The 228283-nt window shown below is 44.3% G+C and carries 242 protein-coding genes, 2 tRNA genes and 5 pseudogenes (2 of these 249 only partly in view); 71 read left to right on the top strand and 178 right to left on the bottom strand.

The features are described 5' to 3' along the window. The 7 genes from MUN89_RS03195 to MUN89_RS03165 form a co-directional block, all read right to left on the bottom strand. On the bottom strand, positions 1-661 hold the 5' portion of the coding sequence (locus MUN89_RS03195; protein WP_244711341.1) for a GntP family permease. Its footprint begins 623 nt before the window's first position; the window shows 661 of its 1284 coding nt (coding positions 1-661); the start codon lies at positions 659-661; its stop codon lies beyond the left edge, outside the window. A 32-nt stretch (positions 662-693) separates the two neighbouring features. Then, positions 694-1884, bottom strand: coding sequence for an acetyl-CoA C-acetyltransferase (locus MUN89_RS03190; RefSeq protein ID WP_244713556.1), 1191 nt, complete (start codon positions 1882-1884; stop codon positions 694-696). Positions 1885-1901: 17 nt separating this feature from the next. After that, complete coding sequence (locus MUN89_RS03185; RefSeq protein WP_244711340.1) at positions 1902-2678, bottom strand: 3-hydroxybutyrate dehydrogenase; 777 nt, start codon at positions 2676-2678, stop codon at positions 1902-1904. 30 nt (positions 2679-2708) lie between these two features. Further along, the gene (locus MUN89_RS03180) at positions 2709-3383 is read right to left on the bottom strand and encodes a 3-oxoacid CoA-transferase subunit B (protein WP_244711338.1); all 675 of its coding nucleotides are present in this window, start codon (positions 3381-3383) and stop codon (positions 2709-2711) included. Positions 3384-3394: 11 nt separating this feature from the next. Next, entirely contained in the window at positions 3395-4093 is a 699-nt protein-coding gene (locus MUN89_RS03175) for a CoA transferase subunit A (RefSeq protein WP_244711336.1), read from the bottom strand. A 219-nt stretch (positions 4094-4312) separates the two neighbouring features. Beyond that, positions 4313-5677, bottom strand: coding sequence for a sigma-54 interaction domain-containing protein (locus MUN89_RS03170; protein WP_244711335.1), 1365 nt, complete (start codon positions 5675-5677; stop codon positions 4313-4315). Positions 5678-5776: 99 nt separating this feature from the next. Continuing rightward, positions 5777-5977, bottom strand: a complete 201-nt coding sequence (locus MUN89_RS03165) for a hypothetical protein (RefSeq protein WP_244711333.1) — start codon at positions 5975-5977, stop codon at positions 5777-5779. Between the two features lie 205 nt (positions 5978-6182). Between MUN89_RS03165 and MUN89_RS03160 the strand changes: the two genes are divergently transcribed. Further along, the gene (locus tag MUN89_RS03160) at positions 6183-6551 is read left to right on the top strand and encodes a VOC family protein (RefSeq protein ID WP_244711331.1); all 369 of its coding nucleotides are present in this window, start codon (positions 6183-6185) and stop codon (positions 6549-6551) included. Positions 6552-6608: 57 nt separating this feature from the next. Here MUN89_RS03160 and MUN89_RS03155 read toward each other — a convergent pair whose 3' ends face one another. The 3 genes from MUN89_RS03155 to MUN89_RS03145 form a co-directional block, all read right to left on the bottom strand. Then, a complete protein-coding gene (locus MUN89_RS03155; protein WP_244711330.1) occupies positions 6609-7592 on the bottom strand; it encodes an aldo/keto reductase in 984 nt (327 codons plus the stop codon). Positions 7593-7939: 347 nt separating this feature from the next. Then, a complete protein-coding gene (locus MUN89_RS03150; RefSeq protein ID WP_244711328.1) occupies positions 7940-9010 on the bottom strand; it encodes a branched-chain amino acid aminotransferase in 1071 nt (356 codons plus the stop codon). A 131-nt stretch (positions 9011-9141) separates the two neighbouring features. After that, positions 9142-10386: an MFS transporter gene (locus MUN89_RS03145; protein ID WP_244711327.1), complete on the bottom strand. Its 1245-nt coding sequence runs from the start codon at positions 10384-10386 to the stop codon at positions 9142-9144. A 291-nt stretch (positions 10387-10677) separates the two neighbouring features. Here MUN89_RS03145 and MUN89_RS03140 point away from each other — a divergent pair, with 291 nt between their 5' ends. After that, a complete protein-coding gene (locus MUN89_RS03140; RefSeq protein ID WP_244711325.1) occupies positions 10678-10860 on the top strand; it encodes a YjzC family protein in 183 nt (60 codons plus the stop codon). A gap of 99 nt (positions 10861-10959) precedes the next feature. Here the strand turns inward: MUN89_RS03140 and MUN89_RS03135 are convergent, their stop codons facing one another. The 4 genes from MUN89_RS03135 to MUN89_RS03120 form a co-directional block, all read right to left on the bottom strand. Then, positions 10960-12258, bottom strand: a complete 1299-nt coding sequence (locus tag MUN89_RS03135) for an arsenic transporter (protein ID WP_244711323.1) — start codon at positions 12256-12258, stop codon at positions 10960-10962. A 721-nt stretch (positions 12259-12979) separates the two neighbouring features. Continuing rightward, positions 12980-13138, bottom strand: a complete 159-nt coding sequence (locus tag MUN89_RS03130; protein ID WP_244711322.1) for a hypothetical protein — start codon at positions 13136-13138, stop codon at positions 12980-12982. A 101-nt stretch (positions 13139-13239) separates the two neighbouring features. Then, positions 13240-13812 carry a DUF4871 domain-containing protein gene (locus MUN89_RS03125; protein ID WP_244711320.1) on the bottom strand — a complete coding sequence of 191 codons (573 nt, stop codon included), beginning with the start codon at positions 13810-13812 and terminating at the stop codon, positions 13240-13242. Between the two features lie 370 nt (positions 13813-14182). Beyond that, positions 14183-14893, bottom strand: a complete 711-nt coding sequence (locus MUN89_RS03120) for a LysE family translocator (RefSeq protein ID WP_244711318.1) — start codon at positions 14891-14893, stop codon at positions 14183-14185. Between the two features lie 173 nt (positions 14894-15066). Here MUN89_RS03120 and MUN89_RS03115 point away from each other — a divergent pair, with 173 nt between their 5' ends. Beyond that, the gene (locus MUN89_RS03115; RefSeq protein WP_244711316.1) at positions 15067-16131 is read left to right on the top strand and encodes an AbrB family transcriptional regulator; all 1065 of its coding nucleotides are present in this window, start codon (positions 15067-15069) and stop codon (positions 16129-16131) included. Positions 16132-16283: 152 nt separating this feature from the next. Continuing rightward, positions 16284-17492 carry a macrolide family glycosyltransferase gene (locus MUN89_RS03110; RefSeq protein ID WP_244711314.1) on the top strand — a complete coding sequence of 403 codons (1209 nt, stop codon included), beginning with the start codon at positions 16284-16286 and terminating at the stop codon, positions 17490-17492. A 207-nt stretch (positions 17493-17699) separates the two neighbouring features. On the opposite strand, the gene MUN89_RS03105 is transcribed toward MUN89_RS03110, so the two are convergent. From MUN89_RS03105 to MUN89_RS03060, 10 genes and pseudogenes are all read right to left on the bottom strand, one after another. Then, positions 17700-18149, bottom strand: coding sequence for an SRPBCC family protein (locus MUN89_RS03105; protein WP_244711312.1), 450 nt, complete (start codon positions 18147-18149; stop codon positions 17700-17702). Beyond that, positions 18142-18495: a winged helix-turn-helix domain-containing protein gene (locus MUN89_RS03100; protein ID WP_244711310.1), complete on the bottom strand. Its 354-nt coding sequence runs from the start codon at positions 18493-18495 to the stop codon at positions 18142-18144. The genes MUN89_RS03105 and MUN89_RS03100 overlap by 8 nt, the downstream gene beginning before the upstream one ends. 63 nt (positions 18496-18558) lie before the next feature. Further along, positions 18559-18966 (bottom strand): hypothetical protein, encoded by a 408-nt coding sequence (locus tag MUN89_RS03095; protein ID WP_244711308.1) that lies wholly within the window; start codon positions 18964-18966, stop codon positions 18559-18561. Positions 18967-19146: 180 nt separating this feature from the next. Continuing rightward, entirely contained in the window at positions 19147-19467 is a 321-nt protein-coding gene (locus MUN89_RS03090; protein ID WP_244711306.1) for an ArsR/SmtB family transcription factor, read from the bottom strand. After that, positions 19467-19892, bottom strand: a complete 426-nt coding sequence (locus MUN89_RS03085; protein WP_244713554.1) for an SRPBCC family protein — start codon at positions 19890-19892, stop codon at positions 19467-19469. Before MUN89_RS03085 ends, MUN89_RS03090 begins: the two co-directional genes overlap by 1 nt. 55 nt (positions 19893-19947) lie before the next feature. Then, positions 19948-21693 (bottom strand): thiol reductant ABC exporter subunit CydC, encoded by a 1746-nt coding sequence (gene cydC / locus MUN89_RS03080; protein ID WP_244711304.1) that lies wholly within the window; start codon positions 21691-21693, stop codon positions 19948-19950. After that, positions 21647-23409, bottom strand: a pseudogene (cydD, locus tag MUN89_RS03075) (thiol reductant ABC exporter subunit CydD). Before cydD ends, cydC begins: the two are co-directional and overlap by 47 nt. Next, a complete protein-coding gene (cydB, locus tag MUN89_RS03070; RefSeq protein ID WP_244711302.1) occupies positions 23409-24419 on the bottom strand; it encodes a cytochrome d ubiquinol oxidase subunit II in 1011 nt (336 codons plus the stop codon). Before cydB ends, cydD begins: the two are co-directional and overlap by 1 nt. Continuing rightward, positions 24419-25816 carry a cytochrome ubiquinol oxidase subunit I gene (locus MUN89_RS03065; RefSeq protein WP_244711300.1) on the bottom strand — a complete coding sequence of 466 codons (1398 nt, stop codon included), beginning with the start codon at positions 25814-25816 and terminating at the stop codon, positions 24419-24421. Before MUN89_RS03065 ends, cydB begins: the two co-directional genes overlap by 1 nt. Before the next feature lie 446 nt (positions 25817-26262). Next, positions 26263-26406, bottom strand: a complete 144-nt coding sequence (locus MUN89_RS03060; protein WP_244711298.1) for a hypothetical protein — start codon at positions 26404-26406, stop codon at positions 26263-26265. Positions 26407-26476: 70 nt separating this feature from the next. Between MUN89_RS03060 and MUN89_RS03055 the strand changes: the two genes are divergently transcribed. Further along, positions 26477-27535: a DmpA family aminopeptidase gene (locus MUN89_RS03055; protein WP_244711297.1), complete on the top strand. Its 1059-nt coding sequence runs from the start codon at positions 26477-26479 to the stop codon at positions 27533-27535. A 75-nt stretch (positions 27536-27610) separates the two neighbouring features. Here MUN89_RS03055 and MUN89_RS03050 read toward each other — a convergent pair whose 3' ends face one another. Further along, the gene (locus MUN89_RS03050; protein WP_244711295.1) at positions 27611-28429 is read right to left on the bottom strand and encodes an aldo/keto reductase; all 819 of its coding nucleotides are present in this window, start codon (positions 28427-28429) and stop codon (positions 27611-27613) included. Positions 28430-28583: 154 nt separating this feature from the next. Here MUN89_RS03050 and MUN89_RS03045 point away from each other — a divergent pair, with 154 nt between their 5' ends. Next, positions 28584-28952 (top strand): YybH family protein, encoded by a 369-nt coding sequence (locus MUN89_RS03045; protein WP_244711293.1) that lies wholly within the window; start codon positions 28584-28586, stop codon positions 28950-28952. A gap of 3 nt (positions 28953-28955) precedes the next feature. Here the strand turns inward: MUN89_RS03045 and MUN89_RS03040 are convergent, their stop codons facing one another. The 5 genes from MUN89_RS03040 to MUN89_RS03020 form a co-directional block, all read right to left on the bottom strand. Beyond that, a complete protein-coding gene (locus MUN89_RS03040) occupies positions 28956-29450 on the bottom strand; it encodes an O-acetyl-ADP-ribose deacetylase (protein WP_244713552.1) in 495 nt (164 codons plus the stop codon). A gap of 90 nt (positions 29451-29540) precedes the next feature. Continuing rightward, positions 29541-29846 carry a YciI family protein gene (locus tag MUN89_RS03035; RefSeq protein ID WP_244711291.1) on the bottom strand — a complete coding sequence of 102 codons (306 nt, stop codon included), beginning with the start codon at positions 29844-29846 and terminating at the stop codon, positions 29541-29543. Between the two features lie 226 nt (positions 29847-30072). Then, on the bottom strand, positions 30073-31287 hold the full coding sequence (gene fdhA / locus MUN89_RS03030) for a formaldehyde dehydrogenase, glutathione-independent (protein ID WP_244711289.1): 1215 nt from the start codon (positions 31285-31287) through the stop codon (positions 30073-30075). Positions 31288-31492: 205 nt separating this feature from the next. Continuing rightward, the gene (locus MUN89_RS03025; protein WP_244711288.1) at positions 31493-32599 is read right to left on the bottom strand and encodes a threonine aldolase family protein; all 1107 of its coding nucleotides are present in this window, start codon (positions 32597-32599) and stop codon (positions 31493-31495) included. 426 nt (positions 32600-33025) lie between these two features. Beyond that, a complete protein-coding gene (locus MUN89_RS03020) occupies positions 33026-33802 on the bottom strand; it encodes a 3-hydroxybutyrate dehydrogenase (RefSeq protein ID WP_244711286.1) in 777 nt (258 codons plus the stop codon). Between the two features lie 112 nt (positions 33803-33914). Between MUN89_RS03020 and MUN89_RS03015 the strand changes: the two genes are divergently transcribed. From MUN89_RS03015 to MUN89_RS02985, 7 genes are all read left to right on the top strand, one after another. Next, positions 33915-34820 (top strand): LysR family transcriptional regulator, encoded by a 906-nt coding sequence (locus MUN89_RS03015; RefSeq protein WP_244713550.1) that lies wholly within the window; start codon positions 33915-33917, stop codon positions 34818-34820. An 81-nt stretch (positions 34821-34901) separates the two neighbouring features. Continuing rightward, entirely contained in the window at positions 34902-35321 is a 420-nt protein-coding gene (locus MUN89_RS03010) for a carboxymuconolactone decarboxylase family protein (protein ID WP_244711284.1), read from the top strand. A gap of 70 nt (positions 35322-35391) precedes the next feature. After that, positions 35392-35781, top strand: a complete 390-nt coding sequence (locus MUN89_RS03005; RefSeq protein WP_244711282.1) for a CidA/LrgA family protein — start codon at positions 35392-35394, stop codon at positions 35779-35781. Then, positions 35756-36442, top strand: coding sequence for an LrgB family protein (locus MUN89_RS03000; protein WP_244711280.1), 687 nt, complete (start codon positions 35756-35758; stop codon positions 36440-36442). The genes MUN89_RS03005 and MUN89_RS03000 overlap by 26 nt, the downstream gene beginning before the upstream one ends. Before the next feature lie 77 nt (positions 36443-36519). Beyond that, a complete protein-coding gene (locus tag MUN89_RS02995; RefSeq protein ID WP_244711279.1) occupies positions 36520-37137 on the top strand; it encodes a lytic transglycosylase in 618 nt (205 codons plus the stop codon). 198 nt (positions 37138-37335) lie between these two features. Then, positions 37336-38796, top strand: a complete 1461-nt coding sequence (locus tag MUN89_RS02990; protein ID WP_244711277.1) for a M20 family peptidase — start codon at positions 37336-37338, stop codon at positions 38794-38796. Positions 38797-38847: 51 nt separating this feature from the next. Then, on the top strand, positions 38848-39465 hold the full coding sequence (locus tag MUN89_RS02985) for an NUDIX hydrolase (RefSeq protein ID WP_244711275.1): 618 nt from the start codon (positions 38848-38850) through the stop codon (positions 39463-39465). Between the two features lie 189 nt (positions 39466-39654). Here MUN89_RS02985 and MUN89_RS02980 read toward each other — a convergent pair whose 3' ends face one another. The 3 genes from MUN89_RS02980 to MUN89_RS02970 all read right to left on the bottom strand — a co-directional run bounded on the left by MUN89_RS02980 (position 39655) and on the right by MUN89_RS02970 (position 40734). Continuing rightward, entirely contained in the window at positions 39655-40245 is a 591-nt protein-coding gene (locus MUN89_RS02980) for a hypothetical protein (RefSeq protein ID WP_244711273.1), read from the bottom strand. A 76-nt stretch (positions 40246-40321) separates the two neighbouring features. After that, positions 40322-40561, bottom strand: coding sequence for a DUF2007 domain-containing protein (locus tag MUN89_RS02975; protein ID WP_244711271.1), 240 nt, complete (start codon positions 40559-40561; stop codon positions 40322-40324). Between the two features lie 32 nt (positions 40562-40593). Continuing rightward, on the bottom strand, positions 40594-40734 hold the full coding sequence (locus MUN89_RS02970) for a hypothetical protein (RefSeq protein WP_244711269.1): 141 nt from the start codon (positions 40732-40734) through the stop codon (positions 40594-40596). Positions 40735-40947: 213 nt separating this feature from the next. On the opposite strand from MUN89_RS02970, the gene MUN89_RS02965 reads away from it, so the two are divergent. Beyond that, the gene (locus tag MUN89_RS02965; protein ID WP_244711267.1) at positions 40948-41460 is read left to right on the top strand and encodes a DUF6143 family protein; all 513 of its coding nucleotides are present in this window, start codon (positions 40948-40950) and stop codon (positions 41458-41460) included. A gap of 66 nt (positions 41461-41526) precedes the next feature. Here the strand turns inward: MUN89_RS02965 and MUN89_RS02960 are convergent, their stop codons facing one another. Further along, positions 41527-41961: a hypothetical protein gene (locus MUN89_RS02960; protein WP_244711265.1), complete on the bottom strand. Its 435-nt coding sequence runs from the start codon at positions 41959-41961 to the stop codon at positions 41527-41529. Between the two features lie 587 nt (positions 41962-42548). On the opposite strand from MUN89_RS02960, the gene ahpC reads away from it, so the two are divergent. The 5 genes from ahpC (at position 42549) to MUN89_RS02935 (ending at position 46499) form a co-directional block, all read left to right on the top strand. Continuing rightward, positions 42549-43112, top strand: coding sequence for an alkyl hydroperoxide reductase subunit C (gene ahpC, locus MUN89_RS02955; RefSeq protein ID WP_244711264.1), 564 nt, complete (start codon positions 42549-42551; stop codon positions 43110-43112). 12 nt (positions 43113-43124) lie between these two features. Beyond that, positions 43125-44654 carry an alkyl hydroperoxide reductase subunit F gene (gene ahpF / locus MUN89_RS02950; protein WP_244711262.1) on the top strand — a complete coding sequence of 510 codons (1530 nt, stop codon included), beginning with the start codon at positions 43125-43127 and terminating at the stop codon, positions 44652-44654. Positions 44655-44883: 229 nt separating this feature from the next. Next, positions 44884-45423: an SRPBCC family protein gene (locus MUN89_RS02945; RefSeq protein WP_244711260.1), complete on the top strand. Its 540-nt coding sequence runs from the start codon at positions 44884-44886 to the stop codon at positions 45421-45423. A 41-nt stretch (positions 45424-45464) separates the two neighbouring features. Beyond that, positions 45465-45800, top strand: coding sequence for an ArsR/SmtB family transcription factor (locus MUN89_RS02940; protein WP_244711258.1), 336 nt, complete (start codon positions 45465-45467; stop codon positions 45798-45800). 204 nt (positions 45801-46004) lie between these two features. Then, the gene (locus tag MUN89_RS02935; protein ID WP_244711256.1) at positions 46005-46499 is read left to right on the top strand and encodes a GNAT family N-acetyltransferase; all 495 of its coding nucleotides are present in this window, start codon (positions 46005-46007) and stop codon (positions 46497-46499) included. A gap of 57 nt (positions 46500-46556) precedes the next feature. On the opposite strand, the gene MUN89_RS02930 is transcribed toward MUN89_RS02935, so the two are convergent. Together MUN89_RS02930 and MUN89_RS02925 are read right to left on the bottom strand one after the other, a co-directional pair. Continuing rightward, a complete protein-coding gene (locus MUN89_RS02930; RefSeq protein WP_244711254.1) occupies positions 46557-47105 on the bottom strand; it encodes a GNAT family N-acetyltransferase in 549 nt (182 codons plus the stop codon). Positions 47106-47414: 309 nt separating this feature from the next. Beyond that, positions 47415-48167 carry a L,D-transpeptidase family protein gene (locus MUN89_RS02925; RefSeq protein ID WP_244711253.1) on the bottom strand — a complete coding sequence of 251 codons (753 nt, stop codon included), beginning with the start codon at positions 48165-48167 and terminating at the stop codon, positions 47415-47417. Positions 48168-48653: 486 nt separating this feature from the next. On the opposite strand from MUN89_RS02925, the gene MUN89_RS02920 reads away from it, so the two are divergent. Further along, positions 48654-49478: an STAS domain-containing protein gene (locus MUN89_RS02920; protein ID WP_244711251.1), complete on the top strand. Its 825-nt coding sequence runs from the start codon at positions 48654-48656 to the stop codon at positions 49476-49478. Between the two features lie 140 nt (positions 49479-49618). Here the strand turns inward: MUN89_RS02920 and MUN89_RS02915 are convergent, their stop codons facing one another. The 11 genes from MUN89_RS02915 to MUN89_RS02865 form a co-directional block, all read right to left on the bottom strand. Then, positions 49619-49837, bottom strand: coding sequence for a helix-turn-helix domain-containing protein (locus MUN89_RS02915; RefSeq protein WP_244711249.1), 219 nt, complete (start codon positions 49835-49837; stop codon positions 49619-49621). 10 nt (positions 49838-49847) lie between these two features. Further along, complete coding sequence (locus MUN89_RS02910; protein ID WP_244711247.1) at positions 49848-50330, bottom strand: DUF2975 domain-containing protein; 483 nt, start codon at positions 50328-50330, stop codon at positions 49848-49850. A gap of 178 nt (positions 50331-50508) precedes the next feature. Next, on the bottom strand, positions 50509-51261 hold the full coding sequence (locus tag MUN89_RS02905) for an undecaprenyl pyrophosphate synthase (RefSeq protein ID WP_244711246.1): 753 nt from the start codon (positions 51259-51261) through the stop codon (positions 50509-50511). After that, positions 51258-52094, bottom strand: coding sequence for a DUF817 domain-containing protein (locus MUN89_RS02900; protein WP_244711245.1), 837 nt, complete (start codon positions 52092-52094; stop codon positions 51258-51260). Before MUN89_RS02900 ends, MUN89_RS02905 begins: the two co-directional genes overlap by 4 nt. Positions 52095-52206: 112 nt before the next feature. After that, positions 52207-53148 (bottom strand): ABC transporter permease, encoded by a 942-nt coding sequence (locus MUN89_RS02895; RefSeq protein ID WP_244711244.1) that lies wholly within the window; start codon positions 53146-53148, stop codon positions 52207-52209. Beyond that, entirely contained in the window at positions 53141-54076 is a 936-nt protein-coding gene (locus MUN89_RS02890) for an ABC transporter ATP-binding protein (RefSeq protein ID WP_244711243.1), read from the bottom strand. Before MUN89_RS02890 ends, MUN89_RS02895 begins: the two co-directional genes overlap by 8 nt. A gap of 258 nt (positions 54077-54334) precedes the next feature. After that, a complete protein-coding gene (locus MUN89_RS02885; protein WP_244711242.1) occupies positions 54335-54562 on the bottom strand; it encodes a helix-turn-helix domain-containing protein in 228 nt (75 codons plus the stop codon). A 10-nt stretch (positions 54563-54572) separates the two neighbouring features. Beyond that, positions 54573-55061 carry a DUF2975 domain-containing protein gene (locus MUN89_RS02880; protein ID WP_244711241.1) on the bottom strand — a complete coding sequence of 163 codons (489 nt, stop codon included), beginning with the start codon at positions 55059-55061 and terminating at the stop codon, positions 54573-54575. 278 nt (positions 55062-55339) lie between these two features. Beyond that, on the bottom strand, positions 55340-56614 hold the full coding sequence (locus MUN89_RS02875) for an FtsW/RodA/SpoVE family cell cycle protein (RefSeq protein ID WP_244711240.1): 1275 nt from the start codon (positions 56612-56614) through the stop codon (positions 55340-55342). Beyond that, positions 56611-56991: a PadR family transcriptional regulator gene (locus MUN89_RS02870; RefSeq protein WP_244711239.1), complete on the bottom strand. Its 381-nt coding sequence runs from the start codon at positions 56989-56991 to the stop codon at positions 56611-56613. Before MUN89_RS02870 ends, MUN89_RS02875 begins: the two co-directional genes overlap by 4 nt. A 32-nt stretch (positions 56992-57023) precedes the next feature. Continuing rightward, the gene (locus MUN89_RS02865; protein ID WP_244711237.1) at positions 57024-57563 is read right to left on the bottom strand and encodes a sigma-70 family RNA polymerase sigma factor; all 540 of its coding nucleotides are present in this window, start codon (positions 57561-57563) and stop codon (positions 57024-57026) included. Between the two features lie 336 nt (positions 57564-57899). Here MUN89_RS02865 and MUN89_RS02860 point away from each other — a divergent pair, with 336 nt between their 5' ends. From MUN89_RS02860 to MUN89_RS02835, 6 genes are all read left to right on the top strand, one after another. Further along, on the top strand, positions 57900-58970 hold the full coding sequence (locus tag MUN89_RS02860; protein WP_244711235.1) for an iron-siderophore ABC transporter substrate-binding protein: 1071 nt from the start codon (positions 57900-57902) through the stop codon (positions 58968-58970). A gap of 13 nt (positions 58971-58983) precedes the next feature. Next, positions 58984-60003 (top strand): FecCD family ABC transporter permease, encoded by a 1020-nt coding sequence (locus tag MUN89_RS02855; protein ID WP_396266073.1) that lies wholly within the window; start codon positions 58984-58986, stop codon positions 60001-60003. Continuing rightward, the gene (locus MUN89_RS02850) at positions 60000-61037 is read left to right on the top strand and encodes a FecCD family ABC transporter permease (RefSeq protein WP_244711230.1); all 1038 of its coding nucleotides are present in this window, start codon (positions 60000-60002) and stop codon (positions 61035-61037) included. Before MUN89_RS02855 ends, MUN89_RS02850 begins: the two co-directional genes overlap by 4 nt. Next, positions 61037-61855: an ABC transporter ATP-binding protein gene (locus MUN89_RS02845; RefSeq protein ID WP_244711228.1), complete on the top strand. Its 819-nt coding sequence runs from the start codon at positions 61037-61039 to the stop codon at positions 61853-61855. Before MUN89_RS02850 ends, MUN89_RS02845 begins: the two co-directional genes overlap by 1 nt. Positions 61856-62584: 729 nt before the next feature. Beyond that, positions 62585-63217, top strand: a complete 633-nt coding sequence (locus MUN89_RS02840; protein ID WP_244711227.1) for an HNH endonuclease family protein — start codon at positions 62585-62587, stop codon at positions 63215-63217. An 82-nt stretch (positions 63218-63299) separates the two neighbouring features. Further along, on the top strand, positions 63300-63542 hold the full coding sequence (locus MUN89_RS02835; RefSeq protein WP_244711225.1) for a hypothetical protein: 243 nt from the start codon (positions 63300-63302) through the stop codon (positions 63540-63542). Positions 63543-63665: 123 nt separating this feature from the next. On the opposite strand, the gene MUN89_RS02830 is transcribed toward MUN89_RS02835, so the two are convergent. The 3 genes from MUN89_RS02830 to MUN89_RS02820 form a co-directional block, all read right to left on the bottom strand. Then, positions 63666-63941 (bottom strand): hypothetical protein, encoded by a 276-nt coding sequence (locus MUN89_RS02830; protein ID WP_244711223.1) that lies wholly within the window; start codon positions 63939-63941, stop codon positions 63666-63668. Between the two features lie 156 nt (positions 63942-64097). Further along, the gene (locus MUN89_RS02825; RefSeq protein WP_244711221.1) at positions 64098-65006 is read right to left on the bottom strand and encodes a S66 peptidase family protein; all 909 of its coding nucleotides are present in this window, start codon (positions 65004-65006) and stop codon (positions 64098-64100) included. Between the two features lie 245 nt (positions 65007-65251). Then, positions 65252-65428, bottom strand: a complete 177-nt coding sequence (locus MUN89_RS02820) for a DUF6440 family protein (RefSeq protein WP_244711219.1) — start codon at positions 65426-65428, stop codon at positions 65252-65254. A gap of 174 nt (positions 65429-65602) precedes the next feature. Here MUN89_RS02820 and MUN89_RS02815 point away from each other — a divergent pair, with 174 nt between their 5' ends. Next, positions 65603-66484 (top strand): DMT family transporter, encoded by an 882-nt coding sequence (locus MUN89_RS02815; protein WP_244713548.1) that lies wholly within the window; start codon positions 65603-65605, stop codon positions 66482-66484. 116 nt (positions 66485-66600) lie between these two features. Here MUN89_RS02815 and MUN89_RS02810 read toward each other — a convergent pair whose 3' ends face one another. Next, entirely contained in the window at positions 66601-67461 is an 861-nt protein-coding gene (locus tag MUN89_RS02810) for an SDR family NAD(P)-dependent oxidoreductase (RefSeq protein ID WP_244711218.1), read from the bottom strand. Between the two features lie 171 nt (positions 67462-67632). On the opposite strand from MUN89_RS02810, the gene MUN89_RS02805 reads away from it, so the two are divergent. Continuing rightward, positions 67633-68559 carry an AraC family transcriptional regulator gene (locus MUN89_RS02805; RefSeq protein ID WP_244711216.1) on the top strand — a complete coding sequence of 309 codons (927 nt, stop codon included), beginning with the start codon at positions 67633-67635 and terminating at the stop codon, positions 68557-68559. Between the two features lie 185 nt (positions 68560-68744). On the opposite strand, the gene MUN89_RS02800 is transcribed toward MUN89_RS02805, so the two are convergent. From MUN89_RS02800 to MUN89_RS02785, 4 genes are all read right to left on the bottom strand, one after another. Further along, positions 68745-69374: a lysozyme inhibitor LprI family protein gene (locus tag MUN89_RS02800; protein WP_244711214.1), complete on the bottom strand. Its 630-nt coding sequence runs from the start codon at positions 69372-69374 to the stop codon at positions 68745-68747. 533 nt (positions 69375-69907) lie between these two features. After that, positions 69908-70372, bottom strand: coding sequence for a hypothetical protein (locus MUN89_RS02795; RefSeq protein ID WP_244711213.1), 465 nt, complete (start codon positions 70370-70372; stop codon positions 69908-69910). A 76-nt stretch (positions 70373-70448) separates the two neighbouring features. Further along, on the bottom strand, positions 70449-70727 hold the full coding sequence (locus tag MUN89_RS02790; protein WP_244711211.1) for a hypothetical protein: 279 nt from the start codon (positions 70725-70727) through the stop codon (positions 70449-70451). Then, the gene (locus tag MUN89_RS02785; RefSeq protein ID WP_244711209.1) at positions 70720-71028 is read right to left on the bottom strand and encodes a DUF2089 family protein; all 309 of its coding nucleotides are present in this window, start codon (positions 71026-71028) and stop codon (positions 70720-70722) included. The genes MUN89_RS02790 and MUN89_RS02785 overlap by 8 nt, the downstream gene beginning before the upstream one ends. Positions 71029-71202: 174 nt before the next feature. Between MUN89_RS02785 and MUN89_RS02780 the strand changes: the two genes are divergently transcribed. Beyond that, positions 71203-71352 (top strand): helix-turn-helix transcriptional regulator, encoded by a 150-nt coding sequence (locus tag MUN89_RS02780; protein WP_244711207.1) that lies wholly within the window; start codon positions 71203-71205, stop codon positions 71350-71352. A gap of 219 nt (positions 71353-71571) precedes the next feature. Here the strand turns inward: MUN89_RS02780 and MUN89_RS02775 are convergent, their stop codons facing one another. Beyond that, complete coding sequence (locus MUN89_RS02775) at positions 71572-71757, bottom strand: hypothetical protein (RefSeq protein WP_244711205.1); 186 nt, start codon at positions 71755-71757, stop codon at positions 71572-71574. 174 nt (positions 71758-71931) lie between these two features. Next, complete coding sequence (locus tag MUN89_RS02770) at positions 71932-72414, bottom strand: DUF2975 domain-containing protein (RefSeq protein ID WP_244713546.1); 483 nt, start codon at positions 72412-72414, stop codon at positions 71932-71934. 420 nt (positions 72415-72834) lie between these two features. Between MUN89_RS02770 and MUN89_RS02765 the strand changes: the two genes are divergently transcribed. Next, positions 72835-73140 (top strand): inner-membrane translocator, encoded by a 306-nt coding sequence (locus MUN89_RS02765; RefSeq protein WP_244711204.1) that lies wholly within the window; start codon positions 72835-72837, stop codon positions 73138-73140. Between the two features lie 209 nt (positions 73141-73349). Here MUN89_RS02765 and MUN89_RS02760 read toward each other — a convergent pair whose 3' ends face one another. From MUN89_RS02760 to MUN89_RS02715, 10 genes and pseudogenes are all read right to left on the bottom strand, one after another. After that, the gene (locus MUN89_RS02760; protein ID WP_244711202.1) at positions 73350-74198 is read right to left on the bottom strand and encodes a sialate O-acetylesterase; all 849 of its coding nucleotides are present in this window, start codon (positions 74196-74198) and stop codon (positions 73350-73352) included. A 291-nt stretch (positions 74199-74489) separates the two neighbouring features. Then, on the bottom strand, positions 74490-75236 hold the full coding sequence (locus MUN89_RS02755; protein WP_244711200.1) for an alpha/beta fold hydrolase: 747 nt from the start codon (positions 75234-75236) through the stop codon (positions 74490-74492). 183 nt (positions 75237-75419) lie between these two features. Further along, on the bottom strand, positions 75420-76004 hold the full coding sequence (locus MUN89_RS02750; protein WP_244713544.1) for a TetR/AcrR family transcriptional regulator: 585 nt from the start codon (positions 76002-76004) through the stop codon (positions 75420-75422). 8 nt (positions 76005-76012) lie between these two features. Further along, positions 76013-76762: pseudogene (locus tag MUN89_RS02745) on the bottom strand (alpha/beta fold hydrolase). 220 nt (positions 76763-76982) lie between these two features. Next, complete coding sequence (locus MUN89_RS02740; protein WP_244711198.1) at positions 76983-77279, bottom strand: hypothetical protein; 297 nt, start codon at positions 77277-77279, stop codon at positions 76983-76985. Positions 77280-77381: 102 nt separating this feature from the next. Beyond that, positions 77382-78029, bottom strand: a complete 648-nt coding sequence (locus MUN89_RS02735; RefSeq protein ID WP_244711197.1) for a hypothetical protein — start codon at positions 78027-78029, stop codon at positions 77382-77384. Between the two features lie 584 nt (positions 78030-78613). After that, positions 78614-79513: a phosphotransferase family protein gene (locus MUN89_RS02730; RefSeq protein WP_244711195.1), complete on the bottom strand. Its 900-nt coding sequence runs from the start codon at positions 79511-79513 to the stop codon at positions 78614-78616. Positions 79514-79745: 232 nt separating this feature from the next. Further along, on the bottom strand, positions 79746-80198 hold the full coding sequence (locus MUN89_RS02725; RefSeq protein WP_244711193.1) for a GNAT family N-acetyltransferase: 453 nt from the start codon (positions 80196-80198) through the stop codon (positions 79746-79748). 125 nt (positions 80199-80323) lie between these two features. Next, positions 80324-80866, bottom strand: coding sequence for a GNAT family N-acetyltransferase (locus MUN89_RS02720; RefSeq protein WP_244711192.1), 543 nt, complete (start codon positions 80864-80866; stop codon positions 80324-80326). A 435-nt stretch (positions 80867-81301) separates the two neighbouring features. Next, positions 81302-81823 (bottom strand): DUF5412 family protein, encoded by a 522-nt coding sequence (locus MUN89_RS02715; RefSeq protein ID WP_244711190.1) that lies wholly within the window; start codon positions 81821-81823, stop codon positions 81302-81304. Positions 81824-82186: 363 nt separating this feature from the next. On the opposite strand from MUN89_RS02715, the gene MUN89_RS02710 reads away from it, so the two are divergent. Beyond that, complete coding sequence (locus MUN89_RS02710; RefSeq protein WP_244711188.1) at positions 82187-82753, top strand: hypothetical protein; 567 nt, start codon at positions 82187-82189, stop codon at positions 82751-82753. Between the two features lie 540 nt (positions 82754-83293). Here the strand turns inward: MUN89_RS02710 and MUN89_RS02705 are convergent. Then, positions 83294-84187, bottom strand: a complete 894-nt coding sequence (locus MUN89_RS02705; protein ID WP_244711186.1) for a LysR family transcriptional regulator — start codon at positions 84185-84187, stop codon at positions 83294-83296. A 134-nt stretch (positions 84188-84321) separates the two neighbouring features. Between MUN89_RS02705 and MUN89_RS02700 the strand changes: the two genes are divergently transcribed. After that, positions 84322-84945 carry a class I SAM-dependent methyltransferase gene (locus MUN89_RS02700; protein WP_244711185.1) on the top strand — a complete coding sequence of 208 codons (624 nt, stop codon included), beginning with the start codon at positions 84322-84324 and terminating at the stop codon, positions 84943-84945. 347 nt (positions 84946-85292) lie between these two features. Here MUN89_RS02700 and MUN89_RS02695 read toward each other — a convergent pair whose 3' ends face one another. Further along, on the bottom strand, positions 85293-85835 hold the full coding sequence (locus tag MUN89_RS02695; RefSeq protein ID WP_244711183.1) for a nucleoside/nucleotide kinase family protein: 543 nt from the start codon (positions 85833-85835) through the stop codon (positions 85293-85295). A gap of 154 nt (positions 85836-85989) precedes the next feature. Further along, positions 85990-86517, bottom strand: a complete 528-nt coding sequence (locus MUN89_RS02690; RefSeq protein ID WP_244711181.1) for a GrpB family protein — start codon at positions 86515-86517, stop codon at positions 85990-85992. Positions 86518-86712: 195 nt separating this feature from the next. Between MUN89_RS02690 and MUN89_RS02685 the strand changes: the two genes are divergently transcribed. Both MUN89_RS02685 and MUN89_RS02680 read left to right on the top strand, forming a co-directional pair. Further along, positions 86713-86961, top strand: coding sequence for a DUF1883 domain-containing protein (locus MUN89_RS02685; protein WP_256464013.1), 249 nt, complete (start codon positions 86713-86715; stop codon positions 86959-86961). Between the two features lie 99 nt (positions 86962-87060). Then, positions 87061-88056, top strand: coding sequence for a CHAT domain-containing protein (locus MUN89_RS02680; protein ID WP_244711180.1), 996 nt, complete (start codon positions 87061-87063; stop codon positions 88054-88056). Between the two features lie 203 nt (positions 88057-88259). Here the strand turns inward: MUN89_RS02680 and MUN89_RS02675 are convergent, their stop codons facing one another. The 9 genes and pseudogenes from MUN89_RS02675 to MUN89_RS02635 all read right to left on the bottom strand — a co-directional run bounded on the left by MUN89_RS02675 (position 88260) and on the right by MUN89_RS02635 (position 95761). Then, entirely contained in the window at positions 88260-88496 is a 237-nt protein-coding gene (locus MUN89_RS02675; protein WP_244711178.1) for a PF20097 family protein, read from the bottom strand. 352 nt (positions 88497-88848) lie between these two features. Then, positions 88849-90462, bottom strand: a complete 1614-nt coding sequence (locus MUN89_RS02670) for an ABC transporter permease (protein ID WP_244711176.1) — start codon at positions 90460-90462, stop codon at positions 88849-88851. A gap of 25 nt (positions 90463-90487) precedes the next feature. Then, positions 90488-91369 carry an ABC transporter ATP-binding protein gene (locus MUN89_RS02665; protein WP_244711174.1) on the bottom strand — a complete coding sequence of 294 codons (882 nt, stop codon included), beginning with the start codon at positions 91367-91369 and terminating at the stop codon, positions 90488-90490. Between the two features lie 80 nt (positions 91370-91449). Beyond that, positions 91450-91872 (bottom strand): hypothetical protein, encoded by a 423-nt coding sequence (locus tag MUN89_RS02660; RefSeq protein ID WP_244711173.1) that lies wholly within the window; start codon positions 91870-91872, stop codon positions 91450-91452. A gap of 36 nt (positions 91873-91908) precedes the next feature. Beyond that, positions 91909-92028, bottom strand: a pseudogene (locus tag MUN89_RS21790) (TetR/AcrR family transcriptional regulator); the annotation flags it as partial. Positions 92029-92293: 265 nt separating this feature from the next. Further along, positions 92294-93493, bottom strand: coding sequence for a hypothetical protein (locus MUN89_RS02650; protein ID WP_244711171.1), 1200 nt, complete (start codon positions 93491-93493; stop codon positions 92294-92296). A gap of 2 nt (positions 93494-93495) precedes the next feature. Then, positions 93496-93951: an RNA polymerase sigma factor gene (locus MUN89_RS02645; RefSeq protein ID WP_244711169.1), complete on the bottom strand. Its 456-nt coding sequence runs from the start codon at positions 93949-93951 to the stop codon at positions 93496-93498. Positions 93952-94173: 222 nt separating this feature from the next. Beyond that, positions 94174-94710 carry a GNAT family N-acetyltransferase gene (locus MUN89_RS02640; RefSeq protein ID WP_244711167.1) on the bottom strand — a complete coding sequence of 179 codons (537 nt, stop codon included), beginning with the start codon at positions 94708-94710 and terminating at the stop codon, positions 94174-94176. Positions 94711-94774: 64 nt separating this feature from the next. Continuing rightward, the gene (locus MUN89_RS02635) at positions 94775-95761 is read right to left on the bottom strand and encodes an oxidoreductase (protein ID WP_244711166.1); all 987 of its coding nucleotides are present in this window, start codon (positions 95759-95761) and stop codon (positions 94775-94777) included. 140 nt (positions 95762-95901) lie between these two features. On the opposite strand from MUN89_RS02635, the gene MUN89_RS02630 reads away from it, so the two are divergent. Both MUN89_RS02630 and MUN89_RS02625 read left to right on the top strand, forming a co-directional pair. Further along, a complete protein-coding gene (locus MUN89_RS02630) occupies positions 95902-96309 on the top strand; it encodes a MerR family transcriptional regulator (protein WP_244711164.1) in 408 nt (135 codons plus the stop codon). A 70-nt stretch (positions 96310-96379) separates the two neighbouring features. Continuing rightward, positions 96380-97006 (top strand): cysteine hydrolase family protein, encoded by a 627-nt coding sequence (locus MUN89_RS02625; protein WP_244711162.1) that lies wholly within the window; start codon positions 96380-96382, stop codon positions 97004-97006. Between the two features lie 2 nt (positions 97007-97008). Here the strand turns inward: MUN89_RS02625 and MUN89_RS02620 are convergent, their stop codons facing one another. From MUN89_RS02620 to MUN89_RS02610, 3 genes are read right to left on the bottom strand one after another with little or no spacing between them, the layout of a single operon-like run. Next, positions 97009-97701, bottom strand: coding sequence for a class I SAM-dependent methyltransferase (locus MUN89_RS02620; protein ID WP_244711160.1), 693 nt, complete (start codon positions 97699-97701; stop codon positions 97009-97011). Positions 97702-97720: 19 nt separating this feature from the next. Then, complete coding sequence (locus tag MUN89_RS02615; protein WP_244711158.1) at positions 97721-98035, bottom strand: hypothetical protein; 315 nt, start codon at positions 98033-98035, stop codon at positions 97721-97723. A gap of 29 nt (positions 98036-98064) precedes the next feature. Further along, entirely contained in the window at positions 98065-98589 is a 525-nt protein-coding gene (locus MUN89_RS02610) for a DUF4871 domain-containing protein (protein WP_244711157.1), read from the bottom strand. 80 nt (positions 98590-98669) lie between these two features. Here MUN89_RS02610 and MUN89_RS02605 point away from each other — a divergent pair, with 80 nt between their 5' ends. Together MUN89_RS02605 and MUN89_RS02600 are read left to right on the top strand one after the other, a co-directional pair. Beyond that, positions 98670-99011, top strand: coding sequence for a hypothetical protein (locus tag MUN89_RS02605; RefSeq protein ID WP_244711155.1), 342 nt, complete (start codon positions 98670-98672; stop codon positions 99009-99011). A 117-nt stretch (positions 99012-99128) separates the two neighbouring features. Continuing rightward, the gene (locus MUN89_RS02600) at positions 99129-99368 is read left to right on the top strand and encodes a hypothetical protein (RefSeq protein ID WP_244711153.1); all 240 of its coding nucleotides are present in this window, start codon (positions 99129-99131) and stop codon (positions 99366-99368) included. A 61-nt stretch (positions 99369-99429) separates the two neighbouring features. On the opposite strand, the gene MUN89_RS02595 is transcribed toward MUN89_RS02600, so the two are convergent. From MUN89_RS02595 to MUN89_RS02575, 5 genes are all read right to left on the bottom strand, one after another. Beyond that, complete coding sequence (locus MUN89_RS02595; RefSeq protein ID WP_244711151.1) at positions 99430-99963, bottom strand: GrpB family protein; 534 nt, start codon at positions 99961-99963, stop codon at positions 99430-99432. Between the two features lie 13 nt (positions 99964-99976). After that, a complete protein-coding gene (locus tag MUN89_RS02590) occupies positions 99977-100612 on the bottom strand; it encodes an MFS transporter (protein ID WP_244711149.1) in 636 nt (211 codons plus the stop codon). A gap of 413 nt (positions 100613-101025) precedes the next feature. Continuing rightward, positions 101026-101190, bottom strand: coding sequence for a hypothetical protein (locus MUN89_RS02585; protein WP_244711148.1), 165 nt, complete (start codon positions 101188-101190; stop codon positions 101026-101028). Positions 101191-101280: 90 nt separating this feature from the next. After that, on the bottom strand, positions 101281-102066 hold the full coding sequence (locus tag MUN89_RS02580) for an SDR family NAD(P)-dependent oxidoreductase (protein ID WP_244711146.1): 786 nt from the start codon (positions 102064-102066) through the stop codon (positions 101281-101283). Next, complete coding sequence (locus MUN89_RS02575) at positions 102059-102961, bottom strand: aldo/keto reductase (protein WP_244711144.1); 903 nt, start codon at positions 102959-102961, stop codon at positions 102059-102061. The genes MUN89_RS02580 and MUN89_RS02575 overlap by 8 nt, the downstream gene beginning before the upstream one ends. A gap of 231 nt (positions 102962-103192) precedes the next feature. On the opposite strand from MUN89_RS02575, the gene MUN89_RS02570 reads away from it, so the two are divergent. Beyond that, on the top strand, positions 103193-104344 hold the full coding sequence (locus tag MUN89_RS02570) for a hypothetical protein (RefSeq protein ID WP_244711142.1): 1152 nt from the start codon (positions 103193-103195) through the stop codon (positions 104342-104344). A gap of 82 nt (positions 104345-104426) precedes the next feature. On the opposite strand, the gene MUN89_RS02565 is transcribed toward MUN89_RS02570, so the two are convergent. From MUN89_RS02565 to MUN89_RS02555, 3 genes are all read right to left on the bottom strand, one after another. Then, the gene (locus tag MUN89_RS02565) at positions 104427-104966 is read right to left on the bottom strand and encodes a GNAT family N-acetyltransferase (protein WP_244711140.1); all 540 of its coding nucleotides are present in this window, start codon (positions 104964-104966) and stop codon (positions 104427-104429) included. Positions 104967-105165: 199 nt separating this feature from the next. After that, the gene (locus MUN89_RS02560; protein ID WP_396266072.1) at positions 105166-105576 is read right to left on the bottom strand and encodes a GNAT family N-acetyltransferase; all 411 of its coding nucleotides are present in this window, start codon (positions 105574-105576) and stop codon (positions 105166-105168) included. A 109-nt stretch (positions 105577-105685) separates the two neighbouring features. Next, positions 105686-107218: a DHA2 family efflux MFS transporter permease subunit gene (locus MUN89_RS02555; protein ID WP_244713540.1), complete on the bottom strand. Its 1533-nt coding sequence runs from the start codon at positions 107216-107218 to the stop codon at positions 105686-105688. A 156-nt stretch (positions 107219-107374) separates the two neighbouring features. Here MUN89_RS02555 and MUN89_RS02550 point away from each other — a divergent pair, with 156 nt between their 5' ends. Then, positions 107375-108253 carry a TetR/AcrR family transcriptional regulator gene (locus MUN89_RS02550; protein ID WP_244711138.1) on the top strand — a complete coding sequence of 293 codons (879 nt, stop codon included), beginning with the start codon at positions 107375-107377 and terminating at the stop codon, positions 108251-108253. A 45-nt stretch (positions 108254-108298) separates the two neighbouring features. On the opposite strand, the gene MUN89_RS02545 is transcribed toward MUN89_RS02550, so the two are convergent. The 9 genes from MUN89_RS02545 to MUN89_RS02505 all read right to left on the bottom strand — a co-directional run bounded on the left by MUN89_RS02545 (position 108299) and on the right by MUN89_RS02505 (position 120170). Beyond that, the gene (locus MUN89_RS02545) at positions 108299-108820 is read right to left on the bottom strand and encodes a DinB family protein (protein ID WP_244711137.1); all 522 of its coding nucleotides are present in this window, start codon (positions 108818-108820) and stop codon (positions 108299-108301) included. Between the two features lie 160 nt (positions 108821-108980). Continuing rightward, positions 108981-110495 (bottom strand): malate:quinone oxidoreductase, encoded by a 1515-nt coding sequence (locus MUN89_RS02540; RefSeq protein ID WP_244711135.1) that lies wholly within the window; start codon positions 110493-110495, stop codon positions 108981-108983. 358 nt (positions 110496-110853) lie between these two features. Further along, the gene (locus MUN89_RS02535; RefSeq protein ID WP_244711134.1) at positions 110854-114132 is read right to left on the bottom strand and encodes a helicase C-terminal domain-containing protein; all 3279 of its coding nucleotides are present in this window, start codon (positions 114130-114132) and stop codon (positions 110854-110856) included. Then, positions 114129-115901, bottom strand: coding sequence for a phospholipase D family protein (locus tag MUN89_RS02530; RefSeq protein ID WP_244711132.1), 1773 nt, complete (start codon positions 115899-115901; stop codon positions 114129-114131). The genes MUN89_RS02535 and MUN89_RS02530 overlap by 4 nt, the downstream gene beginning before the upstream one ends. Then, on the bottom strand, positions 115894-117093 hold the full coding sequence (locus MUN89_RS02525; protein ID WP_244711130.1) for a DUF6361 family protein: 1200 nt from the start codon (positions 117091-117093) through the stop codon (positions 115894-115896). Before MUN89_RS02525 ends, MUN89_RS02530 begins: the two co-directional genes overlap by 8 nt. 219 nt (positions 117094-117312) lie before the next feature. Beyond that, positions 117313-117747, bottom strand: coding sequence for a hypothetical protein (locus tag MUN89_RS02520; protein ID WP_244711128.1), 435 nt, complete (start codon positions 117745-117747; stop codon positions 117313-117315). Positions 117748-117821: 74 nt separating this feature from the next. After that, positions 117822-119138 (bottom strand): replicative DNA helicase, encoded by a 1317-nt coding sequence (gene dnaB / locus MUN89_RS02515; protein WP_244711126.1) that lies wholly within the window; start codon positions 119136-119138, stop codon positions 117822-117824. Further along, on the bottom strand, positions 119131-119460 hold the full coding sequence (locus MUN89_RS02510; protein WP_244711124.1) for a replicative helicase loader/inhibitor: 330 nt from the start codon (positions 119458-119460) through the stop codon (positions 119131-119133). Before MUN89_RS02510 ends, dnaB (MUN89_RS02515) begins: the two co-directional genes overlap by 8 nt. Continuing rightward, on the bottom strand, positions 119457-120170 hold the full coding sequence (locus MUN89_RS02505) for a DnaD domain-containing protein (RefSeq protein WP_244711122.1): 714 nt from the start codon (positions 120168-120170) through the stop codon (positions 119457-119459). Before MUN89_RS02505 ends, MUN89_RS02510 begins: the two co-directional genes overlap by 4 nt. Before the next feature lie 448 nt (positions 120171-120618). Here MUN89_RS02505 and MUN89_RS02500 point away from each other — a divergent pair, with 448 nt between their 5' ends. The 5 genes from MUN89_RS02500 (at position 120619) to MUN89_RS02480 (ending at position 124974) form a co-directional block, all read left to right on the top strand. Then, positions 120619-121617, top strand: a complete 999-nt coding sequence (locus MUN89_RS02500) for a tRNA dihydrouridine synthase (RefSeq protein WP_244711121.1) — start codon at positions 120619-120621, stop codon at positions 121615-121617. A gap of 384 nt (positions 121618-122001) precedes the next feature. Beyond that, a complete protein-coding gene (locus MUN89_RS02495) occupies positions 122002-123126 on the top strand; it encodes a helix-turn-helix domain-containing protein (RefSeq protein WP_244711119.1) in 1125 nt (374 codons plus the stop codon). Beyond that, positions 123126-123317, top strand: a complete 192-nt coding sequence (locus MUN89_RS02490; protein WP_244711118.1) for a PLD nuclease N-terminal domain-containing protein — start codon at positions 123126-123128, stop codon at positions 123315-123317. The genes MUN89_RS02495 and MUN89_RS02490 overlap by 1 nt, the downstream gene beginning before the upstream one ends. Further along, positions 123314-124198: an ABC transporter ATP-binding protein gene (locus MUN89_RS02485; protein ID WP_244711116.1), complete on the top strand. Its 885-nt coding sequence runs from the start codon at positions 123314-123316 to the stop codon at positions 124196-124198. The genes MUN89_RS02490 and MUN89_RS02485 overlap by 4 nt, the downstream gene beginning before the upstream one ends. Beyond that, positions 124195-124974 carry an ABC transporter permease gene (locus tag MUN89_RS02480; RefSeq protein ID WP_244711114.1) on the top strand — a complete coding sequence of 260 codons (780 nt, stop codon included), beginning with the start codon at positions 124195-124197 and terminating at the stop codon, positions 124972-124974. Before MUN89_RS02485 ends, MUN89_RS02480 begins: the two co-directional genes overlap by 4 nt. 271 nt (positions 124975-125245) lie before the next feature. Here the strand turns inward: MUN89_RS02480 and MUN89_RS02475 are convergent, their stop codons facing one another. The 7 genes from MUN89_RS02475 to MUN89_RS02445 form a co-directional block, all read right to left on the bottom strand. After that, positions 125246-126337: a hypothetical protein gene (locus tag MUN89_RS02475; RefSeq protein WP_244711112.1), complete on the bottom strand. Its 1092-nt coding sequence runs from the start codon at positions 126335-126337 to the stop codon at positions 125246-125248. Beyond that, on the bottom strand, positions 126327-127805 hold the full coding sequence (locus MUN89_RS02470) for a DUF5677 domain-containing protein (protein WP_244711111.1): 1479 nt from the start codon (positions 127803-127805) through the stop codon (positions 126327-126329). The genes MUN89_RS02475 and MUN89_RS02470 overlap by 11 nt, the downstream gene beginning before the upstream one ends. Positions 127806-127893: 88 nt before the next feature. After that, positions 127894-128778 carry a hypothetical protein gene (locus tag MUN89_RS02465; protein ID WP_244711110.1) on the bottom strand — a complete coding sequence of 295 codons (885 nt, stop codon included), beginning with the start codon at positions 128776-128778 and terminating at the stop codon, positions 127894-127896. 61 nt (positions 128779-128839) lie between these two features. Beyond that, positions 128840-132181 (bottom strand): DEAD/DEAH box helicase family protein, encoded by a 3342-nt coding sequence (locus tag MUN89_RS02460; protein WP_244711109.1) that lies wholly within the window; start codon positions 132179-132181, stop codon positions 128840-128842. A gap of 17 nt (positions 132182-132198) precedes the next feature. Continuing rightward, positions 132199-133389: a restriction endonuclease subunit S gene (locus MUN89_RS02455; RefSeq protein WP_244711108.1), complete on the bottom strand. Its 1191-nt coding sequence runs from the start codon at positions 133387-133389 to the stop codon at positions 132199-132201. Continuing rightward, on the bottom strand, positions 133379-134863 hold the full coding sequence (locus tag MUN89_RS02450) for a type I restriction-modification system subunit M (RefSeq protein ID WP_244711107.1): 1485 nt from the start codon (positions 134861-134863) through the stop codon (positions 133379-133381). Before MUN89_RS02450 ends, MUN89_RS02455 begins: the two co-directional genes overlap by 11 nt. A 141-nt stretch (positions 134864-135004) precedes the next feature. Beyond that, a complete protein-coding gene (locus MUN89_RS02445; RefSeq protein ID WP_244711106.1) occupies positions 135005-135268 on the bottom strand; it encodes a TIGR04540 family protein in 264 nt (87 codons plus the stop codon). A gap of 244 nt (positions 135269-135512) precedes the next feature. On the opposite strand from MUN89_RS02445, the gene MUN89_RS02440 reads away from it, so the two are divergent. Genes MUN89_RS02440 through MUN89_RS02430 form a run of 3 tightly spaced genes read left to right on the top strand, consistent with a single transcriptional unit; the run spans position 135513 to position 136995 of the window. Then, the gene (locus MUN89_RS02440; protein WP_244711105.1) at positions 135513-135713 is read left to right on the top strand and encodes a hypothetical protein; all 201 of its coding nucleotides are present in this window, start codon (positions 135513-135515) and stop codon (positions 135711-135713) included. 21 nt (positions 135714-135734) lie between these two features. Further along, positions 135735-136247 carry a hypothetical protein gene (locus MUN89_RS02435; RefSeq protein WP_244711104.1) on the top strand — a complete coding sequence of 171 codons (513 nt, stop codon included), beginning with the start codon at positions 135735-135737 and terminating at the stop codon, positions 136245-136247. Positions 136248-136272: 25 nt separating this feature from the next. Then, positions 136273-136995 (top strand): hypothetical protein, encoded by a 723-nt coding sequence (locus MUN89_RS02430; protein WP_244711103.1) that lies wholly within the window; start codon positions 136273-136275, stop codon positions 136993-136995. 212 nt (positions 136996-137207) lie between these two features. On the opposite strand, the gene MUN89_RS02425 is transcribed toward MUN89_RS02430, so the two are convergent. The 21 genes from MUN89_RS02425 to MUN89_RS02325 all read right to left on the bottom strand — a co-directional run bounded on the left by MUN89_RS02425 (position 137208) and on the right by MUN89_RS02325 (position 160288). Beyond that, entirely contained in the window at positions 137208-137357 is a 150-nt protein-coding gene (locus MUN89_RS02425) for a hypothetical protein (RefSeq protein ID WP_244711102.1), read from the bottom strand. 132 nt (positions 137358-137489) lie between these two features. Then, positions 137490-137969: a 23S rRNA (pseudouridine(1915)-N(3))-methyltransferase RlmH gene (gene rlmH, locus MUN89_RS02420; RefSeq protein WP_244711101.1), complete on the bottom strand. Its 480-nt coding sequence runs from the start codon at positions 137967-137969 to the stop codon at positions 137490-137492. A gap of 101 nt (positions 137970-138070) precedes the next feature. Beyond that, the gene (locus MUN89_RS02415; RefSeq protein WP_244711100.1) at positions 138071-140149 is read right to left on the bottom strand and encodes an amylo-alpha-1,6-glucosidase; all 2079 of its coding nucleotides are present in this window, start codon (positions 140147-140149) and stop codon (positions 138071-138073) included. 12 nt (positions 140150-140161) lie between these two features. After that, positions 140162-141184: a LacI family DNA-binding transcriptional regulator gene (locus tag MUN89_RS02410; protein WP_244711099.1), complete on the bottom strand. Its 1023-nt coding sequence runs from the start codon at positions 141182-141184 to the stop codon at positions 140162-140164. Between the two features lie 15 nt (positions 141185-141199). After that, complete coding sequence (locus MUN89_RS02405; RefSeq protein WP_244711098.1) at positions 141200-141895, bottom strand: YesL family protein; 696 nt, start codon at positions 141893-141895, stop codon at positions 141200-141202. Positions 141896-141910: 15 nt separating this feature from the next. Beyond that, positions 141911-142747 carry a carbohydrate ABC transporter permease gene (locus MUN89_RS02400; protein ID WP_244711097.1) on the bottom strand — a complete coding sequence of 279 codons (837 nt, stop codon included), beginning with the start codon at positions 142745-142747 and terminating at the stop codon, positions 141911-141913. Beyond that, the gene (locus MUN89_RS02395) at positions 142747-143622 is read right to left on the bottom strand and encodes a carbohydrate ABC transporter permease (protein ID WP_244711096.1); all 876 of its coding nucleotides are present in this window, start codon (positions 143620-143622) and stop codon (positions 142747-142749) included. The genes MUN89_RS02400 and MUN89_RS02395 overlap by 1 nt, the downstream gene beginning before the upstream one ends. Positions 143623-143690: 68 nt before the next feature. Further along, positions 143691-144944 (bottom strand): sugar ABC transporter substrate-binding protein, encoded by a 1254-nt coding sequence (locus MUN89_RS02390; protein WP_244711095.1) that lies wholly within the window; start codon positions 144942-144944, stop codon positions 143691-143693. 370 nt (positions 144945-145314) lie between these two features. Next, positions 145315-147468: a cell wall-binding repeat-containing protein gene (locus tag MUN89_RS02385; protein ID WP_244711090.1), complete on the bottom strand. Its 2154-nt coding sequence runs from the start codon at positions 147466-147468 to the stop codon at positions 145315-145317. Between the two features lie 64 nt (positions 147469-147532). After that, positions 147533-147784, bottom strand: a complete 252-nt coding sequence (locus MUN89_RS02380) for a hypothetical protein (protein WP_244711088.1) — start codon at positions 147782-147784, stop codon at positions 147533-147535. Positions 147785-147993: 209 nt separating this feature from the next. After that, complete coding sequence (locus MUN89_RS02375) at positions 147994-148782, bottom strand: YhfC family intramembrane metalloprotease (RefSeq protein ID WP_244711086.1); 789 nt, start codon at positions 148780-148782, stop codon at positions 147994-147996. A gap of 190 nt (positions 148783-148972) precedes the next feature. Then, positions 148973-149662, bottom strand: a complete 690-nt coding sequence (locus MUN89_RS02370) for a YesL family protein (RefSeq protein WP_244711083.1) — start codon at positions 149660-149662, stop codon at positions 148973-148975. Positions 149663-149683: 21 nt separating this feature from the next. Beyond that, positions 149684-150718: a LacI family DNA-binding transcriptional regulator gene (locus MUN89_RS02365; RefSeq protein WP_244711081.1), complete on the bottom strand. Its 1035-nt coding sequence runs from the start codon at positions 150716-150718 to the stop codon at positions 149684-149686. Between the two features lie 20 nt (positions 150719-150738). Beyond that, positions 150739-151563, bottom strand: a complete 825-nt coding sequence (locus MUN89_RS02360) for a carbohydrate ABC transporter permease (RefSeq protein ID WP_244711080.1) — start codon at positions 151561-151563, stop codon at positions 150739-150741. Further along, positions 151563-152423, bottom strand: coding sequence for a carbohydrate ABC transporter permease (locus MUN89_RS02355; RefSeq protein WP_244711078.1), 861 nt, complete (start codon positions 152421-152423; stop codon positions 151563-151565). Before MUN89_RS02355 ends, MUN89_RS02360 begins: the two co-directional genes overlap by 1 nt. A gap of 157 nt (positions 152424-152580) precedes the next feature. Continuing rightward, positions 152581-153888 (bottom strand): ABC transporter substrate-binding protein, encoded by a 1308-nt coding sequence (locus MUN89_RS02350; protein WP_244711076.1) that lies wholly within the window; start codon positions 153886-153888, stop codon positions 152581-152583. A 282-nt stretch (positions 153889-154170) separates the two neighbouring features. Then, positions 154171-154662: a PaaI family thioesterase gene (locus tag MUN89_RS02345; RefSeq protein ID WP_244711074.1), complete on the bottom strand. Its 492-nt coding sequence runs from the start codon at positions 154660-154662 to the stop codon at positions 154171-154173. Between the two features lie 14 nt (positions 154663-154676). Next, positions 154677-155843 carry a lactate 2-monooxygenase gene (locus tag MUN89_RS02340; RefSeq protein ID WP_244711073.1) on the bottom strand — a complete coding sequence of 389 codons (1167 nt, stop codon included), beginning with the start codon at positions 155841-155843 and terminating at the stop codon, positions 154677-154679. A gap of 280 nt (positions 155844-156123) precedes the next feature. Further along, a complete protein-coding gene (locus MUN89_RS02335) occupies positions 156124-157713 on the bottom strand; it encodes an SLC13 family permease (protein ID WP_244713538.1) in 1590 nt (529 codons plus the stop codon). Positions 157714-157922: 209 nt separating this feature from the next. After that, on the bottom strand, positions 157923-158924 hold the full coding sequence (locus tag MUN89_RS02330; RefSeq protein ID WP_244711070.1) for an aldo/keto reductase: 1002 nt from the start codon (positions 158922-158924) through the stop codon (positions 157923-157925). Between the two features lie 89 nt (positions 158925-159013). Then, positions 159014-160288, bottom strand: a complete 1275-nt coding sequence (locus MUN89_RS02325) for a M48 family metallopeptidase (protein ID WP_244711068.1) — start codon at positions 160286-160288, stop codon at positions 159014-159016. A gap of 289 nt (positions 160289-160577) precedes the next feature. On the opposite strand from MUN89_RS02325, the gene MUN89_RS02320 reads away from it, so the two are divergent. Continuing rightward, entirely contained in the window at positions 160578-160787 is a 210-nt protein-coding gene (locus MUN89_RS02320; protein WP_244711066.1) for a hypothetical protein, read from the top strand. Between the two features lie 50 nt (positions 160788-160837). On the opposite strand, the gene MUN89_RS02315 is transcribed toward MUN89_RS02320, so the two are convergent. The 3 genes from MUN89_RS02315 to MUN89_RS02305 form a co-directional block, all read right to left on the bottom strand. Next, on the bottom strand, positions 160838-161311 hold the full coding sequence (locus MUN89_RS02315; protein WP_244711063.1) for an NUDIX hydrolase: 474 nt from the start codon (positions 161309-161311) through the stop codon (positions 160838-160840). Between the two features lie 182 nt (positions 161312-161493). After that, positions 161494-161868 (bottom strand): hypothetical protein, encoded by a 375-nt coding sequence (locus MUN89_RS02310; protein ID WP_244711061.1) that lies wholly within the window; start codon positions 161866-161868, stop codon positions 161494-161496. A 5-nt stretch (positions 161869-161873) separates the two neighbouring features. Beyond that, positions 161874-163067 (bottom strand): ParM/StbA family protein, encoded by a 1194-nt coding sequence (locus MUN89_RS02305; protein ID WP_244711059.1) that lies wholly within the window; start codon positions 163065-163067, stop codon positions 161874-161876. Positions 163068-163260: 193 nt separating this feature from the next. Between MUN89_RS02305 and MUN89_RS02300 the strand changes: the two genes are divergently transcribed. From MUN89_RS02300 to MUN89_RS02290, 3 genes are all read left to right on the top strand, one after another. Continuing rightward, the gene (locus MUN89_RS02300; protein WP_244711056.1) at positions 163261-164064 is read left to right on the top strand and encodes a CsxC family protein; all 804 of its coding nucleotides are present in this window, start codon (positions 163261-163263) and stop codon (positions 164062-164064) included. 177 nt (positions 164065-164241) lie between these two features. Further along, positions 164242-164973 carry a CsxC family protein gene (locus tag MUN89_RS02295; protein ID WP_244711054.1) on the top strand — a complete coding sequence of 244 codons (732 nt, stop codon included), beginning with the start codon at positions 164242-164244 and terminating at the stop codon, positions 164971-164973. A gap of 73 nt (positions 164974-165046) precedes the next feature. After that, complete coding sequence (locus MUN89_RS02290) at positions 165047-165958, top strand: VOC family protein (RefSeq protein WP_244711052.1); 912 nt, start codon at positions 165047-165049, stop codon at positions 165956-165958. A gap of 43 nt (positions 165959-166001) precedes the next feature. Here the strand turns inward: MUN89_RS02290 and MUN89_RS02285 are convergent, their stop codons facing one another. The 12 genes from MUN89_RS02285 to MUN89_RS02230 all read right to left on the bottom strand — a co-directional run bounded on the left by MUN89_RS02285 (position 166002) and on the right by MUN89_RS02230 (position 179781). Then, on the bottom strand, positions 166002-166811 hold the full coding sequence (locus MUN89_RS02285) for a CsxC family protein (RefSeq protein ID WP_244711051.1): 810 nt from the start codon (positions 166809-166811) through the stop codon (positions 166002-166004). A gap of 296 nt (positions 166812-167107) precedes the next feature. Continuing rightward, on the bottom strand, positions 167108-167290 hold the full coding sequence (locus MUN89_RS02280) for a hypothetical protein (RefSeq protein ID WP_244711049.1): 183 nt from the start codon (positions 167288-167290) through the stop codon (positions 167108-167110). Positions 167291-167452: 162 nt separating this feature from the next. Continuing rightward, entirely contained in the window at positions 167453-168481 is a 1029-nt protein-coding gene (locus MUN89_RS02275; RefSeq protein ID WP_244711047.1) for a threonine aldolase family protein, read from the bottom strand. 687 nt (positions 168482-169168) lie between these two features. Further along, positions 169169-170395: a S1C family serine protease gene (locus tag MUN89_RS02270; RefSeq protein ID WP_244711045.1), complete on the bottom strand. Its 1227-nt coding sequence runs from the start codon at positions 170393-170395 to the stop codon at positions 169169-169171. A 75-nt stretch (positions 170396-170470) separates the two neighbouring features. Then, entirely contained in the window at positions 170471-171265 is a 795-nt protein-coding gene (locus MUN89_RS02265) for an MBL fold metallo-hydrolase (RefSeq protein ID WP_244713536.1), read from the bottom strand. A 15-nt stretch (positions 171266-171280) separates the two neighbouring features. After that, positions 171281-172165: a two-component system regulatory protein YycI gene (locus MUN89_RS02260; RefSeq protein WP_244711043.1), complete on the bottom strand. Its 885-nt coding sequence runs from the start codon at positions 172163-172165 to the stop codon at positions 171281-171283. A gap of 1 nt (position 172166) precedes the next feature. Then, positions 172167-173507: a YycH family regulatory protein gene (locus tag MUN89_RS02255; protein ID WP_244711041.1), complete on the bottom strand. Its 1341-nt coding sequence runs from the start codon at positions 173505-173507 to the stop codon at positions 172167-172169. Then, complete coding sequence (gene walK, locus MUN89_RS02250; RefSeq protein WP_244711039.1) at positions 173504-175330, bottom strand: cell wall metabolism sensor histidine kinase WalK; 1827 nt, start codon at positions 175328-175330, stop codon at positions 173504-173506. Before walK ends, MUN89_RS02255 begins: the two co-directional genes overlap by 4 nt. Before the next feature lie 7 nt (positions 175331-175337). Further along, positions 175338-176042, bottom strand: a complete 705-nt coding sequence (gene yycF, locus MUN89_RS02245) for a response regulator YycF (protein ID WP_244711037.1) — start codon at positions 176040-176042, stop codon at positions 175338-175340. A gap of 176 nt (positions 176043-176218) precedes the next feature. Next, positions 176219-177619 carry a peptidoglycan DD-metalloendopeptidase family protein gene (locus MUN89_RS02240; protein WP_244711035.1) on the bottom strand — a complete coding sequence of 467 codons (1401 nt, stop codon included), beginning with the start codon at positions 177617-177619 and terminating at the stop codon, positions 176219-176221. A gap of 414 nt (positions 177620-178033) precedes the next feature. Next, a complete protein-coding gene (locus tag MUN89_RS02235) occupies positions 178034-179104 on the bottom strand; it encodes a sensor histidine kinase (protein WP_244711032.1) in 1071 nt (356 codons plus the stop codon). Next, positions 179101-179781, bottom strand: coding sequence for a response regulator transcription factor (locus tag MUN89_RS02230; RefSeq protein WP_244711030.1), 681 nt, complete (start codon positions 179779-179781; stop codon positions 179101-179103). The genes MUN89_RS02235 and MUN89_RS02230 overlap by 4 nt, the downstream gene beginning before the upstream one ends. Positions 179782-179985: 204 nt before the next feature. Between MUN89_RS02230 and MUN89_RS02225 the strand changes: the two genes are divergently transcribed. Both MUN89_RS02225 and MUN89_RS02220 read left to right on the top strand, forming a co-directional pair. After that, a complete protein-coding gene (locus tag MUN89_RS02225; RefSeq protein ID WP_244711028.1) occupies positions 179986-180246 on the top strand; it encodes a hypothetical protein in 261 nt (86 codons plus the stop codon). 73 nt (positions 180247-180319) lie between these two features. Next, complete coding sequence (locus tag MUN89_RS02220; RefSeq protein WP_244711026.1) at positions 180320-180514, top strand: hypothetical protein; 195 nt, start codon at positions 180320-180322, stop codon at positions 180512-180514. 37 nt (positions 180515-180551) lie between these two features. Here the strand turns inward: MUN89_RS02220 and MUN89_RS02215 are convergent, their stop codons facing one another. From MUN89_RS02215 to MUN89_RS02205, 3 genes are all read right to left on the bottom strand, one after another. After that, positions 180552-181151: a response regulator transcription factor gene (locus MUN89_RS02215; protein ID WP_244711024.1), complete on the bottom strand. Its 600-nt coding sequence runs from the start codon at positions 181149-181151 to the stop codon at positions 180552-180554. Next, positions 181148-182287 (bottom strand): sensor histidine kinase, encoded by a 1140-nt coding sequence (locus tag MUN89_RS02210; protein ID WP_244711022.1) that lies wholly within the window; start codon positions 182285-182287, stop codon positions 181148-181150. Before MUN89_RS02210 ends, MUN89_RS02215 begins: the two co-directional genes overlap by 4 nt. A 122-nt stretch (positions 182288-182409) precedes the next feature. Next, positions 182410-183468 (bottom strand): Delta(5) desaturase DesA, encoded by a 1059-nt coding sequence (locus MUN89_RS02205; RefSeq protein ID WP_244711020.1) that lies wholly within the window; start codon positions 183466-183468, stop codon positions 182410-182412. Between the two features lie 247 nt (positions 183469-183715). On the opposite strand from MUN89_RS02205, the gene MUN89_RS02200 reads away from it, so the two are divergent. Both MUN89_RS02200 and MUN89_RS02195 read left to right on the top strand, forming a co-directional pair. Beyond that, positions 183716-184900, top strand: coding sequence for an MFS transporter (locus MUN89_RS02200; RefSeq protein WP_244711018.1), 1185 nt, complete (start codon positions 183716-183718; stop codon positions 184898-184900). Between the two features lie 87 nt (positions 184901-184987). Continuing rightward, positions 184988-186058 carry a bifunctional transcriptional activator/DNA repair enzyme AdaA gene (locus MUN89_RS02195; RefSeq protein ID WP_244711017.1) on the top strand — a complete coding sequence of 357 codons (1071 nt, stop codon included), beginning with the start codon at positions 184988-184990 and terminating at the stop codon, positions 186056-186058. 62 nt (positions 186059-186120) lie between these two features. On the opposite strand, the gene MUN89_RS02190 is transcribed toward MUN89_RS02195, so the two are convergent. The 4 genes and pseudogenes from MUN89_RS02190 to MUN89_RS02175 form a co-directional block, all read right to left on the bottom strand. Beyond that, positions 186121-186193 (bottom strand) — tRNA-Phe (locus MUN89_RS02190). Positions 186194-186308: 115 nt separating this feature from the next. Further along, positions 186309-186385, bottom strand: a tRNA-Asp gene (locus MUN89_RS02185). A gap of 83 nt (positions 186386-186468) precedes the next feature. Further along, positions 186469-187011: an LOG family protein gene (locus MUN89_RS02180; protein WP_244711015.1), complete on the bottom strand. Its 543-nt coding sequence runs from the start codon at positions 187009-187011 to the stop codon at positions 186469-186471. Between the two features lie 85 nt (positions 187012-187096). Then, positions 187097-188385: pseudogene (locus MUN89_RS02175) on the bottom strand (adenylosuccinate synthase). Positions 188386-188610: 225 nt separating this feature from the next. Between MUN89_RS02175 and MUN89_RS02170 the strand changes: the two are divergent. Together MUN89_RS02170 and MUN89_RS02165 are read left to right on the top strand one after the other, a co-directional pair. Then, positions 188611-189381, top strand: a complete 771-nt coding sequence (locus MUN89_RS02170) for a DeoR/GlpR family DNA-binding transcription regulator (protein WP_244713534.1) — start codon at positions 188611-188613, stop codon at positions 189379-189381. Next, complete coding sequence (locus MUN89_RS02165; RefSeq protein WP_244713532.1) at positions 189381-190235, top strand: Cof-type HAD-IIB family hydrolase; 855 nt, start codon at positions 189381-189383, stop codon at positions 190233-190235. Before MUN89_RS02170 ends, MUN89_RS02165 begins: the two co-directional genes overlap by 1 nt. Before the next feature lie 354 nt (positions 190236-190589). On the opposite strand, the pseudogene dnaB (MUN89_RS02160) reads toward MUN89_RS02165, so the two are convergent. The 4 genes and pseudogenes from dnaB (MUN89_RS02160) to MUN89_RS02145 form a co-directional block, all read right to left on the bottom strand. Next, positions 190590-191950: pseudogene (dnaB, locus tag MUN89_RS02160) on the bottom strand (replicative DNA helicase). Between the two features lie 31 nt (positions 191951-191981). Then, positions 191982-192428, bottom strand: a complete 447-nt coding sequence (gene rplI, locus MUN89_RS02155) for a 50S ribosomal protein L9 (protein WP_244711013.1) — start codon at positions 192426-192428, stop codon at positions 191982-191984. After that, positions 192425-194398 (bottom strand): DHH family phosphoesterase, encoded by a 1974-nt coding sequence (locus MUN89_RS02150; protein ID WP_244711012.1) that lies wholly within the window; start codon positions 194396-194398, stop codon positions 192425-192427. Before MUN89_RS02150 ends, rplI begins: the two co-directional genes overlap by 4 nt. Before the next feature lie 36 nt (positions 194399-194434). Beyond that, positions 194435-195382: a YybS family protein gene (locus MUN89_RS02145; protein WP_244711010.1), complete on the bottom strand. Its 948-nt coding sequence runs from the start codon at positions 195380-195382 to the stop codon at positions 194435-194437. 151 nt (positions 195383-195533) lie between these two features. Between MUN89_RS02145 and MUN89_RS02140 the strand changes: the two genes are divergently transcribed. Next, on the top strand, positions 195534-196349 hold the full coding sequence (locus MUN89_RS02140; RefSeq protein WP_244711008.1) for a histidinol-phosphatase HisJ family protein: 816 nt from the start codon (positions 195534-195536) through the stop codon (positions 196347-196349). A gap of 168 nt (positions 196350-196517) precedes the next feature. Here the strand turns inward: MUN89_RS02140 and MUN89_RS02135 are convergent, their stop codons facing one another. The 3 genes from MUN89_RS02135 to MUN89_RS02125 form a co-directional block, all read right to left on the bottom strand. Beyond that, positions 196518-197141, bottom strand: a complete 624-nt coding sequence (locus MUN89_RS02135) for a histidine phosphatase family protein (RefSeq protein WP_244711006.1) — start codon at positions 197139-197141, stop codon at positions 196518-196520. 61 nt (positions 197142-197202) lie between these two features. Continuing rightward, positions 197203-198786 (bottom strand): phosphoglycerate dehydrogenase, encoded by a 1584-nt coding sequence (gene serA / locus MUN89_RS02130; protein WP_244711004.1) that lies wholly within the window; start codon positions 198784-198786, stop codon positions 197203-197205. 1 nt (position 198787) lies between these two features. Continuing rightward, positions 198788-199951, bottom strand: a complete 1164-nt coding sequence (locus tag MUN89_RS02125; RefSeq protein ID WP_244711002.1) for a pyridoxal-phosphate-dependent aminotransferase family protein — start codon at positions 199949-199951, stop codon at positions 198788-198790. Positions 199952-200196: 245 nt separating this feature from the next. On the opposite strand from MUN89_RS02125, the gene MUN89_RS02120 reads away from it, so the two are divergent. Both MUN89_RS02120 and MUN89_RS02115 read left to right on the top strand, forming a co-directional pair. After that, positions 200197-201864 carry a peptide ABC transporter substrate-binding protein gene (locus MUN89_RS02120; RefSeq protein WP_244711000.1) on the top strand — a complete coding sequence of 556 codons (1668 nt, stop codon included), beginning with the start codon at positions 200197-200199 and terminating at the stop codon, positions 201862-201864. A 574-nt stretch (positions 201865-202438) separates the two neighbouring features. Beyond that, entirely contained in the window at positions 202439-203083 is a 645-nt protein-coding gene (locus MUN89_RS02115; RefSeq protein ID WP_244710998.1) for a YczE/YyaS/YitT family protein, read from the top strand. Here MUN89_RS02115 and hmpA read toward each other — a convergent pair whose 3' ends face one another. Further along, the gene (gene hmpA / locus MUN89_RS02110) at positions 203084-204307 is read right to left on the bottom strand and encodes an NO-inducible flavohemoprotein (RefSeq protein ID WP_244710996.1); all 1224 of its coding nucleotides are present in this window, start codon (positions 204305-204307) and stop codon (positions 203084-203086) included. 188 nt (positions 204308-204495) lie between these two features. Here hmpA and MUN89_RS02105 point away from each other — a divergent pair, with 188 nt between their 5' ends. Then, on the top strand, positions 204496-204930 hold the full coding sequence (locus MUN89_RS02105; RefSeq protein WP_244710994.1) for an Rrf2 family transcriptional regulator: 435 nt from the start codon (positions 204496-204498) through the stop codon (positions 204928-204930). A 53-nt stretch (positions 204931-204983) separates the two neighbouring features. Here the strand turns inward: MUN89_RS02105 and rpsR are convergent, their stop codons facing one another. The 7 genes from rpsR to MUN89_RS02070 all read right to left on the bottom strand — a co-directional run bounded on the left by rpsR (position 204984) and on the right by MUN89_RS02070 (position 209652). After that, positions 204984-205211, bottom strand: a complete 228-nt coding sequence (rpsR, locus tag MUN89_RS02100) for a 30S ribosomal protein S18 (RefSeq protein ID WP_244710993.1) — start codon at positions 205209-205211, stop codon at positions 204984-204986. Between the two features lie 21 nt (positions 205212-205232). Then, complete coding sequence (ssb, locus tag MUN89_RS02095) at positions 205233-205700, bottom strand: single-stranded DNA-binding protein (protein WP_244710991.1); 468 nt, start codon at positions 205698-205700, stop codon at positions 205233-205235. A 12-nt stretch (positions 205701-205712) separates the two neighbouring features. After that, positions 205713-206003: a 30S ribosomal protein S6 gene (gene rpsF / locus MUN89_RS02090; protein ID WP_244710989.1), complete on the bottom strand. Its 291-nt coding sequence runs from the start codon at positions 206001-206003 to the stop codon at positions 205713-205715. 141 nt (positions 206004-206144) lie between these two features. Then, positions 206145-207242: a redox-regulated ATPase YchF gene (gene ychF, locus MUN89_RS02085; protein ID WP_244710987.1), complete on the bottom strand. Its 1098-nt coding sequence runs from the start codon at positions 207240-207242 to the stop codon at positions 206145-206147. A gap of 228 nt (positions 207243-207470) precedes the next feature. Then, positions 207471-207668, bottom strand: coding sequence for a DUF951 domain-containing protein (locus MUN89_RS02080; protein ID WP_244710985.1), 198 nt, complete (start codon positions 207666-207668; stop codon positions 207471-207473). 11 nt (positions 207669-207679) lie between these two features. Then, positions 207680-208582 (bottom strand): mechanosensitive ion channel family protein, encoded by a 903-nt coding sequence (locus MUN89_RS02075; protein WP_244710983.1) that lies wholly within the window; start codon positions 208580-208582, stop codon positions 207680-207682. Positions 208583-208632: 50 nt separating this feature from the next. Continuing rightward, a complete protein-coding gene (locus tag MUN89_RS02070; RefSeq protein ID WP_244710982.1) occupies positions 208633-209652 on the bottom strand; it encodes a YkvI family membrane protein in 1020 nt (339 codons plus the stop codon). Between the two features lie 89 nt (positions 209653-209741). On the opposite strand from MUN89_RS02070, the gene yyaC reads away from it, so the two are divergent. Further along, positions 209742-210353 carry a spore protease YyaC gene (yyaC, locus tag MUN89_RS02065; RefSeq protein ID WP_244710980.1) on the top strand — a complete coding sequence of 204 codons (612 nt, stop codon included), beginning with the start codon at positions 209742-209744 and terminating at the stop codon, positions 210351-210353. Between the two features lie 5 nt (positions 210354-210358). Here the strand turns inward: yyaC and MUN89_RS02060 are convergent, their stop codons facing one another. The 4 genes from MUN89_RS02060 to noc form a co-directional block, all read right to left on the bottom strand. Beyond that, a complete protein-coding gene (locus tag MUN89_RS02060; protein WP_244710978.1) occupies positions 210359-211066 on the bottom strand; it encodes a DUF554 domain-containing protein in 708 nt (235 codons plus the stop codon). 78 nt (positions 211067-211144) lie between these two features. Next, on the bottom strand, positions 211145-211975 hold the full coding sequence (locus MUN89_RS02055) for a ParB/RepB/Spo0J family partition protein (protein WP_244710977.1): 831 nt from the start codon (positions 211973-211975) through the stop codon (positions 211145-211147). Then, complete coding sequence (locus tag MUN89_RS02050; RefSeq protein ID WP_244710976.1) at positions 211956-212729, bottom strand: ParA family protein; 774 nt, start codon at positions 212727-212729, stop codon at positions 211956-211958. The genes MUN89_RS02055 and MUN89_RS02050 overlap by 20 nt, the downstream gene beginning before the upstream one ends. A gap of 206 nt (positions 212730-212935) precedes the next feature. Further along, positions 212936-213796, bottom strand: a complete 861-nt coding sequence (gene noc, locus MUN89_RS02045; RefSeq protein WP_244710975.1) for a nucleoid occlusion protein — start codon at positions 213794-213796, stop codon at positions 212936-212938. A gap of 350 nt (positions 213797-214146) precedes the next feature. On the opposite strand from noc, the gene MUN89_RS02040 reads away from it, so the two are divergent. Both MUN89_RS02040 and MUN89_RS02035 read left to right on the top strand, forming a co-directional pair. Further along, the gene (locus tag MUN89_RS02040; RefSeq protein WP_244710974.1) at positions 214147-214623 is read left to right on the top strand and encodes a hypothetical protein; all 477 of its coding nucleotides are present in this window, start codon (positions 214147-214149) and stop codon (positions 214621-214623) included. Further along, positions 214575-214892: an aminoglycoside adenylyltransferase domain-containing protein gene (locus MUN89_RS02035; RefSeq protein ID WP_244710973.1), complete on the top strand. Its 318-nt coding sequence runs from the start codon at positions 214575-214577 to the stop codon at positions 214890-214892. The genes MUN89_RS02040 and MUN89_RS02035 overlap by 49 nt, the downstream gene beginning before the upstream one ends. 138 nt (positions 214893-215030) lie before the next feature. Here the strand turns inward: MUN89_RS02035 and MUN89_RS02030 are convergent, their stop codons facing one another. Genes MUN89_RS02030 through MUN89_RS02020 form a run of 3 tightly spaced genes read right to left on the bottom strand, consistent with a single transcriptional unit; the run spans position 215031 to position 217155 of the window. Beyond that, on the bottom strand, positions 215031-215177 hold the full coding sequence (locus MUN89_RS02030) for a hypothetical protein (RefSeq protein ID WP_244710972.1): 147 nt from the start codon (positions 215175-215177) through the stop codon (positions 215031-215033). 29 nt (positions 215178-215206) lie between these two features. Continuing rightward, complete coding sequence (locus tag MUN89_RS02025; RefSeq protein ID WP_244710971.1) at positions 215207-216613, bottom strand: MFS transporter; 1407 nt, start codon at positions 216611-216613, stop codon at positions 215207-215209. Next, positions 216610-217155, bottom strand: a complete 546-nt coding sequence (locus tag MUN89_RS02020; RefSeq protein WP_244710969.1) for a PadR family transcriptional regulator — start codon at positions 217153-217155, stop codon at positions 216610-216612. Before MUN89_RS02020 ends, MUN89_RS02025 begins: the two co-directional genes overlap by 4 nt. Positions 217156-217316: 161 nt before the next feature. Between MUN89_RS02020 and MUN89_RS02015 the strand changes: the two genes are divergently transcribed. Further along, positions 217317-217457: a hypothetical protein gene (locus tag MUN89_RS02015; RefSeq protein WP_244710967.1), complete on the top strand. Its 141-nt coding sequence runs from the start codon at positions 217317-217319 to the stop codon at positions 217455-217457. A 235-nt stretch (positions 217458-217692) separates the two neighbouring features. Here the strand turns inward: MUN89_RS02015 and MUN89_RS02010 are convergent, their stop codons facing one another. Continuing rightward, a complete protein-coding gene (locus tag MUN89_RS02010) occupies positions 217693-218133 on the bottom strand; it encodes a GNAT family N-acetyltransferase (RefSeq protein WP_244710966.1) in 441 nt (146 codons plus the stop codon). Between the two features lie 203 nt (positions 218134-218336). On the opposite strand from MUN89_RS02010, the gene MUN89_RS02005 reads away from it, so the two are divergent. Together MUN89_RS02005 and splB are read left to right on the top strand one after the other, a co-directional pair. Next, positions 218337-218597 (top strand): transcriptional regulator SplA domain-containing protein, encoded by a 261-nt coding sequence (locus MUN89_RS02005; RefSeq protein WP_244710964.1) that lies wholly within the window; start codon positions 218337-218339, stop codon positions 218595-218597. Further along, complete coding sequence (gene splB / locus MUN89_RS02000; RefSeq protein ID WP_244710963.1) at positions 218591-219619, top strand: spore photoproduct lyase; 1029 nt, start codon at positions 218591-218593, stop codon at positions 219617-219619. The genes MUN89_RS02005 and splB overlap by 7 nt, the downstream gene beginning before the upstream one ends. A 166-nt stretch (positions 219620-219785) precedes the next feature. Here the strand turns inward: splB and MUN89_RS01995 are convergent, their stop codons facing one another. Continuing rightward, positions 219786-220022, bottom strand: a complete 237-nt coding sequence (locus MUN89_RS01995; protein WP_244710961.1) for a hypothetical protein — start codon at positions 220020-220022, stop codon at positions 219786-219788. A 204-nt stretch (positions 220023-220226) separates the two neighbouring features. Here MUN89_RS01995 and MUN89_RS01990 point away from each other — a divergent pair, with 204 nt between their 5' ends. The 3 genes from MUN89_RS01990 to nei all read left to right on the top strand — a co-directional run bounded on the left by MUN89_RS01990 (position 220227) and on the right by nei (position 223072). Further along, a complete protein-coding gene (locus tag MUN89_RS01990) occupies positions 220227-221108 on the top strand; it encodes a GNAT family N-acetyltransferase (protein WP_244710959.1) in 882 nt (293 codons plus the stop codon). A 139-nt stretch (positions 221109-221247) separates the two neighbouring features. Continuing rightward, positions 221248-222117 carry an SDR family oxidoreductase gene (locus MUN89_RS01985; RefSeq protein ID WP_244710958.1) on the top strand — a complete coding sequence of 290 codons (870 nt, stop codon included), beginning with the start codon at positions 221248-221250 and terminating at the stop codon, positions 222115-222117. A gap of 130 nt (positions 222118-222247) precedes the next feature. Then, on the top strand, positions 222248-223072 hold the full coding sequence (nei, locus tag MUN89_RS01980) for an endonuclease VIII (protein ID WP_244710956.1): 825 nt from the start codon (positions 222248-222250) through the stop codon (positions 223070-223072). A 37-nt stretch (positions 223073-223109) separates the two neighbouring features. On the opposite strand, the gene MUN89_RS01975 is transcribed toward nei, so the two are convergent. The 5 genes from MUN89_RS01975 to mnmE all read right to left on the bottom strand — a co-directional run. Beyond that, positions 223110-223871 (bottom strand): SDR family oxidoreductase, encoded by a 762-nt coding sequence (locus MUN89_RS01975; RefSeq protein ID WP_244710955.1) that lies wholly within the window; start codon positions 223869-223871, stop codon positions 223110-223112. Positions 223872-223986: 115 nt separating this feature from the next. Then, positions 223987-224481, bottom strand: a complete 495-nt coding sequence (locus MUN89_RS01970) for a metallophosphoesterase family protein (protein WP_244710953.1) — start codon at positions 224479-224481, stop codon at positions 223987-223989. Between the two features lie 239 nt (positions 224482-224720). Beyond that, a complete protein-coding gene (rsmG, locus tag MUN89_RS01965) occupies positions 224721-225437 on the bottom strand; it encodes a 16S rRNA (guanine(527)-N(7))-methyltransferase RsmG (RefSeq protein WP_244710951.1) in 717 nt (238 codons plus the stop codon). Between the two features lie 24 nt (positions 225438-225461). Continuing rightward, complete coding sequence (mnmG, locus tag MUN89_RS01960) at positions 225462-227348, bottom strand: tRNA uridine-5-carboxymethylaminomethyl(34) synthesis enzyme MnmG (protein WP_244710950.1); 1887 nt, start codon at positions 227346-227348, stop codon at positions 225462-225464. A gap of 24 nt (positions 227349-227372) precedes the next feature. Next, positions 227373-228283: the 3' portion of a tRNA uridine-5-carboxymethylaminomethyl(34) synthesis GTPase MnmE gene (gene mnmE, locus MUN89_RS01955; protein ID WP_244710948.1), read on the bottom strand. The gene runs 466 nt beyond the window's last position; the window shows 911 of its 1377 coding nt (coding positions 467-1377); its start codon lies off the right edge, out of view; it ends in the stop codon at positions 227373-227375.

Below are 228283 nucleotides of genomic sequence, written 5' to 3'. Positions count from 1 at the left end.
CTTCGTTCATCACTTTCTTATCCTTCGGTTCCGTGTAGACGTCCCCTTTGGCGGTCAGCTTTTTCTCCTGCCACACTAAATATAAATATCCGCCAACGGCCATAATAATCGCCGCCGCGATCCCCATAATCGGGGCAGCTGTCGGTGTAGTTTTAAAATATTCCATCGGGATCAGGTTTTGGATTTGCGGCGTCCCCGGTAATGCCGTCATCGTAAAGGTAAACGAGCCTAACGCGACGGTAGCCGGAATCAGCTTGCGGCTGATATTTGCTTCACGAAACAACGATAAGGCAAGTGGATAGACAGCAAATACAACGACAAACAGGCTGACTCCGCCATACGTAAGCACAGCTGCAGAGACGAGCACACCAAGGATGGCACGTTTTGTGCCGATGACCTTTGTGAACGCGACAGCCACCGACCTTGCCATGCCGGTGTCCTCCATTAATTTTCCAAACACAGCCCCGAGCATAAAGACGGGGAACCAGTCTTTCGCAAACGACACAAAGCCGCCCATGTACGTATCCTTATAAGCGTCCAGCAGATCGAGTCCGCCGGTAACAGCGACCACTCCGGCGGCAATCGGCGCAATCCAGATGATCGACCAGCCTAAATAAGCAAGCGCCATTAATACCGCGAGTCCTAAAAATATTCCGAGCACGTTACTCCCCCCAATTTCTAATCATTAGATTCTTACTGATTCATTTGAACATTTTCCACAATCATGGCAATTCCCTGGCCACCACCGATACAAAGAGATGCGATGCCGTATCGTTCATTTCTGCGTGTGAGTTCTTTCATCATCGTATAAAGCACACGGGTACCACTCGCACCGACCGGATGCCCGAGCGCGATGGCACCGCCATTGACGTTGACTTTCGAGCGGTCAAGCCCCATTTCTTTTTCCACAGCCAGATACTGGGCCGCAAAGGCTTCGTTGACTTCAATGACACTCATGTCCTCGATCGTAAGCGCTGCTTTCTCTAGCGCCATTTTCATGGCGGGTACAGGGCCAATGCCCATGTAAGAAGGATCAACCCCGGCAACACCCCAGGAGATGATTTTTGACAACGGTTTCAAAGACAGGTTCGTTACGGCATCTTCTCCAGCGAGGACGACCGCTCCCGCCCCGTCGTTAATGCCACTGGCATTGCCTCCTGTTACCGTTCCTTCCTTCTTAAAAGCAGGCTTCAGCTTTGAGAGAACTTCTCCGGTTGTATCTTCGCGGATATGTTCATCAGCAGCCACCATTTCTGTGCCTTTTCTCGTTTTCACTTCAACGGGAGCAATTTCTTCGTCAAACTTACCTGAACGGCGCGCCTCACTTGCTCGTTGGTGACTGAATGCCGCATACTGATCCTGCTCTTCCCGGGAGATGTGATGTTTTTCTGCCAGATTCTCAGCGGTCACACCCATGCCGCAGCCGATGTATTCATCGGTTAAAGCTGCCCAGAGCATATCATCGACTTGAGGACTCCCGAGCTTCGTGCCAAAACGGCTGCCCCGAAGCGCATACGGAGCAAGGCTCATACTGTCTACTCCGCCGGCAAGGGCGGTTTCCCCTTCTCCAAGCACAATCGACTGTGCTGCAGATACGACCGATTGCAACCCTGAACCGCACAGGCGATTGACTGCTAAAGACGGGGCATTTTGTGTTAACCCTGACTTAAGAGCAATATGTCTGGCGAGGTACGGGGCGTTCTTGGAAGAATGAATCACATTGCCGATCACCGATAGATCAATCTGCTCTGGATCGATGCCGCTTCTTTTTATCGCTTCCTTGCTCGCTGTTACACCGAGGTTGGTAGGGGACACGTCCTTCAAACGGCCGCCAAAGCTTCCAAACGGTGTACGCGCGCCTTCTATAATATAGACAGGTTTCATCATTGTCCCTCCTTCAATTATTGGGCTGTATAGCCGCCATCAAGCACGACCGCCTGCCCTGTGACGCCGCGAGCTTTGCCGCTCGCTAAAAACATCGTGTAATCCGCAATTTCCTGTACCGTTAACAGACGCTTTTGGGGAACTAATGGGTAGATCACCTGTTCCAGCACCTTTTCCATCGATACGCCGCGGTTTTCCGCCAGGTCCTCAAGCTGATTTCTCACGAGCGGTGTATCCACATAGCCAGGGCACAACGCGTTCACGGTAATCCCTGCTTCCGCCCCTTCAAGAGCGGCTACTTTTGTTAAGCCGATCACGCCATGCTTCGCGCTGTTGTAGGCGGCCTTGCCGGCAAAACCGATTAACCCATTAATCGAAGCCATGTTAATGATTCGGCCGGAGCCTTGTTTTTTCATAATCGGAAACGCATGCTTGATCGCCATAAACGGGGCCACCAGCATGACCTTCGTGATCAGCTCAAATTTCTCTGTTGGGAATTCTTCAATGGCTGCCACATGCTGCAAACCCGCGTTGTTAATCAGTACATCAAGCCTCCCGTAGTGCTCCACCGTCTGATCAATCGACTGTTTCAGCTCTTCTTCCTTCGTGACATCGCACTTGATCCCGATACAGTCATGCCCCTCTTGTTCCAGCTTACGGGCAGCCTCCTTCACTTTTTCTTCATTGAGATCCGTGAAAGCCACTTTAGCTCCCTGCTTCGCAAATTCGGTTCCGATCTCGTACCCAATCCCACTTGCTGCCCCTGTAATAAAAACCACTTGATTCTCTACCATTCTCGATGTTCCTCCTTCTCTTTTTCCTCGTTAACGCGCTTGTTCGTACAACGCCGGGTCAACCTTCAGATCAGCTTCTGTCGAGTCCTTAATTTCTTCAATGGTCCAGCCATTCATCACTTCAACGAGAACGAGTCCTTCGTCCGTGACGTCCATGACGGCCCGATCTGTAATGATACGGTTGACAATCTGTTTTCCGGTCAGCGGCAGGCGGCATTCTTTTAGAATCTTCGGCTCGCCATGCTTGTTCACGTGGTCCATGATAATCACGATTTTCTTCGCGCCATGAACGATATCCATCGCACCGCCCATGCCTTTAATCATTTTTCCCGGGATCATCCAATTGGCCAAGTCGCCTCGCTCAGACACCTCCATGCCTCCGAGAATCGCCAAATCCAAATGTCCGCCGCGGATCATCGCAAATGATTCTGCACTGCTGCAGTATGAAGACCCAAGAGCTGCCGTTACCGTTTCTTTGCCGGCATTAATTAAATCAGGATCCACTTCCGCTTCTTCAGGAAACTTACCGATCCCAAGCAAGCCGTTTTCCGACTGCAGCACGACCTGTTTGTCAGCTTGAATATAATTCGCCACCATCGTTGGCATTCCGATGCCTAGATTGACATAGAAACCGCTTTCAATTTCCCGCTCAGCTCTCCTTGCGATCATTTCCCTTACTGCTGCTTTATCCATATGTACTGCCATGTGATTCCCTCCTAGTTCGTACTGGCTGCTACCGTCAGCCGTTCGATTCGTTTTTCCTGCTGGCCTTCAATCAATCCCTGAACATAGATGCCCGGCGTATGAACCTGGTCTGCTTCAAGCTCTCCAGCTTTTACGAAGTGCTCCACTTCCGCAATCGTTACCTTGCCGGCAGCGGCCATCATTGGGTTAAAATTACGAGCGGTTTTGTTAAAGGTGAGATTGCCAAATGGGTCGCCCTTCTCCGCCCTGATTAAACTGAAGTCGGCTCGCAATCCGGTCTGGAGCAAGTACTCTTTTCCGTCAAAGGTTCGTACTTCTTTTCCTTCTGCAATCGGTGTCCCAACGCCAGCCGGTGTATAAAAAGCAGGGATTCCAGCCCCACCTGCCCGTATTCTTTCGGCAAGCGTCCCTTGCGGCGTGAGCTCCACCTCTAATTCTCCAGCTAACACCTGGCGCTCAAATTCTTTATTTTCCCCGACATAAGAACCGATCATTTTATCGATTTGTTTATTTTTCAGCAGCAGTCCGAGACCCCAGTCATCGACACCGCAATTATTGGAGATGACCGTTAAGTGCTTAACCTTGGATTCTACTAAAGCGAGAATTAAATTTTCCGGAATTCCTACTAAACCAAACCCTCCGACCATCAGCGTTGCATGATCGTGGATCTCTTCTACTGCATCTTGAAATGATGAATAAACTGTTTTCATTTCTTCACACTCCCTTCATGTGTACTACATGCAAGATTCGTGCCAACTTTAAAAATCTTGATATCAGCAGGTTTTGCCATCTGTACCTGCAGGAAAAATTCCGAATTTGCGGAAAATTGATAAAAGCGCTTTCTTATTTTTGTGTAAACCCTTACAAACAGAGCAGAAAAAGAGCCATTCCAATTTCTCGGAATGACTTTCCGGAATTCTGGAACGGCCTTACAACCCGTACTTTTTAGCTTTGTCATATAAACTGGATTTCCCGATTTGCAGCAATCCTGCCGCTTCGACCTTATCTCCATCTGCTTTTAACAGGGCACGTTCAATGGCCTGTTTTTCTGTCCGTTCCAACACTTCCTTCAAACTAAACCCTTCGTTCCCGATATAGGAATGCGGCTGCAAGCGCTCAGGCAGGTCTTCCATGGCAATCATTTCCCCGCTCGTCAGGTGAATCGAGGACTCGACGACATTCTCAAGTTCCCTCACATTCCCCGGCCAATGATACTGCCGAAAGCATTCGTACACGTCTTCATGAAAATCAGTCACGCGTTTCCCGATTTGGCCGGTGAGCTTATGAAGCAGCGCTTTGGACAGCAAACGAACATCTTCCACCCGCTCCCTTAGAGGGGGAATGTGAAATTGCACGACATTGATCCGGTAAAAAAGGTCTTCCCGGAATTTTTGTGCAGCAATCAATTCTTCGAGCGGCTGATGGGTAGAAGCGATGATCCGGACATCGATTTTCCGGGGTTTCACTGCTCCTACTGCTTCTACTTCTCCTTCCTGAAGGACGCGGAGGATTTTGACCTGTGCGTTGACCGGCATGTCGCCAATTTCATCCAAAAACAACGTCCCTCCGTCGGCCAGCTGGAATTTTCCAGGCTTTCCGCCCCGTTTCGCTCCTGTGAACGCCCCTTCCTGATAGCCAAACAGCTCGGATTCGAGCAAGTGTTCCGGAATGGCAGCACAATTCACTTTCACAAACGGCCCTGTACTCCTCTCACTCAGCTGATGAATGCTGTGTGCAAACAATTCCTTCCCCGTTCCGCTTTCTCCTCTTAAAAGCACAGAGGCATCCCCGGGGGCTACTTTTTTCACTTTGTCCTTCAGCTGCTCGACTAAAGGAGAACGGCTGATAATATGATGGAGCGAATAAACGGCACCGTTCTTTTGTTCGAGCTGACTGCGGTAGGCTTTTAACTCAGCGAGAAGCTCTTTAATGTGGCTGTTCATCTTCATCCATTCTTCGGTATCCCTGAACAGCACCATGCCAATCGCGCCGATCACTTTTCCCTCAGAACGCAGTGGAATACGGTTCGCGATCATATAGCTTCCGCGGATAAACTGCAGATCAGCAATCTCTTCTTTCCCGGATTCGACGACAAGGTGCATCCGGGTATTTTCGATAACATCTGTCACATGCTTGCCGATGATCCTGGCTCTTTCCAAGTGAAGAAACTCACAGTAGCTTTCATTCATAAACGAAACCACCCCTTCATGATCGACGATGACGATACAGAAGTTACGGCTTTCGAAAAAGGTGTTAAACAAATCATGACGATGGTTTTCTAGTAAAGAGTGCATGCGTCCACGCTCCTGATATTATTCATTTGATAACGGTTTCAAAAATACGGATAGTTGAAGTTTTTCCAATCTTTCATGATTAAAATAGATCGCTGCTTTCTATTTTATCGTTTTCCTGAGGATTTTTTTAGTGTCTTCGTTATAATAGACTAAAATATGTTTGGCAAAAGGAGTAAAAAAAGCCGACAAATCAAAATATTTCCTGCGAACAGGAGCATGAACCCTTCCCTTTCCGTGGACGATCACCCGAGCTTCCTCGCGAACCCCATGCTCGGTGATCCCGGTCACTCGTTCTTCCACAGGAGTGTCAGGGTTCTTGCTCCTTAAGTCTTACGCTTTAAAAAAACTTCTCCCTTGGCCTCTCCTATATAGAGAGGTACTAAGAGACAAAAGTTTTTAAACAGCACATAGGGATCCCGCCGCTTACGTATAGAAAAAAAGTGAGAATGGAAAAGAATGCCTCAACAAACCTTGGTACACTAAAAACAGAAAGGGGAAATGAAACATGATTGAAAAAATCGGCCAGATCGGCATCCCAGTCAGTGACCTCGACAGGGCGGTGCAATTTTATCAGAACCATTTGGAGCTTGAACTGCTGTTTCGCACGGACAACATGGCATTTTTCAACTGCCGGGGCGTCCGGCTGCTGCTCACACTGCCGGAGCGGGAAATGTTCAACCACGCAAGCTCGGTCATCTATTTTCAAGTGGACCATATTCAACAGGCTTATGAGGATTTAAAGGCGAAAGGTGTCTTCTTTACCGGAGAACCGCACCGGATTGCCAAAATGGAGCAAACGGAAACGTGGATGGCTTTCTTTTATGATTCTGAGGATAATACCCATGCTTTGATGAGTGAAGTAAATGTGCCGTAATGCTGCAAGCAGATTAGTAAAGAAGGGCAGCCATTTTTCCAGGCTGCCCTTTTCCTATTAATAAACTCCACGGATATAGTCGTGTACTTCCTCTTTGTAAAAGCTTTTTAAATCTGCTAGTTCTTTATCCGTAAATGGTTTCACTTCTAATGCTTGAAGGTTGTCTTCCACCTGGCTGACGTTGCGGAAACCAGGAATCGCACTGGTCACGGCTTCTTGCTGGAGAATCCAGCGGATGGAAGCCTGCGTCATGTTGCCTCGGCCGACAGCAATCCATTCAAGCTCGCGGCTCAGTTCAACGCCTTTGTTGAATTCCAATCCGGCAAACGTCTCGCCGACATTAAACGCCTCGCCGTTCTGGTTAAAGCTGCGGTGATCGTCTTCTTCAAACGTATGGTCCTTATTGAATTTCCCCGTTAACAAGCCGCTCGCAAGCGGAACACGGGCAAGAACACCTGCCTGTTTTTCCAACGCTTTTGGAAACAATTGTTCCATCGGCTTCTGGCGGAAAATATTGAAAATGACCTGCAGCGCACTGGCATTAGAGTTTTCTAACACATACAAGCCTTCCTCCACCGTTTCAACGCTGACCCCGTAATAACGGATCTTGCCGTCTTGCTTCAGTTTTTCGAGCACATCAAATACGGAGCCATCCTTCATAATTTCAAACGGAGGACAATGGATCTGGTAAAGGTCGACCTGGTCCCTGTTCAGTCTCCGTAAGCTGTCTTCTAAATAAGAGGAAACCTGTTCCATCGAGTAGTTGGCTGGATCGTGAATATCCCCCTGGCGGCAGAACTTCGTGGCAATGTGGATGTCCGATTCCCTGCCTTTGGTAGCTTTTGCGAGCAGTTCCTCGCTGTGTCCTGCTCCATAAACATCGGCTGTATCAAAAAAATTAACACCATGATCGATGGCCTTCTCAATCGCCTTCAGTGCTTCGGTATCATTGGTTTGTCCCCAGCTTCCGCCGATCGCCCAAGTGCCGAAGCTCAATTCGCTAATGGACAAATCCGTACTTCCTAATGGGTTGTACTTCACTATTGAACCACCTTTCTATTCCTCGCTCTACTTTTACTTATTTCGATATCCAAGCGCAGGACTCCTTTAATCCTTTTGGAAAATTTCGGGATAAAACTCGAACAACGATTGATGATGTCAAAGGATGCCGATTGGCCAGCACCCAGGCAGAGAGTACACCAAGCTGCACTGCCTTTGTTCGAGTTCTAATAATAGAAAAAGTTTACCTTTGATAAATTTTTAACATAAAAAAGAGCTTTTCCTGGTCGTTAAGACAGCTTAAACGAAGCTGTAAACATAAGGGCATCAGCTGGCATGCAAATAGAAAAGGCACCTGACTTCACGCAGCAGTCAGGTGCCTTTCATTATTATAATTCTATAGTCCAGCCGTACGCATCTTCTCGATTCCCCCGTTGAATACCGGTGATGGTGTCATAAAGCTCCTGGGAGAGCGGTCCAATCTCGCGGTTGTTGATCACCATTTGTTTCCCCTGCCAGTTCAGCTCGCCGACTGGGGAGATGACGGCAGCGGTCCCTGTGCCAAAGGCTTCTTCGACTTTTCCTGCCTGATAGGCTTCGTACAGCTCATCAATGGCAATCTTCCTCTCAACCACTGGAACTCCCCAATCGTTCAGCACTTCGAGGATCGACGTTCGGGTAATCCCCTTTAAAATACTGCCGTTTAACGCCGGTGTCACGACTTCTCCGTCGATTTTAAAGAAAATATTCATGCTGCCCACTTCTTCAATGTACCGCTTTTCAATGCCGTCCAGCCAAAGGACATCAGCATTTCCTGTTTCGCTCGCCTTCGCCTGCGCTTGATAACCGGAGGAATAATTTCCTGCGGTCTTAGCCATCCCTGTTCCCCCTTTGACAGCACGGGTGAATTGATCCTCGACGTTAATCTGGACGGGATGAATGCCACCGGGAAAATAAGATCCTACAGGTGACAGGATAATCATAAAGATATAGGTTTTGGACGGGGCTACGGCGAGGCTCGGCTCCGTTGCGATAATAAACGGCCGTATGTATAACGATGTGCCGTCCGTTTCCGGCACCCACTCGCGTTCGAGTTTAACTAACTCTTTTAAATACCCCATCACTTCCTCTTCATCAATCGGCGGAATGCTTAGACGATCACTTGATTGATTGAGTCTTTGCAAATTTTTCTCCGGGCGGAACAACAGGATGCGGTCATCTGCCGTCCGGTAAGCTTTCAATCCTTCAAATACCGTCTGGCCATAGTGAAAGATCATGGAAGCAGGATCTAACGTGACAGGTTCATAAGGGACGATGCGAGGATCATGCCAGCCCTTCCCCGTATCATAGTCCATCATAAACATGTGATCCGTAAACGTTCTTCCAAATGCGATCTGGTCTGTCTGCGGCTTCGGTTTTTTATGGTCAGATTCATGAATGGTTAGGTCGAAATTGCTCATTGTCAGGACTCCTTTATTATGGATGGTTGATTGTTCCCTTTGACAGCAGGGGTAAGATTAGTCTTTATTTTACGCTCAACCATCCATTTTTTAAAGGAATTTGACAGAATTATTTTTATTCCTTCACCGCACTAAATGATCCCCTTCTCGGGCATCTGTTCCTTTTTTCCTTGAATAAATTTAATAACAAGCACTAACAAAATAGCCCCAATCGCGCCAGCGGCCAGATTACTGACGTTTAAGTAATCCTTCATGACAAGCGACATCACCGGCGGTCCTGCTGCTACCCCGACAAATCGAGACGAGCTGTAAAATGACGTGATCGTCCCGCGCTCCTCTTTTTCAATTCCCTCAGTTATCATTGCATCCAGGGCAGGAAGAATCGCACCGATCGCGATCCCGAGCACACTCGTTGTTATTAACAGCAACGACAGAGCATCGCTTACGTATCCTACAAAGGCAACGGTGATGGCTGTCATAATTAAACAAATCATCATCACCCATTTCATGACCATCGTGTTATCCTTGATTTTCCTTCCCGTTACGTAGGAGGTCACACACAAGGCAAACAGCGGAATCGCAAGTACGAAGCCTTTTTTCACCCCGTGAATCCCGTGGGTTTTTTCCAGATTCTCAGATAAAAAGAACAGAACCGCGAACAGCACCAGCATCGCGTAGCCCCCCATCATAAATACAGGATAGAGCCATTTCCCTTCTCTTTTAAAAATTTGTTTGGTCTTTTTGATAAACACTTTTAGCTGGTCGGGCTTCTCTTCTTTTCCTTTAGGAACTTTCACAAAGAAAAAAACCATCACAATCGAAAGAAAACTAAAAATAGAAATAGAAAAAAAGGGCAGAAACCAGAGAAAAGCGGCAAACAATGAGCCGAGGATGGGACTGAGTACTTTTCCAAAGGTATTCGACGTTTCAATCACGCCTAAACAAGAGCTCGTTTTCTTTTCATCATCTTTATACAGGTCTCCGACTAGCGGCAGGATGATCGGCATCGCCCCGGCAGCTCCCATCCCCTGCAGCACCCTTCCAATCATGATCCAAAGGTATGGATCACCCATTTTCCAGGAAGCGTAGCCGGCAATCAGTCCACCGATTAAAGCAAGAATCAAGGAAGGTAGAATCACGATTTTTCTCCCGAAGCGGTCAGACAAATAACCCGCTACGGGAATGAGCAGGATCGCCGCTAACGAATAACTCGTAATGATCATGCTTGATTGCAAGGAGGTAATACCTACTTTGTTTTCAAAAATCGGCAGCACAGGAATAAGCATGGAATTCCCCAGTGTCATGACGAGCGGAATGGAAGCCATACTGACGATACACCAGCGGCTGACCTTTGGTTGAGTAGAATCTTGCTGCATTTCGTACACCTCTTTTAATGACATACTTCTAGATTTTCCAAAAACCTTCCGTTTATAGATAAAACCTTCAAATCATCCGAAACATATAACGGAATTCCTTCCATATTCAGGATGATCCAGAAAAATTCACCCTTCTCCTATTGTTATTCTTAAATAATAAATAAAGATTATTACAAAAATTTTACAAAAATAGAAATCTGGTTTATTTTTATCTTAAATCCGGGTATCACTTTTACTAAGAAAGAGACAAAAATCGTCTCTTTTCTAAACTACTCAGGAGGTGGATTTATCATGGCAAAGGAAACTTACAAAACAGGCGAAAAAGCGCATGAAACAGGCACTTACAAGGTAGACAGCTTAGTGAGTGGCGGATCCGCAAGTCAGGATAACACGGAAGTGAAAGTGGAAAAAGGTGAACAATTCCCACCTTCTCCTTCCAGTAATGAAGCCGCACACTGGGTAAAAGTATCGTAATAGCCACACACTCACGAAAAAGACCTTCCATGATAAAGGAAGGCTTTTTTGTTATATTATTATAGAAAATTGTCGTCTCTTGTCTAAAAAAATACAGCACTATGAAAAGAGGAGCAGCCAGAGAAAGAGTCCGGTTAATGTGATGAAAAGCGTCGGCACTGTAAGAATGGCCCCTGTTTTGAAATAATACCTCCAGGAAATGTGGACACCCTTTTTCGCCAGCACATGAAGCCATAGCAGTGTGGCAAGGGAACCGATGGGCGTGATTTTCGGCCCCAAATCAGACCCGATGACATTTGCGTAAATAAGCGCCTCTTTTACAGTCCCAGAAGCATGCGCGCCTTGAATCGCGATGGCATCGATTAACACCGTCGGCAGATTGTTCATGATCGACGATAAAAAAGCGGCGATAAAGCCCATGGACAGTGCTGCTGAAAATAAACCTTTCTCTGCCGTAAATTGAATGACTTGAGAAAGGAAATGTGTCAGCCCTGCATTCTTTAACCCGTACACGACGACATACATCCCCACAGAGAAGAAAACAATCGCCCACGGGGCGTCTTTAACGATGTTCCACACGTTTACCGCCCTGCTCCTTTTAGCGGTCAGCAAGAATACGAGAGCAACAGCCCCCACGATGAACGAAACAGGCACACCGAGCGGCTCGCTGACGAAATAACCGATCAGCAGCACAGCTAACACAGCCCAGGAAATCCGGAACATGCGCGGGTCAAGAACGGCTTTCCCAGGCTCCTTTACTTCAGTAAGCTCGTAGTGATCAGGGATAGCTTTTCGAAAGAAGACATACAAGACGGCGAGGCTTGCTCCGAGTGAGAAGAAGTTCGGAACGATCATCCTGGACGCATATTCAGCAAAGCTGATTCCAAAAAAATCGGCAGACACGATATTCACTAAATTGCTGATGATCAGCGGCAGAGAGGTAGCATCCGCAATAAACCCTCCAGCCATAACAAAGGGAACGATCTTCGCCTCGCTTAGGTTTAAATTCCTTACCATCGCAAGCACGATAGGAGTCAGAATTAACGCGGCACCGTCATTGGCAAATAGAGCCGAGACTACCGCTCCTAGCATCGTCATGTACACAAACATTCTCCGTCCATTTCCTTTTGCCGCCTGAGCCATATGAAGAGCTGCCCATTCAAAAAATCCGATTTCATCCAGGACAAGCGATATAATCATAATAGCTACAAATGCTAAAGTGGCATTCCAGACCGTCTGTGACACTACAGCTACATCCTTCAGATCGACCGCACCACATAGGAGTGCCAGAATAGCCCCGCCACAAGCTGTCCAGCCAATGCCAAGGTTTTTAGGCTGCCAAATTACAAGCCCTAATGTAAGGATAAAGATGAGAATGGCGAGGATGCTTGAACCCAAAATGATCCCTCCTATCTTTCCTGCATCTCCTATACCCTGTCTATGGATTTTTATATCAGACATAGAAAAAGACCATCTCCACAGATGGTCTCAGCTTGTAGAGAAACCCGGTGTTTTTCTACAAGTTTTTCTTACCGAAAGGAGCGATGGCCCCTTCCCTTTCCGCGGACGAGCGCCCGAGCTTCCTCGCGAAACCCACGCTCGGCGATCTCGGCTCACTCGTTCTTCCGCAGGAGTGGAAGGGACCTAGCTCCTTGGTAGTCTTAAAGACAGAAAAAAACTCTCCTTCACCTCGCTCATATTTGCTAGATAGAGGGCAATCTTTTTCATGTTCTGACAGTGCTGCCATCCTTGACTTTTTCTTTTCCACGCAAACGGAAATAGCGCATCCTAGGCCATTATATTCGGAATAGCAGGGCCGTACTTTTTCGGGAATAAAGGAGAAATCTTTGTATTGATCCATTTTTCGCAATAATTGGTTTTCTGGCACAAGTTCTTCAATCGTTACGATTTTCACTTCATTTTGTCGTGCTTTTCTTGATTGAAACCAAAAATCACTGCCTAAACAGACTCTTTATCTATAGGATAACAAATGGTCAAGGTGAAAAATGGAAGAAACCAGAAAAAATATCAGGCTGCGAGACTTTCTCGACAGCCTGATACCATCCCCACAGATGGTCTTACAGCTATTGTTCTTCATGTAAAATGGGGCATCATCACCCTATTCCTGCTTCTGCTTCAACAGCTTCTTCAAATTCAAATTAATATTTTGCAGACTGATTAATATAAATCCAAGCATAATAAACGTGACAAATTCTCCTGTAAAAATGGACACAAGTCCTAAAACAATCGCATATACAACATACATCCAATTTCTCATCGTGTTCCTCCACCGTCCTGTATTGCCTTGCATGATGTAGATGTTTCACGTGGAACATCTACGCAAAAGAATACCAAGTATATTTTTTTCAAAATGAGTCGTTAAGCCTGCTGCACATTGACGACTACATCCCCGAACAGTTCATCATTAAAATAAACCTTCAGCTTCCATAATCCAGCCGAAGAAAATTCCATCGTAGTCGGCACGTGATGGTCTGCGCCTTGATTTGGGTTAAGCGTATAACCCGGGTACTGCCACACTTTTTTATTGCCTTCCATGAGAACTTTATGTTTTTCTCCTGCTTCGTTCAAACCAACCACAGTCAGATTCCCGTTAAGCTCTTCACTTTTTCCCCAAAAATGCCACATGTACTTATACGGCTGGTCTTCAACGATCAGCTCCGGCTTCGCTTTCCCCCGCTTCCCTGAACCCAGCAAAAAGCCCAGGCGGTTTTTCTTGCCTATCAGCACATACTCCGCTTTCGTCCCATCCTTTGAAGTATAAGGGATTTTAAAAGTGGAGCTGATCTCCCATTTATTACTGATTTCTTCCGGTGAACCTGATGGCTGCTCTTTCTGGGAATCAGAGGAGCTGGAGTGATCCCCTGCTATATTTGAACAGCCTGCAGACAAGGCGGCAATGACTGTGAATATAGCCACAAGCCGTTTCATCATGCACCTCCCCATTCCTTTGTTTGTTAATAGTTCCAAAATTTTCTGTTAATGACTACTTCGATATTTGTCGTTTCATTTCCTTCCTTGTCAAAAACATAAAAAAACTGAGCATGACGCTCAGCCTTGATTTTTCACTATGAGGGGAGCCGATGAATGGTGGGTTCTGCTGATTGAAGCTGATGCTCTCGCTGAATTATTCTCATTTACGCTGATTTATCCCGCTTTCCGCTGAATTATTCTGATTATCGATTAATTATCATGATTTACGCCGGATTATCCTCATTTGCGCTGTATTATCCTGATTTCCGCTGAATAAACTTCATTTCCGCTGACATACCGCTGAAATCCGATCCATCAGACCCAGACCCGCTCACTTTTGCTCTTCAGTCGAAAGCCAGAGCGCAAGACCAAGCAGGCTCCCGCCGGTAATCCGGTCCAGCCGTTTTTTCATTTTTCCGCTCAAGCCAGTGGCTCTCATCTTTCCGCCAATAAAGGCATAAACCGTGGCACACAGGGCCTCGATCAAAATGTACGCCGCTCCGGCCAGGATGATTTGGCCTCCGGTTCCATGACCGCCTGCTTCAATAAACTGCGGAAGAAATACCGTAAAGAGCAGCAAGGCTTTCGGATTGGCAGCTGCGACGAGGAATTCCTGCTTGGCAAAGCCAAGGGCACTACGCTTTTCCGGGCTGGAGGCTGGTTCGTCATCGGTATATTCTTTCTTACTCGATACCAGCGTGCTGATCCCGAGCCAGGCTAAATAGAGCACCCCCACCCATTTTAAAAGGATAAAAATAAGCGTGGACGTTTCGAGCAGCGCGCTTAATCCTAAGGCAACCGCTCCGATCATTAAAGCAAAGGCTGTAAATCGCCCGCCGGACGCATAAATGGCTACGGCGGTTCCTTGTCTGAGACCGTTTCTGAATGAAAGCAGCTGATTCGCACCGGGGATGGAAGCCATAACAAAAGCGGCAGGAACGAGAGCCTTCCAATGCACCCCGGAGCCGCCAGCCGGGATAAAAAACCCTATGACACCGGCGAGCATGATAATAATTAACAGAAACCACATTCGCTTTTTCACGTTATCTCCTCCTTTGAAGGATGGCAGTTCAAATGTTAGGATTGCTCGATCAAATATGCTAAGATTACTAATACTTTCAACTGGCCAAAAGCTTGTATGACGCTTTGAACATCTATTCTCCGCTTTTGAATAGATGTTTTTCTTGTTCAGAATTCTGATTAAGGTGTGTATCTATGAAAAAAACTCTTTTATTGCTCTGTGCGTTTGCAGGCGGCTATTTGTTTGATCTGCTCCATATTCCAGCCGGCTGGCTGCTGGGAGCAATGCTTGTCGGCGCCAGCTACCGTTTACTCATTGCAGACATCAGCTATCCGAACCTGCTTTTTGACCTGTCGCTTGCTGTAATTGGTGTGAGCATCGGCATCGGCATTCAATTGACGATGTTTAAAGAAGCGGCGAGCTACCTGCTTCCCCTAGCCGTTTCGATGGTTACCTTATTGCTTGCCAGCTGGTTTTTAGGCAAGGTTCTTGATAAATACTCGAACCTCGATGCTAAAACCGCCTTGTTCTGCTGTCTGCCTGCGGGCGCATCGATTATGATGGCGTTAAGCCGGGAATACAAAGCCAATTTAAGCATGGTGGCGGCTTTTCAAACGGTACGCATCATGATGCTCGTTTCTACGATTCCGATCGTAGCCGGGGTGATGTCTTCGTTTATTTCTACAGAGGAAACCGAAAGCGCCTCTCCTGTGCAAACGGTGCATAGTGAGGTGCCGATGTGGGAAGCCCTCATCATTTTCATTCTGCTGGCAGCCTTCACTTTGTTTGTCGCCAGCAAGTGGCGGATTCCGCTGGCGCCGTTTTTATACTCAATCATCTTTGGCTTTGTTTTTATTACCTTTGTTAAGACGCTGCCCGCGATGCCGAATGTCATGGTTGGCGCCGGCATGGCCATCCTTGGCGTGATTATCGGCGTGCGCTTTGACAGGGAATCACTCGTTGAGATTAAAAGAATCGGCTGGACGAGTCTCGGCGTTTTAGGTGCTTTCTTTATCTTAACATTTATCATCACCTTTGTTTTTTACTTGATGACCCCGCTTGATTTCATTACGAGCCTGCTTGCGATTGTTCCGGCTGGAGCTCCGCAAATGGCGTCTGTCGCTGCCTCGCTCGGTCTTGATGCAAGTATTGTAGCGGCCATGCAGGTAACCAGACTGCTCGCGATCATTCTCATTATTCCGATGCTCATTCCTTTACTCGTCACGAAAGAAGAGCCTGCGGAAGCTGAACCAAATTAACTATCCTCCCCTTATGAAAAAGTAAGGGGATTTTTTATGCGCAGCTAGTAAAAACGAATCAACTCACGCGTTATGAAAGGTCATTGCTTTACGCGGGGTAAACCGCAGTGGTACGATTCATGAATTAACTCAAGGTTAAAGGAGAGAGCTTAATGTCTAATGTTCTTGTATTTAACTTTCCCGGCGAAGGGCACATCAATCCGACAATTGCCCTTGTCGAAGAACTCATGCAGCGAGGAGAAGACGTTGTCTATTACTGCGTCGAGGATTACAAAGAGAAGATTGAGCAGACAGGAGCCGAATTTCGAGCGTACGAAAACTTTATGCCTAAACCCGGCACCCTCAACGAGGATCCGCAAAAGCTTGACCGCGAAAAGTTAATGACCCATCTCATCAAAGGGATGGATGACGTCATGGAACAGGAACTGGATACGTTAAAAACCGAAGCCTACGATTATGTCATTTACGATAATAATTTTGCTGCCGGGAAGATGATTGCCGACGTGCTGCAGCTGCCGAAAATCTCTTCCTGTACGACGTTTGCGTTGAATTCCGAAGTCGTTTCCGAGTTTATGAAAAACGAAGAAAATCAAATCATGAATATTGAGATTCCTCAAACCGGAGAAGTTCATGCAATTACGGAAAAATGGGAAAACGAGTACGGGCTCCCGATCCGCCGCTTCCAGGATATTATGAACCAGCCGGGCGATATGACGATCGTTTACACCTCAGAACTCTATCAGCCCTATGCTGAGGAGTTTGATGAGAGCTTCAAATTTGTCGGCCCTTCCATTGCCCCGCGCAGGGATGTTGAGCCGTTTTCTTTTGAAAACCTCCCGGAAGGAAAGCTGATTTACATCTCCATGGGAACGGTATTTAATGACCAGCCTGAGCTGTATGAAACGTGCTTCGACGCCTTTAGAAACAGCGAAGCCAATGTGGTCATGTCGGTAGGGAAAAAAATCAATGTGGAGGACTTTGAGGATATCCCGGACAACTTTTTTGTTCATAATTATGTACCGCAATTAGAGGTGCTCGAGCAGGCGGATGTGTTTTTCACACACGGCGGCATGAACAGTTCGAGTGAAGGGCTTTACTATGGAGTGCCGCTCGTCGTGCTGCCTGTACGCGGCGACCAGCCGATCATTGCGAAGCGTATCGAAGAGCTCGAGGCCGGATTTAAGCTTGATCGTGAAAAGGTGACGGCTGATCAGCTCAAAACGTCCGCCAATCGTATTCTAAATGAACCGCGCTATAAGGAAAACAGCGAAAAAGTAGGAGAGTCACTCCAAGAGGCCGGCGGTTACATGCGGGCAGCCGATGAAATCATTTCGTTTAAACTCGACTACAGCATTGAATAAAATATCCAGGACAGCCGAATCATCCACTTGCCATCAACCATTTAAAAAGCGCCGGAGCAGACACTTTCCGTACCGGCATAAACGGCCGTGTCGTCATCACGACTTCCGGCAATAGCGGGCTTAAGCAGCCCTGGTATCCAAATGAACAGCTATACATACACTGGCTGTCGAGCAGAACTCGACAGCCTTTTATAGTAAAGAAACCGATTATTTTATATCCATGGGGGTGAGCGTCTCCCCCGTTTCCAAATAGCTTTTTAAGTTGCTGAGAATGGCCGGCCAGCCATTATTCAGTCCTCTAAACGTATCATTTTCCTCGTTGAGATCCCCATCCATCAGCCGTTCATGATGCAGCGTCAATTTGACGGTTTCGTTCATCTCTTCAAGAATAAAGGTCACGATAGTCGGTTCGCTGCGCGTATCCCCTGCATGCCTCCACGTGAAGGACAGACGCTCAAAAGGGTTGGCTTGCAGCACTTCTCCTTCCACGTCAAGCTCCCCGTTTTCCCGTAAATAGACTACCCTTGCCCCTTCTGTCCATTCAGAAACGACGTCTCTTCCGAAAAAGTACTTTCTTGTAAAAGATCCGCTCGTTAAAGCTTCCCAAACTTTCAGCCGTGAAGATCGAATATACGTGACATAGACAAAGTCATTCATCGTCTTCCTCCTCCAGCTTCGTTTTTAACTGCTCCAAGGCGGCTGCCCTGGACTGATCATACTTGCTCAGCCAGCGGCTGTAGATGTCGCCAAGGGGAGCGGCATTTAAATAATGCCTTCGCTCTCTTCCGCGTCTTTCTACAACAATAAGCTCCGCTTCTTCAAGGATCATTAAATGTTTCGTGACAGCCTGCCGGGAAATGGTCATGGGAACACACAACTCGTTCAAGGTCTGGCCATTATTCCTGTACAGTTCATCCAGCAGCGACCGGCGGTTGGTGTCGGCCAGGGCTTTAAAGATCTTATCGATTCTGCATGGCCTCCTTTCTAGTTTTATTATATGCAAACAAAAGGTTGCCTTTCAAGTATAAAAAAGACTGGGTGAGTGCACCCAGCCTTTGTGTTCTTATTACAGGATATCGCCAAGGATGCCGCCGATCAATCCGTCGTCGTCATCTCCATACTCGTCATCATCACTTTCAAGCAGGTTGTCCAAGTCGATATCAGCATCAACGTTTAAGTCTAGCTTCGCACTCTCTTCTTCACTCCAGCCGTTGTCTTCGGCCCAATGTTGAAGATCTGTTTCAGTCATGCCTTCTGCTTTTGCCCAGGCTTGCAGATCTTCCATTTCCCAATTGTTCGCTTCGGCCCAAGCTTCAAGTTTACTTTTCGTTACGGTTTCGCCGTCGTCAATCGCGGCTTCTACTTTCGTCTGGAGGTCAATGCTCGTACTGTTGTCTTCATGTGCTGATACACTTCCTAAACTCGCAAATCCTAAAGATAACGCTAATCCAGTTGCTGCTACAGTTTTCATCATGATAAATCTCCTCCTTTAAAATAGTTTCACTTAGCTTTCGGAGGAGAGTTCAACTTGGATCAGTACATTTCAAAGTTCAGGACCGACGGCCTATGATCTGTAATCCCCTGCAATCTTCCTGCAAAAAAACAGCCGTTATAAGAGGGAACGCTCGCTTTCCCTCTTATAAATTTCAACCTGCTATTCCTCGTTCTCAACAATATGCTTCAGCTTTGCGAGCTTATTATCCCAGTACTGCTCGAAGAACGAGAGCCACTCCTGGACTTCGAGCAATTCATCCGCTTTGAGAGAATAAATCTTTTCCCTGCCCGCTTTCCGGTCGGCCACCAGACTTGCATCCGATAAGACCTGTAAATGCTTTACGACAGCGGTACGGCTGACGGGGAATTGACCTGCGATCTCTGTAATCGAGTAATTGCCTTCCGCAAGCAGCTTCAGCATCTTTCTTCTCGTCGGATCAGCAATCGCCTGATACACGTCGTGCTTCTGTGCAGCGGCCATTAGTTCTCCACTGCCTTGCGAAGGGCGCGATCAACAAGCTTCTCCCAGCCGCCATTCATCGTATCCCGTACGTCTTGTTGTGTTCTCGTCGTCGGACGCATGAGTTCATCAGGGTCTCCCCAGCCTGAGTGGACGAGGGTGAACTCAGTTTTCCCGTCAACTTCTTTTAAAGTAAAGGTAACCACCCAGCCCTGCTCCCCCCAGGTGAACGACACTTCATGCGGTTCATCAACTTTTAACACTTTACAGCGCGAGGTTTCATATTGGGATTCAATGACGAATTCATGCCCCTCCACGGGTTGAAAGTCGTTCGGCATAAACCAAGATTCGATACCTTCCGCTGTCGCGACGGCTTTCCATACTTTTTTAATGGGGGCATTAAAAACAGCCTGCTTCCTTATTTCCTGTACGTTCTGGCTCATCAGCTTCCTCCTTTTTATAACACCTTTTGGTTATATCTAAGATTATAACACCAAATGGTTATATGTCAAAGGTAAGCGGTGAACCAAATGGATGATCCAGAGCATACAAACGTGCGTATCTTTCGTTGTCGTGAAGCAAGCGCTCATGGCTATCGGCAAAGATAAGCTTGCCTTGTTCTAAAAAGAGCACCCGGTCGGTTAAATGAATCGAAGCCAGGTGGTGGGTAATCCACAGCACCGTTTTCCCGTCCAGGACTTCAAAGATCGTTGCCAGCAGTTCTTTTTCGGTAATTGGGTCAAGCCCGATCGTTGGTTCATCAAGAATGACGACCGGTGCATCCTGTAACAGGATTCTGGCAAGCGCAATCCGCTGTCTCTGGCCCCCGGAAAAACGGGTACCCATTTCGTGCATCGGCGTTTGATAGCCTTCCGGAAGCGACTGAATATGCTCATGAAGCTTCACTTGTTTAGCCGCCCAGTAGACTTCTTCATCTGTGGCGTTCGGTTTTCCTAATCGAATATTGTTCAGGACCGTGGTATTAAACAAGTGCGGCTGCTGGTTTAAGACAGCAACCCAATTCGAAATATCAGCCCCTATCCTTGCCGTCTGCACACCTTTAATCGTTACGCTGCCGCCGTCCGGACGTAGGACGCCTTCCACCAGCTTAAGGATGGTCGACTTCCCTGCACCGCTCGGACCTAGGAGAGCGGCTTTCTCCCCTGGCTTTAAAGTAAAAGAAAGATCCTCCAGAATGGTTTTGTGCTCATAGGTAAACGAAACGTGATTCAACGACAGGGTCACCCCCTGGTCATTCCGTTCAGCAAGGATGGCTTCCACAGGCTCAGCCTCTGCCGCATCACCAAGCCCATGCAGCCGGTCGATCGAGCTTTGATAGGCTGGGAGCTCACTTACTGCACTGGACAGAGGCAGAAAAGCCTCAGTCAGCGGAAATAAGACGAGTACAAACGCAGCGATGAACGTTGGAGCAAGACTTCCAGCTTCACTCAGCCCTGAGCTCCAAATGAACATGGAGATCACCATGGCCGCTACTACCACCTGAGCGGAAAAATTCCTCCAGCGTACGAAGCTGCTCTGTTTCCTGTCGAGCTCCTGCTGGTATGCTTCTGCTTGTTCATAATCGTCGATGAAATCCGCTGCCCGGCCGCTTGCCTGCCAGTCGCTGATGCCCATAATTGCATTAATCAAACGTTTGTACAATTCTTGTTTTCCTGTTTTCATGCGGGCGACTCTAGCCTTTGTGACAAGCAGGGAAAGGAATGGATAGACGAACACGAGCACGCCTGCATACACTGCCATCAGGATGGCAAAGGGCCATGAATAGAATCCGAGAGTTACGATCGATAAACAATAGAGAAAAAGAGCAATCAGACTTGGAAAGACGGTTTTTAAATAAATATCCTGCAGCCGCTCCACGTCCTCTGCAAGAACACCGAGCAGCTCGCCTGTGTTCATCTTAAAACGCGCCGTCAATACTTTCGGTTCGACCAGCTGGTAAACTCTTAGTCTCATATTCGAAAGAATCTTCAAGACGACATTGTGACTGGTTAGTCTTTCCGCATAGCGCAGCACCGAACGGCCGATGCCAAAGGTCCGTACAGCTACGATCGGTACATAGATCATTAATAAATTTTCCGGTTTGGTCGCGGCTTTTGAAATAAGAAAGCCGGACGTAAACATTAAGAGAGCAGCTGAAATGGAAGCAAACGCTCCTAACAGGAGAACGATCGTTAAGAGTCTATGATTCTCTCGTAAATAAGGCAGGACCCATCCGTTTTTCCTCATTGCTATTCCCCCTTTGCGCCTCCACCATGGCGTAGTAAGCACCTCTTCGCCACATGAGCTGTTCATGCGTGCCTTCTTCTATCACTTCTCCATCTTGTAAAAAATAAATATAGTCCATATCCTGCATCCAGTGCAGCCGGTGAGTAGCGAGAAACACCACTTTCCCCTCAAACAAGTGAAGCAGCTGCGGCTTGATCTGGTATTCTGTTTCAATGTCCAAATGCGCAGTCGGTTCATCGAGAAGCAGAATCGGACGGTCTGCAAGAAAAGCACGGGCCACAGCAATCCGCTGAGCCTGACCGCCACTTACGGCCCGCCCGCCTTCGCCGATTTTTTCATCCAATCCATCAGGAAGCTCCTGCAGCAAATCACCTAAACCAGCTTTAACAGCGGCTGCCTCTGCTTCCTTCAAGGTCGCTGTTGGCTCGTAAAACCGGATGTTGTCTAACAGCGACCCTTCGAATAAGTAAGGATGCTGCGGCAGGTAACTAAGCTGGCTCTGCCAGTCATGACGCTGTAAATGCGTAAACGACTGACCGCCGATTTCCGCTCTTCCCCGCTCCGCTTCCACGAACCCGACGATAAATTCGATTAAGCTGGATTTCCCTGCCCCGCTTTCTCCGACGACGCCAATTTTTTGAAAACCTTTTACAGATAGGTCGACCTTTTGCAGACAAGGAGTCTCTGCCGCTTCATGCTGCACCGTTACGGAACGAAGCTTCAACTCTGAATCATTGTCCCAGTTCCCAACCGGAAGCTTCTGTTCATCTTTCAACCGGGGCATGGCGGCGATTCCCTTCAGCTTGCGCCCGGCTTCTTTCCCATTTAACGTAGCGTGGTAATCCGAGCCAATCTCCCGGACAGGAAGAAAATATTCAGGAGCAAGGATTAAGATCGCAAGCGCAGGTTCAAGCAGGATCTCCCGTTGACTAATCGCAGTCCGAGAAAAACGGCAACCGTTGCGACAGAGAGCATTGTAAAGAAATCCATCGCAAAGGAAGAAAGAAACGCAACGCGCAAGGTTCCCATTGTAGACGTCCGGTAGCGTTCACTGACGGTATTTATTTTCTCCGTATGAGAGCGGCTCAAGCCTAAATACTTCAGTGTTTCCAAGCCTCTCAGCGAATCTACAAAGTGATTGGAAAGCACTTTATACATCGACCACTGCTTATCGGATTTCTTTTTGGCAGCGAGGCCGAGCAGAATCATAAACCCGACTAAGACAGGGATGGTGACAAACAGAACGACAGCTGAGGTTAAATCCTTGAATAAAATATAAAATCCTATCATTGCAGGAAGCACAGCCATGTTCGCCATTTTAGGAAGAAAAAGCACGAGATACTGCCTGAATTGGGTCACCCCTTCAATCACCAGCGTCACGACATTGCCGGTGCCGAGTTTTCTTGCTGCTGGCGGTCCTAAATGAAACAGGTTTTCCAGCACTTCCCGGCGGAGTTCCTTGCTGGTTTTGCTGGCAAAGTGATACACTGCTTGATCTTTAAACCCATGAATGAGGTGTCTTAAGATAAAACAAAAGCCAAACCCGGCAATTTCCACAAGGACATCCTCGACGGCCCCTTTTTGAAAGAGATGGGCAATCACAGCTGAAAGGAGCACGGCCTGGTATATAATCGCCAGGCCCTGCAGGATTGTCAATCCGACCAGTACAGCTGTCATTCGTTTCATCCCTCGCTCGCGAAACAGTTCTCTGTCCATTAGTAGACCATATCCTTCCCGTCCACACGTTTACGGAACACATAATAGCTCCAAATCTGATAGCCGAGTACAAACGGCAGTAAAGTGAGCGCAACGATCGTCATCACTTTCAGGGAATACGGACCTGAAGCTGCGTTATAAACGGTTAAATTATACGTACTGTTCAAAGAGCTGACCATGACTCGTGGAAACAATCCAGTGAAAATAGTCGCCACGGTCGTCATGATCCCTAACCCGCTGAAGAAAAATGCCAAGCCGTCCCGTTTCTTCCCGAGCATGGCGGCAGATACTCCGTAACTGATGACGATGAAAGCGGCCATGACTATAGTGATTTCGCCGTGGTAGGTAAACAAATCCGTTTCCAATATAGACAGACTGACGAGCGCGACAAGCGCGGCAAGTACGACATAAACCATGGTGTGGGCAAGCTCACGTGCCCTCATCTGTAAATCACCGACCGTACGCAAGGTGAGGAACACGAGACCGTGCAGGAAGCAGAGCAGCGTCACAGTAACTCCGCCGGTTACGGTATAGAGGTTGACAAAATCGCTGAACCCCGCCCGCATCGTCATCGAACCGTCAATCGGCATGCCGCGTAGAAGACTTGTGAACAGCACCCCGAACAAAAACGGCGGCAGGAGGCTACCGATAAACACCACCCAGTCCCAGGCTTTGGTCCAGGCTCTTGTTTTCACTTTGCCTCGAAATTCAAACGCCACCCCGCGGCCGATCAAGGCAAGCAGGACAAAGACAAAGGGCACGTAATAGCCACTGAACATCGTCGCGTACCAATGAGGAAAAGCTGCGAAAATGGCCCCGCCCCCGGTTAACAGCCACACTTCATTGGCATCCCAGAACGGCCCGATCGTATTGACGAGAATTCTCCGTTCGAAATCATTTCTCCCGAGAAACCGGGTGGCCATCCCAACGCCGAAATCAAATCCTTCAAGAAAAAAGAAACCGATAAATAATACCGCCACCAGCATAAACCATAGTTCACTAAGCTCCATTATTGCATGACCTCCTTCTCAAATGGATCGATGGATCGACGAGGATCCTTGGCTTGCTCTTCGTGTTCTGTTCCCTTCTTAATTTCACGGACGAATAAATAAACGAGCACGATCGCAAGCACGAGATAAATCAACGTAAACGTAATCAAGGAAAACAGCAGGGACTCGACAGACACGTTCGGCGAAACGGAAGCGGAAGTCGTCATCAGCCCGAACACCGTCCACGGCTGCCGGCCGATTTCAGTCATGACCCACCCCGCCGTATTCGCAAGAAACGGGAACGAGATCATAGCCACCATCACCCTTAGAAACCCTTTTTTCTCCATCAGCCGTTCTTTGAAGTTGTACCAAAGCGCCATCATGCTCATTAAGATCATTAACAGGCCGGCACCAGCCATAATCCGGAAGCTCCAGAACGTCGTTTTCACCGGCGGAATGTAGTTTCCTTCCCCGTATTTCTGTTCATACTGCTTTTGCAGCGTGTGAATGCCAGGGACTTCGCCGGAAAACTTCTCATAAGCAAGGTAGCTGAGCGCAAACGGGACAGCGATTTGAAAATCGTTCTTTTCTTCCTCTGTATTGATACCTGCAAAAATCGTCCAGCTCGCAGGATCTCCGCTGTCTTCCCAGAGCGCTTCACTCGCTGCCATTTTCATCGGCTGGGATTCCATTAAATGCTTCGCCTGAGAATGCCCGCTGAAGGCGACTCCCATTCCGGCAATTAAAGCGATGACCATCGCCATGGAAAAGGACTTCTTAAAAAACTGAACTTCCTGTTTTTTCAAAAGCTTGACGGCACTGACCCCGCCGATAAAAAAGGCTCCTGTCGCAAGCGCACCAAAGATGACGTGAGGAAACTCGACTAGAAACTGTGGATTTGTTAACAGCGCGAAAAAGTCGTTCATCTCGGCTCTGCCGTTGTTCATCGCAAAGCCGACCGGCTCCTGCATGAATGAGTTGGCAGCCAAAATCCACATCGCAGACAGCACCGTCCCTAGAGAAACGAGCCAGATGCAGGCTAAATGAACTTTTTTTGATAACCGGTCCCAGCCGAAAATCCATAACCCGATAAACGTGGATTCCATAAAAAAGGCAAGGAGCGCTTCAATCGCAAGCGGAGCCCCAAACACGTCGCCTACAAACCTGGAATACTCCGACCAGTTCATGCCAAACTGAAACTCCTGAATGATTCCGGTCACGACGCCAACGGCAAAATTAATAAGAAATAAATGCCCCCAGAACTTAGCCATCTTCTTGTAAATTTCCTGACCTTTCACAACGTAGAATGTTTCCATTAAAGCGACCATGAACACTAAGCCGATGGATAACGGCACAAATAAAAAGTGAAAAATTGTAGTTGCGCCAAATTGCAGCCTTGCCAGCATGAGTTCATTCATAAGCTTCCCTCCGCACTTGAATTAATAGTTAAATAGTAACCTTTGCTCGATACTTCACATGATTATTGTATCCGAAAAAACTGTTCTCTGTGCTGGATGGATTTGGCTAAATTGTTACAGCTATGTAGCGAATTTGTGACAGTTGTGATTTTTTTCACAAAAAGTGGTTTTTCCCATTTTCCCGACAAAAAAAGCCGCATTGAACGATAAAATCGTCCAATGCGGCTTTCAAAAAGTCAGCACTTCTTCCTCGTGACAGGAGTCCTGCCTGAACTTATGAATAGTCACGGTCATGGTAGTGATCGGCTCGGCCGCGTGATGAAGGAATACCAAGCAGCACCCGGACCACTCCGATTAATACAAACAAAATCACAATTCCAAGCGCCATTCCCATATGATCGCCTCCTAGTAGGACCTTTTCCTTAAAGCAGCATCGTCAAACCCATTCAAAATAACAAGAGAGCGCTGAAATAAATAAAACTCATAGCGAGAAAAGCCGTAAAAAAGGTAATGATCGGCTTCGGCAGCCGGCCGCGGACAGAGATGAGCAGCAATCCAATCAAAATATGAAACCCTAAGAAAATCAGCACGCTTCACCCTCCCCGTTAGGCTCTTCCTTAATGATACAATGAACCTTAAGAGAGCGGAAGGAGTGCGTCTATGCAGAAACGAATCAGAGACTACGGATTAACTATCGGGAATCTTACCCCCGGCAAAAAGAACGCGATCACGGACGTAGAAGGAGTCACGGTCGGTCATGTGACCCTTAGTGACGGGCCTGTGCAGACAGGTGTTACGGCGATCATCCCTCACCAAGACAGCCTGTTTCAGGAAAAATTAACAGCTTCGAGCGTTGTGTTAAACGGCTTCGGTAAGACGATGGGAACCATTCAATTAAATGAACTCGGCGTATTGGAAACCCCGATCATCCTGACGAATACGCTGAATGTCGGGACGGCAGCAGATGCGCTCATTCAATCTATGCTGAGCAACAATCCGGAAATCGGCCGGACGACTGGAACGGTCAACCCGGTTATCGGGGAATGCAACGATATGTATTTGAATGATATCCGGGCCCAAGCCGTCACAAAAAAGCACGTATGGAATGCGCTGAACACCGCCTCCGATTCTTTTGACGAAGGCAGTGCCGGCGCAGGAAGAGGCATGGTTTGCTATTCGTTAAAAGGCGGCATCGGCACCGCTTCTAGGCAGATGCCCCTTCCCCACGGGACTTATACGCTCGGAGTGCTGGTACTTGCCAATTTTGGCAGGTTAAGCGATTTAACCATTCAAGGATGTCCTGTAGGAACGGAACTTGCAGAGAAACTGGAGAAAGTTGAACAGCAAAAGGATAAAGGCTCGATCATGATCATTACAGCAACGGATTTACCCGTTTCGGACCGGCAGCTCAACCGGATTCTGAAACGTGCAGCGACCGGCCTGTCGCGAACCGGCTCGACGATTAGTCACGGGAGCGGGGATATCGTCATCGGCTTCTCTACAGTGAATCGTATACCGCACAAGAATTCCAATCAGCTGGCAACCCAGCAGATGATCCATGAAGAGGAGATCGACCTTCCCTTCCGCGCGATGGGAGAAGCCGTTGAAGAAGCTGTCTTGAATGCCCTGATTACGGCTGAATCCATAACCGGCCGCGGCGGCCATCAACGACCTGCTCTGAAAGACCTCATCGAAGAATACGATATCTCTTTTCGTTAGATCTAAGAAGCTGGAAGGCAAGTAAAATTCCCGCTTCATGCTTTTGTCTTGTCCTCGAACTTTCGTTCAAGGTGTCTACTTCACTTCTAACGGATGTCTTCCCTGCCGCGCTCCTTTATCAAGCTGAACAATCTGATTCATCTCTGCTTCACTTAATTCAAAATCAAACAAGTCGAGGTTTTCTTTAATTCTATGAGGCGTGACTGATTTCGGGATGATGATCGTGTCATTCTGCAAATGCCAGCGCAGGATCACTTGCGCGGGAGTTTTCCCGTGCGCTTCAGCAATCGAAAGAATCGTTGAATCTTTCAGAACTTCTCCGCCCTGCATGATCGGCCCCCAGGCTTCCACAAAAATATCATGACGGCGGCAATAATTCTTGATTTCCTCCTGCGCGAAGTACGGATGACACTCCACCTGGTTCAGTACCGGAGTGACGGAGCACTCGGCCAAAAGCCGGTCCAGATGTTCAGTTTGAAAGTTGCTGACGCCGATCGCTTTCACTTTACCGTCGGCATATAATTTTTCCAGCGCCTGATACGTCTCGACATATTTGTTATTCGCCGGCGCCGGCCAATGGATTAAATAAAGGTCAATATACTCAAGCCCGAGCCTCTCACGGCTGCGTTCAAAGGCATGTAAGGCTTCTTCGTATCCCTGCTCATGGTTCCAGAGCTTCGTCGTAATGAATAAATCCTCGCGTGGAATGGAGCTTTTTTGCAGAGCCCGCCCCACCCCTTCTTCATTTTCATAGTAGGAAGCGGTGTCGATTGAACGGTAGCCTGCCTCTAAGGCGTGGGTAACCGCCGCTTCCGCTTCATCGTTAGGAATCTTAAACACTCCAAAGCCGACTTGCGGCATAACAACGTTATTATTTAAAGTTTTATAGCGCATGTTTTTCCTCCAGTCCTAGGTTTTATTCAAGTATAGATTCGATGTACCGCTCCCATTCTCCTGTTTTAGTTAGAAGTTTCCTGATCATGCAGGACTTGCTCCCGGGAAAAAAGAATTCTAGTTTGAAAGACTAATCCGGCTAAGGAGGAGCTTTATGAAAGTCGAGCATTTCTTTTCAGAATTTGAGCAGGCCGCCAACACCACTGACTTTTCACAGGTCGAACCATTTATTGACGAGGATGCGATTTACTGGTTTTCGGATGGCAGCTTCATCGGGAAATCCGAGATCCGCTCAGCGTTTGAACAAACGTGGCAGACGATTAAAAATGAAATCTACCAAATGAAAGACATCGAGTGGCTTGGGATTACGGAAGAAATCGCGGTCTGTGTCTACCATTTTCATTCCAATGGCGAAGTGGACGGCCATCCCTTTTCCGCAAAGGGACGGGGAACAAACGTCTTCAGGCAAACCAATGGAGAATGGAAAATCATCCATGAGCATTTGAGCCGGCTGCCTGACTGATGATCAGGTTAACCGGTCTTCGTACAGCTGTTTATTCTCGTCATCAAAGCAGACGAACGCCACTTTTTCAATGTCTTGATGCGCTTCCAAGTAACGGCCGACCGTGTCAATCGCGATATCTGCAGCCTTGTCCTTCGGGAAGCCGTAGATTCCAGTACTGATATTTGGAAAAGCGACGGTTTTCAAGTCATTTTCAGACGCTGTTTTTAAGGAGTTGGAATAACAAGAGGCAAGCAGCTGCTCTTCCTTTTTGCCGCCTCCGTTCCAAACCGGTCCGACTGTATGAATCACCTTTTTAGACGGCAGCTCTCCGGCTGTCGTGATCACGGCTTCCCCGGTTTCACAGCCGCCGATGTCCCGGCATTCCTCCATAATCGCAGCCCCTCCGGCACGGTGGATGGCCCCATCGACTCCTCCCCCGCCTTTTAATTGTTTGTTCGCAGCGTTTACAATCGCATCTACATCGAGCTTTGTAATATCTGCTTTAATGACTTCCATTCGTTCAGACACGTGGATCATCCTCTCTTATTTTTTCCAGCTTCCGATGTGTGTTTCATTCCACAATTCGAAAAAGGACAAACAGGAAGGCTATTTTCCGCCGTAGCCCTGCTGCAGAAGTGAAACGCGGTAAGGATGGAGCTCCGCTTTCATGACTCCTGCTTTTACAGACGGGTCATTCTCCATCAGCTCGCGGGCCGCTTCTTCTGTCTCGCTTTGAATAATCACGATGCCAAAGGCTCCATCCAGACAAGGACCTGCCATAACGAGTTTCTTTTCTTCAAGCAAAGCTTTTAAGTAGTCAAAGTGGTCGCTCATGACATCCGATTCTTCTTCGGTCATCGAGTCAATAAAGTTCGGCCGTTCCGATTGAATGGTATAGACAAACTCTTTCATACAAGTAAATCCTCCTTTTATTATGCGAATGATGAATAAAGATCCTGCTCACGTTCACGACAAGCAAAGCTGTTCATGAACAGATGCTACTATCTTAAACAGGGTATTTCTTTGAATCCCCCCCATTCTTCCACTCTTTTCTACTATTATAAAATCTTTCTTCCCTATAAAAAAGGAATGCCTGCTCCCATCCGCAGTGGAAGCAGGCATCCCTGTTCATAAAAGGTTATCTTGATCTCACCAGCCCATGAGGGTCGAGAACGAATTTTTTCGCGACACCGCTGTCAAATTCTTCATAGCCGTAAGGGGCTTCTTCGAGCGAAATCACCGTTGCGTTCACTGCATTGGCAATATCCGCTTTATCATGAAGAATCGCCTTCATCAATCCGTGGTGGTACTGCATGACGGGTGTCTGGCCGGTGACGAACGTCTGAGCTTTCGCCCAGCCTAAGCCGAAATCAAGCTTTAAAGATCCGCGGCGGGCGTCTTCATCAGACGCGCCAGGATCCTCTGTGACGTAGAGACCCGGAATGCCTAAGCCGCCGCCTGCTTTCGTCGTTTCCATGACCGAATTGAGCACTTTGGCTGGAGCTTCCTCATGCTGGTGGCCGTGCGCTTCAAATCCGACACAGTCGATCGCGGCATCGACTTCCGGCACGCCGAGAATCTGGTCGATCTGCTCACTAATATCATCATGCTCACTAATATTAATCGTTTCACAGCCGAAGCTTCGTGCCTGCTGCAGGCGCTCTTCTATCAGATCTCCGACGATAACAACGGAGGCACCCAGCAGCTGGGCGGAATGCGCGGCAGCGAGCCCTACCGGCCCGGCGCCCGCGATGTACACGGTGGAGCCCATTTTCACACCTGCTGTATAAGCTCCGTGAAAACCAGTTGGAAAAATGTCAGACAGCATCGTTAAATCCAGAATCTTTTCCATCGCCTGATCTTTATCGGGAAATGTAAGTACTTGAAAGTCGGCATAAGGAACCATAACGTATTCGGCCTGGCCGCCGACCCAGCCGCCCATATCAACATAACCGTACGCAGATCCCGGACGGTCAGGATTTACATTCAAACAAATATGCGTCTTACCTTCAATACAATTGCGGCAGCGTCCGCAGGCAATGTTAAACGGCACAGAGACGAGATCACCCTTACGGACAAACTCGACATCACGGCCGGTTTCAATCACTTCCCCGGTGATTTCGTGGCCGAGCACCAGTCCTTCCGGTGCTGTCGTCCGGCCCCGGACCATGTGCTGGTCACTGCCGCAAATATTCGTAGATACGACTTTCAAAATGACCCCGTGTTCGCATTTTCGACCGACATTCTTCGGATTGACCCCTGGCCCGTCCCTTAAGACAAGCTCAGGAAAATCTATGTCCTTGACCGTTACGCTTCCATTTCCAGAGTAGGCTACTGCCCTGTTTCCACTCATGATTCATCCTCCTTCGAATTTTTCCAAAAACAAGACCGGACGATTCCAAGCACGGTTCGTTGAAGCGTTTTCAATACCATTCAGCCATTCAGGCTGCTGCGAACAAGCGGGGACCACCTCCCTAGCCGTTTTTACAAAAATTGCATTATAGGTTTCTTTCCCTGCTCACATGCGCTTAAACAAAAATAAAGATGCCTGAATTTATTCAGACACCTTTTACATACATCTTCTGCAATTTCTCACGAAGCAGCTGAAACGCCTTTTCTACAGTGATTTGAGGCACATTGGCGTATGCGTCTCCAACATTCACTTCGAAATAGAGCGTGCCATCAGCAGTGTCGCCAAGAAATCCGGTTAAGCCTAAGTCTGTTTCTTCATAAATATCGATTAGAATCGGCTCAAGGACATCCCGTTTGGCGTTGACATGCACGTGAAACATGTTGGAAACGGGTTCACGAGGCACGGTAAGAATATCCGGGCACTCATTATAAAAAGAAGCTAACGTTTTTGCTTGTTCATAATAGAGTGCCATCTGATCTTTTCTTTGTTCGAAATAGTAATCCGCACTGAGGGTATAAGGATAAAGGCTGATCAAGTCGCCCCCGTGCCTGCGCTTCCACACTTTGGACTGGCTGATCAAATCTTTGTCTCCTGCGAGAATCGCCCCGGCAATGCCGCCGATCCCTTTATAGAAGGATAGATAGACACTATCAAACAAAGCAGAAACCTCTGCGGCCGTTTTTTGATAGAATGGCAGAATTTCAAGCAGCCTCGCTCCGTCCAGGTGCAGCTTAATCCCCTGTTCACGGCAATACGCGGAAATTTGTTCAAGCGTTTGATAGGAAGGCAGCTGCCCGCCGATTTCCCGCTGCGGAAGCTCAAGTAAAATACAAGCCGGGTTCTCTTCCAGCTTGGTAATATCCTCAAGCTCAACTACATGATTGCGGTCGGTCAAAAGAACCGGCTCAAGGCCGTGCAATTCCCGGATACCGTTCTCTTCATGAATCTCCAGGTGGCTGAGCGGGTGATAGCCGATCTTCTTAGTGCCCTTTTCATCGGCCCAGATTCTGAGCGCGATTTGCTGCGCCATTGTGCCGCTCGGAAAAAAGACAGCCGCTTCTTTCCCGAGAAATTCGGCCATTTTTTCTTCAAAAGGATTAATAGTCCGGCCATTGCCATACATATCGCTGAGTCTTTCTCCGTCTATTTCATCCATAACGGTTTTTAAAACGTTGACATTCCTCGGCCCGTGGCCGGTGTGTTTATACTTCGTTTGTTTATAGGCTTCAAATAGTGTGGTTTGTGCTGTCATCTTTTTCCCCCTTAGTCTATTTCTATATCCTTTGATAAAGAAATTCAAGGGAAGATGGTTTTTTGCCATATTCTACCTATATAAGAGAGGAAGGAGGAAACAGCAAAAAAGAATCCCCATTCAGGAGATTCACAGGCTGTCGAAAAAGTACCTGCTTGTTTTTTAAGGAGAAGGGGCAGGGGAAATGCTCGCTTTCCGCAGGCGACGGCAAGCCGAGAGCCTACAGCTCGATTTTGCGAGGAAGTCCGCTTTATTAAGGAGAGTCGAAGAAGACACGACTGTGTCATCATCGAAGGGCACCGAACGTGCAAGGCAGCGGAAAGCGACGTGATTGCCACCACAGGGAAAAAACAGCTTACAGAAAAGCCAAGGTTTTTCTATAAGCTGAGCTCCCCATTCAGAAGATACATACGCCGGTTGTGATCGTTATTGAGCTGTATAGCCTCCATCAATAACGATCGCCTGACCGGTTACACTTTTTGATTGATCACTCGCTAAGAACATCGCATAATCTGCGATTTCATTGACGCCTAGCAGCCGCTTCTGCGGCACGAGCGGATAGATGACCTCTTCTAATACCTTTTCCACCGGCACATTGCGTGTATCGGCAATTTCCTGCAATTGACCACGTACGAGCGGCGTGTCCACGTATCCCGGACAGAGGGCATTCACCGTCACGCCATAGGCGGCGGCTTCTAAAGCGGCAACCTTGGTCAGTCCAATCACGCCGTGCTTCGCGCTGTTATAAGCCGCTTTTCCTGCAAAGCCGACCAATCCATTGATGGAAGCCATATTGATAATCCGGCCGAAGCCCTGCTCTTTCATCAGAGGCAGCGCGTATTTTTTCGCAATAAATGGCGCGGTCAGCATGATTTTGATCATTAACTCAAATTTTTCTGTTGGAAACTCCTCGATCGGAGACACATGCTGAAGCCCGGCGTTATTTAAGAGCACATCGATTCTTCCGTACTTTTCGTTTGTCGTTTCGATCATGTGCTTGATGTCTTCTTCACTCGTGACATCTGCCTTCAACCCGGTCGCTTCCAACCCCTTACTTCGCAGTTCTTCTGCGGCCTGTTCCACTTTGTCCGTTTGTATATCGGTTAATACGACTTTGCTGCCATTTTCAGCAAACGTCCGGCCGATTTCATAGCCGATTCCGCTGGCAGAACCGGTAATCACCACCACTTTATCTTCAACCATTTCATTTCACTCCTAACTTCATCTCCATTTTACTCTTGCGCGAAATGTAAGTAAAATGAATGATAACTATATAACTTATGCGAATAAGTTATAGATCGGAGGGACATGCTTGATGGATATTCGACAGCTCACTTACTTTATCGCAGTCGCAAAACATAAGAGTTTTACAAAAGCAGCAGACGAACTTCATATCTCCCAGCCGTCGCTCAGCAAGACGGTCAGAAGCCTGGAGGATGAACTCGACATGGCACTGATTGACCGCTCGGCCCGGCAGATTGAATTAACAGAAGCCGGAGACATTGCCTACGAGCAGGCCCGGATGATCGTGAAATCGCTCGATACGTTCTCTACCCACCTGTATGATCTGATGCACTTGAAAAAAGGCAAAATCAAAATCGGCATTCCGCCGCTGATCGGTTTTTTATTTTTTCCGAGGATTATTAAGCAGTTTAATACTCAATTCCCAGATGTCCATATCGAGCTTGTCGAGGATGGCGCGAATAAAATCCAGAAGGACGTCAAGGATGGGCTGCTTGATTTCGGCATAATCGTTTTGCCTGCGGACGAAGAGGAGTTTGACATCGTGCCGTTTGTCCATGAGGAATTGATGCTGTTTATGAATGCATCTCACCCACTCGCTTTTAAAAAGAAAATCGAGATGAAGGAGCTTTTCGACGAGCCGTTTATCCTATTCCGTGAGGATTTCGCCCTACACGACCGCATTATTCAGGAGTGTCTCCGCGCTGGTTTCCGGCCGAACGTAGCGTATGAAAGTTCCCAGTGGGATTTTATCAGCGGCATGATCGCGGAGAACCTGGGAGTCTCGATATTTCCCCAGTCGATCGCGAAAAAAGTCAATCCTAACGAAGTGAAGGCTGTCCCTATCGTCCGGCCGCCGATCCCTTGGAAACTCGGCATTCTATTAAAAAAGGGCAAATACGTCTCACACGCTGCTCGTGAATTTATCGATCATATCACAACGCTCCATGACTCAGATCATTATTCAAATAACGAATAGGTATTATAATAAATATGTATTTTACGAATAGTAAAAATTCCTCTACAGTGATTTAGAATGATTTTTTTAGGAGGAATAACGATGACAAACCGCTATGAACAAGGCATGAATAAATTGATGGAATATACGACGAGTGACAGTGAAGACGTTTCAACGCACTTAAAAATCGGGGATGAATTAAGTGATATCGCTCCTGATATTAGTAAATATATTATCGAATTTGCTTATGGCGAGATTTACTCACGAAATGGCCTTTCCAATCAGCAGCGGGCGCTGATCACGATTTCCTCCCTCGTCACGCAGGGCACCGAGCCGCAGCTTGAGCTCCACATCAATACAGGACTTACGGCCGGCCTGTCTCCAGAGGAAATCGTTGAATCGATTACCCAGCTGATCCCTTATACCGGGTTTCCACGGGTGTTGAATGCCTTAAAAGTTGCGAAAAAGGTATTTGCCATCCGTAATGTTTCCGTAGAGAAAGCTGAAATGGCTCAGGCATAAAAGGACTAGGAGCTGTCCATCTGTGAACAGCTCCTTTCTTGTAAGCTTTCGTTGTAAAGGAGGAACGACGATGAAATACATAACCATCCTCGTGCAGGCAGCCGTGTTGAATGTGATTTACTTGATCGGCACGTGGCTGACCGCTGCCTTACACCTTCCGCTCCCGGGCAGCATTGTGGGCATGGTGCTTTTATTTTTACTCCTGCACTTTAACATTGTAAAACTTGAATGGATCGAACGCGGCGCGGGCTTACTTCTTGCAGAATTGGTGTTATTTTTTATCCCGCCTGTCGTGGGGGTCGTGAGCTACAAGGAGATGCTCGGTTCTTCTTTCGTCAGGCTTGCGGCGGTGATTCTCCTCAGTACGTTTACGGTCATGGCCTGCACGGCATTAACGGCTCAATTTTCAGCAAAACGGAAAGGGAGGGAAAACGATGAGTCTATGGTTCGCTCTAGGTAGCATCATCCTGACAGTAGGCGTCTATCAACTCAGCAAGTGGGGCTATAGACGCGTGGGGCATATACTTCTTTCCCCTATTTTCATTACGCCGCTGTTTCTCATCGTCCTTTTACTTACAGCAGACATTCCTTATGCCGCTTATAACGAAGGCGGCCAGTGGCTGAGCTACCTGCTCGGGCCGGCGACCGTCGCGTTTGCCGTCCCGATTTACAAGCACCTTCCGCTGTTGAAAAAACATAGGACGGTAATCTTAGTCAGCTTAAGCATTGGCTCCCTTGCCGGACTGCTGACGTCCATGCTTTATGCCGCGGCCTTTCAGTTAAGTGGTGAGGTCATTCGCAGCCTCGCTCCGCGCTCGATCACAACACCGGTCGCAATGGAAGTCGCCGAAAGTCTCGGCGGTATTCCTACACTGACGGCCGTGTTTGTCATTATCACCGGAATTACCGGATCACTCACCGGTCCATTCATCATCCGGCTGCTTAAGATCGATCACCCGCTCGCCCGCGGACTGATGCTCGGCATGAGTGCGCACGGAATCGGAACATCCCGTGCGTTTGAAATCGGGGAGGTCGAAGGAACGTTTTCCAGCCTGGCTATGATCCTTGGTGCACTCATTACCGTAGTCTTTGCGCTGATCCTGAAACCGTTCCTCTTCTAAATTTTTTCTGCCTCACATGTTTAAAGAACGGGAGAACACGGAATATATTGGATGAAAAGATTTTTAGGAGGGTTACCATGAATAGAACAGCGAAGATTCTCGCACCTGTGCTTGCAGCGGGAATGGCGCTGGGAGCAAGCAGTGTATCCGCAAACAGCAATTCCACCGTCACTGTCAAATCGGACGACACGCTTTGGAGTATTTCGCAATCCTATGACCACGTAACTCTGAACGAGCTCATGAATTTAAACCCTAATGTGAACCCGAATAACCTGGAGATCGGCTCAAAAGTAAAAGTCACCGACGATCATAAGAAAAACTCCCGTTACATCTTTCATAAGGTCGAAGACGGCGACACGTTTTACAGCATTGCCCAAAACTATCCAGGCGTTGAGCTGGACGACTTATATGAACTCAATCCAGATGTAAAAGCGGATAATTTACAGACAGGATCAAAAATCAAGCTCCGTGATTCAAGTGTTCAGGAAAAAGCCGTCAGTAAGCACGAAGCGGAAGATATCGTCCGCAAACAAAAAGGCTATATGAATAAAGACGTGAACGTTGAATACGATAACATGGTGAAAGGCGAATATTTAATCCACGTGTATGATGAGATGAACAATCATACAGCGACGCGAGGCTGGTATTTAGTGAGTCCTCAGTCTGGAAATGTAACCGACTATATGCCTCAATAAAACGTGAGATAAATAAATTTCACTCTCGAGTGGAAAAGCTTCAGCTTGTAGGAAAACCCGCCGGTTTTTCTACAAGCTGTTTTTTGTATGACGAATTTTCCCTCCTTCTCCAGCCTGAGGACGTGCTTTCTTCTCTCAAAAAAAGAGGAATTCCTTTGACGAATATGGAAGGAAATAGGTATGAATGGAGGAAGGATCATGAAAATATGGAAGCTTATACTCACGCTCATCGCTGCTCTCTTACTTATCTTCATTATTGTAACCGCTTACAACACGGTTAATGTAAAGTCCAAACAACCCCCTGCCCACCCTTCCGCGGTCGAACTCAATCAAACGGAAGCCGTCCAGCATTTATCTAAAGCGATTACCTTTAAAACCATCTCTTATGAAGACAAGACCAAAGTGGATCCCCAACCCTACGACCAGTTCCTCACCTTTTTACAAGACAGCTTTCCGAATGTCTTCAAACAGCTGGAATTTGAGAAAATCAATACGTACGGCCTTGTTTTTAAGTGGAAAGGGACCGATGAAAAAAAGCTTCCTGTCGGCTTCACCAGTCATTATGATGTCGTCCCGGTGCTGAAAGGCACAGAACAGGACTGGAAGCAAAAACCGTTCAGCGGTGCGGTCGTTGACGGCAGGATTTGGGGACGCGGATCGCTCGATGACAAAATCGGTGTAATCGGACTGTTGCAGGCGGCCGATCATTTACTCAAGCAAGGATACAAGCCGGATCGTGATCTGTATTTCATGTTTGGCCATGATGAAGAAGTCGGTGGGGAACAAGGAGCGGAAACCATCGCGGAAACGTTAAAGAAGCGCGGCGTGACCTTTGATTTTGTACTTGATGAAGGCGGCGCGGTCGTTGAAGATATGGTTCCCGGCGTGGAGGCGCCGGTTGGGGTCGTAGGGATATCGGAAAAAGGTTCTGCGACCGTACAATTATCGATCAAGGGCAGCGGCGGACATTCTTCCCAGCCGGAAGACCATACGAATATCGGACGGATTTCAAACGCGATTGCCAAATTGGAGGCTGAGCAGTTTCACGGCGACCTGAAAGGACCCGGAGAGGACTTATTTACCTACGTCGCTCCAGAAATGAGCTTTGGCATGAAATATGTATTCGCCAACAAGTTTATATTCGAACCCGTCATAGAACGGATTTTGCTGCAGGAACCCGCTTCTGCTGCTTTAATCCGCACGACCATTGCTCCGACAATTTTCAATGCCGGCGAACAGTACAACGCCCTGCCGGAGAAAGCATCAGCGACCATCAACCTCCGCCTGATGCCCGGGGATTCCCTTGAAGAAGTAAAAGCCTTTATTGAAAAAACGATCGACGATGAAGACATTCACGTATCCATTACCGGAAACGAAGCCTCCAGCGTTTCTTCGATAGACGGCAAGCCGTTTGAAACGATCCAGCAGGCTGCCAGGAACGTCTATTCAGACGCCGTAATTGCGCCGTACTTAATGTTTGCCGGTTCTGACGCCAGGCATTATGATAAGGTGTCCAACAACACCTACCGTTTTCTCCCGGTCCGCATTACAGCTGAAGACTTGAACCGGATGCACGGCACGAACGAGTTCGTTACGATTGACAACTATATGAACGCGATCAAGTTTTATATCGAAGTTATAAAGCAGGCTTCTGGATGATCGTTTTCAGCCTTTGATATAGTAGAGAGATAGAAAGCTTGAGGTGACACGATGGATCAGGAAACGATTTTCAATAAAGTCAAAAACCATACCCCGACGATCCTCGGCAGCCGGCAGTTTGCCAAGTTTGCCATTCTCGTACCGCTGATCGAACGCGACGGCGAGACCCATGTCCTGTTTGAAGTACGCTCTCATAAAATGCGAAGACAGCCTGGGGAGATCTGCTTTCCAGGCGGTAAAATTGAACCCCACGACCCATCAGAAAAAGAAGCAGCGATCCGGGAGACAAAAGAAGAATTAGGACTGAACGATGAAGATATTACAGACGCCCTTCCGATCGATTACTTAGTCTCGCCCTTTGGCATGATCGTCTACCCTTTTGCCGGGCAGATCCACACTTCGTTTTCAAGCCTGAAGCCGAACCCAAAGGAAGTCAGCGAAGCGTTCACAGTTCCTTTATCGTTTTTCTTAACGAATGAGCCGGTCGTTCACTACGTTGATTTTCAAGCCCGTCCGCGAGACGACTTCCCTTATGAAATGGTGCCGGGAGGGGAAAATTACAACTGGCGCCCGCGACAAATAGAGGAATACTTTTATTTGTATGAGGATAAGTCGATCTGGGGATTGACAGCCAAGGTGCTGTCTCATTTTATTGACGTTATTCGGTAGTCCCCTGCTTTATTTCACGTTACTCTTGTTTTGCCTGAGGGAAGGAGGGCATGGAAACGCCCGCTTTCCCCCATTTTCATAGTTACTAAGTTGGTTAACGAAACACTGGCAGCCTATACTATCATTTCTTCCGGGCGAGCGGAGATCCCGCAGCTTGTATTGAAAAATCATCATTGAAGAACTAAAAAGTTACCCTTGCTCTTCTCCCTCATAAAGCAACCCTTTCTTGTGGAGTTCTGCTTTTATCTGTTCTGCGAATGGAACATTTCCTGCTATCACAAACCTCCACTTCTGCTCGCTTAGAAACGCCTCTCTTTCTCTCAGCTCCCTTAGTTCGATTAGATCCTCGAGAGATCTCGCAACCAGGCTCGTCTCACTTTTTGCTACCTGATTTCGATAATGTCTATGAAAATCCGCTTCCGTACACGCATTCACTTTCATAAAATGATTCTTTAATTTCTGCATGACCAAAGCTCTTGCTTTGCTGTCTTTTGTTCTCCGTGCAGCATGGTGAATATGCTTTAAATCGTGACAGGACTTACACAAAGCCTGGATCTCCTGCAGGATTAACAGAAACTTTTCCTCGTCATAATCCCAAACTTCATGCGCCTGGAGTTTGCCTTCCTCACGACGGCCGCATATTTGGCATTGAAAATCACTCTTCGACTGAATATCGTTCCGAACAGCGTTCCATAAAGAACGGGGGATTGCCTCCCTGACCGTTTTCTTCTGGGCATATACAGGCTTTCGAATCTCCATTGTCAGCTTAAAACCAGACATAAGTAACCTCCGAATAAAAAATGATCCGAGTACCCTTCGAACGACTTGATGGACAGCTGAAAACCCGGGTATGAATTTAACGTTTGGTTAACGCTTGAGTCGCTTTATGAAAGTCTTTTTGTCTCACGAGAATATCGTAAGTGGTGCCGAATTCATGACTCCCCTGGCCAGCCATCGGGGTAGAAGACTTGGTCTTGGAACGTATCCCGGCATCACTTAAAGCCCCCTTCACACTTCCGTATTCATAAGGATCTTGAGTGACAATTATGGTCTTCCACCTGTTTTCTTTCAAGTACCTCACCAATTTTCTAAGCATAGCTACCTCCTATAGGTGAATAAAGAAAACGTTTATTTCTTAAAAACAAGGCGTTTAATTTTCTCCTCAAAGATCTGGGATTCTTTTTCAGACATGATAAAGGAAGAAAGAAAGAGATATCCCAGCACAGCAGAAACCATTCCCCAAATGGCCATATCAAAAATATCATTCATTCCACAAAAACAGGCAGAAAAATAGAACGGCACCTCCAATTAGGCTGATCATGCCTTTATTAAAAATAAGTCCCATCACCATTACCTCCCTTCCACGTCAGCTGTGTATATTTCAGCCTAGTTCCTATCAACCATTCCTATAAATAAAGGTATAACGGCTGACCTAACGTATATATATGAAAAAAAGCAGACTTATAAGGAGAAGAACTTCATATGGACATAAAGCCAACTGTAGATGTCATCAACCCTGCCTTTCAAAGCACAAAAGGAAGATTGTTTGCCGGCACTTCCGGAGTGTTAAAAACAAGTGCCACTAAAAATGCCTGGGCGCAGCTTGTAAATCCGCTGCATTCCAATGTGAACCTGTATGTCTCTTTTTTTGCTTTATCAAACTTTTCGACTAAACTAGTAAAGGCAGAATTTGTAGTGAATGCGGAACCCCCTGGAAAGGCTATTGTATCGCCAGACGTCAGTGTTCTGAAATTGGCCTCTAAGCATAAACCAGTGGGACAAATTCTCTTTAATCCTCATGTCTCAGGTTCCTATTCAGGCGGAAGGCTGATCGGCACCAGGGCGCTGGGTCCACAAAGATCCGAGCTTGGGTTTCGCGTGGACGGCCGATTAATTATCGAGCCTGGAACGAATGCCATGTTCTTTATAAGCAGCAGCACCTCCGCTGAAGCCCAAATCGAGTTCGAATGGTTTGAGAATAATGCCATTTTTTAAGGATCATGTATACCTGTGACCATCCCCATGTGCCGGCACTGATCATAGGCAGCCCCAGGGAAATTCTTAATGCCCTGTACTTTTCAAAATGTCTTTTATAACATTCAAGTGTTGCAGTAATGATAGACCGGGAGGTACGACGTAGAGGCAGCTAAGGAGCAGCACCCGCTTTAGGGACTTCCCTGCCAAAACCTCTTTTTCTATCCAGAATGTCGCCACGATGATAGAAGTAAAGAATAAGAGATACTCTGACTCCTGTTGATTGATTCGTTCCACCAGCCTATCCATTTTCCATCGATCTTCTTCTCGAGGCTGATAAGTGATTTTTTCTTCTTCCAGCCCCAGAGTATTATAAGATTGTAGAACAACTTCACCCTCTTTTTTCTCAAGCACATCGTAACCGAGCGGCGAATACCCGAGCGGATAAGCGATGAAGTAGGCAAGCACAAAGGCGGCCAATACAAAGGCCACGTAAAGAAGGGTTTTTCTTAGTTTCTTCATCAATTCTTCACTCATCATCCACCTCACAATCCATTACCATAAACGTACTCTAACGCATTACGACGGTTACATGGCGCCAAGCTCCGTTATTTAAGCATAATGGAAAACTTCAGGACACCTCTTCCTTTTTTACGATTCTGGATTGGAATCGTTTCACGATTTATCAAAAAGGATGGGAGTAATGTGTCAATGCGGCTCTCTCCAAGTATACATTCTGTGAAATAAAAGCATTCCGCCGCTTAGACGTATCCTCGCCCAAATAAGTGAGTATAGGAAACGGAAAGCCGCACTCCCTTAGAAAGCGAGCTTCATAAACCTGTAGACTGAAAAAATGTTTTTCCATTGATAATTCAGGGTACTTAAACAAGAAAACGATTGAAAAAAGGTCCGTTCTCACTCTCAGAGAATGAGCCTTTTTATTTTGTCAGCGCTTTAACCCATTTTGCATGAAAACGCTTTTTACAAGGCATTTATCCACTTTTTCAAAATAATCATTCGACAATAGTTGACAAAAAATAAAACCTATATAATAATGGGTATCGGATTAGAATTATTATAAATTATTTACCAAATAGGAGGATTTTTTCATGTCATTAATCGGTAAAGAAGTACAGCCATTTGAAGCGAAAGCATTTAAACAAGGGGAATTCGTAGACGTAACGCATGAGGATTTCAAAGGTCAATGGAGCGTTGTCTGCTTCTACCCAGCAGACTTCTCATTCGTCTGCCCAACTGAACTTGAAGATCTGCAGAACAACTACGAAGCGTTGAAAGAACTTGGCGCTGAAGTTTACTCTGTTTCTACGGATACTCACTTTGTCCACAAAGGCTGGCACGACAGCTCAGAAAAAATCGGTAAAATTGAATATTCCATGATCGGTGACCCATCTCAAACTCTATCCCGCAACTTCGATGTATTGAATGAAGAAGAAGGACTTGCTGATCGCGGTACGTTTATCATCGATCCAGATGGCGTCATTCAAACCGTTGAAATTAACGCAGGCGGAATCGGCCGCGATGCAGATACACTGATTAACAAAATCAAAGCAGCCCAATACGTGCGCAACAATCCTGGCGAAGTTTGCCCGGCTAAATGGGAAGAAGGGACAGAGACCCTTACACCAAGCCTTGATCTAGTAGGCAAAATCTAAGGAGTGACAGACATGGTTCTTGATGCAGAAATAAAAGCACAATTAAACCAATACCTTCAACTGCTGGAGGGTGACCTTGTACTGAAAGTCAGTGCTGGAAACGATGAGGTTTCTAAGGAGATGCAGGCTCTTACTGAGGAGCTTGCCTCCATGTCCCCTCGCATTACCGTTGAAAACACGCAGCTTAAACGCACCCCAAGCTTCAGTGTGAACCGTACAGATGAAGAGTCCGGGATTACGTTTGCCGGTGTTCCATTGGGTCATGAATTTACTTCCCTGGTTCTAGCTTTGCTGCAAGTGAGCGGAAGAGCTCCGAAAGCAGATCAAAGCATGATCGACCAGATCAAGAGCATTACCGGCGGCTACCACTTTGAAACGTATGTCAGCTTAAGCTGCCATAATTGTCCGGACGTTGTCCAGGCCCTCAACATGATGAGTGTGCTTAACCCGAATATCACGCATACGATGATCGACGGGGCAGCGTATAAAGAAGAAGCGGAAAACAATAATGTGATGGCCGTACCTTCTGTATTTATGAATGGAGAATTCTTCAGCGGCGGCCGGATGACGCTGGAAGAAATCGTCGGAAAAATCAGTGACGGACCAGCCCCGGAAGAATTCACGGATAAAGATCCTTTCGACGTGCTTGTCATAGGCGGAGGACCTGCCGGAGCCAGTGCAGCGATCTATGCCGCACGTAAAGGCATCCGCACCGGAATTGTCGCCGAACGCTTTGGTGGTCAGGTGCTGGATACGATGAGTATTGAGAACTTCATCAGCGTGAAGCAGACAGAAGGACCGAAGTTCGTAGCGAGCCTTGAGGAACACGTGAAAGATTACAATATAGATGTCATGAACCTTCAGCGTGTCCAAGGCATCGAGAAGAATGAGCTATTCGAAGTTGAACTCGATCATGGCGGCGTGCTGAAAAGTAAAAGTGTCATCGTTTCAACCGGAGCCCGCTGGCGTCAGTTAGGCGTTCCGGGTGAAGAAGAATTCAAGAATAAAGGGGTCGCTTACTGCCCTCACTGCGACGGCCCTCTATTCGAAGGCAAAGACGTAGCCGTCATCGGCGGCGGAAACTCAGGTGTGGAGGCAGCCATCGACCTTGCCGGCATCGTGAAAAACGTTTCCGTGCTGGAATTCGGTTCTGAACTAAAGGCAGATGAAGTGCTGCAGGAACGCTTGAACAGCCTGCCCAACGTCACGGTGCATACCAATGCCCAAACTACAGAAATCACCGGAGAAGACAATGTTGAAGGCCTGACTTACGTGGATCGCGAAACAGGGGAAGAGAAACAGATCGAATTAGATGGTGTTTTCGTCCAAATCGGCCTGCTTCCAAACACAGAATGGATGGACAACTCTGTAGAGCGTACACGTACAGGCGAAGTAGTCGTTGATAAGCACAGCGCTACCAGTGTCCCTGGTCTATTTGCAGCGGGAGACTGTACAGACAGCCCGTTCAACCAAATCATTATCTCCATGGGTGACGGAGCCAATGCGGCTTTAGGTGCCTTCGATTATCTGATCAGAAATTAACTTTTTTCCTCTCCCCTTTAAGGAGTTAATTAATAGAATGCTCGTTACACGAAACCCCGGACCATGCATTTCGATTGGTCCGGGGTTTTTTATACGTCCCCTCCTCCACGTACGAAGCCCAAAAAAGCAGCTCTCTTTTGTGAATTTAAATATTCTCTTGAAGGAATATTCCCTTTCAGTTATACTCCATATATAAGACCTCCCTTTCCCTTTAATAAGCGGAGGAAGCATGGTCAAATATTCAACAAAGGAGAGGTTTACAATCACTAGTCATAACGGTTTGGATCACCTATCCACGAACGTAGGGGAAAAAGGATTTACTTTAGAACGTGTATTTGATGCACCTCGCGACCTCGTTTTTAAAACATTCACAACACCCGAGCATGTATCTCAATGGTGGGCGCCAGCTGGTTTTACCATGCCCGTCTGCACTATAGACCTTCGACCTGGCGGCGTGTGGCATTATTGTTTTGAATCTCCAGAAGGTGAGAGACATTGGTCCAGAAGTGTGTATAAGGAGATCATCGAGCCTGAGAAAATTGTTTACACCAGCACCTTGTCAGATGAAAACGCAAATCCAGTGGAAAGCCCTCTCCCTGAGCATCGCGCAACCGTAACATTCATAGAAGAGGAAGGAAAAACCAAGCTGAACGTCACTATCGAATTGTCCTCAGCTCAAGACCTTAAAGCAACCTTGGATATGGGGATGATGGAAGGGCTGAAACAAACGATCAACAATTTAGGAAAACATTTGCAAGAAGTTAAGTAACCATTACTACCAGTTAATCCGAGAAGAAAGAAGAGACAACCATGAATAAAACATTTAAATCTTTATCTGAACCGAATCGCTTTCAGATCGTTGAATTATTAAAAAAAGAGCCTCTTTCTGTAGGAGAAGTGGCAGAGCGTCTTCAACTTAGTCAACCACAAACCTCCAAGCACCTTCGTGCACTAATGAATGCAGGCCTTGTTGAGGTCAATGCAGTTGCCAATCGCAGGATCTACAAGCTGAGGGGCGAGCCTTTCAAAGAACTTGATAACTGGCTTCATTCCTATCGCCATATCTGGAACGAGAAATTTGACCGCTTAGACGATTACCTTCAGGAATTACAAAAGAAGGACGAGGATGATGACGGAAAGGACTAGTAAGCATTATTAATATAGCTTACTTTGCGTGATTCTCATTCAATGAACACAGAAAAAGGAGGCAAATCATCCCATGTTACTGATTTGCCTCCTTTAACAACTTGTACACGTCAAGAACAAAATCATTCTTATCCGTGTACCTTTTGTTCGAATTTTCTCCGTCGTTTATAATGAATGTAAATGACATAAACGGGAGGTTTCCTGATGGAGTCCAAAACATTCGATACATCCATTTCGTTAGTTGAGTATCAGGATACATACGAACATCATTTATCCGACTATTACTTACCAGAAGAACAACTGAATTTCACAAGTCTCCCATTAGAAAAAATTCACAATCCAAGCGTGACGAAAACGTCTACACACGTATTAATTCTGGATCATAATGAACCAGCAGGATACTTCGCACTGGAAGACGGCGAGAAGGTAAAGAGATATAGTGACAATCCAAAAGCTAGAGTGTTAACTTCTTTCTCGATTAACTCTAAGTTTCAAGGCAGGGGAATCGCTAAAGAAGGATTGAGATTACTCCCCTCTTTTGTAAAAGAAGCCCTTCCCAGCACCGATGAAGTGGTTCTTGGGGTTAACCAAAGAAATCATGCAGCAAGAAACCTTTACTTAAAGACAGGTTTTGTAGATGAAAACAAGATGTATGAAGGGGCTAAAGGCCCTCAACATGTTCTGCATCTGCATCTTTAATCTGCAGGGAGTTTTTCCTGCCTTTTCCCCATTAGCAGGGAAGCCCCCTCTCATGAATCAAGACCCTCTGCAATAATCTTCCTTCACTAATCCAAACACATAGTGGTCAACATAAGTACGATACAGTAATTCAGCTTCTTTAAGACAGCCTTCTTTCTTGAAGCCCAGTTTGTCTGGAATTGCTAAGCTTTTTTCGTTTTCAGCAGCCACTCGGATTTCTATTCTGTTTAAATTAAGGTCGTTAAAACAATGATCCACGACTTCTTGGCAAGACTTTGTCATTAAGCCTTTTCCTCGAAATCGATCACCAAGCCAATAACCAATGGAAGTAGATTTGTTTGCCCAATTAATAGTATGTAACCCAACAACGCCAGCGAGCTCTCCTTTGTGCCAGATCCCCGCCTGAAAACCATCATTATTACAAAACTGCTTTAAAGTCCATTCTATAAAACTTTTTGAGTGCTCAGGATTAATTGTATGATCTACCCATGGCAGCCACTTGCGTAAATTCTCCCTTGAGGCATCCGTGAGTTGAAATAATTCTTCAGCGTGCCTGACTTCCAATAAACGAAGTTCTGTATCGGCATCAATCACATGTTTAAACATTGACATCCCTCCTCTTTAGAATTCTCAGCCAATCAAAAAGCCAATTAAGACTTATAGGATAAGTCCCCTTATTACGGCACAAGGACGTAATCCAATTTTGCTTAAATGGCAATCGATTGCTTTATATATGTAATAATAAGCTCCGTTTTCTAATGCAGCAACAGAAAATTACCCACCACAAAATTGTATGGTGATGGGTTAATTGAAAGAAAATATGAATAGATAAAAAATACTTTTACCATTGGAGTTTCAAAACCGTACAGCTGCTGCTTTTCCTTTTTCTGTTGAACAGCTTTTTATTCTCATCGATTATTTACTGAATAACGCAGCCCTAGTATGCGGCCCTACAATACCATCAATGACTAAGTGTTTTGATTTTTGAAACTTTTTCACAGCACTTAAAGTATTCGGGCCAAACAATCCGTCAGCAGTAATATGAAGTTTTCTCTGAAGAATTTTTACGGATTTCCCTTTACTTCCATAATATAGGGTGTCGCTGAACTGGTCTTGTCCTGTAACTGCTGTTTCGACTTTGCCTACCCCGTATTTTTGCGCCAAGGCTGGGAATGATGAAGTAGAACTTGTAATATATATTGGAATATTTTTATCTGCTCGCTCATACAGCCAGATTACATCTTTATTATACATACGGATACAGCCACTGGATGCGAATGTCCCTATTGAAGACGGATGATTGGTACCATGCACTCCATAAACATTTCCAGAAGTATGGCCCCAATCCCCCGGTACTTTTATTCCCAGCCACCTTGGACCCAGTGGATTACCAGGGACACCACCGGGGATATTTCCTTTATACCATGGCCTGTTTTTCACTTTATTTACGAGAGAAAATTTTCCCTCCGGAGTTAAATTCTTGGTTCTTCCGGTGGCAACAGGAAATACCTTCTCAAGTTTCCCGTTTTCATAAAAAGCCAATTGATTTTTACTTTTATTAATAATAATCACTTCGTTCTGAGCAGCCTCTGCCGTGCTAGTGATCATGCCTAAACTTAATCCTAAAATCCCAATGAAAACCACAATACTTTTCAGTCTATAGCTCATCCTCAATCTCCTATTCTTCCATTGATGTTTATGAGATACTCGCAGATCACATTTTCAGTTTCTGTTTTGTATAATTTGTAACGTAATTGTAACATAAATGTAATAAAAGAATGCGTGGTAAATTAAGGAACTAGTAATCTATTCATTTTCCACGTGATGACCCTTCTCATGAAAAATTAAATTGGATTTCTATGTTTTTTGCTTCATGACGGCGTTATTTCACCCGGATTTTCTCCTTGATCCACTCCTCTCTTTAGCGTGCCATAAGTTATACAATAGTTTTTTTGAAACATAGGTAAGGAAAAGGTGGTTTCATAAGTGTTACCGAGGGGTATGGGGAAAAACATCCAGGACTGAAAAACCAGTCCTTATTCATTATGAGACAAATTGGCTGTACCTACTGCTTCATTTAAGCCGATTACAGCCAGTGGGATAAGAGGAATGTCATCCGTTTCTCGAAAAAGAATTCGTAAGGAGAAGAGACCATTGGAAAAGTTTACGTATGAAGATTCATTTCAATTCAAAGATTTCATCGAAGAAAACAGTCAGCTCTTCAAAGATACCTTATTAAAAGAAGCGGTTAATGTTAGAGATAAGACCGATGAGATTTTAAGAGTCGGCAATATCGATCTTATTACAAATGCTCATACACTAGTAGGTTATATCATCGAAGAGAGGGACAAGGAGCTTCAGGCTTTTGCGGAACAGGAAGGAATTGCATGGGCTACCTATTCTATGGCCATCTCATTTAAGTTAGAGTGGATACAGGCTATACGCAGAACTCTGTGGTATTTTTTCAATAAGTATATTCTATTGAGCAAGGATAAGAGTTTTAATTTCTTTGAGCTGGAAAAACAAATCAACAACCGTGTAGACGATTTTTTAAATACTTTCTTCATCAGCTATACAAAATATAAAGATTCATTGATCAATGCTCAAAGAGAGCAAGTTGAAAAGCTTTCCGTGCCAATAATCCCGATCAACCCCTTTGTATGCGTCCTCCCCTTAATCGGAACTATTGATGCTCAACGCATAGACATCCTTGAAGATAAGATGTTAACAGAAATAGGTGAAAAACGTATCCAAACGATATTTATGGACTTATCAGGGGTTCCAAATATTAATAGTGATGAGATTTTCCGGTTAATTCAAATCATTGATAGTGCCTCACTGATGGGTTGTAACACCGTACTCATCGGGTTAAGAAAGGAATTTGTAAGGAAAGTAACAGAACGCGGCATTAAGTTAAATGAAAGCACGAAGACATTAGGCACGTTACAGCAGGCATTAAGGGAATATCTTATTACATAAAGGGCACTGTATGGCTTATAAAAGCTCATAGCCAGGGGCAAATCCTTTTTTAAAAAGATTTGCCCCTTCCTATCCTTTGAAGAATGGATGTCATTCTGTGTTGAAGCAGATCATCCTTAGAACTGCGCTCCCATTCATCATTATGGAGTATCTTCGTCGCTTTTGTATTCCAAAATATCACCCGGCTGACAATCCAGCGTCTTACATATCGCTTCTAATGTGGAAAAACGAACCGCTTTTGCTTTTCCATTTTTCAGAATGGACAGATTCGCCATCGTAATTCCAACCTTCTCTGAAAGCTCCGTTACACTCATTTTCCGTTTGGCTAACATCACATCAATATGAATAATAATGGCCATATTCTTCACCTCAGACCGTCAAATCATTTTCTTTTTTTGTGTGAATCGCTTCTCTTAGAAGCCGTTGGAGGACAGAAGAAAACACGGCAATCACGATCGAAGAGAAAATAATGATAAATGCGATAAGTGTGATCCCTGGAGGGTCCACTTTCCTCTGCATGAGATAGTAGAGCGGCATACCGATCACGTACAAGGCACTGATTGTGATGGCACAGTAGTTGATTTTTCTTAAAGCGATGACCGATAATTCTGAGAACGCTTCGTTCTTATCAATGTAAATTAGAAGCTTAAAAGCCTGGTACAGCGCAAAGTAAAAAGGAATGGCTGCTGCGTACATATCAATGAAAACAAGATATTTTATATAAGCCATTTCTGGATACAAGTCGGCAGCAAAATTCCCAATTTCAGGCACTAAAAAGATGCAAAGAGCAAGAATGGGAATGCCAATAAGAACCACAGCGATCTTCAAAAATACGGTTGTTCCCCGTTTCATTAAGCGCACCTCACTTCTGTCATGTCAGTTTTGACCTTATCACATGATTTATCGTTTTACAATAAACTACTCTTGTGTATGAGCCTAATTTCATTGTGATCCCCTATCCATTTGATTTTGACAAAAATCCATTCAAAGAACAACTTTACCTAAAGCACCGCCCATAACTTTTACAATCTTATAATCCTCCATACCTTCTTTTTCGCTGCCGGTAGTCCTCCACCGCGTGCAAAAATTCCCCCTCAGAGAAATCCGGCCACAGCACATCTGTAAACCAGAATTCGGTGTAAGCCAGCTGCCAAAGCAGGAAATTACTCAGACGTTTTTCCCCTCCTGTACGAATGAGCAGGTCAGGGTCAGTCATGCCAGCTGTATAAAGGTATTTTGAAAAGTCCTTCTCACTTAATTGACGTAAGGATAATTTGTCATCGTTAAGATCCTTGAACATCTCTTTCATCGCCGTCAGAAGCTCGTGTCTGCTTCCATAGTTAAGGGCAAGATTAAGCTGAAGGCCGTTATTTTCAGAGGTACGGGCGACGGCATATTGTACGGCTTCCCGCGTATAGAAAGGAAGATTTTCCATATCCCCGATCGCCTGAATACGTACATGATTCGATATAAGGGTTGGTAAATATTCTTGCAGGAACTCTTTAGGCATGCTTAGGATCGTATCTACTTCCTTTTTTGGACGTTTCCAGTTTTCTGTAGAAAACGTATAGAGGGTAAGGACCTTCACGTTACAATCGACGGCTGCTTTGACTATTTTGACGACGGTCGATACTCCCTCTTTATGTCCAGCAGCTCTGCTCATGCCCAGCTTCTCGGCCCAACGTCCGTTCCCGTCCATAATGATCGCAATATGCTCGGGTGTACTTTCTCCCTGATCCATTAAGGGTCCTGATGTTTTATTACTGAAAAAAGGAATGTTCATTGATAATTTTCCTCCCGGTTTATAGTTGCTTCCGCCCATTTTTCCTCGCCTTGACCTATTTCTTTTTTAGGAAATGATTCTCCTTTTACCTGTTTTAAGGTGGCAACAATCAGAAAGCTGACGATGACTAATAAGAGCCATGAGCTCACTTTTCCTAAATCAACGAGACTCCATGACTCCCCCTGGTTTGGGTATTCCCAGGCCCCAAAAAAAGTGGCGATATTCTCAGCTACCCAAATAAAAAAGCCGATGAGTACAAAAGAAAACACAAGGGGCATCCGGTAACGCTTTCCATTGACTACGTAAGTGACCCATGACTTCCAAAAGACAAGGATGACAAGGCCGGATAACCACCAGCGAATGTCTATCCAATAATGATGCGTGAAAAAGTTCAAATAAATCCCGGCTGCAAGAGGAGTAACTACGTAAAAGGACGGCCATTTAACCAGTTCCACCTTCATCCTTCTCCAGGCCTGGCAAAGATAGCTGGCTACACTTGCGTACATAAACCCGCTGTATAAAGGCACGCCATATATTTTAAAATAGCCGTCCTCCGGATAAGACCACGAGCCCATATGGGTTTTAAAAAGCTCAAGCATAAGGCCAATGAGGTGGAACAGCGTGATGACCTTTAGTTCATCACGTGTTTCAAGACCGGAATGCACCATCCCCCACTGCATGACGAGGCAGATGATGAGCAGCCAGTCATAACGTGGTAAAAGGGGAAGCGGCACGGTTTGGGTAACCGCCAGGGATGTAAAAATAACGACAGGAAACAAACATGATAAGGACTGCATCCAGCCGAATCGAACAAGTTGTTTGATTGCTCTCATGTATGGAACCTCCAATTTCTCACAGCAGCAAAGGGATAGGTTTACGACTTCCTGATTGGTGCTGGCTTCCTGATTACTTGTTAATCCATATCCTGGCTTTCAGTGCTCAATATTAAGCAGCTACATCTCTACGTGTAAAAAGGAGCCAGGACGTGAGATTGAATAATAGGAAATAAACGGTGAGTACACCGATGGAAAAGGACAAAGTCATGCCTTCTTTGAAAGGACTTCCGCTTAAGTACTGGGTAAGATCGGTATTCGCGAACAACAGGTATTTACTCCAGTCGAAACGCTTCAGCAGCTCGAGAATGATATGCCCTCCGAACAGAGCGCCGATGGAAAACCCGATGGCCATCGTGCTGCTTCTGAACGCGGATGAGATCATAAACGCCATCGTTACGAACATGATGGTAGAGACACTGTTGAACAAGTACGTTTTCCACAGATCGAGGATCATACTTTTTTCAACGATGTCTCCTTGTGCATTCATGGTGACCAGCGGGAGATCCATATGACCAAAGCCGAATAAGATTCCGTTCACCACGATAGAGAGCACAAACAGAGTAAGTAACAGCAGCAAGCCGAACATGAGAACAGAAATATACTTGGATACGAGGATCTTGACCCGGCTGGCTGGCCGGATAAGCAGCAGCTTGATCGTACCTGAGGAAAATTCACCCGCCAACATGTCTCCCGCAATGATGATCGTGAAAATGGTGATTACGATGGCCAGCTCAGCCGAGTCGTTCACGCCGCCCCACATCGTGCCTTCCGTTGAACGAATATTCCGCTCTAATTGATAGTTCATGATGGCGATCTGCTGCTTAAAGTACGCCTCGTCTTCTTCCCCCAGCTTCCCCTGCTTGACGGTTTCACTTAGGTCCTGCTTTTCCTGAATCAATGCTGCCTGCCAATTTTCGTCTTGCGCCTTACTCCCTTCCTGCCAGGCGATGATGTTGAAAAACAGTACAAAAGCGACCATGAGTCCGAGGAGGATCCACGTTCTCATCCGCCGGTAAATTTTCATATTTTCATTGCGCACTAAATTAACCAATCTGCTCACCTCCCGTGATTTCAAGGAATCTTTCCTCCAGAGTTTGCGAGACAGTCTGGACGCCATAGATTCGAATATCATGCTGCATCAGCCCCACCAAAATGTCCGGGATGCGTTCGTGTTCGGTGGTGACCTCGACAAACTTCTCCTCGCGGGTCAGTTTTACACCTTGAATCCCATCCATGCCGCTTATGACGCGTAACGCCCGTTCCGGAGGCTTGGCTTGGATCCGGTACGTTTGAGCCTGATCGTTTTCCCGTGATAAGTGCTGCACCGGCATGACGTTAACAAGCTTTCCCTGCTTTAGGATGGCGACCCGGTCGCACATGAGCTCCATCTCGGATAGCAAATGGCTGGAAACGATGACACTGATTCCTTCCGTGCGGGTCAAATGCCGCAAATAGTCGCGCAGTTCTCGAATCCCCGCAGGGTCAAGACCGTTCGTCGGTTCATCAAGAATCAGCAGAGACGGTCGATGCAGCAGCGCCTGGGCGACTCCGAGCCGCTGGCGCATGCCGAGCGAATACTTTTTTACTTTGTCATGGATGCGTTTTTCCATTTTGACGAGCGACACCACTTCTGCGATCCGCTCCTTCTTTACACCTGGCACCATCCGGGCGTAATGCACAAGATTCTGGTATCCGCTCAGATACTTATACATTTCGGGACTTTCGACGATTGCTCCAACGTGGTGAATCGCCTGCTCAAATTCGGTTTGAATATTTTTCCCCTTTATGAGTATCTGACCTTTTGTAACCGACATCAGTCCGACGATCATCCGAATGGTCGTGGTTTTCCCAGCCCCATTAGGACCGAGGAAGCCGAATATTTCTCCCTGGGGTACTTCAAAGGAAAGATCATCGACGATCGTCGTCCGGCCAATCTGTTTACTGACATTACGCAAGCTGATAATAGGTTCGTTGTCCATTATTGTCCTCCTTGAAATGAACGAAGAATGGTTCATTCATCTTCACTCTTTTAACTATGCCTATTCTGAAATTTAGCACATTGTTTATCGTTTTTCAATAAAATTTTATCATTAAATGTAGTTTTTTTATTGATTTTCAATATATAAAACAACAAAAAAGCCGGATTCCTCCGCATTTGGAAAGAATCAGGCTTACGTGAAATGCGATTTATTTTGAATGCATCGATATTGAAAAAAACGGGACTTCTACTAGCTCATCTATGATGATTCTTGCGCGTCTTCGTCCGTTGTGTACTCTAAAATGTCTCCGGGCTGACAATCTAACGCCTTACAAATGGCTTCTAAAGTTGAAAAGCGAATGGCTTTGGCCTTTCCATTTTTTAAAATAGAGAGATTCGCCATCGTGATTCCAACGTTTTCCGAAAGTTCGGTCACGCTCATCTTCCGCTTCGCCAGCATCACATCAATAGTAACTACAATTGCCATGGTGAGCACCTCAAACCGTTAAATCATTTTCTGATTTTATATGAATCGCTTCTTGTAGAAGCCTTTGAAGCACGGCGGCAAAGACTGATATAACCAATGAAGCTCCTATAATGACCAGGCCGATGACGATGAGGCCGGGCGCATCATCCCACTCCGCTGCGATGTAGATCAATGGCAGAGCCAATACATAGAGGACACTGATGATGATGGCACAGTTTCTAATTTTTTTAAGGGCCAGGACAGAAGTTTGAGCGAAAGATTTGTTTTTATCTATATGACTTAAGAGTTTCATGGCTTGGTACAATGCAAAGAAAAACGGAATGGCCGAACTATACAAGAAAATTAATATGCCAATGACTACATAAGCCACCTCTGCCCCTTTTTTTGCTTCTTCAATGGCTTCGTTCGCGATTTGGGGCAAAAACAGGCACAAACCAACAACCGGGATTCCAATCATGATGACCGCAGCTCTTAAGAAGAGTGTTGAACTTCGTTTCATAAAAAACGCACCTCACCTATGGATTATCAATTTGAATTTACCACGATTTTTGTTGTTTTACAATAAATTTTTATCAGTAATAAATATTTATTTATTGATAAATCCCTTTGTTTGTAGGTGAACATCTTCCGGGAGATCAAAATTCATTCCTGAACATTGCGATTCACAGCCAATAAGGACAAAACCCCTCCGAATCGTGCCCTACATAAAAGAAAAGAAGGAAAATCCTTCTAGTTACAGATTTGCCCTCTTTTCCATCGTAATTGTAAAACTTTACTTTAGCCTGTGGAGCTAGAAAAGATGACGTCCTTTCTCCTATAAACACTTAACGCGATTCCAAAAACTACAGCATTCAAGAGAGTTGGACCCATTCCATAGCTTAGAAATGGCAAAGAAAAAGACGCGAAAGGCAACAGACCAAATGACATCAATAAATGGTAAAGAAACTGGACAGAGTAAAATACTACGCCGCCTGTTATAAGCATCCTTCCGAACATCTCTTTTGTGTATAGATTCACCCAGACGAGACGAACCATTAATGATAGAAGTACCAGTATAGCTATGATGGATGTAAACCAACCAAAGGTATAGGTTAACCCGACCAATACAAAATCAGTGTGGCTTAAAGGCAGAGCTGCTTTTCCCCCAAAGTGCCCAAACCAGCCGGATTCAGCTAATAACTCTCTAATTCGCAAGTACAAATCACCGCTGCTTTCAGCATATTGTTTAGGATGCAGGAAGGATAGAATCCTTTCTATCTGATAGCTTTTCATAATGGAAAACAACCACAGACCCATGGTTAGAACTGCGACACTCCCCCCTACTAAAACCCTTAAAAGAGCTTTTCTATTCAACGGCCGAGTCCATGCCATTGTAAAAAACATAACGAAGAGGATGAGGAGGGACTGCAAGTCAGCAATGTGCCAATAAAGGTAAACAGGGATGAAGAGCAGAAATAACCCATTCCATAGATTAGCTTTTTTATTGGCCAAAATAGATGAAAAGGCAACCAGAAAAAACGGCACAAAAGCTATACTTTTCAGTTCTACTGTCCCTATATGAAGGGTAGGAGACCCATCTACATAAGCCACGAGAGCCGAGTTAAAAAGAGATATTCCCGCTAAACCTGCACCATAAAATACCCATCTCCATTTTTGTAACTTTCGATAATCCAGGAACAGAAATGCTGTGATAAGTGCTATTCCCAGCAACGTATAAGAAATTTTATTGCTTACACTGTACCCTGTGTCCTGGTTAACCATTAGCATGGGAAGAAAACTAAAACCTATGGCCATAAGTAACAGTGAAATTAACCACCACTCCGTTTTCGGACGGTACATGTTATTGAAATGTTTCCCAACCTCCCTTGGACTTCCCATTTGGTTTACAGCGTGCATTTCCGCATCTTGAGCATTCATTTTGTTTTTCTGCTGTAACTTTTCTCTTTCTTGGTCGATATGATATTCAAGTTCTTTAGTAACCATTTGTTTAGCGTCATTATTTTTAATGGATTTTCTCACCTGTTCCATATACTCTTCCTTATTCCATTTCATGGCTGCAACACCTCGATCAACGGCTGCAAAAGATCTTTTTGATGAGAAGATGATTCATACTTTTGCAAAAGCCTGGCCCCTCTTTGCGTAAGCCTATAATATTTCCCACCATCCTCCTTCCACTTAGAGCAGAGATATGCCTTGTGTTCTAATTTGTGTAACGCTGTGTATAAATGCCCTTCATTATCTTCAAATTTAACGATGCCCCTGGCTCTTAATTTCTTTGATAAAGTAAAACCCGTTCTTTCATTTTCTAAAAGCTGCAGAATAGAAATCAGGATCTCCTCTTCACCAGTTCCTGGCCCTTTTATTTTTTTATGCACTTCTTTCCTATGGGTCTCACTAAACCGGAGGCTTTTAAATACGGACTGGTCCATAGAGCTTCGAATATTCTTTAGCCGTCTTTCCATTACAATGAACCTCCTAATTGTTTTCTTAACATGGCTTTTGCTTTCTTTAATCGGGTTTTAATCGTATTTTCATTCCTTTTAAGAACTTCGGCAACTTCCCTGGTCGTCAATTCCTCATAATAGTAAAGATAAATAACTTCTCTATATTTAGAAGGAAGTCTCATGATAGAAGTAACCAATTCCTTATCTACATAGTCTTGAATCACCCTCTCTTCCGTATTTAAGCAAGGATTTTCCATACTCTTCATGGTCTCTTCAGAAATCACTACTTTACGGTTATACCAACTCTTCAAATAATCTTTACTGTGGTTAATCGCAATTCTCCATAACCAGGTTTTAAGCTTGGATTGTCCATTGTATTTATGTAAATTTTGATAACACTTCACAAAAATCTCCTGGGTTAAATCTTCAGCAACAGCTTGATTTTTCACATAAGAATACACCAATTGAAGTAAGGACTGCCCATACTTTTCCATAATTTCATTTATCGCTGTATCTTTATCTTGAATTTCAATATTCTTTTCTATCGAGTCCTCCACGTTTTCCCCTCCCTTACTATTTAACGATCCTCGTCTGAAAATAGTTTTTCTCCTAATAGTCGGATCATCTAGTTAATTTGCATAGGAAGAGTGCCCGACTGCAGAAAAATTATTTTTAAATATTTCCGATCCAGGGATAAAGTTCGATACAAACAGTGGATAGCTCTCTTCACATGGAATTCTATCAATCTAATTTCCTCCTCCATACTATTCAGAAGTATTGACATTAGTCCCGATCGTGATACTATTGTGAATGATAATCATTATCAATGGGAGGGAGGATTAACGTCAGCGTTCACACTCTATTACTCAAATTTCTTAAAAAGGTGGATATAAATGGGTACGAAACGAATTTCTTATTTAACTGCTCTAATCATTTTGTCGTCGCTATTGTTTATCATTGGTTGTTCTTCAGAAAGTTCCAGTGCGATCGATTCTGAAAAGGCTTCATCAAATCCGGATACAAGCGAGGAAGAAGCTGCTTCTGACTCAAAGTATCCAATCACTATTGAACATGCCTTTGGAGAAACTGTCATCGAAAGCAAGCCTGAAAGAGTAGCCACAGTGCAATGGGGAAACCATGATGTTGCACTCGCCTTAGGTGTTGTACCAGTCGGCTTCTCGGCCGCAAACTATGGCGTCCAGGATGACAGCGGCCTGTTACCCTGGACAAAGGAAAAATTGGACGAACTCGGAGTTGAGGACCCGAACATTTACCAGGATACGGACGGACTTGACTTTGAAGCCATTTCTGACTCGAACCCGGATGTGATTTTAGCCGGCTACTCAGGGATTACACAGGAAGACTATGACACTCTTAGTCAAATTGCTCCCGTCGTGCCGTACAAAGAAGCTCCATGGGAAACGACTTGGCGTGAGCAAGTAACTCTTGATGCCAAAGGGATGGGCATGGAAGAAAAAGGCAAGAAGCTCATTGAAGAAACGGAGGCTCTAATCAAAGAGAAAGTGAGCCAATATCCGGAACTTCAAGGTAAGAAAGTAGCTTTTGCCACCACATCTGCGGATGACTTGTCGAAAATCTACGTTTATACCCCGGATGATCCTCGTGGTGCATTTTTGGAGGAACTCGGCATGGAGTATCCGGAAAGTTTAAAGAAGGAAATGAGCAAGTCTGATGGATTTTCGCTGACGGTCAGTGCTGAAAATGCCGATATCTTGAACGATGCCGATATTATTGTAAGTTATGGAGATGAACAGTTATATCAAACGGTAAAAGAAGACCCATTGCTTGGCAAAATCCCAGCGATCAAGAGAGGTTCAGTCGTCTTCATTGGAAATGGTACACCTTTAGCAGCTTCTTTGAATCCGAATCCACTGGCGATTTCCTATACGATTGATGAATACTTAAAATTACTTAGTGAAGCTGCTGATAAGGTGAATGAATAACATAACCCAGTCTATGAAAAGGAAGCCGGAAGCTTTTTTACCTAAGTACAGGCTGCTTGTACTGATCGGCTGCCTCCTCCTGCTTTTACTTACTATGGCCGCTTCTTTAGCCTTAGGTTCAAGACCGGTGGAATGGAATGAAGTGCTTCAGGGACTGACTTTTGAACATGTGGAATCTTACGGGGCAAACGTCGTGCAGGACAGGATTCCCCGGACAATTTTCAGTTTATTTTGCGGAGCAGCTCTCGGGGTGTCGGGTTCTTTGATGCAAGCGGTCACGCGTAATCCACTTGCAGACCCGAGCATCCTGGGTGTCAATATGGGGGCCGCTCTTTTCGTGGTTGGCGGTATTGCCTTCTTTAGTATCAGTACCGCGAGCCAATATATCTGGCTTGCTCTAGCCGGAGCATTGCTTACTTCCATATTCGTCTTTGGTATTGGTTCGATGGGAAGCGGAGGTGCAACGCCACTGAAGCTGATTCTGGCCGGAGCTGCGATAAGCGCTGCCCTCTCTTCCCTTGTAATTGCCATCATGATTCCGCGTTCCTATGTGATGGATCAATTCAGATTCTGGCAGGTAGGAAGTGTCGGCAAGGCGGATTGGAGCACGGTCCAAACCTTTCTTCCTTTCTTAATAATAGGCGTTCTGGTTGCCCTCATATCGGCCTCCGCTCTAAATGCAATGGCGTTAGGAGATGAACTGGCGACCGGTCTTGGTGTGCGCACAGGCGTTTTGAGACTTGTTGCAGCGATAGCAGCGGTCTTATTATGTGGCGCAGCTACTGCTTTAGCAGGACCTATTGGATTTATCGGCCTCCTGGCTACCCACGTCACGCGTCTTGTCCTTGGTCCCAACCTTCGTTATGTCATTCCTGGCTCCGCCTTTGCCGGAGCTGTCATCTTGACGGTTTCAGACATTTGCGGAAGAATTCTCGGTCGTCCCGGAGAAGTTGAGGCTGGTTTGATCACCGCCTTTATAGGTGCTCCTATACTAATCATACTTGCTATGAAAACGAAAGTGCGTTCATTATGAAGACTCAGACAATCGAATGGATTGCAACAGGAAAACGTCATCGACAACAACGGTGGATGCTGATTACCGGTTCGCTCGCATTATTAGCTGTTCTTTTGTGCTGCGCCATGCTATTGCTGGGCCACACGATTTACCCTGTTTCTGATGTGATCCGTGTACTACGGGGAGAACAGATCAGCGGTGCCTCTTTTGCCATCCATACAATCCGGCTGCCACGAATGCTGTCCGGGCTTTTCGCTGGATTTGCTTTCGGTATAGCTGGGAACACGTTTCAAACGATGCTCAGAAATCCACTTGCCAATCCGAACGTCATTGGCATTACTTCCGGTTCAAGTGCAGCCGCCGTTTTTTGCATCATTATTTTACAGGCAAGCAACACGGTAGTTTCTATTGCTTCTGTCATCGGTGGACTCCTGACCGTCCTTTTGTTGTACATTTTTTCAAGATCAAATCGAAGTTCCTTTTCAATCGGCCGATTAATCCTTGTAGGAATCGGCATGCAAGCGATGCTGAATGCTGTGATCTCTTACCTTTTATTGGTAGGGGCGGAGCAGGACATTCCATCCGCTCTCAGATGGCTGAGCGGTAGCTTGAACGGAATTCGTGTAGAGGATGTAACACCATTAGTCATAGCCGTCCTCATCTGTGCACCGATTGTAGTCATCTTCGGGAAGCATCTAAGCATTTTGGAACTTGGAGAACAGACCGCCACCACCCTCGGGGTCAATACAGAGCAAACGAGAATCGCGCTGATCCTGAGTTCCGTTTTCATGATTGCGATCGCTACAGCTGTTACAGGCCCGATCGCATTTGTGGCTTTCCTGGCAGGTCCGATTGCCAAGAGAATGGTTGGAGTCGGGTTTTCTAACGCTCTTCCAGCAGGGCTGGTGGGGGTTAACATCGTGCTTTCGGCAGACTTGATCGGTCAGTTTGCTTTTGAGGTCCGTTATCCAGTAGGCATCATCACTGGCATGATTGGAGCTCCCTATCTCATTTACTTACTCATCCGAATGAATCAAAAAGGAGATTTGTAATGAAACCGATTCATCAATTCCAAGCAAAACAAATTGTTGCCGGCTATGATCACAAGACCGTGATCGACGACGTGAGCCTTACCATCCCTAATAACAAAATAAGTGTCATCATAGGAGCGAACGGCTGCGGAAAATCAACGCTGCTTAAAACACTATCCAGACTTATCAAACCAACGTCCGGGGATGTGTACCTTGATGGAAAACCCCTGCACAACATACCACCAAAAAAATTGGCACGCGTAGTCGGACTTCTGCCGCAGTCCCCGATTATACCTGAAGGCATTACCGTCAGTGACTTGGTTGGACGTGGAAGATTCCCTCACCAGTCTTTACTTAGCGGGTGGACGAAGAAGGATTATGAAGCTGTTGCCGAAGCCATGGAAATCATGAATATAACTGAACTCGCCAACCAGCATATTGATGAACTCTCTGGAGGTCAAAGACAGCGGGTGTGGATTGCTATGGCCCTCGCCCAACAAACCGATATTCTATTATTAGACGAACCTACTACTTTTCTCGATATCACCTATCAAATCGAGATCCTTGACCTTCTCACAGACCTTAATCACAAATACGGGACCACGATTGTGATGGTTCTGCATGATATCAACTTATCCGCCCGTTACGCGGATCATATTTTCGCCATTCGTGAAGGGCAGCTAGTGGCGGAAGGCGAACCCTCTCAGGTCATTAACAAGCATTTAATTCAAGATATCTTCGGCCTTCACAGCACAGTGATCAAAGACCCGGTTTCAGGTTCGCCTTCCGTTGTACCTATAGGACGTCATCACCTCAATTCTGAAGCCGTTCTAAAATAATTTTATAGACGAAGGACCACACATGATGACATGTGTGGTCCTTTTTATTACCGTCTTCAACGAAGATCCCTATTCAAGCTCTATTCGAGTAAGTTTATAGCTCACACTTTTACCGTTACTACAATAGCCATACAGTTTTCTCGAGGGTGATTCCATATATTTTTTGTATTTTTCATAAACGTATTTCTCTGAGGTGGCGAATGATAATAGGTTCCATATACTCTTAGAAATTTCTACTGATTTTACTTCTTCCACAGAGACACCACCTTGTTAAATAATACTGCACCAGTGTTCGTCAGTTGGGCAGTCTCGACTTTAGATTTAAGGTGTTCCATCCATTGCGGATAGTAGATCCGCCATAACTACCAAAACACCTTCTCTTCTTTCAAATTTCCATTCTCTCCCTATCTAAATTGGTTTTCTTTAAGCTTTCGCATTCAAAGAGAATCAGTATCCAAATATGGGGGCACATAGTCACCCTACGCTTGGCCCAACGTTGAAATTAATGGATTTTTTACATCTTTTTAACTTTGATGACTGCAAATCCATGCTACCATTGCAAGTGGAAACGCTTGAAAATCACTTTTCTCCATGATGCTGAAAAACGTTTATGAAGCTTACCGCTGATCCCCTCCCCTTCTGGATGAACATCATTACCTTGGTATTAATATCTCCTTCGTTAAAAGAAGAGAGATGTTGGTATAAACAATACATATAGGAGGAAATTCTATGCTTAAGAAATCACTGTTGTTTATCTTCGCATTGGTCCTGTTCTTCACTTGCTATCATCTAGACGTACCTACGGCCTCTGCGTTTCCACCCGGAACACCGTCCAAGTCCGCAGCCCAGTCCCAGCTGGACTCACTGACTGTGGAATCTGAAGGCTCGATGAGCGGTTATTCCCGTGAGGAGTTCCCGCATTGGGAGTATCAAGGAGACGGCTGTGATACTCGCCAGCTTGTGCTCCAGCGAGACGCTGACTACTACTCAGGAGAGTGCCCTGTGACCTCAGGTAAATGGTACAGCTACTATGATGGAGTTATCGTGAATGACCCTTCAGATTTAGACATCGATCACGTCGTCCCGTTAGCTGAAGCTTGGCGTTCAGGCGCCAGCAGCTGGTCCACGGATAAGCGTGAGGATTTCGCCAACGATCTTAATGGCCCTCAATTGATCGCCGTCACTTACAGTACCAACCGCTCCAAAGGAGACCAGGATCCTTCCACCTGGCAGCCACCACGATACAGCTCCCACTGCGGTTACGCGAAGTGGTGGATCAACACCAAGTACAGTTGGGATCTGTCTCTGCAATCATCAGAGAAGTCTGCGCTCCAAACGATGCTCGACACTTGCCAATACTAACTTTGTTTCTTCGCAGGCAAGTACTAACTAGTCCGGCCGTACTTGTCATGCCTTCATCCAACGACAGAAGGGAGCCATTCGAATGGAAGAGAAGTCAACAACCTTCACCGCAACCCATGGGGTAATGACCACTGAAGTCGGCGTCATAAGCGGGGAGCTCGAACTGCGCACCATATGTGACGACCAGGGCACACTAAAACTATCCATAACGTATGTTGGCGCTAAGGAGTGGTACACGCTGCCGGGTGAAGACTACCGCTTGCACGACCTGCGTGACCACGAGGTCATCCACCGAATGCTGGCCACCGTGTTGGAACGTCCATAATCCGGACCAACCTAGCAGCAACCACAATCGTATAAAAATTGAAGGATGACTCTTTCATTAACACAAAAACCCCTGCCACCTACAATGAACCTTACCTGTAGATGGCAGGGGTTTTTGTGTTAATTATATGGTCCCGCCAAACACATGGGATAATAATACAAAATAGAGGGTAAACAATAAGAGCGTCGCCATGGAGATATATTTCAGCCAGCCCTTTTCACGTTTAAATAACGAAATAAAGGCACACACGATTCCGATGATATAGATTGAAACTCCAATGGGAATGCACCAGAGTGAGTCCTTACCTAAGGGGGTAAGCGATATCGGCGGAAAGATCATATAGGCGACAAATCCTCCTATCATAACGAATAATAACGACCACTGATCATACGATTTCATCCAAAGGACTCCTTAACAAATGGATTAGAATAGTCAGGAAGATTCTTCAACTACCCTTCTTCTTTAGTTGAAAGCTATGCGTATGTAATAAGGATAAAGCAATTGCCCGATTGTGAATACTCCAAATCAAGCTATATCATTTATTCTTCCACAGATTCACATTACACCTGAATCAATCACCAATTGAGGTGGCGACGTAGAGAGTTTTGCTTTAACCCCCAGCGGCACACCATAATTGGGTTGGCAATGCCCAAAGTAAAAATTCTCAACAACCGGGAATGACGCACCAGCGAAGAAATTTTGAAACACTTTTCTTAATCTCAGATTTTCGTCTGGTTCCACTTGAAAGTTACCTAAGACGACACCTTGAACCTCATCGAACACCCCTGCCTGTTGGAGATGAGTAAGCATCAGATCAACACGAAACGCTGGTTCTGCAACTTCCTCAATGAGTAAAATAGACCCGTTCGCATCCACTTCATAAGGCGTTCCCAAACTATTGGTGAGCAATGTCAGATTTCCCCCTGCTAAATGTCCGTCTCCTGTACCATGAGTTATCACGTTGAGCGGTGATTTGTGAGAATCATAAGTAATAGATTCTCCCGTAAACAAAGGTGTAAACGAGGATTCTGTTTCTTTTGTTCTCTGTTCGTCATTTAGATCGGATGCGACCATCGGACCGTGAAAAGTAACTAAGTCACTGGATTTTTGTATAGCATTAAGCAAATATGTAATGTCGCTGTATCCCCAGAATATTTTAGGATTACTTTGTATCATACCGTAATCAATCATCGCAGCAATTTTTGCCGTCCCGAATCCTCCATTTGCGCAAAAAATTCCGCGGATAGCAGGATCAGAAAAAGCCTCCTGCAAGTCAGAAAGTCGCTTTTGATCGACCGCTGCAAGATCTTCCTCAACATCGAACACGTGCTGTCCAATGACCACATCCAGCCCCATTTTTTCTAATACACGCTTCCCCTGAATCAGGTGCTCTTTGTCCGGTGGACCAGCCGGTGCAATAATTGCTACCCGATCACCTTCTCGTAAAGTAAGTGGTTTAATCATAAGCTTTCCTCTCTTTCTTTCATATGCTATTTGAATGTTGTTTTCGGATTATTGAAGCATGGAATAATCGGTAGCTGTTGTATTGAAATGAAGCTTGATCAGAAATTCTTCATAAATCCATTTTTTTAATCAACAAAAAAGAATCCATTATTAAACGAGAATCAAAATGGATTCCACTCCTGAGATCAACAAATTCTCTATTATTAAACCGCTTGAAGTTCAGTGACCTATTCGGACTTAGATCTTCAATAATCCTCATCCACTAAAGGCTTCCCTTCCTGATCCACCATAACGGTCATGGAAAGGCCGTAACCGGCACCATAAGACATATAAAGAACACCAGTATGATTATCGCGAATAACTTGAAACCGTTCCATCTTTCCTTGTTTATCAATGACTTCAAAGCGTTTGTCATTCCACATTCCTTCACTCTCCCTTCATTTAACAACTTATAATGATGTACGGGTTAACAGTCAAGAAGGTTTCATCGCTGCATAACCCTTGAGAACTAATTTAAGTTTAGGAATGAGAAAATAAAGGAATTACCGTTTACACCTTTTTGAAAAAGATATCTTCAGAAACGTAGGAGGCAGATGATGAGATTCGCAGGAGTAGGCTTAGTTATGCTGGCCGCTATATGCTGGGGCATTAGTGGAGGAATCGCTGATATTTTAATGAATAAGGGCTGGAATCCCATTGTAATCTCCTTTTACCGAGGCGCGGTTGGATTTATTTGCTTTTTTGTTTGGTTTCTCTTCCGCTTTAAACAAAATTGGGTTCCTTCTGCCCGCTTGTACTTATGGTCGCTGTTAGCCGGGATCGGTGTGGCAGGAAATTTCACTTTTTATTTTCTAAGTATCCAGGCTTCAAGCGTGGCGGTCGCTGCTACGTTAATGTACACCGCACCCGTTTTTGTGCTGTTAAGCTCCTTTTTATTACGTATCGAACGTTCAACTTGGTTTAAATGGGGATGCATTGCTGGAGTGCTTATGGGAATTATCCTGCTTACTGGTGCCTATAATACCGAATCGATTTCGGTGAGTTTTCTAGGGGCGGTAACGGGACTTGCTGCCGGCCTTTCCTACGCTTTGTTTATATTCGGATTTAAAAATGCCTCTTCTAATGGAGAACCGAAGACGACGTTAACCATCGCCTTTTTTTCCTTTTGTCTCATCCTTTTTCTTTTTATGGACAAAAAAGAAGCAGCCGACGTGGTGACATCAGGCGATCTCGGATGGTTTCTATTATTAGGGCTTGTGGGCGCGGGTGTTTCATTTATTTTGTATGTGATTGGCATTAAGTGGACCGCTGCATCAACGGCTTCGGTAGTAGCGATGGTCGAACCGGTAACAGCAACCTTATTTGGTGTACTGCTTCTCGGAGATCATTTAACCGTTATTCAAATGCTTGGAATGGTGCTCATCCTGGTTACCATTACCGTCCTTAGCGTGAAGCAGTCCGACGGAGACGCTAATTAAAAGGTTTATTCTCAGTAACATCACTAACAAAAGGAAGGCCGTGTATTTTCAACAGCCTTCCTTTACTTTATATCTTCTTAAGATAATAACCAGTCCAAGTATGCATGAGGGATCTATCAAATTTCTGTTCCCATAACTGTTGAAGATGAACCTGCATCTGTGGATATACTGACTTCATTCCAACGCTCAGCTTGAACAGTTCTTTCCCGTTCCGCTTGATTGTTAATATAAATGGCATCACTCCCCAGTAAGAGATGATCTGGAAGATCTTTTTCGTAAGCTAGTTTTAAGATCACCTGGGCCACTTTTTCTGGATCACCATTCTCATGGCCCCAGTGAGGTTCAAGTGAACGGATTTTTTCTCCTACTGACTGTTCGTAGTCTGGTAAAAAATCCGGGCGGTTTTTAGTGGCACGGTTTCCCCAATTCGTTCGCATAGAGCCCGGTTCTACGGCACAAACTTCAACTCCGAATGGTTTTGTTTCCTGGGAAAGTGCTTCACTAAACCCACCAACTGCCCATTTGGCAGCGTGATATGCAGTTCCACCAGCAGCAGCAAACCGGCCGCCAACAGAGGAAATTTGAATAATATGCCCGCTGTGCTGCTTTCTCATACTGGGTAATACAGCCCTTGTAAGATAAATGACTCCATAAAAACAAGTATCTATTAGTTTCTGAAAATCCTCAGAGTTTGTCTCTTCAAACGGTCTAACATCCCCGTATCCAGCATTATTCACTAAAACATCGATGCGGCCAAAGGTTTTTAAGCCTTCGTTAACGGCAGACACTGCAGCTTTTTCATCTGTTACATCTAAAGGAGCAGCCAGGATCTGTTCACCATAATTTTCAACCAAATCATTAAGCTCTTCAGGTCTGCGCGCTGTTGCTATAACTTTATCCCCTTTATGAAGAGCGGCTTCAGTAATCGATCGTCCTAAACCGTTAGCACTGCCAGTTACTAACCATATTTTTGACATATGATCATCTCCTAAATTAAAGTAATTTTTACAACTAAATTCATTTGCTGACTATTATTTTATACTGGTTTAGATGGAATCGATAGTTGAATGGTGCTTTATTTTTGCCTAATCCTCCGAATTATTGTGGTACTATTAAGGAGAGGAAATTGAGGAAGGATTGAAACTAAAATGGTTTACAGTTCTAACAAGAGTGACTCTGTATTAAATCGTCTTAAAGTGATGATGTCGCACTATCATTATCATCAAGGAGAGGTTCAGACGGATATTCCTTTTCTTTCTTTATTACAGGAAACTGAGCCTACAGATGTGGAAAGCGGTGTGCTAAATCCTTCCATATGTATTGTTATTCAAGGGGATAAAAAGGTTGTTATAGGAAATAAAGCTATTAATTATGGCGAAGGAAATTATATTGCTTCAACTATCGATATTCCCATTAAAGGCAGAGTAATCAAAGCATCAAAAAAAGATCCTTACAGGGCTATTCGATTATCCATAACTCCAGAAGAAATAACATCTGCCTTTCTAGAATTGAAAATCACACCTCCCAAGAAGACTGAATTAAAAGAGGGAGCGTTTGTTGGGAAAGCTGAAGCTGATGTACTCTTAGTCCTAGAAAAGCTTCTTCAAATTGATTCTGATCTTCAAGCTATCTCCTTTCTTGCTCCGGCAATGAAAAAGGAATTTATCTTTCACCTTTTAACCGGGGAAGGAGGAGACGTATTTTATAACAATTTTCTTTTACATCTTGAATCTGCCGGAATAAGTAAAGCAATCGAATACGTAAGGGAAAATTTTGATAAAAAACTTAAAGTAAGTGAGATTGCTGCCGTTGGAAATATGAGTGTTTCAACATTACACCATAAATTTAAAGCAGTAACCACATTAAGCCCTATTCAATATCAAAAACAACTTAGACTCCAAGAGGCGAAAGTTATCCTCTTAAGTAGTGAGGAGGACGTTACTAACGTGGCGTTTCAAGTAGGTTATGAGAGTGTGACACAGTTTAACCGTGAATATAAGCGATTTTTCGGTTTACCTCCATTAAAAGATATTAAAGTAACCCAAAAAAAATTAAATAAAGGAGAATACAAATAGCTCTCTCTGCTTTACTGTTACATTTTAGTCTTTTTTTCTAAATCGAGTCTTCCACTATCCTACCCGAACCATTAGTAAAGGGGACAAATTCAATTGTTTCAGATTTCCCCCCTTCCTTGAACGGTCCATTCTAAGATATTTGAGTACATTCTCTGTTAGAAAAAGGGGGTTCATATAAGAAAATATTATTTTATGTAATCTTCCACTAACTCAACGCATCTTTCTTCTGTAAGATTTGCCAGCACAGTCACATATTCTAAGTGTTCTTGTGTTCCGCCTTCATATTTTAACGATGCTTCCAATGCACGATCATCTCTATTTTTTATCCATTTACGCTGTTCTTCTCTTAACTGGTCCATTTCTTTTGGAGGGAGTTGATCGTTTAGAGTCCGATAAATTTCATTCAACAAGTCATCCCAAGCCTGCCACCTATCATTTTCTACTTTTTTCAAAGCGTAAGTCGACGAATCTGCCGCTTCCATTTCTTCTGTTTCTTTTTTAGTACTCTCTAATTTTTTCACATACTCTTCCTTCAGACTCGCCTCAATAGTACTAGTAGCTGGGACTTCCTCTTTTGAAGAAGAATGGTTTGAGGCGCCCTCTTTTTCTTTTGTGTCAGTATTTCCGGTCGTTGAAGCATTTTCTATAGCTTCTGCATTAGAAGAATCGTCCTTTTCTTTTTCAGAAGAGTTGTTATTGTTTAACTGGTTGTCCGAAATTGCACTTGTCTCTTCAGATGAGTTTTCACAAGCAGCCAATATAAATAACGAAACTACAGTAGCCATTACTATAAAAATTGCTCTAGTGTTTTTCATAATTTAGTTCTCCTTCGTCATAGTAATCCTTACAAAAATGCCTCCTAAAACAGGACGATTTGTACCAAGGTATCTTCGACTGATTTAACAAATGAACCCCTTAGTTGAAAGGTTTTATGAATGGAAAAATTTAATCCACTTGGGGGGCTACCCATTTGGGCCATCATCTGGACAAAAGCTATAAATGCTCGCTGCCAAACGAAATAATAATAGCTGAAATTGCGATCGTGTTTTTTTCTGTCCTTTTGAAAAGGGCGATAAAACCAAAAATAAGAGATACAATTAGTGACAACCAAATAAGAAATATACCAATATCAGGTTGAATTCTTAATAATGCCTACATCATTGCAAATAAAAATGGTACCGATAGCTATTCTTATGGATAAGATCAACTGTCCTTTTAAAGACCTAATCATACTGCCACTCCCGTTTACTGTTACTACTTCTAAAAATAACATAAAATGGAATTTTTATGTATTCATTCTTTATTCTCGATCTAAAAAAGGACGATCACTCTGATTAAGCAATCGTCCCTAAAACATCATTTTTGATCTCGATACATTTTCTAATAGTTCTTTTACTTGTGATTTGAGTGTGGACTTTGGAATATCAAAAATTTGAGAAAGCTCAGCTACAGGTACGCAAAACCTATAGTTAAGTAATAAAAGAAGCCTATCATGAGGAGTTAACTGAGTCTTTTCCTGTATGTCAGAACCCATTAATTTGTGTGGTTTACTTTCTTCCCTGTAGGTAATGACATGTTTGCCAGTAACAAGATAAAGCCAAAGGGAGAACTTATCGTTTGTATGATAATGATTAATGTTGTCATAAACATATAGAAATACTTCTTTAGCGACTTCTTCTGCCATATCTTCATCTTGGATAGCAGTCCTACAGATTTCATAAACGTTTTGTTTATAGAAATCGATAATTTTTTTGAAAGATTTTCTATTACCTTTCCTCGCTGATAAGATGACCCTCTGATTTAATTCTTTCACCTTAATTCCTCTTTTATAGTAATTTGGTTCCTCTGTTTACAAGTTATACCCTATTATAAGGATTAGATTTTGCTTATTAGATATCTTGAGTTCTCATTTTGTTTAATTCTTTTTTCCTTCTTTTTTGCAGCTCTTTCCTACCCTTTCCCCATTCGGCTAAAAGGAATAGTAAACCAACTCCAGTAATTAGTATAGTATGTAATAATTCGGTTCTTTCCGTGATTACGAAATAAGCCATGAGAATAACTAGAAGAGCCGGAATAATTCCACCCCAATAAACATTGTTTCTTGTAGATAAAAAAAACTGGAAACCAAGGATAATCACAACTAACAGAAGTCTCATAACTTCATTCATTTTTTTCATCCTCCTTCTCACTTTTATACTTTTCTATAATAAGCTTTGCTTCGTCCAAACTAATCCGATCTTCAATGGCTAATTGTTTTACAAAATTAACGAATCCGGCCTTGTCCATATCCTGATTCAGTTCAATCTTTTGAATTAACCTGTCCAACCTTGTACGGACGGTTGGATAAGAGACATCATAGCTTTTAGCAATTTGTTTCAATGAACCAGAATACAATACAAATTTTCTAATAAACTCCAAATCTTCACTGTCTAGATCTAAAATCCATTTAGGCAGATTATTACCAGCCATTATTTACCACCACCTTCAATAACCATATATTACCACGAAAAATAAATAAAGTAAAAGTTTATTTTAATTTTATTTAATCAAAAAGTAATTTTCGCTTAAATATGTTTATTTTAAGCAGGCGAAGCAAAAATTTCTAAATGTAAGGTGCACCTTACATTTGAAAGGTCGTTAGTGATGAAACATGGAGTTCGAAATGCTGTAAAAGATTTTAGAAAAGAAAGAGGGCTGACACAGGATCAGCTAGCCGAAAGAATTCTAGTAACAAGGCAAACCATTATCGCCATAGAAAACAACGTTATGAACCTTCCATCGGGACAACGATAAAATTAGCTAGAGTACTAGGATGTACTTTGAAGGAGTTATTTTGGATTGAAGGAGAGGATAAGGGCACCCTCACAAATACCAATTATTTCAAATTAAAATCAGAAACTCAATGCTTTCATACAAAAAAAGAAGCTTGTCCTTTATACGGATAAGCTTTCAATACAGGAATATATGATGCTGGAACGGCTCTGAAAAATAGTTTTTAATCCGCCACCCCAGCTATCTCTGATAACACATTTTACAATAAACGGTCTCTGAATATTTACTTAACACTTTATCTAAAACTCCAACAGGCATTTTCTTTTCATCTGGGAGTGTCATATGTACAAAGATTTCTTCTCCTGATTTTAATGGGCGATCACAGCTTGAGCACTTTAATTCTGCAGTAAAGAATTTTTTAAACACCTACTCATTCCTCCTTTAAATTCTCCTGTGTAGATACGATTCATTTATGAGAGTTTCACATTTGTTAAAATAACGTGTCCATCAAACAAGGAATTAAAATTTGTTATAGAGCGATTACTCTTTTGAGTAACCCTACTATAGCTTAAAACCATTCTCTCATTATTTTTCAAAATGTTAATCGTTTTTGAGTTGCTCATCTAAGACATTTTTTAAAGGTTTTTGTAGAACGTCCATAAAAGCTGCGACGACGCTTGTTGCTAAAATTCCCATTAGACCTAGTGATATCGGACCTGCTGGGTCATCACCTGTGAACTGAGTAAGCACCTTTAAATAAACGATTGCTAACAAAATGAAGAAAATGACAGCAAAAGCGCATTTTTTTATTAACTTCAAAGAATGAAGTGATAACTCAGAGAAAGCATTGTTCTTTTCGATATTGGTTAAAAGTTTAAATACTTGATACAAAACTACAGAAAACGTAATACATACTCCATACGCACATACCAAAAGTGGATAGAGCGAATAATCCCCTGGGCGCTCAATCGCATCTCTTCTGGCTGCTGCAGGCAACCAATATATACACACCGCCAACACCGCAATTCCAATAAGAATAGCAATGACTTTTAAGAAAAAGGCAGAACCTGATTTTACATTCATTTCAAGCACCTCGCTAATTAATGATAAAATTACTTTAACACATATTTTATCGATTAACAATAAATGAATGTTGTTTTTTAATATATTATTATTGTTCTACGACTTGATCCCGATGAAATATTGAACGTTTCTCATTACCACGAAACGCTTCTTTCTTTAAAATGTTTAAAATATGATAACTTGCTTCACTAATCTGCTCCGATCGCGAAAAAGCGATGGCTCCTATTGAACAATCACCTCCGATAATGAAAGACCCGAATTCAAGGGAACTAACACAATATAACCCAGCGTCTACCCATCAAAGATCCCAAATAAATATAAACAACGTTGCTAATGTCATTTAGTACACTAACAATTCGTTTGGAAATTTTTCCTAAATGTATTATGTTAAATATAGGTATTTATTCTAGGAGGGATAATATGGATGTACTGGTTTGGTTATTTCTTGCACTCGTCTTAATTCCCGCAAACATATATGCGATCAAATGGCATAGGAGTGGAAATTTCCCCCTCATGGTTTCTGGTATTTTTTTAGCAATTGTTGGCGTTGTGCTTGGCTTTACTGTTGGTGGAATCCTCGTCGGTCCTGCTAATTCTGGTCAAGGAGGGGCTATAGCAGGAGCTTTTGTGGGTCTTGTTATAGTGGGGAATGGCCTACTCTATTTCATCATAGGACTTGCAGTGGCAATCGGAAAATTATTCACTAGAAAGAACTCTCAAGTATAAAAAAACTTCAAACGACCGTTTCTTTATGAGAGAGTCCGTTCTTTTTTCCTCTGTTAAAGTTTAGTGTTGCTATTACTCATAAAAAATGACTTGCAATTTATGAAGTCATTTTAGATATATTGGCTCAGCAGACTAACGCCTGTCCTTTCATTTAAACAAAAAACATAAACCCCTATTCTTGAATTGGCCGATCGTTTCACCTATTTGCTTTACTTACTTTCATTAATAGTGGAGATATGAATAGAAAACTCCTCAAAGTTCAATTGTCCCAAGGCAAACTTCGTACTTTCAACAAATATACGTTCATTTTTAGTTAGTTCACGTTTTGATGCCTTTTCGATCCATTCATTCTCTATGTCTAAACTATCTACCACATGCTTTTGTTTCGAAAAAGCTTCATAGTATCTTAATCCAAATTTCCTTTGAGAGATGCTATCCATATGAATGCCATCTGGATTTGCTGTTAACCCTTTTGATGTTACAAAACAGCAATTTTTTTCGGTATGAGCAACTTTAGATAATACCTGATTTATTTGTTTATATTCTACCGCGCTTTTTCCAAATCCGACCTCTCCAAGATAATGTCCCAACTCACCAATCATAATCGGGAGATCTGGTGTATTCAATTCTTCTCTGAAGTGTTTAAATAATGAAAGTAATTTATCTTCATATGTCTTATAACGTTCTCCGTGACTATCGCTTTCTCCTTGGTGCCACAGAATCCCCACTAATTCACTTGTTTCCATAGCGAATGTTGCTTCTGAAATCGCATGTCTTGTTAACAGCCCATCAATTGCCCACTCATCAATAGAGCTTCCTCCCTCTGCACAGGGGATGACGCCGATGGACTCGCCTGGATGATCCTCTGTCCAAGCCTGAGCAAAAGAGGCTGCCGGCCCAATACCAGATATGTGACGGTCAAAATTTAGTGGCTCCGCCATCATTTGCCATCTGCCGTTTCGCAACATATTGATGTGCTCATTATAAATGGAAGATACATCCTCAATAAATCCCCTGCCTGCCATATTTGATTGCCCGATTAATAATATAGATTTCATAGAAAAACCTCTTTCTTTGTTTACAAAGGTCTAATTAAATTTTTTTTAGTCGATTTTGTAAATGGCCTTTTTGTTGATTTAAATAGGAAGCTCCTATTCCTTCATTTTACGAGTCTTATCCGAAAATCCACTAAGCAAAAATAAATTCGTATAATGGATTTAGATTTACCACTTACGTGGAAAAGAATGCAATCTCTCAGTATTTAATTAGCTTCTTTTTAGAGGCAGGAATGATTGCTTTGCTCCTTGATAAATACCTTTTGTCATTCATCTGCCTATTATAAAAAATTTTCATTCCTTCATAAAGCCAATAATTTGGCGATTCAACGTTTCGGGATGAGTGAAATTCATCATATGGTCAGCATCTGGAATTTCTATTATTTGAGCGTCAGAATGTTCCCGAAAGTAATCGGCCACACGAAGGTTATCGGACGAATCCTTCTTCCCAATTACCACTAATGTGGGGACTCTCAATTCCCCTAATCTTTCAATGGCTGGTGGCTGCGGCCAAATCAATTGAACAGCCGGCCACTCAAACATTCGGTTCATATGGTGCTGGAGCATTTCAATCATTACATTCCGGTGAGTACTCCTCGTCACAACACGATAAGAGGAGCCACTAAGCAGAAGCTCCACCATCTTATCGACATCCGGGGCAGCTTCATGAATCTTCTTCATGCTATCTTCAAATTCTGTTGAATATCTAAACCCGGATAGGCCAGGTGCCAGCAAAATAAGTTGTGAAACCCTTTCTGGATAGCTTAGAGCGAATTCAGTGGCAATCTGGCCGCCCATGGAGTGACCCATGAGTGTCGCTTGCTTGACTTCCAGGTAGTCAAGCAGTTCCAGTAAGTCTTCCACATGGTTCACATCTTCTATAGGGGTGGGTGATTTACCAGTGCCACGGCCGTCAAAAGTAACGACCTTGTATTGCTTTGCTAATAAAGGGGCAACAAATTTCCAGTTTCTCACATCAGCACCACCAGTAAGGAGAACCATAGGATGACCATGACCATTCATTTCGTAGTACAAGTCCAATTAAATCCCTCCACATCTATTGATTGCGATCTTTCCAGTCTTTTAAAAGGCTTGTGAACAATTTGGAAGATAATTTAAAATTTCAGACGCGTCAGCTCGTTAAATAGCAGGTACATGAATTTTAATCTCCTGACAAATGAATTGGGTAAATACTTTTGGGCTGAAGACGGAGGTATGCAGGCACTAGTGACAAAACTCATCAACGATCTGCTTTTTTATTTCTTCTATGGGGAACTTATCTGGATAAGTAGAGATCATCAACATGATTCCTTGAAGTGTGGATGAAAAGTATAACGACCGTTTCCGCGCTTCCATTGCTCCTAATTTTTCAAATATTTCACATTGAAACTCAAACTGTCTGGCGTTCTCTCTGATAAGAAAACGACTGTACTTAATCAGCTCATGATCTGCCTCGGGCTGTGTTTGCAGGTGGAGATAGAATCGGAATACTTCCGGATTCTCGAAGACATTATCGATAGCGCCCTCTATAATATGCTTGAGCTGCTCCACCGGGCTCTCAATCTCCTTTGCTTGGTTCATGACGTCCATGATTTCCCCTACCCTCGTTTCAACCATTGTCGCCAGGATTTCTTCTTTCCCTTTAAAATAATTGTAAAGCAGTCCTTTAGAGATCCCCGCCTGTTCGGCAATGTTGCTGATGGAAGTGGCATGGTAGCCTTTGTTGATGAATAATTTCATTCCAGCTTCAAGAATATTCTTTTTGGCTAACTGCCGAATACGCTCATTCTCTTGTGGTGTTCTTGGCATGACAATCATCATTCCTCCATAAATTCGATAATATGACGGTACAAAACCTCCGGATGAGTTAATGTAACCATATGATCCGCACTAGAAATTTCAACGATTTCTGCGTTTGTTTGCTTTCGAAAGCAGTCAGCGACACGAAGGTTATCTGGTAATTCCTCCGTACCTATCATAAATAAAGTCTTAACCGTTAATTCGTTCAGCCTTTCAGCTGCAGGAGGGTCCGGCCAAATCATTTCAAAATCCGGCCAATGGAAGGACCGTTCGATATGGTGTCTGAGCATTTCTTCCGTCAGCTCCTTGTGAGGACTAGACTGGACAATACGATAGGACGGTGCACTTTGTGAAACTTTTATCATATTATTAATATCTGGTGCAGCAGCGCTTACCTTATTCATGTATTCCAGAAACTCCACTGAATAGTTAAAGCCCGTTAGAGACGGGGCGATTAGAACCAAATCCGAAACGTATTCCGGATATTCCAAAGAAAAGTCGGTAGCAATCTGTCCACCCATCGAATGCCCGATTAAGGCAGCCTAATGAATGTTCAAATGGTCAAGGAGCTTCCTTAATTCTTCCACACAGTTCACATCACCCTCTGGGTCCGGTGATTTTCCAGCCCCGCGTCCATCAAAACGAACCACCCTGTAATGTTTTGATAAAAGTGGCGCAACGAATGTCCAGTCCCGTAAATCAGCGCCCCCACTGTGAAGAAGAACGACAGGGTAACCGTTACCATTAACCTCGTAATGCAAATCCATTGAGAGGTCCCTCCATGTTTTAGTATTGAACCTCATTTTACTGTTGAATGAACGTTTAGTCAATAGAAAAATATACACAATCTTGGCTTAATAAATAAAAGAGCCTGGCGCTTAAATTAAGGAAAAGCTGAAGACCATTAATACGATCTTCAGCTTTCGCCCCGTTTCACGAGATACTTTCGAGTTGATCTTCACCTAACGCACTCTTTAGTTGAAGATCTCAAACTATTTTTGTTTCCTCTTTCTTGAAAATACCAACCATTAACATAACGAGTCCGATGATGAAAAGAAAGGGGAAAATATACCACATTATCAATGCTGCCCAAGGATCTTCTACAATGAATGAGTAGGTTATTCCTATGGAAAAAGCTAAAGATGGTGAAATTGGTACCATAAGAGCAATGCCCCATACCTTATATTTTTTATTTTTTGTTTTTTCTACGCTTAAAAGAAATGCTGCAATTGCACCTATAAGTGCAATTACATACCCTATAAAAATTGCCATTTTATCAGTCATCAATCCTCTCAATTTTTATATCCTTCTTATTTCACCAAACTGCCTTGTTAGTGAATAATCAACCAAGAATAAATAATAAGTGGAACTTTTCTGCTTATCCATCTATTCTTCTTTTGTTCCGTATGCCATCGATATCGTTCCATCACCTGAAGCTGCGTAATAATGGATCATGACCTTCACTTGGGGCAAATGAATGTCTTTTTTCAAGATGTCGATGATTTCCTTCATTTTTTGCTTATCTCCATCCTCTTTCCCTCGGTCCATCCAAATCGAAAGTGTAGGTGCCACATCTAAATCTTTAATTTCTGGTAAATCCGTCTCACCTAGGTATTTTCTTGCGGCAGCCGTCTGTTTATAATCGGCAACAATCATCCCTGCATTTCTAAATCGCTTTTCTACATCGTCCACAATAGCCTCTTGCAGCTCTTCCTCGAAATAGCTTACCGCATAATCATCGACCATTTTCCCTGTTTCACTATCCTCGTACACGAGAAAAGATACATGATTATAATAGTTTGCTGCCTTGGCCGCATATTCAAATCCAAAATTCCCCATATTGTCATAAAGCGTATCGTAAATTTCCATTTGATCCGAATATTCCGCTTTCAGATATTCTTCTGCTTTCGCTGTAACCTTTGCTTCTTCATCCTTATCCGGTGTCATTCCCACGATAAAAGCAATTACAAAAAAGCCGATAACCCCTATGACACATCCAAGAACGATGAACATCCATTTCAGCGCTTTTTTCATCCAACCCCTCCCCATCATGCTTAAGCATGAAGGATATCTACCCCACTTATCTGAACATAAATACCCGTCCGAAGGTAGTTCCCCATACTGAAAGAGTTATAAAAATTGAAGGCTTAACCCAATGTAAATTAATACTGATACAATGACAAAGCCAGAAAAGAATACTCCTCTGTGAAATTTCGTCCAATTTTTCATCCAACCCCAACGCTTCCGGTCTACGTCCAACCAAAAGAAATCGACTATTACCGCTAATATCACAATCAGAAAAACTGTAAAGGCACCCACAGAATACCCCTCCATTTTTATTCTTATAGTAACTATACCATCAATAATCCAAATAATTCCAAATGAGTTGAGCATTCAATTTGTTGCTTTATCTCGAAATGGAGTCTTCTGCAATCCTGCCCGAAAGTAAAAAAGCGATTGCTCTTATCGAACAATCGCCTCCTTCAAGGAAAAAAATCCTTTTGTTTTCAATTCAATGTCCCAGCTGCCACACCAAGGAAACAGAACTGTGCCCAATTGAAGGAGTCCAACAAATAAACAGAGCTCCTTTTGTTGTTCAAGCTTTTAACAGGAGAAAATTAACCTGAAGACTTAAAAATATTTTTTATCTTAGAGATGGAATCATAATATTCATCGAATAGTTGATTATGTATAACATACTGAAGGCCGGATAGTTCTCTAATTTTCATATGGAAATGAACTCTTTTTCGTATTTCTTTCTCATTTCCAAATACATTCGTATATTCTTTCAATACCCTCTCATAAAATTCATGACCCAGATAAAGTTGAGGGGCTAAGTCTATTGCTGGATCACCAATCATCATGTTACTAAAGTCAATTACTCCAACTACACTTGATTGATTTTCATTAACCAATATATTTTCGTACCACATGTCACCATGACATAGAATAGGTTGATAATTAAATAAAGTGTGATCAGATAATACGTCATCCCACCAAATCTTAATTGTTCTATGTTCTTCTTCAGACAATTGATGTTCCAACACTTCAATGGTGTTCTTTCTAAGCATTGTTAAGGATTCTCTATCATACTTATTTTTTAAATTCTTATTCATAATTAAATTTTCTATTGGGATTTGATGAAGATCAATCATAAATCCGGCTATCTCTTTTGCGAGTTTAGTTTTATTTCCTTCCGATAATTCGTTACTCATCGAATATCCCTTAATTTTTTTATAAGCCATGATCCCAGATGGAACTGATGGAGTATTAATCTTGTACCAAATCGGTATTGGAATATTAATATCTAAATCATTAGTTATTATCGGTAAGATTTCAACTTCCTTTTCATATTGTTTAGCAGTCTCCACATTTCTTGCAATTCTATAGATTATCTCTTCATTTCCTTCTATTACAATACTTCCAAACCCTGTTCCCAGCACTTTTACTTTATCCATATCAAATTCGGGATCTATTTCATTAATCATTAATTGAGCAGTTTCGATAATTTTATCCATTTCACCCTCCAAAACATGCTACATTAATTTCTTATTTGTCCGACCAAACCTATAACAGAATTCCTCTTTTGCTCATACACAATTATAACGTCTCCAATCCTATAAGACTTGATTTCCAGTTATGTTGGAACTGTTATTTCATTTGGTCATGATTATATATTTTATTAAGTAAAGGAGATCATGCCTGTGTAAGACAAAAAAGGACCAGTAATAGGTCCTTTTTAATTAATTACTAGTTTATATATTTAACAACAGCCATTTCTTTACCAAACCTATCTCCATTATCTACGAACCCTAAGCTGGAATAAAGCTGGTGGGCACCTGTATTCATAGGGTGATAACCTACAACAATTTTCGTTGCATTCGGTAATTTTTCCATCTCTTGAACCATTAAATTAGTTGCTGCTTTGCCTATACCCTTGCCTTGGAATGCTTTATCAACCATTATTCTGTAAACCCAATAACCATCAAGTTCTTCTTGAACCGAATTGTACATTAAAAAACCTACTAATTTCTCTTCAAAATATATGGCATAAGGTTTTAATGTAGGCTCAAATTTTGTTTGAGCTATTGATATTGCATTTGAATCTATGAATTCTGCTTGTTCTGATGATACCTCTAAATCACAACACTCATACCAATTCTCTAGATTTAGTTCTACAAGCTTCACGTTTTCTGTATTCACAAATGTTTCCCCTTTCAGATTTTGGGAAAACGCTAAACAACTTTGTTAATTCGGCGTAATCCCCATAAATTTATTCACAATTACAGCTATCTTGTTTAACATAATGAACGCAATCAAGATAATAACTAATTTAATCTCCCCATCAACAACGTATTGTAGTAATTACCATCAGATAATAACTTGTCTTTCTGTAATACACCTTCAATCATAAAACCATGATTTTTATAAAGAGTTATTGCTTTCTCGTTTGTTTCAAGGACATTCAAAGTGATTTTCTTTATGTTATTTGCATCTGCCCAACTAACACATTCTTTTAAGAAGTTCTTTCCTATTCCGTATCCCCAATAATCCATCAATACACCTACACCAAACTCTACTTTATGAGAACTTCTTTTTAATGTATTTCCTTCACATCTAGAGAAACCAACAAGGGTTCCATTTACTTCAGCTACCAAGAAAATATTGTTCAAACTTTCTAAGTCCCTTTTGATAATATCCTTAAATCCTTCTCCGTTTATGTATGCTTCTCCTTTAACTCTATCCAAATTTTCAGTTTCACCATCTATCTGTAACCTTAATTCAGATAAAGCTTGTGCGTCTTTGGATTGTGCAGATCTTACTTTGTAATGGAGATTGCGAACTTCATATTCATTCGAGTTTACTATCATATTATTCCCCCTCTTAAGTCATCCCGTCGTAACCCCGTAACTTTCTAGATATACAAGACAACTATTCTTATTCAATCATTGCCCATTACTATAAGACTCGAAGTTGAGATATTTTAAACCTATTTAGCATGCGGAGTAATTCGAAGAGATTTATCCCTAACTACAACTACACCTAAAATTATGGTAAAAAACCCTATAAAAATATAGGATTTGATGCGCCTATCCACTCACCTAATAATCCCCCATATATTCCTCAAATTCTAAAGTAAAAAAGACGAATTACTTTTATTGAGTAATTGCCCACTAAAAACAAACGACAAGCATCTTCTCCATTATTTATATAGATAAAGGAGACGGTGACTAAATATGTAAAAGGTGATCGTAATTAGCGTGTTGGGAATTGGTATATTACTTAAAATGTTAATGCTAAGTCAATTAATCATCAGAATATGTTTCTCCCTTATTTAAATTCAAGGTATGATTATTGATATTCACTATATAGTTACTACCCCATTCAATATCAGCTTTTTGCATGTTGTTATCTTTATAAATATATTTCCGAAACCACAATGGTCCATCTAAAACTCCCATTGTAGAAATGGAAGTAGCTGCTCCGCCATTCATTGTATAAAAGTTAATGGTATATTTAGAATTAGGTGAATGCGTTGTTACTATTTCATCCTTAGCAAATGTATTTACAGCGATCCCTAACAAAAGGAATGCTGAAAGTAAGAATGAGATAAACACAGTCAACCAACTTCTAAGTCTTGCTCTCTTTCTAATGTCTTTGAATCCAATAATTCCAAAGATAAAGGTAGTAACGGCCAATAACCATATAACAAAAATGGGTGGAGATAATAACCAAATTTGGTTAACAGTAGCAAATAAAGAATATAAGGAAAGCGCCAAGAGAAAGAAACAAAAATAGAATGACCATAAGTTATAATTCTTTACCAAAGAAACATCCCTTCTAAAATAACTTCGATAGCTTAATTTATAGTTGTCGTCTACACATGATTTCGTTTGTTATATAATACATGTCTCCCTAAATACCACAATTGCCCCCGTTCGTATTAGTTCTTCCTCAAACTCATTTTATTGAAGTAAAGCACCCAGTTCATGAAGACACGAATCAGAGGTTTGTTATGTGTGGAAACTGGCCTCCAATAATTAACCTGTGGAGTAGGCACTCTCTTATCCTCCTTTTGAAACAAGGCAATTCTAGTAAGAAATATTATTAAACTTTAGTTTAATAGTACAATCTTTAATCATAGCTCCACATAAAATAATTGTACAATTATTTTGAGAGGAGTATTAAAGATGAGTAATGGTTTTCAATTCAATATAAGAACTCAATTTAGCTTTACTGTAGATGATGAGACTCTTAGTTGTATTTTAGCTGGCATTGCTGCTGAGCAACCTGAGAGTGTAAATATTACAGGATTTCTACAAACAAAGATTTTTAGTACTGAAAAGAAAAATCACAAACACCATAATCCTAAAACTAGCTGTAATGTTGTGAGGCTTGTGCCTGGCCAAGCTGATTTTGAAACTATAGAGGACATTAATAGAGTAGAGGATGTACTTAACACTCTTGGGGTTAAATTTCAAAAGAAAGCAGTTATTCAAATATCAGATATTGAACCAGGTGTTCCAGGCGTAATTAACGCTATATTTGGAGCACTATTTTGTAATGTTACAGTGGAAGCAATATATGCTGCAGAAAATACTAGATTGATTTTAGATGTAAAAACATCAGACCTTACTGAAGCTCTAGCTATCTTGAATCAACCATCACCAATTCCACAATGTCCAAAAAATTGCAGACCCGGTACCGGCAAAAACTGTGACCCCTGTGATGCATGTGACTGGTCCAAAGAGAAATAGGTTACAAAAACTAACTAGATGAAAAAGAAGTAGTTTTAGATTTTCTTACTAATGCACACTCCATACACTTTCTGTTGACATAACAATAAATCAAAGATTTTCAAAAATATTGATTTATAGGGTTTTTTAAAGGCGAAATCATAATTATCCCCCCAAATGATTGCATATAAAATTAAGGGTGTTTTAAACAAATGATGTCTCCTGTGCTTTCACTTCCGGCAGGAGGCTTTTTATTCCACGATCCCCAGGCAGCAAGGAGTCCCAGAGACTTTTTCAAGAAAATTTTCTCTATGTAAAATTTCTTTATCTACACCTTGAAACATAAGTAATGCTTTTTAATGGCCAATTAGCAGAACGACCACCACTCTTATTGAGTAATCACCCCATTTCCATAAGACTTGATTTCGAGATAGTTTGTGCGAATCACTAACTACGCACTCGGTAAGGGAACTATAATAACAGTTTAAAAAGCGAAATGGTTATTAATAAAGTAGATAAAGCACCAGAAGACAGAAATGGCGATTAACTTCTCTCCTTAATTTAATTTTCATTTATAGTTTCATTTAATGTTTTTATGAAATTATTTGCTGCAGGAGTTAAAGTTGATTTACTTTCCAGGCTAACTAATGCTATCCATCTGAATAGCCCAAGAAAATCTGACGGGTACAGTCTAACTATCTGTCCACTTTTTAAATAACCTTGCGCCATTGATTCTGTCAGAAGCGCAACCCCCTTACCTGATAATACAATTTCCAATGCAGTTGCAGGAGGAAGTTCGATCGTATCCATCCCAAAGGTTATACTACTCCTTTGCCAGGTTTTACTTTCATCACTCCAGTCTGTAAGAATAAAAGGGTTCGCTTTCTTAAAAACGTGTTGAATAGTGTAACTCCCCTTCATTAACTTACTTAATTTGTGGTTACAATGAGCTGCTAAAATTAAAGGCTCTTTTAACAACTGCAGTTCCTTCAAATCACTGTTATAAAAAGGATAGGTGACTAATCCCAATTTAATAAAGCCATCATAAAGCATTTCAATGATTTGCTGATTATGTCCAGTGTGTATAGCTAATTCTATATAAGGGAAATTCGCATACATAGAGGAAATTACAGAAGTAAAAATGCCTGTAGTAAAGGTAGGTAAAGTACCTATTGTTATTTCTCCCCATTTTCCCTCCTTAATTGACTGAGCTCTTTCCGTTCCTTTATTAAGAATCTCTAAAGCTTGTCGCGCATAGGGTAAGAACCCTTTTCCTAAATCTGTGAGTTCCATGTGTATGCCGATTCTATGGAACAGAGGACCTCCCACACTCTTTTCAAGTTCCTTAATCCTTTGGCTAATTGCAGGCTGCGTAACATCTAAATATCTTGATGCTTTACTAAATGATCCCAGACGAACGACAAGGTCAAACGCTCTCAGCTGATTTATTTCCAAGTTCCAAACCACCTATTAAAAAATTTAATAGTAACTATATCTTATATTATATTGTTTTATAGTGTTTTCCTTCTTATACTACAAAATAGATCACTAGCACTAATTCAAAAATAGAAAGAAGGAAAGGGGATTCTATGCAATTTTTAAAACGAGTTGGAAAGCAATTGGAAAAGCATTATGGAAAACCAAAGGGAGTAATAGGGTGGTATATGGGTGAAAAAATGATACGTCAACATAAACCAGAAACTAATTGGAGCATAGAGCTACTAGATTTACAGAAAAATGAGGACGTGTTGGAAATCGGATTTGGTGCAGGCTATGCTTTAAAACGGATAGCAGAAAAATCGACAGTTAGAAAAGTAATCGGCATAGATTCATCTAAAACATTATTACGTTCTTCTACATTTCGAAATAAGCGTAAAATAAAAAATAAAAAAGTAACCCTTTATAAAGGCAGCGTTGATAACCTCCCTTTTAATAATCAGTTTTTTTCAAGAGTCTTGAGTATTCATTCGATTTACTTTTGGGAAGACTTGCAAACATCCATGGTAGAGATTTACAGAGTCTTAAGACCCGGCGGGTTTGTATTAATAACCTTAAGTGATGGAAAAGACGGTAAGACATGGGAGGCAATAAACAGCAAAATTGAAGATGAACTAATACCTTCGATGAAGCGAATAAACTTTAAAAACGTAAAAGTTGAAAGAGGTCCTTCATCCAGAGGCTATCATATAATCAGTGTAACAGGATGCCGTTAAGCTTCTAAATAATTGTTATAATAGGATGAAGAAAGAATACAAATTTGAAATTAAAAACACAGGGATACTTAAAACCCACAAGATCCACCACTTTTTCAATGCAATCACTCCTTCAGTGTAATTTTACACCTAAAAAGTGTTTCCTACACCTCATTTTATGATATTGGAATTCAAAGATCTATTATAGTGGCATTTTTGAAGCATGTACCTTTTAGAAAATCACCCTATTGCGGAAGACTCGATTTCAAGGTAATCTATTAAAGCTTATCTGCTACAATGAAATAAATAGCTATTATTTTAACAGCGTTTTTATTATTATCCTTATTGACTCTATGATTCATTTCATCTCATTCTATGTTCATCACCTTTTGAGTGATAATACCAGCAACCTCAAATTTAGGTAGTGTACCGTCTACAATTAGATCAGAATTTGGTTTTGTCGAATCTAACATAGTAATATAACCTTGCCTCCCTCTAGCTAAGTAGTTATCTAAATCCAGTATTATATCTTCAGAAGAACCACTTTTAAAATCTCTATTTATTCTGCGTGCCATTGCAATATCCAATGGAGTATCAATAAACACTGTAAAATCAATAAGACTACTTGTTTTACTATGTAAATATGCAAACGGAAAATCTAATATTATATAATCTAGAGGTTCAGAAAGTAACTGTTTTATATCTCTAATGAGTGGTGATAAGTCCCAATCATCAGGATTACAGCCATTGTCAATCCATTTAATTATGTCCTTAGGACCATCAAAATCATAATCATCAAAATATATCGTTTTACTATTTGGTAACTTCCCTTTTAAGCAAGAAGCAATTGTCGTTTTTCCGCCGCCTGAAACGGCAGCAATAGCAATTACCATTGGTGACTTTCTTTTCATTTAACTCCTCCAATATTTCCGTTTGTCTATACTTATTTAAATTAGGGCGAGTACTCTATTGAGCAATCGCCACCGTTACAGGAAGACTTGATTTCAAGATATTTTACTTGAATCCACATCATTTCCTTAAATTAAGTCCCCTTTATGGAATAAATCATAAGATTTCTTTTAATATGGTCTCTACAAATTTACTTTTTCCAGATGTATATGTAGCTCTGTCTTTTGAGTTTCTTACTAACCTCTTTTTCAGCTCCTCATAGGCATAAGCTGCTTCCGTATTTTGTCGAAGGTAGTTACGAAAAGCTAAGTGTCTCTTAAGTTCTTTACTGTCCTCGGTACATACATATAAGTGATGATCCATCCAAATAGAATGACTACCATCCTTTGGGACATGAAGGTTTTCCCTTCCAAAAACCTCTCTACCCTCAATCCCCAGATCACCTTCATGATAATATCCTAGATTTCTAAGCTTTGTACAAACTTGAGGAAATAAATTAGTTTCTGATATTACCAAATCAATATCTAAAATTGGTTTTGCACTTAATCCTTTTATTGAAGTGCTCCCAATATGTTCAATGGACAACACAAAGGATTGCAAGTGAGACTCAATAACATGTTTTATTTTATTAAATTCATCCGACCATGAAGGATCATGGTCAATTAGAGTAATCCCATTATTCATGTACAATACTCACCTCTTGAGTTGTTTACTTTTTCCACAAAAGCCCCCGTTAGTTGAAGACTTGAAATCAAGATAATTACAAAAACCCTATTAATCACAGCTGTCCATCTATTAAAACCAACATTTAGTTAATTAAATAACTAATCTAAAATACCCCTTAAATTTCCAAATTATGATAAAATATAATAAAAGGAGGTGGTTATATTGACTCAAGTCCCATATGCTGACACTAACAATTCCTTATCAGTTAAGGTTGAATTGAAACACGCCGCTGATGTGTTTCTCGGAGATAATATCAACTTCCAACACTATAAAGCTGGACGGAATTTCAAGTATTATGGCGGCCACTACACTCGTTCACCGGTAAATATTAGTGTTAATGGAGCTGGAAGGTGGTACCTTATTGTTCGTGGTGGCGGACAGTACAATTACAGATTCTATTAAGCTTTCTTTAGTATACCGATTGACCTCGGTAGTCTTCTTTATATATTTCAAAGATAGACTTATGTTGATAAAAGCAAACAAAATAAAAGGGTGTATACTATGAGTGTTGCAATGTATCGGAACAAAGTTCAAAGTTTAGAAAAAGATATTGCTAGTATTGAAAAAGATTTAGGAAAAGAACAAGAAAAGTTGGCAAAAGCATTGAAATCTATACAACGTACTAAAAGTACTTCAACCCTTAATTCTAAACAACGCGAAGTAACTAACAGCCAAAAAAAGATTGGGGATCTTAAAGTAAAAAAAGCAAATAAAATGAAATCATTAAATCAAGCGTTGGGTCAATTGCATCGCTCAGAGGATAGAGAGTTAAAGAAGAATAAAACTGCTGAATTAAAACACACAAAAGCTATTACAAATGAGTTGAAAAATCAGCAAAGAATTAGTAAGGAAATATTAGAAAATCCCATTTCAATAAACTTCGAATCACTTCCAGAAAAAATAAATGTTCTATTCTTAGCTTCAAACCCTACCGACCAGAGTTCATTACGACTAGACAAAGAAATTAGTCTTATTCACTCAAAAATACGCGCTTCTGAATATAGGGATTCAATCAATTTACAGTCTAGATGGGCAGTACGTTCCAACGATATATTACAAGCAATAAATGAAGTACAACCCCATATAATTCACTTTAGTGGTCATGGTTCTGCAACCAACGATATTGTACTAGAAACAACTGAAGGTACGACAAGTCTTCTATCCAAAGAGGCGGTAACTTTATTAATGAAAACAATGTCTGATTCCATTAAACTCGTTATATTTAATAACTGTTTTTCTAGTGGACAAGCAGAAGCTGTAACAGAACATATTGACTGTGCAATAGGTATGAATGAAGCCGTCTACGATGATGCTGCAAGAGAATTCGCTGCACAGTTTTATTCTGCTATTGCCTTCGGAAAATCCGTACAAAATGCTTTTGAACAAGGAAAGCTTTCATTAGTTTTAGCGGGTATAGAAGGAGATGACATACCTGAGTTATACACTCGACCTGGTCTTAAACCTAATGAGATGGTACTAGTCAAACCAGCGCAATAAGATATATCTGTTTACAGGAGATATAATGAATACATCTATATCTCCTTTTTGTGGTAAAAACCCCCAACCGAAGGTCAATCCCTCATACAATTGCCTTCCACTTATCACAAAAGCGTGATTTGTTGTACACTACAGAACTATTGTGCTTCAAATTATTTAATTAAAGCCCCAGTTTATTTAATAAGTTAAGTTCAAAGTTATTGCTAATTTATATCTTTGTTTTCCTTATGTTTGAATATAACTACACTACACTCTTCACACCTTAACGCTGGAACTTTTTTGACTTTTAACCATGCATCACCTATTAATGTTTCACTTCCAAAATCCGCAAGGATGGAATCAGGCGAGTCTGACCAGCAAATTCTTCGAGGAGAGAAAATATATCCTTTCTTCAAATCGTTACCACATTCAGGGCAACTTACAATATCGTCCATTTTCATTTACACCACCCACCTTCTCTTTCTCTTATTTCTAGAAGTTTCTTTTTCATTCTTACCTAATCGCCCCATAACTCATTTCTCTTATTACACATACGATACCAATCCTATTTAGTTTCAACACTTCCTATTATCTCGAAACTGAGCCTTCCACAATCCTGCCCGTTTGTTGAAGACTTGGATGAAAAGTAATCCGGTAACCTCGCCTCACTCACCCAAGAAATTTTAAAAAACTCCACGTCCCTGCGCTCTCCATTCAAAAAAACCAACCAATGTGAGAGAAGACTTTTTCACATCGATTGGTTTCGAACTCTCTATATAAAGCTCGACCTCAGCATTACATTGACAAAAAAGGTTAAGTCCCTTCCACTAAATCCCGGCGATGATAACCAAGGAATCCAATCACCATGAAAGCAATGCTGATCACGGTAATCGTAACAAAAATCGGCATATCAAAATCTTCCAGCGGCAATCTTGGGATCCAGCTTTGGATGGCTGTATTCGAAAACCATTCCGGCAAGTCTAATATTCCTCCGAAATAGTTCAGTAAAAAGGAATAGGCCAGATACATATACACTACTTTGCCTAGTTTTGGTGCCCAGCCGAGAGCTAAAGCCGCTAAACCGGTAAAGAATAATACGGATGGTAAAAAGTTGAAGCCGGCTGCTAGAAAGTCCATCATTCCCATCGTTGATTGCTCACCCATGGCTGAGATGGCCGTCCCGCCAAGGCTTGCTGCCGCTAATAATATTCCTGATAAACTGGCAGCCATAGCTAAGCCAAGCGTGGTCCAATAAAACCGGCTGCGGGTCACTCTTGTCGCAAAAAGCTGGTTTAAGTGGGCACGGCTTTCTTCAGCGAAAAGTTTGTTTACAAGGACGATAGGTAAAATGGAAACTAACCCAATCATGACCATCATGATCGTCCCTGTAAATGATTCTTCAATGGTGGCTCCTGAATGTGTAAACATCTGCTGGACGATTTCGCTACTTTCAAGAAAGGTTTGCATATCCCCATAAATGGAACCGTAGGCTGCTCCCATCACTACAAATGCAATCAACCAGCTGATGATCACACCTTTGTTAATCCTGATCAATAATCCGCGGACAGATAATAATGATTTCCTGGCCCTTTCCCGTCCTTCTCTTTCAGGAAGATAGCCGGCTCCCATATCGCGGGCACCTTCAAGGGCAAAAGCGATGACCATCATAACTAAGCTGAACATGACGGCAAACATAACCGGGCTCCAGTGATTTTCTGTAAAGGGATACGTTAAATAGGTCCACCCCATCGGATTCAGCATGGACAGATCTACATTGGAGACATCTGTTCCCGCCCGAATAATGTACAGGAGTCCGATGATTCCAAGTGCTGAACCGGTCGCCCCTGAGGAAGCAGGCATCACCTGTGCCATAACGAGAGCAATTCCGGCACCTAGAATTCCAGCCATTCCGATGGATGCGCCGAATAAAAAGGAACCTTCCACCGTAATCGTCTCTGTTCCAAAGCTCATCATTACACCGCTGATCAACAGCGCTAATAAGACGTTGATCAGCACCACTTCCATCATTACGGCAAATGAGTTTGCCTGACGGCCGATTTGAAAGGAGCGTACGATTTCAGTGAGCCCGAGATTCTCCTCTTTTCGTGTATGGCTGACTACGTGTAAAGCAGCGATGACCATGGCAAACAAACCACAGAACAGCAGCATTTCATGGGAATACATCGCGCCGATCGTATAGTCTGCAGCGCTTTCCACCGGTGTCGGTCCTACCATAGCGATCATCGCAGGATTCTTCAGCGTTTCGTACATGCCGGCCAATCCCTGGCCTTTCCCGATTTCCTGAAAAGCGGGAACATAGGCCGCCGAAAATAACCCGAGTCCTAACACCCAGACCATGATTTTTTTCCAATCGCGCTTCAGATAGAGCAGGAACAGCGTATGCCAGCGTGCAAATTTCTCTTCCATCGTATTTCCTCCTCCTTTCAGACGGTTATCCTTCATAATGGCGCATGAACAAATCTTCAAGCGTCGGCGGCACCGATTCAAATTTCTTAACCCCGAGCTTGCTTGCTTCTCTCAAAATATCATCAAGGTATTGATGCTCTGCTGAAAAGGTCGCTTGTTGATCCTTTTGTTCAAAATCAAACACGCCCTTAACACCAGCCATTTCAGCTACATCGCCTTCTGTTGCAATCGTAATGGTGGAACGAGTCAAATGGCGCAGTTCATCAAGACTGCCGGACTCCACGATCTCCCCTTGGCGGATGATGACAACCCTGTCGGCCAAGCGCTCTACTTCACTCAATATATGAGAGGATAACAGGATGGATTTCCCTGCTTCTTTAAGTTTTTCAACTTCTTCCTGGAAAATCGCCTCCATTAAAGGATCGAGTCCTGACGTGGGTTCATCAAAAATGTATAAATCCGAATCAGCGGCTAAGGCTGCGATCAAACCAACCTTTTGACGATTCCCTTTCGAATATCCTTTGGCTTTTTTCTTAGGATCCAGCTCAAACCGTTTAATTAAATAATCGCGTTTTTCCTTGTCTCCCCCGCCATGTAGTTTCAGAAACAAATCGATAATTTCACCACCACTCAGGTTCCCCCACAAGGTGACGTCCCCTGGAACGTAGGATATGCGTTTGTGAATTTCAAGACTGTCTTTCCACACATCCTTACCGAATATTTCCGCAGTACCGGCATCTCGTTTAATAATTCCCAGTAAAATACGGATCGTCGTCGATTTACCAGCTCCATTAGGTCCAATAAAACCGACCACTTCTCCAGCCTCTACCGTGAATGCCACATCACTCAACGCCTGAAACTTACCGAATTTCTTTTGTAACCCCTGGATATTCACAAATTCCGGCATAACACGACACTCCTTTTCTAGTATCTTTCTCCTATGGACTTTTCAGGCAGCCATCTGTCCCGTTATCCAACCGCGAGATGCTAACCTTCTTTATAAAAGCTACGCTTCAATATTTCCGCGTAGTTCTCCCATTCTTTAAGATACTGCTCTCCGAATTCCCTCATGTCTTCAAAAGTATTGATTTGCTTGATAGCTTTATCTCCAAATCCGAACATCGTCCAATTCAGAATTTCAATCGCCTTTTCGATATCGAGGTCTTCACGGAACATGGAGTAATCAATATCCTGATAGATCATCCTCGTGCCTCGTTCATAGACTTCATCCACTTTGCTCCTAATCGTATCTTTGACTTCAGGCGACTCCTCCTGAAGGGAATTAGCCAGAAAATCAAAGACGTGAGGGAACTTTTTGTGGATGTACAATTTCTGTATACCTATATTTTCGAGCCTTTTAAAAAGATCCCTTTCTGTTAAATCAATGTGTTCATAAAGCTGCTCAATCATTTGCACGCTGTAATCGATTAAATAGACATACAGGTCTTTCTTGTTATTAAAATAATTAAATAAGGAGCCTTTAGAGATTTGAGCCTCTTTGACAATTTCGTTTGTGGAAGCTTTATCAAATCCATTTTGGACGAATTCCTTGATGGATGCGTTAATAATCAGCTCTTTCTTATCACCTGTTAATTTATGAAAATTGGAATTAATGACTGTAATCTCCTTCCGCTGATTATTTGACCACTTCGGTCATTTCAAGAATAGCACCAATGACCAGATTGGTCAATATCATGGACAGATGGTGTAAAAAAATATTTGGCACCCTTTTTTATGAGCGTAGAAGAACGCATTAATAAAATTGTGATTCCACTGTTGATTCAATAGTGAAAGCCATAAAAAAAGATTAGGAGGCAGCAGCCTCCTAATCTTATAAAGTGAGCTCACCTAAGTTCGATAAGCCTTTCTGTTCTTTTCCTGCCCTGGCTTCGCGGAAGAGGCCGTGATGGACGCGGACGAACTTCTGCAGCTCGCCTTTCACACTTTTGCTCGGAATAACTACTTCCCCTAAAATATCAAGAGAAGCCATTCCATGTGCTAAGCTTGCGGCATCCACGCCGTCATCGAAGCGCAGCTGGCCGGAGACGATAAAGGCGGCCGGATGGTCCAACGCTTCCAGCTGCTCTTTCGTCCACTGCTCTTCACCTTCAATAAAAATGAACCGGTCCTTATAAGAGAGCACCTCGGTTTCAAGCAGCGGCGAACGTTCGTAAACAAGATCCTCAAGCTCCTCCTGACAGACGATAATCGAAGACGAATGGATCGCTTCAAAGGCATGGGAAAGTTGTTCCCGTGTCACGTCCGCTTCCAGTAAGATTGGTTTTTTCGTAAACAGCTTCGCGTTTTTAAAGCGGCGGATGGATCTGCCGTTGATCCTCAGCATTTTGTCAGCCACCTGGTAGCCGTCCGGAATGACGTCAACCTTGCCTTTCAAGCCGTCTGACTTTTGATAAAAATACGGTTCCTGGCTCTCAAATACGGAGACGAGCCCTTTTACTTCCAGCTTATACAGCTTCTCTTTATAGAGGTCCATGTCCAGGTCAGGCGAAAAGTGAAGCTTGCCGCTGACGACCAGATACAATGGCTTTTCAAGGGCGTTTAAGTGTCCATTGGTGAGCTCAAACGAACCTTTTTCAAACCGGAAAATCGCTTCTTCGTACGTCTTTACTTTGGCCGTCCCTTCTGAAAACAACGAGTAGACCGCCCCGGCCAGGTGCTTCGGACAATAGACCGTGCCGGCGACCATAAGTTCGACCGGGGCGTTACGCAGCTGCTCCGGCTGCACACTTTCTGCAATCATGACGTCATCCTCAGCAAACAGCTTCACAGGCTCCGTTATGGACTGGAGATACGACTCGTCAATTTCAATCATCTCATCGACAAACGTATAACCCTCCGGAATCTCGAGGCACAGCCCGACATTTTCGATATTCATTTTGTTTAACAGATGGGACGTCTGCTTCCGGTAGAAGACAATCCCCACATTTTCGATTTCTTCAATTTCCGCAATACTCTCTTCTGTCGCATGAATTAAATTGAGTTTTCCAATGTTTCCGATACGCTGACTCATCCTTATTCCTCCTCAAAATAGTTTCGTAATCGCTTCATCGCCTGCTGCAGTTTGAAACGGACCGTGGAAGCGGGAAGCTCGAGCTGCTCGCCGATTTCCTTGCTGGAAAGGCCGACCCAGTAGCGCTTGAAGACAATGTCGCTCTGATCACTGGGAAGCTTTGATAAGAGCTCCACCGTCTCAAGCCGGCGTCCGGTCAGCTCTTCGACTGGAAAATCGAGATCCTCTTCCCAGCTGGATAAGCGCTGGTCCTTTCTGCGCTGGTCGATCAGCTTATTTTTTATCACCCGGTAAAACCACGCTTTCTGCTTATGGCGCGGCCACTCCAGCAAGTCCTCCTGCTCCAGCGATTTCACTAAAGCATCCTGAACGAGATCCTTGCCTTCCTGCTCGTGACGGGCGATTGAATTCGCAAACCGGTGCAAATCGTGCTTTAACGTTTCATATAAATCACTCACTTCCACACAGATCACTCACTTTATCGGTTATTTCAACAGCCGGCTTATTTGTCTCTCATGTAGATAACGCGTGAGGAGGAGAAACTGATGGAATTTTTCTAAAAAAATTCCGTACCGAGTAAAAAGCATCTATTAAACTACTTCGACTGAGCTGCCCGGAATCCTCTAGAAAAAAAGCATGACCCGTGGAAAATGAGCGGGTCATGCTTTCTACTGCGCTTCTTAAAAGGGTTTATACCAGAACAAAGCCTTGTCGATATGCGGGTTGTGTAAATGCCTGTAGAGATCCATGCCTCCGAGCTGAAATCCATGTTTCATGTAAAACCGGCACGCGGCTAAATTATCATCCTGGGTTTCCAGCGACAGGCCGATCAGCTGATGCCCGCGGGCCCATTCCTCAGCTTTCTTCAGGAGCAAAGCCCCGACGCCATGCTTTCTAACTTCTTTTTTTACCGCGATGTTTTCAATATAGCAAAACCGTGTAAAATCCTTGATGATTCTCAGCTGCCCGATGCATTCATCATGCAGATAAGCGAGAAAAAGGGCTTTTTCGTCTCGGTCGATATACGACTCCCAGTCCAGGTGGTCGTCAGGGAAGCTAGTTTCTTCAGGCTCAGCAAACAGCACCTCTTCGGTAGACCAGGAGCCGTGATGAAAGCTCGGGACAATTTTGCCGAAAATCGGGAAAGGATCATTTACTGCGTTGACATCTTTTATTAAGTCGTTCGTTAAAGGCACAATCTTTATCTGCTCCTGCATACAGAACCTTCTTTCCAGTTGAAGTGAACGGCTCCTTGATGGAGTCGCACGTTAAACAACCACCTTATTCCGGAAACGAAACGCCGGTCATGTTTTCACTGAGTGTCCATAACCGCTCAGCGCTTTCCTGATCAATCGCCCACGGGCGGACCCCGTGCTCTTTTTCGCTGTCTTCAGGCACGGCTTCAGCTATATCGACATCCTCACAATACACTCCGCCGCGGCCATTCAGCTGCGGGCTCACCGCACACCACACACTCGTCGCAGCCCCCTGCTCGATGGATTTAAACGAAGCTTTCAGTTCGCTGAACATGTCTTCCATTGCCCCTTTTTTCACGGGCTTCGGTCCCATTTCCTTCTCGGTTAAATCTCTTCCGAGGTCTGTCGTAGGGATCAGCCCCGGGTGCACAGAAAATGCCCGGATGCCTTCGTCTTTTCCTAACTCATCCAGTTTAAGCGCGAATAATACATTGGCGGTTTTCGACTGCGCATAAGCCTTCCATTTATCATACGCAGTTGATTGATAATGAGGATCGTCAAAGTTCATTCCGCCAAGCCGGTGGCCTCTCGAGGAAACAGCGACCACTCTTGCTCCGCCGGCTTTTTTCAGCGCCGGCCAAAGCCTTGCTGTCAGCTGAAAGTGGCCGAGATGATTGGTGGAAAATTGAGATTCATAGCCTCGTTCATCCCTCCGGAGCGGCGGCGCCATCACTCCTGCACTGTTGATCAGGATATGAAGCGGCCGGTGGGTTTCTAGAAAGCGACGGGCAAAAGCGTCAATCGATTCTTGATCCATCAAATCCATCGTATCGATCTCCACATTCGGAATTCCGGCTAAAGCACGCTCCCCCTTCTCCCTATTTCTCACAGGAACAACGACTTCAGCGCCAGCTTGAGCGAGCACTCTCGTCGTTTCTAGCCCGATTCCTGAATAGCCCCCAGTGACGATCGCAACCTTTCCACTTAAATCCTCGCCGCCGATGACTTCCTGCGCTGTGGTCTCAGCTCCAAAGCCTGAATGAATCGGATTTTGCTTCGTGATCGGTTCCATTTCCATTCCCCTTTTCTTTAAGGTACGTTTTATTCACCTTCTACTTTAAACCTATAAGTGCACTCCAAAGCAAACACCAGGCTTGTTCTGGTATAATTTATCCCATACGAACGAGAACTTCGAATTTGGAGGGCATCCGCATGGCTAAAACCATCAAGCAGGCAGCAGAGGAATTGAAGATCGCGGCAGATACGATCCGTTATTATGACCGGGTGGGCCTGCTCCCGAACTTACAACGGGACAACAACGGCTACCGCCTGTTTTCGGACGAGGACATGTACACGCTTGAGATGATTAAATGCTTCAGGGCAACGAATATGAGCATCGAGGACTTAACAAAAATCTTCGCTGTGCAAATTGACGACCCAAGGTTTCCCTTGCCGAACGGCTTAAAATCATTACCAGGCAGCGCGAAAACCTGTTGGAACAGCGGAAGCAAATCGATGAAGCGCTCGCGCTCACCGATTATAAAATCAAGCGCTATAACGAAAAACTTGGGAAGTAGCCTCACTTCTCGCTTGATTTTTTCAATTATCATGGATGATTAAAAAACGTCATGGAACCGGTCTTCCTCCCATATATTTTTCGTGAAGAATAAATACATAGGAGGAACACGGCATGCTTACACCACATCCCGACCACACGGCCATCGTTATCACTGATCCCCATAATGATTTTCTCTCTCCGGGAGGAAAAGGGTACCATTTAACGAAAGAGACGATAGAAAAGTACCATACACTGCACAACCTGGAGCTTTTACTGCGAACAGCCTTCCACAAAGGGTACCAGCTGTTTATTTCCCCGCATTATATTTATCCTCACGATTACCAGTGGCAGATGACCGGCGCTGAACAGCAAATGCTCCTGCACCTCCGGGTCTATCAAAAGCAAAACGCCTATACTCCCCCTTCCCCGGGCGGAGACTGGGTGCCGGCTCTGAAGCCGTTTATTTTAGACCGGCGCACGGTTGTCGCAACCGCTCATAAAGTCGCAAGTCCCCAGACCAATGATTTAGTCTACCAATTACGCCAGCATAGAAAAGAGAACGTCATCCTGGCAGGTGTACTGTCCAATGTGTGCGTCGAGTCCCATATGCGCGATTTAATTGAAAACGGCTTTCAAACCGCTGTCGTCTATGATGCCACAGCGACCATCAGTGAACGAGACTTTCAAGCAGCCGTCACCAACTACCATGCGTTCAGCAGCGGAACGTGGACGACTCAGCAGGCGATTCACTTTATGTAAAATTACAACCGCCTAACCTTTAACATCGTATTTCCGCCGGCTTGAAACTCATAGCCTACGTTCACTTCCTCCACGTCACAGCCTTGGTCATGGAGAAACGAAATGATTTCGTCCAGGTGCGGATACCGATGGCCTTCTAAATCAATTAAAGGAAACAACCGCAGTTCTTCTTTTGTGACTCTGATGAGTTCTTCCAGCGTTTGTTTATGAAACTCCACATCAAGTCGGTCCGCATACATAAAAAGAAAATGCGCCGATAAAGTCAGATCAAACTGCTGATCGTGAAAAGGCAGCTCCGGCAGCTCGACCGGAAGATAATGGCCGCGGTTGACCTCCATACCGCGTATGCAGTCTTCTAAAGCTGTTCTACGGTGGTCCCCGAGCGATTCAAGATTGTGAAAATAATCCCACACATAATTGCTTTCCGCTTTTTTCATATGTACAAGCGCGTGGCTGATATCCTCCTGCCCTTTCTTTTCAAGGGCTTCTACCGAATGATCGTAGGCGATATCACATGCGGTTACGCTGATTCCTTGCTCCCGCGCCTTCGCCGTAAACGAACAGGCTCCGGCTGGACAGTCGAGAATATTTTTCCCCTGCAGGTGTTCTTCGGTGAGTGCAAACATATCGATATATTCCTCGTAAGTTCTTCCTATAAAAATGATTTTGTCTAAATCGAGTTTCGTTTTATTCATCCTTACGTCCTCCCTGCTCCTATAAATCCTCTGCCTTTTCTTCCTGCTTCCACTTCCGGTAGTTGTAATAGAACTCCCCGAAAAAGAGCGCCAAAAAAAAGACGACTAGAATCAAGTTGGTGATAAAAGAATAGTCGGTGAACAGAAGAATCACAAGGACCGCACCTAGAGAAATCGGCAGTGATGTCCACGTGCGCATCATCCTTCTTCGATAACTCAATCGAAAATAATTAACCGCGTATCCTTTATCTACTTTTTCCTTACCTTGATAGACTTTTGAAAAGATAAAACCTATGATAGCTACGGTAATGGCAGGCGCGACGAAAAACAGCAAAAAACCCCTCCTTTGTTGGCTTGGATACGTTACTTAGAAACAACCTCCACCACTATGTTCCCTTGCGCTTCCCCATCGACCAGCACGCTCAGCTTCCAAATACCTGAGGAAGGAAATTTCAGGTTAGAAGGCATGTTGGCTTCATTTTCGTTCAATTGAACCGACTTCGTAAACTCGCCTGTAAAGATCTGAACCTCTTCCTTTGAACCTTTTTTATGACCTGTTATTTTTACAGGACGATCTTTCAAGTTTTCGCCTCCCCAGTAAAGCCAGAAATACTTATTCGGTTTACTCGATACGATGGGAAACGGGCCCGTGATGCCAAATCCATTTTTGTTTCCCGTGACCTCATAAGCAGCAGGTTCTCCGTCCGACTTGGTTTTGTAGGTAAACGTTGGAGAAAGGTCCCACTCTTTATCCTGCTCTTCCGCTTCCACCGAAGCCTCTGTGCCATCCGTTGAGGTCTCGTCTGCGGGTTGACGATCCGCTTCACATGCAGCGAGGAGCACGATGAATAAAGTCAGACAGGCTGAAAAACGAAGAGATTTTTTCAATTGGCTCGGACCTCCTTTTTTAAAAATGGCCTCACTTGTTTTACAATAAATGGAGATCGACAGTAGAGGGAAGTGTTCGTGTGAAAAAAGCGATGACCGTTCTCCTAGTCTTTGTTTTGCTGGGCGGACTAACAGGATATCTCGTGACCAAAAGTGAACCTTTACTTCCTGGTAATTACTCGAAGATAGAGCTTGTGAAAAACGAAAAAGTAGTAAAAGCGATCACAGAAGAACAAGAGATTAAGAGAATCGTTAAGGAGATCAATCGCTCTAACCGGGAAATCAAGGAGGATATAGGATTACCAGAACCGATTGGAGAGCTTAAATTTTATTCAGAAAAAGGAGTGCTTTCATTATCCTATTTCCCAGGTGGTGCGGTCACTGTTGATCAGTACTTAATTGAATCGAGATTAGACTTATAAAAAACGCTGCTTCGTTATTTTCCATACGCACAAACGGAACCTGTCTTCGACTCGTCAATTTTTCAAAAATGGCGTAACATTAGGGCATAGCTTCATCATCTTGAAAGGAAGATTATTATGGCAGTAGAAAACGAAAGATATTTATCCTTACTTTATTTTTTTCCCTTTTTCACCTTAACTTTTAGTGTCACAGCCTACACCTTTGGGGTAGCCGGGTTAATCGGGGGCGTAGGGATCATCGTATCAATCATCTGCATCCTGTTAAAAAAGAGCGTAAGTTCAGCCTGGAAGAGCATGTTTTTAACGATTGCCATCGTCATCGTGCGCACCATTATGGTTTTCACAATCGGCTTTTGACCACGCGCCAGCTCCTGCCACCCAGTCTAAGTGGCGCGTAAAGCTTTTTCACTCCTTTTTTTCAGCCACCCGCCTGCTTCCAGGCAAGCGCCCGCTGTTCCAGTTTTTTCACAAACTCATCTTTCCCGTCCATATAGCCTTGAATGTCTGCAGGGAATTTCTCTGCCAGACGCGCTTTCAAGTTACCATACTCCGCGGCTGCTTCCGGATGAGCGGTGAGATAATCGCGGACAGCGAGATGCCGCTCAATCTCATGCGTATTGTCAGATTGGAACATATGAATTTGGTGGGTTCTATTTTCCCCGCCTTTTCGGAAATACCGGCGTCCTGCAATGCCGAATTCCCCAAGCGGCTCATAACCGATCTCGACCATTTGGTCATTGTAGTGGTCTATATTTTCTATATTTTCAGCGACAGGCATGATATCGATAATTGGCTTTGCTTTTAAATTCGGCACCGACGTGCTGCCGATATGATGGATCTCAAGCAGTTCGTCTTTGAAGATGTTTTTGATCAGTTTCTCTTCTTTGTGAAATAATTCGCTCCAGTTCCGATCGTAATCGACGACTCTAACGTTCATGGCGCGGTTGACCATGTAAAACACCCTCCTATTTGAATGTATGGACGATAAAGCTTTCCTCTGTAATGTCATCCTCCCCATGAGTTAACGTCTGTAAAAATTCCTCCCATAATGCTTGGACCTGCTCTGTTTCATTGACCGTTTCCATACTTGAATCATAGTCTCTTTTGCTGGAAAAGCATTGCAGTTCCACGATGTCTCCATTTCCATTCAGGTCGTGAAGGTGGCGCGAGGCTCCGCGGATATATTGATCATAGACGCTGCCTGCGTCGGCTTGGATATGCAGATACTGGTCTATTTTTTCCGGGTCAATCGTGTAGCGGTACAGTTTGGCAAATGATTCGGCGGGTAAAAGGTCTCTTGAGGTGCGAATGGTTTTAAAGGAGCGTTCGTTGAAGGCATCTCCAGCACATAAACGGCGGACTTCCTGCCATTTATGTGCGATGCGGGAATCGTCATTGATGTTTTTCATTAGCCTGATGTATTCGGTATGAGAAGGAAATTCGTTCATCTCCATCCACCTGCCGCGGTCGTTCATGTCCTGTAAAAACAGAAAGTCACAGGCGATGTATTCTTGATAAATCCTCGCAACGTCTGCTTGCAGGTGAAGAAAATCTTCGACATTTTCAGGGTTGATTTGATACTCGTATAAGTGAACAAACACGAAATCCCTCCCTAATAAGAGAATTCTAGGTTCATGTGTGAAACCCTCTAAACTCCTAAACTAATCACCTATTCGGCAGAATGATCCTTAGATGGTTCAGGCACGTGCTTGTACTTCGTTAAGTACGGAGTGATGGGGAAACCAATGAAAAACCACAAAAAACTGAAGAGGATATTCATCATGTCAGATTGAAAAGGTTGTATCCATACCCCAATCATAAGCATTGGAATCAACACTACTCCCACAACGATAAGCCTTGACGGAAAAATCATCCTTTGCGTACAGCCGCACTCCCTGCACGCCAAAACAGAATAAAACATATTGCCCACTAGAACATCCCGGTATTTAAGTTTTTTATGACAACACACGCACGTAGTTGGTTCGATAGACTTGCACTCTCCTAACTATATCGTTCAATTAAGTGAACCTGAAATTTGCATCGTAGTGAACTGTTGTTGTTTTGCAAAGGCAGCAAATGGTTTAAGCGTAAGGTGTTCCTCCTGGTGCTGGTTCTTATCTATACGAAATAGAATGGCTGTAAGGAGCAATCCAACAATAATGACACTCCCTATCATCATCTTTTCTTTCCTGCTCCTAGGCTCGAGCTCCCTCCCCCGCCGGCAAAAAAATAATCCACCCGCTCCGGATGGACCACCCTTTACCTTAAATTACCATGCCGTCCAGCCGCCATCAACAACTAAGTTGTGGCCGGTCACATAGCTCGATGCTTCAGAGGCTAAAAACACGACGGCTCCCTGCAGTTCCTCAGGCTTACCAATTCTCCCGAGCGGCGTTTTCTTCTGTAGATTCCCAATGAACGTCGTATTCTGCTGGACGTCATCACTCGGAAAAGGCCCTGGGGAGATGCAATTCGCACGGATGCCTTTAGAACCGTAATGGCACGCCAAATAGCGGGTGAACTGGATAATCGCTGCTTTTCCTGCCCCGTAATTCGCGGGATTGTCAAAGCCGGAATCGCCGTACACCGACGGCTCCGGGGAAACGATGCCGTACATCGAGGAAATGTTGATAAGGACGCCGTTTTTCTGCTGCAGCATATAAGGAAGCACGGCTTTCACATTACGGAAGACGTTATGGATCGACCCGTCGATCCCCTTTTCCCAGTCCTCCTCCTTAATCGTGTCCACCGCTCCGGCCGCTCCGTAATAAGCATTGTTCACGAGCCCATCAATTTGATGATGCTCGTTATAAATTTGCTCATAGGTCGCGATAATTGACTGGCTGTCGGACACATCGATGCTGTAGCCTTTACTGTTCCCGTTGTACTTACGATTTAATTGCTCCGCGAGCTCTCGGCATTTCTTTTTGTCGCGGCTTACGATCATGACATCCGCTCCGTGCCGGGCGAGCCCCTCTGACATTGCGGCGCCTAAATACCCGGCTCCGCCTGTTACGATGACCGTTTTTCCGGTTAAGTCAAACAGGTTATCCATGTTCTATATTCCCCCAACGGCTTGGCGTAATGATTTGTTCAGGCATATGGGCAAAAGTCGTTTTTACAAGCTCGATGATTTCTTTTTTTAACGGCGGCAGCTGATAGATTCGCACGTTTTCCTGAAGCTGACGGACGGTCTCGCAACCGATCACGAGTTTATCCACCTCCGGCAAATCACGCACAAACAACAAAGCAAGCTCGGCCGGAGTCAGATGTACGGAAGCGGCAAGCTTCTGAAAGTCCAGGAGAGGCTGGCGGGCGAAGGTGAGATTGGCCGGAAGCTGGTCTGGATCCATCACTAACAGCCCCTGGAGCAGGGCACTTCTCGTATGTATTTCCACCCCTTTTTGCGAAAGCTTTCCGAGCAGGCCGCTCTGAGTTAACCGCTGGTCGAAGACATTCAGCGGCACCTGGATGATATCCAGCCCGTCAAGCTCAAGAAACCGCTCCACTTCACTCGGCTTGTTGACGGATACGCCAATTTTTTCAACTGTTCCCTGTTTCTTTAAGGCCATAAGCTCGCGCATAACCGCGCCGCCGTGAGAATCTATGTTTTTGGGATCATGCAGCAGGCAGCCGTCCAGCCGGGTAAGCTGTAAATCAGCGAGAGACTTTTGAATAGTAGCCGGCACGACCCATTTTTCATTCGTACCTGCGTCAATCCCAGGGATTTTCGTAATGATGCGCACTTTGTGGCGGGGAGGGTTTTTGGAAAAATAAGCCCCGATGATTTCCTCGCTTTCCCCGTACGCAGCAGCCGTATCAAGCACGTCCACCCCGCGCTTCACCGCGTAATCGATGATGTTGAAGGCTTCCTGCCTTGCGGGCTTGCCTGACTGGTTGGCCACTCCATACGAGAGCCCGAGCTGTACCGTTCCTAAAGCTAGCTTCATAGTATCCTCCTATTCAGGAACTCTTGGCTGAAATTCATCACTACCATCAGCTTATGAACCGCGGTTGTGCAATATGATTTGAACCCCTAAAGCTGTCCAATATTTCCATATGTTACATATCCATAAAATTGTAGTAAAAGAAACTCGAACCATAGCAAAATATGTTAAAATATAGAAACCGCTTTACATAGATTGCTAGAGCCCATCATCTACATAAAGGAAGTGAACAGCATGAAGAAAATCTATCTCCTGCTTGCAGCCGTGCTTCTCGTCGGCATGCTGGCAGCGTGTACGGAGAAGACCTCGACCTCACCGGAGGAGGACGGGAAAGACGACCAGAAATCTGAGGAAAACGCGAAGGATAATCAGTCGGAAGATAAAGAAAAAGATAAAGAAGCTTCGGATTCTGAAGAAAAGAAAAAGGAAGAGAAGGAAAAAGAACCAGAACAGCCTTTCAAGGCACTCCAGCCGGCTGACGACGCCAAGCCTTTGAAGGAAACGATGTCGAAAGAGGACGTGAATAAAATGCCGGTCGTCGAAGCGCACGGCGATGACCGCACGCGAATGATTCCTGTCGGCAACACCCTCATGAAAGGCACGGAAGACAAAACGAACGGCCCGTTGAAGAAATACCGGCTCGTCACCTATTACGGCAACCCTCATTCCACGCAGATGGGGATTCTCGGCACGATGGAGCCGAACGCTCTCATGAAAAAGCTGAAGGAGCAGACACAGGCTTACTCGAATGCGGATCCGTCCCACCCGGCCGTGCCGACGATTGAGCTGATTACCACCATCGCCCAGCGCAATCCCGGCCCGAACGGCAAGTATTATCACATGACGTCCAAGGATGACATTGAAGAATACGCCAAGCTCGCCAAAGAAAACAATGCGCTGCTTATGCTGGATGTCCAGCTTGGCCGTGACAGTGTTATGCACCAGGTAAAGCTGATTGAAAAATGGCTGAAGCTCCCTTACGTGCACCTGGCGATCGATACGGAATTCCACGTCGATAAAGGCGAAGTACCCGGGGTCAATCTCGGCCACGTCGACGGCTCAGAAGTCCAGAAAGCGGTGAATTACGTAGACAAGCTCGTTGAAGAAAACAACCTGCCGGACAAAATCGTACTCGTCCACCAGTTCACCGATGCGGCCGTGACGAACAAGCAGGGCATTAAACCGACCGACAACGTCGAAGTCGCGTTAAACTTTGACGGCTGGGGCGACTCACCAACCAAAATGTCGCTCTATCGCAAATTTGTCCGCAACGACCCGGTTCAGTACGGCGGCTTTAAGGTGTTCTATAGTAAAGACCAGCCCGTTATGAAGCCGGAGGATGTCTTGAAGCTTGATCCGAACCCGGCGATCATTAACTATCAATAAGCTCACCAGCCCAGTTTCTCTGAAGCTGGGTTTTCTTTTTCTCAAAAAAAAGACGCCTGGATGTTTTCTCTCCAAGCGCCCCTTATTCGTTTATGACAGCGTACACCTTTAAGTCTTTGTGCTCCCCTTTTACATACATGGCCTTTCTACTGATCCCTTCATAAGACATCCCTGCCTTGTTCATCACCCGCTCCGAACCTTTGTTATCTACAAAGCACCTCGCCTGGATGCGCACTAAGTCCAGCTGATCGAAGCCAAAAGAAATGACCGCTCTCACAGCTTCGGTAATTAACCCTCGGCCCCAGTAGTCTTTCGACAGCACATAGCCGAGTTCTGCACAAGCGTGTTCCGGCTGCCACCAAACAAAGTGGACGGTTCCTATGAATTTCCCGTTTTCCTTAAGCTCAATTCCCCAAGGGGCATCATAGCGGGGGATAAAAGTCTCGATAAATTCAATGGTATCGGTTAAGGAAGCATGGGTCTCCCACGTTACCGATTTCGTGACTTCTTCATCTGAAGCGTAGACATACATATCTTCTGCGTCATCGATAGTAATTTTTCGAAGCAGGAGGCGTTCCGTTTCTATGACGGGGACCTCAGCAATTTTTTCTAAACGATTCATTATATCCCCCACACTTTAGTAAAGATTACAGACTGATTCTAATGTTTCGAACGAAAAGGGGCCTAGCGAATCCTCGTTCCATTCCGGCTTTAACAAGGAAAAAATGGCGGCATCGTGAGATTGATTGTTTTGATAAAGATATCCTCTCAACAGCCCTTCCTGTGCAAAACCTAACCGCTTCAGCAGCTGGATGGACGCTTCATTCTGCGGATAAGTCACCGCCCATCCGGTACAAGTCCAGCTCTTCAAAAGCATAGCGCAGCACTTCTTTCACGGCTTCAGTGGTAAGGCCTTTCGCCCAATGGGAAGGATGTAATTCATAGCCAATCTCCGCCTTTTTGCTCCACGTGCTTAAGTTGTTGAGGCCCAGGGTGCCCACGAATTCGCCGGTCGCTTTTAGCACCATGCCCCACCGGATGCCCCGCTTGGATTCATACGTCTTCTGGAACGAGTCGATGATTTGTACGGCGTCCTCCCTATGTTGTAAAGCATCCATGCCGTAATACTTCGTGACTTCGGCGTTTGACATGACTTCAAAATAGCTTTCGGTATGCTCCTCACTCACTTGGACTAAGTTCAGCCGCTTTGTTTCTAACGCAGGAAACGCCATGGCACTCTCTCCCCTCTATGTATTGATACTAAGTATATGGGCTCTGTCGACCATCATCAACCACAACAAAAAAAAGACAGGGAGCGATTTCCCTGTCTCTTTCAATCTATTATTCAGCTGCTACCTGACCTGGCTCAACGACAACTTCCTTGTTATCTTCTTCTTTCGCAGGCTTCGACCGTTTCATAAAGAAAGCAAGGACGAGCGCGACACCAGCGATCAAGGCAGAAATCATAAACGTAAAATTAATGCCGTGAAGCATGGCTTCATGCGCGATCTGGAGCTTCGCTGCAGCGGCAGCCTCAGCAGACGGCTGAGCCGCGTTCGGATCGACATTCGCCATCGCTTCTTCCGCAAGATCCTTTGCAGAAGACTCCGTGCGCCGGTTCATGACCGTAATCAGTAACGCCGAACCAATCGCGCCGGAAACCTGCTGAAGCGTATTGTTCATCGCTGTTCCGTGCGGGTTGTTTTTCGCCGGCAGCTGGTTCAAGCCGTTCGTCATCACCGGCATCATGACCATCGCCATGCCGAACATGCGGAACGTGTAAAGCAGGATCAGCGTTGAATACGGTGTATCCATGCCGATTCTACTAAAGTAGAAGGAAGTGACAACCGTAATCGTAAGACCAATAACGGCAAGCGTACGCGCTCCGTATTTGTCAAACAGCTTCCCGGTAATCGGCGACATGATTCCCATCACAATCGCACCCGGAAGCATTAATAATCCGGAGTGGAACGGTGAAATGCCGCGGATCGTCTGGACGTAAATCGGCATCAGAATCATCGCCGAGAACATCGCAACCGAAATCACGATCATAATCGCAGACGATAAAGCAAACATCGGATATTTATAAATTCTGAACTCAAGCATTGGATCGTCCATGCGCAGCTGGCGGAGAATAAACGTCACTAACGCAATCGCACCCACTACAATCGTTCCGTATACGTACGGACTGTCCCAGCCTTTATCGCCGGCTGAGCTGAAGCCGTACAACAGGCCGCCAAAGCCGATGCTTGAAAGGACGAGTGAAAAGACGTCAAGCTTGATCGCACGCTGCGGCGTTACGTCTTTCAGTTTGAAAATCGCAACGATCACGGTAAGGACGGCAATCGGAAGCACGATATCAAACAACGTTCTCCACGTATAGTGCTCGATGATCCAGCCGGATAACGTCGGGCCGATCGCAGGAGCGGTAATCATCACAAGACCGAACGTTCCCATCGCCGCTCCCCGTTTTTCCACTGGAAAAGCAGTAAGCATGACGTTCATTAAGAGCGGCATCATAATCGCGGAACCGGACGCCTGGATCATCCGTGCCACAAGCAGAACGCCGAAGGCAGGAGCGATACTCGCCATGAACGTTCCGAGCGTAAACAACGACATCGCGGTAATGAACAATTTCTTATCATTAAAACGCTGGATGAAAAACGCACTGGCCGGAATCAAGATGCCGTTCACGAGCATATAGCCGGTGGACAGCCACTGGACGGCGGTAGCGTTCACGTCGAATTCCTTCATGATCGATGGCAAAGCAATATTTAATAACGTTTCATTTAAAATAGCGACAAACGCACCTATAAATAAAATGGCAATCATACCATAAGGCGGTTTCTTTTGTATTGATTGAATATCTGACATCATCAGACCTTCTTTCCCGTTTTTTAAACTGCTTTCTTATTCTATACCGGTAGTCTAAAAAAAGCAACAAGTTTTTTACAATAAAATAAAACCATTGATATAAAAGCACTTACAAGCTAAAATAAAACTAGACCAACAGTCCAAAAAGGAGACATCATGAGCAAAAAAAGAGACCAGATCAAAGAAGCCGCCCACCAATTATTTATTGAAAAAGGATTCGCCGCGACCTCGATCCAGGATATCCTCGATCAAGCCGGGATCGCGAAGGGAACCTTCTATAATTACTTCAATTCCAAGAACGAATGCCTGCGGGCTATTTTAGAAGCGATCCGGGATGAAGTGGACGCGAAACGGAAAGAGCTCGCGACCGGCAAAGCAAAGGATGACGAAGAGGTGTTCATCGAGCAGATGGCCGTCCGGCTGATCATGAACCGCCGCCACCACCTGTTGACCGTGTTTGAATCGGTGTCGTTTTCCGAAGACGAAGAGCTGAAATCGTTTATGAAGGACCAGCACCAGAGCGAGCTCAAGTGGATCGCGAAGCGCCTCGGCGATTTATATCCTTCTCAAGCAAAGCCCTACACGTTTGACCATGCGGTGATCTTCACCGGCATTATCCATCATCTGATGCACGTATGGAAAATGGGCTCGGCGAAGGATTTTGACACCGAAAAAGTAATTCGCTACGCGATGAAGCGCGTGAAATCAATGATTCCCGACCAGACAAAGAATGAAGATCTTTTCTTCCCGGCAGACTGGCTCGGCGCACCCGCCGCCCGGGCAGCGAGAGATTCGATGAGGCAGATGCGTTCGGCAGTCGAGGAACTTAGCACCAGGATTGATGAAGAGGGCACGGAGAAAGATCATGCCTCGATCCAGTTCCTGCTGACAGAGCTTGAAACCCCGAACCCGCGGAGTTTCTTGCTGGAAAGTGTGAGCCTGTCTCTTATGCAATCGTGGAAAGACACAGCATTTGAAAAAGAGGCAGAGGAATTAGTGAAGCTTGCGCAGAAGATATTAGATGAGGAAAACTAAAAAAACAGCTCCGCCCGTTTTTAAGCGGGCGAAGCTGTTGGATCATTATTTGAGAACTCCTAAAAATTCAACCCACGGACCGACATCTTTCCTGTACCGCTCCGCCAACACCCGTGTGATCTGCGAAATGTGCGTCAGGTCATGAACCGCCCAGGTCGATACAAGCTCCCTGACTTTTACCGTGCCGAGCGCCGGGTGGGAGCCCGTCTTTTCCAGCACCTCATCAGAATCCACAAGTTCCTTCAGCTTAGCAATGTTTTCAGTCCGCAGTGTTTGAAACTCAGAAAATCTCTCGCCAAGCGTTCTCTCTTCTGACTGGTTTAAATGCGCAAACCGGTCAAACGGAGGAAAGGCTTCTCCCTCCCCTGCTTCAAGGATGAACTGCAGCCTCGGAATAAAGTTGTGCTTTTCGCATTCAATCAAATGGTCGATGACTTCCACCGGATTCCAAGTGCCTTCACCTTCGCTGCTCGTCATCCAGCCTTGAGATAAATTGGCTAAGTAAGATTCCAAGGTTTTTGGGGTTTGTTCGAGTATTTCAATGGCTTCGTTTAGGTTGAAGTTCATAAAATCGCTCCTTTATTTTTAAAGTTCTAATGCCATTATAACCCATAGCCAATAACGAAGAATAATCTGAAAATAATAGCAGTTAGTATTTAGAAAAAAAGGACCTTTCATTCTTGAAAAATAAGATGAAAGGTCCTTTTTTTTATTTAGTATTCAATTATTAACTACGGACAGGCTCCTTAGGATTAAGACCCAACTTCTCAGAAGCTGACGCATGAACCTCATTAAGAAGTTTCGGATTGTCCATAAGCAACTTGCCATAGGAAGGAATCATTTCTTTGATTTTTGGCTCCCATTCCTCGATTTGCTGCGGGAAACACCTTTTCAAGATATCCAGCATGACCTGAACTGCTGTAGAAGCACCAGGGGAAGCTCCAAGCAACGCGGCGATGGATCCATCTGCAGAATTCACGACTTCGGTACCAAACTGCAGGGTGCCCTTGCCGCCTTCTTTTGTTTCTTTAATGACCTGCACGCGCTGACCGGCGACGACTAAATCCCAGTCCTCACTTTTTGCGTTCGGAATAAACTCGCGGATCGCTTCCATGCGCTGCTCTTTTGTCTGCAGCACTTGCTGGATCAAGTATTTTGTCAGTGCCATCTCTTTCACCCCTGCCCCTATCATGTTAAGGAGGTTATCCGGCTTGATGGATGTAAACAAATCAAACAGAGATCCATGTTTTAAGAACCTTGGTGAAAAACCGGCAAACGGTCCAAATAACAGTGATTTATTTCCGTCAATATACCTTGTGTCCAGGTGTGGCACGGACATCGGCGGTGCTCCGACCGGCGCTTTTCCGTACACTTTTGCTTCGTGCTGCTTGATCACTTCCGGGTTGTTGCAGACCATAAACTGGCCGCTGACTGGGAAGCCGCCGAAGCCTTTTCCTTCTGGTATGCCTGACTTTTGCAGCATATGCAGGGCGCCTCCGCCTCCGCCGATAAAGACAAAATTCGCATTGTGTAAAGAGGTCTCACCATTCTCAAGGTTTTTCACCTTCACGTTCCACGAGCCATCTTCTGAGCGTTTTAAGCCTTCGACGCTGTGCTTGTAATTAACCTCTACATTTCTTCCGTCTAAGTTCGTAAACAGCTTACGGGTCAGCTCGCCGAAGTTCACGTCTGTCCCTGTATCCATTTTTGTCGCTGCTACCGGCTCATTTAAGGTGCGGTCCTTCATAATAAGCGGAATCCATTCCTTTAGTTTCTCAGGATCATCGGAAAATTCCATCCCTTTAAACAGCGGGTTGCTCGTCATCGTTTCGTGACGCTTCTTTAGAAAGCTTACATTATCTTCGCCAAACACTAAGCTCATATGAGGGAGCGGTCGAATAAATTCCTGAGGATCCTTCAGCTGCCCGGTTTGAACGAGATAAGACCAGAACTGCTTGGAAACCTGAAATTGTTCGTTCGTTTTGATCGCTTTTGACATATCAATCGATCCATCCGGCTTTTCTTTTGTGTAATTTAATTCACAAAGTGCCGCATGACCTGTCCCTGCATTGTTCCACTCGTTAGAGCTTTCTTCCCCATTCTTATCGAGCTTCTCAAATACTTTCACGTTCCAGTCCGGGGCTAATTCTTTCAGGAGCGCCCCCAGCGTCGCGCTCATAATTCCCGCGCCAATTAAGATCACGTCTGTTTTCGTTTCTCTGCTGTTGCTCATATTAACCATCCTTAATCCATGAAATTTGCAGAAAAAATGCCTTGAAATCCCTTTTCTTGTTATCCATTTATATCTAATTTATCTATGGTACCGTTTTATCGTTGAAAAAATCACCATTCTCTTACAATTATAAACGATTTCAGGCGGATAAAAAAGTCAGAGCTCAATTTGTTAATCTAAATCGCTAGTGCTTCTTTCTTTTTCCTTAAGTGTCATTATTAAGCTAAGCTGTAAAAGCCCCAAAAGAAGATTCTTTCTTTTGGGGCTTAATTAATAGATTATTAATATATCACATGCATGTTTCTTAATTTAGGAACTAAGCTACATAATCACTCCATTCTGGGAAACTGGCTGATCAATTGCAAAATTAACTTTGAAACAACATGCTGCGATTTCTTACTTGTTTATAAAAAGGACTCAAATTCATAAATAAATCTTCCAGTTTCTCTTTCTCTACTTGATGCTCAAACAAATATTCGAGCAATTCCTCTTGCCGAGCCTGTCCTAAGCTCAAACGGTAGAGCTGCATAATTTTCATGAGACGATCATATTTAGCCTCGTCTTTACTAAATGGATAAACCGGAACAATTCGCTCTAATTTTATTTCCTGATGGTTGGACAGCGACCAAAATGGCACGAGCTCAGGAGTATGTTCATCTCTTTCTTGCTCATTCGCTTTACTGAACATTTCTTCCCACACATCCGATTTGAATGGAAGGTCTCCATACCTTTTCGCAATATTTTTCCTTATGGCAAAGCTTTTATATCTATTAATTCGCCCCTCACGTTGCTCTAAATCCACGGGATTAGGTGGTAGGTTCCAATGGGCAATTCTTCTACAATAATAATGAAAATCCAATCCTTCTTGCCCTACGGATGTTGTGGTTAATACAAAGGGTCTAAAGGGTGAATTAAAGGCGAGCCTGACATTTTGTTTCCGGTTATGGGCAGTTTCTTCATTTCTTTGTCCAGCGAATCCAACGGCATAATTAGTTCGTATTTTCATCGACTGATGCTTATCATTTCTGTTGTGGGCTCGATTTTTAAAGCTCTCATAGGTATCCACATTATAGCTTGCTGTGTGCGTATTGAGGGCTGTCATCATTAAATGAATTAACTGTTCATTGTTTTCATAACTCTCCATATTTTTAATACCTGATTCTTCAACTAACATGTGAGAGTATTCATCCAGCATTGCTTGTATGTTTCCATCTACGCAATAACGAAGTACATTTTTCCAATGAGGGACACGACTTCCCCCTCTTTTCGAACCGTATTCTAAATCAACGATAGAGATTGCTTCCTGCGTATTCATACGGTCTATCAGGGTTTTCGCAAGACCCACGACTTGAGAAAAAGGGGCTCTTTCAAAGTTTCCGAGCATTCTTAAGGCACAAACACCAGGGGCGCCAATCACCATGTTTACAAGTACTTCTTTTAAGTCCTCCGGCTGTCTGCCAAGCTCAATTAGTCCCTCGCTATGAAAAACAGAACGAAGAGCTTCCAGATGCTGTGTAAGGGCAGCTTGATCACCAACGTCCTTCTTCTCATTATCCAGCAGCGAATAGCTTCTGAACCATTCTTGTACGACAGCTTCCTGCTTATCAAATAATAGCGGCGCTAAATAATACCATCTCTCATCTTCCCTCGAAGAAGGTCCTCCTGAATAATGAGGCAAATTATCTAGAAGTCTCTCTATTTGTTCTCCAATTTCCAATTTGATCTCACTTAAGGTTAATCTTCTTTTCAATACGTCCGCAGGATCAAACAATCTGGATAACGCCATGGACGGGTACAATAGAACTAAATGGTTCATGTTCACAGGAGCTTTATTTTTCATTGAAAAGGACAGACGAGGTTGAGGAAAGCGTCGTTCAGAAAAATACCTCATACTTTTTCTTTTTTTCCTTTTAGAGGTCCGTTTTACAAGCTCCCCCACGGTTAAACGTTCTGCCTCGTATGACACCATCGTAGATACGGCTCTGGGTACCATCTCCCATGCAGAGAAGATGAGCAGCTTTGAAAAATCTTCCATTTCTTCGTAACATCCAGCAGACTCATAATAAGGTAAGGAAGGTGGAACCCATAGTAACCTTTCTGCGTTTTTAGGCAAAGCAAATTCTTTGATTTTAGCAAGCCGCGCATTTGATTCCGGCAATACTTTGTAATTATTAATAATGGATTTCTTTAACCATAAATTTGATTTATTCACCATAGCGATTTGATTAGGGTGTTTTTTTACATACTGAGTAATTTTTTGTTTTAATTTATAGTGGTCCATAAAGGACATTAAGTAAGGGGCAGATTTCACATATTCAACTGGTACTTTTTCCGTAAGCCCTATTTCTTCGAGCATTCGATCCATGAAGATATAGGAGAGCACATCTTCTTTTGTTATTTCTAATGGAATGACCGAAGATTTTATCAGCTCATTGGATCCATCTACCCTTGTTCGTTCCGTTCTGGCAATCCCTTTATATAAACTCTCCTCCGCCTCCTGTTTTTTCGCTTGTAAAATGGCAATATCCATCTGAGTAAACAATCGTAACGAAGTAGAAAAATCCTCCCACACGCGTTCAAAGTGCTGTTTATGCTGAGGGTGGTGTTCAAACAAAAAGCGCGTGACCTGTAAAAACTCTTGATAATGTTCGTCTTCCCCAGCTTCATTGATTTCTTCTAAGGTCGAATATAATTTATATGGAGTGGCTGAGAGTAACAGTATTTTTACTTTTTGCTCGTGAGAAGCATTTGGACTATTAAAAAATTTTTTCGCTAACAATGCGGTTTCGCTCTCGCCATCGGCATTCACCAATTCGGGAAACCGTTGGAATTCATCCATAATGACCAGATCAGGATCCATAATATCTACACTAATCTCCGCCATCATTTTCCGCAGTTTATGTATGACAAGAGTAGCTTCTTTACGAAACCCTTGTTCCCCTAACATTATCTTGTTACAGACTTCTTCAATTTCAGTATAGAAAGACGAATCTTTACTTAGATATGAATCGATGTTAAATAACATCGATTCTACATATTCTCCTCCACTGCTCTTATTGACTTCATAAACCCTGCGGATGTAATCTTCTTTATACCGGCTCCAGCTCTTTGTTGCAGTATCCATTAGCAGTACATCAAGCTCATTCAACATACCTTGAAAACGGTGGAAATTCTTTAATAAAGCAAAGATTAACGCACGTTCTGCTGCGCTCCCACAGCCAGAAGTCATTGTAAACGATGTAGATGGTGTTAATGGTGTCAATTGAATGTACCTGTCTTTCAAAGATTGATCGTAATTATTCTCATATATTTTCAAGTGCTGCATAGAAAGCCTGGTATCAGAAGAATTCTCTAACTTCACTTTCTCATCAATTTGGAGTTTTTGTATGTTCTGCCTCGCAATGTTTTGGTTGGAACACACATATACTACTTTAAATAAGGGATCATTTAAATTTTCTTTATGATACCTTGCAATTTTTGCTATAGCTCCTCTAGCAATCATTGTCTTCCCAAGGCCGACCTCATCTGCAACTAATACCCGTGTATAACCATGAGTCAGTAAGTCATAGACTCGTTGCACCGTTGCTTTTTGAAAGTCCTTTAATCCAAAAAGAATTTCTTCTTCTTTTTGATCTAAATCAATCATTTTTTCACCATCTTTGTAGCATTATTGAAGGTTTCATACAAACGGAAGAACTGATCAGGAATAACGACATCATCATTAATAAGCTCCATAACATGAAGAATGTCTTCCATTTTTTCAGGTGTCCTCGACGCTGCTTTCAACATATTTTCATATAATATTGGATATTGCCCCGCTGAACTATTCCAATCTACAAATCCTTTATTATTATTTTGTTCCATTTGTTCTAAAGCAGCTAAGAGAAAATCATCGGATAATAAAAAAGCGACATATTGCAAGAAGGCGACAGGGTTGTTAATGATGGAACGGAAAATAGCCTGTTCGCGTTCATCAGGTATTCCTTGTGTTGGGATTTTGATAACACGTCCCATAACTTCCTCGCCCATTTGTGCTTTAACGACATAAAACTCCCCAATCTCAAGAAGCTGAAGTTTATCAAGTATCACCTTGTGTTCCAGCTGATACTTTTTCTTACTTAAAAGAGGTCCAATGGTAAAATCAACGTCTTCCGGAATGGATTCAAACGAAAGATGGATGGTATAGTCTTCACTTTCTTTCTCTACATAACCCTGGGCATTTGTGCGGCACACGGATTTAATTGCTTTTTGCAGCTGATCCTGAAGGTCGGTTTCTGTCTCTTTTTCCTCAGGGAGATGGTCGATTTTTTCAAAAGGATTTTCTGCCTCTTCTTCCCCAAAGAAATCATCAAGTAAATCAATTAGCTTAAATCCGTATTTCTTATATTGAAGCTGTAATAGGAATTCCACATTCCCTTCAAACGCATTCGTTGAACTGTTTGCAGAGCCAATATAGAGATGATGTTGATTATATTTGGATCTGGCGTAAAATTTAGCATGAATGTCCTGAAGCTGTGAGAGGTTATAGAAGTCATCTTCACTGACAACCCCTTCCCCTTCAATGATCGTATCCTTAAGAACATAGATATCAAAGAAATTAAGCAAGTCTTCGGTTAGCTTAAATAATTCGGATCTTCTTGTTATTAAAACTTGTGTGGCATCTGTCAAAGCGTATTCCTTCAATTTTGATATAATCGCTTCGCTTATAAATGGTGACATGATGATGAGATGATGATAGGTTTCAAATATGCCAGTATCTTCCCAATCATAACCATTAATACCTAAAGGATGAAAGTGAAAATCAGGGATATGTTTATCTCCAGAATCAAAGCGGATATATGGAAGCTCCTCTGCCATTTCTTGAATCTGTTGATGTTTGATTGGATCAGTGGTTTGCGGAAGGAGAAACTTTAAGAAATCAATTAATGGTTGATTCCTATCATCCGGTTCAGACTCCCTCTCGCCTTCAAGTGCCAGAGCCATGTCCCAGCTCCTATCAAACGTCAAATTCCTGGACAGAACGATCAGACGGTACAGAACGTTTTGCTTTTGGTCTTGATATTTGATAATCCATATTTTAGGGTGAAACGAACGTTCATTTTCTAAAGCTACTTCAAATACACAATCCTCCATCAGTCCAAAAAGGGAGTTACCATTTTGAGGAACCTTGATTTGGCCGGCTTCACAAAAGATAGCCAAATGATCTTTGGTTTGGCGTAACCCTTCCAGCATATAAATTGGATCATCCTGAAATGTTTGATCCATCTCCTCTGATAGACTAAGCGCCACTGGAACTCCAATTAAAGCCTCTAAATCCAACGAATATGTTGTCCCTACAGCAAAGACCACCTCATACCCAGCCGGAGGTTGTAGCAAATCACTATAATTTAGCCGATCCGTATCCGGTTTAAGCATATCCATCCTCCAATCCATCAAAGATGTCCTGCAACAATATTTTAGAATTAGGGTAACGATACTGAAGCTTTTCTGCCCCTAACCAGCTGCCATCTTCATAAGCATAATTTTTGGAATTAAACAATTTGGCACGATCTTTTGACTTTAGTTCAATTTCACGCTTCACCAGTAACTTATCAATCTCCTGTTCATGACCCGAAAGGACAGTCTTTTGCCACTCACCAAGAAATCGCTTTAATAATGGGTTATAGATTTGTAAACGAAAAAGCACATCACTGTAACGAAAAGAGGCAAACTCATGCTTTACAAAAGAGCTGTCCAGCCAATTCCGCCATTTATCAAGCGCCACGCTATTTTCATGATTCGAAAGGAGAACATTGTAACGGATATTCGCACCAGAAATAAACTTGCTAAACCGTTCAGCCATCTCATAGTCTTGACGAATACCATCCGGTAATGGAAACATTTTCCCTATCGCCTCAAACTTATCGACTTGTCTAACTTTCTCAGCCTCTTCCTTAAGCAAAAAGGCAAACAAGCTGTCTTTAGATTTAGGGGATGTAAGTATTTTCTCTTTCATAAACACAGCTTCCTGATAAGTAAGATCCATAGAAAGAGACTCACGCCAATCGAAAGGAGGAAGCAGGCATTGCCAAAAAGTACTATTGTATTCCGCTCCTTCCGCATTCACGATATCTCCCTCCTCATGACCTAACGAACGGTCAGCTTCCTGTTTGCGCCTAAGAGTAAGGAAGGCTTTCGCATAGTTATTCAAAGACAAATGAGCGTGCTTAAAAAATTCAAATGTTCTAAGTCCATTCCAATAAATACTCGAAGGTTTTCGCTTCAATTTTTTGCGTGCCCTTGCACCAATCACACCTTCAGCATTCGTTTCCACTAACGTATCAATTAAGTCAACCTCCCTTTGAGCAAGCTCTTCCAGAAAATCTTTATAGGAGGAATGGGGTTCTTTTTCTAATTCCATTAAGAGATAAGAAACGATAAAAAAATATTTCGCCCTGGTTTGGATGGTAGATGTGCCAGGAAAAAATATATCCCCAAAGCCATCTCGTATTGATCCGGTACCGAGCTCGTCAATGGCACCTTTATCTGAAAGTAAATCGAGAACAGCCATAACTTTATTTTTGTGTTCACTCGAGTAGTCTATCCAACCAATTTTTAAAGGGGTCACGGTCCGCCTCCTTATGTATTTATTAGTAACATTGTAAAATAATAGTTACACTACTAAAAGTTAAATTATGTAATTTTAATACCTTGAATCCTGTTCTATTTTTTGCACGTCTCTAAATACTAGTAGTGTTATCGTATTCATAGAGAGCAAATGCTTATGGACAGATAAAAGTGTCTATCCCTAAAAGTAGCAGGGATAGACACTTTCAAAATAAACCCTTTAGCGCTTAATACGCACAGCAATATATCCAGACTCGACTGTAACCTTCATAAATCCATTCGATTCCTCGTCTTCTTCATTCCACGGAACGTACACCCTGCCGATTTCCTCTTCCTGCTCATTCAAATAGTCTAGAGTCATAATGTCCTGATGAGCCAGGAGACGTCCTAAAATGTTTGGACGATCCTGAACACGATTGCTGGCCGGGTTATTAACAAACATCCCCAGTGGATACTCATCATTGATAGCGTCATAGTTGAGGTCAATATCCTGATAACCAATTTGGATATGAACGTCATCTGTATCGTATTCGTCCACTCCTTTATTAGAATTCGGCTTAAGCGGTCCGAACTCCAGCTTTCGAAAACGTTCCAACGGGATAATTATCGATTCGAGATTTTCAAACACCACTTCTATATAGCTTGCTTCTTTCAATCTTTAATCCTCCCATCCATGCACTTTTATTCTAACGATTTATTATTCGGTGTACTTTTCTTTTCTCCTGCCCGCTAAGAAGACTGAAAAGCTTTGTTATTGGTATCCTCTCTGACCGACAAGGAAAGCTGGGTTGGAACTCCGATAAACTTGCCATATTCCTTCAGAAATCGGAGCTTTACTTTCCCTACCGGACCATTCCGCTGCTTACTGATGATCAATTCGATCTCGTCTTCCTTGTCCTGCCACTTATAGTAGTCCGCCCTGTACAAAAAGGCGATAAGATCCGCGTCCTGTTCAATGTTTCCGGATTCCCGTAAGTCGGACATCACCGGCCGCTTATCCTGGCGCTGCTCGACGCCCCTTGATAATTGGGACAATAAAATAATCGGGATGTCGAGCTCTGTGGCTAATAATTTCAGTTCTCTTGTAATGAGGCCGATCTCGAGGTCGCGGCGTTCCGAGCGGCCAGCAGAGGAAATCAGTTGGAGATAGTCAATGATCACGAGATGGCGATCATTTTTTCCTTTTTGGATCTGTGACCGGATCTTTGCCCGGATATCTCCAACAGTCCGGGCCTGGGTATCCATATGGAGCGCCCATTCGGAGATCGGTCCAATAATATTCATGACGTCTATGTAATCCTGCTTGTTAAAATCCCGGGAGCGCCACTTGTGTCCATCGACTAGCGATTCGGTCGTAATGATCCGCTGCATAAGCGGCTTCTGCCCCATTTCCAGGCTGAAGATCTGGGAGCTGCCACCCTGCTTACAATGATGGGCAGCCAGGGTGAGGGCAAAGGCGGTCTTTCCCATCGACGGTCTCGCGGCTAGGATCATCAAATCCCCTTTCTGCACCCCGCCCGTCAATTGGTCCAGCTCCTTATAGCCTGTTGAATAACCGGTCAGCCCGTCTTTAATAGGTGTGTTCATGTCACGCGTGATCTCCACGAGTGTTTCTCTAGTCGATTTTTCTTTCTTCTCTTTCCCCAGCTCCCGGTTGGATTCGATATGTACGCGTAATGCCTCGTACGCTTGATCACCAGGGTCTTTCACGTATTGGACCGCTGCTTCGCGAGCCTTTCTGTGACGATAGGCTTCCAGCACAAGGCGCTGGTGATGTTTAAATGTGGAAGTCGTTGGAATGGAAGCCGAAAGCTCTGTCAAATAGGTCACGTTGCCAACCTCTTTAATCTTGTCTTTCAGTGCGGTGGTCACCGTGACGATGTTCACAGGCTCATTGGCGTCATAGATGGTTCTCATTGCCTTAAAAATCATCCCGTGCCTTTTCTCGGCAAAATGTTCCGGAGAAAGGATTGCAACATTCATAAGCGAGCCTTCTATTAAGAGAGTTCCGATGACCGATTGTTCTGCCTGCTGGTTTTTAATCATTGGACATCTTTTCCAACAATTCATTGAACTTCTTTTCAAACAACCGCTTCGTTTCTTCCGGAACTTCCGCCGCTTCTTTTTTCCACTGCTGCATCTTTTCGAAGATCCTATGATCCGGAGTTTCATAGACGGCAATTTCCGATAAGGTCGGTGGAAATGGCGAGTCCAGCACATGCGCTGTTAAACGCCGCATCACCGCGTTGTAGTTCATCTTCTCAAGCTGAGTCGTCAACATCTTGACCTTACGTTTCGTCAGGGAAAACTTGTCGCCATACACTTCTTCGATCGTTTTCAAAACTTCTACAGCTTCTTGGTAGTTCATAGATTCCGCTCCTTTCTGATCTCCTCAAAAATGTCGTATTCTTTTTCAGCTGATTTCTTTTGATTGGATGACTGCTCTAGAGACAGGGCACTTTCGAGGGAGGTGACCCCCGCAGACTGCCACCTGCTCAAAATCGCTTCGCAATAGTTGAAGAACCGTTTGTTCCGCTGTAACGCACGCCTCATTGATTCAATAACCAGTTCATCAGACATTTCCGTACACCAGTACGTAATCCGTTCGGCAATAAAAGGACTCAGTAATCCGATGTTCTGCTGGTAAAAATCATGCGGATTGAGCTTAGACGCGGTCCCTTCATCAGCTTCTTTTCTTTTTCGTTCTTTTCTTTTAAATAAAGCGCCCAGCCCTGCGTCCGTTCCTGCGCTCACTCCAGCGTTCATGCTCTCGGCCACTGCTTCGGTCTCAACCTGGTTCACGCGTGAGATCATTTCATACAAAGGAGCCCGGTTACGGTTGACAAACGTGTGCTTAATGTAGCCCTTTTCTTTCAACTCTGTGCGCGCACGTTTAAAAGAACTCTCGGTCAAGCGGGCCTTCGTCATAAGCGTTGGTGACGGAACCGCGAATTCTTTTCTCCAGCCGACTTTGTTGTTGAAGTGCATTAAGGAAATCCACAGCATCGAGGCTGATAAAGACAGTTCCTCCATTTCGAGCTGGTCTAAAAATGCGTTCAATTCTTTTAAGTAATTCATTTTTCCTCACTCCTTCTGTTTGAAGGCATAAAAAAACAGACCTTCTTAATTTTTATCATCGAATAAGAGGTCTGGTTTGGTGTCGGATAAAATGAAAATTTTAGAATTGATCCAATGTTTCTTATTTGCGTAAATTATTATTACCATAATCTTTTAAGAAGAAAATTTATATTGGGAATAAATCATTGCTTGTGTTCCCTATCTCATTTTTAATCATTTCACTGCTAATTCTTATAAAAATCCTTTACCTTCACTCTATTTTTATTTGTTCAACCGTTATAGAGAAAGATATGCGTCAAATCACCTCGTTCCCTTGAACTTTTCGTGTTATACTATTATGATATATTTTGGTTGAAATCCATCCTAAATGGTAATGGATAAGAAAGATGCATTTTCACTTTTTAATTTTGGGAACAAGGCTTCCCTTAAGAAAGGGTTCAGATATATTATGAAAGATAATTTTTGGCATGAGCTGCCGCGGCCTTTTTTTGTGTTGGCGCCGATGGAAGCCGTGACCGATGTCGTTTTTCGTCATGTCGTGACTGAAGCAGCAAGACCTGACGTGTTTTTTACAGAGTTTACGAATACGGAAAGCTACTGTCACCCGAGAGGAAAAGACAGTGTCCGCGGCCGTCTGACGTTCACAGAAGATGAACAGCCGATCGTCGCCCATATTTGGGGAGATAAGCCTGAATACTTCCGGGAAATGAGTATGGGTATGGCTGAAATGGGATTTCGCGGCATCGATATTAATATGGGTTGTCCTGTAGCTAATGTCGCAGGGAAAGGAAAAGGCTGCGGGCTGATCCGCCGTCCTGATGTCGCAGCCGACATCATCCAGGAAGCCAAAGCAGGGGGACTGCCTGTCAGCGTGAAAACCCGTCTCGGTTATACGGAAGTTGAGGAATGGCACGGCTGGCTGAAGCATCTCCTTGAACAGGGTATCGTCAACCTGACCATTCATCTCCGTACGAAAAAAGAAATGAGTAATGTCGATGCTCACTGGGAGCTGATTCCAGAGATCAAGAAGCTTCGTGACGAGGTTGCCCCTCATACGCTTCTAACGATTAACGGGGACATTCCTGATCGTCAAAAGGGACTCGAACTAGCAGAAAAGTATGAAATAGACGGAGTGATGATCGGGCGAGGAGTCTTTCATAACCCGTTTTGCTTCGAAACAGAGAAGAAAGAGCATACGAGTGAAGAACTGCTTGATCTTCTAAGGCTGCAGCTTGACCTTCATGATAAATATTCCGAAGAACTGGAGCCACGGCTCTTCAAACCGCTTCGCCGCTTTTTTAAGATTTACGTCCGTGGATTCCGGGGAGCGAGTGAGTTGAGGAATCAGCTGATGAGTACCCACTCTACCGATGAAGTGCGTGCGCTGCTTGATGAGTTCACAACGAAAGATGGCGTGAAGGAAGAGGAAGGTTTTTCTGTTTCTTAATTTCGTTTAAACTGAATCATTCTTAGATTTTTATTGGAGAGAAGAGCTGTACGGGCTTCTCTCCTTTTTTATAAATTAAAAATAAGCTGGACATGTCCTATGATGGTTTAAAGGCCGCATGTCTAGCTTATTTATTTTCAATCTTTATAGAATTCTCGTCTACTTATAATCATTTACTGGTCCCTTATCCATAATCACTTCTACCATATTGGAAGGTCCCATCTTGAGTTTAGGTCTATTCTCAGGGTTCGGTCTACTCTACTAAGTCCATCGAATATACCTCTAATAAAAAGGCAACTATTAGTTGACAAATGTATTAAAATGTAACTTGAATTCGCTACAAAATCACGTTTTTATACCTTATAGTCAAAGTAAGAGGAGTTGATGAAGACGGAAGACTTTCAATTTTCAACAATGATTGCAAATCGTCGAAAAGAACTAAAGGTCACTCAAGAAGAAATTGCTGAACATGTAGGCGTATCAAGGGCAGCCGTTTCTAAATGGGAGAAGGGGCTAAGTTATCCGGATATTACGTTATTGCCAAAACTGGCCACTTACTTCAATATTTCTATCGACACATTATTAGGGTACAAACCTCAATTGACAAAGGAACAAATCAGCCGAACCTATACCCAACTGGCACAGCAATTCTCTCAAAAGGCATTTGAAGATGTGGAAAAGTCTATCGAAGAGCTGTTAAGTGAGTATTATTCTTGTTTTCCATTTGTTCTTAAGATGGCCCAACTCTACTTAAATTACTTTCCTAAGTCTACCGACCAACAGTCCATTCTGGAACGTGTTCTACAGCTTAGTTCAAGAGTAAAAAATTTAAGCGGGGATTTAGCATTAGTCAATGAGGCAACGATGCTGGAAGCTTTCACATATCTCCAGCAAGGGAAGCCGGAAGAGGTATTATCATTGCTTGGAAAGGATGTACAAATACAATTCGGTTCCGACCATCTTATTTCCACAGCCCATAACATGCTTGGAAATTTAGAAAAAGCAAAAGAAACCATCCAAATCAGTTATTATCAAAACTTAATGCAGCTCTTATCCAAAGCAACGGAAGCGATGATGCTGGAATTGGAAAACGCTGATTATATAGATGAAACGATATACAAAATTAAAGAACTTATACGTCTATTTGATTTAGAGAACCTAAATTTTAATACCGTGCTTATTTTTTATTACAAGGCAGCCAAAGTTTATACTTTGAAGGGTCAATCTGAACAGGCAATAGAAATGTTGCGGAGTTACGTAAAGCTTTGTAAAAAAATTCAGTTTCCCATAAAGTTAAAAGGAAATGCCTACTTCTATTTGTTGTCGCAGTGGATTGAAAATACAGCTCAATTAAGCAGCGAAGCACCTCGGGATGAACAATCAGTGAAAAAGGATCTGGTTCAAACGATTGTACAAAATCCAGCATTTGATTCATTAAAAAAACATCCAAGCTATCAAGCGATGATTCGTAATTTGGCAGACTACTTAAAGGTAGAGGTGAATAGATAATGATAGATATCAATTGGGCGTTGGTCGCCCCATTAATTGTTATTCAGATAATTTTGGTTATTTTTGCCCTTATCGATTTGGCACGGATTCATGCTACAAACGGTCCAAAATGGCTCTGGGTTATTGTGATCCTATTCGTCAACACCATTGGACCCATTTTATACTTTATTTTTGGAAGAAAAAATTCATGATTAAGGTTCAGCATCTTACAAAGGTTTTTGGTACAGAGAAGGTAGTCTCAGATTTGTCATTTCTACTGGAAGAAGGGACATCTACAGCATTAATCGGACCCAATGGTGCCGGAAAAACGACTACTCTATCTATGCTGACCGGCTTATTAAAACCAACGAATGGATCTGTTAGTATGCAAAATGTACAAGATATCCGGAAGGAAATTGGATTTTTGCCTCAATACCCTAATTTTTACCCTTGGTTAACAGCATTAGAATTTACCGAAATGACTGCAAAGCTAAACGGTGTACCTAACAGGGATGCAAAAAAACAAGCAGAAAAAATGTTGGAATTTGTTGGGTTAAAGAACGATCTATTTAAAAAAACTGCAGTTTTTTCAGGTGGAATGAAACAACGGCTTGGCATTGCTCAAGCCATCGTCCACAAACCAAGGCTTCTTGTACTAGACGAACCTGTATCCGCTCTTGACCCAGTAGGAAGACGGGAAATGATAAATTTATTAAAACAGTTGCAGCAGCAATCTACGATTTTGTATTCGACACACATTTTAAATGACGCCGAGGAAATGACAGACCAGTTGCTCTTTTTAAACAAGGGAAAATTAGTAGAGCAAGGTTCTTTGAAGGACATACGTGCAAAATTCGATTCCTCCCGCTTTAAGGTTCAATTTTCAAGTACAGACGATGCATTACTTTTTGCTTCTCAAGTACAATTACCAACCCTTGCAGATAAAAATTGTGTCTTTATTGAAATAATAGATAACATTCCTACGATGCAGCAACTAATGTCCCAGCTAATTGAATTGCCATTTACGATATTAAAAGTGGAACGAGTTACGTTGACTCTAGAAGAAATTTTTATGAAGGTGGTTGGGCAATGAAAACTTTCACTGTACTACTTCAAAAAGAATTTCGTGAGAGTTGGAGAAGTTATAAATTTTTGTGGATGCCATTACTCTTTATTTTCCTCGGTATTTCAGATCCATTAACGAATTATTATATGGAAGACATATTAAACGCTGTTGGTAATATGCCAGAAGGGTTCTCAGTTACATTGCCTGATTACGCACCTATAGATCTACTAAAGGCTTCCACTGGTCAATTCCAATCTTTAGGACTGATTGTGCTTGTCATTACGGCTGCAGGAATGATTAATCGCGAACGGCAAAACGGCACAGCCACCCTGATCTATGTGAGGCCCGTTTCCTATATTGCCTTGTTTATGAGTAAATGGACTGTGGCAGGCGCATTAGGGATGGTCAGTGCCATTTTAGGTTATGCTGGCAGCATGTATTATACATCGATTTTATATGGTCCAGTTGAGGCGATGGCATTTATTCAAATGGTCCTGACTTACTGTGTATGGATTTTATTCTCAGTAGCTGTCGCTCTTATGTTTAGCGCACTATTTAAGACAGCTTTCGCAATGGCCGTGACCATTATCGTTCTGCCGGTTGCTATTATGATTGAATCCTTGATTGGTCAATACTGGCACATCTCCCCATGGAAACTAGCAGATTACGGCGTACAGTTCATTGCCCAAACTGATAATGAATATTATGTGAAAACATTGTTATTAACCGTTATCTTAATGGTTTTAGCAATTATTCTCGGTATCTTTTCCACTCGAAAAAATTCCGGAACGACGAAAATTTAAATGGATTTAGTCAGGTTATAAAAACAATTTTGCTTGAGTGAATACTCTTTCCGCCTTAAAACCTCCCCATTATGATTATTGGGCAGTTTTTTTAATATCAGAATTCAAACTTGGAGAAGTTATTTATCTTGGCCAGAGTCCACCTTTATTTAATCATTTACTTATGATACGGCTCACCGTAACGTTAAATAGGGTAACATCATAATAAAGTAGAAAAGAATAAAGGTAGCTGTTGAATCAACAGCTACCCTGCCAATACTTTAGATTTAAATTAATGACTTTCAATAATATTATCTACTTCTTCACGAATTACTTTTTTTATAGTTTCTACTTCACCATAAAGGATTTCAATATCTAGATCTCTTAGCCTTTCAAGTACCTTATCAAGAAGTTTTGTATTATTAAGCCGACTGTAAAGCTCATCATAACTGATTGTAGTAAGTACACTTAGAGGAATTGTATTATACATAATATAATAGATAATGGTCTTTTCTATTAACTTTTTGATATTTTCATCTTCCACAAAAGTATCTTTTAACAATAGAAAGTACCTAAAAGTTACATCATGCCGAATATATGGTGTAAAACCTAATGATGAAGACGTTAGCAATATATCAATAGTTTGTGCAATATATGAATATGTGGCTATTATAAATATTTCTGTAAGCGACAAATTATTAAAATGAGAGTATTCCTTTTGATATCTCTCACACCGCTCCTTTAAGGATAGTCGCGAATCAGTGGAATCAATGTACACTAAATTATCTAATATAAATCCATCGATATTTTCCTCAACTTTAGATATGGACTTAAACTTTTCGTGAAAGTCTTTATCACTCTCGATCTTAGTATTAAGAGCAGTAGACATAAACCTCCAAAAAAATTCTTTAAGAATATCATTAATATCCTTATCATATTTTGATAATAAAGCGTTTACAGGAAGGATATAAATTGATTCTCGATAATTATTTACTACATCTAAAGTATCTCTATAAGCTCTCTTAAACACATCTGTTGTTCTTTGATCTTTATCGGCACTTACTCTAAAGAATGATTCCATTTTTAATATCGGGTCGTCTACCACATGATAGTCACCAAATAATTTAAAATGGTAATGTTCGGATTCTTTTGTATCCAGATACACCGCTCCTGTTAGCAATAAGTTCTCCGTTGTTTTGAATTCTTTATCAATTACAAAATCAATAATATTTAATTTTTTATACCAAAATATTCTTACCTCATCTATTACTCTTAATATACTATTAGAGTCTGTATTCTCTTTTAAAATGGTTGATTGGTATCTAATTAACAGACTTTTATACTCTTCCTGTATTTTATTTAATAGTTTGTTTTTATATTCCATAAGATAATTCCCCATATTTATGTTTAAACCATTCGGGAAACTCATATATATTTGATAATGTTTCAAGATATTTTTTATATATTGCTTGAGTATCGTTAATAACATTTGGTAACTTTTGATAATTTTCCAGGTCTGGAAGTGAATGATATTGATGCAAAGGATTATCACAGAACAACATTGAACTTTCTCTTACCGCACCCCAAAAACCATGTACATAGTTATTATTATACTCATAGAACACATCATATAATTCTTTTTCATCTACTTCTTCAAACTTCTTTTTTATAGATTGCGTATCAAAATAACGAACGTCGATATCTAAATATTCTTCCCACATAGGTTCATTCACTAGTGAATGTATTATAGGTGTTTTTATATGGCTCGTATCTTCCTTAATTAATTCACCATCTCTGCACCTTAATAATACGTGCTTGAATTTACCAACTCCATAAAGTTGATAATCTAAAAATATATTTGGATTTTCTTCTTCCTTTTTTATAAGGTATTTGATCATTATATAAACTTCTAAAATGGTTCTATATGCATGTCTTCCTAAAATAGAATTGCCTAAGTCTTTTTCTATAAGTTCATCAAAGATCTTTTTAATATACGCTGTTGAACCAATTAAAACATTAAACTTTGATTCCTTGAGCAACTCTTCTTTGTTTACTAAAATTAAATGTTCCAATAATTCTCTAGTATCTTTAATAAACAATTTCATCTCTGTTTGTTGTTCCTCGTAATTTATATACACCGGATTACAATCTGTTAGCAACCCTAGTTCTTTCCAAAAGTTAGAAATAAAAGTGTTGTCTTTTTCCTCAAGCTCCATACCCTCAAAAGACCTTATTGCTGGCCTGTAAAAACGCATTCTTTCATCTTCATGTTCAGTAACACTATAATTCTTTAAGGCTTCAATCATGCCTTCAACACCTTCAAATAACTTAACCCTCCCTTTAAATAAAGGTAAACAAATAGCAAGGTATCGAAGATCAGTTGCTTCATTTGATTGATGATTATAATAGCGAAGAAGCACCTCTTCTATTTTTGAGATCCTATAATCTAATGTTTGACTTTTATCGTAAAAATATTCATTAAATTGTTCATACCTTTCGCCACGTAATAAAATAGTTAAAGGTGCTAGAATACTTGAATTTACGACACTATTAATAATTTTGTACACATCGATCTGTTTATGATTATCTAAATTGGTGATTATTGATATTTTAGGCTGGTTAACATCTAGTTCCAACCCTGAGATTAAAGAAAGAATTTCTTGAACTTTTATTAAACCTTTTTTTCTTCCATAATGGTGTAATATAAGCCCTAACCATAGATACTCTGGTAATCTTTCATTTGTCCATGAATTCAAGGCAAGCTTATCACCTAACATTGAATTCATAGGAGTAATAATCTTTCCTTTTTTATATTTATGGTCTGACAATTTACTTGTACTTCTTTCTTCCAAATAAACAGCTCCTTTTATATAATATCCAACTTAAGAATTTGTTTAATACAAAGGTTTATAACTCTTGTAAAATTAATCACTAGTTATACTAACCCTTGAATTTCTCTAGCCAGCCTTTTTTCGGTATTATTAATTTTCGTATTCTACCAATTAATTTCGATTCCAATATGTTTATGTTATCAACTAATTTATTGAAACTATTGTATGCACATTTGTATTCCTTAGAATTCTTGTATTCGTCTTGAAGTAGGTTTCCTATACGTTCCATTTCAGCAAGGATAACTTCCTCTTCCCGGACATGTGGTATGTCTATTTCATCTAGATTTATATTTTTCTTCAATAAGTGGTCTAGAGTAAACATTTTCTCATGTGTGACGAATTCCTGTTCAATTCCATTAGAGTCTTCAACAATATAAAACTCTTGCATTCTACACCAAATATTTTCAGCATTATTAAGTAAAACTAGCTCGTGTAAACCGTTATTTAAGAATAAATCAATTAGCTTTTCTTTCGACTTTTGTTGTGCTTTGTCATCGCCAATAAAAACTTCAGTAATTAATTTATGCGTTTCCCCTTTTTCTTTTTCAAAAGAATCGACACTATAATTATTGTTTAATAACTTTACTAACATATTGTGTAAAATGTTATTAGATTTATTTTTAAAAATGTTTATATTTCTTTCTAACTCCAAAACCTCATCTATTAACTCTTGTTCATTTTTTTCAAAAGCTTGATAGACATAACTTTCTTTAACTTCTTTTAACTTTCCGTAACAAAACTCTGTTGATGAAATTAGCCTCACTACACGATTATTATTTATATCTGTTAAAATAGGTTCATAACTGTCCTTTAATATAAATGAACGCTGGTTAAACACCAATGAATCTCTAGCAATTTTTATTGATGTGGCCCCAATAATAATCGATATTAGAATTGATGATAATCCAACCGCATTTTCACCTATTGACTTCAATACGAAGTTCCCCAGACTATAAATAAAATCTATCAATAATGTCCTCACCCCTAATATTAAATTATGCGCCTTCCGTAAAGTTGCTATTTTCGTTAATCCTATCGATCACATTAATAATCCCTTTAGCATCCTCGATTTTATCTTCAAATAGTTCAGTAATACTGCCAAGTGATCGAAATGGATCTTCTCGTAATACTTTCTTCTCTAGGTAGCCATTAGAAACAATATAGTCAACGATATGATTGACAAACTTGATTTGGTAACTATTTAATCTTTCTTCTGACAAAAATTCTGAGAAAGCATCTAAAGCCGAGTTACGATCAAGTCCTACAGTTTGACGTACTAATCTAGTAATAGGTGTCTCACCAAACTCTTTATTATAGTCTTCTTTTGTCCCTAGTTCTTCCCATAAAATATGCTCTAATTGTTTCACGTCTTGTTTAGTAAGGGACTTGTTATGATGTAATTTATATATTGCCATTTGATCTTGATGTTCTTTTAAATATTGACTGACTCTTTTACGATAGTTTTGTAAATCATTTGCACCGTAAAAATCACCTTTTCCTTCAGCTATTACTTCAAATTCATCTTTGAAGTTCGTATAGTAATCTTTACGATGTTCTTTTTCCAAGAACTTCACCAAATCTCTCATTACCTCACGCACTTCATCTAAATCAACAATATTGGCTTCTTGCCAAAATTCATCTGATTGAACTTGTTGTAAAAGGTCTCTATTCTCTTTAATTTGTGGAATAGTCCCCAGTTCACTTAACCTGTCAGCTGTGTTAATAACACGGTTAATCGGCTTGGTTGCTGGACTTGCGGTGGTATATGCAAGCATAATCATATACATCACTAAATCAAAGCGTTTAGCCATTTCTTCGTCATCACTGGATAAAATAAGTGGTGCAATATGTTCTTTGAGGTCATTTACGTTTTGAATCGTTAATGACTGCCAATTAGCTTTATTTTTAAATTGGTGAATATATTGAAGGTGCATTCGTACTTGGAAGTGATCCTCGTTTAACAAGTCAACTTCATTTTGAAGTTCTTCCACTAATGATTGACGGAACGTGATATATGGTTCCTCTGGAAAGTCAATATGTTGTAGGTGTCTAACTATGTCTAGTTTCGTTTCAAATAAACGTTGGGTTAAACTAACAACAACAGATCCTTCCATACCTTTTTCATTCTCACGGAAGAACTCAAAGTTTCGTAAATAATCAAAAATAAGAAAATGTGTCTTATCTTCACCTGGGCCAAATAGATCCGAACATAACCGAGTTCCGCGACCAATCATTTGCCAGAATTTAGACTTAGAACGTACTTTTTTGAAAAATACAAGGTTAACTATTTCCGGTATATCAATACCTGTATCCAACATATCCACAGAAACAGCAATATACGGTGGTTTATCTTTCGTTGAAAATTCATCGATTAGTGTATCTACATAATTAACACTGTAATGGATTTGTTTACAATAGCTGCCACTATATTGTGGATACAATTTATTGAACCTCTCCACTATATGCTTAGCGTGCTTTGCGTTTTTCGCAAAGATAACCGTTTTTCCGATTCGATCTCCGCCTTCTACTTTAATGCCTTTTTCCATTAAATCTGTTAACACACGATCCACTGTTTGATTATTGAATAACCACTTGTTAACGGCGTCACTACTAATAGCGTCACCAACTTCATCATCAAAGGTTTCCTCATATGCTTCTTTCTCTTTTTCGGATAAGTCATCATAACGCAATCCGTCATCTATAATCTTAGATGATGTTTCAATCGAATAATAATCTACAAGGTATCCATCATCAACAGCTTGCCTAAGTTCGTATGCATATGTTGGATTACCAGTCTCAAGACCGAATATGTCGTATGTGTTTTTATCTATTTCATCTTTTGGTGTAGCCGTTAAGCCAAGTAGAAGACTATCAAAATAATCAAATATTGCTTTATATTTACGGTATATACTACGGTGACTTTCATCGATTATGATTAAATCAAAATGGCCTACTGTGAAAAGTCGATTTCCATCTTTTCGTTTCAATTCATCAATCGCATTCATCATTGTCGGATATGTAGAAAACACCATTCGACTTAGTTCAGGGTCGTCTTTGTTATCTAATAAGTTACATAAACTCAAGGATGGTAATAATTCTTTAAATGAATTTTTCGCTTGTTTGACAAGAGCAGTCCGATCAGCTAAAAAAAGAATATTCTTCGCCCAATTATGACGTACAAGTACATCGACAATAGAAATGGCTGTTCGTGTTTTTCCAGAACCCGTTGCCATCACGAGTAATGATTCTCTTTCTTTATTGCTTATGGCTTCCACAACATTTGTTATTGCTTCTTTCTGATAAGCCCTATTCGTAATGTTGTCGTTTATTTCAATATTCTCTAAAGGGCGTTTTAAGGTTCTTCGAGAAATTAATTTTTCTAAATCTTCTTTTGTGTAAAATCCAGATACTTTTCGTTCAGGGTATTCAACATCATCCCATAATCGAGTATCAAATCCATTTGTAAAGAATATAACCGGTCGTTGTCCGTGCATTCTCTCTACACAATCGGCATATAATTTCGCTTGTTGTTTTCCCCGGTACAAGTCCACTGATGTCTTTTTCGCTTCTACAACCGCTATCGGCTTGCCATCATCACCAAGCAAAACGTAATCAATAAAACCTTCCTTAGATGCATTTGGCATACCAGTAACAGGATATTCTTCAATTACATTCTTTCCAAACTCCCAACCAGCTAGCTTCAATTCAACATCAATAAATAACTTGCGAGTTTTATCTTCAGAAATTTGATCGACCTGATAATTGTAGTTTTCTGTGTTCTCTTTTCGCTTTTCAGTTAATTCTTTACGTAATGTTAGATTTTGTTGAATCATTTCTTCGAGCTTTTGATCTTTAGTACTTAACTTTTCATATAGGTCCCGATACTCTTTTGGTCTTTTACGAGGTTCATCTCCACCATAAAGAATGGTTTCATCAAATGATTGTTCTATATGATTTAAGGAATAACAATAGCACACCCAATCAACAAATTGGTGAAGATTGCGGAGGGATGTAATGGCTTCATCACTATTTATCTTAGAATTTGTATGTACCGCCACATTACCTAGTTTGATAATATACTTCAGCAACGGAAATAAATCTTGATCGATCACATCTCGAAATGTTCGTGCGTGTATTAAGCTTGATAGATTATCTTGATAGGGCATTTTTAATTCTTCGTCTGATTTATATAGCCATTTAACCGTAAGTTCCAATGCACGCCGAGTTAAAATCGCACATGTAGCAGAGCTAACTTGGAGGCTTTTTTCCGCCTCCACGCAAGCTGCTGTGAAATCTTGAAATTGTTTTTCAGTTTTTAAAAAATTAAAATTCGACATATTATCACCTCATTATCTCAAACTGGTGAATCATTTTCGAAAAGTTCACCTTTGAAGGCTTTTAGCATTAAAGAATTGTATAAAGATTCGAGTTCTATAAGCTGACATTGATACTTTTCTTCGCTTTTATTGACCTTAATTATTATCTCTTTAAATTTCATTTGTTGATTGAACGCTGGTACAGGAACTTTTATTTTTTTTATAGAGTTAAATTCTAAGTTATCCGCAGTTACAGAACGTACTGTTGTTAATAACTTTCTTTCATATGATTTGAAGAAATATAATAAATACTCACTATTCACTACATTTTTCTTAGGAACAAAAGCTTTCATATCTTGATTCAATGCAACAGAAACAGTATTTATAGCTACGGGTAATTTCTTTTTTAGAATTCCACTACGAATTACCATTAACAATGAATTTGAAGGAATTAATTTCGCTGAACTATTCTCAATTGCATAATCATTTATTTTATCAATACTACTATCAATGTATAATTTTTTCATATCCTTTGGTGTTACCCAGGGTATGTTTCCGTTGTAAAATTCTAAATTTGACTTTTTAGGTGTACCTCCACCTAAAATGTTTTCACAAACATCTTCTAAATACATTGTTTTGTATTTATTACAATTTGAAATTGGATCACCAAACATATTATAAAAAATACTTTTCTTTAAGTTTGATAATGTTGTGATTTGTTGCTTTCTCTTTTCAACAATAAACTCTAGCTTTTCCAGCACACCCACAATTCTTTTTTGAATATCTATTGGAGGAGTAGGAATTATAACTTCCTTTAAAAATTTATAATGACGATTATATCCTGTGTCTGGTATATCAACAGTTTTGAGAAAATAGTAAACATATTTAGTAGACAATATGCTTTCAGGAAATTTGTTTTTTAATAATTTGACCCCATCAGCACCAATATAGGATGGAAAGTTTACAAATTTGAGATTTCTTGTGTGATCACCAAAGATGATAAAAGGAGTATCTTTATATATTCTATTATTTATATCAGTAAATCCACCTATATACTCTTTCCCTTGATCAATAATAGGATATGCGCCGTCAGTGAGATAATCTTTTTTCTTAATCTTATCGGAGTTCCGGGATTCATCTGTAAATAAATCACTGAATTTTTCTACTTTCCAATCTTGGATATCTACATTATTTATAAAAGATAAGTTTTGGAAATTATTAACTTTCATTATTAACACCAACAATTAACTCTTTTAATTCTTCTATCGAATCCTGAATTTCTTTTTCATATTTTTCGATTCCCTTTAAGATTTCACTAGGGTCTTCATATTCCACTTCTTTGTACTCAATCTCTTTATACTTATTAATTGACAAATCATAATCATTTTCACGTACTTCGTTTGCTGATACAAAAAAGGATTGGTCAGTCCTTTTCCGTACGGTTTCTCTATCCAAATTTTCAAAACGTTCTACGAGATCCGGTATATCATTTTCTTCAACTGGAGACCGTTTATCGTCTAAAGAATAGCCGTCTGATTTCATATCATAAAACCAGATATTCTCTGTGCCACCTGCACCTGTTTTTGTGAAAATAAGGATGGCTGTAGATACCCCTGCATAAGGCTTAAATACCCCACTTGGCATTTTTATTACGGCTTCTAATTTATGATTATCAATGATTTCACTACGAATCGCTTTATGGGCATTAGAGCCCGCGAACAAAATACCATCTGGAACAATAGCAGCTGCACGTCCACCCTTTTTTAATAATCGTAAGAATAAGCTTAAAAATAGAATTTCTGTCTTTTTAGTTTTGGTAACACGTAATAAATCATCCGAAACTGAATCATAATCTAATGAGCCTTTAAATGGTGGGTTTGCTAAAACCATTGTGTACATTTCACTGTCTTTATTTTGCTCAGAAAGGCTATCACGATAACTAATGTTTGGATGATCTACATCGTGTAACATCATATTCATTGCCCCAATTCGAAGCATTGTGTTATCAATCTCGAATCCATGAAACATATTTTTATTAAAGTGCTCACGTAAGCCTTGTACATGGAACATATCATTATGATTTTCTCGTAAGTATTCACTTGCTGACACAAGAAAACCAGCTGAACCTGCTGATGGATCAACAATAGTGTCTTCTGGTGTTGGCTTCATCAGTTTTACAATCATATCGATTATATGTCGTGGTGTACGGAACTGACCGTTTGTACCAGATGTATTTAACTTCGATAATAGATACTCGTATAAGTCACCGAGTGTATCTTTCTTTTCCTGACTCGATGTTGTATCAGGTAAGGCATTTATACCTGCAACTACCCTAGACAGCAATGATGCAGTTGGAATAACAAACACAGCATCTTTTAGATACTTTGCATAGACCGATTCTTTTCCACCCATGTTTTTAATAAAAGGAAAAACCTCTTGTGATACCACTCGATACATTTCCTCTGGTCCCATATTAGAGAAATTAGACCAGCGTAATTGTGGTTTATCTTTTGGAAATAAACCTTCTTCTTCTATACCAAGAAATTCATTATCTTTCTCCCGTTTCTTTTCTCGGTCGTCAAGACCTTTAATATAAAGTAAATATGTAAATTGTTCGATAACCGTTAATGGATTAGTAATACCACCAGTCCAAAATATTTCCCATATTTTATCTACTTTGCTCTTTAATTCGCCTGTTATCATTTTAAAATGCCACCTTAAATGCTTTGGTAAGTAACTTGTTTATTTCTGAACACTGATAAACCATAAGAATAAATTATGCCTGAAGCTATGCTAGCCTCGATTGGCTTTAAATAAATAGCTACTTTCACATGTCTTTATCTTTTAATCTATCTCAAATTTATTAATCACTTGATCTACTACTTCCAATCTTTTTTTACCACATTGTTGACTAATAATTGTGGTGTATCGTCCATCTTTCACCATTTTAGATTGATTAACTTCGTGCAGGTTTTGAATTGTTTTTATCATTTCTAATTCATCAATCTTGTCATCCCAATATTGATCAATAACACTATTTATTGATACAGCCAAATCTCTTTGTGTTTTATGGAAGAGTTTTATACCCATCCAGTCCACCTCACTCATCTTACTTTTTTTATACTTATCTCTTATTCTATCGATAGTTCTAAGGTTGCACAATAGCCATCAGAGAAATATACAAAAATTCCCTTGGCACCACAACATCTATATGAACAAGGGGTATGGTCGTTTAATGCCCCACCCCTTTTATATAAACCGCTATTTATCCATGTGGATAGATAGCGGTTTTTTGCTTTACAGAGATTACTTGCGTGGTGAGAGGAGCGCATATGAAAGGAGGTGATAGTAAATGAATCAGTCACTAACAACAGTCTTAGTAGAAGCCAAGAAGTTAGATAAATGGGTTGCTGCTAAATATCTAGTGGAGCATGGGATCTGTGAAGTTGATTTGATGCAGCTTGAGGACGACGGGTTGATATTAGTCAGTGACCGGAAAAAGGAAGGGAAAGTATTAAAGCTGACATTGAAAGGTTATCACCACTTTAAGTAAATGCGATTAGGAGGAGAGATTGTGAAGATGAAATTCAAAAGATACCAAACCGAAGATGCCTTAACAAACGGTAAAGATTTATCGAGAAAAGAGGTAGATGAGCTACTACTATCATTAAAGCAACAGCTTGAAGAAGTAGACGAAGAAATCCTATTCATAATTGAAAAGAACGATTACGTCCAGCTTGCTCAGCTGCTCAAAAGACGTAAAAAGCTATACAATCTTATAGCTACAGTAGAAGCTTCACATGAAGATGAGGGTCAATCGAAGTCAATCGATAAAGGATTGCATGAGTACTTGAAAGGCAGTGCTACCTTCACATCGGCAAAAGGTGAAGAGATGATCGATAAATGGTGTGAAGCGCTGGATAAATTCAATGATGGGTCACAACAGTCGTTATCAAAGACCCTGGAATGGTCACATTCCTTGTTTTCTAAAGGGAATCAAATTCAGCATCAAATCGGCAGATCGGTGGTTCGACAAACCGCAAGAAGCCTAAACATTCTTGCACACATGGTTCATAGAAAATCTTAAGTCATTGAAAGGAGGTGAAATTAATATGAAGAATCGTCAAGGTAATATCATTCCATTTTACGATAAAGAGAATGTCGATAAACAGTCGTTACCCAATATCGTCGTTTCATCTTCAGAATCACAACAACGCATTCAACAACTACAAACGTTTGTAGATGACTTGATGATAAAGGGAATAGACTACGGTTTAATTGATGGTTTCTCTAAGCCTACGTTACTAAAGCCAGGTGCAGAGAAGCTGTGTGATGTATTCGGATTCTCCAAGACCGCAGATGTCGTCTATCGCATTGAAGATTGGGAGAAAGGTATCTTTGCTTATGAAGTGAAGATGACATTCATCCGGAAAGATAATAAAATCATTGAAACAGAAGGGCTGGGTTCCTGTAACAGTAAAGAATCATCATTCCAACAACAAAATCCCTATTCTATCGTTAACACCGTTTTGAAGATGGCGAAGAAACGGGCGTTGATCGATGCTGTCTTATCCGCAACACGATCCAGTGGCATCTTCACTCAGGACATTGAAGATTTCCCAAAACGACCGACGAGAAATCAACATGCAGATAAGGTGACGAAAGCTCAGCTGCAGATGATCTTCAACATCATCGATGAGATGAATCTGCAGACGGAAGTTGCTAAAGAAATCATGAAGATGAGTTTTAACGTCGATCGAAGCAAAGACTTAACCAGGAGTCAGGCCTCGGACTTCATCCAGGATTTACTGGCATTGAAAGAGGTCAGAAGTTAAATGAATACAACAGGTGATCACCCATGGATTGCAAATGCAGTCGATGGCTTTTTTAATGCACAAAAAAGATGAGCTCATCGACAAAATGAACTCATCAGGATACTTATCTATATCAACAGTATATCGAATCAATAAAATTCATTTACTCAGGAGGGATGACCTTCGTATCTCCTTAATAAATTCCAATTAAATTAGAGTAATAAATAGAAAAATTAGTTTTTACAACCATTCTTATCACAAGTAATTCTTGAACTTGTATTTACCCAGTGACTAGGACTTTCCTTAGTATTAAATCCACATTCAGTATTTCCACCTTTAGCTCCACTATGGACAATTCCAGTTGGTATATGTTTAACAGCCATATTAACCACCCCTTAATAATTTAGTAAGAATATTCATAGGTTAAATGTACCATTAAACACTAAAATAATCCAATATTTGGTTTTTAGTTATTTCTCTACATCGGTATCACTTATATTAATGAAACATTTCCATCACTTATGATACGGCTCCCCACGATTTATCTTAAACGCCCTGTACACCTGCTCCACCAGCATCAACCGCATCAATTGATGAGGAAACGTCATCTTGGAAAACGACAGCCCAAAATCACTCCGGTCCAGCACTTTATCACTCAGTCCCAGCGACCCGCCAATCACAAACGCTACCTTGCTTTTGCCGTAGGTCGCCAGCTCGTCCATTTTTTTGGCGAGCTTTTCTGAGGTGAGCTGCTGGCCGTTGATTTCGAGGGTGATGACGTAGCTGTCGGGGCTGATTTTGGCGAGGATGCGCTCGCCTTCTTTCCGTTTCACGTCTTCCATGTCGGCTTCGCTTAAGTTCTCGGGGGCTTTTTCGTCGGGCACTTCGACGATCTCGACTTTGGCGTACGGGCCGAGACGTTTGACGTATTCCTCGATGCCCTGTTTTAAGTATTTTTCTTTCAGCTTGCCGACGGTTACGATCGTTAGCTTCATATGTGTTCCTCCGTGTTCTAATGATGGTTAGGTTTATTTTACCATAGGAAGCGTCCGCTAAAAAAAGCGCCTGGACTCTTTTTCAAAGTCCAGGCACTCCCTCAATGAACCATTTGCTTTTCCTTGATCGTCCAGCCGGTCGTGTTGTCCAGAATCTCCACTTTAAAGCCTTGAGCTTCCTTCGTAACGAGCAAGGAAACCTTTCCGTTCCCTGCTGCCATGCCTTCTATCTTTAACCACGTCATCCCTTCAGGGAACACCGGGTTAAGGGTGATTTCTCCCGTTAACGCATCAGGTTCAATGCCTACCATCGCCTGAATCCATACAAACGATGAGGCCGCTGCCCACGCCTGCGGTGAACAGGTCGTCGGGTAAGATACGAGGTGGCCGAGCTTAGAGTCATAGCCGCAAAATAATTCCGGCAGCCGGTAGTGCTCAAACTGGCGGGCCGCTGCCAGCTGTCCTTCGACGACTTTCATCGCCTGGCTGCTGAAGCCGCTTTTCGTGAGGCCGAGCAGGATTAAGGCGTTGTCGTGCGGCCAGACGCTTCCGTTATGATAGCTCATCGGATAATAGCCGGTGGCATTTTCAGCCATCGTGCGGATTCCGTAGCCTGAGAACAGGTCTTTATCAAGAAGCTTGTTCACGATGCTTTTCGCCCGGCGCGGCTCAAGCAGGCCTGCCATCAGCACATGGCCCGGGTTTGAGGTGAGGGCTTTCACCTGTTTACCTTCCCCGTCTAACGCCAGTGCATAAAACTTCTTCTCTTCCATCCAGAACGCCTGTTCAAACGCTTCCCGAAGCTCTCCTGCTTCGCTTTCCAGCTCGTCTGCCCGCTTCTTTTCCCCGAGCTTCCGGTAAATAGCAGCCAGGCTGTATTTTGCCTGGTAGACGTAGCCCTGCACTTCTGCGAGAGCGATTGCACCTTTTGCGAGTGTCCCGTCCTCGTGGACATTCGAGTTATCGGAATCCTTCCAGCCCTGGTTGACAAAGCTGTTGTCAGACGAAGGCTGATACTGGACAAAGCCGTCGCCTTTCACACTGCCGTAACGGTCGATCCAGTTGATCGCTTTTTCTAACGCAGGCTTGAGCTCTTCAATAAAGGCGAGGTCGCCTGTCCATTTGTAGTATTCGCAGGCGGTTATGACAAACAGCGGGGTCGCGTCGACGGTTCCGTAGTATGGAGAAAAGGGAATCTGACCGGTGGCGGCAAGCTCGCCGAAACGAAGCTCGTGCATGATTTTCCCGGGCTGCTCCTCGCGTTCCGGAACGACTTCTTTCCCCTGGTAATGGGCAAGCGTGCGTAACGTCCCTTTTACGCACTCCGGCTGGTAGGCGAGCATAAATAACGACGTAAGTAAGCTGTCACGCCCGAACGGCACGGAAAACCACGGAACGCCGGCGACGGGCAGGCTGCCGAAGCCGATGTCCGTTAAAAGCATCCGCGTATCGACCGCGCCTCGTTGATAGACGTCATTCAGAAGTGGCAGGTCGCTGTCGATCCGGGTGCCTTTTTCCAGCCACTTTTCATAAGACGCCTGAACAAGGGCCAGGCCGTCGTCAAACGGAAGCGCCGGGCTCTTTTCACCGTCGATCACCGGGGTAATCGTAAACGTAATCGTCTTTGTTTCCTGGGGGCCGAGTTCAAGCGTGAACCGGATGCCTTCCTGCTCATTGGCAAGCACCGCTTCCCGGTCCCATTCGACGACCGTTTCTTTTACGACGCCGTCTTTACTCTGATAACCCGCTTGAAAGGCATGCGTTTGATATGTACAGCCGGTTTTCTCGCCGACTTCCCCGCTCTGGAAGTTCCTTACGATAAACATATCCTGAAAGTCCGCATCAAGCTCAACCGCTACGTCCGCGGTTCTTTTTTGAAGAAAATAATTGGTGACGCTCAACCGTTCGTAGAGCACGCCATCATAGATATAGCGTTCCCGCAGGAGCTCCGTCGCACCCTCGTCCTGGACGGTCGCGGCCAGCCGGATCGATGCTGTATAGTTTTGGTCGTCACGGGAGGAAAGCAGCTCGGGCTTCTCGCCATTCACCGTCACGGTAAAGGTGCTTAAAAACCTTGTATCCTGCGTGTAGAGGCCGTACCCTTTGTCATCCGCATGCAGGTCGCCGTTTTTTTCCGTTGTGAAAAACAAATCTCCCTCTTTTATGACACTGTAATCCATGGCTCTGCTCCTTTACGATTCATTTAAGTCCTTCACGCTTTCGCGTTCGATCAGCTCGTGATCGACGACGACATGGTTTTCAAAGTGATAGTCTTTCATAATATCCATCAGCAGCTTAGCCGCCTGCCTGCCGATTTCAAAAAAGTCCTGATGCACGGTCGTGAGCGGCGGATGGGTAATCGCACTGAACGGAATGTCATCAAACCCGATCAGTGATAAGTCATCAGGCACCTTCAACCCTGCTTCCGTCACCGCCTTCATCACCCCGTACACCATTAAGTCGCTGAAGCAGAGAAACGCCGTCGGGCGGTGCTCCGCTAAATAATCCTTTGCAAGCTCGTACGCTTTTTCTTCTGAAAAATCGGCATAAAGAACCGCAGACTCCGGGAAGTCTACGTTATGTTTCTCAAAGCCCTGCTTGACGCCTTGCAGTCGCTCGATGTTGACGAACGTTTCCTCGGTCCCTGCCATAATTGCGATATCGCGGTGCCCGCGCGTAAGCAGGTGGTCTGCCATTTCCTCGCCTGCCGTTTTATTATCGATCGCCACACTGCCGACGTTTTCTGCCTGGCTGTCGGTGCGGAAATCAATATTCACGCACGGAATGTTCGTATCAAGCAGCTCCTTAAAGTACGGATCATCGGTCCTCAGCCCGTGCAGGATCGCCCCGCCGATATTCCGCTCGCGGCAGAACTGGGTGTAGCTTTTCTGCTTCTGCTTTTGGGAATCCATTAGGAAGATCGCAAGCTCCAGCTGCTCTTCATCGACCCCTGTATAAATGCCTTTGATCACTTCATAGGCGTTGGTATCTTTTTTATTCGTATTAAAAACGGCGGAGGAAATCAGTCCGATCGTCATTCGTTTCTTCGAAGACAGATTTCTTCCGGCGAGATTGGGTGTATAGTTCAATTCTTCTGCGATCTTTAGAATGCGCTTCTTCGTTTTATCATTAATGTCTTCGTAATCATTCAATGCCTTCGATACGACACTGACCGAGACCCCTGCCTGTTTGGCAACATCCTTGATGGTAGCCACATGGTCACCTGCTTTCTATGCGTGTGCTTCTTCAGCTTTTGCTTTCATTTTCAAGCTCGTTTTGTAAAACAAATAAAACGATACACAGGCGGTTACAGAGCCTGTGAAAAAGAGGAATAAAAACCAGATGGAAAAACTGGCGTAAACAGCGCAGACACAGACGGCGGCTGTCCCGAGCGTCAGTAAAGGACGGCCGACTGTGAGCAGCGCACTGTTTTTCAGCCTGGCGAAGATATTCATATGGTAATGCACGCTGAGCGACAGAAAATGGACGTTCATGACAACGAGAAGCACGCCGGCTATTCTCATCACGAAGCCCGCCAAGTCATTCAGCTCTGAAAAATAGCGGAAATCAACGAGCCACACGGCCCAGATCACCGTCCAGATCCAGCCCGCTCCCATACTCATTTTATAATTCTTTTTCAAGTGAGAAAAATAATTACGCATAAGCGAACTGTGCTCCTCGTCCATCATCCAGTCGCGGACCATGCCAAACAAGGCGGTTGTACTCGGAAAAAACAACAGAGGCAGTAAAATGAATAAAGGCAGGTACGACGCTTCACTGACAGTCCCCGTATTCGCGAAGCTGCTTACAAGAATAAACGCAATCGGCAGGTTGACGGCAGCCCATAACAGATTGGTCACGGCAAAGCGCATAAACCAGCTCGACAAAAAATGGATAAACCCGAAGATTCCTGAATAGCTCAGCACGTTCATTCCTCCTTTTTATTTCACCGCACCTTCCCCAATGCCTTTAATGATGTGCTTCTGGGCAAGTGAATAGAAAATGATGACCGGAATTATCGTCAGGACAAGCCCCGCCATCGCCAAGTTCCACTGGATCGTAAATTCCCCGAAGAAATAAAACGTCGACAGCGGAATCGTCCGGAGCTCGGTGGATGTCAGCGTCAATGATGGCAAGAGGTAGTCGTTCCAAATGCTGATGACGTTAATGATTAACACCGTCACGGTAATCGGCTTCAGCATCGGGAAGATGATCCGCCAGAAAATCCCGAATTTCGAGGCTCCGTCAATCGTCGCCGCTTCTTCAAGCGAGATCGGGATCGATTTCACAAAGCCGTGGTACAAAAACACGGAAATGGCCGAGTTAAAGCCGACGTGCATAAAGATCAGGCCGCCGCGTGTGTTGAGCATCTGCAGCCCCGTCGTATCCATGATCGTATCCATTAATTCCATCAAGGGCATCATGATCGTCTGGAACGGGATCAGCATCGTCGCAATAAACAGCATAAAGATGACGTTGCTTATTTTATGAGGCGTGCGGGCGAGCATCCACGCGGTCATCGAAGAAAGAATGACGATAATAATGACTGAAATCACGGTAATATACAGCGAGTTAAATAACGCGGTCATGAAGTTCATTTTTTCCATCGCCCGCTGGTAATACTCCATGTTGAACTGGGTCGGCAGGGCGAGGACGTTTTCATAAAGCGCAGACCGGTCCTTGAACGAATTGACGGCCACTATGTAGATCGGGGATAGAAACAAAAGCGCGAGCAAAAATAACAGGACTTCCCGTATATATAAGCCTGGTTTGTTCATTACATTTCTACCTCCCGCTTTTTCGTAATGTACACCTGGGTCAGGGCAAGCACCGCGACAATGATGAAGAAAACAATCGCTTTCGCCTGGCCGTAGCCATAATTGCCGTAGCCGAAGATTTCATTGAAGATATTCATCGCGAAGAGCTCGGTCGCATTCGCCGGACCGCCGTTGGTCAATGACAGGTTCACGTCATAGATTTTGAACGCCTGTGACAACGTGAGAAACAAGCTGATCGTAAACGCGGGCATTAACAATGGAAATGTAATTTTCCGCAGCTGCTGCCACGTGCTCGCTCCATCGATTCTGGACGCTTCAATGATGTCATTCGGAATTCCCTGTAAGCCGGTAATGTAAATGATCATCACGTAGCCGGCCATCTGCCACGTAAATACAAACACGAGCGCATACAAGGCAAAATCCTGATCGAGCAGCCAGTTGAAAAAGATCGAATCAAGCCCGGTCATTTCCCCGATCAGTTTAAATACATCGGAAAAGACGAACTGCCAGATATAGCCTAGAATTAATCCGCCGATTAAATAAGGCATAAAAAACATCGTCCTTGCGGTATTGGAGATTTTCAGCTTCGAAGTGACAAACAACGCAAAGGTCAGGCCGACAACGTTTACGGAAATCACTGAAAAGATCGTGAATTTCACCGTCGCCCATGCCGATTCCATAAACCGCGGATCATCCAGCAGCTTGATGTAATTTTCAAAGCCGGTGAATACTTTCGGATTCGCGCTGATGCCGTCCCATTGAAAAAACGAGTAGAAGCTTCCGACGATAAACGGGACGATGACAACCGTCAAAAAGATAATCAGTAACGGGCCGGTAAATAATAAAAACCACGCCCAGTGCTTGCGTCTGGTCACGTCGATCCCCTCTTTCCTTGAGATTAAAAGAAGCGTGGACAGCCCAGTGAGCATGTCCACGTCTTATGCTATTTCGTTGCGTTATCCCACGCCTTATCCATATCTTTAATAAAATCGTTGCCTTTCATCTTCTCATCGAGGAAGAACTGCTGGGCCGCCGGAGTCAGGTCGTTCTGGATGACGCCTGCAGGATAATAATTAATTGCCCAAGGAATCGTCTCCCCGCTGTTGGAAGCATCCAGCACCGCTTGGGAAAGTGGATCGAGATCGTTTGCTTCAATATTGGTCATCGCCGGAATGAAGCCGAATTTTTCAACGATGTATTTCTTGCCGGTTTCACTCGTGTGGAGCCATTCAAGAAAGTCGTTCGCTGCTTTGATTTCTTCTTCACTCTTGTTGCCATTGACGGCCCAGTTTCCACCGACACCGACGGCAAGCTTGTCATTGCCCATCAGCGGAAACGGCATCATGCCGATGTCAAAGTCGACATCATAGTCGCTGAGCATGCCGTACGACCAGTTTCCCTGGTGAACCATCGCTGTCTTCCCGGTGGCAAAGTCACCCATCTCTTCATCATAAGTGACGTCCATTGGGTTTGGTGCATACGTTTTGATCGCTTCCATAAATTTGCCGAATTCCTGGAATTCTTCTGTGTCGGCCATGGACACATCGCCGGCACTCAGCTTATCAATGTAGCTCTTATAATCGTCCTGTAAGGCGAACGGATAGTTGCTCATATGGCCGATTAAGAAAAACGCTTCCTGGGAGAGGCTGATCGGATTGACGTCTTCCCCTTTTAATTTTTTCATCGTGCTGACAAAGGAATCGTAGTCCTTCACGTCTTCAGGGCTCACGAGGTCCTTGTTATAGACGAGGCCGAAGCCTTCCACGCCGTACGGGATTCCGACGAGCTTGTCCCCCTGCTTCAGAGCCATGTTCGGTGCGATATTTTTCACATAATCGCGGTCACTCATATCGTATAAGTATGATTTCAGCTTCTCTGCTTCGCGTTCATTTCCTAGTGTAAAGATCGACGGACCCTGTTCGCTGTTCAGCTTGATTTGCAGCTGGGAGAAGTAATCATCGCCGGTTGTACCCCAGATTTCGACTTTAACCCCGGTTTCATCGGTGTACTTCTTCGCCAGTTCTTCCAGCTGATCGGAAATTTCGACTTTACTTTGGAAAATGGTAATGCTTTTTCCGTCGCCGGACGCTTCATCAGAACTTCCTCCCGATGATTTGTCCCCACTGCTGCAAGCCGCCAGCGCCAACAATAAGCATATAAAGACTAAACCGCCAAATGCCTTCTTTCCAAACTTCATGTTGGTTCCTCCTTTTAATAGAAAAAAATATAGTCAATAAAATGAACGGGGTCATTTTAGAGCTACCTGTATGTACAGGTTTCGAAAACGTTTTCGAAAAAGAGTAAAAAATTACGCCCCTGTTTATGAAAGGGCTTACATAAAGTATAGAATTGTTACAGAAAGATGTCAACAGCTCAAGCAAAATGAAATAATTCTTTTTCCCTATAAAAAGGAAAGGCCAAGGTAAATGCTCCTGAACCATACACTCGTTCAGCTAGTACCTGGAGGGTTGGATAGAGGGAGGTATAAGGGCTTTTTTTCATAGTATCAATCCTATCTTAGATTACAGAGTTGCAACCAAATGGTTACAACTCTGTAGATGTTTTTCTTATTTCAAAGAATTTTTTAGTTGATCTGAAATAACTCCAGAACCTCCGAAGAAATAGAAACTATCTGCTTTTTCAGCAAAGTTCCGTACTTCTGGTTTCATCTTGTCTTCAGTGACTAAAAGGATAGGCATTCCGTTTTTAAAGGCAAACCGGCTCCCGCTTAAAGAATCAGGGAATCGTTGGCCATTTGAAATCGCCACCTTATTGGTATCTCCATAATATTTTTTCGCAATAGCTAGTGCCGTTAATTCTCTCGTAGTACTACTCACCCGCTCTACAGAACCTACCATTTGTTTTAAGGAGAGTTCAGAACTTTGGGAAACAACTCCCGGACCACCTATAATCGTTACTTTTTTAATGGATGGATGAGTTTGGATGTAGTTTTTTAATTCACTGCTTAATTCTTTTTTCGAACCATTTAATAGAACTGGAATTTCTTTTTCTGAAGCATATGGAACAATGGCCAGTGCATCAGCAAAGTTAAACCCGTAGGAAACGAATATTTCATTAGGATTTGCATCTACTTTATTGGCAATTTCAATGGCTGTTTTAACTCGAGTATTTCCAGCAATTCTTTCTACCGAAAAGTGTCTTTCAAATTGCTTTTTAATCTTTTCAGAGACAGCGCCTGGTCCGCCTAAGATGTAGACCTTACCACCTTTTTTAAGTAGACGCTTCACTTCATTAATTTTATGGGTAACAATATCCCCTTTATCTTGAACGAGCAGCACCATTCCGTTATTTGAGTGGTTTAATACTCCTCCAGCTAAAGCGTCGGGATAATTTTTACCGGATGCTATAAAGACTGCACCCAAGGAGTGAGGTGCCACTTTATTTGCAAAAGCTGAAGCTGTCTTATAGCGAGTTGTCCCTGAAATCCGCTCCAGGTGTTTTTGAGTTGTTACACTTTTTGTGACTCCTTTGCTTTCATTACCTTTCTCATCAACAGTTTTGATAGTATAAGTATATTTTGTGTTCGGAGATAAGCCTTGATCTGTGAATGTTGATTTATTAGAAGTATCCACCTGGTGACCGTTTCGCAATACATTAACATGGTCGAAATCTTCTTCGGAAGGAAGAGTGTATTCAAAAGTTATTTCTGATTCAGAGACATGATTGACTTTTAGGTTCTTCACTTCCCCTGGAGCTTGAGTGTCAGGCTCTGGCTCTGGTTTTGGGTCAGGTTCTAGTTCATTGGAAGATTTATCTTCAAAGTCCATCTTCACTTGATAACTGTCTATAAACCTGGAATTCTCCACCATTAGTACATATTTTCCAGTATAGTTAGAGTTATTTACTTCTACTTCATCTTTGACTATTTTGTTTGGAATTCCCTGAGGTATGACTGCGTCAATCATTTCATAAGTTCCAGAATTTGTTTCTGCATATAAGTCATACCTTGTATGATTATCAAAGTTAAAGTATTCTATCTCTTTGTCCGTGTGGTGGACTTCAAATGATAACGTACCTTTATTGGAACTAGGGTTAATAGAAAAATTATCACGGTAATCCACGGAACTATTCCATTTAGAAGTAACTAATTCACCCTCTTTAATAGGTGTCATTTCATAGTAATGGTACTCATTAGAAAAATAGGTATTAGGCTCAAGGGGATCATTATCACCAACACGGTTATGTGTAAAAGTCAATTTCATGTGATAATCTTTTGTTTTAAAACGCTTATCATCTTTTAAACGAATAAACAATTTATTATCTGGAAGATGATTTCCCCAAATAAACCCCTTTCCATCTATACCATATTTTTCAAAGTCTGTGATACCTTCATAGTATTGAACATTCCCATAAATTCCGTCTTTACGTGTAGAAAACATATCAATGTAAGGTGAATCACTGTGGGAAATAAAATCATCATTTTCCTCATAAAAATCTACTTCAATAACCCCTCTACTTGGTAAAGTAACCTCATACCAGTCTTGGTCTGATTCAGTTGAGAAATTTCCCAATACGTCTGCTGTTGCTTCCTCTCCTTGGAATTCCCCAAGCTTAAGATCTTGAGCGGTTTCTTTCGAGTTATTATCCTCAACCTCTTTGTCATTTTGTGAAAGACTTGCTGCGCTTACCCCAGATACCCCGGTAATGGATGAGGATATGATTATCCCTGCAGCACATACCGCTCCTAAAATCTTTTTCATCTTGTCCTCTCCTTTTTTCATGATTTGATTTTCTTTGCCCCTTCCTGTTTTTGGTGTATCTACTTTAATTTCGGCAAATAAAAAAGCGTCCTTTAGGAAGTAGATAAATAGGCACCAAAAAAGTGTGCTGGAATCCACGTCCAAAAGAACGCCGTTTAATAGATTGCCCGCTAAATTCAATATGTTCTAAGTGGAACTCATGTTGATAAAATGAGTTAGCTGTAGGTTCATATAAATAACCACCTGAAGACTGCAGCTGGAGAGTGTAATCCAAGCTCTTTTTAATATTGTCCATAGCCTGAACTTGATCAAACACAATTTTTCCTTCCACTAACAAATATCAGCCGGAGTTTAGTGGCAGATCCCTGCTCGATGAAACCTTCGCCAGCAGAGTCCGAGAGACTCCAACAAAAATAAAAGACAGGGCGGGATTCCGGAGGACGCAGGACCGAGGAAGCTCGCCGTCGCCTGTGGAAAGCGAGCGTTTCCCTTCCCCCGTAACACTTACAAACAAGTGCCTGCCTTTTAAGCCGCTCCTTCTTCCTTATTCGGAAACACTTTTTCCATCCGCTTAATATAAACCATCGCAAGAATCCCGATGATCGCGACATAGACTTCCACGAGCCACAGGCTCTTTATGTAGCCGGTCTGGACGAACACGAGCGGGTAATCGATCACCGCGTGAATCAGGATCGCGTACACGACGTACAGGAATTTCTTTTTCACAACCCCGTACAAAACGAGCAGGCTGAGTGCGATCTGCAGGAAGACGGAGAAGAACCGCTCCACGCAGGCAAGCAGGTAGTAGCCGATGTTCTGGTTGAGCAGGCTGTCTTTGATCGTTGCGAGCTGATCAGCGGGCAGCTGGCCGCCGAGGGTTGATTCGTAGGTGCCGGCGTTGATCATAAACGCGAACGTCAAGTTCGAGATCATGGCGGTGACCATGAGCAGCACGGCTTCAATGCCGCCCCAGCCGATGCCAAGCGAGACGCCGGTTTTGTAGTCGCGGAATTTTTTCAACAGCCAGATGAACAGGATGAACCGGCCGAGCTCTTCAAAGTGGCCGGCAGCGAGTCCGCCGTAAAGGCCGAACAGCCACGGATGGTCGGCGTAGGTCGGAAAGGCATTCACGACAACGGCGTGCAGCGTTTTTTCAAGGATTTGTGTGAAGACGATAAACCCGGCGGCACCGAGCAAAAGCGGCTTCATGTGCAGGCCGGTTTTCTTTCTGTAAAACAGGATTAAGCCGATAAATAACAGGATTGAAAATACGCCGGGAATGCACATGGCGATTAAGGTGGACGGGCTGATCATTGAACTCCTCCTCCAACTGGCAGATTCTTTCTATATTTTACCACCAGAAGGAAGCGGGAACAAAAAAAGAATGGCACCCAGGCAGGCGCCACTCTTTTTTTGAAAAATGAAGCGGAATCAGCTTCCGATCGGTGTGAATATTCCCTTATTTAAGAAACGATCCACTCGGCTTGAATGCCGTTCGTATCTGTTAAGCCGCTTCCTTCCGCTCCGCCTGCTTTAAATAAAACCGGTAAAACGCAGAAAACGCAAGAAACGAAATGATCGTGCCGGAGAAAATCGGAACCATCAGCGGGAAGATGTAGACGCTGATGTAGAGAATCACCGCGGAACAGAACGCAATCGCGATAAACAGCACCGGGCTGACAATCGTTGTCAGAAACGCCTGCTTCAGGACGCCTTTCAGCTTCATGTCAAAGTGCACGAGCACGTTGAAGAAGTTGACGGTAAAGACAAACAGGAGAATGCCGAGAATAAAGAACACGTTCATAAGTGTGACGTTCGTAGTGGAAAAGTAATAAATGTCGGTGACAAGAATCGTCCAGAGCACGGTAAAAATAAGACCGCCGAACAGGCTCTGCTTATAATTTTCTTTATAGTAGCTGAAGTACGAGCGTTCGTTGGCTTCTTCCTTCCGGATCCATTCGCGTGCTTTCGCAAACATGGCGCTCGTTGCCGGAAAGAACAGAACAGGAAGCAGGAGCAGGAGCGGCGGCACGAGATAGACGAAGTCTGCCGCCTGCTTGGCGTACACCATGCTGAGGACGATGACCGCGACCGGCACGTTAAAAGCCGTCCACTGCAGGTTGGTGAGGCCAAACCGCATAATCCACACACTTACAGCGTATATACCGCCTTGAATGCCTGACGAGTGATTCATGCTTCTCCTTCCTTTCTGCTGCTATTTTTTCGACGCCTGATGACGCGCGCACGAGTCGCGTTCGATAATGACCGTCGGGATGATGATGCTTTTCATCAGGGTGGAGGGGTGCTTCAACAAATCGATCAAGTTGCGGGCCGATTCGTGGCCGAGCTGGAACGACTGCGTATCGACCGTTGTCAGCGGCGGGTTCGTCAGCTGGGAGATCATCGTGTTGTTAAAGCCGATGACGCTCATTTCCTCCGGGATCTTGATGCCTTTCTGCCCGAGATAGCGCATCACCTTAAGGGCATTGAAGTCACTCGTGACGACAAGCCCGGTCGGAGGTTCAGGGCCGCTGATCAGCTCCTCGACGACCTCTTCTTCATTAATATTATGATTTTCAAGATTTTTGATCAGGTTTTTATCGAGCTTCCAGCCTTTGGCGCGGATCGCCTGCTTGTAGCCTTCGAGCCGGTCGCGGGCGACTTCGTAGTGGGAATCGCCGCCGATGAACCCGATGTTCGTATGGCCTAAGTCGATTAAATAATTGGTCGCTTCCTTGCTTGCCTGGACGTTGTCGTTATCGACATACATCGTCTCGCTCGTATGGGCGACAGGCTTGCCGAGGACGACAAACGGGATGTTGTTCTCGCGCAGGAACGGCACGACCTTGTCGTCTTCCTTGGAATACAGCACGATCACGCCGTCGACGCGCTTGCCTTTGACCATTTTAATCACTTCATTATAAATCGTTTCTTCTTCATTGCCCGTCGTTAAATAGATGCTGTAGTCCTGTTCATGGGAGGCTTCGCTGATGCCCTTTAAGAGCTCGGTAAAGAACAGGTTGTCGAACGACTGCACAGAGACGGACTTGGTAACGATTCCAATCGTCTGTGTCGATTGGCTGACGAGAATGCGTCCGTTGTAATTCAAGTAGTAGCCCATCTCATCCATGACTTTTCTGACTCTTCGCTTCGTTTCTTCGCTGATCTTCGGACTGTTGGATATTACTCTTGATACGGTGGATGTCGCAACATTGGCTTGTCTGGCTACATCCTTAATCGTCACTTTCATAGCATTTACTCCTCTAGTTCCTATTTAACAGCACCCTCGGCCACCCCGTTGATAATCTGCTTCTGGGCAAAGAAATAGCCGATAATGACCGGAATGATCGCGATCGTTAAGCCGGCCAGCGCCAAGTGCCACTGCTTCGTGTATTGGCCGAAGAAAAAGAACATCTTTAACGGAATCGTCGCGTTCGCTTCACTCAGCACAAGCGATGGCAGCAAGTAGTCGTTCCAGATCCAGATGACGTTCAAAATCCCGACCGTAACGGAAATCGGTTTTAATAACGGGAAGACGATATGCCAGAATAACTGGAAACGGTTCGCGCCGTCAATGATAGCCGCTTCATCAAGCGATTTGGACACCCCGGACATCGCCCCGTGGTATAAAAAGATGGACAAGCTGCAGCCAAAGCCGAGATACATGAAGATTAAGCCGGCTCCGTTCAGCATATCGGCCTGGCCGAAGATCGACACAAGCGGGATCATGACCGACTGGAAAGGAATCAGCATGGCGGCAACGAAGATGAAAAAGATGACACCGCTCGTCTTGCTTTTATTTCGCGCGAGCGCATAGCCCGCCATCGATGAAAATAAAATGATAATCGCAATACTCAATCCTGTTATCATAACGGAATTAAACAGGGATTGCAAAAACTGCAGGTCGATAAACGCCTGGACAAAGTTGTCAAACTGCAGGGAGCCTGGCAGCCCGAGCACCCCGTTAAAAATGTCACGCTTGCTCTTAAAGGCGTTGACGATCATTAAGTAAAAAGGAGCGATCCAGATTAATCCGAGGATCAGACCGAGGATTTCAATGGAAATTAAATTCCGTTTTTCCTTGTTCTTTTTCATTACAGATCGACCTCCCTTTTCTTATTGTAATACACTTGCGTCAAGGCAATTACAGCTACGATCAGGAAGAAAATAACCGCTTTCGCCTGGGCATAGGCCATGTCGTTGTCCGAGAAGGCGGTTTTTACAATTTCCATCGCCACCATCTGCGTGGAGTTGTACGGGCCGCCGTTTGTGAGGGACAAGTTCTGGTCATAGATTTTAAAAGCCATCGACAACGTCAGGAACATGCTGACGGTAAAGGCGGGTGCGACAAGCGGGAAGGTGACGGTTTTAAACCGCTGGAAGCTGCCGGCGCCGTCGATTTTCGCTGCTTCGATCAGTTCTTTCGGAATGTTTTCCAAATAGGCAATGTAAATGATCATAATGTAGCCGGCCATCTGCCAGGCGGTCAGGATAACTAAGCCCCAGAAACCGGTGTTGGTCGTAGATAACCAGCCGTTCAGGCCTTCGATGCCGGTCAGGTTCGCAACATCGCCGAACACGCTGATAAAGATGAACTGCCAGATGAACCCGAGAATCAATCCGCCGATTAAGTTCGGCATGAAAAACACGGTCCGCAGCAGGTTGTTGGACTTAATGTTACGCGTGACGAGAAGCGCGAGGCCAAGCCCCATAATGTTGAGCAGGATGACCGTCACAACGGCAAACTTAACGGTGAACCAGATCGAATCCATAAACTCGTTTTCGTGAAACAGCTTGATGTAGTTTTCAAAGCCGAGGAACTGAGTAGCCGAAAGACCATTCCAGTCGGTAAAGGAATAAAAAAGACCATAAATAAACGGGATGATAACGACGAGGCTTAAGCCTAGAATAACAGGGGTTAAAAAAAGCCAGAACGCAAAGCTGCGATTACGCATGTAAGATCCTCCTATACTAATTTGTAGCTCTTTTATGTAAATATTTCATCTATTAAAATACTTACTTTAACTAAATAGTCTAATAGAAGAAATATTTAAAAAGGAAGCCGGCAAAAGCGGGCTGAATCCCGCTTCTGCCAGCATGTAGTTCTTCACCTTATTGACGAGCTGATTCCCAAGCTTCTGTTGCTTTCTTTTCGACTTCATCCCATGAAATGTCGCCCGCAATATACTGCTGCATTGCTGTACCAAGGTCATTCTCAGTCCAGCCGTTTGGCGCTCCCATGAAGACCCAGCCGAGCGTGTTGCCGTCTTTTGCGTAGTTGTAAATTTCCTGGGAAATCGGATCAGCGATTTCTAAATCTTCATACCCTTCGTAGGCAGGGATGAATTTGAATTCTTCCGTTACGAATTTTTTCCCTTCGTCAGAAGTGTACATCCAGTCAAGAAACTCTTTACTTGCTTTTACAACGTCATCGGAAGACTGCTTGTTCACAACCCAGTAGTTCGGTACGCCGACAGGAATTTTGCCTTCGTAGCCTTTAACAGGGATCGGAATTAAACCGACGTTGTTCTTCGCGAAGTCAGGATCCATTGAGTCAATCGTGTTGTACACCCAGTTCCCCTGCTGAATCATTGCAACTTTTCCTAAGGAGAAGTTTTCTTCTACCTGCTGGGAATAGTCAAGGCTCAGCGTCGGCTGGATGGAATAGTCGTTCTGCAAGTCAAGGAAACGGTGCATCTGGTCGCCCATTTCAAACTTGACTGTATCGGACTTGTAGGCAGTCATGACATCGTTATCGAACTCATCCGCAAGGTAGGCGTTAGCCAGGTGGTTCCCCATAACCCACTTCTCTTTAGCAGGGAATGCGAACGGCGCTTTAATGCCAAGCTCGTCTTTCTTACTGTCGAGTGTCTTAACGGCTTTTTCCAGGTCATCCATCGTCTTGATGGAAGAAGGATCAATGCCGGCATCCTTGAAGACTTTCTTGTTGTACAATAAGCCGTAGCCTTCCTGGTTAAACGGCAGGCCTAGGATTTTGCCGTCGCGGTCTACGCCTGCAAGCGTGCCCTCGAGTGCTGCTCCGGCTGCTTTTGTATCAGAAAGGTCCGCGAGGTATTTCTCATACTCATCGACACTGGTCGGGCCGCCGACGTTAAAGATGTCAGGCTCTTCGCCGGAAGAGAAGGATGTCTTAAGCGCCTGGCCGTAGTCATTTCCGCCGCCGACGGTTTTGACATTAATATCAACGTCCGGGTTCTCTTTCTCGTATGTAGAGACGAGCTCCTCGAATTGATCTTTAAACTCTACTTTAAATTGAAAGATATCAACCGTTACTTTGTCTGAAGAACCGCCTGCTTCTGAATCTCCTTCATCACTTGAAGAAAAAGAACAACCGCTCAAAGCTACTGTAGAGGCTAATAAAGCAGAAGCAATTCCTAAACCTAACTTGTTTTTCTTCATTTCACCACTCCTATTTTGGTACTAAATCAATGAATCCGCTTTCACAATAGGTAAAAAAAATATAGGCTTTCCCTGTGCAACGGATGTGCATACGTTTGCATGAATAACGAAAAAAAATAGCGATACTTTTGAGATGGAATTAGCTATGAAGACGTTTGCACAAATCATTGATTTGAACTTGAGTAAATCATAACACTATTAAATTAGAAACACAACATCGTTTTTTAAAAAATATAAAAATTACTAGACAGGCTGCCGCCATCAGCTCCGGCAGCCTGTCGTTCATTCAGAAGCCTGTGTAACAAACGATTGCGGCATGACAACAGCCACGACTTCTCCTTTTGCGCACAGTTTTTCACCGGCGTATACTTCGGTCGCTACTTTGAACTTTTTCGGATGGATTTCCTCTACCTTTCCAATCGCTTTTAAAGGGACATCCTGCGGCGTCGGCATGAGGTAATCCACGTGGAGCGAGGCAGTGACAAACCTGGGCACATCCTTGCCGTCGCCGACTTCCCCGCCATTTTTCTGATGCAGGGTAATAGCTGCTGAGCCGGTGCCGTGGCAGTCGATGAGCGAGGCGATCACCCCGCCGTACACAAAGCCCGGAATTGCTGTATGCTCAGGTTCGGGCTGGTAAACGGTGATCGTCTCATCGCCTTTGATGCCGGTGCGGAAATGGTGGCCGGCTTCATTCAGCCGACCGCATCCGTAGCACCAGGCAAAATCCTCCGGGTAATCATCCTGAATCGCTTTTACGACTTTCTCTTCCATAAAGACAAGCCTCCTTAATCTTTCTCTATTAATATCGAGCGTTTTAAGTCTTGGATCGAACGTTCTCCGGCGAGCGCCATCGTCAAGTCCATATCGGCAGTTAAGTTCTGCAGCACTTCCCGCACGCCTCGTTCTCCCGCAACAGCCAGTCCGTACATGCAGGGGCGTCCGATCAAGACTGCTTTTGCGCCGAGTGCGAGCGCTTTGACGATATCGGAACCGCGGCGGATGCCGCTGTCCATGAGGACTGGAATTTCGTTCTTCACTTCATCGCAGATGAGCGGCAGCGCATCAAGCGCCCCGATCGCTCCGTCCACCTGGCGTCCGCCGTGGTTGGACACGATGATGCCGTCGACCCCGTGCTCAACAGCGAGCTTCGCGTCTTCCGGATGAAGGATGCCTTTGAGCAAAATCGGCAGGCTCGTGTTTTCCTTCAAAAAGGCGATATCCTTCCACGTTAACGTCGGGTTGCCGAAGGTCTGCGTCCAGTGCATGATCGCGGACGTCGGATCCTCATGCGGCGATTTATCGAGCTTTGCGCAAAACGCGGGATCGGTTAAGTAATTGCCGACGCCTTCACCGACTAAAAACGGCAGGTAGACGTTCTTCAAGTCATTTTCCCGCCAGGCCATCATCGGCGTATCGAGGGTCGCTACGATCGCTGAATACCCGGAAGCCTCCGCTCTTTGGAGGAAGCTCTTCGTCACTTCCGGATCGCGGTTCCAGTACAGCTGAAACCATCTCGGTGCGTCCCCCATTTCTTCGGCAATCTTTTCCATCGGTTTTGTAGAAGCAGAACTCGTAATGTACGGCACATTCATCTCCGCGCACGCTCTCGCCGAAGCGATTTCTCCGTCCGGATGGATGATCGACTGCACGCCGATCGGGGCGAGCATAAGAGGAGATTGATACGTCCGGCCAAAGAGTTCCACCGAAATGTCGCGTTCTTCGACATCCCTGAGCATTCGCGGCACGATTTTCCAGCGGCTGAAGGCTTTCAAGTTCGCTTTCATCGTATCCTCGCCGCCCGCTCCCCCGGCGACGTAGTAATAAGGGCCGTCCTCAAGCACTTCGCGGGCCATTTCCTCCCATTCTTCATAGACGACCGGCAGCCGGTTCGGATCCGGATTCGGCATCGTTTGATAGACGTTAAATTGAACCTGGTTTCCGTAGTTTGCCATACTTGCACTCCTCCTTAGGTATGTAGCTCGGTTTATAGATTTATTTTATCATAAATTAGTAAAGCGCTTACAGAATATTCAAGAATGAGAGGGTCGTTCGCGCGGCGGTGCGAGTATTTGAATGCTCCGCCGCTTTGTTTGAATAGCTCTTCTTCAGGTTTTCCAATGAAACTGCAATAAAAGCCCGCAGGCCGCTGAAACGGCCATACGGGCTTTTCAATTTCCTCAATCAGGCTGTCCTTAGCAATCTCTTACTTTCTCTTATGCTGCAAGCCATTCTCTATTTAAACTTATCTGGGAAGCTCGTCAAATCAATGCCCCATACGGCCGGCAGGTAAAAGTAGATGGCAAGTGTGACGATGACGATCGCAATGATATTTAATAGAAAGCCTGCTCTCGCCATATCAGGAATCCGCAAGTAGCCGGAACCGAAGACGACAGCGTTTGGCGGGGTTGCCACCGGCAGCATGAACGCACAGCTTGCCGCGACACCGGCGCCGATCATCAGACTGTAAGGGTGAACCGATATCGCCGAGGCGAGCGACGCCATAATCGGGAACATCATCGTGGCTGTTGCCGTGTTGGACGTAATTTCGGTCAGGAAAATGACGAGGGTTACGACAATCCCGATAATTAAGAAGAAATTGACGCCCTGAAGCACGGTCAGCTGCTCCCCGATCCACTTGGCAAGTCCTGATTCTTCAAAGCCGGCCGCAATCGCAAGACCGCCGCCGAACAGGAGCAGAATGCCCCAAGGCAGACTTTTGGCCGTGTCCCAATCAAGAATGAAGTCGCCTTTCTTATTTCTCGAAGGAATCATGAACAAAATAATCGCCGCTGTCATCGCGATATGCGTATCATTGATATCTGGAATCATCTTCGTCAGGACAAACGAGCGCAGAATCCAGGCAACAGCGGTAATGGTAAATACCGTGAGGACGATTTTTTCCTCGGATGCCATGATGCCGAGCGAACGCTGTTCTTTTTTGATTACTTCGCGGCCGCCGGGAAGCTTGCTGATCTTCATCGGAAAAGCAACCTTGACGAGGTACACCCAGGCGAGGGCGAGTAAAATGAGGGCGAGCGGGACGCCAAAGGCCATCCAGCCGGCAAAAGAGATTTCAATGTTGTAGGTTTTCTCCACGACGCCTCTGAAAATCGTGTTCGGCGGGGTGCCGATTAACGTCGCAAGGCCGCCGATCGAAGCGCTGTAGGCAATGCCGATCATGACGACTTTTCCAAAATTAAACGAGGCATGGTCCACTTCGCCGTTTCCTTCTTTTTTCAGCTGCTCGGAGGCCTGGTAAATAACGGCCATCCCGATCGGAACCATCATCATGGATGTGGCTGTGTTGGAAATCCACATCGATAAGACGCCGGTCGCAATCATAAAGCCGAGCACGATCCGTTCAGTGCTCGTGCCGACAGACGAGATAATAAATAGAGCGATTCGTTTGTGCAGGTTCCACTTCTGCATGGCAAGCGCAATTAAGAAACCGCCCATAAACAGAAAGATCGTGTTATCCCCGTAAGACGAAGCCGTAGCATCGCCGTTCAGCCCGCCTGTAAGCGGAAACAAAACAAGCGGCAGTAAAGATGTCGCCGGGATCGGAATCGCTTCAGTAATCCACCAGGTGGCAATCCAAGCTGTGCTTGCGAGAATGGAGACGGCAGCCTGGGACAATCCTTCCGGGTGAAAAAAGATGAGGATAAGGACAAATAAGAGCGGTCCTAAAACCAGTCCAATTTTCTGACGTGTGTCAAACGAGGGTTTTTCATCATCGGGGCCGCCGTTTGTCGTGTCACCGCTTTCATTTGCGTCATCTCGTTGATAGAGCCTCCCGGTGTTCCCGGTAACGGTGAATTTCATTAAGTCTTTCGCTTGATGGTGCCATTTCCATAGCTTGTTCCAATACCCTTTTACTAAAGTTTGAGCATTCAAGTCGCTTCCCTCCTATTCGTAGTTCATGGCTATTAGTTTTGTTCGTGGAATCATACGCCGTGCGGGTGGTAAGAGGAAGAATCCGCACCGCATGCCAAAGGGAACCCAGAGCCTGTGAAGCGGACCCTGGGGTTGTTTTATACTTCTGACTTCATCGGCGGTCCGTATTCGCGCAGACTGCCTTGGTTCAAATCAATGACGTGACGCTCAAGCAGGTTATCGATATTTCTCAGTTCTTCCTTCGTAAGCGACCAGTCTCGGGCGCCTTCAAGCCCCTCCAGCTGTTCAGGCTTTCTTGCTCCCCAAAGAGCGATGTCGGTTCCGGGCTCTGAATCAAGCAGCCAGCGGATGGACAACTGGACTAAATCCCGGTCCCGCTCATTGGCGAACCTTTCTAATTCAGAAACCGCATCGATGTAATTCGGGTAGCGGTATCCTTGGAAAAGCTCAATGCTGCTACGGAGATCATCATCTGGAAAATTGGTTTCCTTCGTATATTTTCCTGTCAGCATCCCGTGCGCAAGCGAGCCCCAGGAAATCGTGACAATGTCACGCTCACGGCAGTAGTCAAACCAATCGGAGAGCGAACGCTGAAGCAGATTCAACTGCATCTGCGACGTATGAAGCGGCGCATACTTCCGCCATTCATCCATTTGTTCCGGAGTAAAATTGCTTACGCCGACCGCGAGAATTTTACCACTGTCATAAAACTCTTTCACTTGAGCCGCCGTTTCTTTTAAGTCAATTTCATCATCGGGCCAGTGGATCTGATATAAATCAATGTAATCCGTACCGAGGCGCCGGAAGCTTTCTTCCAGTTCTTCCTCCAGCCGCTCAGGACGGCTGTCCCGGAAGGTTCCTCTGTTGTTCCAGTTGATGCCTGCTTTGGTCGCAAGGATGAGGTCTTCCCGGTTTACTGGGGATTGCTGGATGGCTTCTCCAATGATTTCTTCCGATAATCCTTGGCCGTAGGCGGGCGCTGTATCAATGAAGTTGATTCCTTTGTCCAGGGCGGTCTGGATGGTCTGGATCGATTCTTGTTTATCTGTACCGCCCCAGCCGCTGCCTCCGATGGCCCATGTGCCGAGACCGATTCTTGTGGCTTCTTTCTGGCTCATCCCTAGCTGAACCTTATTCATAAGACTCTTCCTCCTTCCAAATCGGATATAATAACATTCCCTAAGTTGCCTGCTCACAAACGTTTTTTATATAAAAAAACAGCTTCCCCCTAAGGAGAAGCTGCAGCGTCGTCGTCATGGATTTCCAGCATATGAATCCGTTCCATCATCGTCGGGTGGCCGTACCGTAAGTATTTCACGAGAAACGGCGGATTCACTTCGCTTAAGCTGTTGACGGTTAATTCCTGAAAAGAGCCAATCGCAGCCTCCGGGTCATCCCGCAGCTGAATCGCGTATTCATCGGCTGCTTTTTCCGCTCCCCTTGAGATCGTCAGCTCAATCGGGCTTGCCACAAAGGACAGCAGGGAGAAAATAAGCAGCAGAGCAGGCAGGGCAGCGATGTCGGCTTCGTTTTTTACTCCCCAGCCGGCTCCCCATTTGCGAATGAACACGTGCAGCAGCCGGTAGGCAATATAGAGACCGAAAAAGGCGCCGATGATCGAGCCCAGCAAATTGTAATAGAGATGATGCTTCACATAATGGCCCATCTCGTGCGCCATAATAAACAGCACTTCCTTGTCCGTGAGGCGGTTTAACGTCGTATCCCAGAGCACGATGCGTAGGTTCGAGCCGATCCCATTCACGTAAGCGTTCATCGTGTTCGTTTTCTCCGACATGTTCACTTCGTAGACTCGATCGGCAGGGATATCGGCTTTATCGGCCAGAGCAAGAATTTTATCTTCGAGTGCTTTGTCCTGCAGCTCGGAAAAATTGTTATAAAGCGGGTCAATCACTACCGGCTGCACGTACATTAGAAAGACGATGAACGGAATCAGCAGCATCCACGCATACAGCCACCACCGCTTTTTAAACCGTTGAATTAACACGTACAAAACCGTAATCAGCAATGACATAATCAGGACATCCAGCCAAAAGCTGATCAATTGATCCTTCATCCAGCTCGGAAAGGTCTGCGTTGATATGTTGTAGCTTAAGGACAGCCTGCGCGAAATATAGTCAAGCGGAAAATTGATGATCCACGTGACACAAGAAAGCAGAAGTACGTAGATCGGTATTTTCACCGCTTTGTATTTGGAAACACCCTCGCCGAAATCCTTAAAGATGCGGGACCATCCGAATACGAGGATACCTATGTACACGAGCCATTGGAGCGGTATGCCGATAAAGAATAGAAAATCCTTATAACGGGAATAGTTCTCACTAAGTGTCAGCTGTTTATCCGTCATAAAAGTGCCCGGGTCTGCGGCTGTGCCCTGGTAGGATGCAGGCACGCCATAGTCGGACCAGTAAAATAAATACAGCCCGATGAGCAGGGCGTAGAGCGGAAATAAAAGTAACGTCCATTTCACAAACGTCTTTTTCAAGTCCAGCCCCTCCTTTTCAAGTTGTCTTCCTCTTATAGTAGTACGAGCTATTGCGATTTTTTAGACCTTTCAAGAAGGAATTTCCTTTCGGACAAGCTGTGAGCCCGCTTTACCGGTCAATTGGTAACAGTCTATCCCATCCGCTGTCCCGCTAAAATCTGATACCATTTTCTATTTTTGAACATTTCGTGACTCTTGTTCCAAACGTCTTGTTACGATGTGCACAAACTCATATAATAGAAATACAGCCAGGAACGCGAAGTTCACTGCTCAAGGAGGATATGAAACTATGAAAACTTTAAATCATACATTAATGGCCAGTGTTTTCTATTTCCTAACCGCTTTTATCTGGGGCGCTGAATATTTTAATACGCAAACGTCCCATCAAGATATTTTCGCCGTCCTTTATCTCGTACACATGAGCGCTGCCGCCATGTTTTACTTTAAATATATGAAATCAAGAAAAGTGCAAACACAGAACGCATCCCAAGTTCATTAATGAATTCAGCGGGCAAATGGAAACCTCCCTCCATTTGCCCTTTTTGCTGCTTATTTTAAAACGCGGTGCTTAACAGTGACGTGTTCCGTCGACTCCGGAATTTTCGTTAGTTCTGCGGCGAGAAATTCGGGCTGGAGATTCACTTGTCCGCATTGCTCAAGCGGGATCCACTCATAGATGAGCTGATCGCCTTCAAGACCGAGAAACGGCCCCTTGCGGACATGCTCCTCTTCTGTTTCCAGCAGGAAATACATCCCGATTTCATGGACAGGCGTCCCTTTGTATTCAAAAAAATTCTCGACGACCCACGGCATCCGGATCGCCTTGACGTCAATGCCAAGCTCCTCCTTAAGCTCCCGGACGACACTCTCACTGCTCGGTTCCCCAAGCTCCACTCCGCCGCCAGGGAGCGACCAATGGTTTTCTCCAATCAGCTTGTGGGCGAGCACATGCTCCTGTTCGACCAGCACCCCTACTGCCCGGAAGTTGAATTTCATGCCTGCTTTTTGAAAACGGATATCCACCCGGCCACGCTCCTTTCCGTATGCATCTTTTTATTTCGATACACTCTGTGGAAATTCCTTCCTTATCCTTTATTGTGAAATATTGTACAAAAATGGAATCAAAAAAAAAAGAAGCTTTACCTGCTGGGATAAAGCTTTTTTTAACCGGGTGTAAGCCTGACACAGCTTACACCCGGATTCATTTACCCGATAAACGCTTCCAGTACTTCTTCCACTTCTTCCATGCTTAAGGACTGCGGCGTTGTCGTAACCCGGGACGGTTTCCCCTGCTTCCGCGACTGAGCCGGGATGTAGGCGCCTTGCTGCAGCAGTCCTTTAATGATCGATAATTCTTTAAAAATATCCGGATGATCCGTACTCACAGACGGCTGACCTTTGCTGAAGTAATGATCAAGGGCTGAGTACAGTAAATGGATGAGGGTGCTGTTTTTGGCATGATAGTCCAGCTGGTCCTGCACTTCCTGTGATATTTGACGAGTATCGCCGGTCTTAATATCAATATATTCCTCAAGCTTCGGTACAGCGGCGCGATTGACGTAATCGATGAATTCAGCCATCTCCGTCACCCTTTAGCAGCGGCGAGCCCGTTAGCTTCCTGCGCATGCTTCTTCTTAAGATCGTGCAGCTGGGCAAGGATGAGCAGCCCGGTGACGTTCAATTTATCAAGATCTTCAGGGAACATTAATTCAATTGGACGGCCTTTGTCCCGCCATTTGACCGCAGCCTCCTGAATCTGCCGCTGGGCAAGCTTGGCTGCGCCGCCGACCGCCACATACCTGGCCGCTCCTTTAATTTCACTGGAGCTGTTTCTCACCCGGTCAAACAACTCCAAATATTTGATAGCCATGGACTTCAGCTGGGGAAGAATGTATTTGCTGATGTCTTTTCTCACCCCGGCAAAAGGCTCCACATACCATTCCGGCTGGCCGGCTGCTAATTTTTCTTCCAGCTCCGCCCGCGAATCGAATTTGTACAGTTCATTTTTACTGACCTTCTGGATAATGATATCAAGGAACTGGTTGATGCCGAATGGTTCCCCCTCTACGGAAGCGACCGGCTTATTGTTTTTAATACCGACGAAATCCACCGAGTCTCCGCCTAAGTCCCCGATAAGGATGCCTTTTTGTGTATCTTTGACGAGTGCATCATCGGTAATTTCCAACGTTTCAAGGTCACGCGTCATGCCGATGTAGGCACAAGCCCCTTCGGCTCCGACGATCACATCTTCAATATGAATGTTTACAGCAATGTCCTTGCCCTGATCAAGTCCAGGCACTTTATGAAACATGACGGTATGAGTGCCGACTAACTGCTCCTTCAGCTTCAGCTTCTTCTGTTTATACTGTGTCGTAGGCAGCGAAACGGCTAATTGAGCGATTTTATAATCGATATCGGTCTCGCCGGGATTGTCTAACAAGGCGTGATAGGCGGCCATACCGAACAGGAGGATAAACGTGCGGTCTTCTTCCGCCTTCTGATTATTAAACGACGTTAAGCTGACATTCCGCTGTCTTGTGGCGCCTTTTCCGATGTAGTAAATTTCCCGCTTATCCACGATGGCCGGACTTTTCACTTCAACGATCAAGTTCTCTTCAAGCTCGACATCTTCTTCGTCGTAAGGCTGTTCATAAAACTCTTCGTCGAAAAGTGCAATGGCATTCGGGATTTGGTACTCGTTAATGACTCCGCTGTCTGACGCCAAGATCTTATACCAGCTGTTTCCTATATCGGCAGCAATAAAGTTTTTTCTATCCATTCTCCCTACCTCCTCTATGTGAATCGTATGCACCTTCTGGGCTCCTGTGCACGTACCTATTTGTGATTTACAAAAACGAAAAAATGGTGATTCCTTGTACAAAATTCCACTGATATACTGTCTCATTCATCTATGCTCTCTATTAAAAACTGCATAGGATAAAGTGTACCTTATAAAAAAGGAGGGTTAATTAATGAAAAAAGACCAACATTGTGTGAATACTAACCTTTCTGCATCTGTGGAGCAGTGCGTGAACACGCCTGTGGATGATGTAATTACAACTCCTGCAAACCCGGCTCTAATCACTAGATTACCGGTTACGCTTGCAGAATTAACGGTGAATTCCAGCTTGTCTGCGAACATTCAATTTCCTGAACCAGTACTGGAAATTAAGGACGTCAAGAAACGTGTGAAAATTGTCCAATGCAGACTGCTGCTTCCTGGAACTGCAGATTCAGACGATCCGTTTGCAGCTGGAGACTACCAGCTCTTCCTAAGAGGGTTTGTCCGCAAAAACATCCAATATGCGACTCCGGATCCAGGAGCGTCTGATGCCTGTGTATCCTCCAGTCTTCGCTCATTGACAGTGGATGTTCCATTTGAATGTGTGACGACTGTGTTGTCTGGAAGCTTCCTGCAGCCGCCGCAATTGCCGGTGTACAACAGCAGGAATGAATTTGATTTCTTCCGGGCACAAGAATTAGGTCCTGGGTACCCTGAGAAAGAACAGCTGCTTTCAAGCGATCTTTCCCAATTCCACCAGAATAGTACCCAGTACTACAATCAATTTCCTTACTGTGAAATTATCAGTAGTAATATCACAGAATATGATGAGGCAGTGGATCGTGTTCCGTTACCTGGAAACGCTCCATTTGAAGAAGGATATTTCTACAATATCGTAGAGAAAATGTTCTTAACTTTTACGATTAAAGTGCTGCAAAACCAGCAAGTTGTGATTGAAGCGCTGGATGCTCCAGCGAACGGGTTGAAAAAGTAAACTAAAAAATCCTTGAGAACAAGCATTATTTCCTTCGCTCCAAACGGGAGCAGAGGAATGATGCTTGTTTATATTTCCCATAATTTTCAAGCGGGACCACCCTTCAACTGGGCGCCTGCCTATACAGAGGGCAGATGACTACATATGATGAACCATCCTAACGAGGGAGGCCCTCCTATGTCTGAATTTGAAAAAAAAGAAAGTTGTGAACCAATTAAGCACTGCAAGGAACACGATCCTCATATCTGTCTTGGCAAAGTCGTTACGAAAGTACCCGTGGTGCTTGCTGAACTCACGATCCAGGTCGATATGGACGCTGAAATCAATTTTCCAGAGCCTGTGTTGGAAATTAAAGATATTAAAAAACGTGTAAAAATCACGCAATGCCGCTTACTGCTGCCTACAAATAAGCTGTTTATTAAAGGATTTGTCCGCAAGAACATTCAATACGCGAGCCCGAGCATTGATATACAGGAAAACAATACGACCTCCATTGCATCCGACATGCATTCCTATACCGTGGATCTTCCATTTGAAACGATCACCGAAATCAACCACTATATTTCAAAGCCTGTGCTTCCAAGAGTGAACAGCCGCGAAGAGTTCGATTTCTTCGTTTCACGGCCGCTGCCAACCGGCTTCCCTGAAAAAGATGAAGTACAGACGAGTGACCTTTCCCAATTTCACCAGGAAAGTGAACAGTATTATAATGAGCTCCCTTATTGTGAATTAATTTCGAGCCATATCATTGAGTGGGATGAAGCGACGAACAGACAGCCGCTCCCGGGCAGCTCACCGATTGAAGAAGGCTATTTCACGACGGCTGTTGAAAAAATGGTGCTCGACTTTACGATTAAAGTCCTTCAGAACCAGCAATTGCGAGTGGCCTCAACGACGAATGATGCGTAAAGGCGAATAACCTTCACAGATCGCTGAGGAGGTGAACGGAACAAAGCTTCGCGCCTGGAAGCTTTCTATAGATATGAAGAATTTCAGAAAAAAAGACAATCGCGCACACCCGGTATTTTTTCAGCCTCCGAAGGTCTCAAGCAAACAAGTCGATGAACTGCCTTCGGAAAAAAAGAAAAAAATTCCGGAAGAAGATTGGGAAAAAATAAGGATGTTAGTAGCGCAGGAAGAAGCAGACGAGGAGTTGCACTGTGAGGAAGAGGAGGAGACCTTCTTTACGGAGGACGAAAGCATCGACCGCTCTGTAGACGAAATTGAAGAGAAACAGGAGGTCGTCATCCCTCCCTTAGTGGAAGAAGTCTGCCCAAAGGAGGAAGAACGCCTGCCGGCTCCATTACCGGCCGAACCAGCCGAAGAGGAATGCATCGAAGTCATCGAGTCCTCTCCTCCGTGCTGCCCGTATGAAGATCCCCCATCCGTCCTGGTGAAGCTGCCTGTCAGACTTGCCGATGCTCTTTTGGATATCGACGTATGGAAGTGTCTGGACGTCATCCGTTCAGGAACCGTCTTAAACCCTGTACGATGGCGTCTCAAATCTTACCGCGGGGAAGTAGTTGACCACGTCCTGTTCTTTAAAGGAATTGTGGAAGTGGATGTGGAATACACCTCTTCTTCCCAAACGATTCATTCCTTTAAAACAGAGATCGTCATCGAAAAGACAATATCTCCACAATGGACGGTTCAGCCAGAGCTGCCGTACAGCCAGGAAGCTGAGTACACCTTCCGCCATGCAGATGGAACTGGAGTAAGTACGCATTCCGGAACATTTGATACGTACGCCGAGCCTCCATCGATTGAAGTGAATGATGTAGCGATTGTGTCCTATGAAGAATCCGCCCAAAGGGATGGGGAGATTTGCCTTCAAGCCAATGTGATCGTCTCCATTACGATCTTCCAAAGGCAGTACTTGCATGTTCAACGATAAAAAAACAAGGTGTCCCACTTTTGTGAGACACCTTGTTTTTTAGTTATCTTACTCTGCGAATCACATTTTTGAAGCGTTCGCTTGCGGTTGGATACTTCGGCTGAGAAGCTTGAGTTTCGCCTTCAGCGGTCATACCATTGTCCACGTTTGTGGCGATTTGCTGTGTTTGCAGCAGCTTGAAGACAAGAATGACTTCCGCTTTCTCCGTAATTTTGCTGAATCTTCCCCAGCTGTCGAAATCTTTGTGCAAGTCGATTTCATTGACAGCAGACGCAATCAATTTACAGGAGATAGGTTCATTGTAGATTTCAAACGTCAAGGATCCATCTGTGCAAAGGTCTGCACCATGGCCATCATAAGCAAGCTCTCTACGCTCAAGCACTGAGCTTTTTACGCTGAATGGAACTCCAAGCACAGGGTATTGAATCGGGTTTTCCAATTCAACCGTTTCTGAACATGTAAACGCCACATCTACACCATAATCTCTAATAAAACCAGTCGTATCCTCCACGTATTGAATGTTTTTGTGGATGACACCGGTCACAAAGATTTTTACGGTTAGATTTTGTAAATCTAAAATAGATGGAACCGCTTTACATTGCTTCAACGAAATGTTCTTGCGAATCCACTTAATTTCCCTCGCAGGCGTAGGCAGATGAATGTCCGCTTCAACATCTGCTTCTAGAATAACATCCGCAAGTGCAACAGGAATATCTACCGCACTTGGGATCTCCCCTGTTAAATCAAGCGAAGCGTCGATGACTTCACAGTTCACACTTTTTGTTTTTGCCTTGTTGCTGGGAAGTTGTGCTGGACACTTATAGTTGTTAGAGCAGCCCGTGTTTTTTTTCATTTCTTTCACTCCTTTAGTCGTAATGTCAAAAGACACAGAAGTGTCCGTTACCTTCTATTTTTTTGACTTACTATTTCATATGCTGGTAACCCTGAAAAAGCATGGACTGATGGAGATAGCCATTCGCATATTTCTTCTGTTTCACAACAATCGTCCAGTTTTTTCAACAATTTTTCTGAGCACCTGCACATGGAAAGGAGCTTCTACTAAAGACCCTCCCCTTTCATAGAAAATGAACGCCCTTTTTTCTTTTTATACACAGAAAAAAACCCCGGAGGTCAACTCGGGGTCCCTTCTTATTTAAGCCGTAACCTGCTGTACTTCTTCCGTTTGTAGGATTTCGTACGTCGCAGATGCCTGCTCAGTTCTTCCAATGGTATGCCATCATCAAAGCGATCTTTATCAAACATTTCAGCGAAGGTATGCTCATGGGCTAACGGCGGCTTTTGAATCCGTTGACCAGTTTCCACTTCCGACATGGGACCACCTCCAAATGTTTGATGAAAAATCTGATACCAAAGGTGAAGGGGCAATAAACCAAGGGAGGTTTCGAAATTGGGCTCTTTGTTAAAAATTATGTGGATGGAGCCGCAAATATGCTTCGTTTTTCCTTTTTTTTGAAAGCATTTTCCTTTTTTCCGTTAAAAGGACCGGGCACACGTTTGAATGTTCTCCAGGGCGTAGGTAATATCTGCTTCCTCTACGTCAAAATTCGTGACAAACCGCACCGTCTGCGGACCCGATGGATTTGCGAGCACGCCTGTCTTTTTCAGCTCGTTTGAAAATTGCTCGGCCGTGACGCCGAGGCGGCTGACATTGAGGACGACCATATTCGTCTCTACCACATTATCGATCGTGAGCTTCGGTATCTGTGCAATGCCGGCTGCCAATTGCTGCGCAAGCTGGTGGTCGATACTTAAGCGTTCGACCATATCGGTTAAGGCGACAATCCCTGGTGCGGCAATGATTCCCGCCTGCCTGAGCCCGCCTCCTAACCGTTTGCGCCATTTTCTCGCTTTTGTTATAAACGCCTGGGAGCCGGCAATGATCGAACCCGCCGGAGCACCGAGACCTTTGGACAGGCAAAACTGAACGGTATCCGCCTGATCCGCATACCGGGCAGCCGAAATCCCGGAAGCGACAGCAGCATTGAATAACCGGGCACCATCTAAGTGGACAGGAATCTGGCAGCTTCGTGCCACATCATAAATCGCCTGCATGTTTTCCAGCGGTACGATGGAGCCGCCCGATTTGTTATGCGTGTTCTCAAGACAAATCAACCCGGTTTCCGGAAAATGCACATCCTCCGCCCGAATGCTTGCCTTAATCTCTTCGGGATTCATCGCTCCGCGAATCCCTTTGATGGTACGCGGCTGCACCCCGGCAAATGCGGACATCGCTGCGCCTTCGTATAAAAACAGGTGCGATTCCGCTTCCAGCACAACCTCCTGGCCGGGCTGGCAGTGGGTAAGTATGGCGATTTGGTTGCCTTGCGTCCCGCTCGTTACAAATAAAGCCGCCTCTTTGCCAAGCTTCTCCGCCGCCATTTCCTCCAATCGTCTGACCGTTGGGTCCTCGCCGTACACATCATCTCCCACTTCTGCTTCAAAAGCTGCCATTCTCATAGCAGAAGTGGGCTTCGTCACCGTATCACTTCGTAAATCGATCATAGGGAATTCTCCTCCTTCTCCTTTTTATTTTACGAAACATGTCCCTTAATGGAAAATTTTTTATCCCCTGCCTGGGAAACTAACGGAATTCAAGCTATCGTATACCGTTAATGGGTAGGAAGTTTCTAATCCAAAAAAAATCATAAATCTACATCGATCGATTTTTTTTAGTCGAAAAGTAATTTCCAGTTATCCACAGTTTTTCATGGCAGCACAATTATTTTTAATTGTAAATAGTTATTCACATTTCCTTTACAATCATTCATCTATTCGTTTTTTCACAGGGTCTGTGGAAAACTTTTAATATTCTCAAAAAAGGAAATTCTCCCAGAACACCCTGTTCTGAATAGTGATTGGCTGATTTGAAATTCCTGAAAAAGTTCTAACGAGATCAGTTACTAACAATTATCCACAGACTTATACACAGGGGATCTATACAGTTTGATATACACAAGTTGTCCTCTACTATGAACAGGTTATACACAAAAATATCCACATATGCACAAATCTACTTGCGTATATGGTAGTAGAATTTATGTTCGCCACCATATATGTATGTTATCCAGAATATTATTCACAGGCTGTGGATAATCATTTTAAGCGGCGTCAACTCCTTGCACACCAACGATTTTAGTTAAAAATGTAAAAAACGTGTATACCTGAGGTAAAGGTATACACGTCTCTTCCTTACTGCTGCGATCCAAGTGTGATGGTTGTCGTTTCTTTCTTGCCGTCACGGTAATAAGTGATCTTCATCTCATCACCAGGATCTTTTTTATCATAGAGATATTTACGCAAGTCGATGATCGATTCGACCTTCTTGCTGTCCAGTTTCACGATCACATCAAGCGGCTTCAATCCTGCTTTATCCGCTGGAGACATCTGCTTAATGCTGCGGATGTACAGCCCGCCTTTCACTTCTTTCGGAAGCTTCAGCGTATTCTGCCATTCAGAAGAAGGCACTTCGTCCAGTCCATAGGCTTCTACACCGATATAAGGACGGTTCACCTTGCCGTACTTCTCAAGTTCATTAATGATCGGCATCGCTGAATTGATCGGAATGGCAAAACCAATGCCTTCTACGGCAGATTCTGCAATTTTCATCGAGTTGATGCCGACAAGCTTGCCTTCGATGTTGATCAAAGCGCCGCCGCTGTTCCCTGGATTGATAGCGGCATCGGTCTGAATAACCTCAGCCTGCCAGTCCTCCAAGCCATCTCCGTTAAAATCCTGCGGAATCGCCCGCTGTTTCCCGCTGATGACCCCTTTCGTTACGGAGCCGGAAAAACGAAGGCCTAACGGATTCCCAATGGCCACAGCCGGTTCGCCGACTTTCAAGTTGTCAGAATCACCAAGTTCAATCGGGTCGCCTACTTTATCTGCAGGCATTTTAAGTACAGCTAAATCTGTGAACAAATCACTGCCGACTAACTGGGCCTTAATCCTCGTTTCGTCTGATAAGACCACTTCAATCTCATTTGCTCCCTCGATCACGTGATTGTTCGTCACCACGTAAGCTGTTCCATCTTGTTTCTTATAAATAACTCCTGAACCAATCCCTGCTTCTTGTGGGGAGCCGGATTGCTCTGTCCAAAAATCCGATTGAGACTGCATGTTCACAACCCCAACGACCGATGGCGTGACTTTATCCACTATGTCGGTGATCTGCGTGGAAACATCTACGGATACTTGCTTCGGCGTGTTTCCTGTTAACCCTGTTTCTCCTTCGACCAGGCCGCTTTCATCCTCTGGAATGGTAATGTCATAAGGAAGCAGCTCTGTCTGTACAAGTGCTGGTAAAGCTAACAAAACCAACACTGCCCCAAGGATTACTCCAACGATCGTTGGCATAACCCAGCGGCGGCGGTGCTTTCGTTGCTGAGTAGCTGGTGAGTGATCGTCATAATAGCCCACAGCTTATTCACCTATCCTTTCGTCCTCGAAACCTCTCCATGATATTCTTTCCTTTAAACCTCAAAAATAAAACGTTTATACTGTGTAAATTGGCGTAGCCTCCACCGGATCGGTGTCGTGGAGCTCAATTCGCGAGCCAATCTCAAAGCCGCGTTCCTTTAACACATTTTCTACAGACATGCGGGCCAGATCCTTCATGTTATTATCAAGACTTAAATGCGCCAGGTAAATCCGCTTCGTCTTATCGGTAATGACGTCGGTCAGCGCATAGGCACAGTCCTCGTTCGATACGTGGCCGGAATCCCCCAGTATTCTGCGTTTGACGTTCCAAGGGTACCGTCCCATCCGGAGCATGCTTACGTCATGATTCGATTCAAAAATAAAAGCATCCGCGCCTTCGACGGTTTTTTTGATTCGTTCCGATACGTAGCCAAGGTCGGTGACGAGCGCCACTTTTTTTCCGTCTTTGCGAAACGTGAAAAACATCGGCTCTGCGGCATCATGGGAGACAGCGAAGGATTCAACATCGATGCCGCCAAACGTCTGAGCCGCTTCCATGTTGAAGATGAATTTCTGATCCAAGGGGACCTTCCCGATCTGCCCGTCCATCGCTTTCCACGTTTTCTCGTTGGCGTAGATCGGGAGCTTATACCTTCTCGCCATAATGCCGAGCCCTTTAATGTGGTCACTATGCTCGTGGGTGACCAGGATTCTCGTGAGCTGCGCCGGGTCCACGTCGACCTGCCTTAATAAGCCTTCCATTTTCTTGCCGCTTAATCCTGCATCCACCAGAATCTTTTCATCACCTGAATCTATATAAAAGGCATTGCCAGTACTGCCTGAAGCTAACACGCTGAAACGTAACGTCATAAATCTCCACTCCATTTACTGCGATTCACCATTTGAACTCCTTTCATTATTTGGTTTTGGGATATCGGTTGGATCCTTGGTGTTATTTTCCAACGTTGCGATCGATTTGTCTATAAATTTACCTTCATCCATCGATAACAACGTCCCTTTTAACGCGTCGACAAAATATTCATCTTCGCCGTTAACGGTAATCTTCCAGGTCGGATTAAACACTTGCGCCCCGTTTTCCACGAGCAGGTTCAAGTTAATATTGGAATAATAACCCAAATTCATTTCTGTAATCTCGTCCCCTTTGGAAAGGGAGTCCCGCAGCTGCTGGACCGCTGCGATCGGAGCGATCAGATCCGCCTGCTCCCCAAACTCTTCATCAGAAATATTAAGCAGGGAGGCCGAATACTTCGTCATTTTTCCATCGTCGACCTTAATAATGAGCGCCCCGCCTTTATTGTAATAAATCGTATGGTTATTGGCTTTTTGAAAAAAGATGATGACATGCTTCTCTTTATTCCACGTCCAATACGAGTATTGACTGGCGAAAGGCACATACTTGCTCACCTGCTCCGTCACGTTATCCTCATCGATTTTGATCGGATCTTTAAACACGGAAACAAGCAGCCGGTCGTCAATAATTTTGTACTCCTGCTGGTCTTGATCCAGGTCGTGAATTTCCTCGATATTTTCCTCAGCAAACTCATCCGGTTTTGCCTTCATCACTTTGAGGATCGGCTTTTCCTCCGGGACATTCGATAAATCGATGTCCATATCCTCCAGTTCTTCCTGAGAAGGAGACAGGGTAGTCAGCTCGTTCGTATCCTGCTTGGATAAAAATTGCTGCAGGAGGAATAAATCAAGGATGAGAAAGCTCACGATGAACAAAGTCTTAATTTGTCCCCATTGCATATTAGCTCGCCCCCTGACTGACCGCTGCTTTAATTTTTTTCGTATCCAGCTGTCTCCACTGTCCGCTTTCATGGACAAACCAGTAAGGAAGCAGGTTGTACACCGGAGAGCCGCTCGGCTGCTGAACTAAGCTGTATCCAGGCTGAATATCATCAATGTGACTGACGCTGTACTTGGGGTCCGTCGTAATATAATCGACGACTTGCTGGCCTGAGGGCAGCGCTTCCTGCTGGGATTCGTTATATTGATACGTCTCAAATTTAATTAACGGCCGCACATATTCGCTGATGTTGCCGTTCTGCTTGTTATACGTTAAGGACATGGACGAAATTCCCCGGTCGCTTGCCAAAATCGGATAGCCGCTGTTGTACATTCTAAAATCGATTGTCTGCGGGTTGGTGGACACATTCGATAACCGGAATGGATCCGTCCAGCCTTTTTGGTCATTGATGTAGCTGAGCGTCGTCGACATGATGTCGTATTTGCTCATGTTCGGGGCATTGTCGATCGGGCTGGAATTAAAATCGACGTACTTCATCCACTTTTCATCGGTCATAGTAAGCAGCTTATTGTTGCCCCGCAGCTGTTTATCTTTTCCAGAAATGTTGATGACGACCGATTCCCGGGAAAACAGCGAGTTTCTAAGCGGCGTCGTTTCCAGTACCGTATAAGTCAAGACTTTTATCGGCAGCTTCACTTCATCGACAGGCAGGAACATCCGTTCATTGTTTCCTTCCGGTTCATAGACAAACTGCTCGGTTAACCGCTGTTTATGATCGTCCAAGTCTCTGATCACCGCATTTGCCCCGTTTTCAGGCAGCGTGGCAACCAGCACTTTTTCATTGTTTTGATTAACAAACCAGACTTGGGCTGACGCTCCTTCGCCTGCATTCTCGGGATAAATGATAAAGATCCGGTTAAAGTCGATATTGGAAATAAACGAATTCGTACTGTCGACTTTGAAAATGTTGGCGATCACATCCGAAGGAATCGAAGTCGGAAAAATAAACTCCGCCATTTTATCCGCATCAGGAAGACCGGTTGTCTGCGTTGAGCTGATGTCCAGCAATGTGACATTTTGCAGGCTGTTGAACAGCTCTTTGACATTTTCTTTGTTTTTATAAGAGTAATACTTGCTATTTTCCGAAAAAACGACTTTTTCCGGAACGAGCAGACTGCTCATCGTCTGAGTCGTGCCGCTGATTTCGGTGTTTTCGATCAGACCTTCATCATCCTGGACCTTATCTTCTGTCGGCTGGTAATTCCAGATCGCTCCGGTTAAAAGCAGGCTAAATACAATTAAAATGACGAGAATAATCGTTTTTAAGGATTCAACCTTCATTTTTTACCCCTCCGCTTCTGGCTCATTAGCGGAAGTGTAAAGAGCACGGTGGTGCCTTTACCTTCTTGACTCTCCGCCCATATTTTCCCGTGGTGGGCATCAATTATTTCCCGGGCAATGGCAAGTCCAAGGCCGGTGCCGCCTAATTCTCTCGTCCGCGATTTATCGACACGGTAAAAACGATCGAAAATTTTGTCGACCGTATTCGCCGGCATGCCGAGCCCTTCATCAGAAATGCTGATGATCAGCTGTTTTTTATTCGTTGTCGCTTTAAACCGGATCGTGCCGCCTTCGGGTGAATATTTGATCGCATTGGAGATCACATTATCGACGACCTGGGTCAGCTTATCTTTATCAATCCAGACATACAGTTTACGATCAGGAAGCTCTCGTTTAAATTCGATGTTTTCCCGTTTATGCATTTCAAACCGGTCGATCACGTGATTGAAAAACTCCATGAATTCCACACGGTTTTTCATCATATTGGATTCTTTATGATCCATTTTTGTCAGCTGCAGTAAGTCATTGACAAGCCGGATCATGCGGTCGGTTTCGGTCTGCGTCACATCGAGGAAGCGGGGAGCAATATCCGGGTCCTGCCAGGCGCCTTCGGTAAGAGCTTCTATGTAACTGCGCATCGTTGTGAGTGGTGTGCGAAGTTCGTGGGAAACGTTCGAAACAAACTCCCTGCGTTCCTGTTCCACCTTCTCCTGTTCGGTTACGTCACTGATTACCGTAATAAAGCCGTCCATTTCATCGTTTTCATCACTGACAACGGAAAAATTCGCTTTAAGCAGAAGGTGCTGATCCTCTGAGCTTAGATCGGTAATGATGGAGTCCGTGTTTTCGATTTCGGATATATCGGAGAGCTGGTCATTTAAGTCGAGCACATCGATCAGCGACTGGCCTTTCACTTCTTCAAAGGTCTGGCCGATCAGGACTGAGGCCGGTGCATTCATTAACGTGATCGCGCCTAAGCGATCCGTCGCAATGACGCCGTCGGACATGTTGGATAAGACCGAGCTGAGCTTGCGTCGTTCTCCTTCAATCGTGGCATGCGACAATTTCAACTTGTCATTTAAATCGTTGAACGTGACCCCGAGCTGGCCGATCTCATCATTGCCGTGGACTTCCACTTTCTGAGAGAAGTCGCCGGTCGCCATAATCTGCGCCTGCTTGCGCATCTCGCTCAACGGCTTCGTAATCGTTCGGGCGACAAGAATCCCGAGGAGCGCAGTAATGGTAATCGCCAAAATCGTGCCCTTAGCAAAGATACTGTTGATTTTTTGCAGCTGGTTATACACGCTGCTCATATCGGCTTCGTAATAGACCGTTCCTAAAATTTTCGAGTTGGTGCTGATCGGCCTCGTCCCGACCCAGACGCGTTTGTTCGTCTCGGGATCGACTAACGTTTCAGGACTGGGGTTCCCGAGAATGAGCGACTGGGTGATTTTGATGCTGGACGTTTTCTTGCCGCTCAGCGATGACTCATATCCGTAAGCGGCCACGACGCGCTGGTTCTTGTCGATGACCTGCAGCTTGCGGATATCATTGGAACTGTAATTAAACCGCGTAATTAAGTCTTTGACTTCAGATTCTAACGTCGGATCGGTTTCAGTACGATCCGCTGTAAACGATTGCTGCAAGCTGTAGGTTAACGTGTCGATCCGTCCCTCAATGGAATTTGTAAAATTATCCTTCAGCTGTGCTTCCAACCGATGAACAAAGTAGGCCCCAATCACTTGAATGCCTAGTAACAATAGAAGCACGTAAACAACAATCAGTTTTAAGCGGACCGATTGAAAAAAACCTACTTTCTGCATGAAAACATTACTCCTGCTCTGGATTTCTTAAATAATACCCCACACCGCGCCGAGTCACGATCCATGTCGGATTGCTCGGGTTTTCTTCGATTTTTTCACGAAGTCTCCGGACGGTTACATCCACTGTACGCACATCGCCGTAATAATCATATCCCCAGACGGTTTCAAGCAGATGCTCGCGGGTCATGACCTGTCCGATATGACGCGCTAAATAATGCAGGAGTTCGAATTCACGGTGGGTGAGTTCAATGTAATTGCCGTCTCTAGTGACCGTATAAGCGTCAGGATGGATGGCAAGCCTGCCAATCGTAATGTCCTTCGACCCTTGCGTCCCGTCTTCCGGCTCCTGCTGCTGGCGGCGGAGATTCGCCTTCACCCGGGCGATCAATTCCCGGTTGCTGAACGGCTTCGTGACGTAATCGTCGGCTCCCATTTCCAAGCCCAGTACTTTATCAATTTCTGCGTCTTTAGCCGTCAGCATGATGATCGGCATGTTATGATTTTTGCGAACCTCACGGCAGACTTCATTGCCATCTTTGTTCGGAAGCATAATATCAAGCAGAATTAAATCCGGATCCTCAAGATCCGCTTTATGAATGGCTTCATCTCCGTCGTATGCACATACGACGTCATATCCTTCTTTTTCTAGATTAAATTTAAGTATATCGGCAATAGGCTTTTCGTCATCGACCACTAATATTTTTTGCGCCATAACGTTCACTTCCCTTTCATCGACTTCTATACTATTCCTTCATTTTAACGTATTTCTGTCCAAATGTCTTACATTAGCTGAATAATCGTGCGGTTGTGCTGTTTTTTTCTCTTACACTTTATCATGTCTGATTTTATATAAAAAATCCGCTATGAAAAAATCATAGCGGAATATTTTTAATAGAAGGATTCTGGATTTTTTAGAGATCCGTTTTTGCGAATTTCAAAATGAAGATGGACGCCTGTCGAATGCCCTGTCGTCCCCATGACTCCGATCTTCTTGCCGCGCTGCACGGTTTGACCGGCGTGTACGTTAATGGATTTGAGGTGGGCGTACGTCGTGCGGTAGCCATTTTTATGGTCAATGACAATTTTGTTGCCGTATCCACCGGTCGTGTAGCCGGCAGAAACCACTACGCCGTTGTCGGCTGCTTTAATGCCGCGGTTGCTGACACCGGCAATATCAATGCCTTTGTGGAACTCGCCCCAGCGTTTGCCCATGTGGCTCGTGATCACGCCGCCGGAAGCCGGCCAGGCAAAGTCACCCGTGCCGCGTGAAGGAATCACCTTCGTCCCTTTAAGAATGATTTTTTCCTTCGGTTTAGAAAGAACCTCTTCTTCCATCACGCCTCTTCCTACAGCTTCGCCATTTTTCTTACGGATGTAGTAGTGGACCTTCTTCTCTCCATCTTTACCTTCTTGTTTCACTTTGGTTTTCCCTTTATAAAGGTCATCCGTTTTTACGGTTTTTGTTTTATGAGGCAGGGTTTCTTTTCGAACGCCTTCCTCTCTTACTTTCACTTCTGTTAAAGGCACAATATCCGTGACGTTTACTTGGTCACCGATATGAAGGGTACCCTCTTTTTTCAGATCAGGATTCATCTCGATGATTTTGTCAGTGGAAAGATCATACTGGCCTGCTATTTCTCCGAGGACTTCCCCTTTAGCAACGGTATGTATCTTTTTTTCTGAGTTCCCTTGATCGAGAAGCTTCACCGCTTCGTCAACGGAAACAATAGAAGAAGGCTTCACTTCTTCCTCATTTTTTGAAACTTTTTTCGTCAATGCGACGTCTATTACAGTAGAGTCGCCAACCTTAAGCTCTGGTTTTTTGCCGCTGCGCTCTTCGACCTTCTTAAGCGTCTTAGGCTTTACGTACTCTTCCTTAAGCTTTTCGACAACTTCATCAGCTTTCTTCTGGTTCGGCAGGTAAGCCACTGTCTCTCCACCGATCGTCAATCCTACCGCATCGACAGAGACAGACACATCATCCGCCAAAGCATCCATGACTTTTTTGTCATGCGTGTCAGGACTAAACATTTTCTCAGGGACGTAGGAAACATCTTCGCGGATATGCAAATCCAAGTTGTCATAGCTGCTTTCCGCTTCTTTGACGCGTTCATCCAAATAAGACTGCACATCTTTTTTGCTTTCTACGACACCTACATGTTTATCCCCTACATAAACGTGGTATATAGTCTGAAGGCTGCTATCAGCATAAGCGGTACCTACGCTCAAACCAACCCCCAGCACTCCGATAAGCGCGAGTTTCTTGCCAATTCCGTACTTCCTTCTCACAGTCTATTTCCTCCCACACAAGTTAACCTATTTATCTCTAATTCTTTATATTTTTTACACTCATTTAATCTACCATAGGCCAAAGGTTGAAGAAACCGATTATGAAGGATGTAATACACTTATAATATAGTTGCCAGATTTGAGAAAAAAGTCATTACTTTTTCCTAAAAATGTGTAAATTGTTACTTTTTTTAATTGATTTTTATTACATTACTGTTACAAATTCCTCTTTTTATGACAAAAAAGGTAAAGATTCGACAGGCTTTTTGTTCACTGCGCCTATTAAAATTTGGTAATCAGCGATGAATTTGGTAACATTGCTAAGATTATCCTCAAAAAAGGATAATTATGGAAAATAAACCTGGTGCTTCTTTCCTCTCCTGCTAACTTTTGAAAACAGAAGACACGCCTGCTTCATGAGGAAGAATGATGATTTTTCGGCAGTTTAATGAGAAACTCTGTGCCGGTTTCCTGTTCACTTTTCACTTCTATTTCCCCGCTGTGCATATCCATAATTCTTTTCACAATCGACAAGCCAAGACCGCTTCCGCCGGCCGTCTTCGTCCGGGAACGATCGGCTTTGTAAAACCTCTCAAAAATATGCAGCTGGTCCTCTTTCGATATCCCTATGCCGCTATCGATGAACTGGATAACTGTATGAGCTTCCGTCGTCATTAACTGGATACTGATCGTGCCTTTTTCAGGGGTAAACTTGATGGCGTTGTGCAGTAAATTGAGCCATACCTGGTCCATCAGCTCTTCATCTGCTTCAACGGAAACAGGATCCAGGGAAACCTCTAATTCCAATTCCTTCTGGCTCCACTGAGGCTCAGCAGACAGAATCACTCGTCTCAGCTGCTGGTCAAGCCTGTATACAGCCGGTTCAAAAGGCGGATGGTCGGATTCCAGCGACGTCAACTTTAACAGATTTTCACTCAGTTTGGAAAGACGTAAGCTCTCATTTTCGATGATGTGCAAGTACCGGTTGCGTGTCGCGTCGGTTAAATCATTGTGCTGCAGTTCATAGGCGAACCCGCTGATCGATGTGAGCGGTGATTGAATCTCATGAGACACATTGGAGATGAATTCCTGTCTCATCTGTTCCATTTCACCTAAATTATCTGCGATGTTCCTAATATTCTCGACAAATTCCGTCATGGGATGTCCCTGGTGATGATCAAGATGCTCATAGGACGTTAAGTCGATATTATAATTGCCTCTTGAGATTTCTTTCATCGCTTCAATCATCGGGCGGAAGAAATCCTGCTGGCGTCTCTTCACACGGCCGATTTTGGAAAAGGCATACATGAACACACCAAAGATAAAAAAGCCCAACAGCGAATTGATGATCTGCAGCGGATAAGGATGGAGCTGAACGTCAAGCCGCGAAGTCATGTAGTAGGCAAGCGACCAGCAGCCGACTACCGCAGCCGTTACAAGCACAATTCCGCCAATTCTCATCCACCACTCCCTGCCCCTCTTCATTCTTTCACCTCCAGACGGTAACCGAGGCCGCGGATCGTCGTAATTTGCAGGTTCGCTGCTTGTTTGGATAAACGCTGGCGCAGCCGGTTGATATGCACGTCCACCGTCCGCTCTTCGCCTTCATAATCAAATCCCCAAATGTCTTCGATCAGCTGCTCCCTGGAAAACGTTTTTCCTGGGTTTGCCGCAAGCTTAAACAACAGTTCAAATTCCTTTAACGGCAGCAGCATTTCTTTTTCCCCGATCGACGCCTGATAAGAACCACGATCAAGCGTCACGTTTCCAATCATAATTTGGTTGGAAATTGTAATCTGATACCGTTTCAGCAGCGCTTTTACGCGAGCCGCAAGCTCAGCTGAAGCAAAAGGCTTCACCATATAATCATCCGTGCCCAGGTCAAACCCTTTCACCTTTTGAGACGTTTCCCCTTTAGCTGTCAGCATTAAGATCGGCAGGTTTTCCGGATAATACCTGCGGATTTCGCGGCACAGCTCCCAGCCGTCCACATTCGGCATCATAATGTCCAAAATTATCAGGTCTATTTTTTCGGTTTCAAGCTTCTCTAACGCCTCTCTTCCATCCGCCGCTTCAAGCAGATGAAAGCCATCTCTAGATAAGACGAGGCGTACCAGTTCACGAATGTTCGGATCGTCGTCAACGATTAAGATTGTCGTCATCGTTCATTCTCCCTTTTATTAATCAATCGGCTTACGGTTTCTTTTAGTCATTGTGAGCAGCTCAATGATCGAAAAACCGTCCTCGTTATAGGTTACCACTACAAGGGTAGCCCATTTATATAAACTCAATATAAACCATTCCTGCTTGTATCAAAAATCTTTGCCCACGAGCGATGGAACCAACACCGCTGGGAGCTGTTTTACATGCAAAAAAAATTACAACAAAATCAAAACCGGCTGGATGATACCCTGCCAGGCCTCGCACTCGTGATCGTTGTCTTCGCCCTTGCAAACACCAGCATTTCCATTATCTCAGGGATACTTCTAGTGTTTCTTATCCGTTTGACCTGGGATTTGTTCCATAAACAGTCCCGGGCAGAAAAAAGGTACAGGGTGACGATGTTCCACGGATTCATAGCGGTTGGAACTGCCTTATTCAGTCAATTCATCTTTTCATTCTTCTAAAGCAGGCGTAAGAAGAATAAAGACGCTGCTTTAGCAAAAAATAACTCCAACCTCTTACGAAAGGTGGAGTATCATGAGTAAAAAGGATAAAAAACACAACAATCAGTTTAAAGAAAACAAAAACCACGGCGAACACCGCAACGGCAGGCTTGCCCAGTTTAAAAATCACAACGCCGAGTTCGGCGAAGAGCCAAACGAGTACATTAATAAAAAAGAGCATTTCGAAACCGGCGTCATTCCGAGTAAAGAAGATAAAGAACAGCAGTAAAAAAAGCAGGGCCAGCATCGCCTGGTCCTGCTTTTTTCTATTTAAACCAGCCTTTTTCCTTAAACCTGGAAATCGCCTCAATCCGGTTGCTGACCTCCAGTTTATCTAAAATGACCGAAATATAGTTGCGCACCGTCCCGGGGGTAATATACAATTGCCCGGAAATTTCCTTGGTCGTTTTTCCTTCCGCCATCAGCTGGATCACTTCTCGTTCACGGTCGGTGAGCGGATTTTCATTACCGAAGGCGATATCGACGAGCTCAGGGGCGAAGATCCGCTGTCCGGCCATGATTTTCCGGATGGACGTCGCCAGTTCTTCACTTGGGCTGTCCTTTAATAAATAACCGCTGACTCCAGCTTTTTGGGCCCGTTCGAAAAATCCAGGCCGGGCAAAGGTCGTCAGGATAATGATTTTACAAGGCTCCGATTTCAGCTCCTCAGCTGCGTCAAGCCCGCTTTTGGCTGGCATTTCAATGTCCATAATACAAACGTCCGGCTTCAGCGTACGGACAAGCTGACAGGCTTCCTCGCCGTTGTTCGCCTGGCCGACCACCTCCATTCCCTCTTCCAAATCCAAGAGAGAGCCGAGGGCACCGAGCAGCATCAGCTGGTCTTCTGCGATTACGATCCGTATCATTCGATTTTCTCTCCTTTTTCCTGCTGGACAATTTTCGGCACTGATATATGAAGACTCGTTCCTGCCGACGACGTCTGGATCTTCAACCGCCCATTGACGAATTCAAGCCTTTCCTTCATCCCCTGCAGGCCATGGCCATGGAGCGAATCAGCGGTATCTTTCATGCCTGTCCCATCATCCTCAACAAGGATCGTGACTTCCTCCGCACACTGATGGATCTCCACCCGGCAGTGACCCGCCTTGCTGTGTTTGACAATATTGGTGACCGCTTCTTTCAAGCACATACTCAAGACATTTTCCACAAGTAACGGCGTATGGGACAGCTCTGCGCTTCCTTCTTTATAAAAATCCATTTCTGCCGCTTCGATCATTTGCTGGACACGCACCAATTCATCTTCGAGCTTCGAGCGGCTCATATTCGACACCATTTCTCTTACTTCCTTTAATGCCGTCCTTGCCGTCACCTGGATGTCCTGGATTTCCTTAGCGCAAGACTCCGGTTTTACATGAACAAGCTTACCGGCTAAATCGCTTTTCAAGCCGATTAAAGACAGCTTCTGGCCTAATGTATCATGCAAATCACGTGCAATCCGCTCACGCTCTTCGATGACCATCAATTGGGAGATTTTTTGATTGGCATCCTCAAGCTCCCCTTCTAATTCGTGCTGCTTGTTGCGGTAGCGAATTGTAAATGGAAGCAAAATCACCCCGATGAGATTAATAATGATAAACGGCAGCTGCGGAAACAGCGATTCGTGCTGGACGAGAAACACAAGAATGAAAGCCGCAATGGTCGTCGTTAAGTGCACAATATATAAAGACAAAAAGCCTGCCCGGTTTTCGATATTCCCGATGATGAATACGAGAAAGAGGGAAAAATAGATGTACCCGAATAAAACCGTCATTCCGAGGCTGATCAGCATCGCTAAGCTGACCCACACATACTTTCCGGCATGCTTCGTCTGGGAAGACAGCTGGTACAAGACAAAAAACAGCAGCACCATACTGATGCCAAGCAGAATTTCTACAAATGAGGAAGATTTAAAAATAAAAAAGAACGGCAGCAAGTAAAAGATGATCCAAATGTATGAACTAAGCCCTGTATGCTTGGGAATGACGTGATACCAATTTTTCATAGCTGCCTCCTTGTCCTGATGTTCTCCATCCACCATAAACGATTTAAGTGGAATGTGCCACAATCATTTTTTCCAGATAAGAAAAAACTCATTCAAATAAGGCTTGAATGAGTTCTTTCGGATTATTTTTCTTGAAAACTAGGCTGATTCGTTTTCTTCGGAACTCGTTTCTTCTGCTTTCTTTGGTAAAGCAGCGGCTTCACTTCACTAAAGGTGATAAACCGCTTGTTGTCGGTATCATAGAGCCGGAAGCGGATGGACTGCAAGCTTGAGAGCAGCGTGATCGTCGTTGCCTTTTGCAAAGGAGGCGTGCTATTGTGCGCTTCCTCGAGCTTATAATTCGGCACGCGCGGACTGAGGTGGTGCACGTGGTGGAAGCCGATGCTTCCGGAGATCCATTGCAGAAGCTTCGGCAGCTTATAATACGAACTGCCATCCACGGCTGCTTTTACAAAATCCCATTCGCTTTCATCTTCAAAATAAGAATCCTCGAATTGGTGCTGGACGTAAAAAAGCCAGATTCCAAGTACGCCCGACACGTATAAAAGCGGGACTTGGATGAACAGAAACGCCTGCCAGCCAACGAGCCAAATCAAAAAAGCGTACAGAGCTGCAATCGAGATGTTGGTCACGTACGTGTTGATTCGTTCCTTTTTCTTGGCGCCTGTCCGGTTCAGACGGTTCGTAACCAAGAATAAATAAAGCGGCCCCAGGCCGAACATGACAAAAGGGTTCCGGTAAAAACGGTAGGAAAAACGCGTCCACAAGGAAGCAGAGAGATATTCTTCAACCGTCATCACCCAAATATCACCCGTCCCCCGCTTGTCCAGGTTGCCGCTGGTGGCGTGGTGAATCGAATGGTCCCGTTTCCATTTATCGAATGGAAACAACGTTAAGATTCCTGTCAGCGTGCCGACGATTCGGTTCGCTTTGTTGTTTTTAAAAAAGGACTGGTGTGTACAATCGTGAAAAATGATAAACAGACGAACGATGAACCCTCCGGCTATGATCGAGAAGGGGAGAGACAGCCATATGGAAACCGCCAAGCTTTGATAAGCTAGAAACCAAAGCAGCATTAAGGGCATAAGGGTGTTGATGAGCTGTCGGATTCCCGCTTTCGTATCAGGCGAGGCAAAGGAGGATACACTTTTTTTCAATGCTTGTTGTTTTTGTTTACTCATGGTTTAACTCCTTACATGGAGGGGTTTTTTGAATCTCCTCTTTTATAGTACGGAACAGATTCAGCGGATGTAAGACATAAACGTCAGGAATAGACTATGATATTTGTCATGGGTGGGACGCCGTTTTTTCCTGTTCTATGAATTTTTTCCTTTTTTTGGAATGAGAGAGCGTTTTTTTAGGTGTGGAAAATAGAGTGTGATAGTATCTTTACCATAAATTGTCCGTTCGATAAGGAGGGAATGCACCATGAAGCCGAGTCAGCCCTATACTCCGAAACAAGCAGAATTCTGGCGTGTCACGATCGCCTTTATGCTCGCCTCTTTATTAACCTTTTCCACGTTGTACGCTTTTCAGCCGCTGCTGCCGCTTTTTGTCGACGAATTTCATGTATCGGTCACTCAGTCCAGTCTGTTAGTATCGGCAGCGGTCGTATCCATGGTCGTTGGACTGTTCATTTTAGGCTTTGCGGCCGACCGCTATGGGCGGCTCAGCTTGATGAGGATCTCCCTGATCGCAACGGTTGTCATCCTGTGCATTCTTCCGCTCGTGCCGTCTTTTCATTGGATGGTGCTGCTCAGGCTCTTGCAAGGGTTCTTTCTTGCCGGGATCCCTGCCGCTGCGATGGGTTATTTAGGCGAGGAGATTTCGCAGAACGATTTAGGACTCGCGATGACGCTGTATATTTCGAGCAACGCCCTTGGCGGTATGGGGGGACGGGTCATTGCCGGTTACTTAGCCGACGTCTGGTCGTGGCAGGCAACGATTTACATTTTAGCAGGCTTCGGACTGGCAGCCTCTCTGCTCTTTATCCTCCTGCTTCCTAAGGAACGCTTTTTTACAAAAGAAGACAAGCCGCTCCGTGAAGACTTGAGAGGCATGCTGATTCATCTGACCGACCGCCGGCTGCTCGGGCTGTTTTTGATGGGACTCGTCCTGCAGATCCTGTTTACGGCCATTTGGACGTATCTGCCCTTCTATTTGCAGGCACCGCCTTATGAATGGCCGCTGAAGTGGATTTCTTTTACGTACCTCGCATATATCTTAGGGGTGCTCGGACCGCCGCTTGCCGGGAGGATCTCGAACCGGTACGGCTTACCTGCCGTAATGCTCTCAGGCGTCGTTGTTCTCCTCGTCGGCGCATGGCTGACGGCTGTGCCTCCGGTGTTTTTCATCGTGCTCGGGCTTGCCTTGTTGTGCAGCGGCTTTTTTGTCGCCCACTCGATGGCTGCCGCGCTCGTCAGCAAAACAGCGGACCACCACCGGAGCGGCGCTTCCGGATTTTATTTAATCAGCTACTATATCGGAGTGGCCATCGGGAGCACCGCGATCGGGAAGCTGTGGGAATCGTTCCAGTGGCTCGGCGTCCTCTTTACGAGTATCGTGTTTATCGGCGTCCTGTTTTTTCTCCCTGTTTATAAAAAGCTGAAATAAAACAGCTGAAAAAATCACTGCCTGAAAATCGGCGGCAGGCTTTTAAGTAGACGTTATAATGGAGGAAAGGCCAAGGGAGGATTCAGAATGATCGATGTCACGAGCAATGCCAATGAATACTATCAAGCTTTACTCGATAGAAATTCCGAATATGAAGGGGTCTTTTTTGTCGGAGTAAAAACGACGGGCGTCTTCTGCCGGCCGACGTGCCCGGCGCGAAAGCCGAAATTTGAAAACTGCGAGTTTTTCAGCACCGCTCAGGAAGCACTCCTCGCCTCCTTCCGCCCGTGTAAACGCTGCCGCCCCTTATCTTCCCCCAATGAAGTCTCCGAAATCGTGCAAAAGCTGGTACAGGCCGTTGAAGAAGAACCGGAAAAGCGTTGGAAGGATAAGGACTTTCAGGCATTATCCATCGATGCTTCGACAGCCCGGCGCCAGTTTAAGAAGCGGTTCGGCATGACGTTTGTTGAATATGCACGGGCAAGAAGGATGGGACTTGCTATGAAACACATACGGGAAGGCGAATCAGTGATTGATGCTCAGCTGGCGACCGGTTATGAATCAAGCAGCGGCTTTAGAGACGCTTTCTCAACGATTATGGGCCTGCCGCCGGCATCTGCCGGAGCTCGTAAAGTTTTGAAGGCTGACTGGCTCGACACTCCACTTGGACCGATGGTGGCCTGCGGAGATGAAGACGCGCTTTATTTGCTTGAGTTTGTCGACCGCAGGGGACTCGAACGGGAAGTGGAACGCCTCCGGCAAAAGATGAAAGCAGCCATCGTCCCGGGCACGACCCCCGTGTTACGATCGATTGAAAAAGAATTAGCCGCCTATTTTAATGGAAAGACTTTAACGTTTCAAACACCGCTTCAATTGCTCGGTTCGCCGTTTCAACAACGCGTGTGGAAAGAGCTGCAGGCGATCCCGCCCGGCGCGACGAAATCTTATTCCGAGCTCGCAGAAGCAATCGGCAAACCAACGGCTTACCGCGCTGCCGCCAACGCCAATGGCGCCAACCAGCTCGCCATTGTCATTCCGTGCCACCGCGTCATCAACGCAAACGGTGAACTAGGCGGATACGGCGGCGGATTAACGAGGAAAAAATGGCTGCTCCGCCATGAACAGCAATACAGCCTGGACGCTTTTCACAGACCGTGAAACAGCGTCTTTTTTTCCATAACAAAAGCCCCTGTACCGTTTTGTACAGGGGCTTTATTCAGTGGCTCGGGACGGAATCGAACCGCCGACACACGGATTTTCAGTCCGTTGCTCTACCGACTGAGCTACCGAGCCATGCTCAAGTATTTAGTTCATAAATGTTTCTCGCTCATTATACAGTTTCGAAGTTGATTCAAAGATGTTCTGTGCTCGTCTCGTTGCAAAGTGTTGCCATCTCAAAAAAATAAAATGGCGGTCCGGACGGGACTCGAACCCGCGACCTCCTGCGTGACAGGCAGGCATTCTAACCAACTGAACTACCGGACCATTACCGCTGCTTCTTACCGCAACGATAACTATAATACCACACGGCTAAGGCAGGTGCAATAGATTTTTCATAGAAACGAAGGTTATCCCAGCTTCACAAGCTCACTGAGCAGCCGGTCCGGATCCTTGGCTTCTTTAATCAGCGACCGGTTGGATTCAGGGACAAAGCCTGCCTCTATGGCATGATTGATTAATTCAAGCAGCGGAGTATAGTAATCTTCAATATTAAAGAGAGCGAGTGGCTTTTGATGAATGCCGATTTGAGCCCAGCTGACGGTTTCAAACAGCTCTTCAAATGTGCCGAACCCGCCGGGAAGGGCAATATAGGCATCAGCCATTTCGCTCATTTTCGCTTTTCGTTCATGCATGGAATCGACTTCGATCAATTCTGTCACCCCACGGTGAACGATTTCTTTTTCAAACAGCCGGGTCGGCATGATGCCGGTTACTTTTCCTTGATGAGCAAGTATGGAATCAGCCAGCACCCCCATGAGACCGCTTTTGGCTCCGCCGTAAACGAGCTCGATCTGATTGCGGGCAAACGCCTCGCCAAGCGCTTTCGTTTCTCTCGCAAAAGCGGGGTGATTGCCGGCACTGGATCCTGCAAATACACAAATTCGTTTCATCCGAACTCCTCCTTTTCCTTCTCCTCTATCATAAACAAAACACGCCTATCCTAAAAAGGAAAGGCGTGCCTTTTCTAAAAAACTTCTATTCACTGTACACGCTGCGAACGACATTGGTTTGGGAACGGTCCGGTCCGACAGAAAAAATGGACAGCGGGATTCCTGTCAGCTGGGAGACCCGTTCGACGTAGCGGCGGGCATTGTCAGGCAGGTCGCCGAGCGTTTTCGCTCCTGTAATATCTTCGTTCCAGCCTGGCAGCTCCTCATAGACAGGCTCACATTCAGCGAGCACTTTCAAGCTTGCCGGGAATTCTTCCATCACTTCTCCGCGGTATTTATAAGCGGTACAGATTTTGACCGTCTCAATTCCTGTTAACACGTCAATTGAATTTAACGATAAATCGGTGATGCCGCTCACTCTTCTCGCGTGGCGGACGACCACACTGTCGAACCAGCCGACACGGCGGGCACGGCCGGTCGTCGTCCCGTATTCATTGCCGACTTCACGGATCTGCTCGCCGGTTTCATCGGTAAGCTCAGTAGGAAACGGCCCATCTCCTACACGAGTCGTGTAAGCTTTCGAAACACCGACGACATGCTTGATTTTGGAAGGTCCGACACCAGAACCAATCGTAACGCCTCCCGCGATCGGGTTTGAGGAAGTGACGAATGGATATGTTCCCTGGTCGATATCAAGCATAACGCCTTGCGCGCCTTCAAAAAGAACACGGCGCCCATCGTCAAGATTCTCGTTTAAGACAACAGATGTATCGCAGACGTACTGCTTAATCTTTTGGCCGTATTCATAGTATTCTTCTAAGATCTCATCTACTGTGAATGGAGTGGTTTCATAGACTTTTTCAAATAAACGGTTTTTCTCAGCCAGGTTTTGTTCGAGCTTTTCCTGTAAGCTTTCTTTATCCAAAAGGTCAGCGATGCGGATCCCGGTCCGGGCAGCTTTATCCATATAAGCAGGACCGATGCCTTTCTTCGTCGTTCCGATCTTGTTGGCTCCCTTTTCTTCCTCCTGCAGCGCGTCCAGCTTTAAATGGTAAGGAAGAATGATATGAGCACGGTTGCTGATCCTTAAATTGTCTGTGGAAACCCCTTTATCTTGTAAGTATTTAAGCTCTTCTAATAATGCTTTCGGGTCAATCACCATCCCGTTTCCTAATACACAAATCTTCTCTTTAAAAAAGATTCCGGATGGAATTAAATGAAGTTTATACGTGACTCCGTCAAATTTAATCGTATGGCCGGCGTTATTTCCCCCTGATAGCGGGCAACAACCTCGGCATTTTGGGATAGAAAATCAGTGATCTTGCCTTTTCCTTCGTCTCCCCATTGGGTTCCGACAACAACTACTGAAGACATATGGCACCTCCGCCAAAAATTTGCTTTTTAAATAATTTCCATGGTCAGTTTACCAATCTTCCTTCTTTACGTCAATGCAATATCCGAACATTACAATATATTTCAATTCTATTGTTCGCAAATGAACAAATTTCGCAATTTCGATTTTGCTTATGATTACTTAAAATACTTGATTTTTACTTAAATTAGACTTATGATGACTTAAAAAGAGATGGAGTGTCGGAGATGTATCAGGAAGAACGATTAATTGAAATCATTCATTATTTAAAAGAACACCAGCGGATCTCCGTAGATGACATATGTGAGCAGTTCGATGTATCAAGGGACACGGCGCGCAGAGATCTCGTGAAGCTTGAAGAGCAGAAAGCGATCGTCCGGACCCGCGGCGGGGCCATTCTTCCGGCCGCTCATAAAGAGATTAAGGACTACCGCCACCGGCTCCACACCGTTTCAGCTGAAAAAAGACAAATCGGCCGAAAAGCGGCTTCTCTCATTAAAAACGGCGATACGCTCATCCTTGATGCTTCGACAACGGTTCAGGCGTGCGCGGACCAAATGGAAGAAATCCCTTGCACGGTCATGACCAATTCGATCAATCTGGCGGAAATACTTTCCCATAAATCCGATATCAACATTGAGCTATTAGGAGGGCACCTGCACAAGGAACACCGCTTTTTGTACGGCACCTCTGTCGTCGACAAACTCTCCCATTATTTCGTCGATCAGGCCTTTGTCGGCGTCGTCGGCATCTCGGAGCATGGCTTGACGATTGCCCACGAAGAAGATGGCATGGTCAAACGAAAAATGATTCAGCAGGCGAAACAAGTGATCGTTTTAGCAGACCATACGAAAATCGGGGTGACGGAATACTTCCAATATGCTGAACTGAAAGATGTCGACCTGTTAATTACTGACCGCATCCCGACAGCCGCTTTTCAGCAGGCGTTAAAAGAACAAAATGTAGAATTACTTGTGACGGAGGAAGAGGGAAAATGATGAAATTAATGACGATCGATCTAGATGGAACTTTGTTAAACAGCCGCCATGAGCTAGGCGAGGAAAATATAAAAGCGATTAAGGCAGCACAGCAGCAAGGCATTGAAATCGTCATCGCGACAGGTAGAGCAGAATTCGATGTCCGGCAGGTGTTTGAAGGCACCGGTGTACGTACGTGGGTGATCGGTGCCAACGGAGCGACGATCCACAAACCGGACGGGAGCCGGTTTGCTGACGTCCCGATTCAACGCAAGGATGCAGAAGACATCCTTGCCTTCTTATCAAAAAAACAGTACTACTACGAAGTTTTCAGTGACACAGCCATTTACACCCCGCTCAACGGGAGAGAGCTGTTAGAGGTTGAGCTTGACCGGGTATTGAGTGCTAACCCGGAAGAGGACAGGGATCGCTTGAAACAGGCCATGGAACGGCAGTTCAGCCAGACTGGTTTTTCTCATGTGAACAGCTATGAAGAAATCCTTGAGGCCGATGTGCCGATGTACAACATCCTTGCTTTTTCTTTTGAAAAAGAGAAACTCGAAAAAGACCAGGAGAAGTTCAGACATTATCCGGACTTAACACTCGTCACATCCGCCGAGCACAATTTTGAATTTGAACACGGGGATGCGTCTAAAGGCATTGCCTTGGAAAAACTCGCCCGGGAGCTCGGCATATCGCTGGGCGATACGGCCGCGATTGGCGACAGCCCAAACGATCTGTCGATGATTGAAACGGCCAGCCATACCGCCGCTATGGCCAACGCCCATCCCGATGTAAAAAATGCAGCCGATTTCCTAACGAAATCGAACGACGAACACGGAGTGGCCGAATTCATTTACCAGTGGCTTGACTAAATTTCATCCACGCATTTGGCGTAACTCGCTACAGAGGCGTTACAAATCGTGATGAATATAAATAGACGCCCGGACTCACATCCGGGCGTCTTCTAATAGGTACCTTTATTTCAATTATTAAAAAGCCTAGTAAATAGGTACAAGATAGCTGTAATTCTCTTGACTTTTTATTGATAGTTAGATGTAGACCTTGTTGGAATAATGTACAAGGGGGTCGGAAAATGCGAGACTCGTGCAGGAACGATAGACCGGACGAGACCCCGCAGGTCGAATAAACCAAGGAGGCTCGCCGTCGCCTGCGGAAAGCGAGTGTTTCCCTGCCCCCTTTATTAAAATCTGTGTGTTTTAAAAGATCTATGCCGGTGGAATATCAGCATCGCTATACCGATGATCCAAATCAACGAACTTGTTGTATTCCTTCACAAAAGCAAGCTCCACGTTCCCAACCGGACCATTACGCTGCTTGGAAATAATAATTTCAATAATGTTCTGGTTCTCCGATTCCTGGTCGTAGTAATCGTCCCGGTACAGGAAGCCAACAATATCCGCATCCTGTTCAATCGAGCCCGATTCACGAAGGTCAGACATCATCGGGCGTTTATCCTGCCTGGATTCTACTCCACGGGAAAGCTGGGATAGTGCGATTAACGGCACATTCAGCTCACGGGCAAGCCCTTTTAAGGAACGGGAAATTTCCGATACTTCCTGCTGCCTGTTCTCTTTCGAATTGGCGCTTCCTTGAATGAGCTGCAGGTAGTCGATTAAAATCATGCCAAGCCCGTGCTCCTGTTTCAAACGACGGCATTTCGACCTGATTTCACTAACGCGGATCCCGGGCGTATCGTCGATATAAATCCCGGCATTGGAAAGACTCCCCATCGCCATCGTCAGCTTATTCCAGTCTTCAGCCTCCATATGTCCGGTCCGGAGCCGCTGGGCATCGATATTCCCTTCCGCACACAGCATCCTCGATACGAGCTGGTCCGCCCCCATCTCCAGGCTGAAGATTGCGACGTTTTCATCGGTGTGGACAGCGACGTTCTGGGCGATATTTAACGCAAACGCGGTCTTACCCATAGACGGACGGGCAGCAATAATGATTAAATCATTCCGCTGGAAACCGGAAGTGATAGTATCGAGATCCCGGTAACCGGTCGGAATACCCGTGACGTTCCCATCGTTATTGTGGAGCTGTTCGATGTTATCATAAACGTCGATCAGCACATCTTTAATATTTTTAAAGGCGCTTGAATTTTTGCGCTGTGAGACTTCGAGAATTTCCTTCTCGGCAGCATTCAGGACATCCTCAATATTTTCCTCTTCCGCATAGCCGCTCGTCACGATATTGGTGGCGGTACGGATCAGTCCGCGCAGCGTTGCTTTTTCACTAACAATTCTTGTGTAATAGCCAATGTTTGCTGCGGTAGGCACGGAGTTTGCTACGTCGGTTAAATAAGAGACGCCTCCGACTTCCTCTAAAACTTTGTTGTTGGATAGAGCAGTGGTTACCGTTACGAGATCAATCGGTTCACCACGGTCTGACAAAGTAAGCATGACTTCAAAAATCCGCTGGTGACTAGCCCGGTAAAAATCTTCCGGGAGCAGGTTTTCTGCTGCTGTTGACATGGATTCAGGCTCTAAAAAGACCGCCCGAGGACAGCCTGTTCTGCTTCAATATTATGCGGCGGGGTGCGGTCATTCCAAACATCACTCACAAGTGGTTCCTCCTCCTGCATCCAATGCCCCTTACTTCTCTGCGACGTGGACGCGAATGCTGCCCGTCACTTCCGGATGCAGCTTCACCGGAACGTCCGTGTAGCCTAAATTACGGATCGGATCGTCCAGTTCTATTTTTCGTTTGTCGATTTTTATATCATGGTTTTTCTTCAGTTCATCAGCAATCTGTTTGCTTGTAATGGAACCGAACAAGCGGCCGCTGTCTCCGGACTTCGCTGCCAGTTTCACTTCAAGATTGGCAAGCTCTTCTTTCAGCTTTTTCGCTTCGTCCACTTCTTCCTGGGCAAGCTGCTCCTGTTTGGCATCCTTTGCCTTCTGCGCTTTAATATTAGCTGTGGTAGCTTCAACAGCGAGGTTATTCTTTAATAGATAATTGCGGGCATAACCGTCCGAAACATTTTTGATTTCCCCTTTTTTCCCTTTGCCTTTTACATCAGCGTTAAAAATCACTTTCATTCTGAGTCTCCCCCTTCAAAATATTCATCAATGATATCCTGGAGCAATGCTCTCGCATCTTCAATCGTCGTGTCTTCGAGCTGAGTCGCTGCATTGGTCAAATGGCCGCCGCCATTCATCCGTTCCATGATGACCTGCACGTTGATATCCCCGAGAGATCGTGCACTAATGCCCACTCGGCCATCTTTTCGCTCTGAAATCACAAAGGAAGCTACAATGCCGCTCATCGTCAGAAGCGTATCGGCAGCCTGGGCAATCACGACCGGCCCAAAGATATCGCCTTTGTCTGCGGCTGAAATCGCGATGCCGTCCCGGTAAATGGTGGAGCGTTCAATCAGCCGGCTCCGCCTTACGTAAACGTCTAAGTCTTCCTTCATAAACTTCTGAACTAAGACGGTATCTGCTCCCTTCGCCCGCAGGTACGAAGCCGCATCAAACGTCCTTGAGCCTGTGCGCAGAGTAAAACTCTTTGTATCTACTATGATACCAGCTAGCAGGGCCGTGGATTCAAGCATAGAGAGTTTCAGCTTTTTAGGCTGATATTCCAGCAGTTCTGTAACGAGCTCTGCTGTTGAGGAAGCATAAGGCTCCATATACACCAATGTCGGATCGGAAATAAACTCCTCCGCCCGGCGGTGGTGGTCGATGACGACGACGTGTTCGGTTTTTGTCAGCAGTTTTTCCTCCATCACAAGCGATGGTTTATGCGTATCGACAACGACAAGCAGCGATTCATTGGTCACCATTTCCAAAGCATCCTCTGGAGTAATAAAGTAGGACCAAAGCTCATCGTCTTTTTCTACTTCCTCAATCATTCGCTGGACCCCTGTATCAATATCGTCAGGATCAAGTACGATCGCCGCTTCTTTTTCATTCGCCTGGGCGATTTTCAAGATGCCGATCGAAGCGCCGATTGCGTCCATATCGGGCGATTTGTGGCCCATAATGATTACTTTTTCGCTATCCTGAACGAGTTCCTTCATCGCATGAGAAATCACCCGCGCCCGGACCCGCGTTCGTTTTTCCATCGGGTTGGTTTTTCCGCCATAGAATCTCACTTTACCCGTGTCGTCCTTAATGGCCACCTGGTCACCGCCGCGGCCGAGAGCAAGGTCGAGACTCGACTGGGCAAGCTCTCCCAGCTCAGGAAGACTGACCGGCCCGACGCCGATTCCAAAGCTTAACGTTAACGGTACGTTCTGGTCGGTAATCAATTCTCTTACATCATCAAGAATTTCAAATTTGGACCTTTCCAGCGTGCTGAGGATTTCCTGCGTCATCACGGCCATAAACCGTTCCTGTGACGTCCTCTTTAAGTAAATCCCATAGTCCCCGGCCCACTTGTTCAAAATCGATGTCACCTGGGAATTGATATGGCTTTTTGCCGTATCATCCATCCCCTGGGTAATCTCTTCATAGTTGTCGAGAAAAATAATCGATAATACCGTCTGTTCATTCTGGTATAAATTATGAATCTCCGTCTGCTTCGTCCGGTCAAACAAATACAGCAGTCGTTCTTTTCTTTTTATAATCGTCTGCAGCCTGTAGTCATCAACGGTAATCCACACTTCATTACGGTCTTCTTTAATTTGCGAGATAATATCGCCGGATAACACCTTGAGTGACTTCCCAACGATCGAATCCTCTTTAGAAAACCGATTCATGTAAGGATTGGCCCATTCGATCGTGTAGTCATCACTAAAGAGAATGATTCCGATCGGCATCTCAAGCAGCGCCTCTTCTCCCACTTTTTTCACGCGGTAGGAAAGAGTCGATATATATTCTTCCGTTTCGTTGATCATGTTCTGCTCGGTTCTCACACTGTAAAAAATGGATGCCGCTAAAAACAGAGTCATCATTAACCCGAGCATCCACTGGTAATACCAGATAAACCCAAGCAGCACTAAAGAAATGAGATAGATGATCCACAAGTGGCCGCTCATAGTTGGTTTTTTTAAAAAATTTGGCATAATTATTCAGCTCCTGATTTCTTCTACGAGCTTAAGTTATTCCTTCTCTTTTACACGGTTCCTTAAAGAGAACCCTATATCAATTATACCTAGGATTCTAACAAAATACATTAGGATTGTTGGAATAAACAGAGTGATGACAATACTAAGGATTGGTATGGCTTTGCTGAGTTTCTTTTTGTGGGCGTAAAAAAAGATAAATGAAAAGCCCTGCAGTAAAATCAGCAGCCCTGTAATAGCATTTACATTTATGGCCGCTAAATACAATACTCCCTGATCTTGTTCAATGAAATATTGAAGCATAAAAGAAAAAAAGTAATACCAAAGCAGCGATGTTGGCAGCTTAAAATCACGAAAAGCCGGAAAGTGAAGATCTTTCTTTTCCACCCTGTTGATCAATTTATAACTGGCCCATTGACTGATAAAGGCAAAAAGGATGCCCGCAATCGCAAACATACTCGGAATTAAATCCGGAAGCGTGCTTAACTGCTCTCTGAACTGCTCCAGCCGTTCTTCAGCATCCCCGCTTCCACCGATATCGGAAAGCATTTTTTCACTCATGGAGATGGACTGCTCAATCATTTCGTTGATCTGGTCCGCCCAGTTCACGCCAAAGAAGGTTTGAGAAATAAAATAAACGGCGACAAACCCGATAATAAAACCGACAGATCCCATCGCGAGCGTTTCATATGAAGAACGTTTTTTATGCATCGAACCTCCGACGAACAATCCCCCGACCCCTGCTAATAAGGTGGTTGGAAGAGAAAAAGCCAGTCCAAATATGATCGACACGAGTGTACTGACAATAAATACGAGAATTCCTGCTTTAAAGCCGTGACGGTAGCTGTAATAAATAAACGGCACAGGAAGGACAAACATAAGTATGGCACCTATAATCCCAGGGATGAAAATAATTACCAATAACAATAGCAGATAAATCCCTGTCATTAAAGCCCCTTCTGTAATTCTTCTAGTATCTTTCATTTTAGGTGCACCTCATCTTTTTTCCACGTTTACTAACTTAACTAGTTTAACATATCTCCCCCCTGTTCTTCTTCCCTCACGCTGAAGCTTTGTCGCAATTTGGATTGTTTGGTATGATGAACAAAATTGTTTAGGAAAGAGGAGGATGAAGATGCGCACCGATTACCACGTCCACATGGCGGAAACAGGGAACTTAGATGTCGATTATCTGCGAACGTACATAGCTAAAGCAAAGGAAGAAGGGATTGAAGAGCTGGGGATTTCTGAACATGCCTACTTCTTTGAGGAAACCCGGCCGATTTTAAAAAATCCATGGGTGGAAAACCGGCGCACCTTAACCTTTGATATTTATCAAAAGCTGTTCGACGATGCCAAACAGGCCGGCCTGCCGATAAAAATGGGCATTGAAATGGACTACATGCCGGGGAAGGAAAAGGAAATGGAAGATTTTATTTCCGCCCGTCCATTTGATTACGTCATCGGATCGGTGCACTGGATTGACGAGTGGGGCATTGATTTGGCGATCTATCGAGAGGAGTATGAAAAGCGCGACCTGAAAGACGTGTACCGAGAATATTTTGACCGCGTCGTTACATTAGGGGAATCCGGCCTGTTTGATTTCATGGGCCACATCGATGTGATTAAAGTGTTTGGCTACCGCCCGGATGACAAGGAGTTTCTCCGGGAGCAGTACGAGCGGGCAGCGAAGGCACTCGCTTCTACGAATACGTGTATTGAAATCAGTACAGCAGGATTAAGAAAACCGGTCGGCGAAATGTATCCGGATCCAGAGCTTTTACGGATCTGCAAAGAGGCCGGCGTCGGCATTGTGCTTTGTTCAGACGCCCACAAGCCGGAGCATATCGGCTACCGATATGAAGATGCAGTGAAGCTTGCCAAGTCTGCCGGCTATGACCAAGTCCACGTTTTTACCAATCGTCAAGCCGAAACGTATCCGCTCACTTAAGTCATTTCAACAGCTTGTAGAAAACTCTTTCGTTTTCTACAGGCATCATGCGTACGCACAAAGAAGTTTTTCTTTATGTCCGAGAGTTTTATTCAAACAAGACCCCTCTTTTCCAGCTTCACATGAAAAGAGGGGTCTATTCTACATCTAAAAACGATTTCTCCGCTCTTATGGAGAAGATGAGGCTTCATGATGCGCCGTATCGCCTTGGAAATGCACTTTCCACTCCCCGGCAGCTCTTTCAACCAAACTAAGAGAAGTCGAATGCATATAAGCTCCCGACCATACGTCGCGAACAGGTTTTTCTTCAAAATAGGCCATTAGACATTTCAATACTACCGCATGAGTCACCACTAAAATCGTCTTGCCTTCATTATCGAGCGCAAGCTGCTCTAATTCCCGGCCGGCCCGCTCGATCACTTCGGCAAAGTCTTCCCCTTCGGTGGATTCATAGAGGTGCGGTTCTTCCCAGAAATGCTTGTACTCATAAGGGAAGAATTTTTGAATTTGCGATTGCAGCCGTCCTTCCCACTCTCCCAGGTTAATCTCCTTCAGCCGGTCATTCGTCTCCAGCGGGATGTTCCGGGTTCCCCGGATCAGCTCGGCGGTTTTGACAGCCCGGCCGCTTGAACTGGAAATGATGAGATCCATCGGTTCTGACTGAAGCGATGAACCAAGCCATTCCGCTTGTTTTACGCCTAAAGAGGTTAAGGCGGAGTCTTGTGTTCCCTGCATCCGTCCTTCCACATTCCACTCGGTCTGGCCGTGCCTGGTCAGGTAGATTTTTGTCATGGCTTCCCCTCCTCTTATAAAAAACAGGCAAGCCTGTCAGCTTACCTGTCTTTCTTTTCCATTATAAAGTTAAGCACTGGACTTTGTTAATTTCAGCGACTTGAGAAAGCGCATCTTTGCACACCGCTTCTACTTCTTTGTCGATCGTTAAAATCATGACCGCATCTCCGCCAAGTATGGTACGGCCCACCTGCATGGTGGCGATATTGACGTGGTGGTCGGCAAGCAGGTTTCCTACCCGTCCGATAGCCCCCGGCTGGTCACGGTGGTGAATCACGACTAGATGGCCTTCAGGGATGACGTCAATGGAATATTGATCGAGCTGGACAATCCGTGCTCCCAATCCATTTAACAGCGTGCCGGCCACACTGCGTTTCTCCTCATCCGTCTCGATTTCAATCGTCACGAGATTAGTAAAGCCTTTCGTAGACGTAGATTTATGCTCATTGATTATGATGCCTTTATCGGATGCAGTCTTAAAGGCATTCACATCATTCACACGGTCTCCGATGTGGCGCTGCAGGATCCCTTTTACAGCGATGCGGGTGAGCGGCATCGTGTCCATATCAAGGAGATCGCCAGAGTAATAGACGTTGACTCGTTCAAGCGCTCCTTCCACTACGCGTGACAAAAAGGCGCCGAGGCGTTCAGATAACTGGAAGTATGGAGAAATTTTTTCCATCGTTTCCGGAGAAACCGAAGGCATGTTGACAGGGTGCTTCACTGTTCCTCCCCGCAGAAGCTCCATGACATCGTAACTTACGTCTGTAGCCACATTTTCCTGAGCCTCTATTGTGCTTGCTCCTAGATGCGGAGTCGCAATGACTTCCGGAAGCGTAAGAAGCTTATGTTCCGTTGCCGGTTCCTCTTCAAAAACGTCAAGCGCAGCCCCGGCAATTTTTCCTGATTTAATCGCTTCATATAAAGCATCCTCTTCGATGATGCCACCCCGGGCACAGTTGAGAATCCGCGCCCCCGGCTTCATCAGCTGAATGGCTTCACGGTCAATCAAATGCTTCGTTTCTTCGATCAGAGGTGTATGAACCGTTAAGAAATCAGCCTGCTGCAGGACTTCCTGAAGACTTCCATGACTGACTCCGGATTTGTCCGCTTTTTCTTTCGTTAAAAACGGGTCAAACGCAACGACGTTCATGCGGTGGCCTTTCGCGCGCTGGGCGACCTCTTTTCCGATCCGTCCAAACCCTACGATGCCGAGCGTTTTATTTTTCAGCTCAACACCGACGAATTTTTTTCGTTCCCAACGCTTATTTTGCAGCTGGTGATACGCCTGAGGAATATTTCTTGCTAAGGACATCAGCATCGCCATCGTATGCTCCGCTGTGGAAATCGTATTGCCATCCGGTGCGTTGACTACGACGACTCCATTTTCTGTGGCCGCGTCGAGGTCGATATTGTCGACCCCGACCCCGGCACGGCCGATGACCTTCAATTCTTTGGCATGCTCAATGACTTCTCTCGTCACCTGCGTCTGGCTTCTTACTAAAATGGCATGAGCACTGCTTACTTCTTTAAGCAGTTCTTCATAGCTCATCGACGGATTCATCACTGCTTCGACGTCTTCAGCATCAAGCAGCGGTCGGATTCCTTCTTCACTTAACGGATCACAAATTAATACCCGGTACACTTCAAACCAGCTCCCTTGCTACACTAAGATAAGCTTCCTGAGCAGCTGCTGTTCCTGCTCCAGCTTCGAATTCATGACCTAAACGCTTAAGTACGATTTCAAGAATGCTGATATACTGCAGTACATTGGCTGGACGCGTATACCCCATGTGACCGATGCGGAAAATCTGGCCTTTTAAGTGCTGCTGACCGCCCGCTAACATTAATCCGAATTCTTCGCTCGCAATTTTTCGGAGCTTTTCGGGATCAAACGTCTCCGGTTTAATAGAGGTTACCGTACAGGAGGCATCTTCATCAGCGACAAATAAAGGGAGGTGCAGAGCTCTGCACGCCTCTCTGGTCATCTGCTTCATGACCTGATGACGTTCAAACACCTGCTCAAGCCCTTCTTCTTCTATTAAGTTCAACACCTCTTCCAACCCGAACATTAAAGAAAGGGCGGGAGTGAATGGAGTCTGGCCATCTGTTAATTTTTTATCATACGTTCGTAAATCAAGGTAAAAACGGGGACGGTCATTTTCTTCAATCACCTTCCACGCTCGTTCGCCAATGGCCGCAAAGGCTAGTCCCGGTGGAAGCATCATCGCTTTTTGGGAACCGGAAACTAAGAGATCGATTCCAGAGCGTTCCATGTTGATTTCAGCTCCTCCAATAGAAGAGACGCCGTCAACAATGACTAATGCCTGGCTTAAACGATGGACACTTTTTGCAACATCCTCAACGGGGTGCATCACTCCTGTTGACGTTTCGCAATGGGTGACGAAAACCGCTTTCGTATCAGAATGCTCGCGGAGGGTCTCTTCTACTTCCTTGACTTCTACAGCCTTTCCCCACTCCACGTCAATTCGGTGGACATTGCATTCATACGTCTGGCACAGCTTCGCAAACCGGTCGCCAAAAGCCCCTGCTACGACCACGATTACTTTATCTCCCGGAGCAGTGGTATTGACTACCGCTGCTTCAAGCGCGGAAGTACCGCTTCCCGTCAGTAATTGGACATTTTCCAACGACCCGAAAACCGGCTTCAGACGTGGCGTTAATTCCTTAAGCAAGTCTTTGCATTTCTGTCCCCTGTGGCCGATAATCGGCTGGCTCATCGCCCGATCCACACTTGGTGGGATGGGAGTTGGACCAGGGGTGTGGAGTAAATCCCATTCACGCTTCATTCTGTTTCCCCTCCTGATTTATGTTTTCTTTCCCTTTACTTATCCTTTAGTACGGTAGAAAAAGAAATGATATTCCTTAATCCTATCAAAAGTTAATTCATTGTCAATCTTATTCGAATTTTCTGGCTTATGACTTTTTTTCTTTTTTTTCTTTTGTAAACTCCCTGTAATCTCCCGTAATAGTCTGTATAATTAAAAAAGTACGTATTTTTAGAAAATTATTAATATTTTTTGGGGGGATTCCTTTGAGAAAACACCGAACACTATGGCTCATGCTGACGCTGATGCTCTCGCTTGTCCTGGCTGCCTGCAGCGGGGGAGACAGCGATGGCTCGAGCAGCGACAGCAATGACAGCAGCTCAGATTCAGAAAGCAGCGCAGCACAAGAAATAACCGTAACAGCAAAGAGTGAAATCCCAAGTATGGACCCTTCTTTAATTACTGACACTGTCGGTTTCCAGTGGGCAGGAGAAACGACCGAAGGGTTATACCGTCTCGGTGAAAATAGTGAATTAAAAGAAGGTATGGCCAAAGAAGGCTCGGTCAGTGAGGACGGGCTTACCTGGACCTTTAAATTACGTGATGCCAATTGGTCAAACGGTGATCCAGTAACGGCCGGAGACTTCGTATATGCCTGGAGACGGGCTGTAGATCCTGAAGTAGGTTCAGAATACGGACCCTATTTCCTTGGCGGAGTCGTTAAAAATGCAACTGAAATCAGCCAGGGAAAGAAAGACCTCGAGGAATTAGGAGTTAAGGCTGTCGATGATCATACGCTTGAAGTAAACCTGGAAAAACCAGTTCCATACTTTAAGTCCATGACTGTTTTTATTACATTTATGCCGATCAATAAGAAATACGCCGAAGAACAAGGCGATAAATTCGCTTCAGAAGCAGCAAACACCATTTCCAACGGTCCATTCAAAATGACGGAATGGAACCACGGAGAAGGCTGGACGATTGAGAAAAACGAAGATTACTGGGATGCAGATTCCGTTAAACTGGACAAGATTCACGCGAAAGTCATCAAAGAAATCTCCACGGGCGTGAACTTGTACGAATCCGGCGAGCTTGACCAAACCGAACTCAATGCTGAATTCGTCGATCAATATTCCGCATCAGAAGATTTTGATGTAGCAGAGAAGCCTTACTTGTATTTCTTCAAATTTAACCAGGAGAATGAAGTACTTGCGAATGTAGATGCCCGCAAAGCGATTTCCATGGCCATCGACCGTCAGTCACTGGTGGATGTCATCTTGAATGATGGTTCCATTCCAGCTGAAGGCTATGTTCCATCGAACTTCGTATCGATGCCGGGAAGCGAGAAAGACTTCCGCGATGCTCAAGGTCCGCTCGTAACTTATGATACGGATAAAGCCAAAGAGCATTGGCAGAAAGCGAAGGATGCGCTTGGAAAAGATTCGATTACGCTGGAGCTTCTTGGGGACGACACGGGTACCTCCAAGAATGTACTTGCTTATTACAAAGACCAGCTTGAATCTAACCTTGACGGATTAACGATTAAGCTTGCAGAAGTACCATTTAAAGAACGTGTACGCCGTGACCAGGAGTCTGAATTCGAAATTGAAGCAGCCACCTGGGGACCAGACTACGTCGATGCAAATACGTATCTCAATATGTATTTGACAGATGGACAGAACAACAATATGAATTATTCAAGCAAAGAGTATGATGCTTTAATTCATAAAGCCAATGATGAATACGCCCAGGATCCGGAAAAACGGTACGCCACCTTCCTTGAAGCTGAGAAACTGCTTCTTGAAGAAGATGCAGCTGTCGCACCGATTTATCAGGATGCCAAAGCGCAGCTGTTCCGCCCTAGCATTAAAGGGGTCTTTACGACAGCCACCGGTCCGGAATTCGAATTCAAATGGGCTCATGTAGAAGAATAAAATAAGTCCCAGCTGGGACTCACGTGTTTCAGCATGATAAAATCCGAATGAAGGTGATCTTACTAAGTTAAGATTTCACCATCATTCGGATTTTTTTATGTGCTCTTCCTTCTGGAGTTGTAAGATGTCCCTTCTCTCTTTTCACTATTAGATTTTCTTCCATTTTCACAGGTATACTATGAATTTTGTTGAAGTCTGGTAAATAACGAGAGGAGCTTGATGATCCACTATAAGCTTTTTCTCTTCCCAACAAGACTTTTCGTAGTTGGAGGAGAGTGTTTTCCATTGCAGCCTGAAGAATCCAGTGGGGAAAAATATCCCGAGACTCCTACGGAAAAACGGGCGATCCGAGATCCCGCAGCGAGGTTTTTCGCGAGGAAGCTCGGGCGTTCGTCCGTGGAAAGCGAAGGGATATTTCCCTCCACGGGGCATAAGAACGACTTGTAGAAAAACTATAGGGTTTCTCTACAAGCTGAAACCTCTCTCTATCAAATAGAGAGAGGTTTATTGGTTGAAAATATCTTCCAAATAAGATACATTAGCCTGATAATAATCAACGAAAGGAGACTTTGGAATGAAGCGAATGTTTCAGCGGGCCACGTATTATATTCTTGGAATCATCGTACTTACCTTGGGCATTGCGCTCACCATTCAATCCCATATGGGAACGTCTCCTTTTGATGCCCTGCTCGTCGGCCTTTACCGGACGTTCGGGCTGACCATCGGAAGCTGGGAGATCGTCGTCGGCTTTTCTATGATTCTATTCAACGCCATCGCCGAGCGGCGGATCCCGGAACTCATTGCGCTTGCAACTTCCTTGTTGACCGGAGCCTTTATCGATGTATGGGTGTTTACGATTAACAACTGGATTCATCCGCAAGTGTTCTCAATGCAGATGCTCTGTCTGCTTGCAGGCATGGTGATTTCCGCTTTAGGCATATCGATCAATTTACAGGCTGATTTTGCCCCAAATCCTTTTGACCGTACGATGCTCGTCGTGACGAAAATGACCGGCTGGAATGTTGGATTTTCACGGGCGGTCATCAGTGTTGTCCTCGTCACCGCCGCGTTCTTTTTTGGAGGTGCGATCGGCATTGGAACCCTTATCATTGCCTTGTTCAGCGGCACCATCATCCACTTTTTTATGGCTTATGTCCAAAAACTAGATCAAAAGATTGCCAGTCACGACCTCTCTTCAAAAGAAGCGGTCAGGCGGTAATTAACCGTCTAATTGAGCTGCCGGACCAAAAAATTCGTAATGAAGCTGTTCGTCGGATACGCCCCAGGCTTTTAATGATTGGTAGACGGTTTTCATAAATCCTGCCGGTCCGCAGAAATAGAACTCAGCGTCTTTCTGTGCGACTTGTTTCAGCCAGGAGAGGTCAAGATAGCCTTCTTTTTCAAAGTTTCCTAACTCCCGGTCCTTTTCACTAGGCTCTGAATAAATCACATGCGTGTTTACACCAGGCACATACATTTCCTCTTTTAAGGCATGCACAGAGCCGTTACGGGCGGCATGAATATAAGTGACCTTACGCTCAGGCTGAAGCTTACGGACGCCGTGAAGCATGCTCACAAGAGGAGTTAACCCTACGCCTCCGCTTATGAAAACGACCGGTTGACTAGAAGATGGGTTGAAGACAAATTCCCCCGCGGGAGCAGTAAGCTCAATCACGTCTCCTGCTTGAACAGCTGTATGGAGCCACATGGAAACTTTCCCAGCTTCCCCTTTATCCTTCGCCTCTTCTCTTTTCACACTGATCCGGTAGTAATCTTTATCAGGATTGCCGGAAAGACTGTACTGCCGTACATGCGTGTAGGCTTCACCAGGAATGTCAGCTCTTACCGTAATGTACTGGCCGGGCTTGAAAGCAGCAAACGCTTCTTCATCAGCGGGCTGTAAATAGAACGATGTGATCTCCCGGCTTTCTTCTTCCTTCCTGACTACTTTGAATTTCCGGTACCCTTCCCAGCCTCCAAGCTGGTCTCGCGCTTCGCTGTACATTTCCCGTTCAACTTCAATAAAGACATTGGCAATCGCCCCGTAGGCTTCAGCCCAGGCTTGTAAAACATCCTCCGTTGCTACATCGCCGAGCACTTCTTTGATCGCACCAAGCAAATGCTGACCTACAATAGGATATTGTTCAGGCTTCACTTGAAGACTGCGGTGCTTCTGGGCGATTTGCCGTACAACCGGAGTGATTGCTTCTAGATTTTCAATGTGAACCGCTGCTGCTAAAACCGCATTGGCCAGCGCTTTCGGCTGTTTACCTGCTCTTTGGTTTGTTTGATTAAACATATTTTTTAATTCAGGATGGCTTTCGAACATGTTTTTGTAAAAACAGCGGGTAATCGTTTCACCATGGGATTGAAGCAAAGGAATCGTAGCTTTAACCATGTCTACCGTCTGCTTATTCAATGTTTCTTTTGTTTGGGTGCTCATTTGGAAATCCCCTTCCAAAATAATGTATTTTATTTACACCTTTATTATAGCTTTGAAATGTGTATTGGATTTACACCTTTTATGACAATTCAATGAAGATTCAAATCCTTGTTTTCTTTTCTTGAAAAACAGACACGAGGAAGTATGTATGATAAGATAATGGAAAAGTTGAGTGAGGGAATGGGAGTATGCGACTTAAAAAATATACAGATTTTGCGCTCAGGGTGCTGATTTATACAGCCTCCAAACCAGAAGGGGAACTTGCAAGCAAAAAAGAGATTTCCGATGTGTTTCATATCTCGGAAAACCATCTTGGTAAGATCGTTCACCAGCTTAATAGACTCGGAATGCTGGAGACTATCCGTGGCAGAGGCGGAGGCATCCGGCTCGCTAAACCTGCCTCTGAAATTAACGTAGGCAGCGTTGTCCGCATTATGGAAGATGATTTTGCCTTATTGGAATGCTTTGAGCGCGGAAGTAATCATTGTGTCATTACCCCGGCTTGTAAGCTGAAGCATATTTTACATGATGCCCTGCTGGCTTTTCTAGAGGTGCTGGACGCCTACACGCTCGAAGACCTCTTATCCAACAAAGACGAACTGAGAAACCTGATGGAAATTTGACATACAAAAAAACCGTGGATTGTACGTACAATCCACGGTTTTTATTATCCTGATTATTCAGTAGAGTAAGGCAGTAGAGCCATTTGACGAGCGCGTTTGATTGCTTTCGTCAATTTACGTTGATACTTTGCAGAAGTTCCAGTTACTCGACGAGGAAGAATTTTTCCACGGTCGGAAACGAAACGCTTCAGTAAATCAACATCTTTAAAGTCGATGTGTGTAATTCCGTTCGCTGTGAAAAAACACACTTTCCTGCGTTTACCGCGTCCACGACGTGCCATAAGGCGTTCCCTCCTTCTATATTAAAATGGTAAATCATCATCAGATATATCGATCGGTTCCCCATTGTCAGCAAATGGGTCTTCGTTACGCTGCTGATTGTTATTGTTATTTTGGTTCTGATTGGAACCGTATCCTGAACCCTGGCTGCCTCCGCCTTGCGAAGAACCTCCTTTTGATTCAAGAAACTGCACGCTGTCTGCCACTACTTCGGTCACAAACACACGCTTGCCTTCCTGGTTGTCAAAGCTGCGGGACTGAATCCGTCCGTCTACCCCGACAAGGCTTCCTTTATTCATAAAGTTGGCCAAGTTCTCGGCAGCTCGTCTCCAGACGACACAGTTAATAAAATCTGCATCACGGTCCCCTTGATTATTGGAAAAAGGACGGTTTACGGCGACAGTAAAATTAGCGACGGCTACTCCGTTTGGCGTATAGCGTAAGTCAGGATCCTTCGTTAATCTGCCGACTAAAACGACACGATTTAACATCAGAACCACTCCTTATTTGTCATCTTCGCGTACAGCGATGTGACGGATAATGTCATCAGAGAACTTCGCAAGACGATCGAATTCATTAATTGCTTCACGATCTCCATTAAAGTCAACCGTTACATAAATTCCATCACGGTAATCGTTAATTTCATAAGCAAGACGACGCTTGCCTACTTCTTTAACATTTTCGATCTCCGCACCATTATCAGTAAGGATCGTGTTGAAACGCTCAACGACGTTTGTCTTAGCTTCCTCCTCGATATCTGGGCGGATGATGTACATGATTTCGTATTTTCTCATCCGTTTTCACCTCCTTATGGACTTAGCGGCTCCTACTATTCATAGGAGCAAGGAGTAATTTCTAATTACTCACAATGAAGTATTATATCAAAGCTGTCCAAGAAATTCAATACTTAACGGAAAGATCACTGACGCTTACGCTTATACGTTGAAACGGAAATGGATGACATCGCCATCCTTCACTAAATACTCTTTGCCTTCTAAACGGACACGGCCGCGGTCACGGGCAGCTGCCATCGTTTCTGCTTCTACCAAATCTTCATAGGAAACCGTCTCGGCGCGAATAAACCCTCGTTCAAAATCGGTATGAATGATGCCCGCCGCCTGGGGTGCAGTCATGCCTTCCTTAAAGGTCCAAGCGCGTACTTCCTGTTCTCCAGCAGTGAAATAAGTGGCTAACCCTAGAAGGTTGTACGTCGCTTTAATCAATTGATCAAGACCTGATTCCTGAATACCAAGGTCTTCTAAAAATTCTTCTTTTTCCTCGCCATCCAGTTCAGCGATCTCTGCTTCAATTTTAGCACAAATAACGATTACTTCGGCATTTTCTTTGGCAGCAAATTCACGAATCTGCTTCACTTTCTCGTTATCAGCCTCGCCGATTTCCTCTTCACTGACATTCGCTACATAGAGGATAGGTTTTGAGGTCAATAGATGAAGTCCTTTGACGATCTTCTGCTGATCATCTGAGAATTCAACCGCCCTGGCAGGAGTCTCGGCTTCGAGTGCCTCCTGAAGCTTTTCCAGCACGTTATACTCAGCTACCGCTTCCTTGTCCTTTTGGCGGGCCATTTTAGCTACCCGGGTGATGCGTTTGGACACGGTTTCTAAATCAGCTAAAATTAATTCTAAATTGATCGTTTCAATATCGGTAATGGGATCGACCTGGCCGGACACGTGCGTAATGTTTTCATCCTCAAACGCGCGTACCACATGACAGATCGCGTCTACCTGACGGATATGAGAGAGAAACTGGTTCCCTAAACCTTCCCCTTTACTGGCTCCTTTGACGATTCCTGCAATATCAGTAAACTCAAAAGCCGTCGGGACGGTTTTCTTCGGTTTTACAAGCTCTGTCAGTTTCTGCAAACGATAATCCGGCACTTCCACGATTCCAACGTTCGGATCGATGGTTGCGAAGGGATAGTTTGCAGATAAAGCCCCTGCCTGTGTAATTGCGTTAAATAACGTAGACTTCCCGACGTTCGGCAAACCTACGATTCCTGCTGTTAATGCCATATAAGACTTTCACTCCTTAAGGATATACATACATGCATGCTAGTCATACCAATTATAGAGACTGTGTGTAAAAATAACAAGCTGTAGAAAATAAGAATAAACCCCGCTGAAAACGACTATAAAACCATTTTTCGATAATAAAAAACACCCTTTCTCTCTCTCTTTGCCGGCAAATAAAAAACTTGCAGAAAAACCTGAAGGGTTCTCTGCAAGCAGAAATAGCTTTCGTTATTGGTCACTCGTTTCCAGTACTTTCTTTAATTTCGTTTCAAATTTTCTTCTGGGGATTAATATGCTGTGGCCGCACCCCTGGCATTTAATACGGATGTCTGCACCCATTCGGATGATCTTCCAGCGGTTTTCTCCACACGGGTGCGGTTTTTTCATTTCCACAATGTCATTTAACTGATAATTTTTCTCCGCCATGGTCCTTCCTCCTATTTGGATCCGTTATGAACAGGTTCTTTCTCGTCTTCCTCGTCATGTCTGGAATACATTACAAGGCGAGGGAATGGAATTTCGATTCCTTCTGCATCCAAGCGGGTTTTGACTTCTTTACGAATCGCCCTTGCAACACCCCAGTGCTCCATAGGCTCCGTTTCGGCAATAATTCTCATGACGACGTCGGATGATCCAAGAGCCTGTACACCCAGCAATTCAGGCACCGTAATTAAGTTTTCATACCGCTCCGGAAGCTCTTCCAAGAGCTTTGAAATAACTTCTTCGGCTCTTTGAATATTTCCTTCATAGGCAATACTGACATCGACAACTGCGACGCTGTTATGAATCGAGAAGTTCGTCACCTGCGTAATGTTACCATTCGGCAGAATATTGACTTCTCCTGTCCAGCTTTTGATCTTGGATGTCCTCAAGCCGATTTCCTCAACAAATCCTTCTACTCCGGAAGCTTGAATGTAATCCCCGACGGAAAACTGGTCTTCAAAAATGATAAAGAAACCGGAAATGATATCACGAACGAGGTTCTGCGCTCCAAACCCGATCGCAAGTCCGGCGATCCCCGCCCCGGCAAGCAGAGCACCGACATCGAGATTAAAGATGTCATCCAGGATCATAATAAACGCTGTAAAATAAACGATATAGTTAATCGTGTTGACGACTAGTTTTTTTAAAGTTGCTTCCCTGCGCTGGGTAATTTTAAATGGACCCTTGCGCCGGTTTTCAAAAAACTGGGTCGTGACTCTTCGTGTGACACGGATAATGAGATAAGTCATCCCTAAGATGAAAATCAGTTTTAAAGCAGCTAAACCTAGAGTTACCCAAAGGTCTGGTCCGGTGACATAGGCAACGGTTTCATCCCATTTTGTTACGACTTCATCCATAGCGGTCCCTCCCGTACGCCGATGAATATGAAGTATATTTTAACAGGTTTTTACTGGATTTTGAAACGATGCAGGACCGGATACAATAAAAGCGACGTTAACACGTATAAATTAAGGACTCCGTAAAGCGGATACAAATAAGCAATGAGGGTGGAAAAGCCAAAGGAAGTAAACGGAAGCATGACTGCGATCACAGCCATCGCCAGAATCCAGAGCGGCTGGCGTAGATAATCCCGGAATCTCGTGACGAGACCCAGCGTGCCTGAGGCTGCTGTTGTGAAAATAGCGATCCACATCATCATCGACATGAAGATCATCATTTCGTAAGGGTAATGCTTTAAAATCGCAAATAAGGGGATTTCGTACAAAATAATTTCATCAGAGATTTGGATCAGGCTGTTGTTGTATAAATAAGAAATCACCCCGAGAATTACTCCGCTCCCCAGGCTAGCAATCCATATTTCTCCTCTGAACTTCATTTTATTCCCGATGGCACCAAGCACGGCAATTAAAGGGAGAATATTTAAAGCCGTAAAAGGAAACGCCGACATCCAGTTGCTCATTTCAGTGACATGTCCAAAAAGCGACAGCTTATGATCCGTGATAAACAGAATCAAAACAAATAAGAGACCCGTAATTAATAACGGAAGAACAAAGGCATTTACAGCTATGATCCCCTTCACATCCCAAAAGAACAAGAAAATTAATGGAATGACGATGATCAGCACGCCAAAACGATAGGAAAAGTGAAACGCCTGCCAGGTGGCTCCGCTGCCGGCAAGCATAATCACGGTTGTCGTAAACAAATAGAGAATGATCATCCAATCATAGAGACCCGTCAATTGTTTCCCTACAATCGCTTTCAGGACAGGAAGATAATGGCCGGATTGTTTTTTAAAGCTGATATCCATGATCGCTGCACAGCAAAGCGTAAACATCACGGCAAATAACAGAATCGCCAAACTTGAGTCTTGTCCAAAAAATTGCCACAGTTCTCTGCCAGAGGCATATCCTGCGCCAATCATTGTTCCTACAATTAAAAACATCCATTTGAGTCCTGCTTTTATCATGCCCGCTCCTCCAACTTCGTGTATTTGCCACGTATAGAACCATGGACATACTTATATACTGTTACTACTATGTGTCTGGAGGAGTCGCTATGAATTTTAAGGACAAGTTTTCCAAAAATGAACGCCGCGTCAATGTGGAAGACGCCGGCATGGTCCATGAATTAAGCGCTTATTTGGAAGAATGGCTGCCGGAGAAGGATGTCATCATCGCTTGTATCGGCACGGACCGTTCAACCGGGGACGCGTTTGGACCGCTGATTGGCTCAATGCTTGAAGAACAGACGCTGCATACCTTTCAAATTTATGGAACGCTGGAACACCCCCTGCATGCCCTGAACTTAAATGAACGGATGAAAACGATCCATCGAGCCCATCAGGAGCCGTTTATTCTGGCGATTGATGCTTGTCTCGGAAAATCCACATCCGTAGGCTGCGTTTCTTTAGGCAAAGGCACGATAGCTCCGGGAGCTGCTTTAAAAAAGGAACTCCCTCCGGTCGGAGATCTTCATATCAGCGGCATGGTGAACGTCAGCGGTTTTATGGAATACGTAGTTTTGCAGAACACAAGACTTCATACCGTCATGAAAATGGCAGCTAAAGTAGCGGCCGCGATCCAGCTCACCGATTCCGTCCGGGCAAAAAGTAAACCGAGGGTACCGTACCAGACGATTACGATCCGCCCGAAAAAGCAGCAGCTGTAACGAGGCTAAAATTTTTCAGCAATATATAAGACCACTCCGACCATCACTAACGAAGGCAGCAGGTTCGCCACACGGATCTTTGTTAATTTCAGCAAATTCAGCCCAATTGCAACGATCAGCAAACCGCCGGTCGCTGTCATTTCGGTAATAAACAGATCGAGCATATGCGGGGGTACCCACCGGTTGATTTGAGTCGCAAACAGAGCGATCGAACCTTCATAAAGGACGACCGGGATCACGGAAAAAATCACGCCGATCCCTAACGTAGACGTGAGGACAAGCGCCACAAACCCATCGATGACCGCTTTAGTAATCAGCACTTCGTGATCGTTCCTAAGTCCGCTGTCCAAGGCTCCGACAACAGATAAAGCCCCGATGACGAAGATCAGCGAAGCAGTAATAAACCCTTGAGCCAGGCCAGTGGAGGCATTCTTGTCTGCGGCAAATGTCCGTTCCACCCAGCGGCCGATGAATTCAAGCTTCGCTTCCAGGTGAATCGCTTCGCCGATCACTGCGCCTGTTAACAAGCTGATCAGGACGATGACAATATTGTCTGTTTTAAAGCCCATCTGCAGGCCGATTAACAGAACGGCAAGCCCGATGCCGCTCATGACGGTCTCTTTAAACCGTTCGGGAATCTTTGTAAAAATCAATCCGAGCAACGTCCCAATAAAAATGCAGGCTCCGTTGACTACAGCTCCTAATAAAACCATACTTTTCTCTCCTATATATGTTTAGTCAGCCGCACAAAAAAAGCCCGGCGGTTCTGCCACCACCAAGCCCATTTTCTGCTATTTGATTTCAAACCAATGCAAGAGCCGCTCTAAATCCTCATCGTTAAAAAACTCGATTTCGATCTTGCCCTTTTTCTTGCCTTTATGAATGGTCACCCCGGTGCCGAGGCGCTGGGTTAATGTCTCTTCCTGTTCCTTAAGAAACAGATCGACCGGCTTCTCCTGCTTTTTCTTCACAGGCTTCTGGTCGTTCAGTTCTGCAATCATTCGTTCCACTTGCCGGACGTTCAAGCCTTCCTTTTCAATGCGATTCACTAAAGAAGGAAGCTGGCCTTTATCTTTTAAACCTAAAAGCGCGCGTCCGTGTCCCATCGATAGCGTGCCTTCGTTTATTTTTCCCATCACGTCAGAAGGAAGAGACAGGAGCCGAACGAGATTGGCAATGTGAGACCGGCTTTTTCCTAAGCGGGCGGCCAGCTGATCCTGGGTGAGACCCAGTTCTTTGATAAGGCTCTGGTAAGCCCATGCTTCTTCAATCGGCGTTAAATCCTCGCGCTGCAGATTCTCAAGCAGAGCGAGCTCCATCATCTGGTCATCGGTCAATTCGCGGATCAGAGCAGGGATTTTCTCTAATTCTGCTTCTTTAGCGGCCCGGTATCGGCGTTCGCCTACGACGATTTCATAGCCTTTTATACTTTTTCTGACAATGATAGGCTGGAGGATTCCGTGCTCCTGGATCGACTGCTTCAGTTCATCTATCGCTTCATCAGAAAACTGTTTTCTAGGCTGATATGGATTGGGACGGCATTCTTTAATATGGATTTCACTAATTTCCTCCCCATGGTCGGGGAAAATGGAATTTAACCCTTTACCTAACCCTTTCGCCATTCGCTATCACTTCCTTTGCTAAATCTAAATATACTTCAGCCCCTCGTGATTTGGCGTCATATAAAATGATAGGCTTGCCGTGGCTGGGTGCTTCACTCAAGCGGACATTCCGGGGAATGATCGATTGATAGACTTTCTCCTGAAAATATTTTTTAACTTCATCGATGACTTGGATGCCTAGATTCGTCCTGGCATCAAGCATCGTGAGTAAAACTCCTTCAATATTCAACTCTTTATTTAAATGCTTTTGCACAAGCCTGACCGTGTTCAACAGCTGGCTTAATCCTTCGAGAGCGTAGTACTCACACTGTACCGGAATCAAGACGGCATCTGACGCTGTTAACGAATTAATCGTCAGCAGGCCAAGAGACGGAGGACAGTCAATAATGACGTAATCATACTCATGCTTCACTTTGTCGATCGCCTGCTTCAGTCTCACTTCCCGTGAAATGGTAGGCACCAGCTCAATCTCTGCCCCGGCGAGCTGGATCGTCGCAGGAATCGCATCAAGATTTTCTACCAATGTAGTAGTCTTTACTTCCACTGCCTCGACGTCATCGACGAGCACATCATAAATGCACTTGTCCATGTCTCCTTTTTCCACCCCTACGCCGCTCGTCGCGTTTCCCTGAGGGTCGATATCAACGAGAAGAACTTTGTTATTTAAATAAGCCAGGCATGCGCTTAAATTCACTGCCGTAGTTGTCTTCCCTACGCCGCCCTTCTGATTGGCGATGGAAATCACTTTACCCATGGTGTCACCTGCCTCTTTCATCCATTTTCTTTCTATCTTCCTAACGTGAATCCGTTTTCAAACTCATTATCGCTGCAACATGATATTTCTTTTATTCTACCACTCTTCCAAAGGGAAAAAAGGCAGAAAATATGTTCCTTGCTCGTTTTCGCTGTTCGTTCCTCTTAAAAATACCCATCTTTACAGAAGAAAAGATGGGCAGGCGGTCATTTATTAGAATTTTTCTTCGGGATTTTTATCGTAATTTGATAATAGTCGTCATGATCTTCTTCGTTCGTTTCAAGATTAATTCCTGTATCGGTAACCATATCAAGGGATTGGCGAATCGTATTCATCGCAATCCTCATATCTTTATTGACGCCTTTAAGCTTCGGTTTCTTTTTCTTAGGCGCAGGGTTGGCTAGCTTGGCGATCCGCTCTTCAGTCTGTTTGACATTCAGATGCTTTTCGATAATCTCCTGGAGAATCTTCTCCTGAGCTTCCGGGTCCTTTAACCCGATTAAGGCTCTCGCGTGCCGTTCCGTAATTTTCTTATCCATAATCGCCTGCTGGACTGATTCCGGAAGCTTTAATAGACGAATTTTATTAGCAATGGTCGACTGGCTCTTGCCTAAGCGCTGGGCCAGCGCCTCCTGGGTTAATTCATGTATTTCAATGAGCTTGGCATATGCCATCGCTTCTTCAATCACAGTCAGCTCTTCCCGCTGCAGGTTCTCAATTAAGGCCACAGAGGCTGTTTGTGAATCATTCATTTCACGGATAATGGCAGGAATCGTTTCCCAGCCAAGCGTCTGGACAGCACGCCATCTCCGTTCCCCGGCAATCAATTCAAAATCTTCTTCATTTAATCGACGGACGACAATCGGCTGAATCATCCCATGCGTATGTATCGTCTGGGCGAGTTCTTTGATCTTTTCGCTGTTAAAAATCGCTCGAGGCTGATAACGGTTTGGCTGAACACGCTGCACGGGTATTTGAAGAACTTCGTCAGGATTGTATTCTTCGTTGTCATTATCCGAATCTGACTTGTCCCCCAGACCGAACAAACGACCAAAAGGATGTAACACGATCAGACACCACCTTTTTACGATCCAGCATACGACCTTCCTCCTATGAACAGGAGGAAATAGTGTAAAAACAGAAAAAGCGCTGCAGGGCTTCCGGCTGCTGCGCATTCGTATGCCGTTTTCACTCTTAGATTATTTTATCATATTTCTTCTTTGAAAAGTATCTAGGATATGGAATAATTACCAGTTCCAGTTGGATCATTTTTTCGTTCACCTATAGATGCATATGTATCCCTAGTATAGGAATATAAAAAAGGAATTGCAAAGCATTTATATTAGAAAGAGGAGAAAAAATTTTTATCTCGTAGATGTGTATAAACGGAATCGAAGTTTTTAAAGAGGTGAGAAAAATGGAGAAGACTGTTCAGACATACGTCGAAGCGGTCGTTGATACGTTTGGAGAACATATAGCAGGCATCTACCAGTACGGATCCGGAGGCATCGGAGCATTTAACCCTGAGCAAAGCGACTGGGACCTCATCGTATTCTTTCAAACAAAACGCCAAGTAAAGGAGCATACCACGGGCCTGCGAAGTTTTCACGAACAATTACTGCTGGAAAACCGCGCGTTTGCCAACCGGTTGGATGTCATGTTTTTACCGGTTCCTGTCTATGAAAAGGATCCTGGCGAAATTTCGCCTTATCCTTTCATGAATGAAGGAGTGTTCACGAAGAGGGGCACCACAATATCAATGCTGTCACCTGGTGGACGCTCCGAAAAACGTTGTACGGACCGCGTCTGCAGCCGAAAATCAGCTTTGAACAGGTGCTCGATGAAATGGACGGCCATATCAATGACTATTGGCCATCCTACCTTGAAAGAATGAAAGACAGAGAGCTCACCGAAGAAGACATGGTATGGGTAACGAGTGGGATAACCAGAATTTTGTATACTCTTTCACAAAAAGAGATTTGTAGTAAAGAAAAGGCTCTCCAGTGGGGAAAGGCCGCTTTTCACGACTACAGCGAACTGCTGAATCATGCGTTAGAACTTCGCTTAGGCAGAAGAGGGGGGAGGCAGACGGAAAAGCAGGAGCTCCTTGCTTTTGCAAAAACAGCTGTTCAAAGAGGGAAAAGGATGCTGGAACAAAGGTAAAGGCACCTTTTGGAAGGTGCTCGGGCACTCGTCCGCGGAAAGGGAAGGGCCATCGCTTGGCGGTAAACAAAAAACTTGTAGAAAAACACGGGGTTTCTCTACAAGCTGAAAGGCACCTTTTGGAGGTGCCTTGTTTCCTTATTCGACAAAATCGCTTTTCTTAATAAAGAGGAAGCTGAAGACTACACCTAAACATAAAATGACACCAGCCGCCACAAAAACCTGGTCTAAGCTGTTCACGAAAGCGGTCTGAGCAATGTCCTGGATTTTTGAAAAGCCGGGCATGCTTTGGTATTTCTCTGCTCCCGCTCCTTTTAGCCCCTGACTCCCGGCAATCGGTCCCGCAGCTGATATCCCTTCGATGATCTGCTCTTTCGTCCCTTAGGAGCTCCTTGAAAAGACAGCTTCTCAATATTTGTCCGAATGGCATCGACATACTGGTTGGAGAGCAGGGCGCCAAGAAAAGCGGTTCCAAAGGCAATGCCAATCTGCCGGGACACGTTATTGACGCCGGAAGCCATCCCGACAATCCGGTTCGGAACCGTATCTACAGCCGTAGTGGAAATCGGCGGGTTGATTAAACCATTGCCCACGCCGGCAACAAGAAACGCCGGTAGTAAATAGATCCAGTTGCTCTGGTCCTGGGTATCCGACACGAGCATCATCATAAAGTCAGATAGGGCGAGAATGCTTAACGCGGTCACGATCACAGGCTTTGCGCCTACTTTCGACGTGACCGTACCGGAGACCGGCCCGAGCACTAAGGCGAAGCCGCTGATCGCAAGAAAACGCATACCTGCTTCCAAGGCCGAAAAGCCTAAATAATTCTGCAGGTACAGCGTTAAATAAAAGAAGAGCGCATACACCCCGGCGCTTAAGCTGAATGCTGCAATACAGGCACCTGAAAAACTGAGATTCTTAAAAATTCTCGGATTAACCATCGGATTGTTAATTTTCAATTCCACAAGAATAAAAGCGATAAAACTGATTACCGCTCCAGCCAGAAGGGCAAGGATTTCCGGTGACGTCCAGCCGAGGTCGGATTTATTCACTTCAATCAGCCCGAACACAAGGCAGAACATCGCTGCAGTGATCAGCAGAAATCCCCAGATATCGATGGATTTCGAAACCTGCTCATCCTTCGTTTCTTTAATGAAAAAGAAGGCCATCACTAAGGCGAGCAAGCCGATCGGGAGGTTCAAGTAAAAGATCGACTCCCAATTGATTTTTTCGACAAGCACCCCGCCGACGAGAGGGCCGATCGCTGTAGCAAGGCCGCTTACGCCTCCCCAGATTCCAAAGGCGAGACCACGTTCTTTGCCAAAGAAGGTCGTGGAGATGATCGCCATCGACAGCGACATCATCGCAGATGCCCCCAGTCCTTGGATCCCTCTGGATATGTTAAGGAAATTAATGCCCGGTGCCAGTGCACAGAGGAGAGAACCGATCGTGAACACGGCCAGTCCCAGCATAAAAAATAATTTTCTGCCAAAAATATCTCCCAGCCTCGCTACCGTAATTAATGCCACGGCAAATATCAGCGTATAGGCGTTCACAATCCACTCGAGCTCGCTGAAATCGGTATCGAACTCTTGTTGGATCGTTGGCAATGCCACATTGACAATCGTTACATCAAGCAGCGCCATAAACAGGCCGAAGCATACGGCTGCCAGCGCCAGCCATTTTTTTGAGCTGGATTGTTTGGTTGGTTGTTGATTCATGTATTTGCCTCCTTAAGTTTCGTAATTTCCTGCTCCACCCAGTTTACATCGGCGAGCAGCCGTTTTTTCCGGTGGGTGAGAACGAGCAGGATGCTTTCTTTTTCCTGCTCTGCAATTTCAGCCTCCTGTTCAACCACCGTCTGGTTTTCTTCTAAATGCTCGCGTAAAAAAGCTAAATAGCCGCGGTATTCTTCAAGAATCGTTATTTTTTCACCGATATCGATGTGATGGAAGTTGCTCAGCTTCACGTCAAATAAATCTTCTGTGTTCTGATCATAGTCCATCGGCTGAGTCATGAGCATGTAAAAACGCTGTTCTCCGGTTTCCGTAATCCTAAGGATTTTCTTCGGCCGGCCGGGTCCTGTATGAGGAGGGAATTCCTGAGTAATACAGCCGTCTTTTTTCAAGCTTTCAATCAGCGGATACAGGACGCCCCAACTCATTTTCCGGTTCGGCCCGATCACTTTCCCAAGAATGTATTGAAGCAGGTAGCCATGCATAGGCTTATCCATTAATTCTCCTAGAATGAATAGTTCGTACATCAATAGCCTCCTGTTCTGTGGGTTATTATATCTTCCAGCTATATAATATATCGAAAAGATATATTTAACAAGAGCAGGGGACACATTCAGAAAAAATTTACACCAGGTTAATTTTGGCGGGATGACAGATGCTAAGAGAAAAGATAGGGGAGGGAAAAGACATGAATCAACCACAGCCATTCGATGGATACAATGCTGCGACTCTTTCTGAGGAGCAGATTAAGGAGATTCAGCAGCTGGAAGAACACATGAAGAGTGAAACATCGGAAGACATTATTCTCATTGCATATAAGCACCAATAAAAATTGGGGCTGGGACAAAAAAGTATTAGCCAATATAAAATCCGAATGAAGGTGAACTTATTACGATAAGACTTCACCATCGTTCGGATTTTTAGGTTAGTTGAACTTAAACTTCTTGTAAGGCGGGGAGAGCATGGCTTAAGAATTCCCCCCTTCTTTGTTCGTCTGTAGAGAAGAGGTTTTTCATTATCTCGCAGTCCTGTTTTACTGATGTTTCACATGAAACAATGTGTCATTAGTCGAGCTGTTTGTGCATGACGATACAGGTTTCCTTAAATCCCAGCGATTTATAAATCTCGATCGCGGTATTTTCTTTGTACACGAGCAAACTTGCTTTTTTGATTCCCTGGGCTTTGATTTCATCAATCGCAGTCTGCATCAGGGCTTTCCCATAGCCCCTTTTTCGAAACCGTTTGAACACGTGGAGGTCATATAAGTAGCCAAAAGGAACACCCGTAAATTCATCAAACTGGATTCCATAGAGCAGCCAGCCGCACACTTGTTCATTTTCTTTAACTACGAGTACTTTTCCTCCGTTCCGAATGACCGCCTGCATCATATTGCTGCCCATGACACTGTTTCCCTCATAATAGCCAAGAGATCCTTCTGAAATCGCCGTTCCCGTATGAGGGTAGATCTGCTTGAGATCAGCTTCCGTCGCATATAAAATCGGCATCCTCATCGCTCCTTTCCCATTAATCAGCCCAGGTCGTCCGGTTGATCATTTAAACACACGCAGCCTCGGCATACATCGTTGTTATTACTTACATTATTTCTCCTAACATCCGATTATTACCTGAAGGTTTCATTCACCGTTTTTGTAATAATTTACTTCCGTTGTGGAAAAATGAGCACAATGAAAGGAAAGAGGTGACTGGAATGGATTTGAATCAGCCGCAATATCGAGCAGGGGACGTCGTATATGTCATTTACCGCAACCCTCACACCTTTAATGTAGCCAATGTTCAGGAAGCTGCTGTCGTAAAAGATCCGGAAGAGCCTGGAGAGCTGGCCTTATTTTTGTATGACACTTATTTTCCTCTAGACTCTGACATCGCCGTGTATGCTTCTCTCGGAGAAGCGGAACGAGCTTACGAAGAAGCGTTTGGAACCATTGATTTGGAGGGACCACAGTGGTAAAACCATTCGTACCTCAACTTGTATACATGGAACCGCGTGCGCTTGATTATCCCTTAGGGAAAGAACTGAAGGAGAAATTTGAACATATGGGAATTGAAATTCGTGAAACGACCTCCCATAACCAGGTCCGCAACCTCCCGGGGGAAAATGATTTTCAAAAATACCGTGTAGCTAAATCCACGCTTGTCGTCGGGATTCGCAAAACATTAAAATTCGACAGTTCCAAGCCTTCTGCTGAGTATGCTATTCCTTTTGCTACCGGATGCATGGGGCACTGCCATTACTGTTACTTACAAACGACGATGGGAAGCAAGCCTTATATCCGCACGTATGTGAATACAGAGGAAATCTTTGACGCCGCTGAACAATACATGAAGGAGCGGGCTCCTGAGGAAACACGCTTCGAAGCTTCTTGTACGTCGGATATTGTCGGAGTCGACCATCTTACCCACACCTTGAAACGGGCGATTGAATACTTTGGAAAATCTGAATATGGACGCCTTCGTTTCGTCACAAAATTTGCCCACGTCGATCATCTCCTGGATGCCAGGCATAACGGGCGGACACGTTTCCGCTTCAGTATGAACGCGGACTACGTCATCAAGTTTCTTGAACCCGGGACGTCCCGGTTGGATGAACGAATTGCGGCCGCGGTCAAGGTAGCGGAGGCCGGCTATCCACTAGGCTTTATTATCGCACCGATTTATTTATACGAAGAGTGGAAGGAAGGCTACCAGGAATTGTTTGAGAAGCTTCATGACCAATTGCCGGACTACGCCGTGAAGGATCTTTCCTTTGAACTCATTCAGCACCGGTTTACGAAACCAGCAAAGCGTGTGATTCAAAAAAACTATCCGATGACCAAGCTTGAAATGGATGAAGAAAAGCGGATGTATAAATGGGGGCGTTACGGAATCGGGAAGTATGTCTATCCAAAAGAAGAACAAAAGGATATCCAGGATACGCTGGGTGGATACATTAAAAAGTATTTTCCAGAAGCTTCACTCGAATATTTCACTTAATAAGTATCCTAAAAGGGCCGGGTAAAGACTGGTTTAGTCCTTTTAACATCCGAATGAAGGGGAAAGATTCAGGATAAGATTTCACCATCGTTCGAAAAGCGCCGTGCATTTACGAACGTTAGAGAACAGACTTTAGCTGGGACTTTTTTATAAGTCCCGGCTTTTTTTATGTGAAAATCACGAGTAGAATCAAAACGATGATCGCGGTTACTTTCATCCGCTTATAGCTGGTATTGGATAAATAGAAATCAACAGCTAAAACGATCAGCCATGGAATCAAGGCGTACTTTACATCAAAAGGCAGCTGCACAGACAGCAGCGAAAGGATAATAAGGTATCCAACATAGAACAATTCGCGGTTACTTCCCCGAAATGAAGACTCCTTTGTTCGTTGAACAGTCATAAAATTCTCCTTTCTTTATGTAAATGTTTCCATCAAGAATAATCACTGGAATAATAGTAGGTCCTATCTCCCATTTTGGAACAATAATTGCGATGGTTCAACAAAACTTCCTATACCTTTTCTAGTTAAAAACCGCTATAGTATAACATAAGGAATATTTTGAATAGTTTGTATATTACCCATAGAAATCAGGGAGGAGATCGGATGAAATTACTTACCTTTGACCAGGCGTACGCAAACATCGACCACCAGCGGGAACGGTTATATCCATTGTTTCAAGAAGTGTTTAATATCCCACAGGAAGCCTTTAAAAAACTCTATCACAACGGGTTTTGGGACCATACGTATCGTCCGTTCACCTATTTTATCGATAATCAGGCCATCTCCAATACAGCTTTTTTTGATATGCCTCTAATTATGAAGGGAAAAATCTATCAATCCGCCGGGATCCAATCCGTCATGACCCATCCGGATTATCGCGGAGAAGGGTTAATGAAAACGTTGTTTAAACTGATGCTGGAAACGATTGATGAAAAGTATGAACGCAGCTTCCTTTATACCGATGAGCCTGACCGGTATACCTCTTTTGGATTCAGGGAAGTTCCGGAATATTATTTCACAGCTTCTTACAGCCACCCGCCGACAGACAGTGATGAACTTCGCTTATTGGATCTATTTGAAGACAACGATTTGCAGCTGATCCGGCGCCTTTTAAAAGAAAATGAACCTGCGTCCCACGAAATGACAGCGCTTACTTATAAAACCTCCTTTTATTTAAATATGTACCAGACAGAACTCTCTTCCCATTTGTATTACGCAAAGTCGCTGGACCTTTTGTTACTGTTTGAAGTCGTTCACGGAAGGCTGGAACTGTATGATTGTATCGGTTCGTACATGCCGGATCTACAGGAAATCTGCTCCTTGATTTCCCAGCCGTTCAAAGAAGTTCATGTCTTTTTTAACCCGGATCGATTACGAGGATCTTTTACACCGGTAACTTACAATCGCGGCACGACTTTAATGGTTCGAGGGACGTTTCCATTGGAAAATGAATCATTTATGCTGCCGATTACAGCTGAATTTTAAACTTTACTCGAGTTCTAAACAGAACTCGAGTTTATTATTTTACAAAAATAAATACCGTAGAAAAGGTTTGATTTTTTTATGACGTGGAATCAATCATAAAAGCTTGTAAAAAGTCCCAAATGCTAAGGAGGCAGGTACTATGGATCGTATGAACCGTCAAACGCAAGGCCAGACAGGCGAACAGCAGGCAAAGCAGCCTGGAAAAGAAGCAGCGATGAAGACACAGCCGCTGCACGCCGATGAGGATTATAAAAGCGGAAATAAATTATCCGGCAAAGTGGCGCTGATTACGGGCGGTGACAGCGGGATTGGCAGATCGGTTGCTATTGGGTATGCCAAAGAAGGAGCGGACGTGGCCATCTCCTACCTGGAAGAGCATGAAGATGCGGAACTTACGAAAGAGAAAGTCGAAGCAGAGGGCCGTCGCGCCATCCTGATCCCTGGTGATGTCGGAGATGAACAAGTTTGCCAGGATGCCGTTAAACAAACGGTTGATAAGCTTGGAAAACTGGATATTCTCGTTAATAACGCAGCAGAACAGCACCCGACGGATGATCTTCTTACTATTTCAACAGAACAACTGGAAAGCACGTTCCGCACCAATATCTTTTCCATGTTTCATATGACCAAAGCCGCGCTCCCTCATCTAGAAGCAGGCAGTGCTATTATTAACACGGCTTCGATTAACCCTTATTATGGGAATCCGGAATTGGTCGATTATACCGCAACAAAAGGAGCGGTCGTCGCCTTTACTCGTTCGATGGCAAAACAGCTCGTCGATAAAGGGATTCGTGTCAATGGGATCGCACCTGGACCGATTTGGACGCCATTAATTCCGTCCACCTTCCCAGAGGATAAAGTCGAACAATTCGGGACGAACACACCGATGGGAAGACCAGGACAGCCCGTCGAGCACGTCGGAAGCTATGTGCTGCTTGCTTCTGATGACTCCACCTATATGACCGGGCAGTTCATCCATATTAACGGCGGACAGTTCATGTCCAGTTAATATGGATCTGCTGAAATAACAGGGCGTAAGGAATTGTAAGGGTTCCTTACGTCTTATTTTATGACAAAGACGGTCAACCGATTGATCTTGCTGTAAAATGAAACAAGCTGAGTATGAGAGGAGCTCGTTTATGCCTGAAGGACCAGAAATCCGAAAGGCTGCCGATCAAATGGAAGAGGCGCTCCTAAAAGGGCCGGCACTCGAGGTTTTTTTTGCCTTTGAAGCATTGAAAGGCTATGAAAAACAGCTGCAAGGTCTTTCCGTGGAGAAAGTGGAAACCAAAGGAAAAGCCATGCTGATTCGATTTGAAAACAGCTTTACGATCTACACACATAATCAATTATATGGCAAATGGTATGTGAGAAACGCGTACAATTATCCCTCTACCAACCGGCAGCTTAGACTCGCCATCCATAATGAAAAAAAGTCTGCGCTTCTATACAGTGCCTCTGAGATTGAAGTATTAAGAAATGAGGAAGTCGAAGACCACCCGTTTATAAAAAAAGCTGGTCCCGATCCTTTGAACGACGCGATTACGGTCGAGGAATTAAAGGAGCGTTTTCTATCTAAAAGATTTCGGCTCAGGAAGTGGACGTCTCTCTTGCTGGATCAATCGTTTATCGCAGGGATCGGCAATTATTTGCGCAGTGAACTATTATTCAAAGCCCGCATCCATCCGGACTTAAGACCCGCAGATTGTACGAATGAGCAGTTACATCAAGCCGCTGAAGCCTGTATTCAGCTCCCCTGGCAGTCGTACCGCCATCAAGGAGTCACGAATGATCTTGACCTTGCTAATCAATTGAAGGCAAACGGGGCAAAACGAAACGATTACCGCCACTGGGTGTTTAACCGGGAAGGTAAACCCTGCCGGATCGAGGGTACGGAAATTGTAAAAATGAAAGCCGGCTCAAGAAGGTGCTATTACTGCCCCACCTGCCAAAAGAAACCCTAAACCGAGAGTGGTTTAGGGTTTCTTTGACTGAAAGGGTTTATCTTCCCAGCCAGCCTCCATCAACAGCTAACTGATGGCCGTGCACATAGTTCGATGCATCTGAGGCTAAAAATACAGCCGTGCCCTTGAAATCGTCAGGCTTGCCCCAGTCGCCTGCCGGGATGCGGTCAAGGATCTGCTTGTTTCGATTATCATCATTAATGAGAGCGGTGTTCATGTCCGTTGCAATATAGCCTGGTACAACCGCATTGACATTTACGTTATGCTGCGCCCATTCATTGGAGAGCGCTTTCGTTACTTGGGAGACACCGCCTTTAGAGGCCGCATAGGCAGGAACGGTGATTCCTCCCTGATACGAAAGCAGTGAAGCAAAGTTAATAATCTTACCGCTTTTTTGCGGAACCATGTAGCGGCCGGCCTGCTGGCATAACAGCCAGACCGTTTTTAAGTTAATATTAATAACCTCATCCCAGTCCTCTTCAGGAAAATCAACCGATGGAGAACGGCGCTGGATGCCGGCGCAGTTCACGAGAATATCAATTTTTCCAAATTCAGAGACCACCTGTGGAATGGCTTCTTTCACTTGTTCCGTCTGACTCAAATCACATGGTATCGTACGGCACGTCCGGCCCAGGTTTTCGATTTCATTTTTGACATCTAATTGATCTGGATTTCTCTGTAACAGCGCTACATCGGCTCCGGCTTCAGCGAGTGCGATTGCGACAGAACGACCGATCCCTCGTGTCGCCCCTGTTACGGCAGCTACTTTCCCATCCAAACGAAATAGATTCTGACTCATAAAAATCCCCTTTTCACTCTATTATTCAAACACTATAAGAAAGCGTTCTCTTTACTACTTCGACTTAACTAGTAAAATTCCTTTCATAACTTTATAATTTTCATTAAAATTATTTTCACTTCTTACTGGGGAAGAAGTGATGGCTTGCCGTCAGCTCCTCATCAATCGTCAGCACACCGAAGGAATAATAAGGCATCCTGCGTTTATCTGTCGGCGAGCCTGGATTAAATAACAGCCGTTTACCGACAAAGCGAAGCAGCGGTAAATGGGAATGCCCAAAGATAATAAGATCGACAGCTTCGTCTTGAAACGCTTCAACAACTCGTTTTTCAGTCGTTTTCTTTTCACCGTGACCGTGGACTAAGCCGATGGTGTGCCCTTTGATGTCAAGCACTTGCTTATCTGGAAAAAGCGCTTGGATATCCTCTTCATCGATATTTCCATACACCCCTTCCACCGGGGCATACTGCTTGAGTTCTTCATAGAGAGCAGGCGTTTTCCAATCACCGGCATGGATGATTAGATCGGCTTTTTGTAAAGCGTTAATCAATGGCTGCGGGAGCTTGACTTCTTTTTTAAAGTGGGTATCGGCAATCACAACGATCTTCATGAGTCTTTTCCTCCTATCCTACTCTTAGTCCAAAATAAAGAACCGAGTAAAGAAATGGTCTCCGTTCCTAATCATTTATCTTTATCCTACTTCATTCAGCAAAGTCCGAAAAGAAGACCAACAGAAGATTATTTCCGGGGAAATAAACCATTTGTTTACGACCCAGGCTTTTTTTGCGGCCACACCATACTTCGATCGTAAAAAACCAGCCACCCGTTGACAGGGAGGCTGGTTTGATTTTATTGAATCGGTTGTTTATTAGGAGTTCCTGCTTTACGCGGGTACTTCTTCGGTGTTTTCCTGCGTTTTTCAATAATCGCGATGTTTCTTTCACTATCTTCCTCAGGCAAGGAAAAGGTGTGGACATTCTGTACTTCTCCGCCTACGGTTTGAATCGCAGCCGATGCAGCTTCCATTTCCTCTTTTAAATTTGGACCTTTCATCGCAAGAAAGTGTCCGCCTTTGGCCGCCAGCGGCAGGCAGAGTTCACTGAGCACGGACATGCGGGCGACCGCTCTTGCCATTACGACGTCATAATGCTCCCTGAACTTGGCATTTTTCCCGAAGTTCTCCGCGCGATCATGATAAAAAGCGACATCTTTCAACTCAAGTTCATGAGCTAAGTGATTCAAAAAGGTGATCCGTTTTTTTAACGAATCGACAATGGTCACTTTGAGTTCAGGGAAAACAATCTTTAATGGAAGACTCGGAAATCCTGCTCCGGCTCCGACATCACAAATGGTCAGGGGCCGGTTGAAATTAAAGTAAAAAGCAGCTGTTAATGAATCATAGAAGTGCTTAAGATACACGCCGGGTTCATCGGTAATCGCCGTCAGGTTCATTTTTTCATTCCATTCCACCAGAATCTGAAAGTATTGCTGAAACTGATGCTGCTGCTTTTCGGATAATTCAATATCGTATTCTTTTAATGCTTGGAGGAAGGTATTTGTATCCATGAGTCCATCCTTTCGTCTCTGTCTTTAACCAGAAACCCTGGCAATATTTCCTTGCTCAATGTACACAAGCAAGATGGAAACATCGGCAGGATTTACGCCGGATACACGAGAGGCCTGGCCAACGGAAAGCGGGCGGACGGCTTTTAAACGGTCGCGTGCTTCTGTCGCCAATCCATTGATTTGATCATAATCAATGTCTTCAGGGATGGCTTTGGATTCCATTTTCTTCATCCGGTCAATTTGTTCAAGGGCTTTTTTAATATACCCCTGGTATTTCACTTGAATTTCAACTTGTTCTTTGACGTCATCGGCCAGCGATACGTCGCTCTTGGAAATCTGTTCGATTTGGGCATAGTTCATTTCCGGACGCTTCAAAAGGTCGGTCGCGCGGACGGCTTCTTTCAGCGGAGTTCCGCCAGCCGCTTTTACGATTTCCTGGACGTCTTCGGTGTTTTTCACAATTACGTTCTCTAGGCGGTTTCTTTCTTCTTCAATCAGCCGTTTCTTTTCTTCAAACCGGGCAAAACGTTCATCAGAAATTAAGCCGAGCTTGTGGCCGATTTCGGTTAAACGAAGATCCGCGTTGTCATGGCGGAGAAGCAGGCGGAATTCGGCGCGTGACGTTAGCAGACGATATGGTTCACCGGTTCCTTTCGTGACAAGGTCATCGATCATGACGCCGATGTAGCCTTGGGAACGGTCAAGAATTAACGTCTCTAAATCCAGCGCTTTGGCAGCAGCATTAATACCTGCCATAATGCCTTGTCCGGCTGCTTCTTCATAGCCTGACGTACCGTTGATTTGGCCGGCTGTAAACAAACCACTTATTTTCTTTGTTTCTAAGGTTGGCCACAGCTGCGTCGGGACAACAGAATCATATTCAATCGCGTATCCGGCGCGCATGATTTCAGCATTTTCAAGACCAGGAACCGTCCGCATCATTTCATTCTGAACATATTCCGGCAAGGAGGTAGAGAGGCCCTGCACGTAAACTTCTTCCGTCTCTCTTCCTTCCGGCTCAAGGAAAATCTGGTGGCGCGGTTTATCGTTAAAGCGGACGATTTTATCCTCGATCGAAGGACAGTATCGCGGACCGGTACCTTTAATCATTCCGGAATACATCGCGGATAAACTGAGATTATCATTAATAATTTTGTGCGTTTCTTCAGTCGTGTAGGTCAGCCAGCAAGGGATTTGATCGGTAATATATTCCGTGGTTTCATACGAAAAGGAACGCGGTTCTTCTTCCCCGGGCTGAATTTCGGTTTTAGAGTAATCCACCGTATGGCTGTTCACCCGCATCGGTGTGCCTGTTTTAAAGCGGACCATTTCTATACCAAGCTCTTCAAGCTGTTCCGATAAGCTGACGGATGTCCGCTGGTTATTCGGTCCGCTTTCATAAGCCAAGTCACCGATGATGACTTTTCCACGCATGAACGTTCCGGTCGTCACAATGACGGTAGGTGCATAATACGCAGCTTTTGTTTCAGTGACGACACCTTTAATTTGGTCGTCTTCCACCATCAGGCTTTCTACCATGCCCTGGCGAAGCGTCAAGTTTTCCTGGTTTTCAAGCACCCGTTTCATTTCTTTAATATAAAGAGGCTTGTCGGCTTGCGCACGCAAAGCGCGGACAGCCGGGCCTTTTCTTGTATTGAGCAAACGCATTTGGATATGCGTTTTATCAATGACTTTACCCATGGCACCACCGAGAGCATCGACTTCACGGACAACGATCCCTTTCGCAGGGCCGCCGATCGACGGGTTACACGGCATAAAGGCCACCATATCCAAGTTGAGAGTAAGCATCAGCGTTTTTGCTCCGCGTTTCGCAGCTGCAATCGCTGCCTCCACCCCTGCATGACCGGCGCCAACGACAATTACATCATAATGGCCAGCATCATAAGTCATTTGGTTTTCTCTCCTTTTACAATTTTATTTTCCAAGACAGAATTGGGAAAACAGCTGGTCGATTAAACTATCATGAACGGTATCTCCAACGATTTCTCCCAGGATCTCCCACGTTCTCGTCACATCGATCTGTACCACGTCTAAGGGCACACCCATTTCCATCCCGTGCTGGGCATCTTCTAGAGCTTCCTTCGCTTGTTTCAACAGCTGGACGTGGCGGACATTGGACACGTACGTCATGTCGCCTGAATCAAGCTCTCCTTCAAAGAAGGTGTCAGAGATCGCTTCTTCCAGCTGGTCGATGCCTTCTTCACGAATCAGAGCCGTTGTAATCACAGGGTGATCCGCAGCGAGCACCTTCACCCGGTCGATATCCAACCGTGGCTCTAAATCCATTTTATTAACGATGACAATGACATTCATATCATCAATTGCTTCAAAAAGCTTCGCGTCTTCTTCTGTAAACTCATCTCCATAGTTTAACACAAGCAGAATCAGATCCGCTTCTTGTAATACCTGCCTTGAGCGTTCTACACCAATTCGTTCTACAATATCTTCCGTTTCCCTGATTCCTGCCGTATCAACGAGCCTGAGCGGCACCCCGCGGACGTTAACGTATTCCTCGATCACATCTCTCGTTGTTCCGGGGATTTCTGTTACGATCGCCTTATTTTCATGGACAAGCGCATTCATAAGCGAGGATTTGCCGACGTTCGGCCGGCCGATGATTGCTGTAGCCAGACCTTCTCGTAAAATTTTTCCCTGGCGTGCTGTTTCTAACAGCTGCTCGACTTCTTTATGGACTTCATTGGTTTTTACCTTCATCATTTCGTGAGACATTTCTTCCACATCGTCGTATTCAGGGTAATCGATGTTGACTTCCACGTGGGCGAGCGTTTCCAGCAGTTTTTGTCTTAAATCCTGAATCAGTCTTG

Source organism: Halobacillus salinarum (assembly GCF_022919095.1).
GTDB lineage: Bacteria > Bacillota > Bacilli > Bacillales > Halobacillaceae > Halobacillus_B > Halobacillus_B salinarum.
Note: the sequence above shows the minus strand (reverse complement) of the source record. Positions and strands in the feature narration are given on the sequence as shown.

Coding starts and splice junctions, on each gene's coding strand:
- nei (WP_244710956.1), top strand. CDS start 222,248: ATGCCTGAAGGACCAGAAATCCGAAAGGCTGCCGATCAAATGGAAGAG.
- MUN89_RS02385 (WP_244711090.1), bottom strand. CDS start 147,468: ATGAAAAAGATTTTAGGAGCGGTATGTGCTGCAGGGATAATCATATCC.
- MUN89_RS02500 (WP_244711121.1), top strand. CDS start 120,619: ATGAAAGATAATTTTTGGCATGAGCTGCCGCGGCCTTTTTTTGTGTTG.
- MUN89_RS02625 (WP_244711162.1), top strand. CDS start 96,380: ATGCTTACACCACATCCCGACCACACGGCCATCGTTATCACTGATCCC.
- MUN89_RS02800 (WP_244711214.1), bottom strand. CDS start 69,374: ATGAAAAACACTAGAGCAATTTTTATAGTAATGGCTACTGTAGTTTCG.
- MUN89_RS02960 (WP_244711265.1), bottom strand. CDS start 41,961: ATGAAGAAACTAAGAAAAACCCTTCTTTACGTGGCCTTTGTATTGGCC.
- MUN89_RS02020 (WP_244710969.1), bottom strand. CDS start 217,155: ATGTACGAACTATTCATTCTAGGAGAATTAATGGATAAGCCTATGCAT.
- MUN89_RS03050 (WP_244711295.1), bottom strand. CDS start 28,429: ATGCGCTATAAAACTTTAAATAATAACGTTGTTATGCCGCAAGTCGGC.
- MUN89_RS02770 (WP_244713546.1), bottom strand. CDS start 72,414: ATGAATGTAAAATCAGGTTCTGCCTTTTTCTTAAAAGTCATTGCTATT.
- MUN89_RS02835 (WP_244711225.1), top strand. CDS start 63,300: ATGGAAGAGAAGTCAACAACCTTCACCGCAACCCATGGGGTAATGACC.
- MUN89_RS02925 (WP_244711253.1), bottom strand. CDS start 48,167: ATGAGCTATAGACTGAAAAGTATTGTGGTTTTCATTGGGATTTTAGGA.
- MUN89_RS02105 (WP_244710994.1), top strand. CDS start 204,496: ATGCGACTTAAAAAATATACAGATTTTGCGCTCAGGGTGCTGATTTAT.
- MUN89_RS03020 (WP_244711286.1), bottom strand. CDS start 33,802: ATGGTTGAAGATAAAGTGGTGGTGATTACCGGTTCTGCCAGCGGAATC.
- MUN89_RS02985 (WP_244711275.1), top strand. CDS start 38,848: ATGGATCAGGAAACGATTTTCAATAAAGTCAAAAACCATACCCCGACG.
- MUN89_RS02870 (WP_244711239.1), bottom strand. CDS start 56,991: ATGGACCAGTCCGTATTTAAAAGCCTCCGGTTTAGTGAGACCCATAGG.
- MUN89_RS03150 (WP_244711328.1), bottom strand. CDS start 9,010: ATGAGCAATTTCGACCTAACCATTCATGAATCTGACCATAAAAAACCG.
- MUN89_RS02265 (WP_244713536.1), bottom strand. CDS start 171,265: ATGACGTTACGTTTCAGCGTGTTAGCTTCAGGCAGTACTGGCAATGCC.
- MUN89_RS02545 (WP_244711137.1), bottom strand. CDS start 108,820: ATGAACTTCAACCTAAACGAAGCCATTGAAATACTCGAACAAACCCCA.
- MUN89_RS02600 (WP_244711153.1), top strand. CDS start 99,129: ATGGCAGTAGAAAACGAAAGATATTTATCCTTACTTTATTTTTTTCCC.
- MUN89_RS02760 (WP_244711202.1), bottom strand. CDS start 74,198: ATGAAATCTATATTATTAATCGGGCAATCAAATATGGCAGGCAGGGGA.
- MUN89_RS02195 (WP_244711017.1), top strand. CDS start 184,988: ATGATCGATGTCACGAGCAATGCCAATGAATACTATCAAGCTTTACTC.
- MUN89_RS02305 (WP_244711059.1), bottom strand. CDS start 163,067: ATGGATAGAAAAAACTTTATTGCTGCCGATATAGGAAACAGCTGGTAT.
- MUN89_RS02290 (WP_244711052.1), top strand. CDS start 165,047: ATGAAGAATTTCAGAAAAAAAGACAATCGCGCACACCCGGTATTTTTT.
- rpsR (WP_244710993.1), bottom strand. CDS start 205,211: ATGGCACGTCGTGGACGCGGTAAACGCAGGAAAGTGTGTTTTTTCACA.
- MUN89_RS02170 (WP_244713534.1), top strand. CDS start 188,611: ATGTATCAGGAAGAACGATTAATTGAAATCATTCATTATTTAAAAGAA.
- MUN89_RS02200 (WP_244711018.1), top strand. CDS start 183,716: ATGAAGCCGAGTCAGCCCTATACTCCGAAACAAGCAGAATTCTGGCGT.
- MUN89_RS02620 (WP_244711160.1), bottom strand. CDS start 97,701: ATGAATAAAACGAAACTCGATTTAGACAAAATCATTTTTATAGGAAGA.
- MUN89_RS02335 (WP_244713538.1), bottom strand. CDS start 157,713: ATGAAATTCACCGTTACCGGGAACACCGGGAGGCTCTATCAACGAGAT.
- MUN89_RS02695 (WP_244711183.1), bottom strand. CDS start 85,835: ATGAAAAGAAAGTCACCAATGGTAATTGCTATTGCTGCCGTTTCAGGC.
- MUN89_RS02255 (WP_244711041.1), bottom strand. CDS start 173,507: ATGAAGGTTGAATCCTTAAAAACGATTATTCTCGTCATTTTAATTGTA.
- MUN89_RS02215 (WP_244711024.1), bottom strand. CDS start 181,151: ATGATACGGATCGTAATCGCAGAAGACCAGCTGATGCTGCTCGGTGCC.
- MUN89_RS02635 (WP_244711166.1), bottom strand. CDS start 95,761: ATGGAACCGATCACGAAGCAAAATCCGATTCATTCAGGCTTTGGAGCT.
- MUN89_RS02930 (WP_244711254.1), bottom strand. CDS start 47,105: ATGTTTAAACATGTGATTGATGCCGATACAGAACTTCGTTTATTGGAA.
- MUN89_RS02830 (WP_244711223.1), bottom strand. CDS start 63,941: ATGAAATCGTATGATCAGTGGTCGTTATTATTCGTTATGATAGGAGGA.
- cydC (WP_244711304.1), bottom strand. CDS start 21,693: ATGAGGAAAAACGGATGGGTCCTGCCTTATTTACGAGAGAATCATAGA.
- MUN89_RS02505 (WP_244711122.1), bottom strand. CDS start 120,170: ATGAATTACTTAAAAGAATTGAACGCATTTTTAGACCAGCTCGAAATG.
- MUN89_RS03015 (WP_244713550.1), top strand. CDS start 33,915: ATGGATATTCGACAGCTCACTTACTTTATCGCAGTCGCAAAACATAAG.
- MUN89_RS02275 (WP_244711047.1), bottom strand. CDS start 168,481: ATGATCGATTTACGAAGTGATACGGTGACGAAGCCCACTTCTGCTATG.
- MUN89_RS01970 (WP_244710953.1), bottom strand. CDS start 224,481: ATGAAGATCGTTGTGATTGCCGATACCCACTTTAAAAAAGAAGTCAAG.
- MUN89_RS02050 (WP_244710976.1), bottom strand. CDS start 212,729: ATGGGTAAAGTGATTTCCATCGCCAATCAGAAGGGCGGCGTAGGGAAG.
- MUN89_RS02570 (WP_244711142.1), top strand. CDS start 103,193: ATGAAGAAAATCTATCTCCTGCTTGCAGCCGTGCTTCTCGTCGGCATG.
- MUN89_RS02230 (WP_244711030.1), bottom strand. CDS start 179,781: ATGACGACAATCTTAATCGTTGACGACGATCCGAACATTCGTGAACTG.
- MUN89_RS03125 (WP_244711320.1), bottom strand. CDS start 13,812: ATGATGAAACGGCTTGTGGCTATATTCACAGTCATTGCCGCCTTGTCT.
- MUN89_RS03190 (WP_244713556.1), bottom strand. CDS start 1,884: ATGAAACCTGTCTATATTATAGAAGGCGCGCGTACACCGTTTGGAAGC.
- MUN89_RS03090 (WP_244711306.1), bottom strand. CDS start 19,467: ATGGCCGCTGCACAGAAGCACGACGTGTATCAGGCGATTGCTGATCCG.
- MUN89_RS02710 (WP_244711188.1), top strand. CDS start 82,187: ATGAGTAATGGTTTTCAATTCAATATAAGAACTCAATTTAGCTTTACT.
- MUN89_RS01985 (WP_244710958.1), top strand. CDS start 221,248: ATGGATCGTATGAACCGTCAAACGCAAGGCCAGACAGGCGAACAGCAG.
- MUN89_RS02125 (WP_244711002.1), bottom strand. CDS start 199,951: ATGAAGCGTGAATGGGATTTACTCCACACCCCTGGTCCAACTCCCATC.
- MUN89_RS02670 (WP_244711176.1), bottom strand. CDS start 90,462: ATGGAAGAGAAATTTGCACGCTGGCATACGCTGTTCCTGCTCTATCTG.
- walK (WP_244711039.1), bottom strand. CDS start 175,330: ATGCAGAAAGTAGGTTTTTTTCAATCGGTCCGCTTAAAACTGATTGTT.
- MUN89_RS03130 (WP_244711322.1), bottom strand. CDS start 13,138: ATGAGAAATTGGATGTATGTTGTATATGCGATTGTTTTAGGACTTGTG.
- MUN89_RS03160 (WP_244711331.1), top strand. CDS start 6,183: ATGATTGAAAAAATCGGCCAGATCGGCATCCCAGTCAGTGACCTCGAC.
- MUN89_RS02320 (WP_244711066.1), top strand. CDS start 160,578: ATGAAAACTTTAAATCATACATTAATGGCCAGTGTTTTCTATTTCCTA.
- MUN89_RS03115 (WP_244711316.1), top strand. CDS start 15,067: ATGAAAAAAACTCTTTTATTGCTCTGTGCGTTTGCAGGCGGCTATTTG.
- MUN89_RS02910 (WP_244711247.1), bottom strand. CDS start 50,330: ATGAAACGGGGAACAACCGTATTTTTGAAGATCGCTGTGGTTCTTATT.
- MUN89_RS03035 (WP_244711291.1), bottom strand. CDS start 29,846: ATGAAAGAGTTTGTCTATACCATTCAATCGGAACGGCCGAACTTTATT.
- MUN89_RS02140 (WP_244711008.1), top strand. CDS start 195,534: ATGCGCACCGATTACCACGTCCACATGGCGGAAACAGGGAACTTAGAT.
- MUN89_RS02060 (WP_244710978.1), bottom strand. CDS start 211,066: ATGGTTTTATTAGGAGCTGTAGTCAACGGAGCCTGCATTTTTATTGGG.
- MUN89_RS03095 (WP_244711308.1), bottom strand. CDS start 18,966: ATGATGAAAACTGTAGCAGCAACTGGATTAGCGTTATCTTTAGGATTT.
- MUN89_RS02990 (WP_244711277.1), top strand. CDS start 37,336: ATGAAAATATGGAAGCTTATACTCACGCTCATCGCTGCTCTCTTACTT.
- MUN89_RS02070 (WP_244710982.1), bottom strand. CDS start 209,652: ATGATAAAAGCAGGACTCAAATGGATGTTTTTAATTGTAGGAACAATG.
- MUN89_RS02415 (WP_244711100.1), bottom strand. CDS start 140,149: ATGGATTACAGTGTCATAAAAGAGGGAGATTTGTTTTTCACAACGGAA.
- MUN89_RS02730 (WP_244711195.1), bottom strand. CDS start 79,513: ATGGATAAAATTATCGAAACTGCTCAATTAATGATTAATGAAATAGAT.
- MUN89_RS02260 (WP_244711043.1), bottom strand. CDS start 172,165: ATGCAATGGGGACAAATTAAGACTTTGTTCATCGTGAGCTTTCTCATC.
- fdhA (WP_244711289.1), bottom strand. CDS start 31,287: ATGAGTGGAAACAGGGCAGTAGCCTACTCTGGAAATGGAAGCGTAACG.
- MUN89_RS02700 (WP_244711185.1), top strand. CDS start 84,322: ATGCAATTTTTAAAACGAGTTGGAAAGCAATTGGAAAAGCATTATGGA.
- MUN89_RS02790 (WP_244711211.1), bottom strand. CDS start 70,727: ATGAATGAAGTTATGAGACTTCTGTTAGTTGTGATTATCCTTGGTTTC.
- MUN89_RS02935 (WP_244711256.1), top strand. CDS start 46,005: ATGGAGTCCAAAACATTCGATACATCCATTTCGTTAGTTGAGTATCAG.
- MUN89_RS02875 (WP_244711240.1), bottom strand. CDS start 56,614: ATGAAATGGAATAAGGAAGAGTATATGGAACAGGTGAGAAAATCCATT.
- ychF (WP_244710987.1), bottom strand. CDS start 207,242: ATGGCATTAACAGCAGGAATCGTAGGTTTGCCGAACGTCGGGAAGTCT.
- MUN89_RS02975 (WP_244711271.1), bottom strand. CDS start 40,561: ATGCTTAGAAAATTGGTGAGGTACTTGAAAGAAAACAGGTGGAAGACC.
- MUN89_RS02425 (WP_244711102.1), bottom strand. CDS start 137,357: ATGGCTGTTAAACATATACCAACTGGAATTGTCCATAGTGGAGCTAAA.
- MUN89_RS02965 (WP_244711267.1), top strand. CDS start 40,948: ATGGACATAAAGCCAACTGTAGATGTCATCAACCCTGCCTTTCAAAGC.
- MUN89_RS02345 (WP_244711074.1), bottom strand. CDS start 154,662: ATGGAAGAGAAAGTCGTAAAAGCGATTCAGGATGATTACCCGGAGGAT.
- dnaB (WP_244711126.1), bottom strand. CDS start 119,138: ATGATTAAAAACCAGCAGGCAGAACAATCGGTCATCGGAACTCTCTTA.
- MUN89_RS03140 (WP_244711325.1), top strand. CDS start 10,678: ATGGCAAAGGAAACTTACAAAACAGGCGAAAAAGCGCATGAAACAGGC.
- MUN89_RS02355 (WP_244711078.1), bottom strand. CDS start 152,423: ATGCGTAATCGCAGCTTTGCGTTCTGGCTTTTTTTAACCCCTGTTATT.
- MUN89_RS01995 (WP_244710961.1), bottom strand. CDS start 220,022: ATGACTGTTCAACGAACAAAGGAGTCTTCATTTCGGGGAAGTAACCGC.
- MUN89_RS02340 (WP_244711073.1), bottom strand. CDS start 155,843: ATGGCAAACTACGGAAACCAGGTTCAATTTAACGTCTATCAAACGATG.
- MUN89_RS02565 (WP_244711140.1), bottom strand. CDS start 104,966: ATGAATCGTTTAGAAAAAATTGCTGAGGTCCCCGTCATAGAAACGGAA.
- MUN89_RS02665 (WP_244711174.1), bottom strand. CDS start 91,369: ATGCCGGAATTTGTGAATATCCAGGGGTTACAAAAGAAATTCGGTAAG.
- MUN89_RS03170 (WP_244711335.1), bottom strand. CDS start 5,677: ATGCACTCTTTACTAGAAAACCATCGTCATGATTTGTTTAACACCTTT.
- MUN89_RS02940 (WP_244711258.1), top strand. CDS start 45,465: ATGAATAAAACATTTAAATCTTTATCTGAACCGAATCGCTTTCAGATC.
- MUN89_RS02690 (WP_244711181.1), bottom strand. CDS start 86,517: ATGAATAATGGGATTACTCTAATTGACCATGATCCTTCATGGTCGGAT.
- MUN89_RS02445 (WP_244711106.1), bottom strand. CDS start 135,268: ATGAGTGAGGTGGACTGGATGGGTATAAAACTCTTCCATAAAACACAA.
- MUN89_RS02150 (WP_244711012.1), bottom strand. CDS start 194,398: ATGCCAAATTTTTTAAAAAAACCAACTATGAGCGGCCACTTGTGGATC.
- MUN89_RS02460 (WP_244711109.1), bottom strand. CDS start 132,181: ATGTCGAATTTTAATTTTTTAAAAACTGAAAAACAATTTCAAGATTTC.
- MUN89_RS02970 (WP_244711269.1), bottom strand. CDS start 40,734: ATGAATGATATTTTTGATATGGCCATTTGGGGAATGGTTTCTGCTGTG.
- MUN89_RS03110 (WP_244711314.1), top strand. CDS start 16,284: ATGTCTAATGTTCTTGTATTTAACTTTCCCGGCGAAGGGCACATCAAT.
- MUN89_RS02765 (WP_244711204.1), top strand. CDS start 72,835: ATGGATGTACTGGTTTGGTTATTTCTTGCACTCGTCTTAATTCCCGCA.
- MUN89_RS02080 (WP_244710985.1), bottom strand. CDS start 207,668: ATGGCGGAGAAAAATTATCAGTTAAATGACATTGTGGAAATGAAAAAA.
- MUN89_RS02810 (WP_244711218.1), bottom strand. CDS start 67,461: ATGTCAAAAATATGGTTAGTAACTGGCAGTGCTAACGGTTTAGGACGA.
- MUN89_RS02555 (WP_244713540.1), bottom strand. CDS start 107,218: ATGTCAGATATTCAATCAATACAAAAGAAACCGCCTTATGGTATGATT.
- MUN89_RS03040 (WP_244713552.1), bottom strand. CDS start 29,450: ATGGAAGTCATTAAAGCAGATATTACAAAGCTCGATGTAGATGCGATT.
- MUN89_RS02310 (WP_244711061.1), bottom strand. CDS start 161,868: ATGGCTGAATTCATCGATTACGTCAATCGCGCCGCTGTACCGAAGCTT.
- MUN89_RS02900 (WP_244711245.1), bottom strand. CDS start 52,094: ATGAGAGCAATCAAACAACTTGTTCGATTCGGCTGGATGCAGTCCTTA.
- MUN89_RS02375 (WP_244711086.1), bottom strand. CDS start 148,782: ATGATCAGCCCGTCCACCTTAATCGCCATGTGCATTCCCGGCGTATTT.
- MUN89_RS02805 (WP_244711216.1), top strand. CDS start 67,633: ATGGTTTACAGTTCTAACAAGAGTGACTCTGTATTAAATCGTCTTAAA.
- MUN89_RS02330 (WP_244711070.1), bottom strand. CDS start 158,924: ATGAATAAGGTTCAGCTAGGGATGAGCCAGAAAGAAGCCACAAGAATC.
- rpsF (WP_244710989.1), bottom strand. CDS start 206,003: ATGAGAAAATACGAAATCATGTACATCATCCGCCCAGATATCGAGGAG.
- MUN89_RS02540 (WP_244711135.1), bottom strand. CDS start 110,495: ATGGTTAATATGAGCAACAGCAGAGAAACGAAAACAGACGTGATCTTA.
- MUN89_RS02560 (WP_396266072.1), bottom strand. CDS start 105,576: ATGGCGTTTCCTGCGTTAGAAACAAAGCGGCTGAACTTAGTCCAAGTG.
- MUN89_RS03185 (WP_244711340.1), bottom strand. CDS start 2,678: ATGGTAGAGAATCAAGTGGTTTTTATTACAGGGGCAGCAAGTGGGATT.
- MUN89_RS02285 (WP_244711051.1), bottom strand. CDS start 166,811: ATGAAAAAAAACACGGGCTGCTCTAACAACTATAAGTGTCCAGCACAA.
- MUN89_RS02180 (WP_244711015.1), bottom strand. CDS start 187,011: ATGAAACGAATTTGTGTATTTGCAGGATCCAGTGCCGGCAATCACCCC.
- MUN89_RS02370 (WP_244711083.1), bottom strand. CDS start 149,662: ATGAATCACTCGTCAGGCATTCAAGGCGGTATATACGCTGTAAGTGTG.
- rplI (WP_244711013.1), bottom strand. CDS start 192,428: ATGAAAGTGATTTTTAACGCTGATGTAAAAGGCAAAGGGAAAAAAGGG.
- MUN89_RS02780 (WP_244711207.1), top strand. CDS start 71,203: ATGAAACATGGAGTTCGAAATGCTGTAAAAGATTTTAGAAAAGAAAGA.
- MUN89_RS02650 (WP_244711171.1), bottom strand. CDS start 93,493: ATGAGTCAGCGTATCGGAAACATTGGAAAACTCAATTTAATTCATGCG.
- MUN89_RS02485 (WP_244711116.1), top strand. CDS start 123,314: ATGATTAAGGTTCAGCATCTTACAAAGGTTTTTGGTACAGAGAAGGTA.
- MUN89_RS02145 (WP_244711010.1), bottom strand. CDS start 195,382: ATGAAAGATACTAGAAGAATTACAGAAGGGGCTTTAATGACAGGGATT.
- MUN89_RS02575 (WP_244711144.1), bottom strand. CDS start 102,961: ATGAAGCTAGCTTTAGGAACGGTACAGCTCGGGCTCTCGTATGGAGTG.
- MUN89_RS01990 (WP_244710959.1), top strand. CDS start 220,227: ATGAAATTACTTACCTTTGACCAGGCGTACGCAAACATCGACCACCAG.
- MUN89_RS02480 (WP_244711114.1), top strand. CDS start 124,195: ATGAAAACTTTCACTGTACTACTTCAAAAAGAATTTCGTGAGAGTTGG.
- MUN89_RS02235 (WP_244711032.1), bottom strand. CDS start 179,104: ATGAAGAGGGGCAGGGAGTGGTGGATGAGAATTGGCGGAATTGTGCTT.
- MUN89_RS02825 (WP_244711221.1), bottom strand. CDS start 65,006: ATGATTAAACCACTTACTTTACGAGAAGGTGATCGGGTAGCAATTATT.
- MUN89_RS02430 (WP_244711103.1), top strand. CDS start 136,273: ATGAAGAATCGTCAAGGTAATATCATTCCATTTTACGATAAAGAGAAT.
- MUN89_RS02640 (WP_244711167.1), bottom strand. CDS start 94,710: ATGCAGGAGCAGATAAAGATTGTGCCTTTAACGAACGACTTAATAAAA.
- MUN89_RS02860 (WP_244711235.1), top strand. CDS start 57,900: ATGGGTACGAAACGAATTTCTTATTTAACTGCTCTAATCATTTTGTCG.
- ahpF (WP_244711262.1), top strand. CDS start 43,125: ATGGTTCTTGATGCAGAAATAAAAGCACAATTAAACCAATACCTTCAA.
- MUN89_RS02450 (WP_244711107.1), bottom strand. CDS start 134,863: ATGATAACAGGCGAATTAAAGAGCAAAGTAGATAAAATATGGGAAATA.
- MUN89_RS02040 (WP_244710974.1), top strand. CDS start 214,147: ATGGAGAAGACTGTTCAGACATACGTCGAAGCGGTCGTTGATACGTTT.
- MUN89_RS02550 (WP_244711138.1), top strand. CDS start 107,375: ATGAGCAAAAAAAGAGACCAGATCAAAGAAGCCGCCCACCAATTATTT.
- MUN89_RS02890 (WP_244711243.1), bottom strand. CDS start 54,076: ATGGACAACGAACCTATTATCAGCTTGCGTAATGTCAGTAAACAGATT.
- MUN89_RS02815 (WP_244713548.1), top strand. CDS start 65,603: ATGAGATTCGCAGGAGTAGGCTTAGTTATGCTGGCCGCTATATGCTGG.
- yyaC (WP_244710980.1), top strand. CDS start 209,742: ATGAATTTTAAGGACAAGTTTTCCAAAAATGAACGCCGCGTCAATGTG.
- MUN89_RS02390 (WP_244711095.1), bottom strand. CDS start 144,944: ATGAAGTTTGGAAAGAAGGCATTTGGCGGTTTAGTCTTTATATGCTTA.
- MUN89_RS02630 (WP_244711164.1), top strand. CDS start 95,902: ATGGCTAAAACCATCAAGCAGGCAGCAGAGGAATTGAAGATCGCGGCA.
- MUN89_RS02945 (WP_244711260.1), top strand. CDS start 44,884: ATGGTCAAATATTCAACAAAGGAGAGGTTTACAATCACTAGTCATAAC.
- MUN89_RS02210 (WP_244711022.1), bottom strand. CDS start 182,287: ATGAAAAATTGGTATCACGTCATTCCCAAGCATACAGGGCTTAGTTCA.
- cydB (WP_244711302.1), bottom strand. CDS start 24,419: ATGGAGCTTAGTGAACTATGGTTTATGCTGGTGGCGGTATTATTTATC.
- MUN89_RS02585 (WP_244711148.1), bottom strand. CDS start 101,190: ATGATGATAGGGAGTGTCATTATTGTTGGATTGCTCCTTACAGCCATT.
- MUN89_RS02680 (WP_244711180.1), top strand. CDS start 87,061: ATGAGTGTTGCAATGTATCGGAACAAAGTTCAAAGTTTAGAAAAAGAT.
- hmpA (WP_244710996.1), bottom strand. CDS start 204,307: ATGAGCACCCAAACAAAAGAAACATTGAATAAGCAGACGGTAGACATG.
- ssb (WP_244710991.1), bottom strand. CDS start 205,700: ATGTTAAATCGTGTCGTTTTAGTCGGCAGATTAACGAAGGATCCTGAC.
- MUN89_RS02005 (WP_244710964.1), top strand. CDS start 218,337: ATGGATTTGAATCAGCCGCAATATCGAGCAGGGGACGTCGTATATGTC.
- MUN89_RS02025 (WP_244710971.1), bottom strand. CDS start 216,613: ATGAATCAACAACCAACCAAACAATCCAGCTCAAAAAAATGGCTGGCG.
- MUN89_RS03005 (WP_244711282.1), top strand. CDS start 35,392: ATGAAATACATAACCATCCTCGTGCAGGCAGCCGTGTTGAATGTGATT.
- MUN89_RS02010 (WP_244710966.1), bottom strand. CDS start 218,133: ATGCCGATTTTATATGCGACGGAAGCTGATCTCAAGCAGATCTACCCT.
- MUN89_RS02440 (WP_244711105.1), top strand. CDS start 135,513: ATGAATCAGTCACTAACAACAGTCTTAGTAGAAGCCAAGAAGTTAGAT.
- yycF (WP_244711037.1), bottom strand. CDS start 176,042: ATGGCGCAAAAAATATTAGTGGTCGATGACGAAAAGCCTATTGCCGAT.
- MUN89_RS02205 (WP_244711020.1), bottom strand. CDS start 183,468: ATGAGTAAACAAAAACAACAAGCATTGAAAAAAAGTGTATCCTCCTTT.
- MUN89_RS02820 (WP_244711219.1), bottom strand. CDS start 65,428: ATGTGGAATGACAAACGCTTTGAAGTCATTGATAAACAAGGAAAGATG.
- MUN89_RS02510 (WP_244711124.1), bottom strand. CDS start 119,460: ATGAACTACCAAGAAGCTGTAGAAGTTTTGAAAACGATCGAAGAAGTG.
- MUN89_RS03175 (WP_244711336.1), bottom strand. CDS start 4,093: ATGAAAACAGTTTATTCATCATTTCAAGATGCAGTAGAAGAGATCCAC.
- MUN89_RS02075 (WP_244710983.1), bottom strand. CDS start 208,582: ATGGATGAAGTCGTAACAAAATGGGATGAAACCGTTGCCTATGTCACC.
- MUN89_RS03010 (WP_244711284.1), top strand. CDS start 34,902: ATGACAAACCGCTATGAACAAGGCATGAATAAATTGATGGAATATACG.
- MUN89_RS02135 (WP_244711006.1), bottom strand. CDS start 197,141: ATGACAAAAATCTACCTGACCAGGCACGGCCAGACCGAGTGGAATGTG.
- MUN89_RS02660 (WP_244711173.1), bottom strand. CDS start 91,872: ATGATTGAGCAGCTTTATGAACACATTGATTTAACAGAAAGGGATCTT.
- MUN89_RS02595 (WP_244711151.1), bottom strand. CDS start 99,963: ATGGTCAACCGCGCCATGAACGTTAGAGTCGTCGATTACGATCGGAAC.
- ahpC (WP_244711264.1), top strand. CDS start 42,549: ATGTCATTAATCGGTAAAGAAGTACAGCCATTTGAAGCGAAAGCATTT.
- MUN89_RS02400 (WP_244711097.1), bottom strand. CDS start 142,747: ATGAACAAACCAGGCTTATATATACGGGAAGTCCTGTTATTTTTGCTC.
- MUN89_RS02845 (WP_244711228.1), top strand. CDS start 61,037: ATGAAACCGATTCATCAATTCCAAGCAAAACAAATTGTTGCCGGCTAT.
- MUN89_RS02055 (WP_244710977.1), bottom strand. CDS start 211,975: ATGGCGAAAGGGTTAGGTAAAGGGTTAAATTCCATTTTCCCCGACCAT.
- MUN89_RS02675 (WP_244711178.1), bottom strand. CDS start 88,496: ATGAAAATGGACGATATTGTAAGTTGCCCTGAATGTGGTAACGATTTG.
- MUN89_RS02850 (WP_244711230.1), top strand. CDS start 60,000: ATGAAGACTCAGACAATCGAATGGATTGCAACAGGAAAACGTCATCGA.
- MUN89_RS02115 (WP_244710998.1), top strand. CDS start 202,439: ATGAAGCGAATGTTTCAGCGGGCCACGTATTATATTCTTGGAATCATC.
- MUN89_RS03000 (WP_244711280.1), top strand. CDS start 35,756: ATGAGTCTATGGTTCGCTCTAGGTAGCATCATCCTGACAGTAGGCGTC.
- MUN89_RS03045 (WP_244711293.1), top strand. CDS start 28,584: ATGAAAGTCGAGCATTTCTTTTCAGAATTTGAGCAGGCCGCCAACACC.
- MUN89_RS02495 (WP_244711119.1), top strand. CDS start 122,002: ATGAAGACGGAAGACTTTCAATTTTCAACAATGATTGCAAATCGTCGA.
- MUN89_RS02980 (WP_244711273.1), bottom strand. CDS start 40,245: ATGTCTGGTTTTAAGCTGACAATGGAGATTCGAAAGCCTGTATATGCC.
- mnmG (WP_244710950.1), bottom strand. CDS start 227,348: ATGACTTATGATGCTGGCCATTATGATGTAATTGTCGTTGGCGCCGGT.
- MUN89_RS03180 (WP_244711338.1), bottom strand. CDS start 3,383: ATGGCAGTACATATGGATAAAGCAGCAGTAAGGGAAATGATCGCAAGG.
- MUN89_RS02350 (WP_244711076.1), bottom strand. CDS start 153,888: ATGAAGAAAAACAAGTTAGGTTTAGGAATTGCTTCTGCTTTATTAGCC.
- MUN89_RS02735 (WP_244711197.1), bottom strand. CDS start 78,029: ATGAAAAAAGCGCTGAAATGGATGTTCATCGTTCTTGGATGTGTCATA.
- MUN89_RS03055 (WP_244711297.1), top strand. CDS start 26,477: ATGCAGAAACGAATCAGAGACTACGGATTAACTATCGGGAATCTTACC.
- MUN89_RS03025 (WP_244711288.1), bottom strand. CDS start 32,599: ATGACAGCACAAACCACACTATTTGAAGCCTATAAACAAACGAAGTAT.
- MUN89_RS02885 (WP_244711242.1), bottom strand. CDS start 54,562: ATGGCAATTGTAGTTACTATTGATGTGATGCTGGCGAAGCGGAAGATG.
- MUN89_RS02720 (WP_244711192.1), bottom strand. CDS start 80,866: ATGATAGTAAACTCGAATGAATATGAAGTTCGCAATCTCCATTACAAA.
- MUN89_RS02535 (WP_244711134.1), bottom strand. CDS start 114,132: ATGATTGATTTAGATCAAAAAGAAGAAGAAATTCTTTTTGGATTAAAG.
- MUN89_RS02295 (WP_244711054.1), top strand. CDS start 164,242: ATGTCTGAATTTGAAAAAAAAGAAAGTTGTGAACCAATTAAGCACTGC.
- MUN89_RS02220 (WP_244711026.1), top strand. CDS start 180,320: ATGAGTAAAAAGGATAAAAAACACAACAATCAGTTTAAAGAAAACAAA.
- MUN89_RS02785 (WP_244711209.1), bottom strand. CDS start 71,028: ATGGCTGGTAATAATCTGCCTAAATGGATTTTAGATCTAGACAGTGAA.
- MUN89_RS02365 (WP_244711081.1), bottom strand. CDS start 150,718: ATGAAAGTGACGATTAAGGATGTAGCCAGACAAGCCAATGTTGCGACA.
- MUN89_RS02475 (WP_244711112.1), bottom strand. CDS start 126,337: ATGGAATATAAAAACAAACTATTAAATAAAATACAGGAAGAGTATAAA.
- MUN89_RS03105 (WP_244711312.1), bottom strand. CDS start 18,149: ATGAATGACTTTGTCTATGTCACGTATATTCGATCTTCACGGCTGAAA.
- MUN89_RS02580 (WP_244711146.1), bottom strand. CDS start 102,066: ATGGATAACCTGTTTGACTTAACCGGAAAAACGGTCATCGTAACAGGC.
- MUN89_RS02455 (WP_244711108.1), bottom strand. CDS start 133,389: ATGAAAGTTAATAATTTCCAAAACTTATCTTTTATAAATAATGTAGAT.
- MUN89_RS02855 (WP_396266073.1), top strand. CDS start 58,984: ATGAAAAGGAAGCCGGAAGCTTTTTTACCTAAGTACAGGCTGCTTGTA.
- MUN89_RS02225 (WP_244711028.1), top strand. CDS start 179,986: ATGCAAAAAAAATTACAACAAAATCAAAACCGGCTGGATGATACCCTG.
- MUN89_RS02905 (WP_244711246.1), bottom strand. CDS start 51,261: ATGAACATTCCTTTTTTCAGTAATAAAACATCAGGACCCTTAATGGAT.
- MUN89_RS02030 (WP_244710972.1), bottom strand. CDS start 215,177: ATGCCCGGCTTTTCAAAAATCCAGGACATTGCTCAGACCGCTTTCGTG.
- MUN89_RS02840 (WP_244711227.1), top strand. CDS start 62,585: ATGCTTAAGAAATCACTGTTGTTTATCTTCGCATTGGTCCTGTTCTTC.
- MUN89_RS02035 (WP_244710973.1), top strand. CDS start 214,575: ATGGACGGCCATATCAATGACTATTGGCCATCCTACCTTGAAAGAATG.
- MUN89_RS03065 (WP_244711300.1), bottom strand. CDS start 25,816: ATGAATGAACTCATGCTGGCAAGGCTGCAATTTGGCGCAACTACAATT.
- MUN89_RS02915 (WP_244711249.1), bottom strand. CDS start 49,837: ATGGCCATTATTATTCATATTGATGTGATGTTAGCCAAACGGAAAATG.
- MUN89_RS03145 (WP_244711327.1), bottom strand. CDS start 10,386: ATGCAGCAAGATTCTACTCAACCAAAGGTCAGCCGCTGGTGTATCGTC.
- MUN89_RS02360 (WP_244711080.1), bottom strand. CDS start 151,563: ATGAAAAAGAACAAGGAAAAACGGAATTTAATTTCCATTGAAATCCTC.
- MUN89_RS02280 (WP_244711049.1), bottom strand. CDS start 167,290: ATGTCGGAAGTGGAAACTGGTCAACGGATTCAAAAGCCGCCGTTAGCC.
- MUN89_RS02530 (WP_244711132.1), bottom strand. CDS start 115,901: ATGCTTAAACCGGATACGGATCGGCTAAATTATAGTGATTTGCTACAA.
- MUN89_RS01975 (WP_244710955.1), bottom strand. CDS start 223,871: ATGAGTCAGAATCTATTTCGTTTGGATGGGAAAGTAGCTGCCGTAACA.
- rsmG (WP_244710951.1), bottom strand. CDS start 225,437: ATGGATACAAATACCTTCCTCCAAGCATTAAAAGAATACGATATTGAA.
- MUN89_RS02300 (WP_244711056.1), top strand. CDS start 163,261: ATGAAAAAAGACCAACATTGTGTGAATACTAACCTTTCTGCATCTGTG.
- MUN89_RS02740 (WP_244711198.1), bottom strand. CDS start 77,279: ATGACTGATAAAATGGCAATTTTTATAGGGTATGTAATTGCACTTATA.
- MUN89_RS02490 (WP_244711118.1), top strand. CDS start 123,126: ATGATAGATATCAATTGGGCGTTGGTCGCCCCATTAATTGTTATTCAG.
- MUN89_RS02015 (WP_244710967.1), top strand. CDS start 217,317: ATGAATCAACCACAGCCATTCGATGGATACAATGCTGCGACTCTTTCT.
- rlmH (WP_244711101.1), bottom strand. CDS start 137,969: ATGAAGCTAACGATCGTAACCGTCGGCAAGCTGAAAGAAAAATACTTA.
- MUN89_RS02750 (WP_244713544.1), bottom strand. CDS start 76,004: ATGCCAAGAACACCACAAGAGAATGAGCGTATTCGGCAGTTAGCCAAA.
- MUN89_RS02880 (WP_244711241.1), bottom strand. CDS start 55,061: ATGAAACGAAGTTCAACACTCTTCTTAAGAGCTGCGGTCATCATGATT.
- MUN89_RS02995 (WP_244711279.1), top strand. CDS start 36,520: ATGAATAGAACAGCGAAGATTCTCGCACCTGTGCTTGCAGCGGGAATG.
- MUN89_RS02165 (WP_244713532.1), top strand. CDS start 189,381: ATGAAATTAATGACGATCGATCTAGATGGAACTTTGTTAAACAGCCGC.